Below are 172,903 nucleotides of genomic sequence, written 5' to 3'. Positions count from 1 at the left end.
AGCCGGTCGGCGTCGACGACCCGTGGGGCTACGGCCGCTCCCTGGAGTGGGCCACCTCCTGCCCGCCGCCGCGGCACAACTTCATCACCATGCCGAGAATCCGCAGCGAATCCCCGGCGTTCGACCTGCACCGTCCGGCGCCCCTGCCCGAGCGGGAGGTGGCCGCGCTGTGAGCATCACGGACCGGTTCCTGAACGACATCGAGGGGCATCTGCTGCTCGCCGCGACGCGGGCGGAGGGCCGTACGGCCGCCGATCGGTTCTGCGAGCCGCTGCACTGGCTGACGCGGGCTCAGCGCGAGGAGGTGGAGCGCCGGTTCGAGGCGGAGTACCTGACGCTCGCCCGTGCCTCCTGGCAGCGCACGGCGGACCGCGCCGGCGAGCTGCGCGAGGAGTACCGGACGGCCTACCGCGCGCTGCGGCGCCGACTGGTCATGGCGTGGCTCCTGACCTGCGCCCTCGGGACCGGCGTCCTGGCCCTGTGTCTCGCTCCGGGCACGTTCCCCGGGTAGGGGTTCCCTCGGTGGCCGGGCGTGGTCATGATCCGGTGCATGGCTGACGACGGAGCGCCCGTGTACGAGGCGCGCTACGGGTGGGACCGCAGGACGGCGGGGATCCTGGCGCTCTGCGCCGTGTTCACCGCCGCCCTCCTCCTGCCGGACATCCCGCTGTTCGCGCGGATCCTGGGCCTGCCCCTGTTCGGTGGGGGCGGGCTGTTCATGGCCTTCGGGGCAATGAGCCGAAAGGTCGCGTTCCGGGTGGACGGCACCGGGGTGCTCCTCGGCGGGAGCCCCGCCCGGTACGGGGCGACGACGGCCCATGTGCCGTGGGGCGATGTCACTGGGTTCGTGTTCTGGCGGCAGAACGTGAGCGGCGGCGCCTCCCTGCCCTACGTCGGCGTGACCCGGCGCGAGGGTGCCCCGCCGCTGCCCGGCGACGGTCCGGCGGCCCATGCGGTGCTGCGGCAGCTGGTTCCGGTGCCGCCCGAAGTCGCGGTGTCCTCCCGCGCGGTGAACGGGTGGCGCCTCGACCGGGACCGGTTCGCCGCCGCCGTCGCCCACTTCGCGCCGGGCGTCCCGGTGTACGACCGGTCCTGAGGACGGGGCGAGCGCCGGCTCACGGCCCGACGGGCCGGGGACCGGCCGGCTGGAGGATGCCGAGCAGCAGGCGGACCAGTTCGTCGACGACCTCGTCGAGGGTCGCCTCCACCCAGCCCGCGCTCCAGTCGTGCAGCAGTCCGTTGACGCTGCCGATGAACGCCGTCACGGCGAGGCGGTAATCGCGCGGCGCCGCCTCGCCCCGGGCCACGGCGGACGCGACCTCGGCGCACACCAGGTCCACCCAGCGGGCGCGGCGGGCCAGCCGCTGCTCCTCCAGGCGGGGGCTGACGCCGATGATCTCGACGAAGGTGATGCGGATCCGGCGTGGATCGGCGGTGACGTTCCCGGCGTAGGCGCGGAAGATCGCGGTGGCGCGGTCGACGAGCGGCAGTTCGGCCGCGCCCGCGGCAGCCTCCAGGACCGCCGCCTCGGCCCAGCCGTTGACCTGGAGGTGCAGCGCGGCGAGCACGTCCTCCAGGGTGCGGAACTCCTCGTAGAACTGGCGCGTGGACAGCCCGGCCGTCTCGCTGAGGGCCGCGACCGTGGTGGCGCGGTAGCCGGGGGTGTCGCCGAACAGTCGCAGTGCGGCGTCGAGGAATCGCCGGCGCCGCTCGGCCTGCCGCTCCTGCGCGGTCTTGCCGCCGTAGCGGCCGGTCGGCGCTCTGAGTCTGCCCGGCACCGGCGCTCCCTTCGTCGTTCGCACACTGATTTTGTCGTGTACGCGGTCTTGTGGAGAAGGCCACCCCTTCCTTACTTTGCAGTAAGTTCACTGTGAAAGCACGTGTGTTCAGATTCCACACCGTCCCGATTTGGCATGTCCCACTCACCATGCTCACCCCCCAGCAGAGAGGGGAGCCGCCATGCCCGTCCTCCGACGCCGGCACCTGTGCTCCGTAGCCGCAGCCCTCGCCCTGACCGCCACCGCTCCCGCGACCGCCGCCACCGCCTCCGGCGCGGACGCCCCGGCCTCCTCCGCCGCGCTGCGCGAGGTGCTGTTCGTGGGCAACAACTGGGACGGCACCGCCGATGTCATCCGGTCCTCCGGTGACTTCGCGAAGATCGGCCGCATCAACGTCATCCCCGACAAGGACGCGCGGATGGCGGCGATCAACGCCGATCCGATCAAGTGGATCTACTTCATGGCGATACGCAACAGTGTCGGCGAGGGCCACGACCAGTTCGTCGACGACATGTACTCCACACCCGACGGGTCCTCGGTGGTCGTCTCCCGGCCGAGCTTCGCCGACGTCGTCTCGATCGACCTCGCCTCCGGGAAGCTCAACTGGCGCTTCCCGGTGTCCGGTTACCGCTCCGACCACATGGCCGTCTCCCCCGACGGCAAGCGGGTCGCGGTGTCGGCGTCGACCTCCAACACCGTCCATGTGCTGGACATCGTCTCCGGCAAGGAACTGGGCAAGTTCGGCACCGGCGACAAGCCGCACGAGAACATCTTCACCCAGGACGGCAAGTACATCTACAACATGGCGATCGGCGACGTGAACACGCAGACCGACGCCCCCTGGCTGGACTGGACGAAGGGCGACCGGCGCATCACGGTCGTCGACGCCACGACGTTCAAGCAGGTCAAGGTCATCGACATGCGGCCGAAGCTGGACGCCATCGGTCTCAAGGACTACTCCGACGCCGTCCGCCCGGCCGTCCTGACACCGGACGAGTCCAAGCTGTACTTCCAGGTCTCGTTCTTCAACGGCTTCTTCGAGTACGACATCGCCACCGACAAGATCACCCGTACCAAGACCCTGCCGAAGAACCCGGCGACCAGCGACGACCGCACCACCTTCGTCAACGACTCGCGCCACCACGGCATCTCGATGAGCCCGGACGGCAGCAAGCTGTGCGTCGCGGGCACGATGGACGACTACGCCACCGTCGTCGACCGCGCCACCCTCCAGGAGGGCCCGCTCGTCACCGCCTCCAAGCCCTACTGGGCCACGGTCAGCGGTGACGGCAAGTCCTGCGTCGTCTCCGAGAGCGGCACCGACCAGGTCACGGCCATCGACTTCGCCACCGGGAAGAAGGTCGCGTCCGTGCCGGTCGGCGACCACCCGCAGCGCGTCCGGCTCGGCCATGTGTCGGCCAACTGGACGAGCCCGTCCGCTGGTTGACTTCGTTCACCCGGGTGATCTACTTCGCCTGGGCGACCTCCTTCGCCGCCCACGCCGCCAGTTCGGAGCGGGCCGCGGCGAGCAGGTCCGCCGAGGGTGCCGTCGCCCCGTTGGTCACCAGCGCGTAGTGCAGGACGCCCGAGTCCGGCGCGGTGAGCAGCAGGCGGCGGCTTCCCGTGCCACCGGGTTCCTGCGCCACGCCGACCGGTGTCGTCGCGGTGTAGGCCGGCGGGGCGTGCACCGCGCCCAGGTCGGAGACGACCGTGGTGGCGGCGGCCGGGAAGCTCGCGGGCAGGTGCAGTTCGGTGGGCGCCGCCACGCCGTCGGAGCGCCACAGCAGCAGTCCGTACTGCCCCTGCCCCACGAGCCGCCGCACGTTCGGCAGGGAGGCGGGCACCGGGTTCCAGGTCAGGGTCGTCGAGCCGTCCCGGGAGCGGTCCTCGTAGGTGAAGCCGACGGTGCGGCCGGCCGTGGCGCTGGGGTAGAGGCGGTCCAGGAGCCGGGCGTCCTGGCGCAGTACGGGCGCGCCGGTGTCGTCGAGGCGTACGGCGGACAGGTCCTCGTCGTTCCAGGCGTCGCCGGTGGTCAGCACCTTGTCGGGGTTGCCGTTCATCAGTTCGCGATGGCGGCCGTGGTAGATGTCCCACTGCCACTGGGAGCCGGAGAGCACGGGCCCCGAGGCCGCCGGGTCGGACCACCAGTCGGCGCCCTTGAGGCGGGAGTCGAGGGCCTGGTACATCGCTTTGAGGACGGTCGGCGCCTTGTCGGAGACGTTGCCGGCCAGGGGGTGTCCGAACTCGCTGACCACGGCGGCGGTCCGCGCGGCGGCGGCACGGTCGCGGACGGTGCGGAAATCGCCCGTGTACTGGCCGTCGGCGGCCTTGCCCCACATGAAGACGCCGGAGATGGCCTTCTGGTCGTAGAAGTGGGTGTTGAAGACGTAGCGCGGCCCGAGCGTCCCGGCGTCGAGCAGGCCGCCCTCCTGCTTCTGGAAGTCGAGGTTGGCGTTCCAGAAGAGGTTCGGCTCGACGAAGGCCGGCTTGTCGCGCCAGCCCGCCGTGTCCATGCGGGCCCGGAACTTCTCGTAGAACGGCCAGAGCACGTCCTTCTCCCAGGCCCGGCTGGTCTGCCCGGAGTCGTACACGCCCGCGTGCGGCTCGTTGTACGGGTCGAAGCCGGCGACGCCCTTGAACTGATCGGCGCTCAGGTGCTGCCGGATGTACGCCATGGTCGTCTGGGCGGTGGTGAGGAAGGCGTCCTGCACGCCGTGCGCGTTGTGCCAGAAGTCGTACGTGGCGCGCTTCACGGCCTCGTTCTGGGTGATGTTCTGCCCCCAGAAGAGGCAGATGCCGCAGGACTCGTCGGGGTAGTTCCCGGCGTCCACCGCCCATTTCGGCGCGCCGTCGCCGGTGTACCAGCTGTCGGAGTCGAAGAGGTGCCGGGAGTACAGGTCCTGGTGGAAGTCGGGGTAGACGCGGATGCCGGCGTCGAGGAAGGCCTTCATCTGGTCGGTCGCGGCGGCCAGGTAGGCGGTGTCGACCTGGCCGCGCTCGGGCTCGGCGTACGCCCAGGAGAGCAGGAAGCGGACGGTGTTGCCGCCGCCGAGGGCGCGCAGCGCCTTCGCCGAGGTGCGGGCGTCGGCGACCGAGGCGAAGGGCAGGCCCTTGTTCTCGGCGAGCTTGGTCTCGCCGGAGACGTTGTAGCCGCGCAGCACGACCTCGCGGCCCTGGGCGTCGGTGAAGCGGCCGTCCTTCACGGTGACGGCCGGGTCGTCGAACCAGAGGGAGCCGGGAGGGGGAGCGGCGGTGGCCGGCGGGACGCCCGCCACCGACACGGAGCCGAACAGGACGGTCAGGACAACCAGCAGACGTGCGCGGATAGTCGGCATGTCCACTACAGTCCGGCGATATCAGGACACCGTCAACACCTCTGACTCCGGAGTAAGTTCCAGTCCGGGCGACCCTCACACGTCAGCCACCGACCCTCCGTGTCACGTTCAGCAAGTACTCCCTCCTGTTCAGCGGGTTGTGGTCGGTGCGCGGGCGCTCGGGGACCGTGCCGTGGGTGACGGGCGCGTAGCGGGCGAAGGAGCTCTCCAGCTCGCCCTCGCCGCGGGTGAGGCCCGGCAGCCGTTGTCCGAGGGCGTGCACCCGGGCGGCCGGCACGGTGCCTTCGAGGACGCAGACGTCCTGATGGTTCCGTGTCGTCTCGGGCACGGCCCCGAGCCCGGCGAGGACCGGCAGCAGGGCGCCGAGGGTGTCGGCGGGCGCTTCGACGCGGAAGCGGTGCATCGGCTCGTGGACCCGGGTCCCGGCCCGCCGCAGCGCCTCGATGAGCACCAGCGGGGTGAGGCCGCGGAAGTCGGCGCCCGTGCTCGACATGCTCTTGTCGAAGCCCTGGTGGGCGTGGCTCTGCCGGGGCGAGTAGCCGCTGTGGGTCATGGTGACCACGCAGTCGGTGACCTGCCAGCCGTGCAGCCCCTGGTCGAGGGTCTCGCGCACGGTGTCCTCGACGGCCTTGAAGAAGGCGTACGGCATCGACCCGAGCTCCACCTCCAGCCGGAAGCCGACGCCCGATCCGGCCGGGGCGGGGTCGACGCGCAGCCCGACCGTCGCGAGGAACGGGTTCGGGTCCTTCTTGTTGAACTCCACCGCCCGCCCGGAGCCGACGGGCCGTTCGACGCAGAGCGGGGTCGTCTCGCGGAAGGTGACGTCGAGGCCGTACTCCTCGACGAGGGTGGCCTGGATGACCTCCTTCTGCACCTCACCGTAGAGCGAGACGGAGGTCTCCCCGCGCCGTTCGTCGCGGCGCAGGCCGATCAGCGGGTCCTGCTCGGCGAGCTGGGCGAGCGCGAGGTGCAGCGCTCCCCGGTCGGCGCCCGGTCCCGGCACGACCACCGTCTCCAGGGTCGGCGGGGCGAAGAAGTGCTCGCAGGCCTTGCGGGGTTCGCCGATCGCGTCACCGATCCGGATGTCGCCGAGCCCGGTGAGGCGGGCGATCCGGCCGGCGGCGACGGAGTCCCGCGGGGTGTCCGTGCCGTGGCCGAAGACGCTGATGCCGGTGATCCGGCCCGCGGCGCCGTCCGTGCCGAAGGGGACCCGGTCTCGGGTGCGCAGGGTCCCGGAGAACATCCGGGCGTAGGCGACCTTCTCCCCCGCCGGTCCCCGCTCGACCTTGAACACGGTGGCGGAGACCGGCCCGTCCGCGTCGCCGTCGGCAGCCGGAAGGAGCGTTTCGACGCCGGACAGGAGCGCCCGGACGCCCGCGCCCGTGGCGGCGGATCCGAAGTACACCGGGTGGACGAGCGCCTCGCGGGACCGCGCGACGAGGGAGCCGCGCAGCGACGCGTCCGTGACGGTGTTCTCGAGGTACGCGGCCAGCAGGGCGTCGTCGTACCCGGTCAGGACGTCGAGGGCGGCGGCCGGTGCGAGCCCGGGGGTGAAGCGGGCCGCGCGGGTGCCGAGGCCGGTGGCGGTCCCCATCGGCACGATCGCCGGGGTCAGCCGGGCGGCGATCTCCCGCAGCAGCCCCTCGTGACGCGCCCCGTTCCGGTCGATCTTGTTGACGAAGAGCAGCGTCGGGATGCGCAGCCGCCGCAGCGTCCGCATCAGCACCCGCGTCTGCGCCTGTACCCCTTCGACGGCGGAGATCACCAGGACGACGCCGTCCAGCACGCCGAGGACGCGCTCCACCTCGGCGATGAAGTCCGGGTGGCCAGGGGTGTCGATGAGGTTGACGGTCACGCCGTCCAGCGGGAAGGAGACGACGGCGGACTTGATGGTGATGCCGCGCCGGCGCTCCAGGGCGAGGGTGTCGGTACGGGTGTTCCCGTCGTCGACGCTGCCGATCTCGTCGATCACCCCGGCCGAATGGAGCAGCCGCTCGGTCAGGCTGGTCTTACCGGCGTCGACATGGGCGAGAATTCCGAGGTTGAGCATGTGCACGAAGCGTCATGTCCTTTGGAGAGAGGTCCTTTCCTGACTGGGGGGACATGCACGCAGTGCGCATCTGGCGCTCCTTCGGACGACTCGGTGACGTCGCTGTCCTGAGCAGTGCAGCAGACCGGCACGGAGGGCCACAACGGAATTAACCGCCGCCGGGGTACCCGGCGGGTGCGCGCAAGGAAGGGAGCGGCTCGTGCGTGACGTTCTCCCGGTGCTCGGCCGCTGGTACGCGGCCGGGGTGCCGTTCGGACTCGCGACGGTCGTCCAGGTCAGCCGCAGTGCGCCGCGCGACCCGGGCGCGGCCATGGCGGTGGGCCCGGGCGAGGAGGTCGTGGGCAGTGTCTCCGGGGGCTGTGTCGAGGGTGCGGTGTTCGAGCTGGCGCAGGAGGTCGCCGCGGGCGGTGAGGCCCGGCTGGAGACCTTCGGCTACAGCGACGAGGACGCCTTCGCGGTCGGGCTGACCTGCGGCGGCGAGATCACTCTGCTCGTGCGCGCGGTCACTGCCGAACGGGATCCCGGCTTCGGCGCCGTCGCGGACTCGGTCGCGGCGGGCGAGCCGGTCACCGTGGCGACCGTGACCGACGGCCCGGCCCCGCGTGGGGCGGTCCTCGCCGTGTGGCCGCAGCGGACCCTCGGCACGCTCGGCGCGGGCGGCCTGGACGCGGCGGTGACCGCCGACGCCCGCGGTGAACTCGCCCTCGGCGCCACCGGCCTGCGGCACTACGGGCCCGAGGGGCAGCGCCGCGAGGACTCGGTGAGCGTGTTCCTGCAGTCGTTCGCGCCGCCCCCGCGGATGCTGGTCTTCGGCGCGATCGACTACGCCGCGGCCGTGGCCCGGATCGGTGACTTCCTCGGCTATCGGGTCACCGTCTGCGACGCCCGCCCCGTCTTCGCCACGCCCCGGCGCTTCCCCGAGGGCGTCGAGGTGGTCGCCGCATGGCCGCACCGCTATCTGCGGGACACCGTCACGGACGAGCGCACGGTGATCTGCGTCCTCACCCACGACCCGAAGTTCGACGTGCCGCTGCTGACGGAGGCGCTGCGCCGCCCGGCCGCCTACATCGGGGCGATGGGCAGCCGCCGTACCCACGCCGACCGGGCGCGACGGCTGGCCGGGGCCGGGCTCACCGGGCGCGAGCTGTCCCGGCTGCGCTCACCGGTCGGCCTCGACCTCGGGGCGCGTACGCCCGAGGAGGTGGCGGTGTCCGTCGCCGCCGAGATCGTGGCGCTGCGGTGGGGCGGCAGCGGCGCGCCGCTGACCGGGACGGAGGGGGCGGTGCATCCACAACGGCCCTCCTGAACCCCGACTGCGCCTGATACGAGAGCACTTCAGCACCTCGCCGAAGGACATCCCATGATCTTCATCACCGCGAAGTTCCGTGTCCGACCCGAGCACGCAGACCACTGGCCCGAGATCGCCGCCGATTTCACCCGGGCGACGCGCGCCGAGCCCGGCTGCCTGTGGTTCGACTGGTCGCGCAGCGTGGACCAGCCGTCGGAGTACATCCTGGTCGAGGCCTTCCGCGACGAAGAGGCGGGAGCCGCCCATGTGCGGTCCGCGCACTTCAAGGCCGCGCAGCAGACGCTGCCCCCGCATCTGGCCGAGACGCCGCGCATCGTGAACGCGAACGTCCCGCAGGACGACTGGTCGCTGCTCGGGGAGATGGCGGTGCCGGAGCAGGAGTAGCGCGCCCGCCCGGACGCGCCGACCGGGGGGCCGTGAGCCGGCCTCACGGGCCGTGAGCCGGCCGCCCCGGCCGTGAGTCGCGGCGCTCCGGCTCTTGCCTCGGACGGCGGGCACCCGTACGCTCACGGCCGTACCGACTGGGCGGTATGTAGCCGAGGAGAGGCGCCGGAGATGAGCACGATCAACCGCCAGATACGCCTGGCCGCACGTCCCGTGGGAGAGCCGCGTCCCACCGACTGGGAACATGCCGAGGAGCCCGCGGCGCAGCCGGGCGACGGGGAGTTCCTGGTCCGGGTGCTCTTCCTGTCGATCGACCCGGCGATGCGCGGCTGGATGAACGCGGGCAGGTCCTACATCCGGCCGGTGGAGATCGGCGAGGTGATGCGCGCCGGGGCGGTGGGCAGGGTGGTGGCCTCCCGGCACTCCAGGTTCGCGGTCGGTGACCATGTGTCGGGCACCTTCGGCGTACAGGAGTACTGCCTGTCGGACGGGCGCGGGGTGACCAAGGTGGATCCGGCGGCCGCTCCCCTGCCGACGTACCTCGGCACGCTCGGCATGTCGGGTCTGACCGCCTACTTCGGCCTGATCGAGGTCGGGCGGCCCGAGCCGGGGCAGACCGTCGTGGTGTCCGGGGCGGCCGGGGCGGTGGGCAGCGTCGTCGGGCAGATCGCCAAGATCCTCGGGTGCCGGGTCATCGGCATCGCCGGCGGGGAGGCCAAGTGCCGGATGGTGGTCGACGAGTTCGGGTTCGACGCCGCGATCGACTACCAGAGCGAGGACGTCCGCAAGGCGCTGCGCGAGCACGCCCCCGACGGTGTCGACGTGTACTTCGACAACGTCGGCGGTGACGTGCTGGACGCCGTGCTGCTGCGGCTGGCGCGCGGCGCCCGTGTCGTGGTCTGCGGCGCGATCTCCCAGTACAACAGCACCGAGCCGCAGGGTCCGGCCAACTACCTGTCACTGCTGGTGAACCGCGCCTCCATGACGGGCATCGTGGTGTTCGACTACGCCGACCGGTACGCGGAGGGCATCGCGCGGATGGCCGCATGGCGGGCGGAGGGCCGGCTGAAGTCCCTGGAGGACGTGGTGTCCGGCTCGGTCGCTGAGTTCCCCGAGACCCTGATGCGGCTGTTCCGCGGTGACAACCGCGGCAAGCTGGTGCTGAAGATCGCCGACTGACCGGGCCGAAGGCAGGAGACGGGGCAGGGAGAGATCCGATGAAGGCACTGACCTACCACGGCCGTCACGACATCCGCTTCGGGGACGTCCCCGACCCGGCCGTCACCGGCCCCGCCGACGCGGTCGTACGGGTGAGCGCGGCCGGCATCTGCGGCAGCGACCTGCACATCTACGGGGGCAACGGGTTCAGCCGGGACCTGGGCTACACACCGGGACACGAATGCGTCGGCGTGGTCGTGGAGACCGGTGACCAGGTCACCCGCTTCAGGCCGGGCGACCGGGTCCTGGTGCCCGCCTCCGTCGGCTGTGCGCGGTGCGGGCAGTGCGCGGCCGGGTTCACCGCCCGGTGCGAGCGCGCCACGTCGGGCACGGAGCTCTGCTACGGGGTCAGCCCGCAGCTCCAGGGCAGCCAGGCCCAGGCCCTCGCGGTACCCCACGCCGATGTCAATATGGTGCACCTGCCCGACGACATCTCCGACGACGCCGCCGTAGTGCTGACGGACAACGCGCCAACCGCCTGGTACGGCTGCCGCCGTGCCCGTATCCAGCCCGGTGAGACGGTACTGGTCGTCGGGCTGGGGCCGGTCGGGCTCATGGCCGCCCAGTCCGCCTTCGCGATGGGCGCGGCCCGGGTGCTGGGCGTGGACCTGGTCGCGGAGCGCCGCGCCTTCGCCGCCGGCCTGGGCGTCGAGCCGGTCGAGGGGGACGACGTGCGGGCCGCCGTCCGGGAGATGACCTCCGGCCGCGGGCCCGACGCCGTGGTGGAGGCCGTGGGGTCCGACGCGACCATCGAACTCGCCGTCAAGGCCGTACGGCAGGCCGGCCGGGTCAGCGTCATCGGCGTCAGCCAGAACAAGGCGTTCCCGTTCCACATGTACCTGGCGCAGGTCAAGGAACTGGAGTTCGCCATCGGGCTGTGCTCGGTGCACTACGAGCTGCCTCCCCTGATCGCCCTCACCCGGGCCGGACGGATCAATCCCGAGGTCGTGGTCTCCCACCGCTTCGCCCTGTCCGACGGACCGGCGGCCTACGAACTGTTCGCCGGGCGCTCCGACGGCGTCCGCAAGATCGTGCTCGACCCGACGGGCTGACGCCTCCCGCCCACCCCGTCACTCCCGGGCGTTCGGCCGGCGGCCCCAGGCCGAGATCATCGGGGAGGTGGTGAGGTCCAGGCGTCCGGCCGCGACGGCGGCGAGATGCCGCTCGATCTCCTCGTCCGTGGCGAGGCCCTCGGCGACGAGCCGGTCGCGCACCTGCCGGACCGTGGCCGTCTCCAGGACGTCGCAGGCGGGCGAGGTGATCGGGAAGTAGGCGTCGGCCTCGACGTCGGCGAGACCCGCCTCGCGCAGCAGCCGGGGCAGTCTGCGTCCGTAGGCGAGGTCGGCGCCCCGCTGTCGCAGCAGCCGGCGGAAGCCGGCCCGGAGCTTGTTGGCGAGCTCCTGCTCGGGGCCGTACTCGTCGGGGCAGATCAGCGGCTGGAGCGCCGGGTCGGCGTCCTCGACCACCAGCCACCCGCCGGGCCGCAGCGCCCGGACCATGCCGCGCAGCGCGGCGTCACGCTCGGCCACATGGACCAGGACGAGACGGGCGTGCACCAGGTCGAAGGGGCCGGGCGGTGGGGCGTCGCGGCCCACGTCGTGCCAAAGCACCTCGACGCCTTCGGTGGCGGCCGTGGCGGTCCAGGAGACGTCGATGTCGGTGGCGAGCACCCGGCCGGTGGGCCCGACCCGCTCGCGCAGCCACGCCGCCACGCTCGGGCCGCCGGCCCCGGCCTCCCAGCACCGCCAGCCCGTGTCGACCCCGACCCGCTCGAAGTGCCGGAAGGTGGAGGCGTCGAAGAGGGCCGCCAGCGCGTCGAAGCGGGTACCGGCCTCGGCCTGCCGGTTGTCCAGGAGGTATCCGTCGTCCTGCCCCATGGGGCGATCATGTCACGCGCGCGGTCGGGTGGTTCAGCGCGGTGCGCGGGGCGGCAGCCGGTGCAGTTCCACGTCCGTGAGCCGCCCCTCGGCGACCGTGGCGGTCAGGTAGGTGCAGTGCGGCTGGCGGCGCCGGTCCGTCGGGGAGCCCGGGTTCAGCAGGCGCAGTCCGGAGGGGGCGGTGGTGTCCCAGGGGATGTGGCTGTGGCCGAAGACCAGCACGTCCAGATCGGGGAAGCGGGCGGCGCACCGCTGCTCCCGGCCCTGCTTCGCGCCCGTCTCGTGGATCACACCGAAGCGCACCCCGCCCAGGTCCGCGTACGCCACTTCGGGCAGCCGGGCCCGCAGCTCGGGCCCGTCGTTGTTGCCGTAGACCCCCACGAGCCTGCGGCAGCGGGCCTCCAGCAGATCGAGGGTGGCCGTGTCGACCCAGTCCCCGGCGTGGAACACGACGTCGGCGTGCGGGAGTTCGGCGAGCAGGGCGGCGGGCAGTTCCCTGGCCCGCTTGGGCAGGTGGGTGTCGGACATCAGGAGCAGTCGCACCCGCTCAGCCTAGGGGCAGCGGGCCGGTCCCGCCCGTGACCCACTTGACCGCGAACAGACAGGTGTCGCAGCTCAGTTGCCCTGTCCGGGAAGATGATCACGGCGAGGTCTCGAAAGGTGGGGCGACCTGGCCGAGCGGGTTAGCATCGGGCAACACGCAGTACAACAGGACGTCTACGGCAAGCGACCCGAAGGGGCCCGGAAACCCGATGCCGGTCAAGGTCAGCGTCATCGTCCCCGTGTACAACCCGGGGATCTACATCGAGGACTGCATCTCCTCGCTGCAGCGGCAGTCGCTGCCTCCCGACGAGTTCGAGGTGATCTTCGTCGACGACGGCTCGACCGACGAGACCCCGGCCCGGCTCGACGCGCTCGCCGCCGAGGACCCCCGGATGAGGGTCATCCACCAGGAGAACTCCGGCTGGTCGGGCAAGCCCCGCAACGTCGGCATCGAGGCCTCCCGGGGCGAGTTCGTGATGTTCGTCGACAACGACGACTACCTGGGCGACGAGGCCCTGGAGCGGATGTACGACTACGGCACGACCAACGGCGCCGACGTCGTCGTGGGCAAGATGGCGGGCAAGAACCGCGGTGTGCCGGTGGAGCTGTTCCGCCGCAACCACCCGCGCGCGACCGTCGCCGACGCCCCGCTGATCGACAGCCTCACCCCGCACAAGATGGTCCGCCGGGCCTTCCTGGACCGCATCGGCCTGCGGTTTCCCGAGGGCAGGCGGCGCCTGGAGGACCATGTCTTCATCGCGGAGGCGTATCTGCGCGCGGAGAACGTCTCGGTGCTCAGCGACTACGTCTGCTACTACCACATCCGGCGCGACGACGGCTCCAACGCCGGTTTCGAACGCTTCGACCCCGTCGGCTACTTCAAGAACCTGCGCGAGGCCCTGGACGTCGTCGAGCGGTACACGGAACCCGGTCCGGTGCGCGACCGGCTGTTCCGGCGGTGGCTGCGCGTGGAGATGGTCGAGCGGCTGCGGGCCCGGCGCCTGCTGAACCTGCCGGACGACTACCGCCGCGAGCTGTTCGGGGAGATCCACGAGGTCGTCGTCGAGCGCTTCGGGCCCGGGGTGGCGGCCGGTCTCCAGCCGACGCAGCAGGTCATCGCCGCGCTGACGGCGGCCGACCGGTACGACGACGTGGTGGCCTTCGCGGAGTGGGAGGCGGGTGTCGCCCCCACGGCGGCCCCCGGCGACATCGAGTGGCGCGACGGGTCACTCCGTATCGGCTTCACGGCCGAGTACCTGTCCGGCGGTGAGCCGATGCTGTTCCCCGCCGACGCCGAGGCCGCGCCCCTGACCGACGTGCCGAAGGACGTGACCGAGGCGGTGCGCTGGGTGTCCGCCGAGACCGCCGCGCGCTTCGGGCAGGCCACGGCCGATCTGCTGCTGCGCGAGCGCACCAGCGCCGCCCAGTTCTTCCAGCCGGTGGAGTTCACGCGCGAGTACGTGCCGGGCCGGGACGGCGAGGAGGTCCGGCTGGTGCTGCGCGGGACCGCCACGGTCGACCCGGCCGTCCTGCCGCGTGACGGCGCCTGGGACGCACTCGTGCGGGTGAAGTCGGGCGGCTGGACCAAGGAGTGCCGGCTGGGCCCCGTGCCGCGCGAGGACCAGCCCACGCCCCACGCGGGGATCGTCGGCGACCGCCCGGTCCTGCCGTACTGGACCGCACCGCACGGCAACCTCTCCCTGGAGCTCGGCGCGCGCGGCAAGCGGCTCGGGCTGGGCCGGGTGCAGCTGGGGGACGTCACCGTCTCCGACGGCCGGTTCCGGGTGCTGCTCCCGCTGCACGTCCCGGGCGAGGCGCGGGCGAGGCTGAGGTTCGTCTCCTCCCGCCGGATCCTGGAGACGCCGGGCACGCTCTCCCCCGACGGGGACCGACCGGGCGCGGTGCTGGAGGCGGTTCTGCCCGAGGACCTCTCGGACGAGGTCTGGCGGGTGGCGGTGTGCCCGAACCCGGGCTCCGACCGGGCCCGGTTCGCCGGTCTGCCGTTCGCGCTGCGGGCCGGGGACGGAAGCGTGCTGGTGACGCCGGTGCCGGGGCCCGGTGTGGCGCTGCGGCTGGCCCGGCGCGCGCGGCGGGCGCTCGGTGCGGCGCGCCGGAAGGTGAATTCCCTCAATCGGACCGGAGGGCGGTGACGTCATGCGACCGCTGGGCATAGAGGGCGCCTGGGTACTGGAGCCCAAGATCTTCCCGGACGACCGGGGCAGCTTCAACGAGTGGTACCGCGGTGCGGAGTTCCGCGAGGCGACGGGGCGCGATCTGTCGCTGGCGCAGGCCAACTGCTCGGTCTCGCGGCGGGGGGTGCTGCGGGGGGTGCACTTCGCCGACGTGCCGCCCAGCCAGGCCAAGTACGTCACGTGCGTCCGCGGGGCCGTCCTGGACGTGGTGATCGACATCCGGGTCGGCTCCCCCACCTTCGGGACGTGGGAGCCCGCGCGACTCGACGACGACACCCGCCACGCGGTGTTCCTCGCGGAGGGCCTCGGCCATGCCTTCATGGCCCTCACGGACGACGCGACGGTGGTCTACCTGTGCTCGGAGGGCTACGCCCCGGACCGTGAGCACGGCATCCATCCCCTGGATCCGGCCCTGGGCATCGAGTGGCCGGAGGGCATCACCCCGCTGCTCTCCCCCAAGGACGAGCAGGCCCCGACGCTGGCCGAGGCGGAACGCCAGGGGCTTCTGCCCTCGTACGAGGCCTGCCTGGCGTACTACGAGGAACTGCGGAGCGGTCGGGAGGCGTAGTCCTCGGACCGGACGGGACAGGCCGCGGGCCCGGACGCCGATCGCGTCCGGGCCCGCGGCCTGTCCTGTCCGGGAAGGGCATCGGCGCCGGCCGCCCCCGGGCGGTGGCCGGCGCCCTCGTTCAGCGGCTCACGCCGACCTGCTGCAGGGCCTTGCGCAGCGGCTCCCAGCCGATGGAGCGGGGCAGGCCGCGGTTGCGGGCCTGGGCGAGGGGGCGCCAGAAGCCCGCTTCCAGGAGGGTCTCGGGCCGGACCGCGCCGGCCCGCTCCAGGATCGCCTCGGGGACCTTCTGCGGGTCGGGGATCTTGTACTCGGCCATGATCTCGTCGTACTTGTCGTGCAGGACCCGGTTGTCCGGATCGGCGCCGAAGACGACGAGCTGGCCGGTGGGGGCGGTGTCCACCTGCACCGTGACCAGGTCCGGGCGGTAGCGGGCCAGCACCTCGGTGATCTTGTAGACGTCGCCGGTCCAGGCGTTGGTGTGCCGGTCCCGGGCCGCCTCGTCGATGCTGCGCGGCAGCATGTCGTCGAGGACGATGACGCTGCCCCAGTCCGAGTACTTCTCGACGTTCATGAAGTCGCGCAGCGCGAACTCGAACAGGTGCATGCCGTCGATGAACGACAGGTCCAGCGTCGTCTTGCGCCAGTAGCCGATCGGGCTGCGGCCGCGGCGCAGGTTGCGCAGCGGGTGACGGCCGCCCTTGAGGTGCTGCAGGGGGTTGTCACGCGCGAAGAAGTCGTCGCTGGTGGCCTTCACCAGGTGCACGTCGCACCTCAGCTCCGAGACCACCTTGAAGGCCGGGTCGATCGCGATGCTGGGGACGCGGGACAGCGTAAGGCTGCGCCCGTCGTTGACGCCGATCTCCAGGTAGTTGCGATTGGCGCTGACCTTGTGCAGTTCCCGGAGGAACTCATGGCGTTTCACGAGGAAGACCTTCCTTGCGGATGCGGGGCAGTGCTTCGTGCAGGGCGGAGCGCCAGTCGCGCGGCAGCGGCAGGCCGATCTCCTGCCAGCGGCGGTGCGCGAGGGCACTGTACGCCGGGCGGGGCGCGGGCCGGGGGAAGGCCGCGCTGCTGGTGGGGCGCACCCGGTCGGGGTCGGCGCCGATGAGGGAGAACACCTCCCGGGCGAGGTCGCACCAGGTGGCCTCGCCGGAGTTGGTCGCGTGGAACACGCCGTGCGCCTCGGGGCCGAGCCGGGGGCCGAGGACGGCGATCCGCTCGGCGACGTCCGCGCTCCAGGTGGGCTGCCCGCGCTGGTCGTCGACGACGTCGAGGGTGTCCCGGCGGGCCTCCAGCTGGATCATGGTGCGGACGAAGCTGGAGCCGTGCACGCCGTAGAGCCATGCCGTGCGCAGCACCGCGCTCGCCCCGGGGAGTTCCTCCAGCACGGCCCGCTCCCCGGCCAGCTTGGTGCGGCCGTAGGCGGTGCGCGGGCCGGTGGGGTGGTCCTCCGGGTAGGGGGCGGTGCGGGCCTCACCGGAGAAGACGTAGTCCGTGGAGACGTGGATCAGGCGGGCGTCGTGCGCGGCGCAGGCCCGGGCCAGCAGGCGTGGGCCGTCGCCGTTGATCTCCAGGGCGCGGGCCTCGTCGGTCTCGGCGTCGTCGACGGCCGTGTAGGCGGCGCAGTTCACGACCAGGTCGGGGCGGTGCTCCCGCACGGCGGCGTCGACGGCTTCGGGGCGTGTGATGTCCAGGGCGGCGCGGTCGAGGCCCACGACGGTCTCACCGCGGCCCGTGAGTTCCTCGACGACGTCCCGGCCGAGCATCCCGCCGGCGCCGGTGACCAGCCACCTCATGCCCGCCCCTGGGCGACGCGCTGCTTCAGCGGCTCCCACCAGGCCCGGTTGTCGCGGTACCAGGCGATGGTCTCGGCGAGGCCGGTGGTGAAGTCGTGGCGGGGGCGATAGCCGAGTTCGTCGCGGGCCTTGGAGCAGTCGACGGAGTAGCGCAGGTCGTGGCCCTTGCGGTCCTCGACGTGGTCCACCCGGTCCCAGTCGGCTCCGCAGGCCTGAAGGAGCAGGCCGGTGAGTTCCTTGTTGGTGAGTTCGGTGCCGCCGCCGATGTTGTAGACCTCGCCGGGCCGGCCCTTGGTGCGGGCGAGGTCGACGCCCTGGCAGTGGTCGTCGACGTGCAGCCAGTCGCGGATGTTGCGGCCCTCGCCGTACAGCGGCACCCGGTGGCCGTCGAGGAGGTTGGTGACGAACAGCGGGATGACCTTCTCGGGGAACTGGTGCGGGCCGTAGTTGTTGGAGCAGCGCGTGACGCGCACGTCCAGGCCGTGGGTGCGGTGGTAGGCCAGCGCGAGCAGGTCGGAGGAGGCCTTGGAGGCGGAGTACGGCGAGTTCGGCTGGAGCGGGTGGTCCTCGGGCCAGGAGCCGGTCTCGATGGAGCCGTAGACCTCGTCGGTGGAGACGTGCACGAAGGGGCCCGTGCCGTGGCGCAGGGCGGCGTCCAGCAGGGTCTGGGTGCCGAGGACGTTGGTGCGGACGAACTCGGCGGCGCCGCTGATCGAGCGGTCGACGTGGGACTCGGCGGCGAAGTGCACGACCTGGTCCGCGTCGGCCATCAGCTTGTCGACCAGTTCGGCGTCGCAGATGTCTCCCTGGACGAACTCCAGGCGCGGGTGCGTCAGTTCGAGGTTGTCGAGGGTGCCGGCGTAGGTGAGCTTGTCCAGCACGGTGATGCGCGGCGCGTCGGGCGCGTCCGAGGCGAGCAGGGTCCGGACGTAGCGGGAGCCGATGAACCCGGCGGCGCCGGTGACGAGGAGGTTCATGAAGTGATCTGCACCTTGCTGTGATCTCCGAGGACGAGACGGTGGGCGCTGGGAACGCTGGGGGCGGGGGTCACCTCCACGTGCCGGCCGATCAGCGAGGCCTCGATGCGGCCGACTCCCCGGATCGAGGAGTCCCGCAGCACGATGGAGAACTCCAGCTCGCTGTCCGTGATCCGGCAGTTCTCGGCGACGGAGGTGAAGGGGCCGACGTAGGAGTTGCTGACGACGGTGCCCGATCCTATGACGACGGGGCCCACGACACGGGAGTTGACGATCCGCGCGCCCGCTTCGAGCACGACGCGACCGATGGTCTCCGACGCGTCGTCCACCTCGCCGTCGATGCGGCGCTCCATGGCTTCGAGGACCGTGCGGTTCACCTCGAGCATGTCGCCGACGTTGCCGGTGTCCTTCCAGTAACCCTTGATGACCGTGGAGCGCACGTCGGCGCGGGTGTCGATCAGGTGCTGGATGGCGTGGGTGATCTCCAGTTCGCCGCGCCAGGAGGGTTCGATGGCGCGGACCGCCTCGTGGATGAGGGGCGTGAACATGTAGACGCCGACCAGCGCGAGATCGCTCTTGGGCCGGTCGGGCTTCTCCTCCAGGCCGATCACCTGGCCGGACGGGTCGAGTTCGGCGACACCGAAGGCGCGCGGGTCGGCGACGCGCGTGAGCAGGATCTGGGCGTCGGGCCGCTTGGCGCGGAACTCCTCGACGAGGCCGGTGATGCCGCCGACGATGAAGTTGTCGCCGAGGTACATCACGAAGTCGTCGTCAGCGAGGTAGTCCCGGGCGATCAGCACCGCGTGGGCCAGCCCGAGGGGCCGCTCCTGGGGGATGTAGGTGACCTCGAGGCCGAACTTCGACCCGTCCCCGACGGCTTCCTCGATCTCCGCCGCGGTCTCCCCGACGATCATGCCCACGTCGGTGATGCCGGATTCGGCGATCGACTCCAACCCGTAGAACAGCACGGCCTTGTTGGCCACGGGCACCAGTTGCTTGGCCGACGTGTGCGTGATCGGCCTCAGTCTTGTTCCTGCGCCGCCGGACAGCACGAGAGCCTTCATTCGGTTCACCTTAGTCGTGATCCGGCGGATGTGAACATCACTTCTTTTAGTTGTCGATGCGCGGAGTTACTCGGCCAGACACCCCGCGGCCCGCGGAGAAGGCGTCAGTCCTCACCCCGGACGATGTTCCACTCCGTCCCGGAATGCGCCACCGCGGGCGTGCCCCGGTCCTCGACGGCGGGGAGGCAGGTGCGCAGCGCGGCCTTCCCGCGCAGACGGCGTGCCTTCGACCAGCCGGTCTCGTACTGACGGACGACGGGCTTCTCACTGGTGTCCATGGACTCCACGACTCATCATCTTCCTTCTGCTTCCACTGCCGTTCGAGTATCCCGTGAAAAACCGAACAAACCCGGACCGGGGCATCTGGGAAGCGGTACCGAACTCCCTTGCCGCGGGCCCGGGTTCACCAGGCCGGTACGGCTTGCCGCCCTGGGCGTCACCAGGTGCGGCCGGCCTCCAGCAGACGGTCGCGGACGAGGGCCACGTGCGGGTTGTCCGAGGTGCCCGGCCGCTGGACGAGGAAGCCGGTGTTGATCGGCGCGTCGTCGGGGGCGTCGAGGAGGACCAGGGCGCCGGACGCCAGTTCCCCGGCGCACAGGTAGCGCGGCAGCACGCTGTAGCCGGCGCCGGCCGTGACCAGCGCGAGGACGGCCCTCAGGTCCGGCACCGAGACGGCGGCGCGGCAGTTCAGGCGTCGGCCGAAGACGTGCCGCCAGTAGCGGCGCACGATGGGCAGGTCCTCGGCGTAGGCGATCAGCGGGGTGCCGTGCAGTGCGGCCGGGAAGTCGGCGGCCGGGTGCCGTGCGACGCGGTCGGCCCAGGCGGGGGCGGCGACCAGGACGAACTCCTCGTCGCTCAGCGGCACGGCGGACAGGGTGCGGCCGCGGGGCCTGGTGGTGGCGATCACCAGGTCGTGGCGGCCGGCGCGCAGTTCGTCGAGCAGGGGGTCGGTCAGCCCCGTGGTCACGCGCAGCCGGACGCCCTCGGTGACGAGCGGGGCGAGGGCGGGCAGGGCCCGGGCGCAGAGCAGCTCGGCGGGTCCGGCCAGGTGGACCGGTTCGGCGCGCGACCGCTCGCCGGGGCCGTGCCCGGTGGCCTCGGCGAGCGCGTCGAGGGGGGCCGCGACGCGGGCGGCGAGTTCGTCGGCCACGGCGGTCGGGGCCACGCCGCGCGGCAGCCGTTCGAACAGCTCCCGGCGGGTCTGCCGCTCCAGGGCGCGGATCTGCGTGGTGACGGTCGGCTGGGACAGCCCCAGCAGCTGCGCGGCGGCCGTGAAGGAGCCGGACCGGTAGACGGCCAGGAAGGTGCGCAGCAGGTTGAGGTCGGACTGCGCGCGCGGGGCGGGAGTGCCGGGGGGATCGATGGGCCTCACGCGATCCGACCCTACCGCGCCGCGCCATTGGAATCCCTATGGCTGCCATGGGCCCTGCCATTGGAGAACCGGGGGTTCGGGAGCCTAGGGTCGTGGCGTCGAAGTCATCGCCGCGCCGTCCGGCCGCGGCCCGTCCTCACGGAGATGCATCCACCATGTCGAAGATCCTCTTCGTCGTCACCGGCGCCGACACCTGGACCCTGGCCGACGGCACCGCGCACCCCACCGGTTTCTGGGCCGAGGAGGCCGTCGCCCCGTACGAGGCGTTCCGCGCCGCCGGGCACGAGGTCGTGGTGGCCACGCCCGGCGGTGTCGAGCCCACCGTCGACCGGGCCTCCCTGGCCGCCGAGGTGAACGGGGGCCAGGAGGGCGCCGACCGGGTCGCCAAGGCGCTGGAGTCCTTCACCGAGCTGCGCCACCCCGTCCGTCTGGAGGACGTCCGGCTGGACGACTACGCGGCCGTCTTCTACCCCGGCGGCCACGGCCCGATGGAGGACCTCGCGGTGAACGCCGACTCCGGGCGGCTGCTGGCCCGGGCCCTGGAGTCGGGCCGGCCGCTGGGGGTCGTCTGCCACGGTCCGGCCGCGCTGCTGGCCGCTGCCGGGGCCGACGGCACCAATGTGTTCGCCGGGTACGAGGTCGCGGCGTTCACCAACGCCGAGGAGATCCAGGGCGGTCTGGCCGAGCGGGCGAAGTGGCTGCTCCAGGACCGTCTCACCGAGGCCGGTGTGACCGTGCGGGAAGGTGAGCCGTGGGCCCCGCACGTGGTGACCGACCGCAACCTGGTCACGGGCCAGAACCCGGCGTCGTCGGCCCCGCTGGCGCAGGAGCTGCTGAAGCGGCTGGGCTGAGCCGGGGCCACCGCTGGGGTCAGCGTCCCAGGGTCAGTTCCGCCCACACCTGCTTGCCGCCGCTGACCGGCAGGGTGCCCCAGGTCGTGGCGAGGGCCTCGACGAGGAGGATGCCCCGGCCGCCGGTGGCCTCCCAGCCGATGCTGGCCGGTCGGACCGGTGAGCGGGGCGAGGCGTCCGCGACGGCGATGCGCAGCCGCTCGTCGACGAGGGTGAGGTCCATCCGGACCTTGCCGTCGGTGTGCACCAGGGCGTTGGTGACGAGTTCGGAGACGACGAGGAGCGCCGCGTCGTAGTGGACGGTGACGCCCCAGGAACGCAGGGTGCGCCGGGCGAAGCGGCGGGCGTGCCCGACGGCCTGCGGCACCCGCCACACCGTCCAGCTCTCCCGCAGCGGGCGCAGCGCCATGCCGTCGTAGCGCATCAGGAGCAGGGCGACGTCGTCGCTGCGCGGGGCGTTGCCCAGGAGGGCGTCGGCGAGGAGCCCCATGTCGGTGGGGGTGGCCTCGGCGAGCCGGTCGGCGAGGTACGCCATTCCTTCGTCGATGTCGGAGTCGGGTGTCTCGACGAGCCCGTCCGTGACCAGGGCGACGACGGTGCCGGGGGGCAGCCGCAGCGGGCTCATCGGGAAGTCGGCCCGGGCGACCACCCCGAGGGGCGGGCCGCCCTCCGCCTCCGCGATGTCCATCCGGCCGTCGGGGTAGCGCAGCACCGGCGGCAGGTGCCCGGCGCGCACGCACCAGGCGCCGCCCTCCTCCAGGTCGACGTCGACGTAGCAGCAGGTGGCGAAGAGGTCGCTCTCCATGTCCACCAGGAGCCGGTTGGCGTGCGCGACCACCACGTCCGGCGGGTGCCCCTCGACGGCGTAGGCGCGCAGGGCGGTGCGCATCTGCCCCATGAGGGTGGCGGCTCCGGCGCTGTGGCCCTGGACGTCGCCGATGACGAGGGCGACGTGGTTGTCGGGCAGCGGGATGACGTCGTACCAGTCGCCGCCCAGTTCCAGCCCCGCCGTACTGGGCAGATAGCGGGCCACGGCCACCGCGCCCGGCAGCCGGGGCAGGCTGCGCGGCAGCAGCTGGCGCTGGAGCATGCCGACGAGTTCGTGTTCGGCGTCGAAGGCCCGGGCCCGTACCAGGGCCTGTCCGGCGAGACCGGCGCAGGCGGTGAGCAGGGCGCGTTCGTCGGTGCCGAAGTCGTGCGGGGTGTCCCAGCCGATCAGACAGGCTCCGGCCATGCGGTTCCCGGCGGGCAGCGGCAGCACGGCGAGGCCGCCGGGGCCGACCTCGGCCAGGGCGCGTTCCAGGGGGCTGCCCGCGGGCCAGATCCGGGCCCGGCCCTCGCGCAGCGCGGCGGCGAGGGTGGGCATGGCGCGCACGGGCGCGTCGGGCCACTCGGTGCGCCACTCCGACCGCCACAGCTCGGGCCATGCCTCGGGTTCGGGCGGGTCGAGGACGGTGACGACGAGGCGGTCGCTCTCCAGCTCGGCGAGGGCGATCCGGTCGGCCCGCAGCGGCCGGCGCAGCGCGGCGACCACGGCCCGTCCGACGTCGCGGACGGTGACGGCGGTGGCGAGGGCGGCGGCCAGGCGCTGGACGCGGGCGACGTCGGTGACGTCGGAGCGCAGGGTGGAGACGTCGACGACCGTGCCCACGAGGCGGGCCGGGTGGCCCTCGCCGCCGGGCAGGAGGCGTCCGCGCAGCCGGAGCCACTTCGGCGGCCCGGTCGGCTGGAGCACCCGGAACTCCAGCTCCCGGTCGCCGATGGACATGTGGTCGGCCTCCACCACGGACATCAGCGACGGCAGGTCCTCGGGCACGGTGAGACCGAGCAGTGTCTCCACGCGGCCGTCGAACTCCACGGGGTCCAGGCCGAACAGGTCCAGCAGGTCGTCGCCGACCCGGACGCGTCCGGTGTCCATGGCAAGGGTGAAGGCGCTGGGCGGCAGTTCACCGGCCTCGGGGGGCGCGGCCGGGGCGGTGAAGGCGACCGCGTCGGCGACGCGTTCCAGGCAGCGCAGGTCGTCGGCGCCGAACCCGTCGGGCCGCTCGGTCACGGCCAGCAGGCAGCCGCCGTCGCCCTGCACGGGCAGGGCGGTCAGGGAGAAGTCCCGGGACGGCACGCGGCGCGACTGGGCGTGCTCGGCGAGTTCCGCCGGGCCCAGTGACACCGGCTGCCCGCGACGGTGTGCCTCGGCGGCCGGGGACCGCCCGGCGCGCGGGTAGCTGTCGCGCAGCCCGTACAGGGTCCTCGGGACGCCGGCCGACTCCATCAGGCAGAGCAGTTCGCCGTCCTCGCTGGGCGCGTAGACGGCGGCGAGCGCCGCACCGGCGAAGACGAGCGCCTGCTCCAGGACGCGGCGCAGCCGTTCGGGCGAGTCCTGGTCGACCGCGATCGCCCTGAGGGCACCTTCGGCACGCAGCGTTCGCGTTCCGCTCTCCTGGGCGCCCTGACTGACCACGTTGGCCATTACAGCGCTAATGGGACACCTGCGCAGCCCCTGTGGGCGTTCCGTGGACCAGCGATGACGCGAGTGCTCGAAAGAATCCGAACATGTCTTGACGCATGCGTTCCGCACGGTGTTCTCGTGACAGTCGTGACTGTCCGTGCCCGGTGTGTGACTGGAAAGCTCGGTGCTCGTCACGGAGGGGGACGCATGGACAAGCGGTACGAGGTGTACGCGCTGGCCGACCGGCATTTCTACGAGACGCCGGACCGGCTGGGGCGCGGCGGCCGGGGGACGGCCGACCACCTCTACGAGACGGCCCGCCGGCCGCTGCCGGAGGGCTGGGAGTCGGCCCGGATCGGCGACTGGCAGATGATGACGCCGCTCGGACCCGACGGCGAGCCGGTGCCGGGCCCGGCCCAGGGGTGGAAGATCCACGCCTCGGCGACCCGGGCGAACGCCGAGGACGTCGCCCGCATCGTGTGGGACTACTGCGTCGAGCGGCGCGTCCCCTTCAAGTTCGTGCCGGGCCCGCACCTGCTCCACCTGCGCAACACCAAGTACGCGCCGCGCGACGGCAGCGGCAAGTTCGTCACCGTCTACCCGGCCGACGAGGAGCAGCTGCACCGGGTGCTGCGCGAGCTGGGCGCGCTGCTGGAGGGTTTCGAGGGGCCGTACATCCTCACCGACCTGCGCTGGGGCGAGGGCCCGCTGTACGTGCGCTACGGCGCGTTCGCCCGGGCGTTCGTCGTGGACGAGCGGGGCTCGCTGGTGCCTGCGGTGCGCGACGGCGAGGGGCGGCTGGTGCCGGACCGGCGGGCGCCGTCCTTCCAGGTGCCCGAGTGGGTGACCCTGCCGGGGTTCCTCCAGCCGCATCTGGACGCGCGGAACGGCACCACGACGGGCGAGCTGCCCTACCGCATCGAGAAGGCACTGCACTTCTCCAACGGCGGCGGGGTGTACGCGGGCACCGACACCCGCGACGGCCGCAAGGTGGTGCTCAAGGAGGGGCGGCCGCACGCGGGGCTGGCCTCGGACGGTGCCGACGCGATCGCCCGGCTGGAACGGGAGAAGCGGGCGCTGGAGCAGGTCGCGGGCACGGGCGTGGTCCCGGAGGTGCGCGACTGGTTCGAGCTCGGCGGGCACCGCTTCCTGGTGATGGACTTCCTGGAGGGCCGCCCGCTCAACGCCTTCTTCGCGGAGCGGCATCCGCTGCTCACCCAGGACCCCGATGCCGAGGCCGTCGCCTCCTACACGGCCTGGGCGCTGCGCATCCACCGCAGGGTGGAGGAGGCGGTGGCGGCGGTGCACGCCCGGGGCATCGTCTTCAACGACCTGCACGTCTTCAACATCATGGTCGCCCCGGACGAGGAGACCGTGTCCCTCCTCGACTTCGAGGCCGCGGCCCCGGTCGGGGAGAACGGCCGCCAGGTCGTCGCCCACCCCGGTTTCTTCGCGCCGCCGGACCGCCGGGGCACCGACGTGGACCGCTATGCGCTGGCCTGTCTGCGGCTGGCCCTGTTCCTGCCCGTGACCACGCTGTTCGTGGTCGACCGCGGCAAGGCGGCACACCTGGCCGAGGTGATCGCGCGGCAGTTCCCCGACGTGCCGCGGCAGTTCCTCGACGAGGCGGTCGCGGAGATCACCCGGGAGGTGTCCGGCCGTACGCCGGCCGCTCCCTCCTCACCGGTGGAGCCGGGCGACTGGCCCTACAGCCGCGACTCGATGGTCAAGGCCATCCTGGCCTCGGCCACCCCGGAGCGCGACGACCGGCTCTTCCCCGGCGACGTCGCCCAGTTCTCCGACGGCGGCGGGCTCGGGCTCGCACACGGGGCCGCGGGGGTGCTGTTCGTGCTGGACACGGCCGGTGCCGAGCGGTACGAGGAGGGCGAGCGCTGGCTGCTGGACCGGACGGCACCGCCCCCGGTCGGCACCCCGCTCGGCCTCTACGACGGGCTCGCGGGCGTCGCCCTGGTCCTGGACCGGCTCGGGCACCGGCAGCGGGCGCTGGACCTGGTCGAGGGCATCCTCGCCGAGCGGTGGCAGAACCTCTCCTCCGACCTGCACGGCGGACTGGCCGGGCTGGGCCTCGTCCTCGGGCACCTGGCCCGTACGACCGGCGAGGCGGAGCTGGGCGAGCGGGCCCACGAGGCGGCGCGGATCCTCGTCCAGCGGCTCACCGAGCCGGTACCGGCCGCGTCCCGGCCGCGCGCCGGACTGCTGCGCGGCGCGAGCGGCCCGGCGCTGCTCATGCTGCGGCAGTACGAGTGGACCGGCGACAAGGCCTGGCTGGAGGCGGCGGCCGTGGCCCTGCGCCGGGACCTGGCGTCCTGCATGACCCGCGAGAACGGGTCGCTGGAGGTCGACGAGGGCTGGCGCACCCTGCCCTACCTCGGCGACGGCAGCGCGGGCCTGGGCATGGTCCTCGACGACCTCGTCGCCCACTCCCCCGGCCTGGAAGGGGAGTTCGGGGCGGCCCGCGCCGGGGTGATCACCGCCGCCACCTCACGCTTCTACGCACAGCCCGGCCTCTTCCAGGGCCGCGCCGGAATGATCCTTCACCTCAGCCGCACCCACGCGCCGGGCGCGACCGCGGAGCGGCTGGCGGCGCAGATCGCCGGGCTCGGCTGGTTCGCGATGTCCTACCAGGGCCAACTGGCCTTCCCCGGGCACCAGATGATGCGGCTGTCCATGGACCTCGCCACCGGAACGGCAGGGTGCCTGCTGGCGCTCGGCGCGGCCCTCGACCCGGCTGCCGACGCCCACCTGCCGTTCCTCCCGCCGCCGAACCGGCGGCCCCACTGACGCGGCTGCGCGATCCCGCGGAGTCGTGACACCACCCCGTCCCCACGGATGACCACGGACGGACACCTCAATGGAAGGACACACCATGGCACTTCTCGACCTGCAGACCATCGAGTCCGAAGAGCGCACGGACGGTGGCGGCGGCAACAGCACGCTGAGCCTGCTCTCCTGCGTCAGCGCCGCGAGCGTTGTGCTCTGTCTCTGACCGACGGTCTGCTCGCTCCGGGCGGCTCCCTCCCTTCGGGGAGGGGCCGCCCGGGGTCCTGCCCGCCCCAGGAAAGGCTGGGGCGAACCCAGGAAGAAGGTAGAGCCCGTATGACCCCGCCTGCCGACGACGACCCGGCGGCCGGACAGGCACGCGCCCTGCTGCGCGCGGCCACCCGGTACAGCGGGGCACGCTGTCTCGCGCTGTGCCTGGTGAGCGTCGCCGCGACGGGTGCCGGACTGCTGCTGCCGACCGCGCTGGGCCGGGCCCTCGATCTTCTGCTGGCGCACGCCCCCGCCACCCGCTGGGTGCTCTGCTGCGCCGGCCTCGTGCTGCTGCTCGGTCTGCTGGACGCGGTCCAGACCGTCCTGACCGGCACCGTCGACGCCCGTACCACCGCCTGGCTGCGCCGGAGGCTGACCGGGCACGTCCTGGGCGTCGGGCCGCGCGCCGCGGACCGCTTCGGCTCCGGTGACCTCGTCGCCCGTCTGGTCGGCAGCGCCGCCGAGGCGGGCACCACGCCGGCGGCCCGTGCGGCGCTCGTGGCCGCGCTGGCCGGTCCCGTCGGCGGGGTGATCGCGCTGGGGCTGATCGACTGGTGGCTCACGGCCGTGTTCCTCGCCGGGGCCCCCGTGCTGGCCCTTCTGCTGCGCGCCGTCTCCCGTGACACCGCCGAGAGCGCGACGCGCTACCAGCGGGCCCAGGGCCGGATCGCGGGCGCGCTGGCCGAGGCCGTCGAGGGGGTCCGCACCGTCCGCGCGGCCGGCACGGAGCGCCGGGAGGCGGCGCGGGTGCTGCGGCCGCTGCCCGAGCTGTCCCGGGCCGGGCACCGCATGTGGCGGGTGCAGGGGCGGGCCGCGGCCCGGGCGGTCGCCGTGGCGCCGCTGCTGCACCTGGCGGTCGTCGCCGTGGCGGGTGTCCTGCTCACCCGGGAGCGGCTCTCGGTCGGCGAGGTGCTCGCGGCCTCCCGGTACGCGGTGCTCGCGACGGGCGTCGGCGTGCTGGTCGGCCGGCTCGCGGGCCTGGCCCGGGCCCGGGCCGCCGCCCGGCGCCTGGGCGAGGTCGAGACCGAGCCCGCCACCGCGTACGGCGCCCGGCCGCTGCCCGACGGCCCCGGCCGGCTGGAGCTGCGCGGCGTGACGGCACGGCGCGGCGGACGCACCGTGCTCGACGGGGTGGATCTCGACGTGCCGGGCGGCACGACCCTGGCGGTGGTCGGCCGATCCGGCTCCGGCAAGTCGCTGCTGGCCGCGCTCGCCGGACGGCTGGCCGACCCGGACGCGGGCGAGGTGCTCCTCGACGGGGTGCCGCTGCGCGAGCTGCCCCACGACGCCCTGCGCCGCGCCGTCGGCTACGCCTTCGCCCGGCCCGCCCTCCTCGGCGGCACGGTCGGGCAGGCGGTCGGCCTCGGCCTGCCGTCCCCCTCCCCCGCCCGGGTCCGGCAGGCGACCCGCACGGCCCTCGCCGACGACTTCGTCCGCCGCCTCCCCGGCGGATACGACACACCCGTCGCCGACGCCCCGCGCTCCGGCGGTGAGTCCCAACGGCTCGGTCTCGCCCGGGCGTTCGCGCACGGCGGCCGGCTGCTGATCCTCGACGACGCCCTCTCCAGCCTCGACACGGTGACGGAACGCCAGATCAGCGACGCCCTGTTCGGCGACGGCCGCCCGGACACCACCCGGCTGCTCGTCGCCCACCGCGGCACGACGGCCGCCCGCGCCGACGCCGTGGCGTGGCTGGACGGAGGGCGGGTGCGGGCGGTGGGACGGCACGAGGAGTTGTGGCGTTTCGCGGAGTACCGGGAGGTGTTCGGGGACGGGGCGGGGCCCGACGGGACGGGTGCGGATGCGGATGCGGATGTCGACGACGGCGGGGTACGGGTGGTTCCGGACGCGCGGGGTGGGGGAAGCGGCCGCAAGGGCGTGGGCGCGGATGCCGGGGACGGGACGCTGACATGACGGCACGGCTGCGTAGGCATGGAGTACGCGCGGACACCACCCCCGGCACCCCGGCCGGAGGCGCTCTCCCCACCCGGGGTCTGCGGTTTCTGCTGGCCCGTCGGCGGGTCCTAGTGCGGCTCACCGGCTGGTCCGTGCTGGAGACCGGGCAGACCTTCCTCATCGGGTACGGGCCCGCCCGTGCCCTGGACGAGGGGTTTCTGCGCGGGCGGGCGGAGGTCGGGCTGGTCTGGCTGGCCGTGACCGGACTGGGCGTGCTGCTCGGCGCGTTCGGGACCGCCCGGGTCTACGCCGCCGTCGCCGCGCTGGTCGAACCGCTCAGGGACCGGCTCGTGGAACGGGTGGTCACACGAGGGGTGCGGACCGGGGACGCGGGGTCCCTGTCCGGGCTCACCCAGCAGGTGGAGATCGCCCGCGACACCTTCGCCGGCCTGGTCATGGTCTCCCGCTCGTTCGTGTTCACCGCCGCCGGTGCCCTGGCCGGCCTGTTCACACTCGCCCCGCCGCTGCTGCTGGTGGTGGGGCCGCCCCTGGCACTCGGCCTGGCGCTGTTCGCCGCGACGCTGCGCCCCCTGACGCGGCGGCAGGAGGCGTTCCTGGTCGCAGACGAGGCCCTCGCCGGCGACCTCGCCGGCGTCGGCCCAGGGCTGCGGGACATCACGGCGACCGGCGCGGAGGCGCACATCGCCGCGGGGAACGGGGAGCGGGTCGAGGCGGAACTGCGGGCGGCGCGCGCCCTGGCGCACTGGGGCGTACTGCGCGTGGCGTCCCTGACGATCGGCGGCCAGCTGCCGATCGTGCTGCTGCTCGCCGCCGGGCCCTGGCTGCTGTCCCACGGCGTCACCACGGGCGCCCTGGTCGGCGCCCTCGCCTATGTCACCCAGTCCCTGCTCCCGGCCCTGCGCAACCTGATCCACGGCCTGGGCACGAGCGGCTCGCGCCTCACGGTGGTACTGCGCAGACTGACCCGGAACGAGACCGACACCGACACCGACGACCACGACGCGTCGCACCCGGTCCCGAGCACCGGCCCCGGGGCCACCCCCGCCGGTGCGTCATGCCCGGGCGGGAGCCGTTCCCCCAGCCAGGCCGACCGCGGCCTCCCCCGCCCCACGCGGAGCCGACCCGGCGAGGGGGCACCGCCCGCCCTCTCCCTCTCCTGCGTCACCTTCGCCTACGGATCCGCCGGCGCCCCCGTCGTCCAGGATCTCGACCTCACCCTCCCGCCCGGCGCGCACCTGGCCGTCGTCGGTCCCAGCGGCGCCGGCAAGTCCACGGTGACCGCGCTCGTGGCGGGGCTGCTCGCGCCCTCGCGCGGCACGATCCGGGTCGGTGGGCACCCCGTGCCCGGCCCCGAGGCCACCGCCGGGCGGGTGCTCATCCCGCAGGAGGCGTACGTGTTCAGCGGCACCCTGGCCGAGAACCTCGCGTATCTGCGGCCCGACGCGGTGCCCGCCGAGGAGGCGCTCGCCGCGGCCGACGCGGTCGGGCTCACCCCGCTGGCCGAGCGGCTCGGGGGGCTGGACGCCCAGGTCGATCCGGAGACGCTGTCGGCCGGCGAACGGCAGCTGGTCGCACTGACCCGGGCCTACCTGTCGTACGCCCCGCTCGCCCTGCTGGACGAGGCGACCTGCCATTTGGACCCCGGGGCGGAGGAGCGGGCCGAGCGGGCGTTCGCCGCGCGGCCGGGCGGGACCCTGGTGGTCGTGGCCCACCGCATCAGCTCGGCCCGCCGCGCCGGCCGGGTCCTGGTGATGGACGGCCGGAGCACGGCGTACGGCGGTCATGAGGAGCTGATGCGGTCCTGCGCGCTGTACCGGGACCTCGTCGGGAGCTGGGCTCCCGCACCGGCCCGGCGGGGGTCACAGCCAGCCCCGGCCCTGCGAGATGCGTATCGCGTCGATGCGGTTGCGGGCCCCGGTCTTGCGGGTGATGGCCGCCATGTAGTTGCGCACCGTCCCGTGGGACAGGTGCAGGCTCCCGGCGATCTCCGCGATGGAGGCTCCCTCGGCCGCGAGGGATAACACGCTCAGTTCTCTGCGGGTCAGCGGCATCTCGGCCGCCTGGAGGAACCCGAAGCCCAGCGAGTCGTTGACGAAACGTTCCCCCTCGGCAACGCGACGGATCCCGCGCAGCAGATTCTGCGGGGATCCCTCCTTGTCCACATAGCCCAGCGCCCCCGCCTCGGCCGCCCGCTTCAGCAGGCCCGGCCGGTTCGCGCCGGCGAGCACGAGTAATCGCGGGCGCACGCGCTCCGGGCCCGGCCGGCACAGGTCGCCCAGCGGAGGGATCCCGTAGGAGTCCGCGCACTCCAGGTCCGCCGCGCACACGTCCGGCCGGAACGATCGCACCGTGCCCGGAGCGCCACGCCACGACGTGTCGTGCACCGCCAGGTCGCTCTCCCGCCGCAGCCACTCCGCCAGCACCGACCGCACCAGACACTCGTCGTGCACCAGAAGCACCCGGATCACTGCCACCCCTCCGCTCGACGTACGCCCCCCCGTCTGTTGAGCGCGTGCCCCATTCTTGGCGATCGTGACCTTGCGTGGGCGCGGAGAACCAGCCATCAGGGTGCGCGGGGGCGCACACCGAGCGCCCGTACGCCCGGCCACGCTTCGACTACGGAGGCATGGGTCGGGACAGTCGGGGTAGGCCGGCGCTCCCACCGGAGGCGGCGAACATGTGACCGACGGTAACCAGACCCCGCGCGGAACCGCTCGTCGTGCGGGACCGGCCGTCAGGGGGGAGATTTGTTCCTGGACCCGGTCGCGCGGCCGTGCGAGGAGGTGGTCGGCGTGTCCGACGGGCAGTCGTCCGCGCAGGCGCCGGCAGCGGCCAGATCACCGGTCGGCCGGCCTCTGCTCTCCTTGGCGCTGGCCTCGATGATGGACGAGGTGCACGCTCACTCCGGCGCGGTGTACCTGATGTCACCGGACCAGCCGGTGCTGGAGATGGCCGTGATGGCCGGTCTGCCCCGGGCGTTCGCGGCACCCTGGGAGCGGGTGGGCCTGAGCGCCCCGATCCCGGTCTCCGACGCGGCGCGCGAGCGGCGGCTGGTGTGGGTCGGCGGCGAGGAGGAGATGGCCCGCCGCTATCCGCGGATCGCCGTGGTGCTGCCCTACCCGTTCGCCCTGGCCGCGGTGCCGGTCGCCACCGAGTCCACCGTGTACGGCGCGGTCTTCGTGACCTGGCCGGGTGCGCATCCGCCGGAGATGTCCGACCACGAGCGCGAGCATCTGACCGCGGCCTGCGGCCGGCTGGCGGTCCGGCTGGAGCGGGCCGCCGAGCACAGCATCCCGCCCCACCCCGAGACCGATCTGCTCGCCTCCCCCCTGGTCGGCGGGATGGCCGGCACGCTGGGCACGGTCGAGGCGGCCCGGATGGTGAGCCGCCTGCCGTACGGCCTGGTCTCACTGGACCTGCACGGACGCGTCGGCTTCGTCAACGCGGCGGCGGGCGAGCTGCTGAACGTCCCCGTCAGCCGGCTGCTCGGCACCCAGCTGTGGGCGTCGGTGCCCTGGCTCAACGACCCGGTGTACGAGGACCGCTACCGGGCCGCGCTGCTCAGCCAGCACGTCACCTCGTTCGTGGCGCTGCGCCCGCCCGGCGAATGGCTGTCGTTCCGGCTCTACCCGAGCACGACGGGCCTGAGCGTGCGCATCACCAGGTCCCGGGCGGTGTCCCGGATGAACCGCACCGCACCGCCGCCCGACGGGACGCCGTCCCGGCTGGTCACCATCTCGCAGGTGCTGGACCTGGCCGGGGCGCTGACCGAGGCCGTGGGGGTGCAGGACGTGGTGCAGCTGGTCGCGGACGAGATCGCCCCGGCGGTGGGCAGCCAGGCCCTGGTCGTACTGGGTTCGCGGGCGAACCGGCTGCGTGTCCTCGGGCACCGCGGCTACCCGGACCCGCATGTGGTGGAACGGTTCGACGGGATGCCCCTGACCGAGCCGACACCCGGCACCCAGGTGCTGCGGAGCGGGGTGCCCGCGTTCTTCGAGTCGCAGGAGCAGCTGGAGCGCCTGTACCCGGCCCGGACCGCGACCCCCGACGGTTTCGCGGCCTGGGCCTTCCTGCCGCTGATCGCCCAGGGCCGCCCGGTGGGCACCTGCGTGCTCTCCTACGCCGAGCCGCACCCCTTCCCGACGGAGGAGCGGGCGGTGATGACCAGCATGGCCGGGCTGATCGCCCAGGCGCTGGAGCGGGCCCTGCTCTACGACGCCAAGCACCGGCTCGCGCACGGCCTCCAGGAGGCGCTGCTGCCGCACTCCCTGCCGTCGCTGCCCGGCATCGAGGCGGTCGGCCGCTATGTGCCGGCCACTCAGGGCATGGACATCGGCGGCGACTTCTACGACCTGGTCGGCGCCCAGGGGACCGCGGCGGCGGTGATAGGGGACGTCCAGGGCCACAACGTGACGGCGGCCGGGCTGATGGGGCAGGTCCGCACCGCGGTGCGCGCGTACACGACGGTGGGGCAGGCGCCCGAGGAGGTCATGCGCAGCACCAACCGGCTGCTGCTGGACCTGGGGGCCGATCTCTTCGCCAGCTGCCTGTATCTGCGGCTCGACCCGGCGCACGGCCGGGCCGTGATGTCCCGGGCCGGGCACCCCCCGCCGCTGCTGAGACGGCCGGACGGCAAGGTGCGCGTCCTCGACCTGGCGGGTGGTCCGCTGCTGGGCATCGACGCCTCGGCCGTGTATCCGACGACGGAGGTCGCCCTGCCTCCCGGTTCGCTGCTCGTCCTCTACACCGACGGGCTGGTCGAATCGCCCGGCACGGACTTCGAGGAGGCCCTCGCGGATCTGGGGCGGCGGCTGGCCGACGCCGGGGACCTGCCGCTGGACGAACTGGCCGACAGCCTCGTCCACCAGGCGCGGCACCAGGCGGACGGGGAGGAACGGCTCGACGACATCGCCCTGTTGCTGATCAGGGCTCTCGGGTAGCCCCCGGCCGCGGTGCCGCGGACACGCCGGTGGCCGGCCCGGTCCCGCCAGGAAGGGGGCGGGACCGGGCCGGCGTCGTCGGACCGGCTGCCGACGGTTCGAGGAGGGGTCAGCGGGACTCGGTCAGACCGGAGTTGTCCTCGACGCCCTGCCCCGCGTCGTGACCGGCGCCGGCTCCGGCACCCGCTTCGCCGTCACCGGCCTGCTCACCGGCGCCGGCACCCGCACCGGCTTCTTCACCGGCCCCGGCTTCCTGGCCGGCCCCGGCTTCCTGGCCGGCTCCGGCCTCGCCACCGGCGCCCGCCTCGTCACCGGCACCGGCGTCGTCACCCGCACCGGCACCCTCGCCCGCACCGGCGTCGTCACCGGCACCGGCACCGCCGCCCGCGCCGCCGCCCGCGCCGAGGGTCGCGCCGACCGCCTCCAGGGCGGTGGTCACCGGCTGGAAGAACGTCTCGCCGCCGGCCGTGCAGTCGCCGCTGCCACCCGACGTCAGGCCGATGGCGAGACCGTCCTGGGTGAACAGCGAGCCGCCGCTGTCGCCGGGTTCGGCACAGACGTCGGTCTGGATGAGGCCGGTGACCGTGCCCTCCGGGTAGTTCACCGTGGCGTCGAGGCCGAGGACCTGGCCGTCGTTGAGCCCGGTGGTGCTGCCCATCCGGAAGACCTGCTGGCCGACGGTGGCCTCGGCGGCCTCGGTGATCGGCACGGTCTGGTTGCCGGTGTTGACCTCGCTGGGCGCCTCGGTCGCCGGGTCGTCGTACTTCACGAGTGCGAAGTCACCGTTGCCGGGGAAGGTCGACTGGTCGACCGTGGCGATCGGCTGGCCGCCCTGGCTGTCGGACCACTCGTTGCCGCCGAGGGTGCAGTGACCGGCGGTCAGGAAGGCCGGGGAGCCGTCGCCGGCGGTGACGTTGAAGCCGAGGGAGCAGCGCGAGCCGCCCGCGAAGATGGCGTCGCCGCCGGAGACGAACGGCTTGAAGGTGCCGGAGGACTTCTTGATGGTGGCCATGTCGGAGCCGAGCTCCTTCACGGTGCTCTCCAGTCTGTCCCACTTGGCACCGGTCACGGTGCTGTCCGCGGTCACCAGGAGCTTGTTGGTGCGCGGGTCGATCGACCACGAGGTGCCCGCGATGGTCGCCTCGGACTTGAGCGTCGACGCCCCGTCCTTGAGCTCCGACCAGCTGTTCTCCACCTCGCGGACCTTCGCGCCGGCCGCCTTCGCCTGCACCACCACGTTGTTGTTGTCGCCCCGTACGACGTTGACGACGAGCTGCCGGCTGTCGCCGTCGTAGTAGGAGCCGCCGAACGCCTCACCGAGGAGCCCGGAGAGCTGCGTGGCGAGATCCGAGGCGTCGCCCGCCTTCAGGGTCTTCGGCGCGGCCGCCGCGTCGTCGGACGAACCGTCCTGCGAGGCGTTGGCGTTGGGGAGCAGGATCGCGGCCGCGCCGAGCGCCACCACGCTGCCGGCCGCTATCGCGGCCTTGCGCTTCGGAATTCGCTTGTGACTCAAACTTCTCTCCTCCTGGGGAACGGAGTAGGTGCCGCCGTCCGGCAGCTTCTGGGGGGCGCCTGGATGGCTGTTGGTACGCACGGGCCGCACGGGGCGTTCAATTCCGATTGCAAGTGATCCCTTCGCATCACCGAATCAGCCAACTCCCGTTGCCCGTACGGCGACCGCGCGCTCGACGACGGCCCTGTTCACCTGGGCCGCTCCGGCGGGCCCGACGTCGCCGGATGACGGAGGTTCATGGCCGGATGACGGCGTTTCAGCGACGGGCGCCGTTCCGGCGTGGCGGAACGGAACGCTCCGTATCCGGCCGGGAACGATCCGTTGCGATCACGGAGCGGAATCTCGGCTTCAGCGAATCTGCACAGCGACTGCTCAACCCGGTCACCGAAAGGAGGGTTATCCACACCCCGGCCGCGTCGGTCACGCCTTTCCGGCAGGAGTGCCGGATTCGCCGCCCCGGGGAGCAAGGGCCGGGATGCGCCGATGCCGTGCGGCATGTGAAGAACTCGCCGCCAAGCGGTGCCCGAACCTGCACGGATCGGTGCCGCCGGGGCGCAAGTTGCCTGGTGAGGGGGATGGTTGATTGGAAGCCCGGAGCAGCGGCGTGCTTTGATCCATCGCACCGCGGGGGCCGCTCAGGGCATTCGGAAACGGGTGCCCGGTGCTCGCGGTCGCGGCCGTCATCTGTCCCCAGAGGGGGCCGCTCCCCCCTTGTGAGATATCCATATGAAGGGAAGTTCCATCATGAACTCCACCCCCCAGGTTGAGACCGTCGAGATCGCCGACGCCGAGCTCGACGCCGTCTCCGGTGGCCTCGCCGTGAACGCCGTGAACACCGTCACCGACACCGTCGACAGCATCGCCCCGGTCTCCGGCCTGGTGAACACCGTCGTCGGCACCGTCGAGGGCGCCACCGGCCTGAACACGGCCCCGGTCACCAACCTGGTCGCCGGTCTCTGATCGAGCCCTTGTGCCGTTGAGTCCCGGAACCGCAGCCGGCGGTTCCGGGTTCTTCGGGTTCCGCATGCACCTCGTGCACGGCCGCCGGGCTCCTCGCCACGGTCGTGAGTACCTCTTCTACGGGTGAGGGAAGTTCCTTGCAGTTCCGCCAACAGGCCCTCGCCAAGCTCCAGTCACCGGAGGAACTCGACCTCCCGGTGCGCTTCGCCCGGCCGCAGGGCTGGCTCGTGCTCTCGGTGACGGTGGTCGCGATGGCCGCCGCCTCGGTGTGGGCGGTGACCGGCTCGGTGACCTCCACCGTCAGCGCACCCGCCATCATCACGCACGGGCAGGGCAGCTACCTCCTCCAGAGCCCCGTCGCGGGCCAGATCACGGCCGTGCTGGCCAGGCAGGGCCAGCGGGTGCCCGCGGGCACCCCCGTGCTCAAGGTCCGTACCGCCAAGGGCGAAGCGGTCGTCCGCACGCTCGACGCGGGCCGGGTCTCCGCGCTCGCCGCGACCGTCGGGCAGATCATCCAGACCGGCGCGAACGTCGCCGCCGTCGAGAAGGTCGCCCGCACGAAGGACCCGCTGTACGCGACCGTGTACGTCCCCGCCGAGAACGCCGCCTCGATCCCCGACGACGCGGCCGTCGACCTGACCGTGCAATCGGTGCCGACGCAGGAGTACGGCGTGCTGCGCGGCCATGTGAAGTCGGTGGACCGCTCGGCCCAGTCCCCGCAGCAGATCGCCGCGTTCCTCGGGGACAGCCAGCTGGGCGAGCAGTTCACGAAGAAGGGCAGGCCGGTGGCCGTGACGGTCCGGCTGGACACGTCCTCCGCCACGAAGAGCGGCTACCGGTGGTCGTCCGCGGATGGGCCCCCGTTCAAGCTGACCTCCATGACACTGGCCTCCGGTTCGATCCGGCTGGCCGACCAGCACCCCGTCGACTGGCTGCTGCCATGAGCGCCACCGCACAGGAGCCCCGCAGCCGGCGCCGGGCCGCCCCGCCCCAGCGCAAGGTGCCCAAGGCCCGGGCGAAGACCGTCCGCACCCCGACCGTGCTCCAGATGGAGGCCGTCGAGTGCGGCGCCGCCTCCCTGGCGATGGTGCTCGGCCACTACGGCAAGCACGTCCCGCTGGAGGAACTGCGCATCGCCTGCGGTGTCTCCCGGGACGGCTCGCGCGCCAGCAACCTGCTGAAGGCGGCCCGCTCCTACGGCCTGACGGCCAAGGGCATGCAGATGGACCTGGCCGCGCTCGCCGAGGTCACGTCGCCGGCCATCCTGTTCTGGGAGTTCAACCACTACGTCGTCTACGACGGGATGGGCCGGCGTTTCGGCCGCCGCGGCGTCTACATCAACGACCCCGGCAAGGGCCGGCGGTTCGTCCCGATGGAGGACTTCGACGGCAGCTTCACCGGTGTCGTCCTGGTGATGGAACCCGGCGAGGACTTCGCCCGGGGCGGCCGCAAGCCCGGCGTCCTGGGCGCGATGCCGGCCCGGCTGCGCGGCACGGCGGGCACCATGCCGGCCGCCGTCCTGGCGAGCCTGCTGCTGGTGGCGGTCGGCGCCGCGGTGCCCGCGCTGAGCCGCACCTACATCGACGAGTTCCTGATCGGCAACCAGACCTCGCTGCTCGGCGTGCTGTTCACGTCGATGGCGGCGTGCGTGCTGCTCACCGTGGTGCTGACCTGGCTCCAGCAGGCCAACCTGCTGCGCGGCCGGATCATCTCCTCCACGCTCTCCAGCGCCCGCTTCCTGCGGCATCTGCTGCGGCTGCCGGTGACGTTCTTCTCCCAGCGCAGCCCGGCCGACCTGGTGCAGCGCCTGCAGTCCAACGACGCGGTGTCCGAGACACTCTCGCGCGACCTCGCGGCGGCGGGCGTGGACGCGATCGTGGTCGTCCTGTACGCGGTGCTGCTCTACACCTACGACCCGCAGCTGACGGTCGTCGGCATCGGCGTGGCCCTGCTGAACATCGTCGCCATGCGGGTCGTCATCCGGCTGCGGGCGACGCGCACGGCGAAGCTGCGCGCGGACACCGCCCGCCTCACCAACACCGCCTACACCGGCCTTCAGCTCATCGAGACGATGAAGGCGACCGGCGGCGAGGACGGCTACTTCCGCAAGTGGGCCGGGCAGCACGCCACCACCCTGGAGGAGCAGCAGCGGCTCGGCGTGCCGAGTGCCTGGCTGGGCGTGGTGGCGCCGACGCTGGCCACCCTCAACAGCGCGCTGATCCTGTGGATCGGCGGTATGCGGGCGGTCGAGGGGCACATCTCGGTCGGTCTGCTGGTCGCCTTCCAGGCCCTGGTCACCCGGTTCACGGCTCCGCTGACCCGGCTGAACGGCGTCGCCGGCCGCATCCAGGACTTCGCCGCGGACGTGGCCCGGCTGAAGGACGTGGAGAACTTCAAGGCCGACCCGCTCTACGGCCGCCCCGGCTCCGGGGAGTCCACGCGCCGCCTCCAGGGCCATGTGGAGCTGGAGAACATCACGTTCGGCTACAGCCCGCTGGACAAGCCCCTGCTCACCGGCTTCGACCTGACGGTCGGTCCGGGGCAGCAGGTCGCGCTGGTGGGCGGCTCGGGCAGCGGCAAGTCGACGGTGTCGCGGATGATCTCCGGGCTGTACGCGCCGTGGGAGGGCGTGATCCGGATCGACGGGCAGCGCATCGAGGACATCCCGCGCGGGGCGCTGGCCGCCTCGGTGTCCTTCGTCGACCAGGACGTGTTCCTCTTCGAGGGCACCGTCCGTGACAACGTGGCGCTGTGGGACCCGTCGATCCCCGACGAGGCGGTGGAGGACGCGCTGCGCGACGCCGCTCTGCACGATGTGATCACCCGCCGCCCGGGTGGCATCCACAGCAGGGTCGAGCAGGACGGCCGCAACTTCTCCGGCGGGCAGCGCCAGCGTCTGGAGATCGCCCGGGCGCTGGTGCGCCGGCCGAGCATCCTGGTGCTCGACGAGGTGACGAGCGCGCTGGACGCGGAGACCGAGCAGGTCGTGATGGACAACCTGCGCCGGCGCGGCTGCGCCTGTGTGGTGATCGCGCACCGGCTGAGCACGGTGCGCGACAGCGACGAGATCGTCGTCCTGCAGCACGGCACGATCGTGGAGCGGGGACGGCACGAGGACCTGGTGGCCCGCGGCGGCGCGTACGCGGCACTGGTCAGGGAGCGGTGACATGACGGCCGTTCACGAAGGGCACGACGGCGACCTGGTGCTGGGCGCCTTCGGGCAGCTGGGTTCGCGCATCGACTGCGCCGGGTTCAACCGGCTCGACCTCGAAGGCCCGCAGGTGCTGTGGCTGGTCGCCTCCGGCGCCGTGGACCTGTTCGCGGTCGACGCCGGGCAGCAGGGCCACTGGCACCATCTGGGCCGGCTGGAGGCGGGCTCGCTGGTGCTCGGCCCGGTGCCGGGCCCGCAGCACACCCTGGTGGCCCGGCCGCTGCGGGACTGCGTGGTGCACCGCATCGGCCTGCGCGAGCTGTACCAGCCGGCCAACACGGCGACCTGGTCGTACGACGAGTACGGCAACCCGCAGTACGTGCCGCCGACGACGAGTCCGCTGGAGTACGCGCTCGCCCTCGGGGTCGGCCGCAGTCTGTCGATCCTCTTCCAGGCGCCGATGGCCACCGAGCGGGCCGCGGCGCCCACCGACGACGACGTGTTCTGGATGCAGGTGCCGCCCGGCAGTGTGCAGTACGGCTCGCTGTACGGCGCGGAGGCCGCGGCCGACCTGCTGATGGATCCCGCGTTGTGGCAGTCCATGGTCGACCAGCAGTACCGGCTGCTGACCACTCTGGACCGCTGGATCGAGCAGCTGGAGCGCACCCACGAGACGCGCACCGCCGAGGGCATCAAGGCCGGTGAGGCGGTGCGCGCCCAGGCGGACCGGACGCTGCTCGCCTCGATCGGCAAGCGCTCCTCGCAGCGCACGACCGCGGCCGACGCGGACGCCACGTACGCGGCGTGCAAGCTGGTCGGGCAGGCGGCCGGGATCCGGATCACCGAGCCGACCCAGAAGGGCACCGGCGGGGACCGTCTCGACCCGGTCGAGCAGGTCGCCCTGGCCTCCCGCGTCCGTACCCGGGCCGTACGGCTGGAGGGCCGCTGGTGGCGGGACAATGTGGGACCGCTGGTCGGTCAGCGGGCGCTGTCGGGTGCGCCGGTGGCGTTGCTGTGGCGGCGCGGCGGCTATGTCGCGGTGCATCCCTCGACCGGCCGGGAGACCCCGATCGAGAAGGCCAACGCGGAGGAGTTCGAGCCGCGCGCGGTGATGTTCTACCGTCCGCTGCCGGAGAAGCGGCTCAGTCCGCTGGGGCTGCTGCGGTTCTGCGTACGGGGCATGCGCGGTGACCTGACGGGTCTGCTGCTCAGCGGTCTGGTGACGGTCGCGATCGGCGCGCTCGTGCCGGTCGCGACGGGCAAGGTGCTGGGCGAGTTCGTGCCGAAGGCGCAGACGGGTCTGATCGTGCAGGTGTGTCTGGCGGTGATGCTGAGCAGTGTGGTGGCCGCGGCCTTCATGCTGTTGCAGAACCTGACCATCCTGCGGATCGAGGGCCGGATCGAGGCCACCCTCCAGCCCGCGGTGTGGGACCGGCTGCTGAGGCTGCCGACGAAGTTCTTCACCGAACGCTCCACGGGTGAACTGGCCAGCGCGGCCATGGGCATCAGCTCGATCCGCAGGCTGCTGGCGGGGGTCGGTCCGACGGTCGCGCAGTCGGTGACGATCGGCGCGATGAACCTGGGGCTGCTGTTCTGGTTCAGCGTGCCGATGGCGATGGCCGCGATCGGCATGCTCGTCGTCATCGCGGCGGTGTTCCTGGGGCTGGGGCTGTGGCAGGTGCGCTGGCAGCGGCGTCTGGTGGTGCTCTCCAACAAGCTGAACAACCAGGCGTTCCAGACGCTGCGGGGTCTGCCCAAGCTGCGGGTGGCCGCCGCCGAGAACTACGCGTACGCCGCGTGGGCTTCGGAGTTCGCGCGCAGCCGGGAGCTCCAGCAGAGGGTCGGGCGCATCAAGAACCTGACGACGGTGCTGGGCGCGGTGTACCTGCCGTTGTGCACGCTGCTGATGTTCATGCTGCTGGCCGGTCCGGCGCGGGGGTCGATGTCGGCGGCGGCGTTCCTGACCTTCAACACCTCGGTGACGATGGTGCTGACCTCCGTCACGCAGCTGACGGGTTCGTTCGTCTCGGCGGTGGCGGCGCTGCCGTTGTTCGAGGAGATCAAGCCGGTGCTCGACGCGACGCCGGAGGTGCGCGCGGCGAGCACCCGGCCGGGTCCGCTGACCGGGGCGATCGAGGCGCGGCGGGTGTCCTTCCGCTACTCGGACGACGGTCCGCTGGTCCTGGACGACGTGTCGTTCGAGGTGCGGCCGGGAGAGTTCGTCGCGGTCGTCGGACCGAGCGGCTGCGGGAAGTCGACGCTGCTGCGGCTGCTGATCGGCTTCGACCGGCCGGTGTCGGGCAGTGTGCTCTATGACGGGCAGGACCTGGCGGCCCTGGACCAGTCGGCGGTGCGCCGCCAGTGCGGTGTGGTGCTCCAGCACGCGCAGCCGTTCAGCGGTTCGATCCTGGACGTCATCTGCGGCACCGAGCCGTACACGCCGGAGGAGGCGATGGCGGCGGCCGAGATGGCCGGGCTCGCCGAGGACATCAAGCGGATGCCGATGGGGCTGCACACGATCGTGGCGGGCAGCGGTGCCGTCTCCGGTGGCCAGCGCCAGCGGCTGATGATCGCCCAGGCGCTGATCCGCCGGCCGCGCATCCTCTTCTTCGACGAGGCGACCAGCGCGCTCGACAACGAGACGCAGCGCACGGTCATCGAGTCCACCAAGGCCCTCAACGCCACCCGGATCGTCATCGCGCACCGGCTGTCGACGGTGCTGGACGCCGATCGGGTCGTGGTGATGGAGGAGGGCAAGGTCATCCAGCAGGGCCCGCCGGCCCAGTTGCTCGCCGACACCGGAGGCCGGCTGCACGAGCTGGTGCGGCGTCAGATGGCGTGACGGGCGTGCACGGTCAGTCCAGTCCGGGCACCGGCGCGCCGGAGGGCACCCCCGCCGCGACATAGGCGGCGTAGAGGCCCTTCCAGGGCGCGTCGGCCCCGGCGTGCGGGCCGGTGCTCCGCTCGCCGCGGGCCCGGGCGTCCAGTGCCGCCAGGCACACCTCCCAGCCGGCGCCGTTGCGGGCGGCGCTGTCCCGCGTGGCGAGGATGTTGGTGAGCGTGAAGCGGGTGCTGTTCTCGCCGGTTTCCTCCAGGTCGAAGCGGAGTTCGTCGCCGTCCCACTCGAACGCCAGGTGCCGGGGCGGGTCGACGGCGAGGACCCGGCCGGTGGTGTCCTCCAGGTGCGGATCGCCGCTGAAGCGGATCGTGCCGCCGGGGCGCAGCTCCATCTCGGCGCGGGACGGGAACCAGCGCTCCAGTTCGTCCGCGTCCGTGACGAACTGCCAGACGCGGGCCACGGGGTGGTCGTAGAGGCGGCTGAACCGGACGGCGGGGCGGCCGTCGTCCAGGGTCAGATAGGTGCCGGTGAGGTCGGCGGTCATGGCGGATCAGTCCTTCGGGTGGGGTGGTTCGGGGGCGTCCGGCGGCTCGTCGAGGCGGCGGCCCAGGGTGTCGAGGCTCTGGTTCCAGAGCGCGCGGTAGGGGGCGAGCCAGGCGTCCAGGGCGGCGATCGGGGCGGGGTCGAGGGAGTGGACCCGGCGTTGCGCGTCCTGCCGCACCCGGACCAGGCCCGCCTCGCGCAGCACCTTGAGGTGCTTGGAGGTGCTCGGCTGGCTCAGTCCGCACGCCTCGACGATCTCACCGACGGACCGGGGCCGCTCCAGGAGCAGCGCGACGATGGCCCGCCGATGGGGATCGGCGAGCGCGGTCCAGAGGGCGGCGTCGGACATGGGTCCAATATGCCTCGACCGTTATATACGCGTCAAGGAATACAAGCACCGCTGGGAAATCCACCAGCGAAACGTCACCGTTTCACCCGGACCGGACCGCTCTCCTCGGACCGCCCTCCTGCCGGATGCCGTCGTAGCGGAAACGGCCCTCCGTCAGGGCTGTCACGGTCGGCCAAAGCACGCGGCCGCGCTCCCCCGCCGCAGGTGCTGCCGTGGGTGGCGTGTCCTCGTCGGTCCGCTGTATGCGATCTGTTGGCCCGCCCGGTAAATGGGTACCCACCGCCCATGCGTATCAGCGTGGTGGACGTGGGATCGAACACGGTCAGACTCGTGGTCGCGGACGCGGCGGACGGAGTGCCGCTGCCCGTGCACACCGCCAAGTGGCGGCTGAGGCTGTCCGAGCAGGTCACACCGGGGGGACCCGTTCCGGAGCGCGCCGTGCGGCAGCTCGTCGACGCGGTGGCGGAGGCGAGCAGGACCGCCGCCCGGTGGGGCGCGGCCGACCCGCCGGCGTTCGCGACCGCCGTGGTGCGCAACGCGCCGAACCGGCACGAGGTGCTGCGCACGGTCCGCGCCCGTACCGGCGTCGACCTGTGCACCCTGCCCGGCGAGATCGAGGCGGAACTGACCTTCCTCGGGGCGCGGCGCTGGATGGGCTGGCGCTCGGGGCCGCTCGCGTTGCTCGACATCGGCGGCGGCACCCTCGAAGTCGCCTTCGGACGGGGCCGGTTGCCCGACTTCGTGGCGTCGCTGCCACTGGGCGCGCGCCGGCTGACGCACGAGTTCTTCCAGGACGAGGATCCTCCGTCGCCGGAGCGGGTGCGGGCGCTGCGCCGCAAGGTCCGCCATCAGCTGCGGGACGTCGCGGCGCGGATCCGCTGGGAGGGCCCGCGCACCGCGGTCGCCACCTCCCGCACCTTCCAGCAGCTGGGGCGGCTGTGCGGTGCCGCGCCCGGGCGCCACGGCCCGTTCGTGGACCGGCAGATGCACCGCTCCGAGCTGCGGGAGGCCATCACCCGACTGGCCGCCCTGCCCGCCGCGGAGCGCGCGCATCTGCCCGGCATCTCCGCCCCGCGCGCCGCACAGAGCCTGGCGGGAGCGGTGGTCGGGCACACCGCGATGAAGCTGACCGGCATCAAGGCCGTCACGGTCTGCCCCTGGGCGATCCGCGAGGGCGTGCTGCTGCGCCACATCGAGGACGGCCCCTCCTGGTGGGCGGAGATCGCCCGCCGCAGCGAGGAGGCGGCTCTGCCCGACCCGGTGCCGCTGCGGATCGCCGCCACCTCCGGCTGACCGCCACGGCGCGTGCCGGACCGTACCGAAGACAGGAAGAGGAAGGAGACCCCGTGTCCCACCACCAGGATCACGGCCAGGACCAGCGCAACGATCCTCCCGAGACGGCGCTGGAGGAGGTGCTGCGCGAGGTCGAGGACGCCGAGAACCGCACCCGCGACTCCACGGAGCGGCGGCGCCATCGAGGCGAGGCCGCAGAGGCCGTCTCCCCCAACCCGCGTGCGCAGGAGGACGCCGAAGGGGACTGAGGAGAACCGGGCCGGGGCCGGGCCCCTGGGGCGCATGTCACGCGAGGGGTGCCCGGTCGCCGGGCGGGTACCCGGCCCGCATGGAGCACGAAGGACCACGACTGCCGACCCCGCGCGGCCCGCTGAGCAGGGGCGTCGCTACCTATCTGCGGGGCGCGGGCCGCCTGCCCCGCCTTGAGGAGGTCGCCCGCGCCGAGGTGTACGGCGACGACCTCCAGCTCGCCCTGTACCTCTGCTACGAGCTGCACTATCGCGGCTTCGCCGGGGTGCCGGACGAGCGGGAGTGGGATCCCGGCCTGCTGGGCGTCCGCGCGGCCATGGAGCAGCGCTTCCTGTCCGCGTTGCGCACCGACGCGCACGTCCACGAGAGCGTGGACGAGGCCCTGGCCGGTCTGCTGGTCGAGCCGGTCGAGGGCACCGGTGTGACCCACTTCCTGCGTGCCGAGGGCGAACTGTGGCAGGTGCGTGAGTACGCCGCCCAGCGCTCTCTGTACCACCTCAAGGAGGCGGATCCGCACGCCTGGGTGCTGCCGCGGCTGTGGGGCCGGGCGAAGGCGGGGATGGCCGCGGTGGAGTTCGACGAGTGGGGCGGCGGCCGGGCCGAGCGCGTGCACGCGGCCCTGTTCGCCGACCTGATGACGGATCTGGGGCTGGACACCGCCTATGGCCGCTATGTCGACGCCGCGACCGCCGAAGCCCTGGTCACCGTGAACATGATGTCCCTGTTCGGGCTGCACCGGGCCCTCAGGGGCGCCCTGGTCGGGCACTTCGCGACGGTCGAGATCACCTCGTCGCCGGGGTCGCGGCGGCTGGCCGAGGCGATGCGCCGCACGGGCGCCGGTCCCGCGGCCGAGCACTTCTACGACGAGCATGTCGAGGCCGACGCCGTCCACGAGCAGGTGGTGCGCCACGACGTCATCGGCGGCCTGCTGGAACAGGAGCCGCACCTCGCCCCGGACGTCGCCTTCGGCATCGACGCCACCGAGTTCGTCGAGGAGCGCTTCGGCGCCCGGCTGCTCACCGACTGGCGGGCGTCACGTTCGTCACTGCTTACCCCCCTTGCTCGGGAAGCAGCTCATATCTCCTGATTCACGGGGTACTCGGCGTCCGTGATTGCACTGGTACCCCCGGGCGTGTACGCCCCGCAGGAGGACACCGAGCTGCTGGCCGGTGCCCTGTTCGACGAGCCGCTGCCACCGGGCGCGGACGTCCTCGACGTGGGCACCGGCAGCGGCGCCCTGGCCCTGGAGGCCGCGCGCCGGGGCGGCCGTGTGACCGCGGTGGACGTGTCCTGGAGCGCCGTGTGGGCCGCGCGGCTGAACGCCCGGCTGGCCGGGCTCCCCGTCCGTATCCGGCACGGGAACCTCTTCGAACCCGTGCCCGACGAGACGTTCGACCTGATCCTGGCCAACCCGCCCTACGTGCCGGCGCCGGACGGTCATCGCAGGCCCCCGCGGGGTGCGGCCCGGGCCTGGGACGCGGGCGGCGACGGACGGATGGTCGTCGACCGCATCTGCCGGGAGGCGCCCGGCCTGCTGCGGCCGGGCGGGGTGCTGCTGCTCGTGCAGTCGGCGCTCAGCGGCCCGGACCTGACGATCGGGCAGTTGCGGGCGGCCGGTCTGAAGGCAGCGGTGACCCGCCGGCGCCGGATCGCGCTCGGGCCCGTGCTGCGCGGCCGGGAACGCTGGCTGCGGGAGCGGGGGCTGCTGCCCGCCGCCGAGGACAAGGAAGAGCTGGTGGTCGTCCGTGCCGAACTCCCCGTCTGACCGGTCGGCGACGCCGCGTCGCGTCAGCGTCCAGCGCAAGGGCCCGCTGCTGATGGAGGGCCCGGTGGAGGTGGAGCTGGAGGACGGTTCCGTCGTCAGCTCCGACCGCTTCCGTGTCGCTCTGTGCACCTGCCGCCGCAGCCGCCGCTACCCGTGGTGCGACACGAGCCACCGCGACCGGGCGTAAGGCCCGGGCATACGGCCCCGGGCCCGGGAACGACCAGAGGCCGGCGGGCGGCCCCACTCCGCCCGCCGGCCCCCTCGCACGAGATCGCGACTCCCCGTGACAACGGCCCGGCTCCCCAGCCACGGCCCGCTGCGCTTCACGGATTCAGCGCGATCCCGGTCTGTGGGTCCAGCCCTCTCAGAAGGAGAAGACTCCCGTCCCGTGGGCGTTCTTCATGCAGTCGTTGGAGAACGTGCGCTCGTAGGAGACGCGCTTGCCCTGCCAGACGCCGTCGACGGTGACGACCACCGGGTCGTACTGCTTGGTGCACATCACGCCGGACCGCGCGGTCAGGGCGTCGAAGTCCCCGCCGACGCCGCGCAGTTCCGCACAGGCCGAGGCGGCCGCCGGGTGCGTGCCGGCCGCCGTCGGGGCACAGGTCAGGGTGACCGCGCGTTCCGGAGTCGCTGTGATCGCGCTCTCTCCGTGGCCCACCGTGAGTACGAGGGCCGACGGAGCGTAGAGCGCGGTGGGGGCCTGACCCGGGTTGGCGAGCGCGGCCCCGGTGAGGGGTCCGCAGACGGCGGTGGCCGTCATGCCGAGGATCGTGGCCCAGCGCGCGGTGTTCCGCATTGTGTGCATCCTTCCGCTTCGATTACGGGGTGTGCCGGTCCGTGCTCGGTCGGTGCCCGGAGCGGCGAGCGCGAGTCTGCCGAGTCCGCCGCCGAAACACACATCGACCCCACGGATTTCAGTAACCTTGTGTATTGAATCAGTGGCGTGAAGTTACGGAACGCGCGCGGGTGAAGCCCGTAACTGCGCGGCCTCCGGGGTCACGATGCGGCCAGATGGCTGATTCCCATGCGTTCGTTAATAGGCCTGAAACATTCCGATTCCGCTCTCGGCCGACTGCTTTGCGGCCCCTTGTGTTCATGGACAGGGCGAGTAATCGTCATTACATGATTACGAATGAGCAGAGAGAGAAGCTTCGCGGCTGGTTCGCCGGCCGCCTGCCCGACGACCTCTTCGAGGAGCTGACCGAGATCACGGTGGACCGCGAGGAGATCACCGTCATCGGCCGCATCCCCGCACCCCGGCTGGCCGAGGACGCCCCGGCCGCCGAGCGGGACGCGGCCCTGGAGAGCCGTGCGCAGGAGTTCCGCGAGCGCACCCGGGAGGACCGCATGGCCGTGGCCCGGGACGCCGAGCACCGGTTCGGCCGCAAGGTGTCCTGGGGCGTGGAGTGCGGCGGCCGGCGCACGCTGTTCACGCACGTGGCCGCGCCGGTCATGACGCGGCTGCGCCAGCCGGAGCGCCAGGTCCTCGACACCCTGATCGCCGGGGGCGTCGCCCGCAGCCGCAGCGACGCGCTGGCCTGGTGCGTCCGGCTGGTCCAGCGTCACACGGACGACTGGCTCTCGGAGTTGCGCGAGTCCCTGGAGCACGTGCGGCGCGTCCGGGCCCAGGGCCCGGACGCGGGGTCCGACCCCGCACCGCACGCGGACGACGAGGAGTGAGCCGTTGTTGCTGAGCGAGGCGGCGGCCCGCCCCTGATCCACCGGAGCGCATACCGCTCGGTACCCTCGCCCCACGGCACGGTCCCGACGAGGAGACGACGAGAGGCGGGTCGTTCGTGGGCAAGCACTGGGCGGACTTCCAGTACGAGATCTATCTGAACGGGATGACGGGCGCCGTGCCGCGGCTGCCCACCGATCTGACCCGGCTGGAGGAGCTCACCGAGCAGCGGCTCGGGCCCGGCCCGGTGGGGTATGTGGCCGGCAGCGCGGGCGACGGCGGTACGGCCCGCGCCAACCGGGCGGCCCTCAAGCGCCGCAGGATCGTGCCGCGCATGCTGCGCGACGTGCACGAGCGGGATCTGTCCGTCGAGGTCCTGGGCCGCTCCCTTCCGGCCCCCCTCGCGCTGGCCCCGGTCGGCGTGCTGTCGATCATGCACCCGGACGCCGAGTCCGCCGCGGCCCGGGCCGCCGCCGCACAAGGCGTGCCGTTCATCCTGTCGTCCGCGTCCAGCACGCCCATGGAGCAGGTCGCCGAGGCGATGGGGGACGCCGAGCGCTGGTTCCAGCTGTACTGGCCGAAGGACCCGGAGGTGGCCCGCAGTTTCCTGCACCGGGCGAAGGCAGCCGGGTTCACCGCCCTGGTGGTCACCCTGGACACGCCGCTGCTGTCATGGCGGCCGCGCGACCTCGACCAGGCCTACCTGCCGTTCCTGCACGGGGTGGGCACGGCCAACTGCTTCTCCGACCCGGCGTTTCGGGCGGGCCTGGCCAAGCCGGTGCACGAGGATCCGAACGCGGCCGTGATGCACTTCGTCGGGATGTTCTCCGACCCGGCCAAGAGCTGGCCGGACCTGGCGTTCCTGCGGGAGAACTGGGACGGCCCGATCGTCCTCAAGGGCGTGCTGCACCCGGACGACGCGCGGCTGGCAGCCGACGCCGGGATGGACGGTGTGGTCGTCTCCAACCACGGCGGTCGGCAGGTGGCCGGTGCTGTCGCGGCGGCCGACGCGCTCCCCCGCGTGGCGGAAGCGGTGGGCGACCGGCTCACCGTGCTCTTCGACAGCGGCGTGCGCACCGGCGACGACATCGTCAAGGCCCTCGCCCTCGGCGCCCGCGCCGTCCTCGTCGGCCGCCCGTACGTGTACGGCCTCGGCCTCGACGGGCAGTCCGGTGTCGAGCACGTCATCCGCTGCCTGCTCGCCGAGCTCGACCTCACGCTCGCCCTCTCGGGGCACGCGACACCGCACACCGTCGGCCCGGCCGACCTCGTCGAGGATCCGGCCTGACGCAGGGGCTGCGCGGCTCGGCCGCGCAGCCCCCGGTCAACTCCCGTCAGCCCCCGGCCAACTCCCGTCGGGCTCCGGTCAGCTCCCGCTCAGGCCCCGGCGCCCCACGTCACGTGGCCGGGGCGTCGGCGTGCGTCACCTGGCGGGCCGCCGGGTCGTCCTGCTCCTCGATCGAGAGGGACCCCTCGGCCGTCGGCAGCGGCTCCGATCGCCAGCGCTGGTCCTCGGCGGAGCGGTCGCGGACCTTGACGACGACGTCGGCGTCCGGGTCGTCGTCGGCCGGGGCGAGGGCGAGCAGCTCGTCCCAGCGGGGCAGCAACTCCCCCCGCACGGTGAGGTCGTAGCGCACGTCGCCACCCCGCTCGGCGTCCTGGCCGGCGCAGGTGCCGAGGACGACGACACCGGCGTCCTTGTGGGAGTCCAGGCACAGCCCGGGATCGGCGACGCTGCGCAGCAGCCCGTCGTCCTCGTACGTCCACTGCTGGGTCCACACCGTCGAGCACCGGGCCAGCTTCGCGCCCGCGCCCTCCTTCGGCAGGTCCCGGATGTCGAGGCACAGGTCGGCACCGGTGTTGCGCAGCCGGGTCACGCCCTGGGTCATGGGAAGCCCTGCGGCGCCGGGGGGCGTCACGGACGGGGAGCCCTTGCGGCCGGCGGCGCTGTTGGAGCCGGCCGGGTCGGCCTGGCCCCCGTCGTAGGAGGAGACGCTCATGATGAGCATCGTCGCCAGCACCCCGGCCGAGACCGCGCCGACGCCGGAGAGCAGGGCCCGTGACGGCCGCAGCGCCTGCGGCACCCGGGCGGGCACGGGGAGCCGGGCCAGCAGTCCGTACCGCCCGCCGCCCCGCCGTCCGCCGCCGCGGCGGCGGCCCGCACGGGCACCCCGGGTGCCGTGCGAGGCCCGGCCGGGGCGCGAGTCGAGGTAGCGGCGGGCCCCCCAGCCGAGCACCGCCTCGGCGATCAACGGTCCCAGCGGGCCGTCGAAATGGCTCAGTTGTTCCGCCGCGTTCCGGCAGTAACGGCACTCGTCCAGATGCTGCTGGACGTCCGGCAGCAGTGCGCCGCCCCGGCGGATCGGGACATCGAGAAGGCGGTTGTAGAACCGGCAATCGTGGGTCGGCGCGAGTTCGCGATGGGCGCGAACGCAGCCTTCACGGAATTTGTCCCGCGCCTGATCGAGGGCGGCCGACGCGATGCCGGCGTCCATGCCCAGCAGTCCGGCCGGGACGTTTAAAGGATCAGCCTCGACCTCGACATGCCACAGCAAACACCGCGAGGCCGAGGGAAGTGCCTGGAATGCCCGCTCCGCGAGCGTGCGGTTTTCGGGCGTCATGGACGTCGCGGCGCGCAGCCCGCGCCCCCCGGCCGGTTTCTGCAACGCGGGCAGAACGGCCGATATTCGATCGTCGCCGGACCACTCGCGGATCGTGTCGCGCACGGTCACGAGAAGGGCCGGGCGCAGCGCGACGGCGCTCTCGCCGAAGGCGAGGCGGTTGAGGGTCCGGTGGAAGGCGGTCCCGGTCACCATCGCGGCCACCTGGGTCGACGAGGCGAGGCAGATGACCGCGTAGTCGTGCGCCGACTGGTAGTGCCGCGCCATCAGCAGCGCGACGGAATGGGCGGCGACCTCGCCCTCCGGGCTGCCTCTCAGCGGGGCCGCGAGTGATTCATCGGATTCCCCGGGATCCCCGCCGGGCGGGGGATACGGGGGGCGAGGGGGGTGGGGGGTGGGCACTGAGATGGTTCCTTCCCACGCATGTGACACACAGAAGTCCTGCCGCCGAAAAGGAGGCCCGGTTGGTGCGTACCTTTTCGGACGGGGCGCGGGAGGTGCGAATTCACCGACGGCGATTCGGACGCGGTCCACAAATCACGTGCGACACCCGGCCATTCCCCCCGCACGCGCGTTTCACTCTTCCACAACCCCCACACGGCCAACAAGGCGCCCGGACAACATCCCCACCATTGACAGAAAGTCAGAAACGGGGGAACGGATATGCGTGGGTCGCACCCGTTTTCGACATTTCCCGGCGGCCTGCGGGAATCGGGCGTCGGCCCCCGCTTCTCAGATCTGCCAGGAGCGCAGCCGGTCCGCCGCGCCGTAGACGTCGGTGGCGCCGGCCAGCAGGTCGCGGGCGAGGTCGACGAGGGCGCCGTAGGGCGGGTCGATACCGACACCGCTGACGAACATGTACGCCACGGCGGTCGCGCAGGCGAAGCGGGCGTTGGCCGAGGGCAGCGGCCGCAGCACGGTGATGGTGTGCAGCAGCGCGGCGGCCCGCCAGGCCGGGTCGGAGTTCACGCCGAGGCGCGGCGGGTCGACGCGGTGCCGGGCGACGGCGGCGACCAGCGCGGAGAAGTCGTTGACGGTGGGCTGGTCCGGCAGGACCTCCTCGTGGCGCTGAAGCAGCCAGGGCACGTCGATGTGGATCATGGCTGCCATGGGTCAGGCGGCCCGCCCTTCACCCTTGGCGGGCGGTTCGTCGTCGGGGAACGCGGCGGCGAACTCGTCGGCGTGGGTGGCGAAGAACCGGCGGAAGGCCTCGGCACCCTCCTGGAGGGCCCGGTGGCGGGCTATGTCGGCAGCGGCCGCCTCCCGCACGAGGGCCTTCATGGACGTACCGCGCTCCTTGGCGATCTGCCGCAGGTCCTCAAGTTCGCGGTCGCTGAACTCCACGTTGAGAGCTGGCATGCCTCCACGGTACCGCTCGGGTACTGACTGGTAAATATCCCCAGGTCAGGGAGGTCGGTCGAAGGTACCGAAGCGAAGTGGTGCCTGAGACGTGCGTCACATCGACCCGGGCGATGTCACAGATCGGGGTCCTGTCCGGCTCGCAGTGGTGAGCGCATTCACGGGAGGACCACCATGACCGATATCTCCGCACCCGGCACCGGTACCCCGCTCGACACGGCGACCGGTGTGTTCGTCGACCATCGCGAGCTGCTGTTCGGCGTGGTCTACAACATGCTCGGCAGTGTCGCCGACACCGAGGACGTGCTGCAGGAGACCTGGCTGTCCTGGACGTCACGCGGCGGGGGCGCTCCCCTGGCCGGCGTCGACAATCCGCGCGCCTATCTCGTCCGGGTGGCGGTCAACCACGCGCTGCGCCGTCGCGCGGTGATCAGCCGCCGCCGGGAGACGTACGTCGGCCCGTGGCTGCCCGAGCCGCTGGTCGGCGCGGACAACGCGACCGCGGAGGATCCGGCGCTGCGTGCGGAGGCGGTGTCCCTGGCCATGCTGGTGGTCCTGGAGTCGCTGACCCCGCTGGAACGTGCCGTGTTCGTGCTGGGTGAGGTGTTCGGCTACCCGCATGCCGAGATCGCGGAGATCATCGACCGCTCCCCCGCCGCCGTACGGCAGTTGGCGCACCGGGCCCGGGAGCATGTGCACGCGCGGCGGCCGCGGTACGAGGCGCATCCGCGGGTGCGGAGGGAGGTGACCGAGCGGTTCGTGCGGGCGGCGCTCGGCGGGGACATCGCCGAGCTGATGGAGGTGCTCGCACCGGATGTCACGGCGTGGACGGACGCGGGGGGCAAGCGCCGGCGGGCGGGCCTGCGCCCGGTGCACGGCCGGGACAAGGTGACCCGTCTGCTCACCTCCGGGCGGGGCGGCCCGGACCACCCGGTCTGGCGCTACCGGCGCGTCAACGGCGACGACGCGGCGGTGCTGTTCGACGGCGACGCGCCGTTCGCGGTCCTGGTCCTGGACCTCACCCCGGAGGGCGACCGGGTGCGCGGCATCTACGTGGTGGCCAACCCGGACAAGCTCACCCATCTGAGCGGGACGCGGGCGTGAGCGCCGGGCGCGGCGAGCGGCTGGCCGACTGGTTCGACGGGCGGCTGGGCATCCACACGCTCGGCAGGAAGTACCTGCGCAAGGTGTTCCCCGACCACTGGTCGTTCCTGCTGGGCGAGATCTGCCTGTACAGCTTCGTGGTGCTGATCCTCACCGGCGTGTACCTGACGCTGTTCTTCCACCCGTCGATGCACGAGGTGACGTACCAGGGAAGCTACGTCCCGCTGAACGGTGTGCGGATGTCCGAGGCCTACGCGTCCACGCTGGACATCAGCTTCGACGTGCGCGGCGGGCTGCTGATCCGGCAGCTGCACCACTGGGCGGCGCTGGTCTTCGTCGCCGGGATGCTCACGCACATGATGCGGCACTTCTTCACGGGCTCGTTCCGCAAGCCGCGGGAGGTCAACTGGCTGTTCGGCTGGCTGCTGCTGTTCCTCGGGCTGTTCGAGGGACTGTTCGGCTACTCGCTGCCGGACGACCTGCTGTCGGGCACCGGCCTGAGGTTCGTGCACGGCGCGCTGCTGTCGGTGCCGATCGTGGGGACGTACCTTGCGATGTTCCTGTTCGGCGGCGAGTTCCCCGGCGACGACATCGTGGCGCGCTTCTACGCGCTGCACGTGCTGCTGATCCCCGGGGTCATGGCGGCGCTGATCGTGGTCCACCTGCTGCTGGTCGTGTACCACAAGCACACCCAGTTCGCGGGGCCCGGGCGCACCGAGCGCAATGTCGTGGGCGCGCCCTTCATGCCGGTGTACCTGGCGAAGGCCGGCGGCTTCTTCTTCCTGGTGTTCGGGGTGCTCACGCTGATGGCGGCGGTGGCGACGGTCAACCCGGTGTGGTCGTACGGGCCCTACCGCGCGGATCAGGTGTCCACGGGCGCCCAGCCCGACTGGTATCTCGGCTTCGCCGAGGGCCTGGTGCGGATCATGCCCGGCTGGGAGGTCACGCTGTGGGGGCACACGCTGGTGCTGGGTGTGCTGATCCCGATCGTGGTGTTCCCGCTGCTGCTGGTCCTCATCGGCGTGTACCCGTTGCTGGAGGCCCGGTTCAGCGGCGACCGGCATGAGCACCACCTGCTGGACCGGCCGCGCGACCGCCCGGTCCGCACAGCGATCGGCGCGGCCTGGATCAGCCTCTACCTGGTGCTGCTCGCGGGCGGTGGGAACGACATCGTGGCGACCCGGCTGCATCTGTCGATCAACGCGGTGACGTGGGCGGTGCGGGCCGGGATGTTCGTGGTCCCGGCGGTGGTGTTCGTCGTGACCCGGCGGATCTGTCTAGGGTTGCAGGCACGGGACCGGGAACTGGTGGCGCACGGCCGGGCGACAGGGGTGATCAAGCGCCTCCCGCACGGCGAGTACGTCGAGGTGCACGAGCCGCTCGACCGGGCCCGGCTGCACACCCTGACCGCGCATGAGCGGCCCGGGGAGCCCGTCGGCCCCGCACAGCCGCGCCGGGAGGTACCGGGGCCGGTCAGGAGTGGGCCCGGCAGAACTCCCGGACGGTCCGGTTGAACGGCTCGGGCGCCTCGATGTTGCTGAGGTGCCCGACGCCGGGGAGCACGACCAGCGTGGCCTGCGGGATCGCTGCGAGGAACTGGTGGGCGACGGGATCCACGGGCGAGCGGGCGTCCAGCTCGCCCCACAGCAGGAGCGTCGGCACCTCGATCTCCGGCAGCAGGTCCCGCAGGTCGGCCTCGACCATGACGGTCAGCTCGGTCCGCATGCTCTGGGCGCGGGTGTCGGCCGACATCACCGACAGCAGCCGGACGGTGTCGGCGGGGGGAGGTCCGGCGAACAGTCCGGGCATGGTCGGTGCGAACGCCTCGGCCGGGACCGCGAGCATGCGCTCCGCCCCCTCGGCCCGGGAGCGCACCTCCGCGGCGGGCAGCGAGCCCTTCCAGCCCGCGTAGGTGTCGACGAGGAGCAGGGTCCGCACCAGCTCGGCGTGGTGCCGGTAGAGCTCCAGCACAACCGTCCCGCCCCAGGACGCGCCGAGGACATGGGCCGGGCCGAGGTCCACGTCCTTGATGACGGCCGCCAGGCAGCGGGCGTAGTCGGCCAGGGTGAAGTCGGGGAGTACGTCGGAGGAGCGGCCGGCACCCGGTTCGTCCCAGGCGACGACGGTGAACTCGTCGGCCAGGTCCTCCGTCTGGGGGCGGAACAGCCGGGCGTCCGCCGTGGCGCCGTGCGCGAGCACGAGGGGCGGGCCCTGGCCCACCCGGTCGTACGCGACCTCGATGCCGTCGACCCGCACCGCTGGCATGTCACCAGGCTACGCGCGCGTGCCGGGGGCGTCCTGTCGGCGGACTCCCCCGGCACGCGGGCACGGTGCGCTGCGGCCCCTACCCCTGGTCCGCCACGAAGGAGGCCATACGGGTCAGGGCGGCGTTCCAGTTGATCGTGTGCTCGTTGGTCGACCAGGACTGGATGTCGTCGATGTAGCAGAACTGGCCGACGCAGCCCTGGAGTTTGCTCTGTGCGTAGGGGTCCTGGATGCTCGAGTTCGGTCCGCCCGCGAGGGTGCCCCGCGGCGGGTTGGGCAGGTTCGGGTCGAGCTGGCGGGCGTACCAGCGGCTGTGCTGGTTCTGCGCGCTGACCTCGCCGTAACCGGTGACGTAGGAGATGTTCAGCGCGTTGCGGCCCAGGATGTAGTCCATGCTCTGCAGCGCGCCGTCGCGGTACTTCGAGGCGCCGGTGATGTCGTACGCGGTGGCGAGGACGACCGCGTTGTTGAGGACCTGGTGGCTGGAGCCCCAGTCGTAGGTGTTGCCGTCCGGCGCGTACGGCATGCCGTAGGGGTGGGCCTTGAGGGTGGCCAGGTAGCGGTCGGCGCCCTGGACGACGGACCGGCGCACGGCGTCCCGGCCGGGGAGCCCGCTCGGGACCGTGGCGAGGTCGAGCCGGCCCGCGGCCCCGGTGCGGGCCCAGTCGAAGCCGATGGGCTTGAACAGGTCGGCCGTGTGCACCGGGGACTTCAGGACGTACTCCTCGAACCGCTTCTCCCCGGTCGAGAGGTACAGCTCGGCCGCCGCCCAGTAGAAGTCGTCGGTGACGTCGCTGTCGGCGTAGGCGCCGCCGCCGATGCCGTCGCTCTCGGAGGCGAGGCGGTCGGGGTGGGCCAGCGCCGCCGCCCAGGCCTTGCGTGCGGCTGCCAGTGCCTTGGCCGCGAAGGGCTTGTCGTAGGACCGGTACAGACGGGCGGCCTGCGCGGCCGTGGCGGCCAGGTTGAGGGTGGCGGCGGTGGACGGCGGGTGCAGCTCGCGCTTCTGCGGGTCGTCGTGGGGCATCAGCGGCAGGCCGGTCCACTGCTCGTCGTGGATCTTGTGGTGGGCCATGCCGGCCAGCGGCTTGCCGTCGGGCACCTGCATCTTCAGCAGGAACTCCAGCTCCCAGCGGGCCTCGTCGAGGAGGTCAGGGACCTTGTTGCCGCTCTCCGGGATGGCGAGCGTGCCGTCCCGGAGCTTGTCCGCCTGCCCGGTGCGGGCGTGCCGGGCGCGCTCGTAGGTGCTCAGCAGTTCCCAGGTGGAGATGCCGCCGTTGACGACGTACTTGCCGTGGTCGCCGGCGTCGTACCAGCCGCCGCTGACGTCGAGCGTGTAGTCGCACACGCCGGGCTGGCAGGGGACGGCGGTGTCGCCCTTGTTGGGGGCCACGCCGACGTGACCGGCCGGGCGGCCGTAGCCGGGCCGCAGGTCCTCGCGGATCGCGATGCCGCTGCGCTGCGTGTAGTAGTACTTCGCGGAGTCCAGCCGGAGCCGGTGGTAGGCGCTCGCGTCGATGTCGAAGGGCCGGCTGGTCTCGCCGTCGGCGACGAGTGTGTAGCCGGTGCCCTTGGTGCGGTAGGCGCCGAAGTCGATGGAGTGGACGTTCTGCCCGGAGGAGGCGTCGACCCCGCGCGGCAGGGTGGTGCCCCGGGCGACGACCGTCCCGCCGGAGTTCTTCAGCTGCCAGGGCAGCTTCGCCTTGGCGTCGGTGACCAGGGTGGCGTTCTTCGGGCCGGACGGCAGATAGCCGACCTGGTTCACCCGGACCCGGGGGCCGGTGTCGGGCTGGTGCGGCTCGGGCGTCACGCCGCCGAGGAGCGAGACGTCGTCCATGCAGAAGCGCCAGGCGTCCGCGCTGCCGCCGAGCTGGAAGCCGACCTGGCCCTGCGCGGTGTCGACGGGCGAGGTGAAGGTGTAGGAGTAGCGGTCGCCGGAGACGCTGAGCTGCGGTGTCACCTCGTGGTAGGTGTCGTAGGGCGACACCGACAGGCCCACGATCGCCCGCACCACGTGCCCGGCGGGTGTCCCGGTCGCGCTGAACGAGAAGCGGTACGACTCGCCCTTGACGAGGGTGATGTCGTTCTGCCCGACGGCGGCGTCCCAGCGGTTGGTGGTGCCGCCGGGGACGTCGGCGCAGAGCCGGCCGTCGGTCAGTCCCGCGGTGACGTTGCTGGTCGTCCACCAGGGGTCGGTGGTGGTGTCGAAGGTGCCGTTCCTGACCTGCTCGACCTCGTCGGCTCCGGCCGGTGAGGAGGGCACGGCGGTGAGCGCGGTCGCCAGCAGGGCCGTCAGGGACAGCAGGGCGGTTCTGCGTCGTTTCACGTCTGGGCTCCTCGGGGAGGTGCGGGCGGCGCTCGGCATGGGAGCGCTCCCAGATGCGGACGCACGCCATGGTTGTTGCTGATGTGACGCCCCGTCAACGGTCCGGACGGGACTGGCTGTTCACCGCCCGTCCGGACCAGGACGGGCTAGAGGGTGTCCAGCCGGCTGATGCGTATCGCGCCCCGCGCCTCGCCGGGGTGGCGGCTGGTCAGGGTGAGCCGGATCCGGGAGCCGCGCAGGGGCTCGAAGGTGATGGCGGTGGGGGCGTCGGAGGCGTCGGCCCAGCCGATCTCGGTGTCGCGAGCCGCCTGCCAGGTGCGGCCGTCCCAGACCGCCACCTCGATCGTCGCGGGCAGGCTGTGCGCGGCGTCCACCGTGAAGGAGACCTCCACCCGGTCGAAGGCGCGGGTGCGCCCGTGGTCGACCGAGACCCAGTCCTCGGCCCGCGCCCCGTCGAAGGCCGGCAGCAGGGGCGTGGCCTGCTTGAAGAAGCCGTTGGACCAGCCGGTGGCCGGGTCGCCGTCGAGCATGGCGGCGGGCAGGGTGTCGGGGCGGCCGGAGTAGCTCGCGTCCGCTCGGGGGTGCTGTGCGGGGGCCGGGGGGTCGGGCCGGAAGGCGGCCGGGGCGGTCTCGGCCCGGTCCCGTGCGCGGGTGGCCCGGACGGTCGCCGTGCCCGTGCGCAGCCCCTCGGCGCGGGCGGTCACCCTCACGGTGCCCGGCTTCGTGCCGGAGCGGACGATGGCGAGGGCCTTGCCGTGGAAGGCGGTCCTGGTGCTCGCCTGGTAGCGCTCGGCGCTCTCCTGCCGGCCGTTGTCGAGTCCCGCGAGGGAGCCGCCCGCGACCGCGAAGGACAGCAGGTGTTCCGCGTCGGGCACCACCACCCCGCGCCGGTCGACGACCTCGGCGGTCACGAAGACCAGGGAACGGCCGTCGGCTGCGAGGGAGGGACGGTCGGCGGTCAGGCGTACGGCGTGCGGGGCTCCGGCGGTGCGCAGCACGTCGGTGGCGACCGTCTTGCCGCCCCGCCGGGCCACGGCCTTCAGCTCTCCGGGCTCGTAGGGCACCTTCCAGGTCAGGTGGAGTTTGCCGGCGCTGCCGTTGGGGCTGGTGTAACTGCCCGGGTAGGGGCCGTCGGTGAAGGTCTTGTCGTCGCCGGTCGCCTCCGTGGTCTCCAGATAGGTGCGGCCGTCGGTGGTCTTCTTGGTGTCGAACCGCCGTACGCCCAGTGACCTGCCGTTGAGGTACAGCTCGACGGTGTCGACGTTCGCGTACGCCCAGACCTCGACGGTGTCACCCGCGGCGTGGTTCCAGGTCATCGGCAGCAGGTGGACCATCGGCTCGCCGGTCCACTGGCTGCGGAAGAGGTGGTACATGTCCTTGGGGAAACCGGCCGTGTCGACCGCGCCGAAGAAGGACGCCTTGACCGGGAAGACGTCGTACGGCGTGGGCTCGCCGAGGTAGTCGATGCCGGACCACAGGAACTGCCCGGCGAACCACTTCCGGTCCCGGTCCTTCTTGTGGCCGTACTCGCCGCTCATGGTCCAGGAGGCGAGGTTGTTGTCGTAGGAGGAGGTCGCGCGTCTGCCCGGCGTGTGGTTCTCGCCGGTGTTGAGGTGCTCGGGTTCCTGGTAGGCGCCGCGGGTGGAGGTCTCCGAGGAGGACTCGGACTCGAAGAGGAACAGGTGCGGGTAGGCCGCGTGCAGTTGGTCGACCGACTTGGCGGTGTTGTAGTTGAGGCCGAGGCCGTCCAGCTTGGCCAGCATCAGATCGGCCGCGGAGCCCTTGGCGGGCAGACGGCGGTACTTGTCGGAGCCGATGACCAGCGGGCGGGTGTCGTCGGCGGCCCTGATCGCCCCGATGATCCGGTCGGCCATGGCGAGACCGGCGGTGGAGGTGGAGTCGGGGACCTCGTTGCCGATGGACCAGCTCAGCACGGCGGGCGAGTTGCGGGCGGCCAGCACCATCTCGGTGGCGTCCTTCTCGCACCACTCGTCGAAGAAGCGGCCGTAGTCGTACCGGTTCTTTCCGGTGCGCCAGCAGTCGAACGCCTCCACCAGCATGACGACCCCGAGTTCCTCGCAGACCTGGATCACCTCGGGCGCGGGCGGGTTGTGGGAGGTGCGCAGGGCGTTGACGCCCATGGACCGCATGATCTCCAGCTGTCTGCGGACGGCGTCGACGCTGACGGCGGCGCCGAGTGCGCCGAGGTCGTGGTGGAGGTCGACGCCCTTGATCTTGTGGGGAGTGCCGTTGAGGAAGAAGCCGTCGTCCGGGTCGAAGCGGAAGGTGCGGAAGCCGAAGACCGTCCGGTAGGTGTCGGTGGTGCGGCCGCCGACGCGCAGCTCGGTGTGCAGGGTGTAGCGGTGCGGTGTCTCGAAGTCCCACAACTTCGGGTGCCGGACGGTGAGTTCGTGGGTCTCGGTGTGCTCGGCGGTGACGGCCGCGGTGGAGGAGGCACGGGCGACCGTACGGCCGGTGGGGTCGGTGATCCGGGAGACGACCTCGACGTCCGCGCCCGCGCCGGAGGCGTTGACGACGGACGTGGAGACCCGTACGACGCCCCGCGCGGCGGAGATCTCGGGTGTGGTGACGCGGGTGCCCCAGCGGGCCACGTGCACCGGCTCGGTGATCACCAGGCGGGCCTCGCGGTAGATGCCGCTGCCGGAGTACCAGCGGCTGCTGGGGAGCCGGTTGCGCACCTCGACGGCGATGACGTTCTCGGTGGTGCCGTCGGTGTGCACCAGGTCGGTGAGGTCGAGGGCGAAGCCGGTGTAGCCGTAGGGGTGACGGCCGGCCTCCTCGCCGTTGCAGTGGACGGTGGAGTCCATGTAGACGCCGTCGAACTCCACCGAGACGCGCTTGCCGGCGACGCCGGGCGGCAGGGTGAAGGCCAGGCGGTACCAGCCCAGGCCCCCGGGCAGGAAGCCGGTGCCGCTGGTGGTGTCGTGCTCGGTGGTGGGGGTCTGCTCGATGCTCCAGTCGTGCGGGACGGCGATCTCGCGCCACCCGGAGTCGTCGTGGCCGGGCAGATGGGCGTCGGCGTAGGCGCCGGTCGGGTCGGTGGTGCCGCCCGGGTTCACCAGGGCGAAGCGCCAGCCGTCGCGCAGTGCGACGGTCCGGCGGCCGGACGCGTCTGGCCCCTGCTCGGCGGCCCACGTCTCCGGGGCGCCGAGCAGCGTCCCGGCCGCGGGTGCGGCGGCGGAGGCGAGCAGGACCGATCTGCGCGTGACCGACATGGCGGCTCTCCCTCAGTAGGGCCCAGAAGTACTCACAACTGATCGTGAACAAACAGATTCTGTCGAGGTGTCACACGCGGCCGTCAAGGGTGCGGTGACGCCCTTCTGCCGCGGAGGCGGGTTCGGCCCCTTTTGTGCCGTGGCCCCGGCCGGGCGGGCGGCACCGGGGTTACCCGTTCACGCCGGGCGCCCACGGACTACGCTGGAACTCAACTGGCGTCCCTGTTCACTGTGAGTGTCCGTATGGAGTCGCGACGATGAGTCCGGACGAGGCGTTGGACGATGGCGTGGCCGCCCGTGCCGTCATCGCCGTCGACGGCACGCTCACCGAGTGGAGCGAGGGCGCCCGCCGTCTGCTGGGCCACACGGCCGCCGAGGTCGTGGGCCGCCCGGCCGCCGACCTGCTGGCCGACGGTGCGGACCCGCCGGCCGTGCCGGACGACGCCCGCTGGAGCGGCACCGTCACCCTGCGCCACCGCGACGGCCACTCCGTCACCCTCTGGGTGCTCGCCCACCGCAGACCGCCGGACGCGGCGGAGGCGATCGACTGGCTGGCGGTGTCCCCGCCGGAGGCCGCCGACCACGCGCTCGCGGACGACCCGCTGGTGCGTATGGCGCTGACGCAGTCGCCCTGCGCCACGATGATCTTCGACGAGCGGCTGCGGCTGCGCGGTGTCAACGAGGCCATGGCCGAACTGCTGGGACTGCCCGCCGGGCGGATGGTGGGACTGAAGCCCACCGACGTCGGCAGCCGGCCGCCCAACGCCGAGCTGGAGGAGAATCTGCGCCGGGTGCTGAGCACCGGCCGGCGGCAGGACATGCAGACCTACATGAAGGCGTCCGGCGAGGAGCGGGGCGCGCACGCGTGGCTGGCCCGGATGGCGCCGCTCACCGACGGGGCGGGCCGGGTGCGCGGCGTGTGCGTGACCGCCCACGACTTCACCGACCAGTACCGCTCGCGCGAGCGGCTGCAGCTGGTCAACGAGGCGAGCGTGCGCATCGGCACCACCCTCGACGTCACCCGTACCGCCCAGGAACTGGCGGACGTGTGCGTCCCGGCGCTCGCCGACTTCGTCAGCGTGGACCTGCTCGACCCGCGGGAGCACGGCGGCGAGTCCGCGGGGCCGCCGATCCCGCCGCTGAGTCTGCGCCGGGCCGCCCATCAGTCGGTGAACGAGGGCAGCCCCGAGGCCGTCGCCGAGCCCGGGCAGGTGGACGTCTACCCGGAGAACTCCCCGCAGGCCGCCTCGCTGGTCGCGGGGCACACCGTCGTGGCCGCTTCCGGCGACCTCGAGCGGTGGCTGGCCTGGGACCCGGTGCGCTTCCAGCGGATCCAGGAGTACGGCATCCACTCCACGATGTCCGTCCCGCTCCAGGCCCGGGGCACGACCCTCGGGGTGGCGGTGTTCACCCGCTTCCGGCGTCCCGAGGCGTTCACCCCCGACGACGTGCTGCTGGCCGAGGAGGTCACGGCCAGGGCCGCCGTCTGCATCGACAACGCGCGCCGCTACTCCCGTGAGCGCGAGACCACCCTCACGCTGCAGCGCAGCCTGCTGCCCCGCACCCTGCCGCACACGGTGGCGGTCGAGGCGGCCTCCCGCTACCTGCCGGCCACCCGCTCCGGCGTCGGGGGCGACTGGTTCGACGTGATCCCGCTGTCCGGGATGCGCGTCGCCATGATCGTCGGCGACGTCGTCGGCCACGGCATCCAGGCCTCGGCCACCATGGGGCGGCTGCGCACCGCCGTGCGCACCCTCGCCGACATCGACCTGGCCCCCGACGAACTGCTCACCCACCTCGACGACCTGGTCGTCCGGCTGTCCGAGGAGTCCGGTGTCGACAACGGCACCGGAGAAGTGGGCGCGACCTGTCTGTACGCGGTGTACGACCCGGTCTCCCGGCGCTGCACCCTGGCCCGGGCCGGCCATCCGCAGCCCCTGCTGGTGCCGCCGGACGGCCCGGCGCGGCAGCTCGAACTGCCCTCGGGGCCGCCGCTGGGCGTCGGGGGGCTGCCGTTCGAGTGCGCGGAGGTGGAGCTGCGGGAGGGCAGCGTCCTGGCGTTCCACACCGACGGGCTGCTGGTCAGCCGTGAGCGGGACGTCGACGCGAGCGGCCGGATGCTCCGCGAGGCGCTGTCGGCGCCCTCCGGCTCCCTGGACGAGATGTGCGACCGGGTGCTGCACACGCTGCTCCCGCCGGGCGGCTCCAGCGACGACGTGGCCCTGCTGCTGGCCCGCACCCGGGGCCTGCCGTCCGCCCAGGTCGCCACCTGGGACATCCCCGCCGACCCGGCACTGGTGGCGCCCATCCGCAAGCAGGTCGTCGACCAGCTGGAACGCTGGGGGCTGATCGAGGCCACGTTCACCGCGGAGCTGGTGGTGAGCGAGCTTGTCACCAACGCCATCCGCTACGGCGCCCCGCCCATCCGGCTGCGGCTGATCCATGACGCGGCCACCCTGATCTGCGAGGTGTCCGACACCAACCACACCGCCCCGCACCTGCGCCGGGCCAAGACCTGGGACGAGGGGGGCCGCGGGCTGCTGCTGGTCGCCCAGCTCACCCAGCGGTGGGGCAGCAGGCACACCGGCGAGGGCAAGACGATCTGGGCGGAGCTGGCCCTGCTCGGCGAGGAGATCTGAAGTCACCGACGGCCCTGGCCGGGCCCGGGGTGCCCGGCCAGGGCCGCGAGGGCCGCCGAGGGTCTCTTACCGACGCCTGGTTTCATGTGCGGGCACCGCCTGATCGCGCCCCGGAGGACCCCGCCCTGAACACCCCGCTCGCCGAAGTCCTGTCCGTGGCGCTACTGGCCGCCGTGCTCGCCTGGGCCGTCGCCCGCCCCAAGGGCCTGCCGGAAGCCGTGCTGGCCGTGCCCGCCGCCGGGGTCGCCGTCGCCCTCGGAGTCATCTCCCCCGCTCATGCCTGGGAGGAGATCCAGCGCCTGGGGCCCGTGGTCGGCTTCCTCGCGGCCGTACTGGTGCTGGCGCACTTCTGCGACGTGGAGGGGCTGTTCACCGCGTGCGGCGCGTGGATGGCCCGCTGGGCCGCGGGGCGCCCGACCCGGCTGCTGACCGCGGTGTTCGCGCTGGCGTCCGTCATCACAGCCGTGCTGAGCCTGGACGCCACCGTCGTCCTGCTCACTCCGGTGGTGCTCGCCACCGCGACCCGCATGGGCGTACGGGCCCGGCCGCACCTGTACGCGTGCGCCCATCTGTCGAACACCGCCTCGCTGCTGCTGCCCGTCTCCAATCTGACCAACCTGCTGGCGTTCACGGCGAGCGGGCTGAGCTTCACCCGCTTCGCCGCGCTGATGGCGCTGCCCTGGCTGGTCGCGATCGCCGCCGAGTACCTGGTGTTCCGGCGCTTCTTCGACGAGGAGCTCGCCGCGCCCCTCCCCGCCCCCGCCGCCGAGCCGCGTCCCGAGCCGCTCCCGATGTTCGCCCTCGTCACCGTCGGCTGCACACTCGCCGGGTTCGTGGTGGCCTCCGCCGTGGGGACGGCACCGGCGTGGGCCGCGCTGGCCGGTGCGCTGGTGCTGGCCGGGCGGGCGCTGGTGCGGCGGCGGGCCACCCCCCTGACGGTGGTGCGGTCCTCGGCCCCGGCCTTCCTGGCGTTCGTGCTCGCGCTCGGCGTGGTCGTGCGCGCGGTCGTCGACCACGGGCTCGCCGACGCGTTGCGGCGGGTACTGCCCGGCGGAACGGGCCTGCTCACGCTGCTGGGCGTGGCCGTGGTGGCCGCCGTCCTGGCCAACCTCATCAACAACCTGCCCGCCGTGCTGGTGCTGCTGCCGCTGACCGCCGGGTCCGGCCCCGGCGCCGTGCTGGCGGTGCTGCTCGGCGTGAACATCGGCCCCAACCTGACCTACGCCGGATCGCTGGCGACCCTGCTGTGGCGGCGGATCGTGCAGCAGCACGGGCACCGGGTCGGGCTCGGGGAGTTCACCCGGCTCGGGCTGCTCGCCACACCGGCGGCGCTGGTGCCGGCCGTGATGGCTCTGTGGCTGTCGCTGGCCGTCGTGGGGGCCTGAGCCCGGTCCGGGACGGGTCCGCTCCGCTCGGCTCAGCGGCGGCCGTCTCCGCCGTATCCGTAGCCGCCGGGCCCGTACCCGCCGTAGCCGTATCCGTATCCGGGGTAGCCGTAGCCGGGGTAGCCGTAACCCGGGTTGCCGTACCGGCCGTCCGAGTCGCAGTAGTGGCCGTAGCGGTCGCAGGGGGGCTCGGTGGCGGCCGGGCCGCTCGGCGTCGGCTGCGGGGACGTCGCGGACGGTGTGGGGGTGGGCTCGGGGGTCTTCGACGGGGTGGGGGTCGGGGTGGGCGGGGGCGTGGGGCGCGGTGCGGGGACGGGGGCGTTCCAGGTGACGGCCTCCATCTGGAGGTCGGCCTTGGAGGTGTCGATCACCCAGCGCTGCACCTCGTCGTCCGACCGGGCCTTGAGAACCAGGGCTCCCGAGCCGTCGGTGGCGGCCGGGGCGAGGGCCAGGTCCTGGTCCGAGCGGGGCACCAGGGCGCCTTGCAGGGTGAAGTCGTAGCGTATGTGCTTCGGGTCGGGCCGGGACGCGCCCGCGCAGGGGGCCAGCCGCACCGAGTATCCGAGCCGCGAGTCCAGGCACAGGTCGGGGGCCGCGCCGTTGCGCAGCAGCCCGTCGGTCTCGTACGTCCACTGCTGGGTGGCGTCCGCGGTGCAGGCCGTCAGCTCGGCCTCCTCGCCCGCCACGGCCTTCTTGCCGTCGATGCCCACGCACAGGTCCGAGGAGACGTTGTGCAGCCGGCCGCGCAGGGCGCCCTTCTCGGCGTCGCCCGCACCGGCCCAGGACGGGTCGCGGCTCGCCTCGCCCGCGTCGGGGTCGGGGGCCTCCCCGGTGGGCCGGTCGGTACCGGCCGGTGCGCCGTCGCCGTTGCCGCCCGTGGACCACAGGACCAGCGGCAGGACGACCAGCCCGCTGACGGTCAGGACGCCCGCGGTGAGGTTGCGCCGCCGGGCGGTACGGCGGGCCGCCTTCTGGGCGGATCTGCGCGCGGCGGTCCGGGGGCCTTCGCCGCGGGGGGCGGGGGTGGGGGCGGGTGGCAGGGAGGCGTCCGCGCCGACCGGGGGCACGGCTGGGGGCCTCATGGGCGGCGGGGGTACGGCCGCCGGGCCGCCCGGGTCGGTGAACGACTCCCCGACGACGCCGGCCAGGCCGACCGGGTCGGGGAAGACGTCACTCCCCTGGCCGGCCGCCCCGGGGGAAGCCGGCCCCGCCGGGAAGTCCCCGGACGTCGGAAACGCCTCGCGCGGCGCGTGGGGGGCTCCGCCGACAGGATCCGGGAACGCCGCCGGGCCGCCGCCTGCCGGACCCGGGTACGCCGCACCCACGCCACCCCCCGAACCCGGGAACCCCTCAGGGCCCCCACCCGCCGGACCGGGAAACACCTCGCGCGCGCCGCCCACCGGACCGGAGAACGCCGCAGTCGCACCACCGCCCGAACCAGGGAACCCCTCAGAGCCCCCACCCGCCGGACCGGGAAACACCTCGCGCGCCCCGCCCACCGGACCGGAGAACGCCGCGGTCGCACCACCGCCCGAACCCGGGAACCCCTCAGAGCCCCCACCCGCCGGACCGGGAAACACTTCGCGCGCCCCGCCCACCGGCCCGGAGAACGCCGCAGTCGCCCCGCCCACCGGATCCGCGAACGCCCCGCGCACCCCGTCTGCCGGGCCACCGGCCGAACGCGTGGACCTCCTGCGCCTCCCACGCGCCTGCCTGGGACGGGTCTCGCGCGGTGCGCGGACCGGGTCCGTGAAGGCCTCGCGGCCCCCATCCGCCGGCCCGGGGAACTCGGCAGCCGCCCCACCGACCGCATCCGGGGGCGTCTCACGCCTCCCACCTGCCGGGCCAGGGAACGCCGCACCCGCCCCACCGACCGAACCCGGGAACGCCCCACGGCCCCCGGCCGCCGGGCCATGGAACGCCGCGCCCGCCGCACCGACCGAACCCCGGGGCGCCTCGGGCTCCCCGTCCGCCGCGCCCGGGCGGGGCTCGCTCGGTGGGCGGACCGGGTCCGGGATGATCTCGTACGTCAGGTCGACCGGGTCGGGGAAGACCTCGCGGGCCAGGGCGACCGGGTCCGGGAACAGGTCGCGGGCCGCGCCGGGCGGCATCACGGCGGCGGTCGGGCCGGGCGTCGGCCCGGGCCGCTCGGCACACCGGCCACCCCCGGCGCTCCCCCCGGCCTCGTGCGCCCGGCGCTGCGCGTACTCCCGTCCGCCCCAGCCCAGCACCGCTTCCGACAAGGCGACACCGAGGTCGTGATTGAACTGGTCGAGCTGGTCGGCGGCGGCGTCGCAGTGCCCGCAGCCCTCGATGTGCGCGCGTAGATCCGGGTCGATGCCGAGCCCTCCACGCCGGTACGTCACGTCGAGCAGGCGCAGATAGCGGCGGCACTCCTCGTCGGGGGCGAGTTCACGGTGCAGTTGGAGGGACTCCTCGCGCAGCCGGTCCCGGGCCCGGCCCAGTTCGACCCGTGCGCCCTCCTCGTCCAGTCCGAGCAGCGCGGCCGGGGAGAGGAGCGGTTCGGCCTCGACCTCGACGTGCCACAGCAGACAGCGCGCGGACTGGGGCAGCCGCTGGAACGCCCCGGACAGCAGCCGCCTGCGCGGCGAGGGCAGCAGCCGGGAGGCGGGCCGGTCCCCGCCGCCGGTCCCCGCGAGCAGGTCGGGGTGGAGCGTGTCGCACCGGTGGTCGCCGGCCCACTCGGCCGCGATACGCCGCACGGTGAGCAGCAGGTGGGGCCGCCACGCGGAGGTCGGGCCGTTCTGCCGGAGCGTCTCGCCGAACAGGCGGGTGAAAGCCGCGGTCGTGAGCATTCCCGCGGAGCGCGGGCCGTCGGTGCACAGCCGGGCGTAGGCGAAGGCCGCCTCCCAGTGCCGGTCCAGCAGTTCGCCGACGGGGTGAAGTGCGGGCGACGCCCCGGTCCACTTCCTGAGCTCCGCGCTGAGTTGCTCGTCCGTCGCACCGAACCCGTGGGCCGAGACCGGGGAATTCGACGGGCTTGCGTCTTTCAAGGCTGCATTCCTCTCAAGGACATACGGAATAAAGTCCATACCAAGGGGTATGCCGGCCCGGCGGCCTCGCGCATACGAAAGAACGGCGTGTTGTGGACACGCCGACAGGGCACACCTTTGCACAGCTCAGCAAGAGGGAACAAGTGAACCGTCGGTTTCGAGCATTGCGTGCACGGTCAACGCCTTTTGACAAAATGTCAATCAAGTGAGCGAAAGGCATTTCCACGCCTCCCGCCCCCTTTTCCCTGCTCGCATTCGCTCCCTCCACCCCCGGCCCGGCAAACCATTGACGCACCGCCTGAACAGCAGCTCACACCGTCGTCCGCGTTCTCCGCGCCGGCCTTTCCGGCCCCGCCGCGAAACCAATGGCACCGCTCAGCCGGGCCCGGCCCCGTGCGTCGTGCGGTACGCGCCGGGCGGGGACCCGTAGCGCTCGCGAAAGGCGCGGTTGAAGTGGAACGGGCTGACGAAACCCGAGGCCGCGGCGACGCGCTCCACGGGCAGGTCGGTGCTCTCCAGCAGCCGGGCGGCATGGCGCAGCCGCGCCTCGCGCAGTGCCCGCATGGGCGACTGGCCCAGTTGGCGGCTGAACAGATGGGCGAAGCGCGAGGGCGAGAGCGCGACGCCCCCGGCGAGCGAGCGGACGGTGTGCGGGGCCGCCGGGTCGGCGTCGATCAGCTCCTGGGCGCGGCGGATCCGTGCGTCGAGGCCGGGCCGGGGCGCGGTGGGCCGGGCGCCGGCGGTGGTGAGGAGGACGACCTCCTCCAGGGCGCACAGGGCCAGTTCACGTGCCGCGCTGCCGTGCGCCACGGCGATCTGCCGGTTCGGGGGTGCCGCGTCGGGCGGCGCCTCGGTGCCGGTCCAGCGGGCGTCGGCGTGCATCCGCCGGAACGCCGTCCCGACGCGGCCGTGCACCCCGGCGGGGGTGGAGGTGACCGCGTACGTCCCGTCGCCGGTGCCGTACGGCCGCAGCCACGTCGCCCAGGACGGGCGGGCCTGGCAGTGCGCCCACCAGAATCGCCAGTGCCGGGCGCCGGGCTCGACGGCGTATCCGTGCGGGACGCCGGGCGCGAGCACGACCAGGTCGCCGGGGCCTGCCGTGATCCGCGCACCGCCCTGCCACAGCCGGCCCCGGCCCGCGGTGGTCCAGGTGAAGAGCCAGCTCGCGGATCCGTGCGGCCGGTTGACGCCGTAGCCGGGCGGCTGGTCGAAGTGACCGAGCACCACCAGTCCGGGGGGCGGCGCGGGATCCCCACCGCCCCGGGTGCTCCCGAGATCCCCGTCCGCTCCGTCCGCTCCGTCGGCTCCGTCGGCTCCCTCGGCTCCGTCTCCAGCAGTGTCAGGCAATTGGTCAGCTCCCACGGGCATCCTCCTCGACATGTGCAGGGCCTAGCGTCTCCCAGCGAGGACACCTGACCGAGGAGTGCGTTCATGACAGTCATGGGCAACGGCGCCGTCGGCGCTTCCCTCCTGGACCCCGCCGGGCTCCGGCGGTACCGGGAGGGGTTCGAGGAGGACGGTTTCACGGTGGTGCGCGGGCTCTTCGGGCCCGAGGAGATCGACCGGCTGTGCGATGGGTTCGCGGCGCTGCGGGCGGCCGGTCCGGTGCCCGGGCACTACGAGCCGCGGGCCGAGGAAGGGCAGGGCGCCGACCCGTTGCACGTCTGGCCGCGGGTGATGCACCCGCACGAGATCGACGGGCTCGCCCGCGAGGTTCTGCTGGACGCCCGGCTGCGGACGGTGCTGGAGGCGCTCCTCGGGGAGGAGGTGCTGGCCGCGCAGAGCATGTTCTACTTCAAGCCGCCGGGGGCCCGGGGCCAGGCGCTGCACCAGGACAACTTCTATCTCCGGGTCGAGCCGGGCACCTGTGTGGCCGCGTGGGTGGCGTGCGATGTGATCGACCGGGAGAACGGCGGCCTTGAGGTCGTGCCGGGCACCCACCGCATGGACGTGTTCTGCCCGGAACTGGCCGATTCCGAGGTGTCCTTCGCCCGGGAGTACGTCCCGCCGCCGCCGGGGCTGACCCCGGTTCCGGTGGACATGGCGCCGGGGGACGTCCTGTTCTTCAACGGGAGCCTGGTGCACGGCTCGCAGCCGAACCGGGCGGCCGAGCGGTTCCGCAGGTCGTTCATCGGGCACTACGTGGGCCGGTCGGCGGAGCGGATCGGGCGGTACTACCGGACGCTGGAGATGAGCGGGGCGAGGGTGGAGCTGGCCGAGAGCGAGGGGGCGGGCCCCTGCGGAACGGAGTTCGAACCGCGGGCACCGCACTGAGCCCGGAGTGACCCGTTCAGTGCCCGGCGATGGGGTGGGGACCGTACGGGCTCTGCAGTTCCGCCGTCACGGGGAGCGTACGTGTTCGACCACGCTCGAAGTCGTGGTCGGCGGGAGTGCCGGACGGACCGTCACCGCCCCGGCCGCGTGCGGCCGTCAGCCCCGTCCGACCAGGTCCAGGGCCCGCTCCCACCCGAACTCCGGCCGGGCGCCGTCCTCCCCCGGCTCTCCCGTGTACGGCTCGCCGAACCGCACGCCCATCCCCCGCAGCCGTTCGACGCTGTCCCGGTAGGCGGGGTGGGCGGCCAGTGCGTCGGCCACGCACGGCAGGACGGCGATCGGCACCCCGAGCCCCGCGACCTCGCACAGGGTGCCGAGGGCCAGGGTGTCGGCGATGCCGGCCGCCCATTTGTTGACGGTGTTGAAGGTGGCGGGGGCGACGACCACGGCGTCCGGTGCCGGAAAGGGACGCGGTTCGCCGGGAGCGCGCCAGGCGGAGCGTATGGGGCGGCCGGTCTGGGTTTCCACGGCGGATGTGTCGAAGAAGCCGTTCATCGCGACGGGTGTCGCGATGACGCCCACCTCCCAGTCCCGTTCCTGAGCGGCCGTGATCAGCTTGCTCACGTCCGCGGCGACCCCGGCGGCGCAGACGACGGCGTAGAGGAAGGGCGTACGGGCGGCCTGTGCGGTCATCCGGGAAACCCTAGCGACTGCCCGGAAGGAGCGCCGAGCCCGCGGCCGAGGCGCGCGATCCGGCCCGGCGGCTCCTGGGCGCCGGATGAGCTCCGGGGTCAGCCCACGGTCTCGGACACGGTGATGGCGCTGACCGGGCAGGCCCGGGCCGCCTCCCGCAGCAGTGGGCTGCCGCCGGTCTCCGCTCCGGGCAGCAGGGTGCTGTAGCCGTCGTCGTCCTGGGTGAAGACGTCCGGGGCGGTCAGGGCGCACTGGCCGGCGCCGATGCAGATACCTTGGTCGATGTCGATGTGCATGTGGGGGAAGCCTCTTACCAGGTCACGGGGAGTTCCAGCATCCCCTGGATGGTGTCGCCGGGCTTGAAGGGGATCTCCTCGGCCGGAGCCGCCAGGCGCAGGGTGGGCAGCCGGTCGAAGAGGCTGTGCAGGGCGATCTCCAGCTCGGCCCGGGCGAGGTTCTGGCCGAGGCACTGGTGGATGCCGAAGCCGAAGGCGACGTGGTGCCTGGCCGGGCGGCTCCAGTCGAGCGTGTCGGGGTCGGGGTAGACCGACTCGTCGCGGTTGATGACGGAGGTCGCGAAGACCACGCCCTCGCCCGCGCGGATCGTCGTCCCGGCCACCTCGATGTCCTCCACGGCCATGCGCAGCATGCCGTCCGCGATCGACAGCATCCGCATCAGCTCCTCGACCGCGCCCGGCAGCAGCCCGGGGTCCGTGCGCAGCTCGGCGAGCCGCTCGGGATGCTGGAGCAGGGTGAAGGTGCCGAGCGAGATCATGTTGGCGGTCGTCTCGTGCCCCGCGACCAGCAGGATGAGGGCCATGGCGATCAGGCCCTCGCGGTCGAGGTCGCCCTCGCTCAGCTGCCGGTGGACCAGGTCGTCCAGGAGTCCGGTGCCCCGGTCCCGCTGCTTGCGGTCGATCAGTTCGCCGAAGTACGTCTCCAGCCGGTCGCGGGCGTCGATCACGTCGGCGGCCTCGGGACCGCGCAGCAGCCGTCGCGACTGGGTCTCGAAGAAGTCGTGGTCGGTGTAGGGAACGCCGAGCAGGGCGCAGATCACCATGGACGGCACGGGCAGCGCGAAGGCACTCACCAGATCGGCGACCGGGCCCGCGGCGATCATCGCGTCCAGCCGTTCGTCCACGATCTCCTGGATGCGTGGCCGGAGTTCGACGGCCCGCTTGAGGGTGAAGTCCCCGACGACCATCCGCCGCTGGGCGCGGTGCTCAGGGTCGTCGACGCCGAGCAGGGCCGTTCTGCGGTTGCGGATCCCGGCGAAGCGCTTGGTGGGGACGGGGAAGCCGGGCCGGTCGCGGTTGGACGACAGACGCGGGTCGGCCAGCAGTGCGCGGGCGATGGCGTGCCCGCTGACCAGCCATGCCTCACGTCCGTCGAAGAGGGTGATGCGGGTCAGGGGGCGCTCGGTGCGCAGTGTGTCGTAGGCCGGGGGCGGGTGGTAGGGGCAGGTCCGGCTCTGAGGGAAGGCGACGGGTGCGGTCGTGTCCTTCATGAAGACCTCGCAGACGAGTAGTGCGTCGTACCGATCTTCATTAGATGCCCCAGGCATCTATGGGGCGACGCGAAGTTCGGCCAGATCGCCGACGCCTCCAAGATGGCCGGGGAATGCCGCCTTCCCGTTCGAACATCGGCTTCGCAGTGGCGGGTTGCGGGTTCGACATCCTTGGCGGGGCGGGTGCGCGACGGCGTGCCGGTTCGAAAACCGGTTGTCGCCGCGGTGGGGCATGGCCCAGGATCCGGCCATGCCTACGTTCACCGTCACCCTGCCGTCGTCCGCCGCCGCCGTTGCCGCGGGCCGACAGCAGCAGACCGGCCGCCGGGGAGGACCGACACCGCCGCGGTCATGACGGCCGCGCTCGTCGCGGGGCTGCTCGCCGGGTACGGCATCGCCGTCCCCGTGGGCGCCGTCGGGACCTACCTCGTCTCCCTCACCGCCCGCACCACCCTGCGCACCGGCGTCTGCGCCGCGCTCGGCGTCGCCACCGCCGACGGGCTCTACGCGCTCGCCGCCACCCTCGGGGGCACCGCTGTGGCGTCCGCGCTGCGGCCGGTGCTCGGGCCGCTGCGCTGGGTGTGCGTGGCGGTACTGCTGGCCCTGGCGGCACGGGGCGCCGTCACCGCGCTGCGCGAGTACCACGGTCACCGGCTCGCGACCCGTACCTCCCCCGCTCCCCCGAGCCCCGCCCGGGCCTACCTGGGCCTGCTGGGCATCACCCTGCTGAACCCCACCACCGTCGTCTACTTCGCGGCCCTCGTTCTCGGCTCCAGCGCCACCGGACCGGCCGGTCCGGCGGAGCAGGGTGTGTTCGTGCTGGCCGCGTTCGCCGCCTCCGCGAGCTGGCAGCTGCTGCTGGCCGGGAGCGGCGCCCTGCTGGGCCGCGCGCTGACCGGCCACCGGGGGCGGCTGGCGACGGCACTGGTCGCGAGCGGTGTGATGACCGCTCTGGCCGTGCGGATGGCGCTCACGCCGGGGTGAGGGGCGCTTTCCGGCCTGATCCGGCCCGGTACGGATGATTCCGTGGGGTACGGATGTTGAGGACGAGCGGCGATGAGCCGCGGACGCGACGATGGGACGGATGCCATGCCTCTCGAAGGCGAGTACGAACCCAGCCCGACGCAGTGGGTGCGCGAGCAGGTCGAGCGGTACGAGAGCTCCGGCGGCACGGAGGGGACGACGCTCCAGGGCTCGAAGATGCCGGTCGTCGTCCTGACCTCACGCGGGGCGCGGAGCGGGAAGCTGCGCAAGACGCCGGTGATGCGGGTCGAGCACGAGGGGCGCTACGCGGCGGTGGCCTCCCTCGGCGGGTCGCCCAAGCATCCGGTCTGGTACTTCAACCTCCTGGCCGATCCGCGTGTGGAGCTCCAGGACGGGCCGGTGAAGCAGGACATGACCGCCCGTGAGGTCACCGGCGAGGAGAAGGCGGCCTGGTGGGAGCGAGCCGTCGCGGCGTACCCGGCGTACGCCGACTACCAGGAGAAGACGGACCGGGAGATCCCGGTGTTCGTACTGGAGCCGACCGAGGTCGGCTGAGTACGGGGCCCGTCCGCCCGGGTGAGTGGCGGCTGAGTGGGGACCCGCCGCCCGACCGACCAACGAGGCCCGCTGCCGGGCTGAGTGCGGGGGCCGCTGCCCGACCGAGTACCGGGCCCACTGTCCGGCTACGTACGGGGCCTGCTACCCGACCGCGTACCGGGCCCACCGCCCGACCGAGTACAGGCCTCGGCTGCCCAGCCGAGTACTGGGCCCGCCGCACGGCTAGGTACGGGGCCCGCCGCACGGCTACGTACGGGGCCTGCTACCCGACGGCGTACCGGGCCCGCTGCCCGGCCGGGTAGAGGGTCGGCTGACCGGGGCGGGCAGGCGGCGGGAAAAAAACGGTCCCCGGGTGTGTGAACCTGTTCCGAGGGGGCACGCGGGGTTCAGGCCCCGCCGCGTTCCCCCGTCGCGGCGGGGCTTTGCGCTGCCTCCCGGGCGAGCCGGTCGGTCACGTCGAGGAATATCTGGTCCGCCTCGGGCACCGTCCGCGCGATGGAGCGCTTGATCCGGACGGCGACCTCCTCGACGCGCTCGCTGTCCAGGCCGGGCACCAGGTCGACCCGGGCCGCCACGAGGGCCGTGTCCAGCCCGGTCTTCATCGTGAACAGCGCCTCCACACTGTCGATCTCCGGCTGGGCCCGCAGCAGCGACTCGATCCGCCCGCTCGACTCCGGGTCGGCCGCCTCGCCGATCAGCTGGTCGCGGGCGTCACGGCCCAGCCGGAAGGCCACGTAGACCAGCAGTGCGCCGATCGCGAGCGAGGCGGACGCCTCCCACACCACCTGGCCGGTGATCATGTGCAGCGCCATGCCCGCGATGGCCAGAGTGACGCCGAGCACCGCGGTGCCGTCCTCGGCGACGACCGTGCGCAAGGCCGGATCGCGCATCCCGGCGCCGGTGCCGCCCTGCTTGCGCACCTGGTACAGCGCCCGCAGCAGCGAACCGCCCTCGGCCAGGAGTGCGATCCCGAGGACGATCAGACCGGCCACATAGCCGCCGAGTTCCTCCTCCGCACCGCTCGTCAGGGCCTCGAAGCCCTGGAAGAACGAGAAGCAGCCTCCCATGACGAAGATCCCGACGGCCGCGAGGAGCGACCAGAAGAACCGCTCCTTGCCATAGCCGAAGGGATGACGCCGGTCGGCGGGGCGGCGGCTGCGGCGCAGCGCCGCGAGCAGGAACACCTCGTTCAGGCTGTCGGCCACCGAGTGCGCCGCCTCGGACAGCAGGGCGGGCGAGCCCGCCGCGAGGCCGCCGATGGCCTTGGCCACCGCGATCACCAGATTGGCCGCGAGCGCCACCAGCACGGTGACGCGAGTCCTGCGATCACTTCCTTCATCAGTCACCCACGCCGATTGCCCCGGTCGGCGGTGCTCACACCGTGCCGTCGGCGGAAAACGGGGAACGCGTTCACCAGGGTCCACGTACGGCAAGGAGGTCACCCCCATGAGCCGCGACGACGGCGACGACGGCAACACCGGCTACGGAAGGAGGACGTTCAAACGGTCCAAGGCGCATTTCGCGGACCGCATCACCGCGGACGGCCGGGACGGCTGGCCGGTCGAGGCCGGCCGCTACCGTCTGGTCGTCAGCCGTGCCTGCCCGTGGGCGAGCCGGTCGCTGGTCTCACGGCGGCTGCTCGGCTTGGAGGACGCCCTGTCCCTGGCCGTCGCCGACCCGATCCAGGACGACCGCAGCTGGCGCTTCACCCTCGACGAGGACGGCCGCGACCCGGTCCTCGGCATCTGCTTCCTCGCCGAAGCCTACGACCGGCGCGAGCGCGACTACCCCGGCGGGGTCAGTGTGCCGGCCGTCGTGGACGTGCCCAGCGGCCGGCTGGTGACCAACGACTACCAGCAGCTCACCCTCGACCTCGCGACCGAGTGGACGGCCCTGCACCGCGACGGCGCGCCCGACCTGTACCCGGACAAGCTGCGCGACGAGATCGACGAGGTGATGGCGGACGTCTACGAGGACGTCAACAACGGCGTCTACAAGGCGGGGTTCGCCACCGGGCAGGAGGAGTACGAGGCCGCCTGCGCTGGGGTGTTCCGCCGGCTGGAGCTGCTGGCGGACCGGCTGGAGCGGCAGCGCTACCTCGTCGGCGACACGATCACCGAGGCGGACATCCGGCTGTTCACCACGCTGGTGCGCTTCGACGCGGTCTACCACGGCCACTTCAAGTGCAACCGCTGGAAGCTGGCGGAGAACGGGGTGCTGTGGGGTTACGTCCGCGACCTCTACCAGACGCCCGGCTTCGGCGACACCGTCGACTTCGACCACATCAAGCGCCACTACCACCAGGTGCACACGGGCATCAATCCGACCGGCATCGTGCCGCTCGGCCCGGACCTGTCCGGCTGGCTGACCCCGCATCACCGCGAGGAGCTGGGCGGCCGGCCGTTCGGTGACGGGACACCGCCCGGGCCGGTCCGCGCCGGGGAGCGGATCCCGGCGGCGCACACCCCCTGACCCTCTTCATCCCCTCGTCCCCTTCGGCTACCAAGGAGTTCCCGTGGCAAAGAAGAAGAAGATGTCCCTCGCGTACCAGCCCCTCGGGTTCGTGCTCGGCTGGTCGGGCGGCTGGCTGGCCGGGCTCGCCTTCCGCAAGACCTGGATGGCGATCAAGCACGAGGAGGACGCGCCCGACGCTCTGGACAAGGACCGCGGCTGGGGCGAAGTGCTGCTGGCCGCGGCGATCCAGGGCGCCATCTTCGCGGTGGTGCGCAGCGCCGTGGACCGCGCGGGCGCCAAGGCGATCGAGCGGTCGACCGGAACCTGGCCGGTCGGCGAGAAGGGCGGCCGGGACTGACACCGAAGCGGCCCCGCCCGGCACCGTGCCGGGCGGGGCCGTGCCGTGCGGCGCCCCGACGTCCCTACGGGTCCCCTTCGGCCCGGGCGCCGGCTGTGCTCAGCCCTGCTTGGGCGCGGTAGGGGCGGTGCGGCGCAGGGTGAAGGAGTGGCCTGCCGGGTCGGCGTAGCCGCGCTCCTCCAGGGGGCCCGAGGGCTCCTTGGCCTCCAGGGGGCGGCCGCCGAGGCCGATGACGCGGCGTTCGACCGCGTCGAGGTCGTCGACCACGAACTCCAGATGGGCCTGGAGGGAGTTCTCGGGGCGCGGCCAGCTGGGCGGGGTCGCGTTGACGTCCCGGCGCAGCGCGATCCGAAAGCCGTCGGCGCTCGTGATCTCCACCCGGTTGGCGGTGGCGTCCGACTCCTCCCCCTCCAGCAGTTCCTTGTAGAACGCGGCGAGCTTCTCGGGCTCGGCGCAGTCGAGCACGAGGACCCCCGCTTTCACCAGTGCCATGTCTCCTCCGCAGGATTCCGGTCGCGGGGCGGTCGTGCCCCGCGGACCCGTACTGTGCGGATATCCCCGAGCGGCGGATTCAGTCGGTCCTCAACCACCGTCCGTCGCTCATGAGTTCGCGCCCTTCGAGCTCGTCGGCCTCCCGCCAGGCCTGTACGCGCCGCGGCACGATGCGGAAGTAGAGGTAGGGGGTGGCGAGCCGGCGGGGGTCGAACCCGGTTTTGGCGGCGAAGAGTTCGGCGTCCTGTTCGGTCAGCTCGCCGGGCTGGACCGTCTCGACGGTGCCCTCGACGAGGACGACGTCCCGGGTCGGTCCGATGCCCACCCGGGCCCGGCCGGAGGCGGCCAGATTCCGGCCGGTGGGGCTGGAGGCGGGCGTGGCGAACAGCAGGTACGAGCCGTTCCAGAGGAAGGACAGCGGGACGAGGTAGGGCGTCCCCGACGCGCCGTCGGCCGTGGCGACCCAGGCGTCCACATCGTGTTCCAGGCGGTGCAGGGTGTCCTTCTTGCGCTGCTCGGCGCTGCGGACGGGTGCGGACGTCATCTCGGTGGGCCTCCTGACGAGTCGTCGGACGGACTCGGACCAGTGTGACGCTCCGGGGCGACGGAGGCTCGTGGGCGGCCGGGGCCCGGCGAGGGAGGAGGGAGTGTACGCAGCTCAGGTGCCCTCCGCCGTAACCGAGATCACGGCGGTGTCACGGAATGGCTCATTCCCGCCGTGGGCAGCCTGGTACCGCCTCTCAGCACGATGTTCGTGCCGCGAAGCCGAGTTCGAGTGTGCGGCCGGTGAGGACACCGTCCGCTCGCAGGGGGTGGGGGGGCTCTGCGGTCCGTATCCCGAAAGGAAGCACATGCCTCAGGACGTCCGGTTCGACCTCCCCTTCGACACCCCCGTCAGCGAACACCTGGAGTTCGCCCGGGCGCGACATCTGCGCTGGGTGTGGGACACGCGCCTGGTCCGCAGCCGGGAGGGGTTCGAGGAGTACAAGTCCTGGGGCCTGCCACTGGCCGCCGCACGCACCTATCCGCACGCGTCGGCGGACGACATGGTCGTCCTGATGAACTGGTTCTCGCTGGCCTTCCTCTTCGACGACCAGTTCGACGCCGGCCGCCCCGACCGCGCGGAGCGGATAGCGGAGGTCGCCCGGGAGCTGATCGCCACTCCCCTGCGCCCGGCCGGCAGCCCGCCGCGGGTGGTCTGCCCGATCACGCTCGCCTGGTCGGAGGTCTGGAACCGCCTCTCGGATGGCATGTCCCTGACATGGCAGACGCGTTTCGCCGCCTCCTGGGGGCGGTTCCTCGTCGCGCACTGCGAGGAGGTCGACCTGGCCGCGCGGGGTCTGGAGGGAACGCTCGGGCTGGCGGAGTACACGGTCTTCCGGCGCCGCACGGTCGGCATCCACCACAGCATCGACGCCGGTGAGCGCAGCCGCGGATTCGAGGTGCCGGCTCAGGCGATGGCGCATCCGGTGATGGAGCGGATGCGTGATCTGGCGGCGGACACCATCGGGTTCATGAACGACATCCACTCCTTCGAGCGGGAGAAGCGCCGCGGCGACGGCCACAACCTCATCGCCGTGCTGCGCCGGGAGCGCGGCTGCTCCTGGCAGGAGGCCACCGACGAGGCGTACCGGATGACGATCCGCTCTCTCGACGAGTACCTCGCACTCCAGGAGCGCGTCCCCGGGATGTGCGACGAACTCGGGCTCGGCGAGGCGGAACGCGACCGGGTGCGGATGGGGGTGGAGGCCATCCAGCACTGGATCAACGGCAATTACGAGTGGGCACTGACGACCGGGCGGTACGCGGCGGCGAAGGAGGGCCCGGTGGCCACCGCGGAACGGGCCGGTCGCGGCTCGGTGGACGACCTGCTGAACGTGTGACACGGCCTGCCGAGTCGGACACGACGGTGCCCGGCCGGAGGTCCGGCCGGGCACCGGGCGGTGGCGCTACACGGCGAACTCGACCGGCAGGCTGTCCAGCCGCGACTCCCAGGTGGAGGCGGTGGAGGTGAGCTCTTCCGCGGGCACGGCCAGGGCCAGGCCCGGCAGGCGGTGCAGCAGGACGTCGACCGCGATCTCGATGATGGACTGGCCGATGCCCTGCCCGGGGCACTCGTGCGGGCCCGAACTGAACGCCAGATGGGCCTGGTTGCCCTGGACGGAGACACCCGTGTCCGGCCGGACGTCGGGGTCGGCGTTGCCCGCCGCCAGACCCAGCACCAGCAGGTCGCCCTCCTGGATCTGGTGGCCGCCGAGTTCCAGGTCCCCGGCCGCGAACCGGCCCGGCAGCACCGCGAGCGGCGGGCTGTTCCACATGACCTCCTCCACCACGGCGGAGATGTTCAGCTGGCCGCTGATCAGTCCGGTGAGCCGGGCGGAGTCGGTGAGGATCAACTGGAGCACGCGGGCCAGCAGATTGCTGGTCGTGGTGTGGGCGGCGATCAGCACCAGACGCAGATGGCTGACCACCTCTTCCTCGTCGAGTCCGGCCGCGTGCCCCAGGAGGGCGGTGGTGAAGTCGCCGCCGGGCTCGGCCCGCTTGCGCTCGGCCAGTTCGCCGAGGATCACCATGATGCGCTCGTTGTGCGCGAGCGCGTCCGCACCGCCCTTGAGGACCTGCGCGCAGGACTCGACCAGGTCGCGGCCCTCCGCTTCGGCGAGTCCGAGGATGCGGGTCAGCACGAGCATCGGCAGGTACTCGGCGTAGTCCGCCACGAGGTCGGCGCTTCCGCTGCCCGCGAACGCGTCGATCTGCTTGTTCGCGAAGTGGGTCGCGTGCCGCCGGATGCCGCGGGCCGCCGCCGCCTGGAGCCCGTCGGTGACGGCCGCGCGCAGCCTGCGGTGCGGTTCGCCGTCCTGGGAGATGCAGTCCGGGCGCCAGCCGATCATCGGGATCAGCGGGGAGGTCTCGGCGACCCGCCCGTCGGCCCAGTCCCGCCAGATCCGCGCGTCCCGGCTGAACTGGCGGGGGTTGTCGAGCACCCGCCGGTTGTCCCGGTAGCCGAGGACCAGCCAGGCGGGCACGTCGCCTTCGAGCAGGACCGGCGCGACCGAGCCGTGCTCCTTGCGCAGCCGCTCGTAGATGCCCTCCGGGTCGGTCGCGGCGTCCGGGCCGTACAGCCGGGTCGGGTCGGCCCCGTGGTGGGCGACGGGGCAGCCCCGCATGGCCGGGAGGCCGGAATCGGTCGAGTCGTTCATCGGGGCTCCAGGGCCACGGCCGAGCGTTCCTTCAGATGGTGGATCAGGGCGACGAGGACGTCCCGGCTGGAGGCCCTGTCGCGGGCGTCGAAGGCCACGACGGGGGTGTGCTCGGGGATGTCCAGGGCGTCCCGGATCTCCTCGGCGGGGTAGTTCCGGGAGTCGGGGAAGACGTTCAGCGCGACCACGAAGGGCACCTCCTGTCGCTCCATCTCCTCGATCGCCCGGAAACTGGACTCCAGGCGGCGGGTGTCCACCAGCACGATCGCGCCGAGCGCCCCCTTGAACAGCCCGTTCCACAGGAACCAGAACCGCTCTTGGCCGGGCGTGCCGAACAGGTACAGCACCAGGCTCTCGTTGATGCCGATCTTGCCGAAGTCGAGGCTGACGGTGGTCTGCGTCTTGTCGGCGACGCCGATGAGATGGTCGACGTCGGCACTGGCCTGGGTGAGGGTCTCCTCGGTGGTGAGCGGCTTGATGTCGCTGACCGAGCGGACCATGGTGGTCTTCCCGGTGCCGAACCCGCCGGCGATCATCACCTTCACCGAGCGGGTGTCCCCGCCCGAGCCTCCGGGTTGGTCAAAGCCTTTCAAGTCCACTGAGTACCTCCTCAAGGAGCGCGAGGTCGGGCCCGCGGCCGGCGTCGTGTGCCGGGATGGGGTTACGGGCTTCGACGCGACCTGCGTCCAGCAGGTCCGACAGCAGCACCGCGAGAATGTTGAAGGGGAGCCCGAGGTGAGCGCCGAGCTCGGCGACCGACAGCGGGTCACGGCAGCGACGGAGAATCTCCTCGTGCTCGTGCTGCATGCCCGTTAACGGGGCGGCGCGGGAGACGACGAGCGTCGCCACGTCGAGGCTCGACGCCGAACCGCCCGGTCCGCTGCGCCCGCCGGTGAGGACGTAGTAGCGCTCGAGACCGGACGGGTCCGACGGCCTGCGGGGAGCACTCATCCAGAGTGCTCCTCCAGGCGCGGAGTGGTGCCGAGGAGCTCACCCATCCTGCGGGCCAGGTCCCTCATCTGGTGGCCGAGCAGGCCCTGGTCGAGGCCTTCCCTGGCGAGGACGCCGAGGTACGTCTCCACGCCCGCGCGCACCACGAAGAGGTGCCCGCCGTCCACCTCGATCATCGCGAGGCGCAGCTGCCCGGCGTACTTGGGGAACTGCTCGGCGACCGGCTGGGCCAGGGCCTGCAGACCGGCCACCACGGCGGCGAAGCGGTCGACGTCGTCGGGGTCTTCGGCGCCGTAGGAGGTGATGGCCTTGCCGTCGCTCGACGCCACGAGGGCGAAGCGGATCTCCTGGATGCTCTCGACGAGATCGCGGAGCGCCCAGCTCACATCGGTTCCTTGTTGCGTCATGGGACTAGTCGCTCTCTTCGGTGCGGTGCTCGGTGTACTCGCGGCCGGCGAGGGTTTCGCGTTCGCCGGCCGCCTCGGAGGCCTCCGCCGCGTCGCGTCCGGCGGTGGCGAAGGCGGCGAGACCCGAGAAGGACGCGTCCGGCGGGACGGCGGCCACCGTGCCGCGGTCGGTGCGGTCGGCCGGCCTGGACGCCTCCGTCTCGCCCCGCTTGCTGCGGCGCCGGGGCAGTCCGCCGGGTGTGGTCTCCCCGGACTCGGGGCGCGCGGCCGGCGGTTCGGGTTCGGCGGCCGTCTCGCGGACCGGGGCGGCCGCGGCGGTGCGGGCCTGCGGGACGGGCGCGGCCGGTGCGGGCGTGGCCGTGGGCAGCGGGCTGAAGTACTTGTGCGGGACCACGACCACCACGGAGGTTCCGAGCCACGGCGAGTCCGCGAAGGTGACGCGGATGCCGTAGCGGCGGGCGAGGGCGCCGACGACGCGCAGGCCGATGTTGGCGTCCTCGGTGATGCCGCCGAGGCCCGCGCCGGGCGCGGTGCCCGCGAGGGCGTGCTCGGCCTCGCGCTTCTTCTCCTCGCTGAGGCCCTTGCCGGAGTCCTGGATCTCGATGCCGACGCCGTTGGGGACCTCCTTGCCGGAGATGAGCACCGGTTCGGTGGGCGGCGAGTAGCGGGCCGCGTTGTCCAGGAGGTGGGCCAGGATCAGCGTGAGGTGGTCCACGAGACCGCCGTCGACGCCGAGTTCGGGCAGGTGGCGTACCTGGATCCGGTGGAAGTCCTTGATCCGGCCGATGCCGCCGCGCACCACGCTGAGCAGCCGCTGCGGTTCCTGCCACTGCCGGCCGGGCCGGTCGGAGCCGCCGAGCACACCGATGCTGGCGGCGAGCGAGTCGGCGGGGCCGAGCTCCTGGTCGAGCTCCATCAGGCCCCGGGCGACGGCCGGCAGCCGGCCGTGCTCGCCCTGCATCTCGTGCAGCCGGCCGCGGAGCTTGCTGGTCAGCACGTGGATGCGGTTGCCGATGCTGATCACGGCCTGCTCGGCGGAGGTGGAGCGGTCGAACTCCGCCTCCAGGCCGATCAGGGAGGTGCGCAGCAGCTTGCGCAGTTCGGCCTGGAGCTCCGAACTGACCTTGGCGCACTGGTTGACCGTGGGCAGCAGGTCGTCGATGGCCTCGCCGGAGCGCAGCTTCTCCATCGCGTCGGGCAGCTGCTCGTCGGCGAGCCGGGCGACCGCGGCGAGCTGGTGGGTGAGCTGCTCCTGCCAGACGGCTGCCTGGTCGGCGAGCTGGGCCTCGTAGGACGTGGCCTGCTCGGTCAGCCGTTCCTCATAGGCCCGGGACCGCTCGGCGAGCTGCGACTCGTATGTCGCGCTCTGTTCGGCGAGCTGCGTCTCGTACGTGGAGGTCTGCTCGGCGATGCGCCGCTCGTACGTGGCGTTCTGCTCGGTGAGCTGGGATTCCAGCCCGGCGCGCTCGGCGGCGAACTTGCGTTCCATTCCGGCGACGTGCTGCTGCCACTGCTGGTTGTGCTCGGCCTGCGTGGTGCGGAAGGAGCCCTCCGCGCGGTGCAGTTGGGACCGGGTGCGCAGCAGCAGGCGTACGCACACGGAGCCGGCCGCCGTCGCCGCGATTCCGGCGACGGCCACGGTTATTCGCTCCGAGCTCATGAACGTGGCGGCAACGGTCCCGCCTCCCAAGCCCAGCGGCATCAACCACCAGCTGTACCAGGCGACAGGGGCCCGCGCCGCCGGTGGCGGAGTGGCGAGTTCCATCTGCATCCTTCGAAGCAACACGAACGAACAGGGGGGTGTGTGTGGACCGCACTCATGAGTACGCACTGCGAGTCGACTGGACGCGATCGCGTCAACTCGCAGCGCCGATCGGAACCTTATCGGGTTTGGACCCGAAAGGATCAACCGCGACCACCTGCCGGACGTGAGGGTTCCGTCACTCTCCGACAGAAGGCAACAGGTCGACAAATGGCTTTGCCGTCAGGCGACTTGACCCCGTGTCGGGCCCTACGGCCGTCCACCGCGCCGCACCTCGGGGTCGCGGAGTCAGCGGGCGGTCTGGAAGGTCCGGCGGTAGGCCTGCGGGGAGACCCCGATCGCCGCGTGCAGATGCTGACGCAGCGACGCGCCGGTCGCGAAGCCGACCCGGCCGGCGATCTGATCCACGCTCAGGTCGCTGGATTCGAGCAACTGCCGGGCCCGGACCACGCGCTGCTGGATCAGCCAGCGGCCGGGACTGAGGCCCACCTCGCCGTGGAAGCGGCGGGCGAAGGTGCGCCCGCTCATCCCGGCGTGACGGGAGAGGTCGGCGAGGGTGAGCGGCTCGCCGAGGCGTTCCAGGGCCCAGGCCCGGGTGGCGGCGGTGCTCGCGGCGCCCTGCTCGGGGACGGGCTGCTCGATGTACTGGGCCTGGCCGCCGTCCCGGAAGGGCGGGACGACGCAGCGGCGGGCGACGCTGTTGGCCAGCCGGCTGCCGTGGTCCTTGCGGACGAGGTGCAGGCAGATGTCCACGCCGGAGGCGGCCCCGGCGGAGGTGAGGAACGGGTGGTCGTCGACGAACAGCACGTCCGGGTCGAGGTCGACGCGGGGGAACATGCGCCGGAACCGTTCGGCGACCTGCCAGTGGGTGGTCGCCCGGCGCCCGTCGAGGAGGCCGGCCGCCGCGAGGACGAAGGCGCCGGTGCAGATCGAGACGATACGGGTGCCGGGGCGGATGAGCGCGAGCGCGGCCAGGACGCCGGCGGACACCTCGTCGGCCAGGTGGGCGGGCGCCACGGGCGCGATCACGACCGTGTCCGCCGTGGCCAGGGCCTCGGGGCCGTGCTCCACGGTAACGCCGAAGTCGGCGTTGGTGCGCACCGGGCGGCCGTCGACGGAGCAGGTGAGGATCTCGTAGCGGCCGTCGGCCGCGCCGAGGATCCGGCTGGGGATGCCCAGCTCGAAGGGGTACACCCCGTCCAGGGCCAGAACCACCACTCGCTCACGTCGCATGGCACGATCTTATCGAAGGTTGGCAATCTTGCCATTGGCGGGTGGGGTGCGGCCCGGCAGGCTGGTGGGCCATGAGCACACCGAACACGATGCGAGCCATCAGCCAGGACGTCCTCGGCGGTCCCGAGGTCCTCAAGGAAGTACGAATCGAACGCCCGGCACCGCAGCCGAACCAGGTGCTGGTCCGGGTGCGGGCCGCCGGCGTCAACCCGACCGACTGGAAGCACCGCGCGACCGGCGGGTTCCTGGGCGAGCCGCCCTTCGTCCTGGGCTGGGACGTCTCCGGGGTGGTGGAGGCGGTCGGCATCGGCGTCGTGGCCTTCGCGCCCGGTGACGAGGTCTTCGGCATGCTGCCCTACCCGTACGGGCACGGCTCGCACGCCGAGTACGTCATCGCCCCCGTCCGCGCCCTGACCCGGAAGCCGGCCGGGCTCGACCACACCCAGGCGGGCGCGCTGCCGCTGGTCTCGCTGACCGCCTGGCAGGCGCTGACCGAGCACGCGGACCTGCGGCCCGGGCAGCGGGTGCTGATCCACGCCGCGGCGGGCGGGGTCGGGCACGTGGCGGTGCAGATCGCCAAGGCGCGCGGCGCGTACGTGATCGGCACGGCGAGCGCGGGCAAGCACGAGTTCCTGCGCTCGATCGGCGTCGACGAGACGGTCGACTACCGGGAGACGGACGTCACCGAGGCCGTGAAGGACGTCGACGTCGTACTGGACACGCTCGGCGGTGACACCTCCCTGCGGTCCCTGCGCGTGCTGCGCCCCGGCGGCGTCCTGGTGTCGATCCTCCCCGTCGGCTCGGACGACCTGTACGAGGAGGCCGAGCGGCTCGGCGTCCGGGCCCTGCGGATGCTGGTGGACGCCGACCGCGGCGGCATGGAGGCGATCGCGGAGCTGGCCGAGCAGGGCACGCTGCGCGCCACGATCGCCGGCACCTTCCCCCTGGCCGCCGCAGCCGAGGCACACACCCTCGGCGACACGGGCCGCACGACGGGGAAGCTGGTGCTGCTGAACGACTGAGCCGGACCGCGACGGGCGGTCTCAGAACGTCAGCACCGGCTTGATCGTCTTGCCGGAGCGCATGTCCTGGACCGCCCGGTCGATGTCCTCGAAGGGGTAGGTGCCGATCAGGCGGTGCAGGGGGAGCCTGCCGTCCTTCACCAGGTCGACCAGAGCCGGGATCATGGTCCGGGTCTCGCTGTCGCCGAGGGTGAGGCCGACGATCCGCTTGCCGCCGAGGAGACCGTTGACGTCCAGGGCGACCTCGGTGCCGAAGGGCGGGGCGCCGACGACGACCAGGGTGCCGCGGGCGGCGAGGGCGTCGACGCCCTGGCGCAGGACCCCGACGTGGCCGGTGGTCTCCACGACACCATCCGCGCCCCGGCCGCCGGTGATGCCGGTGAGGGCCTCGGCCAGGTCCTCTCCGCTCGTGTCGACGGTGTGCGTGGCGCCCAGTTCCGCCGCCAGGCTGAGGCGTTCGGCGACCCGGTCGACGGCGACGATCCGCGTGGCCGGGGTGAGCGCCGCCGCCATCACGGCCGACAGACCGACCGCTCCGGCGCCCAGGACGACGACCGTGCCGCCGGTCTGCGGCCTCAGGACGTTCCACACGGCCCCGACCCCGGTCTGCACCCCGCAGCCCAGCGGGGCGATCGACTCCAGGGGCACCTCCGGGTCGACCCTGACCAGGCTGCGCTCGTCGGCGAGTGCCAGCTCGGCGAAGGAGGACTGGCCGAAGAAGTGGCCGCCCAGGGGCTCGCCGTCCCGGCTGATGGTGCTGGTCCCGTCGGCCCGGGCGCCGCCGAGCAGGTTCAGCGGCAGCCAGGTCGCGCAGTACGCGGGATGGCCGCCGCGGCAGTCGCGGCAGTCGCCGCAGGAGGTGAAGGAGAGCAGGACGTGGTCGCCGGGCTCGACGCCGGTGACGGCGGGGCCGACGGCCTCGACGACGCCCGCGCCCTCGTGGCCGAGGACCCCGGGCAGCGGGAAGGGCAGTCCGCCGCTCGCCACCCCCAGGTCGGTGTGGCACAGGCCGGTGGCGACCATGCGGACCAGCGCCTCGTGCGGGCCGGGCGCGTCGAGGACGACGTCGGAGAGGGTGAAGGGCGCGCCGCCGGACTCGACGACCGCTGCGCGGGTGGTGGTGGGCATCGCGAGGGCTCCTTGACGGTTCTCAGTCGAGCGAGACGACGACGGACTTGACCTTGGTGTAGCCGGCGAGGGCCTCGGGCCCGTACTCGCGGCCGTAGCCGGAGTCCTTCACCCCGCCGAAGGGCACCGCGGGGTCGAGCATCGCCCAGTCGTTGATCCAGACGATGCCGGCCTGGAGCCGGTCGGCGACCCGGTGGGCGCGGGCGAGGTGGCGAGTCTGCACACCCGAGGCCAGGCCGTAGGGCGTGGAGTTGGCGAGGGCGACGGCCTCGTCCTCGTCGTCGAAGGGCTGCACGGTGAGGACCGGTCCGAAGATCTCCTCCTGGATCACCCGGGAGTCGTTCGCCAGGTCGGCGATGACGGTGGGCTGGTAGTAGTAGCCGCCGTCGAGGTCGAGCCGTTCGCCGCCGCAGACGATGCGGGCGCCCTCCATCCGGGCCAGGGCGACGTACTCCTCGACCTTCTTCAGGTGCTTCTCGGCGGCCATCGGCCCGATGACCGTGGCCGGGTCGCGGGGGTCGCCGACGGGCACGCCGGGCACGGCCTCGGCGAGGATGCCGAGCAGGGTCGGGTACACCGAGCGGGCCACCAGCAGGCGCGGGCCGCCCATGCAGAACTGGCCGGTGTTGAAGACGAACCCCTTGATGACCGCGCCGACCGCCTTCTCCAGGTCGGCGTCCTCGAAGACGATGTGGGCGGCGTTCCCGCCGAGTTCCATGGTGACGGGCTTCAGCGCCTGGCCGGCGACGCTCGCCACGTGCCGGCCGATCGCGGTGGAGCCGGTGAAGGCGACCTTGTCGACACCCCGGTGTCTCAGCAGCGCCTCCCCCGCCACCGGGCCGGTGCCGGTCACCACGTTGACGACGCCGTCGGGGACACCGGCCTCCTGGAGCAGCCGGGCCATGTACAGGGCACTGAGCGGCGTCTCGTCGGCCGGTTTGTGGACGACCGTGTTGCCGGCGGCCAGCGCCGGGGCGAGCTTCGAACCGGCCAGGATCAGCGGGAAGTTGAACGGGGTGATCGCGGCGACCACGCCCAGGGGTTCGCGCTTGGTGTAGGCGAGGGCGTTCATGGGGAGGTCGCGCAGCGCGCCGTCCTGGCTCTGGGCGAGGTGGGCGTAGTACTCGTAGTCGTTGGCCGCGTTGGTGACGTCGACCGCGCCGCACAGCGAGATCGGCTTGCCGACGTCGAGGCTCTCCAGGGCGGCCAGGTCGTCGGCGTTCTCCCGTATCAGCTGGGCGACGCGGTGCAGCACCCGGCCGCGCTCACGGCCGCTCAGGCCGGACCACGCGCCGTCGTCGAAGGCTTCGCGGGCGGCGCGTACGGCGGCGTCGACGTCGGCGGGGCCGGCCGCGGCGACGGTGGTGACGACCTGGCCCCGGGAGGGGTCGATCACCTCGGTGCGTGCCCCGTCGGCGGCCTCGCGCCATCGGCCCCCGATGAACAGCTGCCCGGGTGTGTTCTCGAAGGGGGCCATCGCCACTCCTCAGCGTCGTCGCCAAGATTTCAACAAACAGGATTCCTGTCAGTACTCCTGTCAGTGCGCAGTCTGTTCACGGACAGGAATCCTGTCAATGGTCTAGCCTCCTCTCATGCTCGACACACAGGTGGCCAAGGCGTCCCCCTCCCTGCTCTACATGGTCAAGCAGGTGGAGCTCGTGGTGCGCTCGCACCTGGACGAGCTGGTCAGGCCCTCGGGGATCACCGCGCTCCAGTACACGGCGCTGACCGTGCTGGAACGGCACGACGGACTGTCCGCCGCCCAGCTGGCGCGCGACTCCTTCGTCACCGCCCAGTCCATCGCGGACCTGGTCCGCTCCCTGGAGGGCCGCGGACTGGTGCGCCGGGAGCGCAACCCCCGCAACCGCCGGGAGCTGCGGATCCTGCTCACCGACTCCGGTCGCGAGCTGCTGGCCCGGCACGCGGGGCCCGTCCGGGAGCTGGAGGAGCGGATGGTGCGCGACCTCACCGCGCACCAGACCGAGCAGTTCCGCCAAGCGCTCATCAAGGCCTGGCACGCCCTGTCCTGATCCGGCCGGCCTGACCGACGCGCCCTGGAGACACGCCCGCGCACGCCCCGGCGTGAACCTCGGCCAACTCGGCCAGAATTCAAAGACATATGTCAATCGAACATGCTCAAATTCACTCGTTGGAGGGTAACTTGCACTGCGGGGACCGGCGTTGAGGCCGTCGCCCCTCCCCAGGCACGGAGCAGGCTGGAGGCGATCTCGTCGTGCGGCAGGAACCTGCACCGCTCACCCGGCATCTGCGCGTCCGCCGGGAACGGGGGCACACGGTGCTGGAGTTCCGCGGTGAGATCGACCTCGCCGCGGCATCCGAGATCGCCCCGCACCTGGACCGGGAGACCGGCCGCCCCGCCGCCCGGATCGTGCTCGACCTCAGCGGGATCGACTTCTTCGACTGCTCCGGCCTGCGCCTGCTGTACCGGGCCCGCAGCCGGGTGCTCGACCGGCGGGGCCGGGTGCTGCTGGTGTGCGCGCACCCGCTGACGCTGCGCGTCCTGGGGATCACCGGACTGTCCCGGCTGCTGCCCCCGCAGCCGACGCTGGACGCCGCCCTGGAGCGGCCCGAGGCGACGTACCGCCCCTGACCGAGGTGCGCCCCCGCGTGCTTCCCGCGCCGTCGCCGAATCCTCAACTCGGCGGTCTGGCGGGGACTTGGGCGGGCATCCGGACAGGAGGAAGGAGGGCCGTCGCATGACGACTCCCGTCAAGCGCCTCCCCAGGCGCATGCCCGGCTGGGCGAAGGTGGTGGCCGCACTCGTGCTGGTGTCGGCCGTGTTCTTCGCCGGGCTCCGGCTGAGCGTGCTGCCGGGCCTGAAGGACCTGTTCGGCACCGAGACGCACGACCGGTCCGGCCCCGCGCTGCTGAAGTCCGTCCAGGACCTCAGCCGCTACGACGCCGCCTCCGGCAACTTCCAGGTCGTCGTGGACCTGGAGAAGGACGCCAAGCTCCTGCCCGACGCGATCCGCGGCACCCGCACCCTGTACGTCGGCGCCGGCACCGTCGACGCCTACGTCGATCTGGGCAAGGTCGGTGAGAACGACGTGAAGGTCAACGACGACCGCACGTCCGCCACGCTCCGGCTGCCCCACGCACGGCTGGGCAAGCCCGCCCTCGACCCCGAGCGCTCCTACGCGGTCTCCAAGCAGCGCGGTCTCTTCGACCGCCTCGGCGACCTCTTCTCGGACAACCCCAACGGCGAGCAGGCCGTGCAGAAGCTCGCCGTGCGGCACATCGGCGACGCGGCGAGGGAGAGCGAGCTGACCGCGCGCGCCGAGTCGAACACCACCGGCATGCTCGAAGGCCTGCTGCGCTCCCTGGGCTTCAAGGAGGTGCGGGTCTCGTACGGGAGCTGACCGGTTCCCGAGGGCGCGGCCGCGAGCGCGCGGCGGCGCCCGGCCGGGAGTGTCCCCGCGGATCGCGGGCAGACCGAGTGAGGGCACGGTCCCCGGCGGCACCGCCGGGAACCGTGGCCGGAACCGATCCCCCACGGCATCGTCGGCGTATCCGGGGGTAACCGCCCTGTCACGCAGGGACGTTGAAGACTGGAGGACTCCTCATGGCCAGTGCGGCCTCACGTCCCCGGACCCCCGGGAGCGAGCGGCGCCCGCTTCCGTTGCCCGTCCGGCTGCTGGCGATGCTGTGCGCGTTCGTGTTCATGGTGGCCTTCGCCGTGGTGCTGGCCCGGCTGACCCTGCAACCCTCGCCCGCCTCGGCGGCGCTGACCCACAGCAACCTGACGCCGGGCAGTTCCCTGAGGGCCTACCTCGACCAGCCCGAACTGCGGGACGCCGTGAAGCAGATCGGCGGCAACCTCCTGCTGGGCATCCCCTTCGGTGTCCTTGTGCCCGTGGTCGCCCCGCGCACCCGCGGCATCCTGCGTGTGCTGTTGCTGACCGCGATCGTGATGCTCCTGGTGGAGTTCGCCCAGGGCGCCCTGGTCACCGGCCGGGCCTTCGACATCGACGACGTCATCCTCAACACGACGGGCGCCCTCATCGGCTACCTGCTCCTGGGGCGCCGCCTCAGCAGGGCCGTGCACGCGCGCAGGCCCCGCCCGGGCCGGTCCGGGGAGAAGTCGCCGGCCGGCAAGGCGTAGGGGCGTCACGCCACAGCCCCTAGTGCACGGTCCAGGTGTACTTGTCGCCGCCCACCCAGCGGACCACGTCCGGGTCGTCCATGTCGTGCACGGTGATCCCGAACGCGGCCGCGGCCGCCAGCACGTCGGTGACGGCCCGGGCCTCCCCGACCACCTGGCCGTCGATCTGCACGATCCGGAACGGCGGTGTGCCCGGCTGCACCCCGAGCACCAGGATCCTCGGGTGGGGTATGTACGGGCTCGCGCTTTCGGTCATGCATCGAGCGTAGAACGCAACCGGCGGCGGCGCGGGTCCAGGACGCCCCGTGTGCGGCACGCGGGGTGCTGGGGAACCCTTGAGGGGGAGGTGACGATGGACCCCGTCGAGGCACTGGACCGGATCGCCTTCCTGCTGGAGCGGTCCCTGGCACCGACCTACCGTGTGCGTGCCTTCCGTACGGCCGCGCGCGTGCTGAAGGACCTGGGCGGCGACGAGGTGCGCCGGCGGACCGCGGACGGCTCGCTGGAGGAGCTCAAGGGGGTGGGCCCGAAGACGGCGCAGGTGGTGCGGGAGGCGCTGGCCGGCCAGGTGCCCGGCTATCTGGAGAAGCTGGAGGGCGAGGCGCACGAGCAGCCGGCTGTGCGGGGCGGGCAGAAGCTGCGGGCGCTGTTGCGCGGGGACTGCCATCTGCACTCGGACTGGTCGGACGGGGGCAGCCCGATCGAGGAGATGGGCCGGGCCGCGGCGGAGCTGGGCCACGAGTGGGCGGCGCTGACCGACCACTCGCCCCGGCTGACGGTGGCCCGCGGGCTGTCGCCCGAACGGCTGCGGGAGCAACTGGACGTGGTGGCCGAGCTGAACGGGACCTGGGCGCCGTTCCGGCTGCTGACCGGCATCGAGTGCGACATCCTCGAGGACGGCACCCTCGACCAGGAGCCGGAGCTGCTGGACCGGCTCGACGTGGTGGTGGTGTCGGTGCACTCCAAGCTGCGCATGGACGCCCGGTCGATGACCCGGCGGATGGTGGCCGCCGTACGCGATCCGCACTCGGACGTGCTGGGGCACTGCACGGGGCGGCTGGTGACCGGCCGGGGGCGGCCGGAGTCGCAGTTCGACGCGGACGAGGTGTTCGCCGCCCTGGCCGAGACGGGCACGGCCCTGGAGATCAACAGCAGGCCGGAGCGGCTGGACCCGCCGCGGCGGCTGCTGCGCCGGGCGGTGGACGCGGGGGTGCTGTTCTCCGTCGACACCGACGCGCACGCGCCCGGGCAGCTGGACTGGCAGATCAACGGGTGCGCGCGGGCGGAGGAGTGCGGGGTGCCGCCGGAGCGGGTGGTGACCACCTGGTCCCTCGACGAGCTGCTGGCCTGGACCCGGGAGCGGCGGATGCCGGCCGGCGTGGCGAGCGGCTGACGTGGTACCCGCGCCGCCGAGAGAAAGGGACTGCACCTATGGGAAGCGCGGGACGGGCGGCCGTGTTCGATGTCGACGGCACGCTGGTCGACACCAATCATCTGCATGTCGTGGCCTGGTGGGAGGCCTTCCGGCAGGCGGGGCACGACGTGCCGATGCACGCCGTGCACCGGGCCGTGGGCCTGCCGTCGACCGACCTGGTCGCCCACCTGCTGGGCGAGGACCGGGACACGGATCATGACGCCGCCCTCAGCGCCGGGCACAAGGCGCTGTACGGGCAGTACTTCGACCGGCTGCCCGCACTGCCGGGGGCCGGGGACCTGCTGCGGCGGCTGCACCGGGACGGCTGGACGGTGGTGCTGGCCACCTCGGCGGGCGGCGCGGAGCTGGGCGCGCTGCGCCGGGCGATCGACGCCGACGAGGCCATCAGCGCCACCGCGAGCGCCGACGACGTCGCCGAGGGCAAGCCCGCCCCCGAGCCGGTGGAACACGCCTTGGAGCTGGCCGGGGTGCCGGCCGAGCGGGCGGTGTTCGTCGGCGACACCGTGTGGGACATGCGCGCGGGCAGCAGGGCCGGGGTGCGCTGCCTGGGCGTCCTGTGCGGTGGCATCCCGCGTGCCGATCTGGAGGACGCCGGCGCGGACGCGGTCTACGCCGATCCCGCACACCTGCTGTCCGCCCTCGACGACGGTCCGCTGGCATGAAGCGAGGTGAAACCCCCGGTCACGGGGATACCCGCAGCGTATGACGCGTGTGACGAGTGCCGTACAGCGGGCGGCGGGAGCCTTCCGCGGGCGGAGGGACGAGGAGACGGACACCGGGGGCGGCGCGGATGGGCGGCACCGGGGAGCACCGACGGCACAGGGGCGGATGCGCGACCTGGAGCGGGGAGCGCCTGGTGTACGGCCCTTGGAGGCCCTGCGGCGCGACACGCGCGGCGCCTGGCGCGCCGTACGGGCGGCCTGGCGCGGGCCGGGGCGGGAGCGGGATCTGGTCGTCCAGTCGCTGAAGGCGGCCGGGGCGGCGGTGCTCGCCTGGCTCATCGGCGGCGTCTGGATGGGCGACCCGCTGGCGCTGATGGCGCCCTGGGTGGCGCTCGTGCTGGTGCAGGCCACGGTCTTCAGTTCACTGGTGCAGGGGGCGCGGCAGTTCGGCGCGATCTGCGTGGGCACGCTGGTGGCCTCGGGAGCCCAGGCGATCACCGACGACACGACCGGCGCGCTCGCCCTGTCCGTACCGGTGCTGATGCTGCTCGCGAACTGGCCGCGCTTCGGCGACCAGGGCATCTACGCGGCCACCACGGCCCTGTTCACCATCTCCTCGGGGATGGTGAGCCTGTCCGCCGTCGGGCACCGGGTGGAGCAGGCCGCGATCGGCGCGGTCATCGGCGTCGCCGTCAACGCGCTCGTGCTGCCGCCGATCCATCTGCGGGACGTGCGGGAGAACCTGGCGGCGCTCGCCCGGGAGGCCGGGAACGTGCTGCACACGGTCGCCGGCGATCTGCGCGAGGGCGAGTGGGACGCCCAGACCGCCTCCGGCTGGGTCAGCGCCTCGAACCGGCTGGACCACCGTCTGAAGGCGCTGCGCTCGGCGCGCCGGTGGAGCCAGGAGAGCCTGCGCCTGACCTACGCCCCGCTGCGCGCCCTGCACCGCGTGTCGCAGCAGGGTGTCCTGCCGTCGGAGGACGAGGACGAGCGGCTCAGCCGGGTCACCGGGCACGTCGCCACACTGACCCGGGCCCTGTCGGTGTCCGTGGACGACACCCGTACGCCCGCCCCGCCCGAGGGCCCGGCCCTGCGCTCGTACGCGCGGCTGCTGGAGCTGATCGGGGACGCCCTGTGCGCGGAGGCCGACAGTCTGCTGGAGGGCGGTGTGACCGCCCGGCCGGAGGAGGAGAGCGAGAAGGCGATGCAGGAGCTGCACGAGGAGTTGCAGGACCGGCTGCGCCGGCACGCCGGGGAGGGGGCCGCCCACACCGCCGTCCTGGGCACCCTGCTCCTCCAGGCGGAGAACCTCTGGGCCGAGACGGTGACCGGCGACGAGGAGCAGTGACGCACCTCACCGGGCGGGTGTGCCGCGCGCGGAACACTCCACGGTGGTTGCCCGTTGAACAAGACGAGGGTCCGGACAGGACCCGCACCGGAGCCGCCCCGGCCGTGATTCCCCCGTCCGGCCGGGGCTTTCCTCCGTCCCCGTGCAAGACGCGCCACCCGGGTACTCGGTCACCGCTCGCGGAACCTGCCGAGAGGAGCGCGCGGTGAGCAGCGCACAGGGCATGAGAGTCGTCGTCACGGGCGCCACCGGCAACGTCGGCACGAGCGTGGTACGCGCCTTGTCGGAGGATCCGGCGGTCGCCTCCGTGCTGGGCCTGGCCCGGCGGATCCCCGACCGGTCGCCCCCTGGGACGGACTGGGCCGCCGTCGACCTGGCCTCCGAGCGGTCCGATCTCGTGGAGCACTTCACGGACGCCGACGCGGTGGTCCATCTGGCCTGGGCGTTCCAGCCGACGCACGACCCGGCCGCGACCTGGCGCACGAACGTCCTCGGCAGCATGCGCGTCCTGGACGCCGTCGCCGCCGCGGGTGTGCCGGCGCTGGTGCACGCCTCGTCGGTCGGCGCGTACTCCCCCGGCCCGAAGGACGAGGCCGTGGACGAGTCGTGGCCGACGCACGGCTGGCCGGACGCCGCGTACTGCAGGGAGAAGGCGTATCTGGAGCGGGCGCTGGACACCTTCGAGCGCGACCGGCCGAAGACGCGGGTGGTGCGGATGCGGCCCGCCTTCCTGTTCCGGCGGGAATCGGCGAGCGAACAGCGCCGCATCTTCGGCGGCCGCTTCCTGCCCGGCCCACTGGTCCGCCCGGAGCTGCTGCCCTTCCTGCCCGACGTTCCCGGGCTGCGGATGCAGGCACTGCACACGGACGACGCGGCGCACGCGTACCGGCTGGCGCTCCACTCCGATGTGCGGGGCGCCTTCAATCTGGCGGCCGGCCCGCCGGTCGACGCGCGGCTGCTGGGCGAGATGTTCGACGCGCGTCCGGTACGGCTGCCCCGCACGGCGGCCCGGTCGGCGATCGCCGCCGCCTGGGGCCTGCGTCTGCTGCCCGCCTCCCCGCACCTGTTCGACGCGGTGCTGCGGCTGCCGCTGATGGACTGCACGCGTGCGCACACGGAGCTGGGCTGGCGGCCGGAGCACACGGCGCCGGAGGTGCTGGAGGAGTTCCTGCTGGGCCTGCGGCAGGGGGCGGGGGCGCCCACCGAGCCGATGCGCGGACGCAAGGTGGGCTGACGACCGGAAGGGCTTCCCGGAGCGAACCCGGAACGGCTTCCCGGACACGAACCCGGAACGGCTTCCCGGACACGAACCCGGAAGGGCTTCCCGGACCGGGGGACGACCGGGAGATCCGGGACATGCCCGAGGGCCGCGGCCGGCCCCCACAGCCGGCCGCGGCCCTCGGTGGGACGCCCTCCTCAGGCGGAGGGCTCGTCCGGCACCGGGTGCTCGGTCTGCTCCGTTCCCGAGCGCGGTGCTCCTTGCCGGCCCGTCCCCGCCTCGTCGGTGTCGGGGACGTCGTCGGCGGGCTCTTCGGTCTCGCCGGTCTCGTCGTCGTCGCGCGGCGTGTTCTCGCCGTCGGTGCCCGTGAAACGCGGGGCGACCTCCCAGGGGTCCTCACCGTCGTCGGCCTGCTGGTCCGGCATGTCCCGCGGGATGGGGTCACCGTTCTCGCCGGGTCCTTCGAGGCGGTGGTCGGTCACGGCGCGCTCCCTTCTGTCGTCCGGGCGCCACGCGAGTACCTCCGCGGTGATCGTCGAAACCTCAGCGCGGCGTCCTCTCCTGAAGCGCCGTGCGCCAGGCCGGTACCGGGTACTCCGGCGCCGGGTCGGGGCGCCGTCCGCCGCGGGCGAAGAAGTCGGCGAGCGGCAGGATCGCGGCACCGACCGTCACCGCGTCCGGACCGAGCCGTCCGAGGTCGACGGTCACCTTCCCGGCCGGGTGGCGCAGCGCGTACGACATGGCGTGGCGGCGCACGGCGGGCAGGAAGCGCGAGCCGAGCGCCAGGCCCGCCCAGCCGCCGATGAGGATGCGCTCCGGCTGGAAGAGGTTGATCAGGTCGGACAGCCCCGCCCCCAGGTACTCGGCGGTCTCCTCCAGGACGGCCAGCGCGACGGGGTCGGCCGCGGTGCCCTCGGCGGGGTAGGCGGCGGCGAGCATCGTGGTCAGGGCGGTCTCCTCGTCGGTGCCGTCCGGGACGCGGCCGCCCTCCTCCCGCCAGCGGGCGAGCAGCGACTCGGCGCCCGCGTACGCCTCCAGACAGCCGAGCGCGCCGCACCGGCAGCGGCGGCCCCGCACCCGGACCGTCAGATGCCCCCACTCGACGGCGCGGCCCTGTTCCACGTCGGGGGTGACGAGGCTGGCGCCGACGCCGGAGCCGAACAGCACCACGACGGCGTTGCGGGCGCCGCGTCCGGCGCCGAACCACATCTCGGCCTGGCCCAGCGTCTTGGCGCCGTTGTCGATGAAGTACGGGACGGTGTCCGGCAGCGGGGACCCGGCGCGCAGCAGCGCCTCCAGCGGGACGGCGTCCCAGCCGATGGTCTGCCCGTGCACGAGCGCTCCGCGGCCTGCGGTGCGCTCGACGATGCCGGGGACGCCGATGCCGACGCCGAGGAGCCGCTCGGGGGCGAGGCCGGCGGTGTCCAGCACTTCGGCGATGCCGTGCCGGATGTGGTCGACGATGGCCTCGACCTCGTAGCGCTGGGGCGACAACGGGCGTTCGACGCGGGCGAGTTCGGTGAGGGTGAGGTCGAACAGCTCGACGCGGACCCGGGTCTCGCCGACGTCGACGCCGATCATGTGGCCGCTGCCGGGCGCGACCCGCAGCAGGGTGCGTGGGCGGCCGCCGTCGGAGTCGACGCTGCCGGCCTCCTCGACCAGCCCGTCGGCGACCAGGTCCGCGACGACGTTGCTGACGGAACCGGAGCTCAGGCCGGTCGCCGGCCCGAGTTCGAAGCGGCTGAGCGGGCCGTCGAAGTAGAGCCTCTGCAGCACGACCGTGCGGTTGGCCCGCCTGAGATCGCGTACCGTGCGCCCGTTGCGCGCCGCCATGTGACTCCCCTCGCATCCCCTGTCCGACCTGCAACATACCGTCGGGGCCGGGCTCGGCGCGACATTCCTCCACCCCTTATTTCACGGTGTGAGCTAACAGGGCGTCCAGCCGGGCCCGTCAGGCCGCCTCCGCGATCTCGTCCAGGGCCCCGACCAGTTCCGGCGCGACCGTCTCGCGCACCCGGCGCCGCTGCTCCTCCCCGGCCTGGCGGGGTACCGTCTCGGTGATCATGATCAGGTACAGATAGGCGCGGTACAGGGCGAGGCGCAGCCGGGCCGGGGTGTCGAAGTCCGCCCGGCCGCCTGCCTCCCGGTAGCCCGCGAGGAACTCCTCGTCCTTCCTGATGTCGCCCAGCAGCGCGAGGGAGACGAAGTCCGCCAGGGCGTCGCCCCAGAACATGCGCTCGCCGTCGATGAGGCCGCCGATCCGCACCTCGGTGTCCGTGCGGTCGACGAGGATGTTGCCCCGCCACAGGTCGAAGTGGACGAGACGGGGGACGGTGACCTCGTCGAGGGCGCCGTACGCGGAGGCGGCGGTGCGGGCCACCGCGTCGACGGGCCGGGGAAGCGGTGCGTCGTAGCGCCGGGCGTCGTCGAGGACCGCGTCGAACATCGCCGTGAACGCGGTGCGCCAGTCGGGGGCGAGCGGACCGAGGGCGCCGGAGGGGTAGCCGAAGCCGGGGCCCGTCTCACGGTGCAGGCGGGCCACCTGGCGTCCCAGTTCCGTGCGCAGGGTCAGCTGCTCCGGGTCGGTGAGCGTGCCGTCCCACGGCAAGCCCGGGACGGCCGTCATCAGCAGGAAGTCGTCCCCCGCCGACACCTCGTGCGGTGCCGGGACCCCAGCCCGGGCTGCCGAGCGGCAGAACTCCGCCTCCGAGACCAGCAGCCGCTTCTCGTGCCGCAGTCCGGGTACGGCCGCGGCGGGCGGGACCTTCAGCACATAGCGGGCGCCGTCGATGAGGCGGAGCTCCTCGACGGTGTTGTACGTGCCGCCGGTCAGCGGGGCGAGATGGGCGAGGCCGCCGGGGTCCAGGCCCGCCGCCGCCAGGACCTGCCGGGCCCGTTCCCAGGAGTCCACCACGTACGCCCACCCCTCCCCCGCCGCTTCGGTCAGCCGGCCGCGTACACGTCCTCGACGTAACGCCCGTCCGCGATCAGCCCGTCGAGCCACTGCTCGGCGGCGGCCTCGTCGGCGCCGTCGACGGCCCGCGTGTGCTTGCGGAACAGCGTACGCAACGCCTCCCGCACCCCGGGCGCCATTCGGGAACCGTCTCCGCAGACGTACACCCGCGCCCCGGCCTCCAGCAGGGCCCACACCTCCGCCGCCTCGGCGGCGACGCGGTGCTGCACGAACCGCACCTCGCCCTCGGGGGCCTCACTGAAGGCGGGGCGCAGGGACACGGCGCCGACGGTCTCGGCGGCCCGCAGTTCCTCGGCGTGCAGGAAGTCCGCGTCGGGGGCGTCGCAGCCGAAGTAGCACAGGGCCGGGGCGAGTTCGGCACCCGTCGCGAGGGCGGCCGCGCGGTCGGCGATGACACCACGGAACGGCGCGAGGCCGGTGCCCGCCGCCACCATGACGACCGGCGGCGCGTCGGCGGTGACGTCGACGCGGAAGGCGTCCCGGCAGGGCTGCACGCGCGCGTACACGGTGTCGCCGGGCTCGACGCCGGTGAGGTGGCCGGAGCCGGTGCCCCGGTAGACGCCCCGGCCGGAGCGGGCGGGCGCCTGGAGCAGCGAGACCATCAGGTCCACATGGCGGGGATCGACGGCGGGCGAGGAGGAGACGGAGTAGTGGCGCGGGCGCAGCGGCGTGAGCAGGTCGATCAGGAGCGGCCAGTCCAGGGCGCCGCGCAGGGCCGGGTGGTCCTCCAGGATCTCCACGAGGGTGCGCGGGTCGTCGGTGAGGGCGGCCAGGGCCGCGCGCTCCGGCGGGCACGGGTTGGCGGCGGCGAGCGCGGCCAGCTGCCCGGCGCTCGGGCGCTCCTGCAACTCCACGTGGTGGGTGAGCAGTTGCCGTACCGTCACGGGCCGGTCCACGGCGATGCCGTCGCGGCGCGGGCGGGTGGCGCGGATGTCCAGGACCGTGTCGAGGTCGACGCCGAGCGCGGTGGCGGCGCGTGTGACGAGGTCCGGGGCGTTGGCGGGGAGCACGGTGAGGTGGTCGGCCGTGCGGTAGGTGACGCCGTCCGGCAGCGCGACGCGGACCAGGCGCTTGCGGCGCGGGTGGCCGGACGCGGTGAGGTCCCGGGCCTCGGTGACGCGCATGGGGAGGAGGCCGTGCCGTTCGGCGAGGGCGTCGAGCGGGCCGCCGGTCACGGTGCGGACCTCGTAGGCGGTGGCGGGCTCGGGCTCCGGGGTGGTGGCGTCCGGGTCGCCGTAGCGCTCCAGGAGTGCGCGGCGCAGGGAGGCCGTGAAGGCGCGGACGGTGGCGGTGAGATCGCCGGAGGCGTCGGCCGCGGCACGCTCCAGCAGGCGGACGGCGCCGGACGCGGCGAGCCGCTCGTCGATGCGGGTGGGCACGTGCTGGTAGGTGGCGGCCCAGTTGCGGTCGCCGACGCCGAGGACGGCGTAGGTCACGCCGGACAGGTCGTGGGTCTCTTCGAGGCGGGCGGCGAAGGCGGTGGCGTCGTCGGTGGGGCGGCCGTTGTAGGAGGCGGCGGCGATGACCACGGGGCGGTCGGTGGGCAGGCCGTCCGGGTAGGCGTCGAGCGGGGCCACCTCGGTGGCGCAGCCGAGCGTGGCGGCCTCGTCGGCGAGCTGCGCCGCGAAGTCGCGGCAGGTGCCGTAGTTGCTGCCGTGCAGGAAGAGCGCGGCCGTGCCGGGGCGGACCCGGGAGGGCAGGTCCCGTGACGCGTCCGGCTCCGCCTGCCGGACCGGGGCGGCGCCGGGCAGCGGCGGGTGGACGCGGTCGGCGGCGGTGCGCGGCGTGAGCGCGAGGGTGAAGCCCTCGGGCTTGAGGGTGAGGGTCTCCTTGACCGTGAGCCGGTAGCCGGCGTGGTCGCTCAGCCGGTAGCGGTGGACGAGCATGGCCAGCAGCATGGTCGCCTCGTGCAGCGCGAACTGCCGTCCAATGCAGGCGCGTTCGCCGGTGCCGAACGGCTTGAAGGCGTGCACCGGGCGATCCGCCTCGGCCTCGGCGGTGAAGCGGGAGGGGTCGAACAGCTCGGGGTTGTCGCCCCATACGGGCTGCCGGTGCAGCATCGGGGTGAGGACCAGGGCGGCCTGCCCGGCGCGCAGCGGGATGCGCCCGCCGAGCAGGGTGTCCTCGCGGGCCTGCCGGGAGAAGACGGCTGCCGTGGGCCACAGCCGCAGGGCCTCGTTGAGGACCTGACGGGTGTAGGTCAGCCTGCCGATCTCGTCGTAGGTCGGCTCGGGGTCGGCCGTGTCGCCCCACAGCGCGTCGGCCTCGCGTTGCACCAGCTTCAGGGCGGTGGGGTGCTTGGCGAGGTAGTACAGCGCGAAGGACATGGCGCCGGAGGTGGTCTCGTGGCCGGCGATCAGGAAGGTGATGACCTGGTTGCGGATGTTGGCGGTGTCGAGGGTGGTGCCGTCGGCGGGGTGCTCGGCGGTGAGCATCAGGCCCAGCAGGTCGTCGGCGTCGCTCTGGTCGGTGCCGGTGCGCGCGGCGATGACGTCGTCGACGACCCGGGCCAGATGGGCGGAGTCGTCACGGAAGGCCGCGTCCTGCGCCGCGTAGTTCCCGCCGGGGACGCGTGCCAGGCGGGTCATGCTCCACTCCAGGCAGCGGACCATCGACTCGACGAAGGGGTGCGGCTCGGCCCGCTCGAAGGAGCCGAAGTCGTAGCCGAAACCGGCGAGTCCGATGGTGTCCAGCGTCATACGGGTCATGTCGTCGGGCACGTTCACCGGCTGCCCGGCGCGGGCGTCTCGGTCCCAGGACGCGATGAGGCGGCGGGCCACCTTCAGCATCACGGGGTGGTAGGTGCGCATCGAGCCCAGCGCGAAGGCGGGCATCAGGATGTCGTGCGCCTTGGCCCAGTTGGGCTCGTCGTTGTACGCGGTGAACAGGCCGTCGGCGGCGAACTCGCGGACGTTCTCCAGACCGGGCCCGATGTGCTTGGCGAACCGCCGCTCGTCCGCGAGCTCGGCCACGAGGTCCAGGTCGCCCACGAACAGGGTGTCCCGCCCGTACAACCGCCGCACGAACACGGGCCCGTGCTCGCGCATCAGGTCCATGGCCTGCTGGATGGGCGCGCCGCCGGGTCCGGTGGCGGTGATGTCGGCGACGGGGACACCGGGGAGGGTGTCGGCGGTCAGGGGAGTCTGTCCGGTGGGGGGCATGACGCGGCAACTGCCTTTCGCGGTACGGAAGTACTGCCCTCCAGCGTGATCCACCGGGCCCGGGGGCCGGTGCCGCAAAACTGCATGATTGTGTAGTGGGAGCAGATGCGCCGCTCTTGCGCGGGAGCGGCCCGGCGTGGCAGGAGAGGCTCGTGGACCTGGCTCGGCAGGAGGCCGTGACGTGGCGCAACCGCGCTCTGCTGCTGTTCGACCGGGTCGCGATGCCGGTCGCGGTGTGCGATGTGTACGGGGCGGTGCTGCTGGCCAATCCGGCGATGGCCGCGGAGTGCGGTACGACGCCGGGGCGGCTGCGTGGCCTGGACGTGCTGGACCTGTTCCGCCCGCGGGAGGCCACGCAGGTGGAGCGCGTCGCCGAGGCCCTGCGGCTGCGCCACCGCTCGCGCTACCAGGTGTCGGTGCGCTGGCAGGCCCCCGGCGGCGTGGAGCGCCACGGCGAGCTGACGGCGGACCCGGTCAGCGACTCGGCGCAGGACACCCCGGCGCTGCTGGTGATGCTCCGGGTGGACGCCGAGCCGGCCCCCTCCCCCACCGCCCCCGCCGGGGCGGCCCGGGTCACACCGATGGAGGCCCGTGTCCTGGCACTGCTGGCCGGCGGCGCCACCACGGCCCGGGCCGCCCGCGAGACAGGCCTCACCCCGGACGGCGTGACCTACCACCTGCGCCGGCTGTCGTCCCGCTGGGGCGCGTCCCACCGCACGGAGCTGGTGGCCCGGGCCTATGCGCTCGGCGTGCTCAGCGCCGGGGTCTGGCCGCCGGAGGTCGCGGAGGCCCCGCACGACGCGGAGGCCCTCGGCGACGAGGCCTGACGGAAATCCGCTGGCCCCCGCGCGGCACGGCCCCCTAACCTGACTGCACCCCCAAAACCTAGGACCCCTAGGTTTCCGGACGACCACTCTCAGGAGCCCCCCGTGCAGTCGCTCACCGAGCAGGACATCCGCGCCTCCTTCGTCAACTGCTCCAAGGGCGAGGCCAAGCGCCTGGCCGTGCCCCGGGACCTCGGCGAGCGCCCCTGGGACGATCTCGACTTCCTCGGGTGGCGGGACCCGGGGGCACCCGACCGGAGCTATCTGGTGACCGAGCGGGCCGGGCGGCTCGTCGGCGTGTCGATGCGGTTCCAGGCCGCGCGGCGCGGGTTCCTGCACCGCAGCATGTGCTCGCTGTGCCTGACGACGCACCCGCGGGGCGGGGTCGCGCTGATGACGGCACGCAAGGCGGGAGCGGCCGGGCGGGAGGGCAACTCCGTCGGGGCGTACATGTGCACCGACCTCGCCTGCTCCCTGTACATCCGCGGCAGGAAGGCGCTGGACGCCGGGTCGCGGTTCGAGGAGAGCCTCACCGTCGAGGAGCAGATCGAGCGGACCAGGGGTCATCTGACCGCCTTCCTCGACAAGGTGTACGCCTGATCCCCTCGGTCGCCCGCGGTATGCCCCGGCGCTAACGTCCTTCATGAGCGTCCTTCATGGATGTGTCCGACGGATGCGTTCGATGCGCCGGGAAGGGGAACAGCCCCAGGATGCGAGAGGTACGTGAGTGGACGGCGCGCGTCGAGCGGATCGTGAGGAAGCGTCGTGATCCCGTGGTCGTCCAGACGCTGCGGTCGGCGACCGCGGCGACGATCGCGTACGTCATCGCGCTGCGTCTGAGCCCCGAGCCGGCCCCCCTCACCGCTCCCCTGACGGCGCTGCTGGTCGTCCAGGTGACGCTCTACGCCACGATCACCAACGGCTTCAGGCGGGTGAACGCCGTGGTGACCGGCGTCCTCGTCGCCATCGCGTTCAGCCTGCTGGTGGGCCTGACCTGGTGGAGCCTCGCCCTACTGCTGCTCGCGTCGCTGGTCGTGGGGCGGCTGGTGCGGGTGGAGGAGTACGTCCCCGAGGTCGCGATCAGCGCGATGCTCGTCCTCGGTGTGACCAGCGTCGGCGACTACGCCTGGGCCCGGGTGGTGGAGACGCTGATCGGCGCGTCCGTCGGGCTCGCCTGCAACCTGCTGCTGTCCCCGCCGGTGTGGGTGGAGGAGGCGGGCGAGTCGATCGACGGTCTGGCGCGCCGGCTGCGGCAGCTGATGCTGCGCATGGGCGAGGAGGCTGCGGGCGGCACACCCGTGGAGCGGGCGGAGAAGCAGCTGCACGAGGCGCGCCGGCTGGACCACGACATCGTCGAGGTGGACGCGGCGCTGCGGCAGGCCGAGGACAGTCTGCGGCTCAACCCGCGTGTGCAGGACAGCGTGCTGCACCGGGTCGTGATGCGCACCGGCCTGGACACGCTGGAGATCTGCACGGTCGTCCTGCGGGTGCTCGCCCGGTCCCTCACCGACCTCGCGAAGGAGCGGGAGCCCGAGCCGCTGTTCGAGGCCGAGACGGGCGCCGCCCTGGAGCAGGTGCTGTCCGAGATCGCCGACGCCGTGGTGAGCTTCGCGGTGCTGGTCACCACGCACCTCAGCGCGAGCGCCGAGTCGGCGGAGGAGCGTCTGGCCGCGGAACTGCGCACCGCCGCGGGCACCCGCGACAAGCTGGCCCTGCTGCTGCGCGAGGAGGCCGAGCGCTCCCCCGAACACTGGCAGCTGCCGGGCGCCGTCCTGACGGAGGTCAACCGCATCCTCGACGAGCTCGACACCGAGCACCGCACCCGTCGCCTGTTCGAGGAGCTGGACCGGGTGTCGCGCGAGCAGCGCGCCCGGATGCCCCGGCTGACGCGGCTGCGGGAGCGGCTGGGCGTCACCGAGCAGCTGTGGCGGAACCGCGCGGGGTTCGACGCGCGTTCTCGCTGAGGGGGACGCCGGCAGGGGGCCGGCCCCGGATGCGAGGAGCGGGCCGATGGCCGACACCACCGTGCGGATCGACGGGAACACACTGCGGCTGCCGGGCGGGGTCGCGGTGCGGTTCATCCGCACCCTGCGCCTGCCGGAGAGCGGCACCCATCCGCTGCCGCCGGGCCTCGGCGAGTTCCCGGTGCGGCGGGTCGCCGACTACGCGGACCGGGTTCCCGAGGCGTGGCGGGCGCGCGGCGGTGTGATGCTGCCGGTGTATCTGCGCGAGGCGATGTGGCTGAGCTTCGCGGGCACCTCGGAGCCTGCCGCGCTCCAGGTCGGTGTCGGCAAGGTGTGCGCGGTCTCGGGCCGGCCCTGGAGCGACCGCCCGGCCCGCGACCCGCAGAACTACGTGGTGCTGCCCCGCCAGCCCTGGCTGGACGGCATCAACTCCGGCACGGGCACGGTCCGGCAGTTCGTGGCCGTCCCGCTCGGCCTGGGCGCCACCGTCGAGGGGCAGGTCACGGGCGAGGAGGTGTGGGGCGGCGTGCAGTTGCAGTCCTTCGCGCTGAACGACCGGGCGCTGGCCCGGTGGCGTGCGGAGGAGCGGCGGCGGCCGGTGCCCCCGGCGCCCGCGCAGCCGGGGGGCCACGGTGGCGCGATGCCGATGCCGATGGCGTTCGGCGGCCCGGCCGCCGGTGGTCAGGGTGCGCCCGCGGCCGGTGGTTACGGCGCCGCGGTGCCGATGGCGGCCCCGCCGGCCCCCGGTGCCGCGCCCGCGGCTCCGGCGAGCGCTCCGCGCGCGGCCGCGGCCATGGGGCTCGGGGTCGGTGGCTCGATGCGGCAGGAGGTCTACCAGGACGAACGGCCGCTCGCGGACTGGTCGCGGCAGCCGTCGGGCCGGGTCTTCGTGCACCTGGTGACGCCGCCGGAGTGGCGCCGTATCACCGGCGAGGCCGCGCCGCCGTCGCCGGTGGACCGGGCCGCGTACACGAGGGCGGGCCTGCCCTGGTTCGACTACTACGACGAGGAGGCGCAGGACCTGGCGGCCACGGACGAACTCCGGTCCGTGAAGCCGGTCGGCGACTGGCTCGGCGACGACCACGAGCCCTGGCAGCCGCCCACGCCGGGGCAGACACAGCAGCTCAGGGACGCCCCGGGCAAGCCGGTCGAGGACGGGGACTGGTGACCGGCCCGGCGCGGCCCTCCCCCGTGCGGGACCGCCGGGGCCGCCGCGACGGACCCGCACCACGTGCGACACCCCGGCCGTTGTTGCACGCGGGCGGTGGGAACCGCCAGGGTGGCTGTCACGACGGGGACGAGTGACGACCTGAGGGGCGACATGGACAGTGGTGGCTGGAGCAGGCGCCGGTTCGTCGGCGCGCTGGCGGGCGGAGCCGCCGTGGCGGCACTGCCGGCCTGCGACAACGCACCGGCGCCCGCGAGGACCGCGACCCCGGCCCCGGAACCGGGCACGTCGCGGGGGGCCCGCCGCCCCTCCGGGCCCCGCCCGCTCTACGTCGGCACCTACACGTCCGTCGAGGGCGGCGGTGCGGGCATCGGGCTGGCCACGTACGACCCGGCGACGGGCCGGATCACCGGCGACGGCACGATCCCCGGTGTCGGGGACCCGTCGTACCTCGCGCTCCACCCGGACCGCGGCACGCTGTACGCGGTGGACGAGCGCGACGACGGCGCGGTGACCGCCGTCCGGCTGTCCGACCGGAAGGTGCTGGGCAGCCGGAGCACCGGCGGGGCGGCCCCCTGTCATCTGTCGGTGCATCCGGGCGGGCGCTGGCTGCTCAGCGCGAACTACGGCTCGGGCAGTGTGGCCGTGCACCCCATCGACGCCTCGGGCGCTCTCGGCGAGCGCACCGACCTCGTCCGGCACACCCGCCCGGCGCCCGGCCCCGGCCAGGAGGGCCCGCACGCCCACCAGTTCGTCACGAGCCCGGACGGCGGCCATGTCCTCGCCGTGGATCTGGGCACGGACACCGTCTACACCTACCGGCTGGACGAGAAGGCGGGCACACTCACCGAGGTCGCGCAGGCGCACACCCGGCCCGGCGCCGGCCCGCGCCAACTCACGTTCCACCCGGGCGGCCGGTACGCCTACCTCGCCAACGAGGCCGACAACACCGTCGCGGTCTGCGCCTACGACAAGGCCTCCGGCCGGGTGACCGTCGGTGAGGCACAGTCCACGGGCACGGGTCCCGGCACCAGCTACCCGGCGCAGATCCTGGTGACCGCCGACGGGCGCCACGCCTTTCTCGCCAACCGCGGCCACAACAGCCTCACCCGCTACGCCGTCGAGGCGGACGGCGCCCGGCTCCGGCTGCTCGGCACGGTGCCGGTGGGCGGGGACTTCCCCCGGCAGATCGCCTTCGCGCCGGGGGGCACGCTGCTGTTCGCGGCGAACCAGAAGTCCTCCACCGTCACCGTCTTCCACGTGGACCGGGCGAACGGCGAACTGCGGCGCGCTGGAGAATCGTTCCCCTCACCCGTCGCCGTCTGCGCGCTGCCGCTGTAGGGCCCGTGGGCACGACGCGGCGGTGGCCTGGCTGAGCAGGATGTGCATGCGCTCGGTGAGCTGCGCCACGTCGTCCGCGGGGGCGTGGAAGGCCAGGCGTACGTCGCCGTGGGTGCGGGCCCGTTCGATGCGCAGCGTCAGTCCGTGCCGGTCGACGGCGAGCGGCTGGACGCGGACCGCGCCGTGCAGGCTGCCCGAGTCGACGAGGCGGGTGAGCCGCTCGACGGCGTCGGCGTGGCAGTCGGCCAGATGGGTCAGCAGCCGGGCCTCGGCCGTGGTGAGCGGGTCGGGCGCGGCGGCGGCGAACTCGTCGAGGTCCACGAGCACGGACCCGGACGGCTGCCGCAGCACGACCCGCGTGGGCGTGAAGGCGAGCCGCGCCCCCTCCACGGCGAACCAGCCCGCGAGCCAGAGCCGCGAGCGGATCCGGTTGCGGACGGGGACGGGCGCGACGTCGGCGAACTCCAGCACGGCGGACGGCTCGCCGCGGGGCGCGCAGATCGCGGCCGCGAGCAGGCCGCTGTCCTCCGGCACCTCGACGAGCACCCTGCCGTCCTCGCCCACGGTGTGCGCGCCGACCAGTTCCTCGCGCGTGCCCTCCGCGGTCACGGAGCAGGACCACGCGGCGGCGAGCACCGAACGCGCCCGCTCCGCCGCGGCGGGAGCCGCCGTCCAGCTGTGGCTGTCGTCACCCATCCCAGACCTCCTTAGGTAAGCCTCACCTAACCTATCGAAGATCGGGGTGTGCGCCAACCACGCCACCCGCTCGGTTCAAGACCTTTCAGGGCGTGAGGACGCCGAGCAGGGCGCGCGTGCACAGCTCGCGCACCTGCTCCCGCCCCAACTCCGTGCCGCGCAGCCACTCCAGGCAGACGGCCGTGGTGAACGCCAGCCAGCCGCGCACGGCCAGCCGGACCTCCGGCCGCTCCTCGAAGGAGGGCCCGAATTCGGGATCCGCGGCGAGCGCGGCGAGGATCTGCCGCTCCTGCGCGGCCAGGGCGCGCTGGTAGACCCGCTGGACCGCCTGATCCCCGGCCGCGTCGGCGCGATGGAAGGCCCGGTAGCCGTGCGCGTGCGCCTGGACGTACTCCAGGAACGTCTCGAGACCGGCCGTGAGCTGCTCGCGGACCGGCACGCCGGGCACCGCCGCGGTCATCCGCAGCATGCGCTCGCTCTCCCGCTCGACGACCGCCGCGAAGAAGTCCCGCTTGGTCGGGAAGTAGTGGTACAGCAGCCCGCGTGACACCCCGGCGATCTCGGCGACCTGCTCGATCCACACGTCGTCGAACGCACTCTCCGAGAACAGCCGCGCCCCGACCGACAGAAGCTGCTCCCGGCGCTCCTCGGTGCTGAGCCGGCGGCGCGTGCGCCCGCCCTGGTTCACGGCCATGCCCGCACTTTACTTGACGCCGGTTCAACAACCGGACCAGACTGAACCGCGCTATTGAACCCACGTACAACACATGCGAACCCGCCGCCGCATCAAGGGAGATCGCGTCATGACCCGGACGCCGATACGGACCGGGGAGCCCAAGGGGTTCCGCAGCGCCGAGCTGGGCTGGCCGGAGCTGGACCGCATTCCGCATCCGCCACGCCGCGTCCCCCTCCTCGGCGACGTCGTGGGCGTGAACCGCAGCACCCCGATCCAGGACTCGCTGCGCTGCGCCCGCCAACTGGGCCCGGTCTTCCGGCGGAAGGCGTTCGGCAAGGAGTTCGTGTTCGTGTGGGGTGCCCGGCACGCGGCCGACCTCGCGGACGAGTCCCGGTTCGCCAAGCATGTGGGCCTCGGCGTGGCCAACCTCCGGCCGGTCGCCGGGGACGGCCTGTTCACGGCGTACAACCACGAGCCGAACTGGCAGCTGGCCCATGACGTGCTCGCGCCCGGGTTCAGCCGTGACGCCATGGCCGGCTACCACCCGATGATGCTGGACGTCGCCCGGCGGCTGACGGAGCACTGGGACCGGGCGGCGGCCGCGGGCCGGGCGGTGGACGTGCCCGGCGACATGACCAAGCTGACCCTGGAGACCATCGCGCGCACCGGCTTCGGGCACGACTTCGGTTCGTTCGAGCGCTCCCGGCCGCATCCCTTCGTGACCGCGATGGTGGGCACGCTGACCTACGCGCAGCGGCTCAACACCGTGCCCTTCCCGCTGGCTCCCCTGCTGCTGCGCGGCGCGACCCGCCGCAACGCGGCAGACATCGCCCACCTCGACGACACGGTCGACGAGCTGATCCGGGCCCGGCGCGCCGGCCGCGGCGGCGGCGAGGGCGACCTGCTCGACCGCATGCTGGAGACCGTCCACCCCGGCACCGGAGAGCGGCTGGCGCCGCAGAACGTCCGCCGCCAGGTCATCACCTTCCTGGTCGCCGGGCACGAGACGACCTCGGGCGCGCTCTCCTTCGCCCTGCACTACCTCTCCCGCCACCCCGAGATCGCGGCCCGGGCCCGCGCCGAGGTGGACCGGGTGTGGGGCGGCACGGCGGAACCGGCCTACGAGCAGGTGGCCCGGCTGCGTTACGTCCGCCGGGTGCTGGACGAGTCACTGCGGCTGTGGCCCACCGCGCCCGCGTTCTCCCGGGAGGCCCGCGAGGACACGGTGCTGGCCGGGGAGCACCCGATGCGGCGCGGGGCCTGGGCGCTGGTGCTGACGCCGATGCTGCACCGGGACCCCGAGGTGTGGGGCGCGGACGCCGAGGGCTTCGACCCCGACCGCTTCGACGCACAGGCCGTACGGTCGCGGCCCCCGCACACCTTCAAGCCGTTCGGGACGGGCGCGCGGGCGTGCATCGGCCGCCAGTTCGCGCTGCACGAGGCCACGCTGGTGCTCGGACTGCTGCTGCGGCGCTACGAGTTGCGGGCCGACCCCGCCTACCGGCTGCGCGTGGTGGAACGGCTGACGCTGATGCCGGAGGGCCTGAGGCTGCACCCGGAGCGCCGCACGGCGGTGCCGGAGCCGGCCTCAGACCTGCGCCGTCCAGTGCCCGGGGCGGGTGGCTGAGCCGGGCAGCCGGGTCCCGGCACTGCCCCGGGCCGCGTTCAGCTGCGGCTGGGTGAGGAAGAGCGCCCCGGTCAGGTCGGCGTCCGAGAGGTCCGCGTCGCGCAGGTCGGCGCCGATCAGATCGGCGCCCCGCAGGTCCGCGCCGGTGAGGTCGGCGGCGATCAGACAGGCGCCGCGCAGACTCGCGCCGCGCAGGTCGGCGCCCTTGAGACGGGCACCCATCAGGTCCGCGCCCCGGCGGTCCTTCCGACGGCCCTTGACGCCGGCCCTGGCCAGCTCGCTGGTCCTCAGCAGCAGGACGTTGACCTCCTGGCGGTGCGCCGCCACGTCGAGACCGGCGAGCTGCTCGGGCGTCCCGGCGGTCAGCTCCTCGGTCTTCGCGAGCGCCTTGCGCAGCTCGGCGTGGACGGGCCGGGCCGCGGGCAGGGCGAGCGCCTCGGTCAGGTAGTACAGCAGCTCGTGCAGCTGCCGGACGACCGGGAAGACCTCGAACATGCGGCGGGCCCGTTCCGGTGGCCCGGTCCGCCAATCCTGCCCGCCGAAGGTGATCTGCGAGACCTGCTGCCCGGCGCCGAAGCAGTCGTAGACCGTGCAGCCGGTGAATCCCTGCTGCCGGAGCCGGGCGTGGATCCCGCAGCGGTGGTCCTCCCGGAGGTTGCGGCAGGGCGTGCCGGCGGCCTTGTCGACCGCGAAGTCGGCCGAGGCGGCGAAGGGCAGGGCGACGCAGCAGAGCCCGAAGCACCGCGCGCAATCGCCGCGCAGCTCCGCCCGCTCGGTCTGGTGTTCTCGCATGCGGTTCAGCATACGGAACGATCATCGACGGGTGCGTTCCGGTCACGCCGCCGGGCCGGGCACCTCCAGACGCTCCAGCCGCTCGGGATCGGCCAGGATGTACATGTCCGTGATGCGGGCGTCCACGACGGTGACGCCCATGACCGACTGGACGTGGTCCCCGTGCATGCTGACCACTCCAACCGCGCCGTTGACCAGGACCAGCTCCGCGGCCCGCGTGAACGGGGCGAACATGAGCGCCTGCTCGGCCACCGCCGTGGCGCCCCGGACCAGCTTGGAGGCGGCCGCTCCGCGCACCAGGGCACCCGAGTCGGCCCGCAGCAGCACATCCGGGTGCAGGACGGCCAGCAGCGCCTCGAAGTCCCCGGCGCGTGAGGCGGCCAGGAACGCGTCGAGCACCTGCTTCTGCCGGCCGAGGTCCGGCTCGGCCGACGGGGTCGCACCGCGCACCCGGCGCCGGGCGCGGCTGGCCAGCTGCCGGGTCGCGGCGGCACTGCGCTCCACGATCGGCGCGATGTCGTCGAACGGCACGGCGAACATGTCGTGCAGCACGAACGTGAGCCGCTCGTCGGGCGCCAGGTTCTCCAGCACCACGAGCAGGGCCAGCCCCACGGAGTCGGCCTTGAGTACCTCCTCGGCCGGATCGGCGACCTGCGCCAGGGGCCGGAGCACCGGGTCCGGGACGAAGGCGTCGCCCATCGGCTCCTCGCGGCGTGCGGCGCGCGAGCGCAGCAGGTCCAGGCAGACGCGGCCGGTCACGGTCGTCAGCCAGCCGCCGAGATTCTGAATGTCGTGCGCGTCGGCGCGGCTGAGCTTGAGCCAGGCCTCCTGGACGGCGTCCTCCGCCTCGGACAGCGATCCGAGCATGCGGTAGGCCACCGCCCTGAGGTGTCCTCGGTGTTCCTCGAACCGCCCGGCCAGTTCCTCAATGCCTGTCATGGTCTCCCCCGTCGTCCGTCGATCAGCCGGGTGTCTCATCTGCCGAAGAGTTCGAACGCCACCGCCGGCCGGCCCCCGAACCGCTCCCCCGTCCGCTCGGCGTGCTGCGTCAGGAAGCCGCGCACATACGTCTCCGGGTCCTCGTCGGTCAGCACCTCGATGTAGCTGCGGTGTTCCAGCAGCGAGGCAACCGCCCGCTCCATGCCGGCCGTCGCGTCGACGGCGTGCGTGGGGGTGCTGGACCCCGCGACGGCCACCCAGCGCACACCGTCCCAGGGGTCGAGGCCCTGCTCGACGAGCTCGGGGAAGATCCACCGGTTGCCGGCGTCGCCCGCCGCGTCGAGCGTGGCCCGGCCGACGGCGACGTGGTCCGGGGTGTTCCAGGCGGTGCCGCCCCAGGTGTCGCGGTGGTTGAGCGTGATGACCAGCTCGGGCTTGTGGCGGCGGACGGCGGCGGCGATGTCGCGGCGCAGGGCGGTGCCGTACTCGATCACGCCGTCCCGGTGGTCGAGGAACTCCACCTCCGAGACGCCGACCACCGCCGCGCTCGCCCGCTGCTCCCGCTCGCGCAGCGGCCCGCACCGGGCGGGCTCGATGGTGTCGATGCCCGCCTCGCCCCGGGTCGCGAGTACGTAGACGACCTCACGGCCCTCGTCGGTCCAGGCCGCGATCGCCGCCGAGCAGCCGTACTCGAGGTCGTCCGGGTGGGCCACGACCGCGAGGGCACGCCGCCAGTCGCCGGGCATGGGCTGGAGTTGAGTGGTCGTCATGTCCGAGAGACTAGGGCCTTCGTCGTTGGGATCAGCCCGCGGACGCGGGGCCTGGCACGCGCATCTGACGCGTTGTCGTCACTCGCCAATGCTCGGCATCACGCCTCGTCCCGTACGAGCGCCAGCAGCCGGTCGAGGACGCGGGGGCCGCCCGTTCGGATGCCGTCGTGCTCGAACTCGTCGGTGATCCAGGTGCGCAGACCCCGGATCGTGCGAGCGGTGTGCAGGGAGTGGGCCGTGTCGACGTACATGTCGTCGTGGTAGACAGCCGCCACCACCGGCACCGTGTTGGCGGCGAGGCGGGCGGCGTCGTACAGGGGTGTCCAGTCGGTGCGGGCGGCGAGCAGTTCGGCGGTCTCGCGCAGCGGGCGCAGCGCCGGGTCGCAGTCGAACATCCAGGGGTGAATCGATTCTCCGGTGAACAGGAGGGGCTCGTCGCCCGCGAGGGCCTTGGCGGCGTCGAACTGCGGGAACTCGGCGCGCACCCGCTCGGCGGACCAGGCCGTGGGCCGGGCGTCCTGGCCGTAGATCGACTCGTGGACCAGGGCGTACAGCGGGTGGCGGGCGTAGGAGAGCATGGCCTGCGCCTGCTCCTGGAAGGCGTCGGAGAGGGTGGAGCCCTGCGGGGTGCGGACGAAGGCGTTCTCCAGGAGGTAGTGCAGGCGGTGGGTGCCGTCGCCGGTGCCGAGGACGATGCCGAGGGACTGGAAGGCCTCCACGGTGAGCCGGTAGCCGCCTGGCAGGACCACGTCGTGGTGCAGCAGGTGCTCGGCGATGCGGCGGGCACGCTCGGCGTCCTGCGGGTAGCGGGCGTAGTGGGCGGCGACCTTGCGCTCGATGCGCGGGAAGGCGGCCCGGTAGACGTCGTCGGCGTGGGCGTCCAGGGCGGGCAGACCGCCGGTGATCACGGCCGTCGCCAGGCCCTCGGGGGCGAGGGACAGGTAGCTGGTGACGCAGAAGCCGCCGAAGCTCTGGCCGAGGACGGTCCAGGACTTGCCGCCGGTGAGCTCGGCGCGGACGGCCTCGCAGTCGCGGACGATCGCGTCGGCCCGGAAGTGCGTGAGGTACTCGGCCTGCTCGGCCGGGCCGCCGCGCAGCGGGAGTGTCTGGCGGTTGGCGGGGGTGCTGTGGCCGGTGCCGCGCTGGTCGAGCAGCAGGACGCGGTACTCCTTCAGGGCCCGGCCCAGCCAGCCCGGCCGGCCGACGGAGCGGTCGGCGCCGAAGCCGGGGCCGCCCTGGAGGTAGACCAGCCACGGGAGGTCCTGGTGCGTCTTGTCGCTCGCGACGACCTCGCGGGCGTACAGCTCGATCGTCTCGCCCCCGGGGCGGTCGTGGTCGAGGGGAACGGTGAAGCGGCGGTCGGTGAGGACGACTCCGGGCTGGCGGTAGCTGACGGTCAACAGGGCTCCCGGGACGGACGGATTTTTCGGGCCGCGTCCCAGTTCATCACAGCGATCGTCCGCGGGTGAGCCCTTCGATCATGAAACCTTGCTGAACGGCCGTTCAGACCGTTCCTGAACGGCTGTTCAGGCTCAGCGGGCGGACAGGCTGGAGCGGCGGACCACCAGCTCGGGCTGGAGGACGACCCTGCGGTGCTCGTGCGCGCGCGCCGCGCCCTCTTCCTCCGTCTCCTCCAGCAGCAGGTCGGCGGCCATGGCTCCCATCGTGACGGCGGGCTGCCGCACCGAGGTGAGCGGGACGGCGGCGGCCGCGGCGAACTCGATGTCGTCGTAGCCGACGATGGCGAGGTCGTCGGGGACGCCCACGCCTGCCGCGTACATGGCTTGCAGGACGCCGAGGGCGAGCAGGTCGTTGGCGCAGAACACGGCGGTGGGCCGGTCGGCGAGGCCGAGCAACCGGGCCCCGGCGTCACGGCCTGCGGCGACGTCCAGCCGTTCGGTGGGCAGCTCGCGCAGCGCGTCGGGACCGAGCCCGGCCTCGGCGAGCGCCTCCAGGGCGCCGGTGCGGCGGTCGCGGACCTGGTTCAGGCCGGGCGGGCCGCTGACGTAGGCGAGGGAGCGGTGCCCGGCGTCGACGAGGTGGCGTACCGCGAGGGCGCCGCCCGCGACGTCGTCGACGGAGACGGAGCACTCGGTGGTGCCCTCGGCGACCCGGTCGACCAGGACGAACGGGATGTTGTGCCGACGGAACGCCTCGATGTTGCGGCCGGTGGCGTCGGCCGGGGTGAGGAGCACGCCGCGCACCCGCTGCTCGGCGAAGAGCGACAGGTACTCGGCCTCCTCGCCCGGGTTCTGGGCGCTGTTGCAGACCATCACGCCGAGTCCGGCGCGGCGGGCGGCACGCTCGGCGCCGCGCGCCACGTCGACGAAGAAGGGGTTGCCCATGTCGAGGACGAGCAGCCCCATGATGCGGCTGCGGCCCGCGCGCAGCTGGCGCGCGGACTCGCTGCGGACGTAGCCGAGCCGGTCTATCGCGGACAGCACCCGCGCCCGGGTTTCGGTCGCGACCGTGTCCGGGCGGTTGATCACGTTCGAGACCGTGCCGACGGAGACTCCGGCGACGCGGGCGACGTCCTTGATACCCACGGACTGGGCCATCGGGCAGGGACCTCCAGAGGGGAGTCGGGGGGCGGCGGCCGGAGCGGCCTCACATTACCGGCAGGCCGCCCCGGAACCGGACGCGGTCAGGCGGGCAGGCGGAAGTTGATGTTGCGCAGCGCCGAGGGCGTGGTGCCGCTGGACTTCTCCTGGTACATGATCGACAGGTAGTGGTCCTGTGCGACGCGGCTCTCGTCGATCACGACCTCGCCGAAGGCGTTGAGTCCGGCGGAGACACCGTCGTACAGCATCGTCCAGTCCGTGTATCCGGAGGCCTTGGAGGCCCCGGCGATCCGGCAGAACGGGAAGATCGCGTACGCGTTGTCGTACTTGTCCAGGATCAGCTTGGTGCGCTGGCTGGAGTTGAGCGGGACCGGTATCTCGGTCTTCTGCCAGGCACCGGAGGAGTTCTTGCGGACGTGGAAGGCGCGGCCGCTGGCCGTGCGGTTCGCGACGTAGTTGGTGGTGCACTGGCCGAAGCGCCCGGGCACGTAGGAGATGATCGCGTGCGGCCGGCCCGCGGAGTCGGTGAACTGGCTCTCCTGGTTCATCAGGGAGTGGTCCGGGTTGAGCGGGTCGATCACCAGGCCGCTGTCGGTGACGGCGACCTTGTCGGAGCCGCCGGTGGTGCCGACGACGGTACCGGCGTCGTTGCGCCAGGTGCGGCCGCGGTCGTCGGAGTAGACGTAGCCGGTGTCGTGGTTGGTGATGCCGCCGCCGTTGCACATCACGGCGCCGTTCTGCTCGCGCCAGGTGAAGAAGGAGTGCAGCCGGCCGTTCTTGTCGTAGTCGATGCCGTGCAGGTACATGTTGCGGGCGGTGGAGGAGCCGTGCTCGCTGGTGTACGTGCCGGTGGAGCTTGACCACTCGCCGAGGTTGGTCCACTTCGTGCCGTCGTACTCGGCGAGGGCGTTGCGTCCGTTGCCGGAGATGGCGACCCGGTAGCTGAGCTGGAGCTTGCCCTCGGGGGTGGAGACGAACTGCGGGTAGGTGAACTGGGAGGTGAGGGCGAGGCCGTCCAGGGTGGACTGGGGTGCGCCGAAGCGGCTCGCGGTCCAGCTCAGACCGTCCGGGTTGTCCATCAGGCCGGCGACCGACTTGACGTAGGTGAAGCCGTCGCTGTGGGAGTCCATGTTGAGGTGCAGACGCCCGTCGACCTTCGAGACCCCCATCGAGATGACGTTGTGGGAGTCGTTGTAGCGCAGGTTGTGCCCGACCTTGACCGTGGACCAGGTGCTGGTGCCGAACTTGCGGCGGCCGACGACGGCGCCCCGGTCGGCGGTGTACCAGACGGCGTACTGGTAGCCCTTGTAGGTCAGCAGGCCGTTCTTCTGGAACGCGTTGTTGTTGACCAACCCGTCGTAGGACACGAAGAAGATGGCCTGGGCGTCGAGCAGGGTGCTACCGGTCAGGGTGAGCGAGGGCCCTGGGTCGGCGGCCTGCGCGGTGCCGGAGGCGAGGGCGGGGGTCACCACGGCTCCCGCGAGGGCGGCGGCCAGCAGCGTACGTCTGTGCATCTCGTGGACTCCATCGTCATGCGAGGTGGAAAACTTCGGTGAGGGGTTTCATGGCCTCGTCGGGCCGGGTGCCGTCCAGCGACTCGAAGAACGGCGCCATCTCCGCCTGCCAGCGGGCGTTGACGTCGGTGGCTTCCATGCCGGCCCGGGCGGCGGCGAAGTCCTCGGTCTCCAGGTAGCCGACGAGCAGTCCGTCCTCGCGCAGGAAGAGCGAGTAGTTGTGCCAGCCGGTCTCCGAGAGCGCCTGGAGCATCTCGGGCCACACCGCGGCGTGCCGCTCGCGGTACTCGTCGAGGCGCTCCGCCCGGACCTTCAGCAGGAAGCACACGCGCTGCATCAACGACCTCCCAGGGTCTAGAAGTTGAACTGGTCGATGTTCTTGGCGTCGAACACGGTCGGCTTGCCGAGGCTGATCACGCCGTCCTTGCCGATGGTGTACTCGCCCATGGAGCCGGCCTTGAAGGTCTCGCCCTCCTTGCCGGTGATCTGGCCGGAGGACAGGGCGACGGCGGTGCGGGCGGCCAGCTCGCCGAGCTTGGCCGGGTCCCACAGCTCGAAGCCCTCGACGGTGCCGTTCTTGACGTACTTGCGCATGTCGTTGGGGGTGCCGAGGCCGGTCAGCTTGACCTTGCCCTTGTACTTGGAGCCCGACAGGTACTGGGCGGCGGCCTTGATGCCCACGGTGGTCGGGGAGATGATCCCCTTGAGGTTCGGGTACTCCTGGAGCAGGCCCTGGGTCTGCTGGAAGGACTGCTGGGCGTCGTCGTTGCCGTACGCGATCTTCACCAGCTTCATGTTCTTGTACTCGGGCTTCTTCAGCTCGTCCTTCATGAAGTCGATCCAGGTGTTCTGGTTCGTCGCGGTCTGCGCGGCGGACAGGATCGCGATCTCGCCCTTGTAGTCGATCTGCTTGGCGAGCAGCTGCACCTCGGTACGGCCCAGGTCCTCGGCGGAGGCCTGCGAGACGAAGGCGTTGCGGCAGTCGGGCTTGGTGTCGGAGTCGTAGGTGACGACCTTGATGTCGTTCTTCATGGCCTGCTTGAGCGCGGTGCACAGGGCGCCCGGGTCCTGCGCGGACACGGCCATCGCGTCGACCTGCTGCTGGGTGAGCGTGTTGACGTAGGAGACCTGCCCGGCGGTGTCGGTCGCGCTGGACGGCCCGACCTCCTTGTAGCTGGACCCCAGCTCCTTGAGCGCCTTCTCGCCGCCCTTGTCGGCGCTGGTGAAGTACGGGTTGTTGACCTGCTTGGGCAGGAACCCGACGGTGAGGCCCTTCTTGGTGGCCGCGTTCGGGTCGGCCTTGCCGGCGGTGGCCGCGCTGCCGCCGTCGTTCGCGACGTCCTTCTTGGTGGTGCCGCCGCCGCAGGCGGTGAGGGCGAGGGCGAGCGAGGTGGCGGTGGCGAGCGCCGCACAGCTGCGGCGGAGGGTGGTCTTACGCATGGCGATGGTCCTTTATTTCGGAGAGCGGGTTACGAGGTGGTGGTCGAGGCGGCTCTGCGGCCCGCCCTCGCTGTGGAGATCTGCCGTACGACCCGGGGGCCGAGGACAGAGAGAACGAGCAGTACGCCGGTGACGACGATCTGCGACTGCGCCGAGACATCCTGAAGGCTCATCACGTTCTGCAGCGCACCGAGCAGGAACACGCCGGCGATCGCACCACCCAACGTGCCCTTGCCGCCGTCGAAGTCGATACCGCCGAGCAACACGGCCGCCACCACGGAGAGTTCGAGGCCGGTGGCGTTGTCGTAGCGCGCACTGGCGTAGTGCAGCGCCCAGAAGATCCCGGTCAGGGAGGCCATCAGACCGGTCAGCGTGAACAGGATCAGCTTCTGCCGCCTGACGCGGATCCCGGCGAACCGCGCGGCCTCCTCGCTCGCGCCGATCGCGAAGAGCGAGCGCCCGAACGGTGTGGCGTGCAGCGCGACCACGGCGATGGTGAGCAGGACGAGGAACGGCAGGAAGGCGTAGGGGATGAAGGTGTCCCCGATGCGCCCGGCCGCGAAGTCCAGGTACTGCGTGGGGAAGTCGGTGACCGCGTCGGACCCGAGGACGATCTGCGCGATGCCCCGGTAGGCGGCCAGCGTGCCGATGGTGACGGCGAGGGACGGCAGCCCCAGCCTGGTCACCAGCAGCCCGTTGACCAGTCCGCACACGACACCGAGCAGCAGACAGATCGGGATGATCGTCTCGATGGCCATGCCCTGGTTCCACAGGGCGCCCATCACGGCCCCGGACAGCCCGGCGGTCGACGCGACCGACAGGTCGATCTCCCCGGACACCACCAGCAGCGTCATCGGCAGCGCGATCAGCGCGATGGGCAGCGTGTTGCCGATCAGGAAGGACAGGTTGAGGGCGTTGCCGAACCCGTCGACGAAGCCGAAGGAGAACAGCAGGACGACGATGAGGAGGGCGCCGACGACCGTGTCCCAGCGGACCGCTCGGCTCAGGGAGAGATCAGCCATGGCGGGCGTTCCTCTTCTTCAGGGCGGAGGCCACGCGCAGCGCGACGATCCGGTCGACCGCGATCGCGAGGATGAGCAGGATGCCGTTGATCGCGAGCACCCAGACGGAGCTGACACCGAGGGCGGGCAGCACGCTGTTGACGGAGGTCAGCAGCAGGGCCCCGAGGGCGGCGCCGTAGACGCTGCCGGAGCCGCCGGTGAAGACGACGCCGCCGACCACGACCGCGCTGACGACGGTCAGTTCGTAGCCGTTGCCGGTGCCGGAGTCGACGTTGCCGAAGCGGGCCAGGTACATGGCGCCGGCGAGTCCGGCGAGGGCCCCGCAGAAGGTGTACGCGGCGAGGATCCGCTTGCGGACGGGGATGCCGGCCAGGCGCGCGGCCTCGGGGTTGGAGCCGAGGGCGTACAGCTCGCGGCCGCCGGCGAAGTGCTTGAGGTAGTAGGCGGTGGCGATGAGCACCGCCAGCGCGATCAGCGCCAGGTACGGCACCGCGGAGATGCCGCCGGAGCCGAAGTCGACGAATCCGCCGGGCAGATCGGCGGCGGTGATCTGACGGGAGCCGACCCAGATGGAGTCGATGCCGCGGATGATGTAGAGCGTGCCGAGGGTGACGACGAGCGCCGGCACCTGGCCGAGGCTGACGAGCAGACCGTTGAGCAGTCCGAAGCCGATGCCGAGCAGCACCGCCAGCGCGATCGCCACGACGGAGTCGCCGCCGCCCTGGAGATAGGTTCCGGCGGCGAACGCGCTGATGCCGAGGGTGGAGCCGACGGACAGGTCGACATTGCGGGTGATGACGACGAGGGACTGGCCGGTGGCGACCAGGACCAGGATCGTCGCGTTCAGCAGCAGGTCCTTGATGCCCTGCTCGGACAGGAACTCGCTGTTGCCGGCCTGGGTGACGCCGATCATCACCAGGAAGACGAGCAGGATGGCGAGTTCGCGCATCTTGAAGACGCGGTCGGCCAGCCGGGTGCCGCTGGACTTGGGCACATCGGCCGCGGGGGCTTCTCGCGGGGTGACGACCGTCATGCGGCGGCCCTCCCGGTGGCTGCGGCCATCACGGTTTCCTCGGTGGCGTCGGAGCGTGGGATCTCGGCGGTGAGCCGGCCCTCGTGCATCACCAGCACGCGGTCGGCCATGCCGAGGATCTCGGGCAGGTCGGAGGAGATCATCAGGACGGCGACGCCGTCGGCGGCCAGCTGCGACAGCAGCCGGTGCACCTCGGCCTTGGTGCCGACGTCGATGCCGCGGGTGGGCTCGTCGACGATCAGCACCTTCGGGCCGGTGGCCAGCCACTTGGCGAGCACGACCTTCTGCTGGTTGCCGCCGGAGAGCGTGTTGACGGTGTCGGCGATCCGGGCGTACTTCACCTGGAGCTTGACGGCCCAGTCGAGGGAGCGGCTGCGCTCGGCGCCGCGGTCCATCAGCCCGGCCTTCACGGTCGTCCGCAGGCCGGTGAGCCCGATGTTCCGCTCGATGGACATGTCCATCACCAGGCCCTGGGCGCGCCGGTCCTCCGGGACCAGGGCGACTCCGGCGGCCATGGCGGCCGAGGGCGCGCCGTTGACCAGGGACCTGCCGTGGACCTGGACCTCTCCGGCGTCGCGGCGGTCGATGCCGAACACCGCCCGGGCGACCTCGGTGCGCCCTGCGCCGACGAGCCCGGCCAGGCCGACGATCTCGCCGTGCCGGACCTCGAAGGAGACGTCGGTGAAGACCCCCTCACGAGTCAGCCGGCGCACGCTCAGGGCGACCTCGCCCGGTGTCACGTCCTGCTTGGGGTAGAGCTCGTCGAGGTCGCGGCCGACCATGCGGCGCACCAGGTCGTCCTCGGTCATGCCCTCCAGCGGTTCGCTGCCGACCCAGGCGCCGTCGCGCAGGGTGGTGACCCGGTGGCAGATCTCGAAGATCTCCTCCAGCCGGTGGGAGATGAACAGCACGGCGGCGCCCTGGTCGCGCAGAGTGCGGACGACGCCGAAGAGGCGGGCGACCTCGCTGCCGGTGAGGGCGGCGGTCGGCTCGTCCATGATCAGGACGCGGGCGTCGAAGGAGAGGGCTTTGGCGATCTCGACGATCTGCTGGTCGGCGATGGACAGACCGCGGGCGGGCCGGTCGGGGTCGAGTTCGACGCCGAGGCGCTGCATCAGGGCGGCCGTCGCGTTGTGGGTGGCCTTGTGGTCGATCCGGCCGAGGGCGCGGCGCGGCTGGCGGCCCATGTAGATGTTCTCGGCGATCGACAGGTCGGGGAAGAGCGTCGGCTCCTGGTAGATCACGGCGATGCCGGCGTCGCGGGCGTCACCGGGTCCGACGAAGGCGACGGGCACACCGTCGAGCAGCACCTGGCCGGCGTCCGGGCGGTGCACTCCGGCGAGCGTCTTGATCAGGGTGGACTTGCCGGCGCCGTTCTCACCGGCGAGTGCGTGCACCTCCCCGGGGAACAGCTCAAGGGAGACGTCCCGCAGTGCACGGACCGCGCCGAAGGACTTGGAGACGTCCCTCAGCGCGAGAACCGGGGCCGGACCCGTGGTGGACGGGTGGGTCATGAGGGCTCCTCGACGACGCCGGCGGGTCGGCCCTCTCGGCGTCGTGAAAGGTTTCAACTGGGTTGCCGGGACGTTAGGCGGGCCGCGCATGTCACGTCAATGGGTTCCGGTCGAAAAAGTTTCGAGGACAGAAGGTCACGCACAGGTCACGGGAAACCGTCTCACCCGGAGGGGTTGACACCCCTTCGGGGGGCCCATAACTTCGCCTCCTGAATCGTTTCACTCAGTGGTCGTCACGACCCGATGTCACAGGAGCCTGACGTGACCGAGCTCGCCGCGGCGAAGGCCGCTCTCAAGACACAGGCCGTCGAGACACCGTCGTGGGCCTACGGGAACTCGGGCACGCGGTTCAAGGTGTTCGCGCAGCAGGGTGTGCCGCGCACACCGTTCGAGAAGCTGGACGACGCGGCCAAGGTGCACGAGTTCACCGGCGTCGCCCCGACCGTGGCCCTGCACATCCCGTGGGACCGGGTCGACGACTACGCCGCGCTGGCCAAACACGCCGAGCAGCGGGGCGTGAAGCTCGGCGCGATCAACTCCAACACCTTCCAGGACGACGACTACAAGCTCGGCAGCATCTGCCACCCGGAGGCCGCCGTACGCCGCAAGGCCGTGGATCATCTGCTGGAGTGCGTCGACATCATGGACGCGACGGGCTCGGCGGATCTGAAGCTGTGGTTCGCCGACGGGACGAACTATCCCGGGCAGGACGACATCCGGGCCCGGCAGGACCGGCTGGCCGAGGGGCTCGCCGAGGTCTACGAGCGGCTCGGGGACGGGCAGCGGATGCTGCTGGAGTACAAGTTCTTCGAGCCGGCGTTCTACACGACGGACGTGCCGGACTGGGGTACCGCCTACGCGCACTGCCTGAAGCTCGGCCCCAAGGCGCAGGTCGTCGTCGACACCGGGCATCACGCGCCGGGGACGAACATCGAGTTCATCGTGGCGACGCTGCTGCGTGAGGGGAAGCTCGGCGGGTTCGACTTCAACTCCCGGTTCTACGCGGACGACGACCTGATGGTCGGGGCGGCGGATCCGTTCCAGCTGTTCCGGATCATGTACGAGGTGATCCGGGGCGGGGGCTTCACGCCCGAGGTCGCCTTCATGCTCGACCAGTGCCACAACATCGAGGCGAAGATCCCGGCGATCATCCGGTCGGTGATGAACGTCCAGGAGGCCACGGCGAAGGCGCTGCTGATCGACCGGGAGGCGTTGAGCTCCGCTCAGCGGGCCGGGGACGTGCTGGAGGCCAACGCGGTGCTGATGGACGCGTACAACACGGATGTACGGCCGTTGCTGCGGGAGGTGCGGGAGGAGATGGGGCTGGACCCCGAGCCCCTTGCCGCGTACCGGGCGTCCGGGTGGGCTTCGAAGATCGTGGCGGAGCGGGTGGGTGGGGAGCAGGCGGGTTGGGGAGCGTGACCCCTGCGCTTGGCTGAAGCCGACTGCCGTACATCGTCTGCCGGGTGCTTGCCGGTCGCGGGCTGCGGGCCGTGGTGGGTTGCTCGCGCAGTTCCCCGCGCCCCTGAGAAGCAGGGGCGCGGGGCGTCCCACGCGCCCGCACTCGGCAACGCACCCGCATCCCCGAGCTGAACCCCGTACACATCTCACCGTAAGGATTGATCGCACATGGCAACCCATCCCGAAGCCGCCGCGCTGCTGGCTCGTTCGCGTCGGCTCGGTGCCGATCCGCGGAACACCAACTACGCCGGCGGCAACGCGTCCGCCAAGGGGACCGACACCGACCCCGTCACCGGGGGCGACGTGGAGCTGATGTGGGTGAAGGGGTCCGGCGGCGACCTGGGCACCCTGACCGAGGCCGGACTCGCCGTGCTGCGGCTGGACCGGATGCGGGCGCTCGTGGAGGTGTACCCGGGCGTCGAGCGCGAGGACGAGATGGTCGCCGCGTTCGACTACTGCCTGCACGGCAAGGGCGGTGCGGCACCGTCGATCGACACCGCGATGCACGGGCTGGTGGACGCTGCCCACGTGGACCACCTGCATCCCGACTCCGGTATCGCGCTGGCCTGTGCCGCCGACGGGGAGAAGCTGACCGCCGAGTGCTTCGGGTACACCGTGGTGTGGGTGCCGTGGCGGCGGCCCGGTTTCCAGCTGGGGCTGGACATCGCCGCTGTGAAGGAGGCCCATCCGCGGGCCATCGGGTGCGTGCTCGGCGGGCACGGGATCACCGCCTGGGGCGACACCGCCGAGGAGTGCGAGCGGAACTCGCTGCACATCATCCGGACCGCCGAGGCCTTCCTCGCCGAACGCGGCAAGGCCGAGCCCTTCGGGCCGGTGATGGAGGGGTACGCCGCGCTGGGCACCGGTGAGCGCCGGGAGCGGGCCGCCGCGCTCGCGCCGTACGTACGGGCCCTCGCCTCGCAGGACCGGCCCCAGGTCGGGCACTTCGACGACTCCGGGGTCGTGCTCGACTTCCTGGCGAGCGCGGAGCACCCGCGGCTCGCCGCGCTCGGGACGTCGTGTCCGGACCACTTCCTGCGGACGAAGGTCCGGCCGCTGGTGCTGGACCTGCCGCCGGGCGCCCCGCTCGACGAGGCGATCGCCCGGCTGAAGGAGCTGCACGCCGAGTACCGCGCGGAGTACGCCGCCTACTACGAGCGGCACGCCGAGCCCGGTTCACCCGCCATGCGCGGCGCCGACCCGGCGATCGTGCTGGTGCCGGGCGTGGGCATGTTCTCCTTCGGCAAGGACAAGCAGACCGCCCGGGTCGCGGGCGAGTTCTACGTCAACGCCATCAATGTGATGCGCGGGGCCGAGGCCGTGTCCACGTACGCGCCGATCGAGGAGTCCGAGAAGTTCCGCATCGAGTACTGGGCGCTGGAGGAGGCCAAGCTCCAGCGCATGCCGAAGCCCAAGGCGCTGGCGACCCGGGTGGCGCTGGTGACGGGCGCCGGCAGCGGCATCGGCAAGGCCATCGCGCACCGGCTCGCCGCCGAGGGCGCGTGTGTGGTCGTCGCCGACCTGAACGCGGAGAACGCCGCCGCCGTCGCCGAGGAGCTGGGCGGGCCCGACAAGGCCGTCGCGGTGACCGTCGACGTGACGGACGAGGGGCAGATCGCCGAGGCCTTCAAGGCCGCCGTGCTGGCCTTCGGCGGGGTCGACCTCGTCGTCAACAACGCGGGCATCTCGATCTCCAAGCCGCTGCTGGAGACCTCCGCCAAGGACTGGGACCTTCAGCACGACATCATGGCGCGCGGCTCGTTCCTGGTGTCGCGGGAAGCGGCCCGGGTGATGATCGCCCAGGAGCTGGGCGGCGACATCGTCTACATCGCCTCGAAGAACGCCGTGTTCGCCGGTCCCAACAACATCGCCTACTCCGCCACCAAGGCCGACCAGGCCCACCAGGTGCGGCTGCTCGCGGCCGAGCTGGGCGAGCACGGCATCCGCGTCAACGGGATCAATCCGGACGGCGTGGTGCGCGGCTCGGGCATCTTCGCCGGCGGGTGGGGCGCGAAGCGGGCCGCCGTGTACGGGGTGGAGGAGGAGAAGCTGGGCGAGTTCTACGCCCAGCGGACCCTCCTCAAGCGCGAGGTGCTGCCCGAGCATGTCGCGAACGCCGTCTTCGCGCTGACCGGCGGGGACCTCACCCACACGACCGGTCTGCACATCCCGGTCGACGCCGGCGTCGCGGCCGCCTTCCTGCGATGAGCGCGGCCGTGAAGTCCTACGCCGCGGTCGACCTGGGCGCGTCCAGCGGGCGGGTCATGGTCGGCCGCGTCGGCCCGGACTCACTGGAGCTGAGCGAGGCGCACCGCTTCCCCAACCGGCCCGTCCGGGTGCCCGAGGGGCTGCGGTGGGACGTGCTCGGGCTGTACGCGGGGGTACTGGACGGCCTGAAGGCGGCCGGGGCCCACTGCGGTGGACGGCTCGACTCCGTCGGTATCGACAGCTGGGCCGTGGACTACGGGCTGCTGGACGCGGACGGGGCGCTGCTCGGCAACCCCGTGCACTACCGCGACGCCCGGACGGAGGGGGTCGCGGAGAAGGTGTGGGCGACCGTGCCCGCGGCCGAGCTGTACGCGGCGACCGGGTTGCAGTACGCGCCCTTCAACACCCTCTACCAGCTGACCGCGGCCCGGTCGACGGTTCAGCTCGAACGGGCCCGGCGGCTGCTGCTGGTGCCGGACCTGCTGACGTACTGGCTGACCGGCGAGCAGGGCACCGAACTGACCAACGCGTCCACGACCCAGCTGATCGATCCGCGCACCCGCGACTGGGCGTACGGCATCGCCTCCCGGCTCGGCATCGACCTGGAGCTGTTCGCGCCGCTGAGGCAGCCCGGCGATCCGGCGGGCCTGCTGCGGCCCGCGGTGCTGGAGGAGACCGGGCTGGCCGGACCCGTGCCGGTGACGGCCGTGGGGTCGCACGACACCGCCTCGGCGGTCGCCGCCGTACCGGCGTCGGGCGAGAGGTTCGCCTACATCTGCACCGGCACCTGGTCGCTGGCCGGTCTGGAGCTGGACGCGCCGGTGCTGTCCGAGGAGAGCCGGGCCGCCAACTTCACCAATGAGCTGGGGCTGGACGGCACGGTCCGCTACCTGCGCAACATCATGGGGCTGTGGCTGCTCCAGGAGTGCGTGCGGGCCTGGGGCGAGCCGGATCTGGGCGCGCTGCTGCTGGAGGCGTCCAAGGCTCCGGCCCTGCGCTCGGTCGTGGACGCGGGTGACGCGGCGTTCCTGGCGCCCGGGCGGATGCCGGAGCGGATCGCCGAGGCCTGCCGTGCCTCCGGGCAGCCGGTGCCCGAGTCGCCGGCCGAGGTGACGCGCTGCATCCTCGACTCCCTCGCCCTCGCGCACCGCGAGGCCGTCTCGGACGCCCAGCGGCTCGCGGGACACGCGGTCGACGTCGTGCACGTGGTCGGGGGCGGTACGCGCAACGCGCTGCTGTGCCAGCTGACCGCCGACGCGTGCGGGCTGCCGGTGGTGTCCGGGCCGACCGAGGCCGCCGCGCTGGGCAACGTCCTCGTGCAGGCGCGGGCGCACGGGCTGGTCGGCGACCTGGCCGGAATGCGGCGGCTGCTCGTGAACACCCAGCCGCTCACGCGGTACGAGCCCCGGGGCGGGACCGAGCGGTGGCGCGCCGCGCGGGCCCGGCTCGCCGGGCGGTGACGGAGGCTCCCCCTCGGCCTCGTCCCCCTATTACCCTGCACTCATCCGATGACCGACCCACAAGGAGCCGCGATGCGTGTCGCCCTGTTCCTGACCTGCGTCAACGACACGCTGTATCCGGACACCGGGCGCGCCGTGGTGAAACTGCTGACCAGACTGGGGGTCGATGTCGACTTTCCGAGCGGGCAGACCTGCTGCGGGCAGGCGCACTACAACACCGGATACCGCCACGAGGCAGAGCCGCTCGCCCGGCATTTCTCCGATGTATTCCGCGAGTACGACGCGATCGTGACGCCGTCCGGGTCGTGCGGGGCGATGGTGCGGGAGCTGTATCCGCGGATGGGTGAGCGGGCCCGGGCCGAGGGACGCGGGGACACCCTCGCGGCCACGCTGGCGCCGGTGGTGCCCAAGACGTACGAGCTGACCGAGTTCCTGGTCGACGTGCTGGGCGTGACGGACGTCGGGGCGTATTTCCCGCACAAGGTGACCTACCACCCGACCTGTCACGGGCTGCGCGGACTCGGGCTCGGCGAGCGGCCGCTGCGGCTGCTGCGGGCGGTGAAGGGCCTGGAACTCGCCGAGCTGCCGGGGGCCGAGGAGTGCTGCGGGTTCGGTGGCACCTTCGCGCTGAAGAACTCCGACGTCTCGGCGGCGATGGGCGCCGACAAGGTGCGCAACGCCGAGTCGACGGGCGCCGAGGTGCTGTGCGCGGCCGACAACTCATGTCTGATGCACCTCGGCGGGACGATGGCCCGGCTGCGCACCGGCATGCGGCCGGTGCACATCGCGGAGATCCTGGCGAGCACCGAGGAGGAGCCGGCCGTATGAGCGGAACGTATCTCGGCATGCCGGCGTTCCCGGCAGCCGCGCGGGAGGCCGTGGGGAACGCGACCCTGCGCGGCAATCTGCGGCACGCCACGCACACCATCCGCGCCAAGCGTGCCAAGGCCGTGTCGGAGGTGTCCGACTGGGCCGAACTGCGCGAGGCGGGCAAGCGCATCAAGGACCACACGCTGCGCCATCTCGACCGCTACCTCGTGCAGCTGGAGGAGTCGGTCACGGCCGCGGGCGGCGTCGTGCACTGGGCCGCCGACGCGGACGAGGCCAACGAGATCGTCACGCAGCTCGTGAAGATGACCGGCGAGTCCGAGGTCGTCAAGGTCAAGTCGATGGCCACGCAGGAGATCGGGCTCAACGAGGCGCTGGAGGCCGAGGGCATCCACGCCTACGAGACCGATCTCGCCGAGCTGATCGTGCAGTTGGGCAAGGACCGGCCCTCGCACATCCTGGTCCCGGCGATCCACCGCAACCGGGGCGAGATCCGGGACATCTTCGCCCGCGAGATGAGCGAGTGGGGCCGGCCCGCCCCCGAGGGCCTCACCGACACACCGGCCGAACTCGCCGAGGCCGCCCGTCTGCATCTGCGGGAGAAGTTCCTGCGGGCCAAGGTCGGCGTCTCCGGCGCCAACTTCATGGTCGCCGAGACGGGCACGCTCGTGGTGGTGGAGTCCGAGGGCAACGGCCGGATGTGCCTGACCCTGCCCGAGACGCTGATCTCGGTCGTCGGCATCGAGAAGATCGTGCCGACGTGGCAGGACCTGGAGGTGTTCCTGCAGACCCTGCCCCGCTCCTCCACGGCCGAGCGCATGAACCCCTACACCTCGACGTGGACCGGCACCACGGACGAGGACGGTCCGCGGACCTTCCATGTGGTGCTGCTGGACAACGGCCGCACCGACACCCTCGCCGACGAGGTCGGCCGACAGGCGCTGCGCTGCATCCGCTGCTCGGCGTGCCTCAATGTGTGCCCGGTCTACGAGCGGGCGGGCGGCCACGCCTACGGGTCGGTGTACCCGGGGCCGATCGGCGCGATCCTCAGCCCCCAGCTGCGGGGCACGGGCAGCGAGATCGACGCCTCGCTGCCGTACGCGTCCTCGCTGTGCGGGGCGTGCTACGAGGTGTGCCCGGTCGCCATCGACATCCCCGAGGTGCTGGTGCACCTGCGGGAGCGGGTCGTGCAGGGCGGGGAGGTCACGCGGGACGGCAACAAGGTGGTGCTGCGGCCCGCCAAGGGGCATGCCGCCGAGCGGGCGGCGATGCGCGCGGCCCGCTGGGCGTTCCTGCGCCCGGGCGCGCTGCGCGCGGGCCAGCGGGCCGCCTCCCGGACGCGCCGCCTCCATCCCCGGACGCTGCCCGGTCCCGGCCGGGCCTGGAGCGGGACCCGGGAGCTGCCGCCGGTGCCCGCCGAGCCGTTCCGCGACTGGTGGCAGCGCACACGCGGCGGGAAGGACGGGGACAGGTGAACAGCAGGGAACGGATCCTCGGGCGGGTGCGGCGCGCGCTGGCGGACGTACCGGCCGACGAGACGCCTCTCGCGCGGGACTACCTTCGTGAGCACGGGCGGCGGAGCGTCGCCGAGACGGTGGAGCTGCTCGCGGAGAATCTGGCGGACTACCGGGCGATCGTGCACCGCACGGACACCGGCGGGCTCGCCGGGCTGATCGCGGGACTGCTGGAGAAGCGCGGCGCGGCCTCGGTGCTGGTGCCGCCCGGGCTGGACGAGGAGTGGCTGGCGGCGACCGGTGTGACGCGGGTGGCGGACCGGGCCGGGAGCACGCCGGCCGAGCTGGACCGGGTCGACAGCGTGGTCACCGGCTGCGCGGTCGCCATCGCCGAGACCGGCACCCTCGTGCTGGACGGCTCGCCCGACCAGGGCCGCCGCCGGATCACCCTCGTCCCGGACCATCACATCTGTGTTGTGCGGGTGCCGGACCAGGTCGTGTCGTCGGTGCCGCAGGGGCTCGAACGCCTCGATCCGGCGCGCCCGTTGACCTGGATCTCCGGGCCGTCGGCGACCAGTGACATCGAGCTGGACCGGGTCGAGGGGGTGCACGGTCCGCGCACGCTGGAGGTGATCCTGGTCGGCGAGGACTGACCCGGGCTCGGGGCAGGATCTCGTCCGGGCTCAGGGGAGGATCGAGTCGACGTAGCCGCCGTCGACGCGCAGGGCGCCGCCCGTGGTCGCCGAGGCCTGCTCCGAGGCGAGGTAGACGACCATGTGGGCGATCTCCTCCGGCTCGATCAGCCGCTGGAGCAGGGACTGCGGCCGGTGCAGCCGCATGAAGGCGCGCTGGGCCTCGTCCCACGGCAGGTCGCGGTCGACGAGCTGGTAGACGAAGTCCTCGACGCCGCCGGTGTGGGTCGGGCCCACGATGACCGAGTTCACTGTGACGCCGGTGCCGGCCGCCTGCTTGGCGAAGCCCCGGCTCACGGCGAGCAGGGCGGTCTTGGACATGCCGTAGTGGATCATCTCGTCGGGGATGACGACCGCCGAGTCGCTGGCGATGTACTGGACGCGCCCCCAGCCGCGCTCGGTCATGCCGGGCAGCACCAGCCGGGTGAGGCGCACCGCCGACAGGACGTTGACGTCGAAGTAGCGGCGCCACTCCTCGTCGCTGATCTCCAGGGGGTCGGCGGACTCGAAGACGCCGAGGTTGTTGACGAGGATGTCGACCTGCCCGAGCGTCTCCACCGCCTGCCGTGCGCCCTCGTCGGTGGTGACGTCGGCGGCGACGGGCACGAGGTCGGCGCCGGGCACCTCGTCCCGCATCCGGTCCACCGCTTCCCGGACCCGGCCGGGCGAGCGGCCGTTGACGCCCACCCGGGCGCCGGACCCGGCCAGACCCGCGGCGATCGCGGCGCCGATGCCCTGTGTGGAGCCGGTGACCAGAGCGGTGCGGCCCAACAGATCGATCTGCATACCGTGTCGGTCCTTTCGGTACAGGGGTGATCGGGTACCCGGGGGCGGCTCCCGGGCACTCCAGTCATACGGAAGGCACTCCAGTCATACAGAAGACGGCGCACCGGGGCGCCGCTACGCGCCGGGAGCCGGACCCCGCGATCCGGGCACGGGAACCCCGTGACAGCGTGGGTGAACAAGCGCTTAGATAGTGCTCGGTCCGTCCGCCCCACGCCGCCGTCCTGGAGGCCCCGTTGTTCACATCCGTCGACGATGTCTCCGCACGCCTGGCCGGGACCGGCTACCTCGCCTCCCCCGCCGTCGCCACGACCGTCTTCCTCGCCGCCCGGCTCGGCAAACCGCTCCTGGTGGAGGGCCCGGCCGGCGTCGGCAAGACGGAACTCGCCAAGGCCGTCGCCACGGTGGCCGGGGCACGGCTCGTCCGCCTCCAGTGCTACGAGGGCGTCGACGAGTCCCGCGCCCTGTACGAGTGGAACCACGCCAAGCAGCTCCTGCGCATCAGCGCCGGCCGTGACGAGACGTGGGACGAGGCCCGAACGGACATCTTCAGCGAGGAGTTCCTGCTCACCCGGCCGCTGCTGACCGCGATCCGGGGCGACGATCCCAAGGTGCTGCTGATCGACGAGACCGACAAGGCGGACGTCGAGGTGGAGGGCCTGCTGCTGGAGGTGCTCAGCGACTTCCAGGTGACCGTCCCCGAACTGGGCACGATCACCGCGACGCGGCGCCCCTTCGTCGTCCTCACCTCCAACGCGAGCCGGGAGTTGTCCGAGGCGCTGCGCCGGCGCTGTCTCTTCCTGCACATCGGCTTCCCGGACGAGGAGCTGGAGCGCCGGATCGTCCGGCTGAAGGTGCCCGGCCTGGACGAGGCGCTGGCCCGCTCGGTCGTGCGGGTCGTGGGCGCGCTGCGGGCGATGGACCTGCGCAAGGTGCCGTCGGTCGCCGAGACCGTCGACTGGGCGCACACCCTGCTCGCCCTCGGCGCCGGATCCCTCGACGAGACCGTCGTGCGGGCCACGCTCGGGGTACTGCTCAAGCACCAGGACGACGTCCTCAAGGCCTCGGCCAAGCTCGACCTGGACGCCCTGTGACCACGTCGGCGGGCGTCGCCGAGCGGCTGACGTCCCTGGTCGGGGCGCTGCGGGCGCACGGCATGCGGATCGGCACCGGCGAGAGCGTCGACGCGGCGCGGGCGGTCGCGGAACTCGGTCTCGCGGACCGGGAACTGCTGCGTGAGGGGCTCGCGGCGACCCTGCTGCACGGGGCCGGGCAGCGGCAGGTGTTCGACCCCGTCTTCGACCTGTACTTCCCGAGCGGTGTGGGTGGCCCGGAGCAGCGGGCGGCCGGACGGGAGGACCTGCGGGACCGGCTGGCCGACGCCCTGACCGCCGACGACCGGGCGATGCTGGCCCGGCTGGCGATCGAGGCGGTCGACGGTTTCGGCGGCTACGGTTCCTCGCCGGAGTCGGACGGCTGGTCGTCGTACCAGACGCTCGAACGGCTGCGGCCGCAGACGCTGCTGGCCCGGGTGCGCGACAACGTCCGCGGGCAGGGCGGGAGCCGGGGTTTCACGGACCGCTTGCTGGAGGACGAGATCCGGCGGCGCATCGACGTCTTCCGCGCTCTGGTGGCGGCTCAGGCCCGGCGGCGGGTCGCCGAGCGGCGCGGCCGGGACGAGATCGCCCGGCGGGCGGTGGCCCCGACCGCCGACCGGGTCGACTTCCTGTTCGCCGGGCAGGACCGGCTGGCCGAGCTGCGCAGGACGGTCCAGCCGCTGGCCCGCAAGCTCGCGACCCGGCTGGCCGCCCGGCGCCGTCGCGCCTCGCGGGGCACGATCGATCTGCGGCGGACCCTGCGCGGTTCGCTGTCGACGGGCGGGGTGCCGATGAGGCCGGTGCTGCGCCGACGGCGCCCGGCCCGTCCCGAACTGGTGCTGCTGTGCGATGTGTCGGGGTCCGTCTCCGGTTTCTCCGACTTCACGATGCTGCTGGTGCAGGCGCTGCACGACCAGTTCAGCAAGGTGCGGGTGTTCGCCTTCGTCAACCGGGTCGACGAGGTGACCGGGCTGCTGGAGCGCGGCCGGGCCGACCCGGAGGGGCTGAGCGGCCGTATCCAGGGCGAGGCGGCGGTCACCGGCTACCACGGCAGCAGTGACTACGGCATGGCGCTGGGCGAGTTCGCGGAGCGGTACGCGGACGCGGTCGGTTCGCGTACGACCGTGTTCGTACTGGGTGACGCGCGCACGAACCGGAGTGACCCGAACCTGCCCGCCGTGCGGCAGATCGCCGAACGCGCCCGCCGTGTCCACTGGCTGAACCCGGAGCAGCGCTCCCGCTGGGGCACGGGCGATTCCGTCGCGCCCGCCTACGCCGAGCTGGTCGCGATGCACGAGTGCCGCAACGTCCGGCAGTTGAGCGCGCTGGTGGCACGGCTGCTGCCGGTGTGATCAGGCGGGAGTCGCTACTCCTGCCTCCCGTACTCCTTCGCCGTCTGGCCCTCGAAGTCGTAGACCACGACCTGCTCGTCGCCCACGACCCAGGCGTCGTGACCGGGTGAGACGACGAAGACGTCGCCGGGTCCGACCTCGGTCTCCCCGCCGTCGTCCATGAGGATGTGCATACGGCCCTGGACCATGCAGCAGTAGTGGTGCATCTGGCAGGTCGCGGTGCCCGCGATCGGGCCCAAGCACTCCGTCCAGCGCCAGCCGGGCTCGAAGGTGGCCACGGCGAAGTCGAGTTCCGTCATGTGCACGGCTTCGAGGTGACCGCGGGGGAAATCACGCCGCTCATCGGGCTTGTCGAGCGTCTTCACTTCCAGCATGACGCGCTCCCTTCCGGCCGCGACGCCCCGCGGCCGGGGCCGGCCCTCCCCGGCGGCCCTGGACACCGCCGTCGGCGACCGGCTGCCTACCACTCAATCGTCCGCCCTGCCACCCGGGCCCGCCATTCGGGGACGGCGCGCTCAGCCACCGCTGCCGCACAGCTCGGCGAAGCGCCCGGTGTCGATGTTGCCGCCGGAGACGATCACGCCGACGCGCGGTGGCAGGGGGCCCGCCCGGCCCGTGAGCAGGGCGGCCAGCGGGGTGGCGCCGCTCGGCTCGACGACGATCTTCAGGCGTTCGAAGGCGAACCGCATGGCGTCGCGGATCTCGTCGTCGGTGACCAGGACGACGTCGTCGAGGAGTCGTTGGTTGACCGAGAAGGTCAGCTCGCCGGGTGTGTGCAGTGCCTGGCCGTCGGCGATGGTGTGCGGGACGGCGATGCTGACGCGCCGGCCGGCCTCCAGCGAGCGCTTGGTGTCGTCCCCGGCCTGCGGCTCGACGCCGATGGTGCGGATGCCGGGGTGCAGGCCCTTGGCCACCGTGGCGCTGCCGGCCATCAGCCCGCCGCCGCCGACCGGCGCCAGCAACGCACCCAGCTCCCCGGTCTCCTCCAGGAGTTCGAGGGCGGCGGTGCCCTGTCCCGCCATCACGTGCGGGTGTTCGTACGGCGGGATGAGGGCGAGGCCGCGCTCGGCGGCGAGAGCCTCGGCGATGGCGACGCGGTCGCCGGTGTAGCGGTCGTAGGTGACGATCTCGGCGCCGTAGCCGGCGGTGGCGGCCCGCTTCGACGGCGGGGCGTCCTGCGGCATCACGATGACCGCGGTGGTGCCCAGCTCACGGGCGGCCAGGGCGACGGCCTGGGCGTGGTTGCCGGAGGAGTAGGCGGCGATCCCGCGGGACAGCTGCTCGGGCGTGAGACGGGAGGCGGCGTGGTAGGCGCCGCGGAACTTGAAGGCGCCCACGCGCTGGAAGTTCTCGCACTTGAGGTGGACTTCGGCGCCGGTGAGGGCGTCGAGGGTGCGGGAGCGCAGCACGGGGGTGCGGTGGGCGACCCCCTCGATGCGGGCGGCGGCGTCGCGGACGTCGTCGAGGGTGACCGGTGGGGTGGTGGTCGTCACGCGGGTCCTCCGGTGGAAGTGTCGTGGGCGGCCCGGGCCCGGGACAGGTAGTTGTAGGCGGAGGCGCGGGAGATGCCGAGCCGGGCGGCGACCTGTTCGACGGCACCGCGCACGGCGAAGACACCGCGGGTGTCCAGGCCGCCGAACAGCTCCAGGCGCTCCGCGCGGTCGAGCTCCGCCCAGCTGCCGCGCTGCTTCGACTGGTGGACGTCGACGAGGGCGTCGACCACGGCGTCGATGTCGTTGCCGAAGGTCGTGGTCGGCAGCTCCGCCGGGGCGGTGCCGAGTCCGGCGAGGGCACCGAGCAGGCTGTGGACCTGGGTGACGGCGCCGACGTCCACGTTGACGCAGAGGGCGCCGAACACGGCTCCGGTGGAGTCCCGCAGCACCATCGTGGAGGACTTCACCAGTGTCCCGCCGCGGGTGCGGGTGACGTAGTTCAGTTCGTCCTCCGCCGCGTCGCCGCGGGCGAGGACGCGCATGCCGATCTCGCTCATCGCGCCACCGACCACGCGCCCGGTCAGTGACCCGGCCACGGCGGCCACCGACTCCTCGGGGGTGCGGTAGTCGTGCAGCACGACCTCGCACACCGGCCCGAAGGTCGCGGCGATTCCCGCCACGACCGGCTTCAGCGCGGCGAGGATCGCGTCCCGCTCGGCATCCGGCCCACCGCTCATCACTCCCCCTCTCGACTCCCCTCACTTTAGACCACAAGTCCAGCTCTTGGATAGACAGTCCAATGGATTCTCAATAGTTGGCAATGGTTTTCACATACCTTGGGCTCGAATCCGCTTCTGACATTCATTCCCACTTAGCGTGATGCCTGCCGATCACCCCCCTGCACGTCCGCCCTGGAGGCACCATGTCCCTGTCCACGCCCCGCCGTATCGCGCTGCTGACCAGCGCGTCACTGGCCCTGCTCGCAGGCTGCGGCAGCTCGTCGGACCCGGCGGACGGCAAGAGCGCGCCCGCCCGCGTGGCGGTGGTCGCCTCCACCGACGTCTACGGCGACATCGCCCGGCGCATCGGCGGCGACCGGGTCGACGTCACGTCGGTCATCAGCGACCCCGGCCAGGACCCGCACTCCTACGAAGCCGACCCCCAGAACCAGCTGGCGCTGTCCAGGGCGAAGGTCGTCATCGAGAACGGCGGCGGCTACGACGACTTCGTCGACCGCATGCTGGCGAGCGGGCACAACGACTCCGCCGATGTGATCAACGCGGTCGACGTGTCCGGCAGAACCGCGCCCGAGGGCGGGGAACTCAACGAGCACGTCTGGTACGACTTCCCCACCGTCGCCAAGGTTGCCGACCGCATCCGCGCCGCACTCGCCAAGGCCGACCCGAGCGGCGCGGGCGCCTTCACGAAGAACACCACCGCCTTCAAGGCGAAGCTCGCACCGCTGCGGGCCGAGGAGGCGCGGATCAAGAAGGCGCACGGCGGCGAGGGAGTCGCCATCACCGAACCGGTACCGCTCTACATGCTCGAGGCGAGCGGCCTGGTGAACGAAACGCCCGCGAAGTTCAGCGAGGCCGTCGAGGAGGGCGACGACGTCCCCCCGCGCGTCCTGGCGGAGAACCTCGCGCTGTTCAGCGGCAAGAAGGTGAAGGCCCTCGTCTACAACGAGCAGACCTCCGGTCCGCAGACCGAGAAGGCCGAGGCGGCGGCCAAGGCCGCCGGCATCCCCGTGGTGCCCGTGACGGAGACCCTGCCCAAGGGCGAGGACTACCTCGGCTGGATGACCGCCAACCTCGACGCGCTCGCGAGCGCGCTGGCCAAGTGACCCCGATATCCGGGCAGGACGGCACGCCTGTCGTCTCACTGCGCGCGGCCGCCCTGTCCTACGGAGACCGCGAGGTGTGGAGCGGTCTCGATCTCGACGTACGGCCCGGCGAGTTCCTCGCCGTGCTGGGCCCGAACGGTGCGGGCAAGACCAGTTTCGTCCGGGCCCTGCTGGGCCGAAGGCCGCTGTCCGGCGGCACCCTGACGGTGCTCGGCGGCCCCGCGCGCGAGGCCGCCCGGCACCTCGGGTACGTCCCGCAGCAGGCGGCGCTGTCCGCGCAGACCATGCTGCGCGCCCGCGACCTCGTCCGGTTCGGCATCGACGGCCACCGCTTCGGGCCGCGGCTGCGCACCGGCGGGATCCGCCGCCGGGTGGACGAGATCCTGGAGTCGGTCGGCGCCTCGGCCTACGCCGACGTGCCGCTCGGAATGCTCTCCGGCGGGGAGCGGCAGCGTGTGCGCATCGGGCAGGCCCTGGCGACCGACCCCCGACTGCTGCTGTGCGACGAGCCGTTGCTCTCGCTGGACCTGCACCACCAGCGGGCGGTCACCGAGCTGATCGACGCCCGGCGCCGCTCGCACGGCACGGCGGTGGTGTTCGTGACGCACGAGATCAACCCGGTGCTGGGCCTGGCCGACCGGGTGCTCTACCTGGCCCGCGGCGGCCACCGGGTCGGCGCCCCCGACGAGGTGCTGACCTCCGAGGCGCTGTCCCGCCTCTACGGCACCCGGGTCGACGTGGTGCGCGTCCGGGGCCGGGTGATCGTCGCGGGAGCGCCCGACGAGACGGCCACCCCACCGCACCACCCCGGGCAGCCCCACGAGCCGGACGGGGTACGCGCATGACACTCGCCGACGGAGTCTGGCACCAGATCTTCGACTTCACCGACTACGGCCAGCTCCTCGTCCTGGTCCGCAACTCGCTCGTCGCCGGTGCCGCACTCGGCCTGGTGGGCGGGCTGGCCGGGGTGTTCGTCCTGATGCGGGACCTGCCGTTCGCGGTGCACGGCATCAGCGAACTGTCCTTCGCCGGGGCCTCGGCGGCGCTGCTGCTGGACGCGAACGTGGTGGCGGGCTCCCTCGCCGGTTCCCTCCTCGCGGCCGGAGCCATCGGTGTCCTCGGGGCACGCGCGCGGGACCGCAACTCGGTGATCGGCATCATCATGCCGTTCGGCCTGGGACTCGGTGTGCTCTTCCTCGCCCTCTACAAGGGCCGGGCGGCCAACAAGTTCGGGCTGCTCACCGGGCAGATCGTGGCCGTGGACACCCCGCAGATGTCGTGGCTGCTCGGCACGTCCGTGGTGGTGCTGGCCGCGCTGGCGGTGATGTGGCGCCCGCTCGCCTTCGCCAGCGCGGATCCGGACGTGGCCGAGGCCCGCGGGGTGCCGGTGCGGGCGCTGTCCTTCGCGTTCATGCTGGTGCTCGGGCTCGCGGTCGCCCTGTCGGTGCAGATCGTCGGCGCGCTGCTGGTGCTCTCCCTGGTCGTCACCCCGGCCGCGGCGGCCGCCCGCGTCACCGCGTCGCCGGTCCTGCTGCCCGTGCTCAGCGTGCTGTTCGCCGTCACCTCCATCGAGGGCGGCATCCTGCTCGCTCTGGGCGGCGCCATCCCCATCAGCCCCTACGTCACGACGATCTCCTTCACGATCTACGCGGTGTGCCGGGGAGTCGGGCGGTTCACCGTTCGAAGACGACCTGCCCGTCGAAGACCGTGAGGTCCACCCGCACCCGGGTGATGTCGTGCGGGTCGAGGTCCAGCAACGGCCGGTCCAGGACGCACAGATCAGCCGCCCGGCCCGGGGCGAGGGTGCCCTTCCAGTCGTCGGCGAAGTCCTGCCAGGCGGCGTTCGCGGTATAGGCCCGCAGCGCGTCGGCGAGGGGCACGCACTGTTCGGGGCCGCTGGGACGGCCGCTGGCCTTGGACTCGCGCAGCATCATGGAAGCCACGCCCTGGCGCCAGTCGGGCTCGGTGATGGGGGCGTCGGAGCTGGCGCAGACCCGCACCCCGGCGTCCAGCGCGGAGCGCACCGGCCACTGGTAGGCGGAGCGTTCGGGGCCGACGACCTCGTCCATCAGGTCGGAGATGGTCCACTTGATGGCCGGGTTCATGTTGACGCCGTAGCCGTGCGCGGCGAGTTTCGCCAGGCTGCCGGGGCTGATGAAGTCGCCGTGGATGACGTAGTGGCGGGCGTCGGGCCGGGGCGCGGCCGTGTTCGCCGCGAGGAAGGCGTCCACCACGAGGTCGATCGCCCGGTCGCCGGTGACGTGCACGCCGAGCTGGTATCCGGCCTCGTGGCCGAGCCTGATCATCTCGCGCAGTTCGTGCACCTGGAGCGCGGGGGTGTCGCCGTGCACGCACAGGGCGCCGTGGCCGCCGTCCGGGTACGGCTCGTTCATCCACGCGGTGCGGTTGGGCGGCACCCCGTCGGCGAAGATCTTGACGCCGATGGCCCGCAGCAGCCGGGGGTCCGCCGACTCGGGGCGGCGCGGCTCGGCCAGACCCTTGCGGACGTCGTCGGCGCAGCCGCCCATCGGCGCGGGCAGGAGCAGGACGCTGACCCGGGCCTGGAGTTCGCCGCTCGCGGCGAGGTCGGCGTAGGCGGTCCAGTTGTCGGTGCTCAGACCGCCGAAGAGGGAACCGGCCCCGCCGGGGCCGAGGCCGGGCTCGGTGTAGCTGGTGATGCCCCGGGAGTGCAGCTCGCGGATCACCCCCTGGATGGCCTGGCGGCGCTGTGCGGGTGTCGGGGCGGGGAGTTCGGCCTGGACGAGCCGGCCGGCGGACTCGCGCAGGATGCCGGTCGGCCGGCCGTCGGGGTCGTGGTCGATGACGCCACCGGGCGGGGCCGGGGTGTCCGCGTCGATGCCGCAGCGGCGCAGGGCCTCGGAGTTGACCCACACCATGTGCGAGGAGAAGTCGGTCAGGCAGACCGGGTGGTCGGGCGCCACCGCGTCCAGGTCCCGCCGGTGCGGGAAGCGCCCCGGGTCGGCCAGGCACTCGGCGAGGTATCCGGCGTCCCAGCCCAGACCGATGATCCACTCCCCCGCGGGTGCCCGGTCCGCCTCCCGGCCGACCGCCGCGGCGATGTCGGCGAGGGACCGCACCGCCGGATGGCCGACGTCGAGGGCGAACGGCGGTTTCGTCATGCCGTAGGCGGCGCCGTGCAGATGCGAGTCGTTGATGCCGGGCAGCACGGTCCGGCCGCCCAGCTCCACGATCCGGGTGCCGGGCCCGGCCAGCGCGCGCATCTCCGCGTCGGTGCCGACGGCCAGGATGTCCCGGCCGCGCACGGCGACGCCCTCGGCGACGGTGAACCCGGCGTCGACGGTGAGGACCTGACCGCCGGTCAGGACGAGGGTGGGAGCGGTGTCGCTCACGGACGACCTCATTTCAGGTGACCTCATTTCAAGGGGAGGGTTCGGTCAGCGCCCGGTGCGCGGGGCGATGTACGCCAGGGCCGCGCCGGCCACCAGCGCGGTGCCCTGGGCCATCTGCTGCCAGAACGTCGGCACGTTCAGCAGCGTCAGGCCGTTCTGCAGGCCGCCGAGGAAGAGCACGCCGAGCAGGACGCCGAGGATGGAGCCGGAACCGCCGGTGAGGGCGACGCCGCCGAGCAGCACCGCGGTGAGCACGGTCAGTTCGAACCCGGCGCCGGAGGTGCCGGCCACCGCGCTGTCCAGTACCGACGCCTTGATGGCTCCGGCCAGGGCGGCGGCCACGCCGGTGGCGACGAACAGCGCGAACGGGGTGCGGCGGACGCGGATGCCGGAGAGGTGAGCGGCCTCCCGGTTGACGCCGATGGCGAAGACGTGCCGGCCGGCCGGGGTGAGCGCGAGGAAGGCGGCGCCCGCGGCCAGCACGAGTGCCGCGATGACGACGGGCGCGGCGATCCCGGCGAGACGGGCCCCGCCGATCCAGGCGAAGCCGGGGCCGAAGCCGCTCAGCGGCAGCGGGAACAGCTGCTGCGCCAGGCCGCGTACGGCGGTCAGCATGCCCAGGGTGACGATGAACGCGGACAGGCCCAAGTAGCAGCACAGGACGCCGTTGACCGCCCCGACCAGCGCCCCGGCGGCGAGCGCCCCGAGCAGGGCGACGGCGGGCGACTGGTGGTGCTGCCCCGCCAGCCAGCCCCCGACCAGCCCGCCGAGGGCGAGCGTGGAGCCGACCGACAGATCGAGGTGGCCGCTGATGACGAGCAGGGCCAGCGGGACGGCGACGATGGCGAGGGTGGCGGCGTCGGTGGCGATGCCACTGAGGTTCGCCGGGGCCAGGAAGCTGCCCGTGGTCAGCTGGAAGACCAGCACCATCGCGACGAGCACGACGAGGAGCGGGTGACGGCGTACGGCGGCGAGCCCGCCCGTGGTGATCGGGCGGGGCCGCGGGAGGGCCGGGTCGGCGGTGGTCATGCTGCTCCTTCGGCGGTCTGGGGGTCGTGAACGGCCGACAGCAGGGCCTGTTCGGTGAGTTCGGCGCCGCGGAGTTCGCCGGTGATCCGGCCCCCGGCGACGATCAGGCAGCGGTCGGCGAGCGCCACGATCTCCTCGGGGTCGCTGGAGGCGAACAGCACGGCGGTGCCGCGTTCCTCGGTGAGGGCGGTCACCACGCGGTAGATCTCCTGCCGGGCTCCGACGTCGACGCCCTGTGTCGGTTCGTCCAGCAGCAGCACGTCCACGTGCCGGGCCTCGTTGATCCACCGTCCGAGGACGAGCTTTTGCTGGTTGCCGCCGGAGAACGCGCCCGCGGGCAGCCGGGGCAGCGCCGGACGCAGCCCGACCGCGTCGGCCAGCGTGCCGAACACCCGCCGCTCGGCGCGCAGCGCCCGCACCCCGAGCCGGGACAGCGGCCGGATGGAGGGAAGCAGGGCGTTGTCCTGCGCGGTCATCGAGGGGAACAGACCCTGGGCCCGCCGGTCCGCCGGTACGAGCGCGATCCCGGCGGCGAGGGCGTCGGCGGGGCGGGCGGGGATGACGGTGCGGTCGCCGACGCGGATCGTGCCTTCGGTGGCGCGGCGCCTGCCGTAGAGGGTCTCCAGGATGCGGGTGCGGCCGGAGCCGATGAGCCCGAACAGACCGACGCGTTCGCCTTCGGCGACGCGGAAGCCGACGGGTCCGAAGCCGGGACCGCGCAGGCCCTCGGCGACGAGCCGGGGCGGAGCGGGAGAGGTGCGGGGGCGGCCGGGCGTGCGCTGCGGTGGGGAGCCGGCGGATGGCGGGGACACCGCCGCAGGCTGCCGCCGACTGGCCGAATCGCCGCCCGGACCGGCGGCGGACCCACGGGCCGGCCGTCCCGCGACCGCCTCCACCAGTTCCCGTCGCGTCTGCCCCGACACGGTGGCGTGGTGGGCCACCCGCCCGTCCCGCAGCACGGTGACCTCGTCGGCGAGCCGTTCCACCTCGCCCAGGAGGTGGGTGACGTAGACGATGGCGAGGCCCTGGGTTCGCAGGTCCTCGACGCGTCGGGCGAGGGCGTCGGTCTCGGCTCCGGACAGGGCTGCGGTCGGTTCGTCGAGGACCAGGACGGCGGCGCTGCGGCTGAGGGCCTTGGCGATCTCCACCAACTGGCGCTGGCCCATGGGCAGATCACCCACCCGGTCGCGTGGGGAGCACGTCGCCGCCACCCGCTCCAGCAGGCCGGCGGTGACCTCCTCCTGGGCGCGCCGGTCGATCCGGCCGTGCCGGGTCCACTCCTGGCCGAGGAAGACGTTCTCCGCCACGGTCAGAGCGTCGACCACGCTGAGCGTCTGGAAGATGATCGCCACGCCGGACGCGATGGACTCACGCGGGGTGAGCCGGGTGTACGACGTCCCGCCGACCTCGATGGTGCCGGCGTCGGGCGGGTAGGCGCCGCCCAGGCACTTGATGAGGGTGGACTTGCCGGCGCCGTTGTGGCCGAGCAGGGCGTGCACCTGTCCGGCGGGCACGGTGAGGTCGACACCGTCGAGGGCCCTGACGCCGCCGAAGGACTTCGTCAGGCCGCTGATGCGCAGGTCGGTGGTGGTCATGGCGCCCGCCCTACGCGTTCTGGGCGAGCAGGGCGTCGATCCGGGCGGTGTCGTCACGCCGGACGAGCGTGATCGGCACCTCGGCGCTCGGGTTGGCCTTTCCGGCGGCGACCGCGCGCGGCACATCGACGATGGCGGCGGCGATGTCCTTCGGCGCGAGGGCGGCGGAGGCGCGGTAGAACGTGCCCTGCTTGACGGCGAGGAGGGATGGCGCGGAGCCGTCCTGGCCGCCGACGAAGGTCTTGGTGTCGTCCTTCGCCCGGCCCGCCTGCTGGAGCGCCTTGAACCCGCCGTACGCGGCGGCGTCCGTGACGCCGAGGACGAGGTTGAGGTCGGGGTGCTTGGCGAGGATCGCCTTGGTTCTCGCCAGGCCCGTGTCCGGGTCGATGGCCTGCTCCCGCGCCACCACGTCGACGCCGGGCGCGGCCTTGGTGAAGGCGTCGATCATGCCCTTGGTGCGTTCGCGGCCCAGCTCGATGGTGCTGTCCGTCAGGAAGGCGATCTTGCCCTTGCCGCCGAGGTGCTCCTGGGCCCACTTCGCCGCCGCCGCGCCGAGCAGGGTGCCGCCCTCGCGGAAGCTGAACCGGATGTCGGCGCTCTCGTGCTCCAGGGTGCCGCCGTAGGTCACCCAGATCAGCCCCGCGTCGAGGGCCGCCCGGGCGAGGGGTTCGGCGGCCTCGAAGACCATGGGGAAGGAGACGATCGCCGGGACCTTGCGGGCGACCCAGGTGGTGAGGTTGGTGGCCTGGGTGTCGGCGACGGCGTTGTCGCTGGTGGTGAGCAGGGAGATGCCGTGCCGCCGCGCCCGGGCGGTGGAGAGCTTGACCAGGGTCGAGTAGAGCGGGAGCTGGGTGAAGGGGTAGTCGAGGCCGATCTTCGTCAGGGGGCTGCCGCCGGACCGCGAGGGCCGGGCCGAGGCGGCCGTGTTCTCCGGCGCCGAGCAACCGGCGGCGGCCAGCGCGGTGGCGGCGGACAGGGCGAGGAAGTGTCTGCGCGAGGCGGTGTGCGGAGCTGGGGTCATGGCGGGGGCTCTCCGAGGGGCGGGCCCGGCTTGGGCGGGCGTCCGGCTGTGGCGAACAGGAAAGACCCGCGGGGGCCCGGCGCACCATCCGTACAAATACCGACCCCGGGTACGGCCGGGCTCGGTGCGTGCCTTGCCGGGCACGGACCGGAGCCCTATCGTTAGACCCCAAACGACCATGCTGCCCGAGCCGTCCGGAGGCTCGTCATGACCAGCCACCACCAGATCGCAGCGGCCGCCCGCATCGGCATGCTCACCCGCGAGCGCGACACCGCCTCGGCCTCCGCGCAGGCCCTGCGCGAACTCGCCCGCGCACTGCCCCTGGACGCGGCGACCCTGCTCACGATCGACCCGTTGTCCGGCTCGCACGTCCAGATCGCGAGCATCGGCTACACGGCCGCGGCCTCGCAGGCCCTGGCCGGGGAGTTCGTCGCCACCCCGTGGTACCGCAACGTCGTGCGGCGGGAGCTGCCGCCGTCCATCTCGGAGGACGCGGAGGACTCCGCGGACGCCGGTCCGCGCTTCCGGCACGGCTGGTTCTACGCCGAGCGGGTCCGGCCGGCCGGGTTCCGGGACGGCGTCACCGGGGCGCTGCGGCACCGGGGCCGGCTGGTGGGCCTGGTCCACCTCTCCACCGAGCGCGCGAACGCCTACGACACCGACGCGCGGCGGCTGCTGGCCTCCGTGATCCCGGCCCTGGCCGCCTTCGCCGACCCGCTGGCGCACGCCGGTGACCTGCACGGCCTGGCGGGCGAGGACGCGGCGTGCCTGGTCACCGGTGACGGCCGCGTCCTGGACCTGCCCGGTCGTGACCGCCCCGGAGTCGTGCGGGAGGAGGGCGGCTTCGGCGCGCTGCTGCAGGCCTTCACCGGCACGGGCGGGCAGCGGCTGCGGCTGCTGTGGCCGGCCGGCGGGGGCTGGCGCCGGGTCGTCCTGCACCGGCATCCGGCCGGTCCCGGCCTGGCGGCGGACGCGGTGCTGGTGCACGAGACGCCCACGGAGCTGCCGTACGGGCTGAGCCCCCGGGAGCTGGAGGTGCTCACCCGGGCGGCGACGGGGCAGACCAACCAGGCCATCGCACAGGCGCTGTTCCTGTCCCCGCGGACCGTGCACAGCCATGTCGAGCATCTGCTGCGCAAGACCGGCTGCGCCTCCCGGGCCGAGGCCACGGCGCTCGCGGTGCGGGACGGGGTGCTGCGGCCGGACCCGGATCATCTCGCCCGGTTCGTCGAGCGCTGATCCGGGCCCGGGCGGTCAGGACGTCAGCGCCTCGACGCGCCGCACGACCTCACGGCAGAACTCCCCGACGCCGTCGGGGTCGTCGATGAACTGGTTCGGCTTGACGCAGAACGTCGTGAAGCCCTGCTCCACCTGCTCGGGGATGACGGACAGCGCCGCGCCCAGGTCCGCCGGTGAGCGGTCGTCGGGAAAGACGGGTTGCGTGCCGCCGATCATCTCCAGGTCGGCGATGTCCCGCCCGGCCGCGGACATCGCCTCCCTGAGCCCTCGCAGGTCCTCGGGCGTGGGCCGGCCGAGCGGGTGGAAGCCGTGGCCGTACTGGACGAGGCGGCGCAGGACGGGGCCGTGCAGGCGCTGGCCGCCGAACCAGAGCCGGGGGCCGCCGGGGCGGTGGGCCTTGGGCTCGAAGTACACGTCCCGGAAGGGGTAGTGCGGCCCGTCGTGGGAGAACGGGGACGGCCCCCAGGCCTTCGCCCAGATCTCCAGGTGCTCGTCGAGGAGCCGTCCGCGCCGGGTGAAGGGCACGCCGAGGGCGTCGTACTCGTCCCGGCTCCAGCTGACCGTCGGCTGCACGACGAGTCGGCCCTCGCTGATCAGGTCGAGGGTGCCGAGCTCGCGGGCGAGCAGCAGGGGGTGGCGCAGCGGGGCGAGGACGGCCGCGGCGGCCAGGCGCAGCCGGGAGGTGACGGAGGCGATGGCGGCGAGCAGCAGCAGGGAGTGGGGCCAGGGGGTGTGCGGGTCCTGGTTGCCGGGGAGGGCGTAGTCGCGGGGGTTGCCCATGATGCCGTCGGCCGCCGCGTCGGGGCCGAGGACGATGTGCTCGCTGACCATGACGGCGTCGAATCCGGCGTCCTCGGCCTCGCGGGCCCAGCGGACGGCGGCGGGCAGATCGGCCCGTCCGCCGGTGAGGGTCCAGTTCTCGCTGAGGACCAGGAGCATGCGGGGAGGGCTGGGCATGACGGGTCTTCCTTTCGACTTCGTACAATTTGAGTCCGAACGATCGGGCGGTGGGGTCGAGCCGTCCGTGTGTGACCAGACGAGGGAGCCAGCCGTGCCGGGGCACCGATCCATCACCGAAGCCGAAAAGCTCGCCGCGGCGAAACTCGGCGGCATCGCGATCCGCCGGGAGCAGATGGCGGCGGTGGCGAACATCTACCGGGCCGCGTCCGCGGTGCGCCAGCACCTGGAGAACTCGGTGCTGCGCGGTTCCGACCTGACCTGGACGGCCTTCGTGGTGCTGTGGGTGGTCTGGGTGTGGGGCGAGTCGGAGACCCGGCACGTGGCGGAGGAGGCGGGGATCTCCAAGGGCACGCTGACGGGTGTGGTGCGCACGCTGGAGTCCCGTGGTCTGCTGCGGCGGGACGGTCATCCGAGCGACGGGCGCCTGGTGCTGCTGAGCCTCTCCCCGCAGGGCGAGGAGTTCATGGCGCGGGTGTTCCCCGCGTTCAACGAGGAGGAGGCCTTCGTCACCGCCGGGCTCAGCGACGCCGAGTGCCGCCGCCTCGCCGAGGGGCTGCGCAGCGTGGTGCTCCAGGTGGAGGAGCACGGCGAGGAGCGGCGGCAGGCCCTCCTGGACGGCGCCGAGCCCGCCCCGCGGCGCAGCGGTCGGCGGCCCCGGGCCTGAGTCCCGCCGCGGCCTCACCGGCTCGCGGCCCGCACCAGCGCGTCGAACAGGCCCTGCTGGGCGGTCTCCTCGTGGGCGGTGTCCTCGGGGTGCCACTGCACGGCCGTGAACCAGCCGGTGGCGCCCGGGAGTTCGAGGGCCTCGACGGTGCCGTCGGCCGCCCGGGCCGTGACCCGCAGGCCCGGGCCGGGACGGTCGACGCGCTGGTGGTGGTAGCAGGAGGCGTCCACCTTCTCGGCGCCGGCGGCCCGGGCGACGAGCGAGCCGGGCTCCAGCGTGACGGGGTGCACGAGGTGCCGGTGCTCGCGCTCGGGTCCGCCCATGTCCTGCTCCAGGGTGCCGCCGAGGGCGACGTTGACGACCTGGAGGCCGCGGCAGACGGCGAGCAGCGGCAGCCCTGAGGCCAGGGCGTGCCGGGCCACGTCGAGGTCGAAGGTGTCCTGGAGGGTGTCGACGTCGTAGACGGTGTCGTGGATGTCGCCGGCGCCGTAGCGGGAGGGGGCGAGGTCGCCGCCGCCGGGGAGCAGGACGCCGTCGAAGCGGGCGAGCCGTGCGGCGGTGCCGGTGTCCGCCGGGTGGATGCCCGCCGGTTCGCCGCCCGCCCGCCAGACGGCCTCGATCAGGGCGCGGGCGTTGACCTCGGCGGCGTACCGCAGGGCGGAGGTCGTGGCCGAGAAGCGGGCGGGGATCGCGATCAGGGGGCGGGTCACAGCTGGATCCAGGTGGTCTTGAGCTCGGTGTACTTCTCCAGGGCGTGGGCGGACTTGTCGCGGCCGTTGCCGGACTGCTTCATGCCTCCGAAGGGCACGGTCAGATCGCCCTCCTCGTAGCAGTTGACCCAGACCGTGCCGGCCTTCAGCGCGCGGGAGACCCGGTGGGCGGTGGACAGGTCGGAGGTCCACAGGCCGGCGGCGAGGCCGTACTCGGTGGCGTTGGCCAGGCGGACCGCCTCGTCGAGGTCATCGAAGGCGAGCACGGACAGGACGGGGCCGAAGATCTCCTCCCGTGCCAGTCGTGAGGCCGGGTCCACACGGTCGAAGACGGTCGGCTCCAGGTAGGTGCCGCCCGTCTCGGCGAGGAGGCGGTCGCCGCCGGTGCGCAGCCGGGCGCCCTCGTCGACGCCGTGGCGGATGTGGTCGCGCACGCGGTCCAGGTGTGCCCGGCCGACCAGTGCGCCCATCTCCGTCTCCGGGTCGAGCGGGTCGCCGACCCGCAGTTCGCGGGCCCGCCGGACCACGGCCTCGGTGACCTGTTCGGCGATCGAGGAGTGCACGAGGAGCCGGGAGGGTGCCGTGCACATCTCGCCCTGGTTGAAGAAGACGCCCCAGGCGGCGGTGGCGGCGGCCCGGTCCAGGTCGGGGGCGTCGGGCAGGACGATGTTGGGCGACTTGCCGCCGAGCTCCAGCCAGACGCGCTTGAGGTTGGAGTCGGCGGCGTGGCGCAGGAAGTGGCGGCCGACGGCGGTGGAGCCGGTGAACGCGAGGACGTCGACGTCCGGGTGGCGGCCGAGGGCGGTGCCCGCCGCCGGGCCGTCGCCGGTGACGACGTTGAGCACGCCGGGCGGCAGGCCCGCCTCGGTGGCCATGCGCCCGAGGAGCAGGGCGGAGAGCGGGGAGTTCTCCGAGGGCTTGAGGACGACCGTGCAGCCGGCCGCGAGGGCCGGGGCGACCTTCCAGCCGGCCAGGGTCAGCGGGAAGTTCCAGGGGACCACCGCCCCGACCACCCCGGCGGGTTCCCTGGTGACCAGGGCGAGGGCGTCCGGGGCGGTGTGCGGGGACTCGTCGGTGAGCTTGTCCGCGAGCTGGCCGTACCAGCGGAAGGTGGTGACGAGCGCGCGCAGTTCGATGCCGTACGCGTCCGTGATCGGTTTGCCCATCTCCAGGCTGACCGTGAGGGCGAGTTCCTCGCGCCGCTCTTCGAAGAGGTCGGCGAGGCGGAGCAGGGCCCGGCCGCGCTCGGCGGGTGCCAGGCGCGGCCACGGGCCGGTGTCGAAGGCACGCCGGGCGGCGGCGACGGCCGCGTCCACCTCGGCGGCGCCGCCGTCCGCGACCTCGGCAACGACCCGGCCGTCGCGCGGGGAGACGACCGGGAACACCGCCCCCGCCCCGGACTCCTCGGCGCCGTCGATGTGATGACCACCGGAGAGCTGGAACGCCTTGGCGCGGCGCAGCCACTCGTCGTGGGGGACGGCGGGCATGAGGGATCCTCCTTTGGTCTCGAACGATGTGGGCGGGGCTGTCCGAGGCGGACGCGCTCGGGATCAGCCGTCGGCGGCCCTGCCCCGCACCCGTGCGGCGACCAGGCCGAGGGCCATGACGACCGGGACGGACAGCGTGAGCCACAGGGCGGTGGTGCGTTCGCCGCCGATGAGGGTGGTGAAGTTGGCCAGGATGAGCCAGATCGCGCCCGCGATGCCGAGCGCGCCCAGGGCTGGTGCGATCAGCGTGTTCCAGAGGCGGGCGTCGAGGCGGGCCCGGCGGAAGAAGACCACGACCGACACCGAGGTCAGCAGGTACAGCAGCATCATCGCCAGCACGGCGACGCCGCTGAACCATGAGAACAGGGTCAGCACCGGGTCCTTGCCGGCCAGGGCGAAGGGCGCCACCAGCAGCACGGCCACGACCGTCTGGACGCAGCCGGCGGTCCAGGGCGCGTGACGGCGGTTGAGCCGGCACAGCCGCAGCGGCAGCAGCCCGTCGCGGCCGAGGGAGAACAGATAGCGGTTGGCCGAGTTGTGGAAGGTGAGGATGCCGGCGAAGAGGGAGGTGGCGAGCAGGACCGGCAGCACGTCGCCGACCCAGCCGCCGAAGTCGGCCGCGATGGGCGCGAAGACGAACCCGGCGCCGTCGCCGCTCTCCAGGGCCTTGCCCGCGGCGGCGGTCGCCTTGGAGGCGCCGTAGGCGGAGATGAGCATCCAGGAGACCAGGGCGAAGAAGCCGGTGACGACGGCGACCGCGAGGTAGGTGGCCCGTGGCACGGTCTTCTTGGGTTCGCGGGCCTCCTCGCCGTAGATGGCGGTGGCCTCGAAGCCGAACATGGAGGCCACGGCGAACATCACGGCCACGCCCGGGGCGCCGTCCAGGGCGGCGGACGGGGAGAAGCTGCTCGCGAAGCCGAGCCCCTCGGGACCGCCGCCCTTGAAGAGGGTGACCATGGCGAAGACGGACAGGATGCTGAACTCCGCGAGGACGAACACGGCGAGGACCTTGGCGCCCATCTCGACCCCGGCCGCGCCGAGCGCCAGCACGACGGCCATGGTGGCCAGCGCCCAGACCCACCACGGCAGGTCGAGGCCGGTGTGGCTCGCGACCAGGCCGCTCACGATGGCGCCGTAGAGGCCGTACATCGCGGCCTGGATGGTGCAGTAGGCGAAGAGTGCGAGGCCCGCGCTGCCGGTGCCGGTGGTACGGCCCAGGCCCTTGCCGATGTAGGTGTAGAAGGCGCCCGCGTCGACCACATGGCGTCCCATGGCGACGAAGCCCACCGAGAACAGCAGGATCACCAGGCCCGCCACCAGGTAGGCGGCGGGGACACCGGGGCCGTTGCCGAGGGCCACGGCGATGGGGGAAGCGCCGGCGATGCCGGTGAGGGGGGCCTGGGCGGACAGGACGAAGAAGAGGATGCCCAGGACGCCGAGGGCGTTGGGCTTGAGCGTGCCTGCGGTGGGCGCGTCCGGTTCCGTCGTATGCCGGGAGACCGTCTGACTGTCCACTCGGATCACCTGCCAGAGGGGAGGAAGGATCGTTTCAGGCCAAACGAGTTGCCTCATCGTGGGGCGGAACTATCCGTTTGGCAAGGGGTGAGGGACGAGGAATCGCGCAGCGGCCGGCCCGTGGGGGGCGCTGGGCTCAGGTCTGGTCGCCGCGACGCTCGGCGAGCAGGCGCAGCACCGAGCGCAGCTCGTCCAGGGCCTCCTCGATGACCTCGCGCTCGCCGAAGACCAGCTGGTGCAGGACGAGGCCCTCCAGGGTGGCGAACACCATCCGGGACAGGCCCCGGTCGACCGGGCCCGGCAGCATCTGGGTGAGCTCGCGCCGGGTCGCGTCGAAGTACTCGTCGTACAGGGACCGCAGGTGGGCCAGTAGCTCGGGGCGGCGCCGTGCCTCCAGCAGCAGCTCGTACTGGAACGCCTGGAGGTCCGGTCCGGCCTCCACCATGTCCGTCAGGCCCACCGAGAAGTCGGCGACCTCGCCCGTGCCCGGTTCGAGGGCGCTGCTGCTCAGAGAGGAGCGGATGGCGTGGGCCACGGCCTCCTCGATCAGCGCGTCGCGCGAGCCGAAGTGGTGCACGACCAGGCCGTGGGTGACCCCTGCCTCCTCGGCGACGGCCCGGTAGGTGAGCCTGCGCAGCCCGCCCCGGGCCACGACCCGCACGGCGGCCTCCAGCAGGGCTTCACGGCCCGTGCCGTAGTTCACGCGCTTGCGGGGGCGGCGCCCGGCGGGCTCGGTCATGCCCGTGACCCTACCGCGGCGCTCGCACTCGGCGACGGGACGGCCGGGCCCCGCGTCAGCGGCGCGGGGGCCGGACGCCACGGAACTCCCAGTCGCCGCCGAGGGCGGTCGAGAGGACCTCCTCCGATTCCGTGGGCTGGGCGCCCACGTCCGTCCGGATCGCCGTCGGGCCGGTGACGATGTGGTTGGTGAGCCGTCCCAGCCCCTCGACCTCCACCTCCACGACGTCGCCCGGCCGGACGGGCCGCGAGTTGGCGGGGGTGCCGGACAGCAGGACGTCCCCGGGGTACAGGGTGATGGTGCGGGCGATGTCGGCGACGAGGTAGTGCATGTCCCAGGTCATCTCGTCGGTCGAGCCGTCCTGCACGACGTCCCCGTTGACGTACGTGCGCAGCCGCTTGCCGTGGAAGTCCCAGTCGGTGACCAGGCCGGGGCCGAGCGGGCACAGGGTGTCGGAGCCCTTCACCCGGAGCATCGAACCGGCGTCGGTGTCACGGAAGTCGTGCAGCCCGTAGTCGTTGGCGACGGTGTACCCGGCGATGTACTCCCCCGCGTCGGCCGGCGCGATGTTGCGCGCGGTCCTGCCGATGACGATGGCGACCTCGCCCTCGTAGTTGAGCCACTTGCAGCCCTCGGGGCGGACGATCGCGCCCCGGTGGGCGTTGAGGGAGGAGGTGGGCTTGTGGAAGTAGGTCGGCGTGCCGGGGAGCCCGATCCGGAACTCCTCGACCCGGCTGCGGTGGTTGAGGTGGACGGCGACGATCTTGGAAGGCACGACCGGGGGCAGGTGCTGGGCCGTCTCGGTCTTGACGCGGCGGCCGTCCCCGGCGACGAGTTCGTCACCGTCGACGGTGACCTGGACGGCGGCGCCGTCGAGGAGGATGCGGCGGTACTCAGGCATGGGTGGACTCCTGCGCGGGGGTGTGGTCTGCGGTCCAGCCGCCGGCGGGGCGCTCGAACCAGAGGTGGGCCTGGCCGGTGCCGACGGAGTTCTCGTACGCGCCGTACTGGCGGGCCCTGGCGGCACAGGCCCGCTCGCCGAGGGCGCCGGCCATCATCAGGTAGTGGAAGAACTTCGCCTCGGGCTTGTACCGCCAGAACTCGTCCATGGTGTCCAGGACCTTGTCGTGGCGGCCCTCCTTGAACCAGGCGATGCGTTCCTGGTCGGCCTCCCGGGCCTCGGGGGTGCGGATGTGCACCGGGTCGCTGGCCTCGTGGTCGCGCAGTTCGCGCAGCGGCCAGAAGGTGTGCGACAGGGCGCCTGAGGCGATGAGCAGCACCCGCCGCCCGGGGGTCGCGGCGATCCCGTCGGCCAGGGCCCGCCCGAGCCGCAGGTGGTCCTCCATGTCTCCGGTCTGGCAGACGCCGATGGTGACCCACCGCTTGTCGGGCAGCCCCTCCCCCAGGTACTTCCAGAGATTGAGGGTGGCGTAGTAGATCGGCAGGTACGCGTCGTCGATCGGTGTGATCCAGGTGCCGTGCTTGTCGGCGAACGAGGCGACGTGGTGAGCGAGTTCGGGGTCGCCGGGAAAGTCGTACGGCATCCTGCACATGCCGCGCGGCAGTTCCTCGGAGGTGAACAGCCCGGCCCTGCGCGACTGGGCGGTGACGACGAACTCGACGGTGGTCGCCCAGTGCGAGTCCAGGACGACGACGGTGTCGTAGTCGTCGCGCTCGAACACCTCCCGGCGCAGTTCGTGGAGCCCGGTGACGAGGGTGATCTCCTTGCCCTCGTTGAGCTCCAGTCGGTCGGCCTCGGGCAGCACGATGGTGGGCACGTGGGCGAGCAGCCCGGCCCCGACGATCTCACCCATGGTCCTGGCTCCATCCGTTCGGGGCGGTGACGGTGTTCTTCAGGTCGCAGTAGAAGTCGAAGCTCCAGGTGCCGCCCTCGCGGCCGACCCCGGAGTGGCGGGAACCGCCGAAGGGGGCCTGGAGGTCGCGGACGAAGAAGCAGTTGACCCAGACCGTGCCGGCGACGAGCTGCGCGGAGACGCGTTCGGCGCGCTCGGGGTCGCCGGTGGCGAGCGTGGCGGCCAGTCCGAAGCGGGTGTCGTTGGCCAGGCGTACGGCCTCGTCCTCGTCGGTGAAGGTCTGCAGGGTCAGGACCGGTCCGAAGACCTCCTCCTGCACGATCTCGGAGTCCTGGGCGACATCCGTGAGGAGCGTCGGCGCGTAGTACTGGCCGTCCCCGGGATGCCCGCCGATGACCGCACGGGCGCCGGCCGCGAGGGCCCGCTGCACGAACCCGTCGATCTTCTCCAGCTGGCGGGGGTGGATGTTGGGCCCGACGTCGGTGGCCTCGTCCCGCGGGTCGCCCTGCTTCAGCTGGGACGCCCTGTCGACAAAGCGCCGTGTGAACTCGTCCGCGACCGACTCCTCGACGAGGAAGCGGGTGGCGGCCAGACACACCTGCCCGGCGTTGTCGTACTGCTCCACCGCGAGGTCGACCGCGAGGTCCAGGTCCGCGTCGGCGAAGACCAACAGGGGGGATTTGCCGCCGAGTTCGAGGCTCAGCGGCGTGAGGTTCGCGGCGGCGGACGCGGCGATCCGCCGGGCCGTCGGCACCGACCCCGTGAAACTGATGCGGCGCACGTCGGGGTGGGAGGTGAGCGCGTCGCCGATCTCGGAGCCGTACCCCTGGACGACGTTGAGGACACCGGCGGGCAGTCCGGCCTCGGCGGCGATGTCGGCCAGCAGGGAGGCGGTCAGCGGCGACCACTCGGCGGGCTTGAGGACGACGGTGTCGCCGGCGGCGAGAGCGGGGGCGACCTTCCAGGTGGCCAGCATCAGGGGCGCGTTCCACGGCGTGATCAGCACGCAGGGCCCGGCCGGGTCCCAGCTGACGTGGTTGGTGTGCCCGCGTGTCTCGAAGTCCTCGTGGTCGAGCCGGAGCAGCCAGTCGGCGAAGAACCGGAAGTTGTGCGCGACGCGGGGCATGACGCCCCGCCGGTGGGAGCGCAGCAGCGCCCCGTTGTCCGTGGTCTCGACGATCGCCAGCTCTTCGATCCGCTTCTCGACCCCGTCGGCGATGGCGTGCAGGATACGGGCGCGTTCGGCCCGGGGGGGCGCCGCCCAGCCGGGAAACGCGTCCCGCGCGGCGGCGACAGCGGCCTCGGCCTCGACGGGCCCGCCGCGGGCGATCTCGCCGAGCGCGGTGCCGTCGATGGGCGAGTGATCGGTGAAAGTACTGGCGGAGGCGACGCGCCGGCCGCCGATCCAGTGCCGGGTATCAACAGAAACACCGGCAACCATGATGTTGTCAGACATAAGTAGGGTTCCGTTCAAGCGAGGGGAACTGCACTCACCAAGGGGCGCGGGGCTGTGCTCATATGCGGCTCCGCCGCGTGGGCGCGACAAGCCACGACAAGCCCGCACCCGCCCACCGGCACTACTCGACAACCACCCCGGACGTCCCACTCTCCAGCAGCCGCCCCCCATCCCAAACCACCCCGACCTGCCGGTAATACGCAGCGATCGGCTCCCGAATCTCCAGCCGCGCCAGCTCCTCCGTAGGCGCCTCGAACAGCTCCAACTCCGCGTCTCCCACCCAAGCCTGACCACCCTCGAAGGACGCCGCCCCGGACTCGATCAGCTCATCGAGAGCAAGCCCCTTGCCCTTCTCGATCGACGGCAGCCACCGGTGGTGCGCCATGGGGTGCGCGTTGACGAACCCGCCGCTCCCGGAGGGTTCCCGCAGCGTCACCACGGCCTGCGCGAGACGCCGGTCCGCCGCCGCCAGCGTCGCCCCGAACCGCGCCCCCGCCTCGATCCGCGGAGCGGGCCCGTAGGGGTGCGGCCGCGTCTGGTGGATGGAGCCGAGCTTCTTCGGGTACCCCTGGTGCAGCCCCCGCGCGATGGCGAAGTCCTTGTCCACCCAGATGTGGACGCACCGCGAGTACGTCCGCCCCCGGAACCGGCACCGCACCACCGCGAAGGCCTCCTTGTACTGCGCCCGCACGGGGTCCAGCAGTTCCTCCCCAGACGCCGAGCACGACTGCCAGTCGGCCCAGATCAGGGCGACCGCACCCGGGTCGTCCTCTGCCAACTCCAGGGGTTCGGGGAGCAGTTCGCGTACCCGCGCGGGGTCGGTCCGGTACTCGACGGTGAGCAGGTCACCGGAGTACCGCCAGGGCGGGGAGGGAATCAGTGACGACGTGCCCGTCGCGGTCTTGGGGTGGAAGTAGCCACGAAGTCCGGTCACGAGAGGGCTCCTTACGAGGTGAGGGCGGGCTGCTTCAGCAGCTCGGCGCGGTACCGGGCGGCGGTCCGGGCCGCCGAAGGTCCCCCGAGGGCGACGACGCCGACCAGCAGCCCGTCGCGGTGGTACCCGACCAGCACGTCCCCCGAGAGGGCGCCGTCGAGGACCCGGACGTCGCCGAGTCCCAGGACGGGCGCCCCGAAGGACTGCAGCCGGAAGTCGTGCTGGTCGCTCCAGAAGGTGGGCAGTGGCGCGAAGGGCCGGCCGGCGTCGCCGCACACCAGCACTCTCGCCGCGTGCCTGGCCGAGTCGGTCGGTAGCGACCAGTGCTCGACCCGCCGGGGGACCCCGTCGTAGCGGGCGTTGGGGAAGCGGGCGACATCGCCCACCGCGACGACGTCGGGGCGGTCACCGACGCGCAGCTGCCCGTCGGTGAGGACGCCGTCGCCCAGGTCGAGTCCGTTGCCCTCCAGCCACTCGGTGTTGGCGACGGATCCCACGGACTCCACCACCACGTCGGACGGCAGGACGGACCCGTCGGCGAGCACGACACCGGTGACCTGGTCCCCGCCCTCGAACCCGGCGACCCCCGTACCGAGCACGAAGCGGACCCCGCGCTCCTCGTGCCGGCGGCGCAGTTCCCGCGCGAGCAGGTCTCCGAGCGGTCCGGCCATCGGCAGCGGCAGCGGATCGACCACGGTCACCTCGGCGGCACCGAGGCCGACCGCCGTGGCGGCCACCTCGCAGCCGATGAACCCGGCGCCGACCACGACGACCCGTACCCCGGGCCGGGTCAGCTCGCCGCGCAGCACCTGGGCGTCGTCGATGGTCCGGACCGTGTGGCGGCCGGCGAGCGGCCCAGGGCAGCGCAGCCGGCGGGGCCGCATCCCGGTGGCGACGACCAGGCCCTCGTAGGAGAGCACCGCGCCGTCGTCGAGTTCGACGGTCCGCTCGGCGAGCCGGGCGGAGACGATTCTCCTGCCCAGGCGCCATTCCACCTCCGTGGCGGACGCCTTCGGAGTGAAGGTCAGGGAGTCGAAGGTCGCCTTGCCCGCGAGGACCTCCTTGGACAGCGGGGGCCGGTTGTACGGCGGGTGCGGCTCGTCGCCGATCACCGTGATGCCGCCGGTCCAGCCCGCGGCGCGCAGCTGTTCCGCGGCCCGCAGTCCGCCGAGGGAGGCACCGGCGACGATCATGCGCCCGCGTCCTCGATCCGGATGGCCTGGAGCGGGCAGACGTCCGCGGCCTCCTCGACCTCGTCGCGCAGGGCGTCGTCGGGGTCGGGGACGTAGGCCAGGCGGCCGTCGCCGTCCATCCGGAAGACGTCAGGGGCCGAGAAGACGCACTGGCCGTGGTCCTGGCACTTGTTCATGTCGACGACGACCTTCATGGCCGGTCCTCCTGAATGTGAGGGCGTCGAAAGGGAGGGAAGAGGGGCCCGGCCGGACGGGCCGGGCCCCGGCCAACGGGGTGCGTGAGAAGCGCCCCGAACTCGTTTGGCTTCAAACAAGGTAGGCAGGGGCGGGGGTCTGGTCAAGAGCTATCCGGATGGATAAATTCTTGCCACGGCCCTCTTGCGGGGCCCCTCACGCCGCCCTACCGTTTGGCGTCAAACAAGCACCGGGCGGTCCTGGCACCGCCGCGCCCGGCCGCTCGCTCTCACGCCACCCGCCTCCCCGGCCCCGTGTCCCGGAGGTGTCCCGACGTCCGCCCGAGGAGACAACGGTGAGCGCTCACGATTCCGAAGAAGTCCGCCGCCACATGCACCGGCTCGCCGCCGACGGCATCGACGTGGTCCGGGTGACCTATCCCGACCTGATCGGCACCGACCGGGCGCGTGACGTGCTGCTGGAGGAGCTGCCCCGGGCGTGCGAGCACGGCCTGGCGTTCTGCCGGGCCGTCTACCACACCAGCCCGCAGGGGGACGTCGTCCCGGTCAGCGGCGGGCTGGACGCGGGGCTGCCGGACATCTGCGTCCGCCCGGACCTCGACACGCTGGTGCCGCTGCCCTGGGAGCCGGGGGTGGCCGCCTGTCTGGGCGAGGTCGTCGACCCGGCGACCGGCGCGCCCGCGCCCGAGTCGCCCCGCGATCTGCTGCGCTCCGTCCTCGCCCGGTGCGCCGAGCACGGGCTGCGACCTGTGGTCGGGCCCGAGCTGGAGTACTTCCTGTGCGAGCCGGACGGGTCCGGCGGCTGGCGCCGCTACGCGCCCGACCCCGGGGTCGTCTACACCGCCGGGCTGCGTGCCGACCCCGACAACCACCTGCTGCGCACCCTGCGCCACGTGCGCGATCTGAAGGTCGGGGCGATCAGCGGCAACCACGAGTTCGACGGCGGCCAGATCGAGATCAACCTGCTCCACTCGGACGCCGTGTCGGCCGCCGACCGCTCCTTCCGCTTCAAGGCCGCGATCAAGGAGCTGGCCCGCAAGGAGGGCCGGCTGGCCACCTTCATGGCCAAGCCCTTCAACGACGCGGGCGGTTCGGGCTTCCACCTCCACCTGTCCTGCGACGACGAGGAGGGCCGCAACACCTTCGACGACCCGTCGGGCGCGTACGGACTGTCCGTCACCGCCCGGCACGCCGTCGCCGGTGTCCTCGCGCACGCCCCCGCCCTGGCCGCGCTGCTCAACCCCACGGTCAACTCGTACAAGCGCTTCGGCCCGGACACCCTCGCGCCCTGGCTGATCGACTGGGGGCTGGACAACCGCAGCGCCATGGTGCGCATCCCGCCCGAGCGCGGCACCGGTGCCCGGCTCGAACTGCGCCTCGGCGACGCGAGCGCCAACCCCTATCTGGCGATCGCCGCCACGACGGCCGCCGCCCTGCTGGGCGTGCTGGCCGGCGAGGAGCCGCCCGCCCCGCTGGAGGGCTACGGCTACGACGCCGCACGCTCCGCCGTCCTGCCGCAGACCCTCTCCGCCGCGCTGGACGCTCTGGAGGCGGACACCGCCCTGACCGACCTGCTCGGCAAGGGGTTCACCACGTCCTTCCTCTCCTACAAACGCGACGAGGTCGAGCGCTTCCACCGGCATGTCACGGACTGGGAGTTCACCGAGTACGCCTACCACCTGTGACGCCCCCCGTTACGCCGAGGAGCCCTTCGATGACCACCGAGACCCCGACCGACGCCGTGCGCGAGCCGCTGCCCCTGGCCGATGTGGACCTCGCCGACCTGGACCGCTTCACCGACGGTGTGACGCCGTGGCGGATGTTCCACACCCTGCGCCACGAGGACCCGGTGCACTGGCAGCCCGAGGAGGCGCCCAACTCCGGTTTCTGGTCGCTGACGCGGCACGAGGACATCGTGCGGGTCGACCGTGACGCGGAGACCTTCACGTCGACGCGGTTCGTCAACCTGGAGGAGGTCGACGACGACCAGATCAAGAAGCGCGCCTCGATCCTCGAACTGGACGGGGTGCGGCACCGGGCGCTGCGGAGCCTCATCCAGCGCCAGTTCGGCGCGAACGTGATCAGCGGCTACACCGACTTCCTGCGCGGGCTGACCGCGAGGACCCTCGACGCCGCCCTCGCCAAGGGCCGCTTCGACTTCGTCGAGGACGTCTCGGCCGACTTCCCCATCAACGTGCTCGCCCGGCTGCTGGACGTGCCGCCGGAGGACAACCAGAAGCTCATCGACTGGGGCAACCGCATCATCGGCCACACCGACCCCGACTACGCCGACGTGCTGCTGCACAGCGAGGAGAGCGAGCGCTACCGCGATCTGCCCTTCCGCTCACCCGCCTCACTGGAGGTCTTCGAGTACGGCCGCGAGCTGGCCGGGCGGCGCCGCGGCGGTGACGGCACCGACCTGGTCTCCCGTCTGGTCAACACCACGCCCCGGGACGGCGTACCGCTCTCCGCGCAGGACTTCGACAACTACTTCCTGCTGCTGGTCGTCGCCGGCAACGAGACCACCCGGCACACGATCTCCCACTCGATGCTGGCCCTCATCCAGCACCCCGAGCAGCTGGCCCGCCTCCAGGAGGACCCCTCGCTGATCCCGGTCGCGGTGGAGGAGTTCCTGCGCTGGGCCTCCCCCGTCTACCACTTCCGCCGCACCGCCACGCGCGATGTCGAGCTGCGCGGCAAGCGGGTGCGGGAGGGCGACAAGGTGGTGATGTGGTTCGCCTCCGGCAACCGCGACGAGGAGGTCTTCGGCAATCCCTACGACTTCGACGTCACGCGCCGCGACAACGACCACGTCACCTTCGGCAAGGGCAGCCCCCACCTGTGCCTGGGCAACCTGCTCGCCCGCACCGAGATCCGCATCATGTTCGAGGAACTGATCCCGCGCCTGGCGGACATCCGACTGACCGGTGACGTCCCGCGGGTCCGTTCCAACTTCGTCAACGGCATCAAGAAGCTGCCGGTGGAGGTCACCCCGGCCTGAGGCGAGCGCGCCTCGGTGAACCGGCACACCGAGGCGCCCGCACCTCCGCGTCAGTGGTGGGCGTGGACCACGGCGTGGCCCTTGCCGCGGCCGATCATCCACTTGTTGACCGGGGTCGTGATCAGGAAGGCGACCGCGAAGCCGCCCAGGAGCGCGTACCAGAAGAGCCCCTCCGACAGTTGGGCGTCCATCGCGCCCGGGGTGAGCGCGATGATCAGGTTGTCGACGAGTTCCATCACGGCGATCGAGACCGTGTCCGCGGCGAGGGCGACCCGGATCGCGGCCTTGAGGTCGAGGCCGGCGCGCAGGACCGCGAACAGGGTGAAGGAGTAGCCGAAGAGGAACGCGAGCCCGATCGCCACGATCATGGTGGGCACGTTGCCCCATCCCGCCGCGGTGCCGATCACCATGCCGAGGATCTCGCCGATCGCACACCCGGTCAGACAGTGCAGCGTCGCCTTCACCGCGGTCCCCCAGGACGCGGTGCCGTGCCGGTGCTTCCCGTGTTCATGAGCGGTGTGGTCCATGGGGCCGACTATATACCCCCTAGGGGTATCAGGACGAGCTACCGGCCAGGGCGCGCCGGGCGATTCCACAGGGTGAGCGGCACCGCCCGACGGCCGCCTGGACGATCGACCTAGAGTGGGTCGCCATGACGACCCATCCGATGCCATCGTCCGAGCCGGCACCCCCGCCGTCCCACGCCGCGCGGGACTACCTCTCCGAGCTGTTCTCCCTGGAGGGCCGGGTCGCGGTGGTCACCGGCGGCAGTTCCGGGATCGGCCGCGCCATCGCCGGCGCCCTCGCGGGGGCCGGGGCGAGCGTGGTGGTCATGGCCCGCGGTGAGGCCGGACTGATCGCGACGACCGAGGAACTCACGGCCCGGGGCCGCCGAGCCGCGTGGGTGAGCGCGGACCTGAGCACCCGCGACGGGGTGCGCACGGGCGCCGAACGGGCGGCCGGGGTGTTCGGGGAGCCCGACATCCTCGTCAACAGCGCCGGGATCAACCTGCGTCCCCCGATGGACGAGCTCGGCGAGGACGTCTGGGACGCCACGATGGCGGTGAACCTGGAGGCGCCGTTCCTGCTGGGGCAGCGCTTCGGACCGGGCATGGCGGAGCGCGGGTTCGGGCGGATCATCCACATCAGCTCCCAGCAAGCGCATCGCGCGTTCGTCCAGAGCGGCGCCTACGGCGCCTCCAAGGGCGGTCTGGAGGCCCTCGCGCGGTCCCAGGCCGAGGCGTGGTCGCCGCGCGGGGTCACCTGCAACCTCCTGGTGCCGGGTTTCGTCATGACGGCGCTCAACGCGCGGCTGTCCTCGGACCCGGAGACGGTGGCCGCCCTCGCCGCCCGCACGATGATCGGGCGCAACGGCCTCGCCGAGGACTTCGCGGGCGCGGCCGTCTTCCTGGCGAGCGCCGCGTCCGCGTATGTGACCGGGCAGTCGGTCTTCGTCGACGGCGGGCTGTCCGTCCACTGACACCGCCCCGGCGTGCGCCGGGTTCCCCCGAACGGCGAGCGGCCGACGGGCGACGGGCGGTGCTCGGTGTCACGCTGGGCACACAGGCCCCGCGGAAGGGAAGCATCGCCATGATCACCACGGACTTCGTCCCCGGTTCCCCCTGCTGGCTCGACCTGGGCACTCCGGACGTCCGGGCCGCCGCCGCGTTCTACGGTGCGGTCCTCGGCTGGGACTACGAGTCCATGGGCGAGAGTGAGGACTTCGAGGGCGGGATGTTCAAGAAGGACGGCAAGGTCGTCGCCGGGCTCGGCAAGCTCACCGAGGAGGGCGCGCGCCCGGCCTGGATGCTCTACTACAGCGTCACCGACGCGGACGCCACGACCCAGGCCGTGCAGCAGGCGGGCGGCAGTGTGCGGGTCGCGCCGATGGACCTGGACGACTGGGGCCGGATGGCGCAGTACAGCGACCCGCTGGGCGGTCAGTTCGCGGTCTGGCAGCCGGGCACCAACAAGGGTATGGAGCTGGTGGACCAGCCGGGCTCGCTGTCGTGGACCGAGCTGTACACACCGGACGCCGCGGGCGCGCGGGACTTCTACGGCGGCCTCTTCGGCTGGCAGTTCAGCGACATGCCGCTGCCGGGCGGCGCGGGCGCGTACACCCTGATCACTCCGGCGGGGCTGCCCGAGGACCGGATGCACGGCGGACTCATGCAGCTCGGCAAGGAGGACCTGGCGACGACGGGCGGGCGGCCGTACTGGCACCCGGTCTTCGCGGTGGAGGACTGCGACGCGGCGGTGGCCCAGGTGACCGGGAACGGCGGCAGTGTGCAGATGGGCCCGGTGACCATGGAGGGTGTCGGCCGGCTCGCCGTCTGTCTCGACCCGGCGAACGCGGACTTCGTGGTGCTCGCCCCGTCCGAGAGCTGAGCGCCCACCCCGGCACGCCGACCGCCGCGGCGACCCCCGACCGAGGTGCGAACCCTTCTTGCATATGATGCGCAAATGCGTGACTACAGCATTAGGGCGGCCACCGTGGCCGACATCGACGGGGCCCGGGCGGTGATGCTCGACGCCGTGTACCGCGACTTCGGCACGGGGTACGTGCCGCGATGGCACGCCGACATCATCGATCCGGTGCCGTTCTACGTCACGCCACCCCGGCACACCCTCCTGGTGGCCGTGGACGAGCGGGACGGGGCGATTGCGGCCACGGCGGCACTGGACGCGCGCGGCCCGGAGCACCCGCCGAACCCGCGCTGGCTGGCCGAGCGGTTCCCCTCGGGCGAGACGGCTCAGCTGCGCCGGGTGTACGTGCGCCCCGAGCACCGGCGGCGCGGTCTGGCCCGCCGACTGACCGAGGAACTGCTGGAGTTCGCCCGCCGCGACGGCGGATACCGGTCCGTGTATCTGCACACCTATCCGCACTCCCCCGGCGCGCTGGGCCTGTGGCGGACGCTGGGCAAGATGATCTGCGACGAGCGGGAAGCGCCCGGCCGGGGCAGTGACGTCGCGCACTTCGAGATACCGCTCGCTTAACGAAAATGGTATTCATATACACCATGAGAACTCCCCGCCGGCTCATAGCCGGGCTGTTCGTCCTGCCGTTGCTCTCCGGGTGTTTCGCGTCCTCCGGTGACGACGCGTCGGCCTCCTCCGGCTCCGGCGACGGCGCCCGGCTGCGGGTCGCCCTGCCCTTCGCCCCGACCGAGAACTACTCGCCGTACGGCCAGGACGCGATGCTCCTGTCCCGGCTCGGCGTCATCGAGGGGCTGACCAAGCTGGACGCGAACGGCACGGCGGTCCCCGCGCTGGCCGAGTCGTGGAGCAGCGAGAACGGCGGCAGGAGCTGGCTGTTCACCCTTCGGGACGCGAGGTTCCAGAACGGCCAGGCCGTCACCGCCAAGGCGGTCGCCGCCGCTCTCACCGCCGCCGGTAAGGCCGACCCCGCGCCGTCCGCGCTCGCCGGAGTGAAACTGACCGCCGAGGCCGAGGACGACCAGCGGGTCCGGGTCAGCGCCGGCAAGGCCGACCCCGTCCTGCCGCTGCGGCTGTCCAACCCGTCCCTCTCGGTGTTCGCGCCGAAGGCGTACACGAAGAAGGGCACAGTGAACGTCGTCGGCACCGCCACCGGCCCCTTCGCCCTCACCGGGGTCGACGGTGACACCGCGGCCACGCTGAACCGTTTCGACGACTACTGGGGCGGCCGGGCCCAGGCGTCCGGCGTCACCGCGCGGTTCGTCTCCGACGGCACCGCCCGCGCCAACGCCCTGCGCACCGGCGAGGTCGACATCGCGGAGGCCCTGCCCGTCGCCCAGGTCGCCTCCCTGGACGAGGACGAAGTCCACGAGGTCGACACCGCCCGCAACACCAGCCTGTACCTCAACACCAAGTCCGGGACGTTCACCGACGCGGGGCTGCGGGCCGCCGCGCGCGAGGCGATCGACACCTCGGTCATCGCCAAGGGCGCCTACGAGGGCTACGCCGTGCCCGCGCAGGGCCTGTTCGGCCCGGCTCTGACCTGGGCCGCCGGCAAGCGCGTCGAACCGGCCGGGCGGGCGCGGGCGACCGCCCCCGACGGCGAGCGCGTCACCCTCGCCGCCTACAGCGACCGGCCCGAGCTGCCGGAGACCGCCCAGGTGCTCCAACAGCAGCTGAACAAGGCGGGGTTCGAGGTGAAACTGGACGTGCGCACCTACGCGCGTCTCGAAGGCGACCTGCTGAGCGGCAAGTTCGACGCCGCGGTCTTCTCCCGCAACATGATGCTCGACACCGGCGACCCCGTCACCGTCCTCGCGAGCGACTACACCTGCGACGGCTCCAACAACCTGTCGTTCCTGTGCGACAGGACCGTGGACAAGCTGGTCGCCGCCGCCCAGGCCGAGTCCGGCACCGCGGAGCGGCAGGACGCCGCCATGAAGGCGGAGGCCGCCGTCCTCGGCACCGACTCGGTGATCCCGCTGGTGCACATGCGACTCGTCGAGGGCATCGCGACGTCCGTCAAGGGCGCGCTGCCCGATCCGTACGAGCGCACCCTCATAGGGACGGGGACCCGGCGCTGAACGGCTCGAACACCCCCTGGTCGAAGGCCGCCGTCGCCCGGGTGCGCGCACTCGCGGGCGGCGGCGTCCCGGCCCTGCTGTGGCGGTCCGGGCTCGTGGCCGCCCTGGTGTGCGGTATCGGCCTGCTGCCGTGGCTGTCGCGTACCGACCCGGCGCTGACCGTGCTCCGGGCGCGCTCGGCGGACCGCGACCCCGATCCCGGGACCCTGCACGCCATCCGCGAGCAACTCGGCCTGGACGACGGCCCGTTGGCGCTGCTCGGCCGCTGGCTCGGCGGGCTGCCGCACGGCGACGCCGGCACGTCCTGGGTGTCCGGCAGCGAGGTGCTGCCCGACGTCGTGCGGGCGCTCGGCGTGTCCCTGCTGCTGATGTCCGGGGCCCTGCTGGTCGCCGCGGGCACGGCGGCCGCCGTCTGCGCCCGTACGCTACGGCTGGGTGCGCGGGGCCGGCTCGGGGCGCGCCGCCCCGGCGGGACACCGACGGCGGTCCTGGCCGCACTGCCCGAGTTCCTCGTCGCCGCCGTGCTGGCCTCGGTGATCGGCGTGCAGCTGGGCTGGCTGCCGGCCCTGGGCTGGTACGGGCCGCGGTGGATGGTGCTGCCCTCGCTCGCCCTCGGCCTGCCCGCCGGGGCGGTCCTGGGACGGATGCTCGACGACCTGCTGCCCGGCGCTTTCGGAGAACCCTGGGCGAGGGCCGCCGCGGCGCGCGGGATTCCGTCGAGGTCCGTGGCATGGCAGGCGGTGCACCGCTGCGTGCCCGGACTGCTGCCGAACCTGGCGCTGTTCGTGGTCGGCCTGACCGGCGGAGCGGTAGCCGTCGAGCAGATCTTCGACATCCCGGGCCTGGGCCGGCTGACCCTCCAGGCCGCGCTCGCCCAGGACCTGCCCGTCCTGCAGACCGGCACCCTCGCCCTCGTCCTGCTCGCGGCCGGTGCGGGGCTCCTCGCCCGGCTCGCCGCCCGGCTGCTGATCGGTCCGGCGCTGCGCGACGGCGCCCTGCAGTCCCTGCACGGGCCCCGGCCGCCCGCGCCCCGCGCACTCCCCCTGCTGTACGGAGGGCTGCTGGCCGCCGTCATCGGCTTCGGGCTGCTCCGCGACCCGCTCGCCCTGGACACCCTCGCCCGACTGCGCGCCCCCTCCCCCGAGCACCCGTTCGGCACGGACGCGCTCGGCCGGGACGTGCTCGCCCGCGTCTCCCACGGCGCGCTGACCACTCTCGGCACCGCCCTCGCGGTGAGCGCCGCCGCCCTCGTCGCCGGGCTGCTGCTGGGGCTGCTGCCGAGGGTGTCGGGGCCGCTGGTCGACACCCTGAGCGCCGTACCGCCCGTCCTGGCCGGGCTCCTCGTCACCGGCGTCATGGGCAGCGGGCCCTGGACGCCCGCGTTCGCCGTGGCCGTCGTGGCCTGGTGCCCGCTGGCCGCGCACGCCTCCTCCCTGCTGCGGCAGGAGCGCGCGACCACGCATCTGACGGCCACCCGGGCGCTGGGGGCGGGCCGCTGGCACCTGCTGCGGCACGAGCTGCTGCCCGCCGTCGCGCCCCCGGTCGCCCGGCACGCGCTGCTGCGGCTGCCGGGCATCGCGCTGAGCCTCGCGGCCCTGGGCTTCCTCGGGCTGGGCGCCCAGCCGCCGTCCCCCGACTGGGGCCTGCTGCTGGCCGAGAACCAGCCGTACGCCGAACGCGCCCCGTGGGCCGTCCTCTTCCCCGCCGCCGTCCTCGCCCTGCTCGGGGCGCTCGCGGTGACGGCCGCGAGCGGTGTACGGCTCCCCCGGCCGCGCATCCGGCGGCCCGCGGGTCCTGCCGGACCGCCCGAGGAGGACCGGTTCGTGCCGGTCCCGCGCAGCGAACCGGACCGCCCCGACGCCCTCCTGACGCCCGTGTCCACCGCACAGACAGAAGACCGATGACCGACCCCGCCCCCCTCGCTCCGGCCCGCGAGGCCGCCCGCCCGTCCGACGCCGGTGCCCGCGTCGGCACCTGGCGCCTGTGCAGGCAGCTGTCGCCGCTGCTGCGGCTGCTGATCCTCACCCAGCTCGCCTTCAACATCGGCTTCTACGCCGTCCTGCCGTTCCTCGCCGAGCACCTCGGCGGTGCGATCGGCATGGCGGGCTGGCTGGTCGGGTTCGTCCTCGGGCTGCGCACCTTCAGCCAGCAGGGGCTGTTCGTGGTCGGCGGGTGGCTCGTCGACCGCTTCGGGGTGCGGCCGGTGGTGCTGGCGGGCTGCGTGCTGCGGATCGCCGGTTTCGTGTGGCTGGGGTACGCGCGGGCGCCGGGGGCCGTGATCGGGGCGGTGCTGGTGATCGGGTTCGCCGCCGCGCTGTTCTCCCCGGCCGTGGAGTCCGAGGTGGCCCGCCAGGCGGTCGTCCGGGAGGAGAGCGGGCACGGGCCGCGCACCCGGGTCCTGGCCCTGTTCAGCGTGGCGGGCCAGGTCGGGGCGTTCGCCGGGCCGCTGCTCGGGGCGCTGCTGCTCGCCGTGGACTTCCGCACGGCGTGCCTCGCGGGTGCCGCGGTCTTCGTCCTGGTCCTCGCCGGGCACCTGTGGCTGATGCCGCAGCACATCCCCGGCCGGGTCCGGGTGCGCTCGCGGGGCGGGGCCCGGGCGCTGCTGCGCAACCGGCGTTTCCTCGCGCTGTGCTGTGCCTACGGCTCCTATCTGCTCGCCTACAACCAGCTGTATCTGGCACTGCCTCAGGAGGTGCAGCGCGCCGCGGGCTCCCAGGCGCCGCTGTCCTGGCTGTTCGCCCTGTCCTCGGTGCTGGTGGTGTTCACCCAGCTGCCGGTGACCCGCTGGGCGGGCGACCGGCTCGATCTGCGCCGCTCGATGACCGCGGGACTGCTGCTGATCGCGTCCGGCTTCGCGGTGGTGGCCGCGGCCCGCCCGGCCGGCTGGACCGGCCTCGCCGGGCTGCTGCCGGCCGCGGGCTTCGTGATCTTGCTCACCGTGGGGCAGATGCTGGTGGTGCCCGCCGCGCGCGCCTGGGTGCCCGACCTCGCCGAGGAGGGCCGGCTGGGGCTCTACATGGGCGCGCTGTCGTCCGTCTCCGGCCTGATCGTCCTGGCCGGCAGCGCGGCCACCGGCTCGCTGCTCGACCTGGGGCTGCCGGCGGCCGTGCCGTGGCTGGTCCTCGCGGCCGTCCCGGCCCTGGCGGTGGCCCTGCTGCCGCGCCGCGCGAAGGAGTTGCCGGGCGGTGCGAAGGCGGCGGGCACGGCGGCCTGAGGGGGCGCCCGCGCCCCGGGGCGCCCGGGCGGGCCCGGGCGTCACCCCGGAGGGTGACCTCTTCGCCCGGGATGTACGAGGCGGCGCCCGGTGCGGGCACCGCCGCGGAGTTCGGGGGGCACGCCGCGCCAGTATCCTGGGTCGGCTGCGGCACCCCCCACCAATCCCCGTGCGCGATCGGGGAGTTCGGCCTGCGGCGATGACCCTTCCCACAGTCATGAGACGAGGACGAGTGCTGCTAGCGGGCCGCTACCGGCTGGATGTTGAGATCGGGCGCGGTGGAATGGGAGAGGTCTGGCGCGCGTACGACGAGACGCTGGCCAGAGCGGTGGCCCTCAAGCTGCTGCTCCCCCAGGACACCGATGCCACGGCGACCTCCCGGTTCCGTCTGGAGGCTCAGACCGCCGGGCGCCTCAACCACCCCAACGTGGTCGGTGTCCTGGACTTCGGCGAGTACGACAACCGGCTCTATCTGGTGATGGAGCTGGTCGAGGGCGACAGCCTTGCCGGGGTGCTGGCGGCCTCCGGCGCGCTCCCCGCCGAGCGGGTGGCCGATCTGGCCGCACAGGCGTCCGCCGGGCTCGCCGCCGCGCACGGGCAGGGCATCGTGCACCGGGACGTCAAACCCGCCAACCTGCTGCTGGACACGGGCGGCACGCTGAAGATCGGCGACTTCGGCATCGCGCGGTTCCTCGACGACCCGGGCGCCGCGCTCACCGCCACCGGCCAGATCGTCGGCACCGGCCTCTACCTCGCGCCCGAGCGTGCCCTGGGCAAGCAGGCGGGCCCCGCCTCCGACATGTACTCCCTGGGCTGCGTGCTCTACCAGCTCCTCAGCGGACGCCCGCCGTTCCAGGCCGACACCGCCGTCGCCCTCCTGCACCAGCATCTGGACGCCGTGCCGGTGCCGCCCCGCGAGCTCGGTGTCGCCGGGCTGCCGCCCGCGTTCGAGAACTACCTCCTCGGGCTGCTCGCCAAGCAGCCCGAGGACCGGCCCACCGCCCGGCAGGCCGCCGAGTGGTTCGCCGGGGGCGCCTGGCGCGGTCTGGCCGAGCCGCTGCCGGAGGTCTCACCGCCGCTGCGGCCCGGGACCACGTCCGCCGCGATGCCCGCCGGGCCGGGCCCGTACCCGACGGCCGGGACCGGCAACCCGACCACGTACGCGCTGCCCGCCGCTCCGGGGCACCGCAGCGCGGCCCGGGCGGCCCAGCCGGGGCGTTCGGGCCGCTCCCGAGGGCGCGGTGGCCCGGGCAACCGGACGCGTCTGGCCGCGACGGCCGCCGCCGCGGCGCTCTTCGTCGCCGCGATGCTCATCGGCATGCGCTGGTTCTCGCCCGACACGACCACGGAGGGCACGGAACCCGACGCGTCTCCGACGGCGAGCAGCCCCGCCGCCACGCCCTCCACCGACTCCGCGTCGTCCTCGTCCTCCGGTTCGCAGGGCGGGACCGGGTCCGGTACCGGGGCCGGTTCCGAAGCCGATCCTGCGGCGGGAACGGGACCGGGGACGGGGACGGCCGACGCGCCGGCCGCCGGCACCGTGGCCGATGTCACTCCGTCCGCCCCGGCCGCCTCCCCGACGCCCGCCGCTCCCCCGCCCGGCGCCGCGACCGGGCCAGAGGAAGCCGGTCCCGGCGGGCGGGTGGAGCCGAAGCCGCAGAAGCCCCGCGAGGCCGGGGACGACGGGGCCGGCGACGACGGCGGAGACGACGGGGACGACGACTGACGCCGCCCGGACCTCGTACGGCGGCCGTCCGGCACGAGCACGTGGATCAGCCGGGGGATGCGCCGGTGTGCGAACGGGCGCCCCCTCACGCGCCCCTTGCGTGGCTTGTCATCGCCCTTACCCCGGCCTTATTGTCACCAGGCCTTGGTGAACGGGAAATCCGGTGTGATGCCGGTGCGGCCCTCGCCACTGTGAATCGGGAAGTCCGGCTCCGGCCCTCGCGGGCAGCCACTGGGTCCTTGTGACCCGGGAAGGCGGAGTCCGGGCGGTGGTACCCGTCAGCCAGGAGACCGGCCAAGGCGCGTCAACCATCCACGAGGTGCTGGAGAGGGTCTGCTGAGCCATGCACATAGCCGAGGGTTTCCTTCCTCCGGCGCACGCGGTCGCCTGGGGCGTCGCGTCGGCGCCGTTCGTCGTCCACGGAGTCCGGTCACTCACCCGTGAAGTGCGCGAGCACCCCGAGAGCACCCTGCTCCTCGGTGCGTCCGGCGCCTTCACGTTCGTTCTGTCCGCCCTGAAACTGCCGTCCGTGACCGGCAGTTGCTCACACCCCACCGGCACGGGGCTGGGGGCCATCCTGTTCCGGCCGCCGATCATGGCGGTGCTGGGCACCATCACCCTGCTGTTCCAGGCGCTGTTGCTCGCGCACGGCGGCCTGACCACACTCGGCGCCAACGTCTTCTCCATGGCGATCGTCGGCCCCTGGGCCGGATACGCCGTCTACCAGCTGCTGCGGCGCTCCAACGCGCCGCTGATGGTGGCGGTGTTCTCCGGCGCGTTCGTCGCCGACCTGTCCACCTACTGCGTCACCAGCGTGCAGCTGGCGCTCGCGTTCCCCGACCCGGGCAGCGGATTCCTGGGCGCGCTCGGCAAGTTCGGGTCCATCTTCGCCGTCACCCAGGTGCCGCTCGCGGTGAGCGAGGGACTGCTGACGGTGCTGGTGATGCGGCTGCTGGTGCAGTCCAGCAAGGGCGAACTGACCCGGCTGGGTGTGCTCCTCGCCAAGAAGCAGACCCGGACCGAGACCGAGGCGGTGGCGCGATGAGCAGGAACACGAAGATCAACCTGGTGCTGCTGTTCGTCGTGGCGGCGCTGGCCGTGCTGCCGCTGGCACTCGGTCTCGGCGACCACAAGGAGGAGCCGTTCACGGGCGCCGACGCCGAGGCCGAGACGGCCATCACCGAGCTGAAGCCGGACTACGAGCCGTGGTTCTCACCGCTGTACGAGCCGCCCTCCGGTGAGATCGAGTCGGCGCTGTTCACCCTCCAGGCGGCGCTCGGCGCGGGTGTCCTCGCCTACTACTTCGGTCTGCACCGGGGCCGCAGGCAGGGCGAGCAGCGGGCGCTGGAGCGGGAGTCCGGCTCCACGCTCACCGGCGCCGCCGGGAAGTCCGCCGCGGAACGGGACTGAGCCCGGGTGCTGCCGATCGACGCGGCGGCGCACAGCAGCCGCTGGCGCCGCCGTCATCCCGTGGACAAGGCCGTGCTCGGGCTCGGCCTCACCGTGCTCGCGATCTCGCTGCCGCCCTGGCCGGGCGCGGCCCTGGTGCTGCTGACCGCCCTGGTGGTGCTGCTGGGGCCGGCCGGTGTGCCCGGGCGGCGACTGTGGCGGGCCTACCGGGTGCCGCTGGGCTTCTGCGTGACCGGCGCGGTCACGCTGCTCGTCCAGGTGGGCGGGCCGGGCGGGTTCGTCTCCCTCGCGCAGGACGGGCCGCTGCGGGCCGGGGAGTTGCTGCTGCGCACCTCGGCGGCCTCGCTGGGCGTGCTGCTGTTCGCCTTCACCACGCCCATGTCCGACCTGCTGCCCCGGCTGGTCCGGGCGGGGGTTCCCGCGCCGGTCGTGGACGTCGCGCTCGTGACGTACCGGATGAGCTTCCTGCTGCTGGACTCGATGCGCCGGGTCCGGCAGGCCCAGGCGGCCCGGCTCGGGCACACCGGGCGGGCGGCCGAGTGGCGTTCCCTGGCCGGGCTGGGCGCCACCGCGTTCGTCCGGGCCTTCGACCGGGCGACCCGGCTCCAGTCCGGACTCGCCGGGCGCGGTTACGACGGCACCCTGCGCGTCCTGGTGCCCGAGGCCCGGGTCTCCGCCCGCTTCACGGCGGCCAGTTGCGCGCTGCTCACCGCGCTGGCCGTCCTCACCCTCGTCCTGGAAAGGCCGCTGACATGAGCGAGCCCGCCCTCGTCGCCCTGCGGGGCGCGTCCTTCGCCTACGAGGACGGCCCGGCCGTGCTCAGCGGGCTCGACTTCGACATCCACGAAGGGCGCGCGCTCGCCCTGCTCGGCCGCAACGGCAGCGGCAAGACCACGCTGATGCGGCTGCTCTCCGGCGGGCTGAGGCCGCACGAGGGGCGGTTGACGGTCCAGGGGCGGCCGGTGTCGTACGACCGCAAGGGGCTGACCCGGCTGCGGACCACCGTGCAGCTGGTCGTGCAGGACCCGGACGACCAGTTGTTCGCGGCGTCCGTCGAGCAGGACGTGTCGTTCGGGCCGCTGAACCTCGGGCTCGACGACGCGCAGGTGCGGGCGCGGGTGGCGCAGGCGCTGGCCGCCCTGGACATCACGGACCTGGCCGACCGGCCCACCCATCTGCTCTCGTACGGGCAGCGCAAACGCACCGCCATCGCGGGCGCGGTCGCCATGCGGCCGCGTGTCCTCGTCCTCGACGAGCCGACCGCGGGGCTCGACCCCGACGGTCAGGAGCGGCTCCTGACCACCCTGGACGGTCTGCGGGCCACGGGTACCACGGTGGTGATGGCCACCCATGACGTCGACCTCGCCCTGCGCTGGGCCGACGACGCGGCGCTGCTCACCCCGTCCGGTGTCCGCACCGGTCCCGCGGCCACGGCACTGGCACGCACCGGACTCCTGCGGGAGGCGGGGCTGCGCCTGCCGTGGGGCGCGGCGACCGCGGAACTGCTGCGCGCGCAGGGTCTGCTGGCCGAGGCGGAGCCGGGTCCTCGGACGCCGGAGGAACTCGCCGCCCTGGTGGGCGGACGGCTGGGGGCGCCCGGAGCGTGAAGGGCGCCGGTGCGCTCACGAGCGGTCGCCCGAAACGTGCTTGTCCGGTCTCGCGGCGCCGCACTACGTTGCCGGGGTGGATCTCTTCTCACGCACCTGGACGGCGTTGCGCGCGGCGGTGGCGGATCTGTCCGACGAGGACTTCGGGCGGCCCTCCGGCTGTACGGGCTGGCTGGTCCGGGACCTGGTGTGCCATCTGGTCGTCGACGCCCAGGACGTCCTGATCACGCTGGCCACGCCGTCCGACCGGGAACCGACCCGTGACGCGCTGACGTACTGGGACGTCTCCCGCACTCCCCCGACCGGTGACGACCCGCTCGACGCGCTGACCGTCCGGCTGGCGGCCGCGTACGAGGATCCGGGCCTGCTGAAGTTCCATCTGGACGACGTCGGCTCGGCCGCCGGTCGTGCGGCCCTGCTCGCCGATCCGGCCGGCCGGGTCGGCACCCGTGGCGAGATCCTCACCGTGGGCGACTTCCTCTCCACCTACGTCATGGAGTGGACGCTGCACCACCTCGACCTGATCGCCCACCTCCCGGGCGCGGAGCAGCCGCCCGCGGAGGGGCTCACCCGGTCGCGGGAGATGCTGGAGGAGATCGTGGGGAGCCCGTTCCCGTCCGCCTTCCACGACGTGGACGCGCTGCTGATCGGCACCGGGCGCCGGGCCGCGACCGAGCAGGAGCGGGCCGGGCTCGGCCCGCTCGCCCCGAAGGTGCCGCTCTACCTGGGCTGACGCCGCGGGCGTGCAGGACTGCCGACGGGCCCGGCGTCGAAGAGTTCCGGCCGGGATGCGAGCATGGCCGGATGGACATCCGCCGCAGGAACAATGTCAACGTCCTCGGACCCGACGACGCGCCCGTGCTGCTCCTGGCCCACGGGTTCGGCTGTGACCAGAACATGTGGCGGCTGGTGGTACCGGAGCTCGCGCGGCGCTACCGGGTGGTGCTGTTCGACTACGTCGGTTCCGGGGGTTCGGATCTCGAGGCGTGGGGGGGGGGGGGGGGGGGCCCGCGCCCCCCCCCCCCCCCCCCCCCGGGTGCCGTGAGCGTGGGGCGGGGCGATCGGCGGGGCCGGTTTGGTGGGGGGTATGTGTGAGCCCAGGTGCGG

At 72.9% G+C, this 172,903-nt stretch carries 154 protein-coding genes, 3 pseudogenes and 1 riboswitch; of the genes and pseudogenes, 80 read left to right on the top strand and 77 right to left on the bottom strand.

All coding sequences use genetic code 11. The features are described 5' to 3' along the window. The 3 genes and pseudogenes from ACFZDE_RS35330 to ACFZDE_RS35320 all read left to right on the top strand — a co-directional run. Positions 1-173: pseudogene (locus ACFZDE_RS35330) on the top strand (cytochrome ubiquinol oxidase subunit I); the annotation flags it as partial. Continuing rightward, the gene (locus ACFZDE_RS35325) at positions 170-511 is read left to right on the top strand and encodes a hypothetical protein (protein WP_391207868.1); all 342 of its coding nucleotides are present in this window, start codon (positions 170-172) and stop codon (positions 509-511) included. The pseudogene ACFZDE_RS35330 and the gene ACFZDE_RS35325, both read left to right, overlap by 4 nt. 39 nt (positions 512-550) lie before the next feature. After that, positions 551-1,096: a hypothetical protein gene (locus ACFZDE_RS35320; protein ID WP_391207859.1), complete on the top strand. Its 546-nt coding sequence runs from the start codon at positions 551-553 to the stop codon at positions 1,094-1,096. A gap of 19 nt (positions 1,097-1,115) precedes the next feature. Here the strand turns inward: ACFZDE_RS35320 and ACFZDE_RS35315 are convergent, their stop codons facing one another. Beyond that, entirely contained in the window at positions 1,116-1,778 is a 663-nt protein-coding gene (locus ACFZDE_RS35315) for a TetR family transcriptional regulator (RefSeq protein WP_391207850.1), read from the bottom strand. A 181-nt stretch (positions 1,779-1,959) separates the two neighbouring features. On the opposite strand from ACFZDE_RS35315, the gene ACFZDE_RS35310 reads away from it, so the two are divergent. Beyond that, on the top strand, positions 1,960-3,225 hold the full coding sequence (locus ACFZDE_RS35310; protein WP_391207841.1) for a YncE family protein: 1,266 nt from the start codon (positions 1,960-1,962) through the stop codon (positions 3,223-3,225). Between the two features lie 19 nt (positions 3,226-3,244). Here the strand turns inward: ACFZDE_RS35310 and ACFZDE_RS35305 are convergent, their stop codons facing one another. Further along, positions 3,245-5,113, bottom strand: coding sequence for a cellulase family glycosylhydrolase (locus ACFZDE_RS35305; RefSeq protein ID WP_391207836.1), 1,869 nt, complete (start codon positions 5,111-5,113; stop codon positions 3,245-3,247). A gap of 82 nt (positions 5,114-5,195) precedes the next feature. Continuing rightward, a complete protein-coding gene (locus ACFZDE_RS35300; RefSeq protein ID WP_391207826.1) occupies positions 5,196-7,169 on the bottom strand; it encodes a GTP-binding protein in 1,974 nt (657 codons plus the stop codon). A 193-nt stretch (positions 7,170-7,362) separates the two neighbouring features. Between ACFZDE_RS35300 and ACFZDE_RS35295 the strand changes: the two genes are divergently transcribed. From ACFZDE_RS35295 to ACFZDE_RS35280, 4 genes are all read left to right on the top strand, one after another. After that, the gene (locus tag ACFZDE_RS35295; protein WP_391207809.1) at positions 7,363-8,469 is read left to right on the top strand and encodes an XdhC family protein; all 1,107 of its coding nucleotides are present in this window, start codon (positions 7,363-7,365) and stop codon (positions 8,467-8,469) included. 54 nt (positions 8,470-8,523) lie between these two features. After that, positions 8,524-8,856: an antibiotic biosynthesis monooxygenase gene (locus ACFZDE_RS35290; RefSeq protein ID WP_391207803.1), complete on the top strand. Its 333-nt coding sequence runs from the start codon at positions 8,524-8,526 to the stop codon at positions 8,854-8,856. Positions 8,857-9,027: 171 nt separating this feature from the next. After that, positions 9,028-10,035, top strand: a complete 1,008-nt coding sequence (locus ACFZDE_RS35285; RefSeq protein ID WP_391207791.1) for a zinc-binding dehydrogenase — start codon at positions 9,028-9,030, stop codon at positions 10,033-10,035. Positions 10,036-10,073: 38 nt separating this feature from the next. Continuing rightward, positions 10,074-11,126, top strand: a complete 1,053-nt coding sequence (locus ACFZDE_RS35280) for an alcohol dehydrogenase catalytic domain-containing protein (RefSeq protein ID WP_391207765.1) — start codon at positions 10,074-10,076, stop codon at positions 11,124-11,126. Between the two features lie 18 nt (positions 11,127-11,144). Here ACFZDE_RS35280 and ACFZDE_RS35275 read toward each other — a convergent pair whose 3' ends face one another. After that, positions 11,145-11,951, bottom strand: a complete 807-nt coding sequence (locus ACFZDE_RS35275) for a methyltransferase domain-containing protein (protein WP_391207741.1) — start codon at positions 11,949-11,951, stop codon at positions 11,145-11,147. Between the two features lie 33 nt (positions 11,952-11,984). Next, positions 11,985-12,494, bottom strand: coding sequence for a YfcE family phosphodiesterase (locus ACFZDE_RS35270; RefSeq protein ID WP_390999198.1), 510 nt, complete (start codon positions 12,492-12,494; stop codon positions 11,985-11,987). 209 nt (positions 12,495-12,703) lie between these two features. Between ACFZDE_RS35270 and ACFZDE_RS35265 the strand changes: the two genes are divergently transcribed. Together ACFZDE_RS35265 and rfbC are read left to right on the top strand one after the other, a co-directional pair. Beyond that, positions 12,704-14,644, top strand: a complete 1,941-nt coding sequence (locus ACFZDE_RS35265; protein WP_391207693.1) for a glycosyltransferase — start codon at positions 12,704-12,706, stop codon at positions 14,642-14,644. 4 nt (positions 14,645-14,648) lie between these two features. Then, complete coding sequence (gene rfbC / locus ACFZDE_RS35260) at positions 14,649-15,254, top strand: dTDP-4-dehydrorhamnose 3,5-epimerase (protein ID WP_391207665.1); 606 nt, start codon at positions 14,649-14,651, stop codon at positions 15,252-15,254. 121 nt (positions 15,255-15,375) lie between these two features. Here rfbC and ACFZDE_RS35255 read toward each other — a convergent pair whose 3' ends face one another. From ACFZDE_RS35255 to ACFZDE_RS35230, 6 genes are all read right to left on the bottom strand, one after another. Next, the gene (locus ACFZDE_RS35255; RefSeq protein WP_391207654.1) at positions 15,376-16,179 is read right to left on the bottom strand and encodes a class I SAM-dependent methyltransferase; all 804 of its coding nucleotides are present in this window, start codon (positions 16,177-16,179) and stop codon (positions 15,376-15,378) included. Beyond that, positions 16,166-17,053 carry a dTDP-4-dehydrorhamnose reductase gene (gene rfbD, locus ACFZDE_RS35250; protein ID WP_390999208.1) on the bottom strand — a complete coding sequence of 296 codons (888 nt, stop codon included), beginning with the start codon at positions 17,051-17,053 and terminating at the stop codon, positions 16,166-16,168. Before rfbD ends, ACFZDE_RS35255 begins: the two co-directional genes overlap by 14 nt. Further along, positions 17,050-18,030: a dTDP-glucose 4,6-dehydratase gene (gene rfbB / locus ACFZDE_RS35245; RefSeq protein WP_390999211.1), complete on the bottom strand. Its 981-nt coding sequence runs from the start codon at positions 18,028-18,030 to the stop codon at positions 17,050-17,052. The genes rfbD and rfbB overlap by 4 nt, the downstream gene beginning before the upstream one ends. After that, complete coding sequence (locus ACFZDE_RS35240) at positions 18,027-19,094, bottom strand: glucose-1-phosphate thymidylyltransferase (protein ID WP_391207613.1); 1,068 nt, start codon at positions 19,092-19,094, stop codon at positions 18,027-18,029. The genes rfbB and ACFZDE_RS35240 overlap by 4 nt, the downstream gene beginning before the upstream one ends. Before the next feature lie 104 nt (positions 19,095-19,198). Beyond that, positions 19,199-19,372 carry a hypothetical protein gene (locus tag ACFZDE_RS35235; protein WP_390999216.1) on the bottom strand — a complete coding sequence of 58 codons (174 nt, stop codon included), beginning with the start codon at positions 19,370-19,372 and terminating at the stop codon, positions 19,199-19,201. 158 nt (positions 19,373-19,530) lie between these two features. Further along, the gene (locus ACFZDE_RS35230; protein WP_391207591.1) at positions 19,531-20,466 is read right to left on the bottom strand and encodes a LysR substrate-binding domain-containing protein; all 936 of its coding nucleotides are present in this window, start codon (positions 20,464-20,466) and stop codon (positions 19,531-19,533) included. Positions 20,467-20,621: 155 nt separating this feature from the next. Between ACFZDE_RS35230 and ACFZDE_RS35225 the strand changes: the two genes are divergently transcribed. Continuing rightward, positions 20,622-21,317 (top strand): DJ-1/PfpI family protein, encoded by a 696-nt coding sequence (locus ACFZDE_RS35225; protein WP_390999222.1) that lies wholly within the window; start codon positions 20,622-20,624, stop codon positions 21,315-21,317. 19 nt (positions 21,318-21,336) lie between these two features. On the opposite strand, the gene ACFZDE_RS35220 is transcribed toward ACFZDE_RS35225, so the two are convergent. After that, positions 21,337-23,784, bottom strand: coding sequence for a SpoIIE family protein phosphatase (locus ACFZDE_RS35220; protein WP_391207566.1), 2,448 nt, complete (start codon positions 23,782-23,784; stop codon positions 21,337-21,339). 186 nt (positions 23,785-23,970) lie between these two features. Between ACFZDE_RS35220 and lanKC the strand changes: the two genes are divergently transcribed. The 4 genes from lanKC to ACFZDE_RS35200 all read left to right on the top strand — a co-directional run bounded on the left by lanKC (position 23,971) and on the right by ACFZDE_RS35200 (position 30,752). Further along, positions 23,971-26,565, top strand: a complete 2,595-nt coding sequence (lanKC, locus tag ACFZDE_RS35215; protein ID WP_391207543.1) for a class III lanthionine synthetase LanKC — start codon at positions 23,971-23,973, stop codon at positions 26,563-26,565. Between the two features lie 85 nt (positions 26,566-26,650). Further along, complete coding sequence (locus ACFZDE_RS35210; protein ID WP_390999231.1) at positions 26,651-26,770, top strand: SapB/AmfS family lanthipeptide; 120 nt, start codon at positions 26,651-26,653, stop codon at positions 26,768-26,770. 110 nt (positions 26,771-26,880) lie between these two features. Continuing rightward, complete coding sequence (locus ACFZDE_RS35205; protein ID WP_391207529.1) at positions 26,881-28,728, top strand: ABC transporter transmembrane domain-containing protein; 1,848 nt, start codon at positions 26,881-26,883, stop codon at positions 28,726-28,728. Beyond that, a complete protein-coding gene (locus ACFZDE_RS35200; RefSeq protein ID WP_391207521.1) occupies positions 28,725-30,752 on the top strand; it encodes an ATP-binding cassette domain-containing protein in 2,028 nt (675 codons plus the stop codon). The genes ACFZDE_RS35205 and ACFZDE_RS35200 overlap by 4 nt, the downstream gene beginning before the upstream one ends. Here the strand turns inward: ACFZDE_RS35200 and ACFZDE_RS35195 are convergent. Next, positions 30,675-31,295, bottom strand: a pseudogene (locus ACFZDE_RS35195) (LuxR C-terminal-related transcriptional regulator); the annotation flags it as partial. The gene ACFZDE_RS35200 and the pseudogene ACFZDE_RS35195 sit on opposite strands and share 78 nt — an antisense overlap. 219 nt (positions 31,296-31,514) lie before the next feature. Here ACFZDE_RS35195 and ACFZDE_RS35190 point away from each other — a divergent pair. Then, positions 31,515-33,671, top strand: a complete 2,157-nt coding sequence (locus ACFZDE_RS35190) for a SpoIIE family protein phosphatase (protein ID WP_391000183.1) — start codon at positions 31,515-31,517, stop codon at positions 33,669-33,671. Positions 33,672-33,780: 109 nt separating this feature from the next. Here ACFZDE_RS35190 and ACFZDE_RS35185 read toward each other — a convergent pair whose 3' ends face one another. After that, complete coding sequence (locus ACFZDE_RS35185) at positions 33,781-35,184, bottom strand: trypsin-like serine protease (protein WP_391207497.1); 1,404 nt, start codon at positions 35,182-35,184, stop codon at positions 33,781-33,783. A 744-nt stretch (positions 35,185-35,928) separates the two neighbouring features. On the opposite strand from ACFZDE_RS35185, the gene ACFZDE_RS35180 reads away from it, so the two are divergent. From ACFZDE_RS35180 to ACFZDE_RS35165, 4 genes are all read left to right on the top strand, one after another. Beyond that, the gene (locus ACFZDE_RS35180; RefSeq protein ID WP_097222463.1) at positions 35,929-36,144 is read left to right on the top strand and encodes a type A2 lantipeptide; all 216 of its coding nucleotides are present in this window, start codon (positions 35,929-35,931) and stop codon (positions 36,142-36,144) included. A gap of 137 nt (positions 36,145-36,281) precedes the next feature. Further along, positions 36,282-37,088: an HlyD family efflux transporter periplasmic adaptor subunit gene (locus ACFZDE_RS35175; RefSeq protein WP_391207492.1), complete on the top strand. Its 807-nt coding sequence runs from the start codon at positions 36,282-36,284 to the stop codon at positions 37,086-37,088. Then, a complete protein-coding gene (locus tag ACFZDE_RS35170; protein WP_391207488.1) occupies positions 37,085-39,310 on the top strand; it encodes an NHLP family bacteriocin export ABC transporter peptidase/permease/ATPase subunit in 2,226 nt (741 codons plus the stop codon). The genes ACFZDE_RS35175 and ACFZDE_RS35170 overlap by 4 nt, the downstream gene beginning before the upstream one ends. 1 nt (position 39,311) lies before the next feature. After that, complete coding sequence (locus ACFZDE_RS35165) at positions 39,312-42,137, top strand: NHLP bacteriocin export ABC transporter permease/ATPase subunit (protein WP_391207482.1); 2,826 nt, start codon at positions 39,312-39,314, stop codon at positions 42,135-42,137. Between the two features lie 13 nt (positions 42,138-42,150). Here the strand turns inward: ACFZDE_RS35165 and ACFZDE_RS35160 are convergent, their stop codons facing one another. Together ACFZDE_RS35160 and ACFZDE_RS35155 are read right to left on the bottom strand one after the other, a co-directional pair. Continuing rightward, positions 42,151-42,678, bottom strand: a complete 528-nt coding sequence (locus ACFZDE_RS35160; protein ID WP_390999250.1) for an SRPBCC domain-containing protein — start codon at positions 42,676-42,678, stop codon at positions 42,151-42,153. A 6-nt stretch (positions 42,679-42,684) separates the two neighbouring features. Then, the gene (locus ACFZDE_RS35155; RefSeq protein WP_390999253.1) at positions 42,685-43,026 is read right to left on the bottom strand and encodes a metalloregulator ArsR/SmtB family transcription factor; all 342 of its coding nucleotides are present in this window, start codon (positions 43,024-43,026) and stop codon (positions 42,685-42,687) included. A 285-nt stretch (positions 43,027-43,311) separates the two neighbouring features. Between ACFZDE_RS35155 and ACFZDE_RS35150 the strand changes: the two genes are divergently transcribed. The 5 genes from ACFZDE_RS35150 to ACFZDE_RS35130 all read left to right on the top strand — a co-directional run bounded on the left by ACFZDE_RS35150 (position 43,312) and on the right by ACFZDE_RS35130 (position 46,520). Next, positions 43,312-44,319 (top strand): Ppx/GppA family phosphatase, encoded by a 1,008-nt coding sequence (locus ACFZDE_RS35150; protein WP_391207474.1) that lies wholly within the window; start codon positions 43,312-43,314, stop codon positions 44,317-44,319. A 53-nt stretch (positions 44,320-44,372) separates the two neighbouring features. Beyond that, on the top strand, positions 44,373-44,567 hold the full coding sequence (locus tag ACFZDE_RS35145) for a hypothetical protein (RefSeq protein WP_390999259.1): 195 nt from the start codon (positions 44,373-44,375) through the stop codon (positions 44,565-44,567). Between the two features lie 80 nt (positions 44,568-44,647). Continuing rightward, positions 44,648-45,655 (top strand): iron-containing redox enzyme family protein, encoded by a 1,008-nt coding sequence (locus tag ACFZDE_RS35140; RefSeq protein ID WP_390999262.1) that lies wholly within the window; start codon positions 44,648-44,650, stop codon positions 45,653-45,655. 21 nt (positions 45,656-45,676) lie between these two features. Then, a complete protein-coding gene (locus ACFZDE_RS35135; protein ID WP_390999264.1) occupies positions 45,677-46,333 on the top strand; it encodes a HemK2/MTQ2 family protein methyltransferase in 657 nt (218 codons plus the stop codon). Further along, a complete protein-coding gene (locus tag ACFZDE_RS35130) occupies positions 46,314-46,520 on the top strand; it encodes a CDGSH iron-sulfur domain-containing protein (RefSeq protein ID WP_390999267.1) in 207 nt (68 codons plus the stop codon). The genes ACFZDE_RS35135 and ACFZDE_RS35130 overlap by 20 nt, the downstream gene beginning before the upstream one ends. Before the next feature lie 177 nt (positions 46,521-46,697). On the opposite strand, the gene ACFZDE_RS35125 is transcribed toward ACFZDE_RS35130, so the two are convergent. Beyond that, positions 46,698-47,132, bottom strand: a complete 435-nt coding sequence (locus tag ACFZDE_RS35125; protein WP_390999270.1) for a protease inhibitor — start codon at positions 47,130-47,132, stop codon at positions 46,698-46,700. Between the two features lie 326 nt (positions 47,133-47,458). On the opposite strand from ACFZDE_RS35125, the gene ACFZDE_RS35120 reads away from it, so the two are divergent. Then, entirely contained in the window at positions 47,459-48,016 is a 558-nt protein-coding gene (locus ACFZDE_RS35120; RefSeq protein ID WP_390999272.1) for a hypothetical protein, read from the top strand. A gap of 116 nt (positions 48,017-48,132) precedes the next feature. Continuing rightward, positions 48,133-49,302: an alpha-hydroxy-acid oxidizing protein gene (locus tag ACFZDE_RS35115; RefSeq protein ID WP_391207435.1), complete on the top strand. Its 1,170-nt coding sequence runs from the start codon at positions 48,133-48,135 to the stop codon at positions 49,300-49,302. A gap of 109 nt (positions 49,303-49,411) precedes the next feature. Here the strand turns inward: ACFZDE_RS35115 and ACFZDE_RS35110 are convergent, their stop codons facing one another. From ACFZDE_RS35110 to ACFZDE_RS35100, 3 genes are all read right to left on the bottom strand, one after another. Then, positions 49,412-51,037: a ricin-type beta-trefoil lectin domain protein gene (locus ACFZDE_RS35110; RefSeq protein ID WP_391207420.1), complete on the bottom strand. Its 1,626-nt coding sequence runs from the start codon at positions 51,035-51,037 to the stop codon at positions 49,412-49,414. Between the two features lie 330 nt (positions 51,038-51,367). Then, positions 51,368-51,745 carry a toxin Doc gene (locus ACFZDE_RS35105; RefSeq protein ID WP_390999281.1) on the bottom strand — a complete coding sequence of 126 codons (378 nt, stop codon included), beginning with the start codon at positions 51,743-51,745 and terminating at the stop codon, positions 51,368-51,370. 3 nt (positions 51,746-51,748) lie between these two features. Further along, complete coding sequence (locus ACFZDE_RS35100) at positions 51,749-51,994, bottom strand: hypothetical protein (RefSeq protein WP_030845137.1); 246 nt, start codon at positions 51,992-51,994, stop codon at positions 51,749-51,751. Positions 51,995-52,168: 174 nt separating this feature from the next. Between ACFZDE_RS35100 and ACFZDE_RS35095 the strand changes: the two genes are divergently transcribed. Next, on the top strand, positions 52,169-53,098 hold the full coding sequence (locus ACFZDE_RS35095) for a sigma-70 family RNA polymerase sigma factor (protein ID WP_390999285.1): 930 nt from the start codon (positions 52,169-52,171) through the stop codon (positions 53,096-53,098). After that, entirely contained in the window at positions 53,095-54,612 is a 1,518-nt protein-coding gene (locus ACFZDE_RS35090; protein ID WP_391207412.1) for a cytochrome b N-terminal domain-containing protein, read from the top strand. The genes ACFZDE_RS35095 and ACFZDE_RS35090 overlap by 4 nt, the downstream gene beginning before the upstream one ends. Here ACFZDE_RS35090 and ACFZDE_RS35085 read toward each other — a convergent pair. The 3 genes from ACFZDE_RS35085 to ACFZDE_RS35075 all read right to left on the bottom strand — a co-directional run bounded on the left by ACFZDE_RS35085 (position 54,572) and on the right by ACFZDE_RS35075 (position 60,922). Further along, positions 54,572-55,363 carry an alpha/beta fold hydrolase gene (locus tag ACFZDE_RS35085; protein WP_391207402.1) on the bottom strand — a complete coding sequence of 264 codons (792 nt, stop codon included), beginning with the start codon at positions 55,361-55,363 and terminating at the stop codon, positions 54,572-54,574. The genes ACFZDE_RS35090 and ACFZDE_RS35085 overlap by 41 nt on opposite strands. 79 nt (positions 55,364-55,442) lie before the next feature. Beyond that, the gene (locus ACFZDE_RS35080; protein WP_391207397.1) at positions 55,443-57,686 is read right to left on the bottom strand and encodes a glycoside hydrolase family 9 protein; all 2,244 of its coding nucleotides are present in this window, start codon (positions 57,684-57,686) and stop codon (positions 55,443-55,445) included. A 146-nt stretch (positions 57,687-57,832) separates the two neighbouring features. Further along, entirely contained in the window at positions 57,833-60,922 is a 3,090-nt protein-coding gene (locus ACFZDE_RS35075) for a glycoside hydrolase family 2 TIM barrel-domain containing protein (protein ID WP_391207394.1), read from the bottom strand. A gap of 257 nt (positions 60,923-61,179) precedes the next feature. Between ACFZDE_RS35075 and ACFZDE_RS35070 the strand changes: the two genes are divergently transcribed. Further along, entirely contained in the window at positions 61,180-63,561 is a 2,382-nt protein-coding gene (locus ACFZDE_RS35070) for a SpoIIE family protein phosphatase (protein ID WP_390999300.1), read from the top strand. Positions 63,562-63,686: 125 nt separating this feature from the next. After that, positions 63,687-64,946 carry an SLC13 family permease gene (locus tag ACFZDE_RS35065; protein ID WP_391207957.1) on the top strand — a complete coding sequence of 420 codons (1,260 nt, stop codon included), beginning with the start codon at positions 63,687-63,689 and terminating at the stop codon, positions 64,944-64,946. 32 nt (positions 64,947-64,978) lie between these two features. On the opposite strand, the gene ACFZDE_RS35060 is transcribed toward ACFZDE_RS35065, so the two are convergent. Next, a complete protein-coding gene (locus tag ACFZDE_RS35060) occupies positions 64,979-67,960 on the bottom strand; it encodes a ricin-type beta-trefoil lectin domain protein (protein WP_391207381.1) in 2,982 nt (993 codons plus the stop codon). 375 nt (positions 67,961-68,335) lie between these two features. Beyond that, entirely contained in the window at positions 68,336-69,187 is an 852-nt protein-coding gene (locus ACFZDE_RS35055) for a helix-turn-helix domain-containing protein (protein ID WP_391207941.1), read from the bottom strand. Positions 69,188-69,391: 204 nt separating this feature from the next. Here ACFZDE_RS35055 and ACFZDE_RS35050 point away from each other — a divergent pair, with 204 nt between their 5' ends. After that, positions 69,392-70,234 (top strand): phytanoyl-CoA dioxygenase family protein, encoded by an 843-nt coding sequence (locus tag ACFZDE_RS35050; protein ID WP_391207364.1) that lies wholly within the window; start codon positions 69,392-69,394, stop codon positions 70,232-70,234. 156 nt (positions 70,235-70,390) lie between these two features. Here ACFZDE_RS35050 and ACFZDE_RS35045 read toward each other — a convergent pair whose 3' ends face one another. The 3 genes from ACFZDE_RS35045 to ACFZDE_RS35035 form a co-directional block, all read right to left on the bottom strand. After that, on the bottom strand, positions 70,391-70,927 hold the full coding sequence (locus tag ACFZDE_RS35045) for a flavoprotein (RefSeq protein ID WP_391207355.1): 537 nt from the start codon (positions 70,925-70,927) through the stop codon (positions 70,391-70,393). A gap of 98 nt (positions 70,928-71,025) precedes the next feature. Continuing rightward, positions 71,026-71,223: a ferredoxin gene (locus tag ACFZDE_RS35040; RefSeq protein WP_391207326.1), complete on the bottom strand. Its 198-nt coding sequence runs from the start codon at positions 71,221-71,223 to the stop codon at positions 71,026-71,028. 14 nt (positions 71,224-71,237) lie between these two features. After that, positions 71,238-72,434: a cytochrome P450 gene (locus ACFZDE_RS35035; RefSeq protein ID WP_391207315.1), complete on the bottom strand. Its 1,197-nt coding sequence runs from the start codon at positions 72,432-72,434 to the stop codon at positions 71,238-71,240. Positions 72,435-72,785: 351 nt separating this feature from the next. Here ACFZDE_RS35035 and ACFZDE_RS35030 point away from each other — a divergent pair, with 351 nt between their 5' ends. Together ACFZDE_RS35030 and ACFZDE_RS35025 are read left to right on the top strand one after the other, a co-directional pair. Next, positions 72,786-73,418, top strand: a complete 633-nt coding sequence (locus ACFZDE_RS35030) for a LysE family transporter (protein WP_391207305.1) — start codon at positions 72,786-72,788, stop codon at positions 73,416-73,418. A 105-nt stretch (positions 73,419-73,523) separates the two neighbouring features. After that, positions 73,524-73,973 carry a nitroreductase/quinone reductase family protein gene (locus ACFZDE_RS35025; RefSeq protein WP_391207300.1) on the top strand — a complete coding sequence of 150 codons (450 nt, stop codon included), beginning with the start codon at positions 73,524-73,526 and terminating at the stop codon, positions 73,971-73,973. Between the two features lie 389 nt (positions 73,974-74,362). On the opposite strand, the gene ACFZDE_RS35020 is transcribed toward ACFZDE_RS35025, so the two are convergent. Continuing rightward, the gene (locus tag ACFZDE_RS35020; RefSeq protein WP_391207932.1) at positions 74,363-75,283 is read right to left on the bottom strand and encodes a cation diffusion facilitator family transporter; all 921 of its coding nucleotides are present in this window, start codon (positions 75,281-75,283) and stop codon (positions 74,363-74,365) included. A gap of 139 nt (positions 75,284-75,422) precedes the next feature. On the opposite strand from ACFZDE_RS35020, the gene ACFZDE_RS35015 reads away from it, so the two are divergent. Both ACFZDE_RS35015 and ACFZDE_RS35010 read left to right on the top strand, forming a co-directional pair. After that, positions 75,423-76,448, top strand: a complete 1,026-nt coding sequence (locus ACFZDE_RS35015; protein WP_391207296.1) for a glutathione S-transferase C-terminal domain-containing protein — start codon at positions 75,423-75,425, stop codon at positions 76,446-76,448. Positions 76,449-76,491: 43 nt separating this feature from the next. Continuing rightward, a complete protein-coding gene (locus ACFZDE_RS35010) occupies positions 76,492-76,788 on the top strand; it encodes a DUF4235 domain-containing protein (protein WP_390999326.1) in 297 nt (98 codons plus the stop codon). Between the two features lie 99 nt (positions 76,789-76,887). Here the strand turns inward: ACFZDE_RS35010 and ACFZDE_RS35005 are convergent, their stop codons facing one another. Both ACFZDE_RS35005 and ACFZDE_RS35000 read right to left on the bottom strand, forming a co-directional pair. Further along, entirely contained in the window at positions 76,888-77,280 is a 393-nt protein-coding gene (locus ACFZDE_RS35005; RefSeq protein WP_390999328.1) for a VOC family protein, read from the bottom strand. A gap of 79 nt (positions 77,281-77,359) precedes the next feature. After that, positions 77,360-77,824, bottom strand: coding sequence for a pyridoxamine 5'-phosphate oxidase family protein (locus tag ACFZDE_RS35000; RefSeq protein ID WP_391207287.1), 465 nt, complete (start codon positions 77,822-77,824; stop codon positions 77,360-77,362). A 307-nt stretch (positions 77,825-78,131) separates the two neighbouring features. Here ACFZDE_RS35000 and ACFZDE_RS34995 point away from each other — a divergent pair, with 307 nt between their 5' ends. Next, positions 78,132-79,163 carry a 7-epi-alpha-eudesmol synthase gene (locus ACFZDE_RS34995; RefSeq protein WP_391207283.1) on the top strand — a complete coding sequence of 344 codons (1,032 nt, stop codon included), beginning with the start codon at positions 78,132-78,134 and terminating at the stop codon, positions 79,161-79,163. Between the two features lie 66 nt (positions 79,164-79,229). On the opposite strand, the gene ACFZDE_RS34990 is transcribed toward ACFZDE_RS34995, so the two are convergent. The 6 genes from ACFZDE_RS34990 to ACFZDE_RS34965 form a co-directional block, all read right to left on the bottom strand. Beyond that, complete coding sequence (locus ACFZDE_RS34990) at positions 79,230-80,480, bottom strand: cytochrome P450 (RefSeq protein ID WP_391207277.1); 1,251 nt, start codon at positions 80,478-80,480, stop codon at positions 79,230-79,232. Then, on the bottom strand, positions 80,477-81,079 hold the full coding sequence (locus tag ACFZDE_RS34985; RefSeq protein WP_031111003.1) for an ATP/GTP-binding protein: 603 nt from the start codon (positions 81,077-81,079) through the stop codon (positions 80,477-80,479). Before ACFZDE_RS34985 ends, ACFZDE_RS34990 begins: the two co-directional genes overlap by 4 nt. Then, positions 81,060-81,431: a DUF742 domain-containing protein gene (locus ACFZDE_RS34980; protein WP_031111004.1), complete on the bottom strand. Its 372-nt coding sequence runs from the start codon at positions 81,429-81,431 to the stop codon at positions 81,060-81,062. Before ACFZDE_RS34980 ends, ACFZDE_RS34985 begins: the two co-directional genes overlap by 20 nt. Next, positions 81,428-81,838, bottom strand: a complete 411-nt coding sequence (locus tag ACFZDE_RS34975) for a roadblock/LC7 domain-containing protein (RefSeq protein ID WP_003994857.1) — start codon at positions 81,836-81,838, stop codon at positions 81,428-81,430. Before ACFZDE_RS34975 ends, ACFZDE_RS34980 begins: the two co-directional genes overlap by 4 nt. Positions 81,839-81,842: 4 nt before the next feature. Then, positions 81,843-83,603: an ATP-binding protein gene (locus tag ACFZDE_RS34970; protein ID WP_391207272.1), complete on the bottom strand. Its 1,761-nt coding sequence runs from the start codon at positions 83,601-83,603 to the stop codon at positions 81,843-81,845. A gap of 285 nt (positions 83,604-83,888) precedes the next feature. Next, entirely contained in the window at positions 83,889-84,833 is a 945-nt protein-coding gene (locus ACFZDE_RS34965; protein ID WP_390999345.1) for a helix-turn-helix domain-containing protein, read from the bottom strand. Between the two features lie 71 nt (positions 84,834-84,904). Between ACFZDE_RS34965 and ACFZDE_RS34960 the strand changes: the two genes are divergently transcribed. Then, positions 84,905-85,855: a zinc-binding dehydrogenase gene (locus ACFZDE_RS34960; RefSeq protein WP_391207269.1), complete on the top strand. Its 951-nt coding sequence runs from the start codon at positions 84,905-84,907 to the stop codon at positions 85,853-85,855. A gap of 21 nt (positions 85,856-85,876) precedes the next feature. Here ACFZDE_RS34960 and ACFZDE_RS34955 read toward each other — a convergent pair whose 3' ends face one another. Next, entirely contained in the window at positions 85,877-86,983 is a 1,107-nt protein-coding gene (locus ACFZDE_RS34955; RefSeq protein WP_391207264.1) for a zinc-binding dehydrogenase, read from the bottom strand. Positions 86,984-87,005: 22 nt separating this feature from the next. Further along, on the bottom strand, positions 87,006-88,460 hold the full coding sequence (locus ACFZDE_RS34950; RefSeq protein WP_391207257.1) for an aldehyde dehydrogenase family protein: 1,455 nt from the start codon (positions 88,458-88,460) through the stop codon (positions 87,006-87,008). A gap of 115 nt (positions 88,461-88,575) precedes the next feature. Here ACFZDE_RS34950 and ACFZDE_RS34945 point away from each other — a divergent pair, with 115 nt between their 5' ends. The 4 genes from ACFZDE_RS34945 to ACFZDE_RS34930 all read left to right on the top strand — a co-directional run bounded on the left by ACFZDE_RS34945 (position 88,576) and on the right by ACFZDE_RS34930 (position 91,106). After that, positions 88,576-89,013 carry a MarR family transcriptional regulator gene (locus ACFZDE_RS34945; RefSeq protein ID WP_390999357.1) on the top strand — a complete coding sequence of 146 codons (438 nt, stop codon included), beginning with the start codon at positions 88,576-88,578 and terminating at the stop codon, positions 89,011-89,013. Between the two features lie 203 nt (positions 89,014-89,216). Continuing rightward, on the top strand, positions 89,217-89,594 hold the full coding sequence (locus tag ACFZDE_RS34940; protein ID WP_390999360.1) for an anti-sigma factor antagonist: 378 nt from the start codon (positions 89,217-89,219) through the stop codon (positions 89,592-89,594). Between the two features lie 106 nt (positions 89,595-89,700). After that, positions 89,701-90,363: a DUF4230 domain-containing protein gene (locus ACFZDE_RS34935; protein ID WP_390999362.1), complete on the top strand. Its 663-nt coding sequence runs from the start codon at positions 89,701-89,703 to the stop codon at positions 90,361-90,363. A 203-nt stretch (positions 90,364-90,566) separates the two neighbouring features. Continuing rightward, positions 90,567-91,106 carry a VanZ family protein gene (locus tag ACFZDE_RS34930; protein ID WP_391207254.1) on the top strand — a complete coding sequence of 180 codons (540 nt, stop codon included), beginning with the start codon at positions 90,567-90,569 and terminating at the stop codon, positions 91,104-91,106. A gap of 19 nt (positions 91,107-91,125) precedes the next feature. Here the strand turns inward: ACFZDE_RS34930 and ACFZDE_RS34925 are convergent, their stop codons facing one another. Then, positions 91,126-91,362, bottom strand: a complete 237-nt coding sequence (locus ACFZDE_RS34925) for a hypothetical protein (RefSeq protein ID WP_390999368.1) — start codon at positions 91,360-91,362, stop codon at positions 91,126-91,128. 96 nt (positions 91,363-91,458) lie between these two features. On the opposite strand from ACFZDE_RS34925, the gene ACFZDE_RS34920 reads away from it, so the two are divergent. From ACFZDE_RS34920 to ACFZDE_RS34905, 4 genes are all read left to right on the top strand, one after another. Then, on the top strand, positions 91,459-92,499 hold the full coding sequence (locus ACFZDE_RS34920; protein WP_391207251.1) for a PHP domain-containing protein: 1,041 nt from the start codon (positions 91,459-91,461) through the stop codon (positions 92,497-92,499). A 38-nt stretch (positions 92,500-92,537) separates the two neighbouring features. Beyond that, entirely contained in the window at positions 92,538-93,203 is a 666-nt protein-coding gene (locus ACFZDE_RS34915; RefSeq protein ID WP_391207249.1) for an HAD-IA family hydrolase, read from the top strand. A 166-nt stretch (positions 93,204-93,369) separates the two neighbouring features. Then, the gene (locus ACFZDE_RS34910) at positions 93,370-94,551 is read left to right on the top strand and encodes an aromatic acid exporter family protein (RefSeq protein WP_391207914.1); all 1,182 of its coding nucleotides are present in this window, start codon (positions 93,370-93,372) and stop codon (positions 94,549-94,551) included. Between the two features lie 205 nt (positions 94,552-94,756). Continuing rightward, complete coding sequence (locus tag ACFZDE_RS34905) at positions 94,757-95,785, top strand: NAD-dependent epimerase/dehydratase family protein (RefSeq protein WP_391207246.1); 1,029 nt, start codon at positions 94,757-94,759, stop codon at positions 95,783-95,785. 182 nt (positions 95,786-95,967) lie between these two features. Here ACFZDE_RS34905 and ACFZDE_RS34900 read toward each other — a convergent pair whose 3' ends face one another. The 4 genes from ACFZDE_RS34900 to ACFZDE_RS34885 form a co-directional block, all read right to left on the bottom strand. Then, positions 95,968-96,252 (bottom strand): hypothetical protein, encoded by a 285-nt coding sequence (locus ACFZDE_RS34900; RefSeq protein WP_390999376.1) that lies wholly within the window; start codon positions 96,250-96,252, stop codon positions 95,968-95,970. Between the two features lie 61 nt (positions 96,253-96,313). After that, positions 96,314-97,603, bottom strand: a complete 1,290-nt coding sequence (locus ACFZDE_RS34895) for an ROK family protein (RefSeq protein ID WP_390999379.1) — start codon at positions 97,601-97,603, stop codon at positions 96,314-96,316. Positions 97,604-97,721: 118 nt separating this feature from the next. Continuing rightward, entirely contained in the window at positions 97,722-98,684 is a 963-nt protein-coding gene (locus ACFZDE_RS34890) for a phosphotransferase (RefSeq protein WP_391207243.1), read from the bottom strand. Between the two features lie 29 nt (positions 98,685-98,713). After that, positions 98,714-101,905 carry a cytochrome P450 gene (locus ACFZDE_RS34885; protein WP_391207240.1) on the bottom strand — a complete coding sequence of 1,064 codons (3,192 nt, stop codon included), beginning with the start codon at positions 101,903-101,905 and terminating at the stop codon, positions 98,714-98,716. Between the two features lie 152 nt (positions 101,906-102,057). Between ACFZDE_RS34885 and ACFZDE_RS34880 the strand changes: the two genes are divergently transcribed. From ACFZDE_RS34880 to ACFZDE_RS34860, 5 genes are all read left to right on the top strand, one after another. Beyond that, a complete protein-coding gene (locus tag ACFZDE_RS34880; protein WP_391207229.1) occupies positions 102,058-102,732 on the top strand; it encodes a PAS domain S-box protein in 675 nt (224 codons plus the stop codon). A 102-nt stretch (positions 102,733-102,834) separates the two neighbouring features. After that, on the top strand, positions 102,835-103,329 hold the full coding sequence (locus ACFZDE_RS34875) for an FBP domain-containing protein (protein WP_391207224.1): 495 nt from the start codon (positions 102,835-102,837) through the stop codon (positions 103,327-103,329). 110 nt (positions 103,330-103,439) lie between these two features. Then, positions 103,440-104,693, top strand: a complete 1,254-nt coding sequence (locus ACFZDE_RS34870) for an FUSC family protein (RefSeq protein ID WP_390999394.1) — start codon at positions 103,440-103,442, stop codon at positions 104,691-104,693. Positions 104,694-104,739: 46 nt separating this feature from the next. After that, complete coding sequence (locus ACFZDE_RS34865) at positions 104,740-105,861, top strand: hypothetical protein (protein ID WP_391207221.1); 1,122 nt, start codon at positions 104,740-104,742, stop codon at positions 105,859-105,861. A 153-nt stretch (positions 105,862-106,014) separates the two neighbouring features. Next, positions 106,015-107,202: a beta-propeller fold lactonase family protein gene (locus tag ACFZDE_RS34860; protein ID WP_391207902.1), complete on the top strand. Its 1,188-nt coding sequence runs from the start codon at positions 106,015-106,017 to the stop codon at positions 107,200-107,202. Here ACFZDE_RS34860 and ACFZDE_RS34855 read toward each other — a convergent pair. Both ACFZDE_RS34855 and ACFZDE_RS34850 read right to left on the bottom strand, forming a co-directional pair. Then, positions 107,170-107,898: a DUF2470 domain-containing protein gene (locus tag ACFZDE_RS34855; protein ID WP_391207214.1), complete on the bottom strand. Its 729-nt coding sequence runs from the start codon at positions 107,896-107,898 to the stop codon at positions 107,170-107,172. The genes ACFZDE_RS34860 and ACFZDE_RS34855 overlap by 33 nt on opposite strands. 85 nt (positions 107,899-107,983) lie before the next feature. After that, positions 107,984-108,592 (bottom strand): TetR family transcriptional regulator, encoded by a 609-nt coding sequence (locus ACFZDE_RS34850; RefSeq protein WP_390999403.1) that lies wholly within the window; start codon positions 108,590-108,592, stop codon positions 107,984-107,986. A 109-nt stretch (positions 108,593-108,701) separates the two neighbouring features. On the opposite strand from ACFZDE_RS34850, the gene ACFZDE_RS34845 reads away from it, so the two are divergent. Continuing rightward, the gene (locus ACFZDE_RS34845) at positions 108,702-110,201 is read left to right on the top strand and encodes a cytochrome P450 (protein WP_390999407.1); all 1,500 of its coding nucleotides are present in this window, start codon (positions 108,702-108,704) and stop codon (positions 110,199-110,201) included. Here the strand turns inward: ACFZDE_RS34845 and ACFZDE_RS34840 are convergent. The 11 genes from ACFZDE_RS34840 to ACFZDE_RS34790 form a co-directional block, all read right to left on the bottom strand. Continuing rightward, on the bottom strand, positions 110,163-111,005 hold the full coding sequence (locus tag ACFZDE_RS34840) for a pentapeptide repeat-containing protein (RefSeq protein ID WP_391207211.1): 843 nt from the start codon (positions 111,003-111,005) through the stop codon (positions 110,163-110,165). The genes ACFZDE_RS34845 and ACFZDE_RS34840 overlap by 39 nt on opposite strands. Before the next feature lie 30 nt (positions 111,006-111,035). Then, entirely contained in the window at positions 111,036-111,932 is an 897-nt protein-coding gene (gene sigJ, locus ACFZDE_RS34835; protein WP_391207208.1) for an RNA polymerase sigma factor SigJ, read from the bottom strand. 35 nt (positions 111,933-111,967) lie between these two features. Then, positions 111,968-112,702 (bottom strand): PIG-L family deacetylase, encoded by a 735-nt coding sequence (locus tag ACFZDE_RS34830; protein ID WP_391207205.1) that lies wholly within the window; start codon positions 112,700-112,702, stop codon positions 111,968-111,970. Between the two features lie 98 nt (positions 112,703-112,800). After that, positions 112,801-114,102, bottom strand: a complete 1,302-nt coding sequence (locus tag ACFZDE_RS34825; protein ID WP_391207202.1) for an alpha/beta fold hydrolase — start codon at positions 114,100-114,102, stop codon at positions 112,801-112,803. 132 nt (positions 114,103-114,234) lie between these two features. Then, positions 114,235-115,260 carry a LacI family DNA-binding transcriptional regulator gene (locus ACFZDE_RS34820; protein WP_031105178.1) on the bottom strand — a complete coding sequence of 342 codons (1,026 nt, stop codon included), beginning with the start codon at positions 115,258-115,260 and terminating at the stop codon, positions 114,235-114,237. Positions 115,261-115,346: 86 nt separating this feature from the next. Next, a complete protein-coding gene (locus tag ACFZDE_RS34815) occupies positions 115,347-116,777 on the bottom strand; it encodes a BNR-4 repeat-containing protein (RefSeq protein WP_391207199.1) in 1,431 nt (476 codons plus the stop codon). Between the two features lie 16 nt (positions 116,778-116,793). Next, entirely contained in the window at positions 116,794-117,114 is a 321-nt protein-coding gene (locus ACFZDE_RS34810) for an L-rhamnose mutarotase (protein ID WP_390999426.1), read from the bottom strand. A 17-nt stretch (positions 117,115-117,131) separates the two neighbouring features. Then, the gene (gene rhaS / locus ACFZDE_RS34805) at positions 117,132-118,217 is read right to left on the bottom strand and encodes a rhamnose ABC transporter substrate-binding protein (RefSeq protein WP_391207196.1); all 1,086 of its coding nucleotides are present in this window, start codon (positions 118,215-118,217) and stop codon (positions 117,132-117,134) included. A gap of 29 nt (positions 118,218-118,246) precedes the next feature. Further along, on the bottom strand, positions 118,247-119,239 hold the full coding sequence (locus ACFZDE_RS34800) for an ABC transporter permease (RefSeq protein WP_390999432.1): 993 nt from the start codon (positions 119,237-119,239) through the stop codon (positions 118,247-118,249). Then, positions 119,232-120,272 carry an ABC transporter permease gene (locus ACFZDE_RS34795; RefSeq protein ID WP_390999435.1) on the bottom strand — a complete coding sequence of 347 codons (1,041 nt, stop codon included), beginning with the start codon at positions 120,270-120,272 and terminating at the stop codon, positions 119,232-119,234. Before ACFZDE_RS34795 ends, ACFZDE_RS34800 begins: the two co-directional genes overlap by 8 nt. After that, complete coding sequence (locus ACFZDE_RS34790; protein ID WP_391207191.1) at positions 120,269-121,786, bottom strand: ATP-binding cassette domain-containing protein; 1,518 nt, start codon at positions 121,784-121,786, stop codon at positions 120,269-120,271. Before ACFZDE_RS34790 ends, ACFZDE_RS34795 begins: the two co-directional genes overlap by 4 nt. 261 nt (positions 121,787-122,047) lie before the next feature. Between ACFZDE_RS34790 and rhaI the strand changes: the two genes are divergently transcribed. The 6 genes from rhaI (at position 122,048) to ACFZDE_RS34760 (ending at position 129,850) form a co-directional block, all read left to right on the top strand. After that, the gene (gene rhaI / locus ACFZDE_RS34785; RefSeq protein ID WP_390999441.1) at positions 122,048-123,208 is read left to right on the top strand and encodes an L-rhamnose isomerase; all 1,161 of its coding nucleotides are present in this window, start codon (positions 122,048-122,050) and stop codon (positions 123,206-123,208) included. A 207-nt stretch (positions 123,209-123,415) separates the two neighbouring features. Next, positions 123,416-125,455, top strand: coding sequence for a bifunctional aldolase/short-chain dehydrogenase (locus tag ACFZDE_RS34780; protein ID WP_391207188.1), 2,040 nt, complete (start codon positions 123,416-123,418; stop codon positions 125,453-125,455). Beyond that, positions 125,452-126,915, top strand: a complete 1,464-nt coding sequence (locus tag ACFZDE_RS34775; protein WP_391207184.1) for an FGGY-family carbohydrate kinase — start codon at positions 125,452-125,454, stop codon at positions 126,913-126,915. Before ACFZDE_RS34780 ends, ACFZDE_RS34775 begins: the two co-directional genes overlap by 4 nt. Before the next feature lie 72 nt (positions 126,916-126,987). Beyond that, positions 126,988-127,743: a heterodisulfide reductase-related iron-sulfur binding cluster gene (locus ACFZDE_RS34770; protein ID WP_391207181.1), complete on the top strand. Its 756-nt coding sequence runs from the start codon at positions 126,988-126,990 to the stop codon at positions 127,741-127,743. Beyond that, positions 127,740-129,218, top strand: coding sequence for a LutB/LldF family L-lactate oxidation iron-sulfur protein (locus tag ACFZDE_RS34765; protein ID WP_391207177.1), 1,479 nt, complete (start codon positions 127,740-127,742; stop codon positions 129,216-129,218). Before ACFZDE_RS34770 ends, ACFZDE_RS34765 begins: the two co-directional genes overlap by 4 nt. Further along, the gene (locus ACFZDE_RS34760; RefSeq protein WP_390999456.1) at positions 129,215-129,850 is read left to right on the top strand and encodes an LUD domain-containing protein; all 636 of its coding nucleotides are present in this window, start codon (positions 129,215-129,217) and stop codon (positions 129,848-129,850) included. The genes ACFZDE_RS34765 and ACFZDE_RS34760 overlap by 4 nt, the downstream gene beginning before the upstream one ends. A gap of 30 nt (positions 129,851-129,880) precedes the next feature. Here ACFZDE_RS34760 and ACFZDE_RS34755 read toward each other — a convergent pair whose 3' ends face one another. Beyond that, the gene (locus ACFZDE_RS34755) at positions 129,881-130,675 is read right to left on the bottom strand and encodes an SDR family oxidoreductase (RefSeq protein WP_391207174.1); all 795 of its coding nucleotides are present in this window, start codon (positions 130,673-130,675) and stop codon (positions 129,881-129,883) included. Positions 130,676-130,908: 233 nt separating this feature from the next. Here ACFZDE_RS34755 and ACFZDE_RS34750 point away from each other — a divergent pair, with 233 nt between their 5' ends. Both ACFZDE_RS34750 and ACFZDE_RS34745 read left to right on the top strand, forming a co-directional pair. Next, positions 130,909-131,766 carry an AAA family ATPase gene (locus ACFZDE_RS34750; RefSeq protein WP_391207169.1) on the top strand — a complete coding sequence of 286 codons (858 nt, stop codon included), beginning with the start codon at positions 130,909-130,911 and terminating at the stop codon, positions 131,764-131,766. After that, positions 131,763-133,121, top strand: coding sequence for a VWA domain-containing protein (locus tag ACFZDE_RS34745; protein ID WP_391207166.1), 1,359 nt, complete (start codon positions 131,763-131,765; stop codon positions 133,119-133,121). The genes ACFZDE_RS34750 and ACFZDE_RS34745 overlap by 4 nt, the downstream gene beginning before the upstream one ends. A gap of 14 nt (positions 133,122-133,135) precedes the next feature. On the opposite strand, the gene ACFZDE_RS34740 is transcribed toward ACFZDE_RS34745, so the two are convergent. The 3 genes from ACFZDE_RS34740 to ACFZDE_RS34730 all read right to left on the bottom strand — a co-directional run bounded on the left by ACFZDE_RS34740 (position 133,136) and on the right by ACFZDE_RS34730 (position 135,291). After that, the gene (locus ACFZDE_RS34740) at positions 133,136-133,495 is read right to left on the bottom strand and encodes a cupin domain-containing protein (protein WP_391207162.1); all 360 of its coding nucleotides are present in this window, start codon (positions 133,493-133,495) and stop codon (positions 133,136-133,138) included. 141 nt (positions 133,496-133,636) lie between these two features. Then, on the bottom strand, positions 133,637-134,614 hold the full coding sequence (locus ACFZDE_RS34735; protein WP_390999469.1) for a pyridoxal-phosphate dependent enzyme: 978 nt from the start codon (positions 134,612-134,614) through the stop codon (positions 133,637-133,639). Continuing rightward, positions 134,611-135,291, bottom strand: coding sequence for a PAS domain-containing protein (locus ACFZDE_RS34730; RefSeq protein ID WP_390999473.1), 681 nt, complete (start codon positions 135,289-135,291; stop codon positions 134,611-134,613). Before ACFZDE_RS34730 ends, ACFZDE_RS34735 begins: the two co-directional genes overlap by 4 nt. A gap of 185 nt (positions 135,292-135,476) precedes the next feature. Here ACFZDE_RS34730 and ACFZDE_RS34725 point away from each other — a divergent pair, with 185 nt between their 5' ends. From ACFZDE_RS34725 to ACFZDE_RS34715, 3 genes are read left to right on the top strand one after another with little or no spacing between them, the layout of a single operon-like run. Continuing rightward, the gene (locus ACFZDE_RS34725; RefSeq protein WP_391207159.1) at positions 135,477-136,397 is read left to right on the top strand and encodes a metal ABC transporter solute-binding protein, Zn/Mn family; all 921 of its coding nucleotides are present in this window, start codon (positions 135,477-135,479) and stop codon (positions 136,395-136,397) included. Between the two features lie 5 nt (positions 136,398-136,402). Beyond that, a complete protein-coding gene (locus tag ACFZDE_RS34720) occupies positions 136,403-137,242 on the top strand; it encodes an ATP-binding cassette domain-containing protein (protein WP_391207885.1) in 840 nt (279 codons plus the stop codon). Next, positions 137,239-138,108: a metal ABC transporter permease gene (locus tag ACFZDE_RS34715; protein WP_391207156.1), complete on the top strand. Its 870-nt coding sequence runs from the start codon at positions 137,239-137,241 to the stop codon at positions 138,106-138,108. The genes ACFZDE_RS34720 and ACFZDE_RS34715 overlap by 4 nt, the downstream gene beginning before the upstream one ends. On the opposite strand, the gene ACFZDE_RS34710 is transcribed toward ACFZDE_RS34715, so the two are convergent. From ACFZDE_RS34710 to ACFZDE_RS34695, 4 genes are read right to left on the bottom strand one after another with little or no spacing between them, the layout of a single operon-like run. Next, on the bottom strand, positions 138,071-139,768 hold the full coding sequence (locus ACFZDE_RS34710; protein ID WP_391207148.1) for an amidohydrolase family protein: 1,698 nt from the start codon (positions 139,766-139,768) through the stop codon (positions 138,071-138,073). The two genes, ACFZDE_RS34715 and ACFZDE_RS34710, sit on opposite strands and share 38 nt — an antisense overlap. 45 nt (positions 139,769-139,813) lie before the next feature. Continuing rightward, positions 139,814-140,797: an ABC transporter permease gene (locus ACFZDE_RS34705; protein ID WP_391207145.1), complete on the bottom strand. Its 984-nt coding sequence runs from the start codon at positions 140,795-140,797 to the stop codon at positions 139,814-139,816. After that, positions 140,794-142,392: an ATP-binding cassette domain-containing protein gene (locus tag ACFZDE_RS34700; RefSeq protein ID WP_391207142.1), complete on the bottom strand. Its 1,599-nt coding sequence runs from the start codon at positions 142,390-142,392 to the stop codon at positions 140,794-140,796. The genes ACFZDE_RS34705 and ACFZDE_RS34700 overlap by 4 nt, the downstream gene beginning before the upstream one ends. Before the next feature lie 10 nt (positions 142,393-142,402). Further along, positions 142,403-143,413, bottom strand: a complete 1,011-nt coding sequence (locus ACFZDE_RS34695; RefSeq protein WP_391207139.1) for a substrate-binding domain-containing protein — start codon at positions 143,411-143,413, stop codon at positions 142,403-142,405. Between the two features lie 207 nt (positions 143,414-143,620). On the opposite strand from ACFZDE_RS34695, the gene ACFZDE_RS34690 reads away from it, so the two are divergent. Then, positions 143,621-144,652, top strand: a complete 1,032-nt coding sequence (locus tag ACFZDE_RS34690) for a LuxR C-terminal-related transcriptional regulator (RefSeq protein ID WP_390999494.1) — start codon at positions 143,621-143,623, stop codon at positions 144,650-144,652. A 15-nt stretch (positions 144,653-144,667) separates the two neighbouring features. On the opposite strand, the gene ACFZDE_RS34685 is transcribed toward ACFZDE_RS34690, so the two are convergent. Then, complete coding sequence (locus tag ACFZDE_RS34685; protein ID WP_390999497.1) at positions 144,668-145,609, bottom strand: TIGR03619 family F420-dependent LLM class oxidoreductase; 942 nt, start codon at positions 145,607-145,609, stop codon at positions 144,668-144,670. 94 nt (positions 145,610-145,703) lie between these two features. Here ACFZDE_RS34685 and ACFZDE_RS34680 point away from each other — a divergent pair, with 94 nt between their 5' ends. Continuing rightward, complete coding sequence (locus ACFZDE_RS34680; RefSeq protein WP_391207132.1) at positions 145,704-146,276, top strand: MarR family transcriptional regulator; 573 nt, start codon at positions 145,704-145,706, stop codon at positions 146,274-146,276. Between the two features lie 14 nt (positions 146,277-146,290). Here ACFZDE_RS34680 and ACFZDE_RS34675 read toward each other — a convergent pair whose 3' ends face one another. The 10 genes from ACFZDE_RS34675 to ACFZDE_RS34630 form a co-directional block, all read right to left on the bottom strand. Next, a complete protein-coding gene (locus ACFZDE_RS34675) occupies positions 146,291-146,986 on the bottom strand; it encodes a gamma-glutamyl-gamma-aminobutyrate hydrolase family protein (RefSeq protein WP_391207129.1) in 696 nt (231 codons plus the stop codon). Further along, positions 146,983-148,473 carry an aldehyde dehydrogenase family protein gene (locus tag ACFZDE_RS34670; protein WP_391207125.1) on the bottom strand — a complete coding sequence of 497 codons (1,491 nt, stop codon included), beginning with the start codon at positions 148,471-148,473 and terminating at the stop codon, positions 146,983-146,985. Before ACFZDE_RS34670 ends, ACFZDE_RS34675 begins: the two co-directional genes overlap by 4 nt. Positions 148,474-148,536: 63 nt before the next feature. Continuing rightward, entirely contained in the window at positions 148,537-149,988 is a 1,452-nt protein-coding gene (locus ACFZDE_RS34665) for an amino acid permease (protein WP_391207122.1), read from the bottom strand. 136 nt (positions 149,989-150,124) lie between these two features. Continuing rightward, the gene (locus tag ACFZDE_RS34660; RefSeq protein WP_390999511.1) at positions 150,125-150,727 is read right to left on the bottom strand and encodes a TetR family transcriptional regulator; all 603 of its coding nucleotides are present in this window, start codon (positions 150,725-150,727) and stop codon (positions 150,125-150,127) included. A gap of 55 nt (positions 150,728-150,782) precedes the next feature. After that, positions 150,783-151,628 (bottom strand): fumarylacetoacetate hydrolase family protein, encoded by an 846-nt coding sequence (locus tag ACFZDE_RS34655; protein WP_390999514.1) that lies wholly within the window; start codon positions 151,626-151,628, stop codon positions 150,783-150,785. Next, positions 151,621-152,541: a 3,4-dihydroxyphenylacetate 2,3-dioxygenase gene (locus ACFZDE_RS34650; protein ID WP_391207119.1), complete on the bottom strand. Its 921-nt coding sequence runs from the start codon at positions 152,539-152,541 to the stop codon at positions 151,621-151,623. Before ACFZDE_RS34650 ends, ACFZDE_RS34655 begins: the two co-directional genes overlap by 8 nt. After that, on the bottom strand, positions 152,534-153,997 hold the full coding sequence (locus tag ACFZDE_RS34645) for an aldehyde dehydrogenase family protein (protein WP_391207116.1): 1,464 nt from the start codon (positions 153,995-153,997) through the stop codon (positions 152,534-152,536). The genes ACFZDE_RS34650 and ACFZDE_RS34645 overlap by 8 nt, the downstream gene beginning before the upstream one ends. Positions 153,998-154,118: 121 nt before the next feature. Beyond that, positions 154,119-154,931 (bottom strand): acetoacetate decarboxylase family protein, encoded by an 813-nt coding sequence (locus ACFZDE_RS34640; protein ID WP_391207114.1) that lies wholly within the window; start codon positions 154,929-154,931, stop codon positions 154,119-154,121. 11 nt (positions 154,932-154,942) lie between these two features. Further along, entirely contained in the window at positions 154,943-156,124 is a 1,182-nt protein-coding gene (locus ACFZDE_RS34635) for an FAD-dependent oxidoreductase (RefSeq protein ID WP_391207111.1), read from the bottom strand. After that, positions 156,121-156,318 carry a 4Fe-4S domain-containing protein gene (locus tag ACFZDE_RS34630; RefSeq protein WP_391207107.1) on the bottom strand — a complete coding sequence of 66 codons (198 nt, stop codon included), beginning with the start codon at positions 156,316-156,318 and terminating at the stop codon, positions 156,121-156,123. Before ACFZDE_RS34630 ends, ACFZDE_RS34635 begins: the two co-directional genes overlap by 4 nt. Positions 156,319-156,653: 335 nt before the next feature. On the opposite strand from ACFZDE_RS34630, the gene ACFZDE_RS34625 reads away from it, so the two are divergent. Beyond that, complete coding sequence (locus ACFZDE_RS34625) at positions 156,654-158,003, top strand: glutamine synthetase family protein (protein WP_391207104.1); 1,350 nt, start codon at positions 156,654-156,656, stop codon at positions 158,001-158,003. Positions 158,004-158,032: 29 nt separating this feature from the next. Next, positions 158,033-159,319, top strand: a complete 1,287-nt coding sequence (locus ACFZDE_RS34620) for a cytochrome P450 (protein ID WP_391207101.1) — start codon at positions 158,033-158,035, stop codon at positions 159,317-159,319. Positions 159,320-159,369: 50 nt separating this feature from the next. Here ACFZDE_RS34620 and ACFZDE_RS34615 read toward each other — a convergent pair whose 3' ends face one another. Next, positions 159,370-159,846: a DUF4396 domain-containing protein gene (locus ACFZDE_RS34615; protein ID WP_391207078.1), complete on the bottom strand. Its 477-nt coding sequence runs from the start codon at positions 159,844-159,846 to the stop codon at positions 159,370-159,372. A 125-nt stretch (positions 159,847-159,971) separates the two neighbouring features. On the opposite strand from ACFZDE_RS34615, the gene ACFZDE_RS34610 reads away from it, so the two are divergent. The 13 genes and pseudogenes from ACFZDE_RS34610 to ACFZDE_RS34550 all read left to right on the top strand — a co-directional run. Next, positions 159,972-160,799, top strand: a complete 828-nt coding sequence (locus ACFZDE_RS34610) for an SDR family oxidoreductase (protein ID WP_391207075.1) — start codon at positions 159,972-159,974, stop codon at positions 160,797-160,799. 110 nt (positions 160,800-160,909) lie between these two features. Further along, positions 160,910-161,707, top strand: coding sequence for a VOC family protein (locus ACFZDE_RS34605; RefSeq protein WP_391207072.1), 798 nt, complete (start codon positions 160,910-160,912; stop codon positions 161,705-161,707). Positions 161,708-161,782: 75 nt separating this feature from the next. After that, a complete protein-coding gene (locus tag ACFZDE_RS34600) occupies positions 161,783-162,316 on the top strand; it encodes a GNAT family N-acetyltransferase (protein WP_391207069.1) in 534 nt (177 codons plus the stop codon). A gap of 23 nt (positions 162,317-162,339) precedes the next feature. Then, complete coding sequence (locus ACFZDE_RS34595) at positions 162,340-163,839, top strand: ABC transporter substrate-binding protein (RefSeq protein ID WP_391207066.1); 1,500 nt, start codon at positions 162,340-162,342, stop codon at positions 163,837-163,839. A gap of 41 nt (positions 163,840-163,880) precedes the next feature. Beyond that, positions 163,881-165,743 (top strand): ABC transporter permease subunit, encoded by a 1,863-nt coding sequence (locus ACFZDE_RS34590; protein ID WP_391207064.1) that lies wholly within the window; start codon positions 163,881-163,883, stop codon positions 165,741-165,743. Next, entirely contained in the window at positions 165,740-167,053 is a 1,314-nt protein-coding gene (locus ACFZDE_RS34585; protein WP_391207060.1) for an MFS transporter, read from the top strand. Before ACFZDE_RS34590 ends, ACFZDE_RS34585 begins: the two co-directional genes overlap by 4 nt. 217 nt (positions 167,054-167,270) lie before the next feature. Beyond that, positions 167,271-168,779, top strand: a complete 1,509-nt coding sequence (locus ACFZDE_RS34580; RefSeq protein ID WP_391207056.1) for a protein kinase — start codon at positions 167,271-167,273, stop codon at positions 168,777-168,779. A 128-nt stretch (positions 168,780-168,907) separates the two neighbouring features. Then, positions 168,908-169,093, top strand: a riboswitch (cobalamin riboswitch). A 29-nt stretch (positions 169,094-169,122) separates the two neighbouring features. After that, positions 169,123-169,824, top strand: coding sequence for an energy-coupling factor ABC transporter permease (locus tag ACFZDE_RS34575; protein ID WP_390999556.1), 702 nt, complete (start codon positions 169,123-169,125; stop codon positions 169,822-169,824). Continuing rightward, positions 169,821-170,189 (top strand): energy-coupling factor ABC transporter substrate-binding protein, encoded by a 369-nt coding sequence (locus ACFZDE_RS34570; protein ID WP_391207053.1) that lies wholly within the window; start codon positions 169,821-169,823, stop codon positions 170,187-170,189. Before ACFZDE_RS34575 ends, ACFZDE_RS34570 begins: the two co-directional genes overlap by 4 nt. Positions 170,190-170,195: 6 nt before the next feature. Then, on the top strand, positions 170,196-170,945 hold the full coding sequence (gene cbiQ / locus ACFZDE_RS34565) for a cobalt ECF transporter T component CbiQ (protein WP_390999561.1): 750 nt from the start codon (positions 170,196-170,198) through the stop codon (positions 170,943-170,945). Next, the gene (locus tag ACFZDE_RS34560; RefSeq protein WP_390999564.1) at positions 170,942-171,796 is read left to right on the top strand and encodes an ATP-binding cassette domain-containing protein; all 855 of its coding nucleotides are present in this window, start codon (positions 170,942-170,944) and stop codon (positions 171,794-171,796) included. The genes cbiQ and ACFZDE_RS34560 overlap by 4 nt, the downstream gene beginning before the upstream one ends. 76 nt (positions 171,797-171,872) lie before the next feature. Then, a complete protein-coding gene (locus ACFZDE_RS34555; RefSeq protein ID WP_391207050.1) occupies positions 171,873-172,529 on the top strand; it encodes a maleylpyruvate isomerase N-terminal domain-containing protein in 657 nt (218 codons plus the stop codon). Between the two features lie 71 nt (positions 172,530-172,600). Beyond that, positions 172,601-172,786 (top strand): annotated as a pseudogene (locus ACFZDE_RS34550) (alpha/beta fold hydrolase); the annotation flags it as partial. Positions 172,787-172,903 lie beyond the last annotated feature (117 nt).

Source organism: Streptomyces sp. NPDC007929 (assembly GCF_042959065.1).
Taxonomy (GTDB): Bacteria; Actinomycetota; Actinomycetes; order Streptomycetales; family Streptomycetaceae; genus Streptomyces.
Note: the sequence above shows the minus strand (reverse complement) of the source record. Positions and strands in the feature narration are given on the sequence as shown.

Bases quoted from the DNA above. Each gene is read 5' to 3' on its own strand.
- ACFZDE_RS35320 (WP_391207859.1), top strand. From the start codon at position 551: ATGGCTGACGACGGAGCGCCCGTGTACGAGGCGCGCTACGGGTGGGAC.
- ACFZDE_RS35310 (WP_391207841.1), top strand. From the start codon at position 1,960: ATGCCCGTCCTCCGACGCCGGCACCTGTGCTCCGTAGCCGCAGCCCTC.
- ACFZDE_RS35305 (WP_391207836.1), bottom strand. From the start codon at position 5,113: ATGCCGACTATCCGCGCACGTCTGCTGGTTGTCCTGACCGTCCTGTTC.
- ACFZDE_RS35290 (WP_391207803.1), top strand. From the start codon at position 8,524: ATGATCTTCATCACCGCGAAGTTCCGTGTCCGACCCGAGCACGCAGAC.
- ACFZDE_RS35285 (WP_391207791.1), top strand. From the start codon at position 9,028: ATGAGCACGATCAACCGCCAGATACGCCTGGCCGCACGTCCCGTGGGA.
- ACFZDE_RS35280 (WP_391207765.1), top strand. From the start codon at position 10,074: ATGAAGGCACTGACCTACCACGGCCGTCACGACATCCGCTTCGGGGAC.
- ACFZDE_RS35275 (WP_391207741.1), bottom strand. From the start codon at position 11,951: ATGGGGCAGGACGACGGATACCTCCTGGACAACCGGCAGGCCGAGGCC.
- ACFZDE_RS35265 (WP_391207693.1), top strand. From the start codon at position 12,704: ATGCCGGTCAAGGTCAGCGTCATCGTCCCCGTGTACAACCCGGGGATC.
- rfbC (WP_391207665.1), top strand. From the start codon at position 14,649: ATGCGACCGCTGGGCATAGAGGGCGCCTGGGTACTGGAGCCCAAGATC.
- rfbD (WP_390999208.1), bottom strand. From the start codon at position 17,053: ATGAGGTGGCTGGTCACCGGCGCCGGCGGGATGCTCGGCCGGGACGTC.
- rfbB (WP_390999211.1), bottom strand. From the start codon at position 18,030: ATGAACCTCCTCGTCACCGGCGCCGCCGGGTTCATCGGCTCCCGCTAC.
- ACFZDE_RS35240 (WP_391207613.1), bottom strand. From the start codon at position 19,094: ATGAAGGCTCTCGTGCTGTCCGGCGGCGCAGGAACAAGACTGAGGCCG.
- ACFZDE_RS35235 (WP_390999216.1), bottom strand. From the start codon at position 19,372: ATGGACACCAGTGAGAAGCCCGTCGTCCGTCAGTACGAGACCGGCTGG.
- ACFZDE_RS35225 (WP_390999222.1), top strand. From the start codon at position 20,622: ATGTCGAAGATCCTCTTCGTCGTCACCGGCGCCGACACCTGGACCCTG.
- ACFZDE_RS35220 (WP_391207566.1), bottom strand. From the start codon at position 23,784: ATGGCCAACGTGGTCAGTCAGGGCGCCCAGGAGAGCGGAACGCGAACG.
- lanKC (WP_391207543.1), top strand. From the start codon at position 23,971: ATGGACAAGCGGTACGAGGTGTACGCGCTGGCCGACCGGCATTTCTAC.
- ACFZDE_RS35210 (WP_390999231.1), top strand. From the start codon at position 26,651: ATGGCACTTCTCGACCTGCAGACCATCGAGTCCGAAGAGCGCACGGAC.
- ACFZDE_RS35205 (WP_391207529.1), top strand. From the start codon at position 26,881: ATGACCCCGCCTGCCGACGACGACCCGGCGGCCGGACAGGCACGCGCC.
- ACFZDE_RS35200 (WP_391207521.1), top strand. From the start codon at position 28,725: ATGACGGCACGGCTGCGTAGGCATGGAGTACGCGCGGACACCACCCCC.
- ACFZDE_RS35180 (WP_097222463.1), top strand. From the start codon at position 35,929: ATGAACTCCACCCCCCAGGTTGAGACCGTCGAGATCGCCGACGCCGAG.
- ACFZDE_RS35170 (WP_391207488.1), top strand. From the start codon at position 37,085: ATGAGCGCCACCGCACAGGAGCCCCGCAGCCGGCGCCGGGCCGCCCCG.
- ACFZDE_RS35165 (WP_391207482.1), top strand. From the start codon at position 39,312: ATGACGGCCGTTCACGAAGGGCACGACGGCGACCTGGTGCTGGGCGCC.
- ACFZDE_RS35160 (WP_390999250.1), bottom strand. From the start codon at position 42,678: ATGACCGCCGACCTCACCGGCACCTATCTGACCCTGGACGACGGCCGC.
- ACFZDE_RS35155 (WP_390999253.1), bottom strand. From the start codon at position 43,026: ATGTCCGACGCCGCCCTCTGGACCGCGCTCGCCGATCCCCATCGGCGG.
- ACFZDE_RS35150 (WP_391207474.1), top strand. From the start codon at position 43,312: ATGCGTATCAGCGTGGTGGACGTGGGATCGAACACGGTCAGACTCGTG.
- ACFZDE_RS35140 (WP_390999262.1), top strand. From the start codon at position 44,648: ATGGAGCACGAAGGACCACGACTGCCGACCCCGCGCGGCCCGCTGAGC.
- ACFZDE_RS35125 (WP_390999270.1), bottom strand. From the start codon at position 47,132: ATGCGGAACACCGCGCGCTGGGCCACGATCCTCGGCATGACGGCCACC.
- ACFZDE_RS35120 (WP_390999272.1), top strand. From the start codon at position 47,459: ATGATTACGAATGAGCAGAGAGAGAAGCTTCGCGGCTGGTTCGCCGGC.
- ACFZDE_RS35105 (WP_390999281.1), bottom strand. From the start codon at position 51,745: ATGGCAGCCATGATCCACATCGACGTGCCCTGGCTGCTTCAGCGCCAC.
- ACFZDE_RS35100 (WP_030845137.1), bottom strand. From the start codon at position 51,994: ATGCCAGCTCTCAACGTGGAGTTCAGCGACCGCGAACTTGAGGACCTG.
- ACFZDE_RS35095 (WP_390999285.1), top strand. From the start codon at position 52,169: ATGACCGATATCTCCGCACCCGGCACCGGTACCCCGCTCGACACGGCG.
- ACFZDE_RS35085 (WP_391207402.1), bottom strand. From the start codon at position 55,363: ATGCCAGCGGTGCGGGTCGACGGCATCGAGGTCGCGTACGACCGGGTG.
- ACFZDE_RS35075 (WP_391207394.1), bottom strand. From the start codon at position 60,922: ATGTCGGTCACGCGCAGATCGGTCCTGCTCGCCTCCGCCGCCGCACCC.
- ACFZDE_RS35070 (WP_390999300.1), top strand. From the start codon at position 61,180: ATGAGTCCGGACGAGGCGTTGGACGATGGCGTGGCCGCCCGTGCCGTC.
- ACFZDE_RS35050 (WP_391207364.1), top strand. From the start codon at position 69,392: ATGACAGTCATGGGCAACGGCGCCGTCGGCGCTTCCCTCCTGGACCCC.
- ACFZDE_RS35045 (WP_391207355.1), bottom strand. From the start codon at position 70,927: ATGACCGCACAGGCCGCCCGTACGCCCTTCCTCTACGCCGTCGTCTGC.
- ACFZDE_RS35040 (WP_391207326.1), bottom strand. From the start codon at position 71,223: ATGCACATCGACATCGACCAAGGTATCTGCATCGGCGCCGGCCAGTGC.
- ACFZDE_RS35035 (WP_391207315.1), bottom strand. From the start codon at position 72,434: ATGAAGGACACGACCGCACCCGTCGCCTTCCCTCAGAGCCGGACCTGC.
- ACFZDE_RS35030 (WP_391207305.1), top strand. From the start codon at position 72,786: ATGACGGCCGCGCTCGTCGCGGGGCTGCTCGCCGGGTACGGCATCGCC.
- ACFZDE_RS35025 (WP_391207300.1), top strand. From the start codon at position 73,524: ATGCCTCTCGAAGGCGAGTACGAACCCAGCCCGACGCAGTGGGTGCGC.
- ACFZDE_RS35015 (WP_391207296.1), top strand. From the start codon at position 75,423: ATGAGCCGCGACGACGGCGACGACGGCAACACCGGCTACGGAAGGAGG.
- ACFZDE_RS35005 (WP_390999328.1), bottom strand. From the start codon at position 77,280: ATGGCACTGGTGAAAGCGGGGGTCCTCGTGCTCGACTGCGCCGAGCCC.
- ACFZDE_RS35000 (WP_391207287.1), bottom strand. From the start codon at position 77,824: ATGACGTCCGCACCCGTCCGCAGCGCCGAGCAGCGCAAGAAGGACACC.
- ACFZDE_RS34995 (WP_391207283.1), top strand. From the start codon at position 78,132: ATGCCTCAGGACGTCCGGTTCGACCTCCCCTTCGACACCCCCGTCAGC.
- ACFZDE_RS34990 (WP_391207277.1), bottom strand. From the start codon at position 80,480: ATGAACGACTCGACCGATTCCGGCCTCCCGGCCATGCGGGGCTGCCCC.
- ACFZDE_RS34980 (WP_031111004.1), bottom strand. From the start codon at position 81,431: ATGAGTGCTCCCCGCAGGCCGTCGGACCCGTCCGGTCTCGAGCGCTAC.
- ACFZDE_RS34975 (WP_003994857.1), bottom strand. From the start codon at position 81,838: ATGACGCAACAAGGAACCGATGTGAGCTGGGCGCTCCGCGATCTCGTC.
- ACFZDE_RS34970 (WP_391207272.1), bottom strand. From the start codon at position 83,603: ATGGAACTCGCCACTCCGCCACCGGCGGCGCGGGCCCCTGTCGCCTGG.
- ACFZDE_RS34965 (WP_390999345.1), bottom strand. From the start codon at position 84,833: ATGCGACGTGAGCGAGTGGTGGTTCTGGCCCTGGACGGGGTGTACCCC.
- ACFZDE_RS34960 (WP_391207269.1), top strand. From the start codon at position 84,905: ATGAGCACACCGAACACGATGCGAGCCATCAGCCAGGACGTCCTCGGC.
- ACFZDE_RS34955 (WP_391207264.1), bottom strand. From the start codon at position 86,983: ATGCCCACCACCACCCGCGCAGCGGTCGTCGAGTCCGGCGGCGCGCCC.
- ACFZDE_RS34950 (WP_391207257.1), bottom strand. From the start codon at position 88,460: ATGGCCCCCTTCGAGAACACACCCGGGCAGCTGTTCATCGGGGGCCGA.
- ACFZDE_RS34945 (WP_390999357.1), top strand. From the start codon at position 88,576: ATGCTCGACACACAGGTGGCCAAGGCGTCCCCCTCCCTGCTCTACATG.
- ACFZDE_RS34935 (WP_390999362.1), top strand. From the start codon at position 89,701: ATGACGACTCCCGTCAAGCGCCTCCCCAGGCGCATGCCCGGCTGGGCG.
- ACFZDE_RS34930 (WP_391207254.1), top strand. From the start codon at position 90,567: ATGGCCAGTGCGGCCTCACGTCCCCGGACCCCCGGGAGCGAGCGGCGC.
- ACFZDE_RS34925 (WP_390999368.1), bottom strand. From the start codon at position 91,362: ATGACCGAAAGCGCGAGCCCGTACATACCCCACCCGAGGATCCTGGTG.
- ACFZDE_RS34920 (WP_391207251.1), top strand. From the start codon at position 91,459: ATGGACCCCGTCGAGGCACTGGACCGGATCGCCTTCCTGCTGGAGCGG.
- ACFZDE_RS34915 (WP_391207249.1), top strand. From the start codon at position 92,538: ATGGGAAGCGCGGGACGGGCGGCCGTGTTCGATGTCGACGGCACGCTG.
- ACFZDE_RS34910 (WP_391207914.1), top strand. From the start codon at position 93,370: ATGCGCGACCTGGAGCGGGGAGCGCCTGGTGTACGGCCCTTGGAGGCC.
- ACFZDE_RS34895 (WP_390999379.1), bottom strand. From the start codon at position 97,603: ATGGCGGCGCGCAACGGGCGCACGGTACGCGATCTCAGGCGGGCCAAC.
- ACFZDE_RS34885 (WP_391207240.1), bottom strand. From the start codon at position 101,905: ATGCCCCCCACCGGACAGACTCCCCTGACCGCCGACACCCTCCCCGGT.
- ACFZDE_RS34870 (WP_390999394.1), top strand. From the start codon at position 103,440: ATGCGAGAGGTACGTGAGTGGACGGCGCGCGTCGAGCGGATCGTGAGG.
- ACFZDE_RS34865 (WP_391207221.1), top strand. From the start codon at position 104,740: ATGGCCGACACCACCGTGCGGATCGACGGGAACACACTGCGGCTGCCG.
- ACFZDE_RS34860 (WP_391207902.1), top strand. From the start codon at position 106,015: ATGGACAGTGGTGGCTGGAGCAGGCGCCGGTTCGTCGGCGCGCTGGCG.
- ACFZDE_RS34855 (WP_391207214.1), bottom strand. From the start codon at position 107,898: ATGGGTGACGACAGCCACAGCTGGACGGCGGCTCCCGCCGCGGCGGAG.
- ACFZDE_RS34850 (WP_390999403.1), bottom strand. From the start codon at position 108,592: ATGGCCGTGAACCAGGGCGGGCGCACGCGCCGCCGGCTCAGCACCGAG.
- ACFZDE_RS34845 (WP_390999407.1), top strand. From the start codon at position 108,702: ATGACCCGGACGCCGATACGGACCGGGGAGCCCAAGGGGTTCCGCAGC.
- ACFZDE_RS34840 (WP_391207211.1), bottom strand. From the start codon at position 111,005: ATGCTGAACCGCATGCGAGAACACCAGACCGAGCGGGCGGAGCTGCGC.
- sigJ (WP_391207208.1), bottom strand. From the start codon at position 111,932: ATGACAGGCATTGAGGAACTGGCCGGGCGGTTCGAGGAACACCGAGGA.
- ACFZDE_RS34830 (WP_391207205.1), bottom strand. From the start codon at position 112,702: ATGACGACCACTCAACTCCAGCCCATGCCCGGCGACTGGCGGCGTGCC.
- ACFZDE_RS34820 (WP_031105178.1), bottom strand. From the start codon at position 115,260: ATGGCCCAGTCCGTGGGTATCAAGGACGTCGCCCGCGTCGCCGGAGTC.
- ACFZDE_RS34815 (WP_391207199.1), bottom strand. From the start codon at position 116,777: ATGCACAGACGTACGCTGCTGGCCGCCGCCCTCGCGGGAGCCGTGGTG.
- ACFZDE_RS34810 (WP_390999426.1), bottom strand. From the start codon at position 117,114: ATGCAGCGCGTGTGCTTCCTGCTGAAGGTCCGGGCGGAGCGCCTCGAC.
- rhaS (WP_391207196.1), bottom strand. From the start codon at position 118,217: ATGCGTAAGACCACCCTCCGCCGCAGCTGTGCGGCGCTCGCCACCGCC.
- ACFZDE_RS34800 (WP_390999432.1), bottom strand. From the start codon at position 119,239: ATGGCTGATCTCTCCCTGAGCCGAGCGGTCCGCTGGGACACGGTCGTC.
- ACFZDE_RS34795 (WP_390999435.1), bottom strand. From the start codon at position 120,272: ATGACGGTCGTCACCCCGCGAGAAGCCCCCGCGGCCGATGTGCCCAAG.
- ACFZDE_RS34790 (WP_391207191.1), bottom strand. From the start codon at position 121,786: ATGACCCACCCGTCCACCACGGGTCCGGCCCCGGTTCTCGCGCTGAGG.
- ACFZDE_RS34780 (WP_391207188.1), top strand. From the start codon at position 123,416: ATGGCAACCCATCCCGAAGCCGCCGCGCTGCTGGCTCGTTCGCGTCGG.
- ACFZDE_RS34775 (WP_391207184.1), top strand. From the start codon at position 125,452: ATGAGCGCGGCCGTGAAGTCCTACGCCGCGGTCGACCTGGGCGCGTCC.
- ACFZDE_RS34770 (WP_391207181.1), top strand. From the start codon at position 126,988: ATGCGTGTCGCCCTGTTCCTGACCTGCGTCAACGACACGCTGTATCCG.
- ACFZDE_RS34765 (WP_391207177.1), top strand. From the start codon at position 127,740: ATGAGCGGAACGTATCTCGGCATGCCGGCGTTCCCGGCAGCCGCGCGG.
- ACFZDE_RS34755 (WP_391207174.1), bottom strand. From the start codon at position 130,675: ATGCAGATCGATCTGTTGGGCCGCACCGCTCTGGTCACCGGCTCCACA.
- ACFZDE_RS34740 (WP_391207162.1), bottom strand. From the start codon at position 133,495: ATGCTGGAAGTGAAGACGCTCGACAAGCCCGATGAGCGGCGTGATTTC.
- ACFZDE_RS34730 (WP_390999473.1), bottom strand. From the start codon at position 135,291: ATGAGCGGTGGGCCGGATGCCGAGCGGGACGCGATCCTCGCCGCGCTG.
- ACFZDE_RS34725 (WP_391207159.1), top strand. From the start codon at position 135,477: ATGTCCCTGTCCACGCCCCGCCGTATCGCGCTGCTGACCAGCGCGTCA.
- ACFZDE_RS34715 (WP_391207156.1), top strand. From the start codon at position 137,239: ATGACACTCGCCGACGGAGTCTGGCACCAGATCTTCGACTTCACCGAC.
- ACFZDE_RS34705 (WP_391207145.1), bottom strand. From the start codon at position 140,797: ATGACCACCGCCGACCCGGCCCTCCCGCGGCCCCGCCCGATCACCACG.
- ACFZDE_RS34700 (WP_391207142.1), bottom strand. From the start codon at position 142,392: ATGACCACCACCGACCTGCGCATCAGCGGCCTGACGAAGTCCTTCGGC.
- ACFZDE_RS34695 (WP_391207139.1), bottom strand. From the start codon at position 143,413: ATGACCCCAGCTCCGCACACCGCCTCGCGCAGACACTTCCTCGCCCTG.
- ACFZDE_RS34690 (WP_390999494.1), top strand. From the start codon at position 143,621: ATGACCAGCCACCACCAGATCGCAGCGGCCGCCCGCATCGGCATGCTC.
- ACFZDE_RS34685 (WP_390999497.1), bottom strand. From the start codon at position 145,609: ATGCCCAGCCCTCCCCGCATGCTCCTGGTCCTCAGCGAGAACTGGACC.
- ACFZDE_RS34670 (WP_391207125.1), bottom strand. From the start codon at position 148,473: ATGCCCGCCGTCCCCCACGACGAGTGGCTGCGCCGCGCCAAGGCGTTC.
- ACFZDE_RS34660 (WP_390999511.1), bottom strand. From the start codon at position 150,727: ATGACCGAGCCCGCCGGGCGCCGCCCCCGCAAGCGCGTGAACTACGGC.
- ACFZDE_RS34655 (WP_390999514.1), bottom strand. From the start codon at position 151,628: ATGCCTGAGTACCGCCGCATCCTCCTCGACGGCGCCGCCGTCCAGGTC.
- ACFZDE_RS34650 (WP_391207119.1), bottom strand. From the start codon at position 152,541: ATGGGTGAGATCGTCGGGGCCGGGCTGCTCGCCCACGTGCCCACCATC.
- ACFZDE_RS34645 (WP_391207116.1), bottom strand. From the start codon at position 153,997: ATGTCTGACAACATCATGGTTGCCGGTGTTTCTGTTGATACCCGGCAC.
- ACFZDE_RS34635 (WP_391207111.1), bottom strand. From the start codon at position 156,124: ATGATCGTCGCCGGTGCCTCCCTCGGCGGACTGCGGGCCGCGGAACAG.
- ACFZDE_RS34630 (WP_391207107.1), bottom strand. From the start codon at position 156,318: ATGAAGGTCGTCGTCGACATGAACAAGTGCCAGGACCACGGCCAGTGC.
- ACFZDE_RS34620 (WP_391207101.1), top strand. From the start codon at position 158,033: ATGACCACCGAGACCCCGACCGACGCCGTGCGCGAGCCGCTGCCCCTG.
- ACFZDE_RS34615 (WP_391207078.1), bottom strand. From the start codon at position 159,846: ATGGACCACACCGCTCATGAACACGGGAAGCACCGGCACGGCACCGCG.
- ACFZDE_RS34610 (WP_391207075.1), top strand. From the start codon at position 159,972: ATGACGACCCATCCGATGCCATCGTCCGAGCCGGCACCCCCGCCGTCC.
- ACFZDE_RS34605 (WP_391207072.1), top strand. From the start codon at position 160,910: ATGATCACCACGGACTTCGTCCCCGGTTCCCCCTGCTGGCTCGACCTG.
- ACFZDE_RS34600 (WP_391207069.1), top strand. From the start codon at position 161,783: ATGCGTGACTACAGCATTAGGGCGGCCACCGTGGCCGACATCGACGGG.
- ACFZDE_RS34595 (WP_391207066.1), top strand. From the start codon at position 162,340: ATGAGAACTCCCCGCCGGCTCATAGCCGGGCTGTTCGTCCTGCCGTTG.
- ACFZDE_RS34585 (WP_391207060.1), top strand. From the start codon at position 165,740: ATGACCGACCCCGCCCCCCTCGCTCCGGCCCGCGAGGCCGCCCGCCCG.
- ACFZDE_RS34580 (WP_391207056.1), top strand. From the start codon at position 167,271: ATGAGACGAGGACGAGTGCTGCTAGCGGGCCGCTACCGGCTGGATGTT.
- ACFZDE_RS34575 (WP_390999556.1), top strand. From the start codon at position 169,123: ATGCACATAGCCGAGGGTTTCCTTCCTCCGGCGCACGCGGTCGCCTGG.
- ACFZDE_RS34570 (WP_391207053.1), top strand. From the start codon at position 169,821: ATGAGCAGGAACACGAAGATCAACCTGGTGCTGCTGTTCGTCGTGGCG.
- ACFZDE_RS34560 (WP_390999564.1), top strand. From the start codon at position 170,942: ATGAGCGAGCCCGCCCTCGTCGCCCTGCGGGGCGCGTCCTTCGCCTAC.